The 196,070-nt window shown below is 72.7% G+C and carries 161 protein-coding genes, 1 tRNA gene, 1 rRNA gene, 2 pseudogenes and 1 riboswitch (1 of these 166 only partly in view); of the genes and pseudogenes, 56 read left to right on the forward strand and 109 right to left on the reverse strand.

The window, feature by feature from the left end:
- The 7 genes from ACH4K1_RS06565 to ACH4K1_RS06595 all read right to left on the reverse strand — a co-directional run.
- Nucleotides 1–736, reverse strand: partial view of a 3' terminal RNA ribose 2'-O-methyltransferase Hen1 gene (locus ACH4K1_RS06565; protein WP_398087462.1) — the start only. The gene continues 800 nt to the left of window position 1, outside the view; only the first 736 of its 1,536 coding nucleotides appear in the window; it begins with the start codon at nucleotides 734–736; the stop codon falls past the left edge of the window.
- Nucleotides 737–918: 182 nt separating this feature from the next.
- Nucleotides 919–1,836 carry a homocysteine S-methyltransferase gene (gene mmuM, locus ACH4K1_RS06570; RefSeq protein WP_398087464.1) on the reverse strand — a complete coding sequence of 306 codons (918 nt, stop codon included), beginning with the start codon at nucleotides 1,834–1,836 and terminating at the stop codon, nucleotides 919–921.
- Nucleotides 1,837–1,862: 26 nt separating this feature from the next.
- Nucleotides 1,863–2,786 carry an LLM class F420-dependent oxidoreductase gene (locus ACH4K1_RS06575; protein ID WP_398087221.1) on the reverse strand — a complete coding sequence of 308 codons (924 nt, stop codon included), beginning with the start codon at nucleotides 2,784–2,786 and terminating at the stop codon, nucleotides 1,863–1,865.
- A gap of 82 nt (nucleotides 2,787–2,868) precedes the next feature.
- Nucleotides 2,869–3,363, reverse strand: coding sequence for a DUF6099 family protein (locus ACH4K1_RS06580; protein ID WP_228988786.1), 495 nt, complete (start codon nucleotides 3,361–3,363; stop codon nucleotides 2,869–2,871).
- A gap of 124 nt (nucleotides 3,364–3,487) precedes the next feature.
- On the reverse strand, nucleotides 3,488–3,847 hold the full coding sequence (locus ACH4K1_RS06585) for a nucleotide pyrophosphohydrolase (RefSeq protein ID WP_398087224.1): 360 nt from the start codon (nucleotides 3,845–3,847) through the stop codon (nucleotides 3,488–3,490).
- A gap of 173 nt (nucleotides 3,848–4,020) precedes the next feature.
- Nucleotides 4,021–4,425 carry a cell division protein SepF gene (locus ACH4K1_RS06590; protein ID WP_398087226.1) on the reverse strand — a complete coding sequence of 135 codons (405 nt, stop codon included), beginning with the start codon at nucleotides 4,423–4,425 and terminating at the stop codon, nucleotides 4,021–4,023.
- A gap of 204 nt (nucleotides 4,426–4,629) precedes the next feature.
- Nucleotides 4,630–5,427: a DeoR/GlpR family DNA-binding transcription regulator gene (locus ACH4K1_RS06595; RefSeq protein ID WP_398087228.1), complete on the reverse strand. Its 798-nt coding sequence runs from the start codon at nucleotides 5,425–5,427 to the stop codon at nucleotides 4,630–4,632.
- 240 nt (nucleotides 5,428–5,667) lie between these two features.
- On the opposite strand from ACH4K1_RS06595, the gene ACH4K1_RS06600 reads away from it, so the two are divergent.
- Both ACH4K1_RS06600 and ACH4K1_RS06605 read left to right on the forward strand, forming a co-directional pair.
- Nucleotides 5,668–6,555 carry an SIS domain-containing protein gene (locus tag ACH4K1_RS06600; protein ID WP_398087230.1) on the forward strand — a complete coding sequence of 296 codons (888 nt, stop codon included), beginning with the start codon at nucleotides 5,668–5,670 and terminating at the stop codon, nucleotides 6,553–6,555.
- A 23-nt stretch (nucleotides 6,556–6,578) separates the two neighbouring features.
- Nucleotides 6,579–7,250, forward strand: a complete 672-nt coding sequence (locus ACH4K1_RS06605; RefSeq protein WP_398087232.1) for a DedA family protein — start codon at nucleotides 6,579–6,581, stop codon at nucleotides 7,248–7,250.
- Nucleotides 7,251–7,457: 207 nt separating this feature from the next.
- Here the strand turns inward: ACH4K1_RS06605 and ACH4K1_RS06610 are convergent, their stop codons facing one another.
- From ACH4K1_RS06610 to ACH4K1_RS06630, 5 genes are all read right to left on the reverse strand, one after another.
- Complete coding sequence (locus ACH4K1_RS06610; RefSeq protein WP_398087233.1) at nucleotides 7,458–7,982, reverse strand: hypothetical protein; 525 nt, start codon at nucleotides 7,980–7,982, stop codon at nucleotides 7,458–7,460.
- A gap of 237 nt (nucleotides 7,983–8,219) precedes the next feature.
- A complete protein-coding gene (locus ACH4K1_RS06615; RefSeq protein WP_398087235.1) occupies nucleotides 8,220–9,287 on the reverse strand; it encodes a FecCD family ABC transporter permease in 1,068 nt (355 codons plus the stop codon).
- Nucleotides 9,284–10,321, reverse strand: a complete 1,038-nt coding sequence (locus ACH4K1_RS06620; RefSeq protein WP_398087237.1) for a FecCD family ABC transporter permease — start codon at nucleotides 10,319–10,321, stop codon at nucleotides 9,284–9,286. Before ACH4K1_RS06620 ends, ACH4K1_RS06615 begins: the two co-directional genes overlap by 4 nt.
- A gap of 51 nt (nucleotides 10,322–10,372) precedes the next feature.
- Nucleotides 10,373–11,422, reverse strand: coding sequence for an iron-siderophore ABC transporter substrate-binding protein (locus ACH4K1_RS06625; RefSeq protein WP_398087239.1), 1,050 nt, complete (start codon nucleotides 11,420–11,422; stop codon nucleotides 10,373–10,375).
- A gap of 158 nt (nucleotides 11,423–11,580) precedes the next feature.
- The gene (locus ACH4K1_RS06630; RefSeq protein WP_398087241.1) at nucleotides 11,581–12,537 is read right to left on the reverse strand and encodes a hypothetical protein; all 957 of its coding nucleotides are present in this window, start codon (nucleotides 12,535–12,537) and stop codon (nucleotides 11,581–11,583) included.
- Between the two features lie 154 nt (nucleotides 12,538–12,691).
- Here ACH4K1_RS06630 and ACH4K1_RS06635 point away from each other — a divergent pair, with 154 nt between their 5' ends.
- On the forward strand, nucleotides 12,692–12,916 hold the full coding sequence (locus ACH4K1_RS06635; protein ID WP_398087242.1) for a hypothetical protein: 225 nt from the start codon (nucleotides 12,692–12,694) through the stop codon (nucleotides 12,914–12,916).
- Between the two features lie 111 nt (nucleotides 12,917–13,027).
- On the opposite strand, the gene ACH4K1_RS06640 is transcribed toward ACH4K1_RS06635, so the two are convergent.
- Nucleotides 13,028–13,843 (reverse strand): helix-turn-helix domain-containing protein, encoded by an 816-nt coding sequence (locus tag ACH4K1_RS06640; protein WP_398087243.1) that lies wholly within the window; start codon nucleotides 13,841–13,843, stop codon nucleotides 13,028–13,030.
- A gap of 114 nt (nucleotides 13,844–13,957) precedes the next feature.
- Here ACH4K1_RS06640 and ACH4K1_RS06645 point away from each other — a divergent pair, with 114 nt between their 5' ends.
- Entirely contained in the window at nucleotides 13,958–14,389 is a 432-nt protein-coding gene (locus ACH4K1_RS06645; protein WP_398087244.1) for a hypothetical protein, read from the forward strand.
- A gap of 82 nt (nucleotides 14,390–14,471) precedes the next feature.
- On the opposite strand, the gene ACH4K1_RS06650 is transcribed toward ACH4K1_RS06645, so the two are convergent.
- A complete protein-coding gene (locus ACH4K1_RS06650; protein ID WP_398087245.1) occupies nucleotides 14,472–15,815 on the reverse strand; it encodes a PLP-dependent aminotransferase family protein in 1,344 nt (447 codons plus the stop codon).
- Between the two features lie 175 nt (nucleotides 15,816–15,990).
- Between ACH4K1_RS06650 and ACH4K1_RS06655 the strand changes: the two genes are divergently transcribed.
- Entirely contained in the window at nucleotides 15,991–16,638 is a 648-nt protein-coding gene (locus tag ACH4K1_RS06655) for a LysE family translocator (protein WP_398087246.1), read from the forward strand.
- Between the two features lie 11 nt (nucleotides 16,639–16,649).
- On the opposite strand, the gene ACH4K1_RS06660 is transcribed toward ACH4K1_RS06655, so the two are convergent.
- Complete coding sequence (locus tag ACH4K1_RS06660; RefSeq protein ID WP_398087247.1) at nucleotides 16,650–17,708, reverse strand: VWA domain-containing protein; 1,059 nt, start codon at nucleotides 17,706–17,708, stop codon at nucleotides 16,650–16,652.
- Between the two features lie 157 nt (nucleotides 17,709–17,865).
- Nucleotides 17,866–20,121: a M9 family metallopeptidase gene (locus ACH4K1_RS06665; protein ID WP_398087466.1), complete on the reverse strand. Its 2,256-nt coding sequence runs from the start codon at nucleotides 20,119–20,121 to the stop codon at nucleotides 17,866–17,868.
- A gap of 611 nt (nucleotides 20,122–20,732) precedes the next feature.
- Between ACH4K1_RS06665 and ACH4K1_RS06670 the strand changes: the two genes are divergently transcribed.
- Nucleotides 20,733–21,443 (forward strand): GntR family transcriptional regulator, encoded by a 711-nt coding sequence (locus tag ACH4K1_RS06670; RefSeq protein WP_073767357.1) that lies wholly within the window; start codon nucleotides 20,733–20,735, stop codon nucleotides 21,441–21,443.
- 93 nt (nucleotides 21,444–21,536) lie between these two features.
- Here the strand turns inward: ACH4K1_RS06670 and ACH4K1_RS06675 are convergent, their stop codons facing one another.
- From ACH4K1_RS06675 to ACH4K1_RS06695, 5 genes are all read right to left on the reverse strand, one after another.
- Entirely contained in the window at nucleotides 21,537–22,538 is a 1,002-nt protein-coding gene (locus ACH4K1_RS06675; RefSeq protein WP_398087248.1) for a proline racemase family protein, read from the reverse strand.
- 1 nt (nucleotide 22,539) lies between these two features.
- The gene (locus ACH4K1_RS06680) at nucleotides 22,540–23,463 is read right to left on the reverse strand and encodes a dihydrodipicolinate synthase family protein (protein WP_398087249.1); all 924 of its coding nucleotides are present in this window, start codon (nucleotides 23,461–23,463) and stop codon (nucleotides 22,540–22,542) included.
- 13 nt (nucleotides 23,464–23,476) lie between these two features.
- On the reverse strand, nucleotides 23,477–24,913 hold the full coding sequence (locus ACH4K1_RS06685) for an FAD-dependent oxidoreductase (RefSeq protein WP_398087251.1): 1,437 nt from the start codon (nucleotides 24,911–24,913) through the stop codon (nucleotides 23,477–23,479).
- A 163-nt stretch (nucleotides 24,914–25,076) separates the two neighbouring features.
- Nucleotides 25,077–25,337: a (2Fe-2S)-binding protein gene (locus ACH4K1_RS06690; protein WP_398087252.1), complete on the reverse strand. Its 261-nt coding sequence runs from the start codon at nucleotides 25,335–25,337 to the stop codon at nucleotides 25,077–25,079.
- Entirely contained in the window at nucleotides 25,334–26,494 is a 1,161-nt protein-coding gene (locus ACH4K1_RS06695) for an NAD(P)/FAD-dependent oxidoreductase (protein ID WP_398087254.1), read from the reverse strand. Before ACH4K1_RS06695 ends, ACH4K1_RS06690 begins: the two co-directional genes overlap by 4 nt.
- Nucleotides 26,495–26,639: 145 nt before the next feature.
- Here ACH4K1_RS06695 and ACH4K1_RS06700 point away from each other — a divergent pair, with 145 nt between their 5' ends.
- The 4 genes from ACH4K1_RS06700 to ACH4K1_RS06715 all read left to right on the forward strand — a co-directional run bounded on the left by ACH4K1_RS06700 (nucleotide 26,640) and on the right by ACH4K1_RS06715 (nucleotide 31,915).
- A complete protein-coding gene (locus ACH4K1_RS06700) occupies nucleotides 26,640–28,337 on the forward strand; it encodes an aldehyde dehydrogenase (NADP(+)) (RefSeq protein WP_398087256.1) in 1,698 nt (565 codons plus the stop codon).
- Nucleotides 28,338–28,465: 128 nt separating this feature from the next.
- Nucleotides 28,466–29,218 carry an ABC transporter ATP-binding protein gene (locus ACH4K1_RS06705; RefSeq protein WP_398087257.1) on the forward strand — a complete coding sequence of 251 codons (753 nt, stop codon included), beginning with the start codon at nucleotides 28,466–28,468 and terminating at the stop codon, nucleotides 29,216–29,218.
- 5 nt (nucleotides 29,219–29,223) lie between these two features.
- Nucleotides 29,224–30,615: an FtsX-like permease family protein gene (locus ACH4K1_RS06710; RefSeq protein WP_398087258.1), complete on the forward strand. Its 1,392-nt coding sequence runs from the start codon at nucleotides 29,224–29,226 to the stop codon at nucleotides 30,613–30,615.
- Between the two features lie 73 nt (nucleotides 30,616–30,688).
- The gene (locus tag ACH4K1_RS06715) at nucleotides 30,689–31,915 is read left to right on the forward strand and encodes a sensor histidine kinase (RefSeq protein ID WP_398087260.1); all 1,227 of its coding nucleotides are present in this window, start codon (nucleotides 30,689–30,691) and stop codon (nucleotides 31,913–31,915) included.
- On the opposite strand, the gene ACH4K1_RS06720 is transcribed toward ACH4K1_RS06715, so the two are convergent.
- A complete protein-coding gene (locus ACH4K1_RS06720) occupies nucleotides 31,884–32,585 on the reverse strand; it encodes a LuxR C-terminal-related transcriptional regulator (RefSeq protein ID WP_398087261.1) in 702 nt (233 codons plus the stop codon). The genes ACH4K1_RS06715 and ACH4K1_RS06720 overlap by 32 nt on opposite strands.
- A gap of 202 nt (nucleotides 32,586–32,787) precedes the next feature.
- On the opposite strand from ACH4K1_RS06720, the gene ACH4K1_RS06725 reads away from it, so the two are divergent.
- Nucleotides 32,788–33,735 (forward strand): alpha/beta fold hydrolase, encoded by a 948-nt coding sequence (locus ACH4K1_RS06725; RefSeq protein WP_398087263.1) that lies wholly within the window; start codon nucleotides 32,788–32,790, stop codon nucleotides 33,733–33,735.
- 33 nt (nucleotides 33,736–33,768) lie between these two features.
- On the opposite strand, the gene ACH4K1_RS06730 is transcribed toward ACH4K1_RS06725, so the two are convergent.
- Genes ACH4K1_RS06730 through ACH4K1_RS06740 form a run of 3 tightly spaced genes read right to left on the reverse strand, consistent with a single transcriptional unit; the run spans nucleotide 33,769 to nucleotide 37,823 of the window.
- Nucleotides 33,769–34,836: an aromatic acid exporter family protein gene (locus tag ACH4K1_RS06730; RefSeq protein ID WP_398087265.1), complete on the reverse strand. Its 1,068-nt coding sequence runs from the start codon at nucleotides 34,834–34,836 to the stop codon at nucleotides 33,769–33,771.
- A 45-nt stretch (nucleotides 34,837–34,881) separates the two neighbouring features.
- Entirely contained in the window at nucleotides 34,882–36,345 is a 1,464-nt protein-coding gene (zwf, locus tag ACH4K1_RS06735) for a glucose-6-phosphate dehydrogenase (RefSeq protein ID WP_398087267.1), read from the reverse strand.
- Entirely contained in the window at nucleotides 36,345–37,823 is a 1,479-nt protein-coding gene (locus ACH4K1_RS06740; RefSeq protein ID WP_398087269.1) for a sugar porter family MFS transporter, read from the reverse strand. The genes zwf and ACH4K1_RS06740 overlap by 1 nt, the downstream gene beginning before the upstream one ends.
- Nucleotides 37,824–38,114: 291 nt before the next feature.
- On the opposite strand from ACH4K1_RS06740, the gene ACH4K1_RS06745 reads away from it, so the two are divergent.
- A complete protein-coding gene (locus ACH4K1_RS06745; RefSeq protein WP_398087270.1) occupies nucleotides 38,115–38,939 on the forward strand; it encodes a hypothetical protein in 825 nt (274 codons plus the stop codon).
- A 293-nt stretch (nucleotides 38,940–39,232) separates the two neighbouring features.
- Nucleotides 39,233–39,514 (forward strand): hypothetical protein, encoded by a 282-nt coding sequence (locus ACH4K1_RS06750; RefSeq protein WP_398087272.1) that lies wholly within the window; start codon nucleotides 39,233–39,235, stop codon nucleotides 39,512–39,514.
- Nucleotides 39,515–39,785: 271 nt separating this feature from the next.
- Here the strand turns inward: ACH4K1_RS06750 and ACH4K1_RS06755 are convergent, their stop codons facing one another.
- The gene (locus ACH4K1_RS06755; protein WP_398087273.1) at nucleotides 39,786–40,373 is read right to left on the reverse strand and encodes a DoxX family membrane protein; all 588 of its coding nucleotides are present in this window, start codon (nucleotides 40,371–40,373) and stop codon (nucleotides 39,786–39,788) included.
- A 109-nt stretch (nucleotides 40,374–40,482) separates the two neighbouring features.
- Here ACH4K1_RS06755 and ACH4K1_RS06760 point away from each other — a divergent pair, with 109 nt between their 5' ends.
- Both ACH4K1_RS06760 and ACH4K1_RS06765 read left to right on the forward strand, forming a co-directional pair.
- Nucleotides 40,483–40,803 carry a hypothetical protein gene (locus ACH4K1_RS06760; protein ID WP_398087274.1) on the forward strand — a complete coding sequence of 107 codons (321 nt, stop codon included), beginning with the start codon at nucleotides 40,483–40,485 and terminating at the stop codon, nucleotides 40,801–40,803.
- A 1,242-nt stretch (nucleotides 40,804–42,045) separates the two neighbouring features.
- On the forward strand, nucleotides 42,046–42,420 hold the full coding sequence (locus ACH4K1_RS06765; protein WP_398087275.1) for an SsgA family sporulation/cell division regulator: 375 nt from the start codon (nucleotides 42,046–42,048) through the stop codon (nucleotides 42,418–42,420).
- A gap of 57 nt (nucleotides 42,421–42,477) precedes the next feature.
- Here the strand turns inward: ACH4K1_RS06765 and ACH4K1_RS06770 are convergent, their stop codons facing one another.
- On the reverse strand, nucleotides 42,478–42,870 hold the full coding sequence (locus tag ACH4K1_RS06770; RefSeq protein WP_398087276.1) for a VOC family protein: 393 nt from the start codon (nucleotides 42,868–42,870) through the stop codon (nucleotides 42,478–42,480).
- Nucleotides 42,871–43,220: 350 nt separating this feature from the next.
- On the opposite strand from ACH4K1_RS06770, the gene ACH4K1_RS06775 reads away from it, so the two are divergent.
- The 5 genes and pseudogenes from ACH4K1_RS06775 (at nucleotide 43,221) to ACH4K1_RS06795 (ending at nucleotide 46,750) form a co-directional block, all read left to right on the forward strand.
- Complete coding sequence (locus tag ACH4K1_RS06775; protein WP_398087277.1) at nucleotides 43,221–43,373, forward strand: hypothetical protein; 153 nt, start codon at nucleotides 43,221–43,223, stop codon at nucleotides 43,371–43,373.
- Nucleotides 43,374–43,756: 383 nt separating this feature from the next.
- Entirely contained in the window at nucleotides 43,757–44,239 is a 483-nt protein-coding gene (locus tag ACH4K1_RS06780) for a DUF1360 domain-containing protein (protein ID WP_398087279.1), read from the forward strand.
- A gap of 125 nt (nucleotides 44,240–44,364) precedes the next feature.
- A complete protein-coding gene (locus tag ACH4K1_RS06785; protein WP_398087281.1) occupies nucleotides 44,365–44,787 on the forward strand; it encodes a hypothetical protein in 423 nt (140 codons plus the stop codon).
- Nucleotides 44,788–44,813: 26 nt separating this feature from the next.
- Nucleotides 44,814–45,374, forward strand: a complete 561-nt coding sequence (locus ACH4K1_RS06790; protein ID WP_398087282.1) for a hypothetical protein — start codon at nucleotides 44,814–44,816, stop codon at nucleotides 45,372–45,374.
- A gap of 181 nt (nucleotides 45,375–45,555) precedes the next feature.
- A pseudogene (locus tag ACH4K1_RS06795) lies at nucleotides 45,556–46,750 on the forward strand (IS3 family transposase).
- Between the two features lie 1,103 nt (nucleotides 46,751–47,853).
- Here ACH4K1_RS06795 and ACH4K1_RS06800 read toward each other — a convergent pair.
- Both ACH4K1_RS06800 and ACH4K1_RS06805 read right to left on the reverse strand, forming a co-directional pair.
- On the reverse strand, nucleotides 47,854–49,182 hold the full coding sequence (locus tag ACH4K1_RS06800; protein WP_398087283.1) for a class I SAM-dependent RNA methyltransferase: 1,329 nt from the start codon (nucleotides 49,180–49,182) through the stop codon (nucleotides 47,854–47,856).
- 170 nt (nucleotides 49,183–49,352) lie between these two features.
- Complete coding sequence (locus tag ACH4K1_RS06805) at nucleotides 49,353–51,431, reverse strand: APC family permease (protein WP_398087284.1); 2,079 nt, start codon at nucleotides 51,429–51,431, stop codon at nucleotides 49,353–49,355.
- Between the two features lie 322 nt (nucleotides 51,432–51,753).
- Between ACH4K1_RS06805 and ACH4K1_RS06810 the strand changes: the two genes are divergently transcribed.
- Together ACH4K1_RS06810 and ACH4K1_RS06815 are read left to right on the forward strand one after the other, a co-directional pair.
- Complete coding sequence (locus ACH4K1_RS06810; RefSeq protein WP_073767397.1) at nucleotides 51,754–52,422, forward strand: TrkA family potassium uptake protein; 669 nt, start codon at nucleotides 51,754–51,756, stop codon at nucleotides 52,420–52,422.
- Nucleotides 52,422–53,105, forward strand: a complete 684-nt coding sequence (locus tag ACH4K1_RS06815; protein WP_398087286.1) for a potassium channel family protein — start codon at nucleotides 52,422–52,424, stop codon at nucleotides 53,103–53,105. The genes ACH4K1_RS06810 and ACH4K1_RS06815 overlap by 1 nt, the downstream gene beginning before the upstream one ends.
- Before the next feature lie 212 nt (nucleotides 53,106–53,317).
- Here ACH4K1_RS06815 and ACH4K1_RS06820 read toward each other — a convergent pair whose 3' ends face one another.
- From ACH4K1_RS06820 to ACH4K1_RS06855, 8 genes are all read right to left on the reverse strand, one after another.
- Entirely contained in the window at nucleotides 53,318–54,100 is a 783-nt protein-coding gene (locus tag ACH4K1_RS06820) for a DUF3159 domain-containing protein (RefSeq protein ID WP_398087288.1), read from the reverse strand.
- A 3-nt stretch (nucleotides 54,101–54,103) separates the two neighbouring features.
- On the reverse strand, nucleotides 54,104–54,529 hold the full coding sequence (locus ACH4K1_RS06825) for an OB-fold nucleic acid binding domain-containing protein (RefSeq protein WP_199876411.1): 426 nt from the start codon (nucleotides 54,527–54,529) through the stop codon (nucleotides 54,104–54,106).
- A gap of 121 nt (nucleotides 54,530–54,650) precedes the next feature.
- Complete coding sequence (locus tag ACH4K1_RS06830) at nucleotides 54,651–55,346, reverse strand: response regulator (protein ID WP_398087290.1); 696 nt, start codon at nucleotides 55,344–55,346, stop codon at nucleotides 54,651–54,653.
- 259 nt (nucleotides 55,347–55,605) lie between these two features.
- Nucleotides 55,606–58,152, reverse strand: coding sequence for a DUF4118 domain-containing protein (locus ACH4K1_RS06835; RefSeq protein WP_398087291.1), 2,547 nt, complete (start codon nucleotides 58,150–58,152; stop codon nucleotides 55,606–55,608).
- Between the two features lie 234 nt (nucleotides 58,153–58,386).
- On the reverse strand, nucleotides 58,387–59,121 hold the full coding sequence (locus ACH4K1_RS06840; RefSeq protein ID WP_398087293.1) for an ABC transporter ATP-binding protein: 735 nt from the start codon (nucleotides 59,119–59,121) through the stop codon (nucleotides 58,387–58,389).
- Between the two features lie 279 nt (nucleotides 59,122–59,400).
- On the reverse strand, nucleotides 59,401–60,174 hold the full coding sequence (locus ACH4K1_RS06845) for a DUF3710 domain-containing protein (RefSeq protein WP_398087295.1): 774 nt from the start codon (nucleotides 60,172–60,174) through the stop codon (nucleotides 59,401–59,403).
- Nucleotide 60,175: 1 nt separating this feature from the next.
- On the reverse strand, nucleotides 60,176–60,706 hold the full coding sequence (gene dut, locus ACH4K1_RS06850) for a dUTP diphosphatase (RefSeq protein WP_073767413.1): 531 nt from the start codon (nucleotides 60,704–60,706) through the stop codon (nucleotides 60,176–60,178).
- Nucleotides 60,703–61,287 carry a PaaI family thioesterase gene (locus tag ACH4K1_RS06855; RefSeq protein ID WP_032793197.1) on the reverse strand — a complete coding sequence of 195 codons (585 nt, stop codon included), beginning with the start codon at nucleotides 61,285–61,287 and terminating at the stop codon, nucleotides 60,703–60,705. Before ACH4K1_RS06855 ends, dut begins: the two co-directional genes overlap by 4 nt.
- A gap of 58 nt (nucleotides 61,288–61,345) precedes the next feature.
- On the opposite strand from ACH4K1_RS06855, the gene ACH4K1_RS06860 reads away from it, so the two are divergent.
- Entirely contained in the window at nucleotides 61,346–61,804 is a 459-nt protein-coding gene (locus ACH4K1_RS06860; RefSeq protein WP_398087296.1) for a DUF3093 domain-containing protein, read from the forward strand.
- Nucleotides 61,805–61,895: 91 nt separating this feature from the next.
- Here the strand turns inward: ACH4K1_RS06860 and ACH4K1_RS06865 are convergent, their stop codons facing one another.
- From ACH4K1_RS06865 to ACH4K1_RS06880, 4 genes are all read right to left on the reverse strand, one after another.
- Nucleotides 61,896–62,858 (reverse strand): hypothetical protein, encoded by a 963-nt coding sequence (locus ACH4K1_RS06865; RefSeq protein ID WP_398087298.1) that lies wholly within the window; start codon nucleotides 62,856–62,858, stop codon nucleotides 61,896–61,898.
- A gap of 14 nt (nucleotides 62,859–62,872) precedes the next feature.
- Nucleotides 62,873–63,169: a DUF4193 domain-containing protein gene (locus tag ACH4K1_RS06870; RefSeq protein ID WP_003965732.1), complete on the reverse strand. Its 297-nt coding sequence runs from the start codon at nucleotides 63,167–63,169 to the stop codon at nucleotides 62,873–62,875.
- 405 nt (nucleotides 63,170–63,574) lie between these two features.
- Entirely contained in the window at nucleotides 63,575–64,816 is a 1,242-nt protein-coding gene (locus ACH4K1_RS06875; protein WP_228988715.1) for a HAMP domain-containing sensor histidine kinase, read from the reverse strand.
- Nucleotides 64,817–64,821: 5 nt separating this feature from the next.
- Entirely contained in the window at nucleotides 64,822–65,475 is a 654-nt protein-coding gene (locus ACH4K1_RS06880) for a response regulator transcription factor (RefSeq protein ID WP_307670284.1), read from the reverse strand.
- A 394-nt stretch (nucleotides 65,476–65,869) separates the two neighbouring features.
- On the opposite strand from ACH4K1_RS06880, the gene ACH4K1_RS06885 reads away from it, so the two are divergent.
- A complete protein-coding gene (locus ACH4K1_RS06885) occupies nucleotides 65,870–66,043 on the forward strand; it encodes a hypothetical protein (RefSeq protein WP_398087300.1) in 174 nt (57 codons plus the stop codon).
- A 112-nt stretch (nucleotides 66,044–66,155) separates the two neighbouring features.
- Here ACH4K1_RS06885 and ACH4K1_RS06890 read toward each other — a convergent pair whose 3' ends face one another.
- Together ACH4K1_RS06890 and ACH4K1_RS06895 are read right to left on the reverse strand one after the other, a co-directional pair.
- Nucleotides 66,156–66,956, reverse strand: a complete 801-nt coding sequence (locus tag ACH4K1_RS06890) for an inositol monophosphatase family protein (protein WP_398087302.1) — start codon at nucleotides 66,954–66,956, stop codon at nucleotides 66,156–66,158.
- Between the two features lie 70 nt (nucleotides 66,957–67,026).
- Nucleotides 67,027–68,154, reverse strand: coding sequence for a ferrochelatase (locus ACH4K1_RS06895; RefSeq protein WP_398087304.1), 1,128 nt, complete (start codon nucleotides 68,152–68,154; stop codon nucleotides 67,027–67,029).
- A 183-nt stretch (nucleotides 68,155–68,337) separates the two neighbouring features.
- Here ACH4K1_RS06895 and ACH4K1_RS06900 point away from each other — a divergent pair, with 183 nt between their 5' ends.
- Together ACH4K1_RS06900 and ACH4K1_RS06905 are read left to right on the forward strand one after the other, a co-directional pair.
- Nucleotides 68,338–69,585 carry an MFS transporter gene (locus ACH4K1_RS06900; protein ID WP_398087306.1) on the forward strand — a complete coding sequence of 416 codons (1,248 nt, stop codon included), beginning with the start codon at nucleotides 68,338–68,340 and terminating at the stop codon, nucleotides 69,583–69,585.
- Nucleotides 69,542–70,864 (forward strand): D-arabinono-1,4-lactone oxidase, encoded by a 1,323-nt coding sequence (locus ACH4K1_RS06905; RefSeq protein WP_398087308.1) that lies wholly within the window; start codon nucleotides 69,542–69,544, stop codon nucleotides 70,862–70,864. The genes ACH4K1_RS06900 and ACH4K1_RS06905 overlap by 44 nt, the downstream gene beginning before the upstream one ends.
- 91 nt (nucleotides 70,865–70,955) lie before the next feature.
- On the opposite strand, the gene ACH4K1_RS06910 is transcribed toward ACH4K1_RS06905, so the two are convergent.
- On the reverse strand, nucleotides 70,956–72,128 hold the full coding sequence (locus ACH4K1_RS06910) for a hypothetical protein (protein WP_398087309.1): 1,173 nt from the start codon (nucleotides 72,126–72,128) through the stop codon (nucleotides 70,956–70,958).
- Nucleotides 72,129–72,623: 495 nt separating this feature from the next.
- On the opposite strand from ACH4K1_RS06910, the gene sepH reads away from it, so the two are divergent.
- The gene (gene sepH / locus ACH4K1_RS06915) at nucleotides 72,624–73,718 is read left to right on the forward strand and encodes a septation protein SepH (protein WP_398087310.1); all 1,095 of its coding nucleotides are present in this window, start codon (nucleotides 72,624–72,626) and stop codon (nucleotides 73,716–73,718) included.
- Nucleotides 73,719–73,951: 233 nt separating this feature from the next.
- Here the strand turns inward: sepH and ACH4K1_RS06920 are convergent, their stop codons facing one another.
- Nucleotides 73,952–74,782: a sulfurtransferase gene (locus ACH4K1_RS06920; RefSeq protein ID WP_398087312.1), complete on the reverse strand. Its 831-nt coding sequence runs from the start codon at nucleotides 74,780–74,782 to the stop codon at nucleotides 73,952–73,954.
- Nucleotides 74,783–75,018: 236 nt separating this feature from the next.
- Here ACH4K1_RS06920 and ACH4K1_RS06925 point away from each other — a divergent pair, with 236 nt between their 5' ends.
- On the forward strand, nucleotides 75,019–75,810 hold the full coding sequence (locus ACH4K1_RS06925; RefSeq protein ID WP_398087314.1) for a VOC family protein: 792 nt from the start codon (nucleotides 75,019–75,021) through the stop codon (nucleotides 75,808–75,810).
- 88 nt (nucleotides 75,811–75,898) lie between these two features.
- Here ACH4K1_RS06925 and ACH4K1_RS06930 read toward each other — a convergent pair whose 3' ends face one another.
- The 5 genes from ACH4K1_RS06930 to ACH4K1_RS06950 form a co-directional block, all read right to left on the reverse strand.
- Nucleotides 75,899–76,951, reverse strand: coding sequence for a DUF4073 domain-containing protein (locus ACH4K1_RS06930; RefSeq protein ID WP_398087316.1), 1,053 nt, complete (start codon nucleotides 76,949–76,951; stop codon nucleotides 75,899–75,901).
- A gap of 137 nt (nucleotides 76,952–77,088) precedes the next feature.
- Nucleotides 77,089–77,739 carry a thymidine kinase gene (locus ACH4K1_RS06935; protein ID WP_228988704.1) on the reverse strand — a complete coding sequence of 217 codons (651 nt, stop codon included), beginning with the start codon at nucleotides 77,737–77,739 and terminating at the stop codon, nucleotides 77,089–77,091.
- A 44-nt stretch (nucleotides 77,740–77,783) separates the two neighbouring features.
- Nucleotides 77,784–78,971 carry an alkaline phosphatase family protein gene (locus ACH4K1_RS06940; RefSeq protein ID WP_398087318.1) on the reverse strand — a complete coding sequence of 396 codons (1,188 nt, stop codon included), beginning with the start codon at nucleotides 78,969–78,971 and terminating at the stop codon, nucleotides 77,784–77,786.
- Entirely contained in the window at nucleotides 78,971–79,567 is a 597-nt protein-coding gene (locus ACH4K1_RS06945) for a DUF5998 family protein (protein ID WP_228988703.1), read from the reverse strand. The genes ACH4K1_RS06940 and ACH4K1_RS06945 overlap by 1 nt, the downstream gene beginning before the upstream one ends.
- A gap of 58 nt (nucleotides 79,568–79,625) precedes the next feature.
- Nucleotides 79,626–82,598: a GNAT family N-acetyltransferase gene (locus ACH4K1_RS06950; RefSeq protein ID WP_398087319.1), complete on the reverse strand. Its 2,973-nt coding sequence runs from the start codon at nucleotides 82,596–82,598 to the stop codon at nucleotides 79,626–79,628.
- 174 nt (nucleotides 82,599–82,772) lie between these two features.
- Between ACH4K1_RS06950 and ACH4K1_RS06955 the strand changes: the two genes are divergently transcribed.
- Nucleotides 82,773–83,054: an HPr family phosphocarrier protein gene (locus tag ACH4K1_RS06955; protein WP_228988701.1), complete on the forward strand. Its 282-nt coding sequence runs from the start codon at nucleotides 82,773–82,775 to the stop codon at nucleotides 83,052–83,054.
- Nucleotides 83,055–83,231: 177 nt separating this feature from the next.
- On the opposite strand, the gene ACH4K1_RS06960 is transcribed toward ACH4K1_RS06955, so the two are convergent.
- The 4 genes from ACH4K1_RS06960 to ACH4K1_RS06975 form a co-directional block, all read right to left on the reverse strand.
- A complete protein-coding gene (locus ACH4K1_RS06960) occupies nucleotides 83,232–83,936 on the reverse strand; it encodes a GntR family transcriptional regulator (protein ID WP_398087322.1) in 705 nt (234 codons plus the stop codon).
- A 187-nt stretch (nucleotides 83,937–84,123) separates the two neighbouring features.
- A complete protein-coding gene (locus tag ACH4K1_RS06965; protein ID WP_228988699.1) occupies nucleotides 84,124–84,918 on the reverse strand; it encodes a M23 family metallopeptidase in 795 nt (264 codons plus the stop codon).
- A gap of 13 nt (nucleotides 84,919–84,931) precedes the next feature.
- Nucleotides 84,932–85,099: riboswitch (cyclic di-AMP (ydaO/yuaA leader) on the reverse strand.
- A 224-nt stretch (nucleotides 85,100–85,323) separates the two neighbouring features.
- On the reverse strand, nucleotides 85,324–86,694 hold the full coding sequence (locus ACH4K1_RS06970) for a M16 family metallopeptidase (RefSeq protein ID WP_398087468.1): 1,371 nt from the start codon (nucleotides 86,692–86,694) through the stop codon (nucleotides 85,324–85,326).
- Nucleotides 86,695–86,720: 26 nt separating this feature from the next.
- Nucleotides 86,721–88,094, reverse strand: a complete 1,374-nt coding sequence (locus ACH4K1_RS06975) for a M16 family metallopeptidase (protein ID WP_398087323.1) — start codon at nucleotides 88,092–88,094, stop codon at nucleotides 86,721–86,723.
- A 268-nt stretch (nucleotides 88,095–88,362) separates the two neighbouring features.
- Between ACH4K1_RS06975 and ACH4K1_RS06980 the strand changes: the two genes are divergently transcribed.
- A complete protein-coding gene (locus ACH4K1_RS06980) occupies nucleotides 88,363–90,816 on the forward strand; it encodes a DNA topoisomerase (ATP-hydrolyzing) subunit A (RefSeq protein WP_398087325.1) in 2,454 nt (817 codons plus the stop codon).
- Nucleotides 90,817–90,897: 81 nt separating this feature from the next.
- Here the strand turns inward: ACH4K1_RS06980 and ACH4K1_RS06985 are convergent, their stop codons facing one another.
- Together ACH4K1_RS06985 and ACH4K1_RS06990 are read right to left on the reverse strand one after the other, a co-directional pair.
- A complete protein-coding gene (locus ACH4K1_RS06985) occupies nucleotides 90,898–92,082 on the reverse strand; it encodes a CobW family GTP-binding protein (RefSeq protein WP_398087326.1) in 1,185 nt (394 codons plus the stop codon).
- A 25-nt stretch (nucleotides 92,083–92,107) separates the two neighbouring features.
- Nucleotides 92,108–93,262 carry a citrate synthase/methylcitrate synthase gene (locus ACH4K1_RS06990; RefSeq protein ID WP_398087328.1) on the reverse strand — a complete coding sequence of 385 codons (1,155 nt, stop codon included), beginning with the start codon at nucleotides 93,260–93,262 and terminating at the stop codon, nucleotides 92,108–92,110.
- A 109-nt stretch (nucleotides 93,263–93,371) separates the two neighbouring features.
- Between ACH4K1_RS06990 and ACH4K1_RS06995 the strand changes: the two genes are divergently transcribed.
- The 3 genes from ACH4K1_RS06995 to ACH4K1_RS07005 all read left to right on the forward strand — a co-directional run bounded on the left by ACH4K1_RS06995 (nucleotide 93,372) and on the right by ACH4K1_RS07005 (nucleotide 97,267).
- Nucleotides 93,372–94,625 (forward strand): citrate/2-methylcitrate synthase, encoded by a 1,254-nt coding sequence (locus tag ACH4K1_RS06995; RefSeq protein WP_398087330.1) that lies wholly within the window; start codon nucleotides 93,372–93,374, stop codon nucleotides 94,623–94,625.
- Between the two features lie 249 nt (nucleotides 94,626–94,874).
- On the forward strand, nucleotides 94,875–96,596 hold the full coding sequence (locus ACH4K1_RS07000) for an ATP-binding protein (RefSeq protein WP_398087332.1): 1,722 nt from the start codon (nucleotides 94,875–94,877) through the stop codon (nucleotides 96,594–96,596).
- Entirely contained in the window at nucleotides 96,593–97,267 is a 675-nt protein-coding gene (locus ACH4K1_RS07005) for a response regulator (RefSeq protein ID WP_398087470.1), read from the forward strand. Before ACH4K1_RS07000 ends, ACH4K1_RS07005 begins: the two co-directional genes overlap by 4 nt.
- A 73-nt stretch (nucleotides 97,268–97,340) precedes the next feature.
- Here the strand turns inward: ACH4K1_RS07005 and ACH4K1_RS07010 are convergent, their stop codons facing one another.
- From ACH4K1_RS07010 to ACH4K1_RS07020, 3 genes are all read right to left on the reverse strand, one after another.
- Nucleotides 97,341–98,933: a cation acetate symporter gene (locus tag ACH4K1_RS07010; RefSeq protein WP_398087334.1), complete on the reverse strand. Its 1,593-nt coding sequence runs from the start codon at nucleotides 98,931–98,933 to the stop codon at nucleotides 97,341–97,343.
- Nucleotides 98,930–99,409, reverse strand: a complete 480-nt coding sequence (locus ACH4K1_RS07015) for a DUF485 domain-containing protein (protein WP_398087335.1) — start codon at nucleotides 99,407–99,409, stop codon at nucleotides 98,930–98,932. Before ACH4K1_RS07015 ends, ACH4K1_RS07010 begins: the two co-directional genes overlap by 4 nt.
- A gap of 262 nt (nucleotides 99,410–99,671) precedes the next feature.
- Nucleotides 99,672–101,798, reverse strand: a complete 2,127-nt coding sequence (locus ACH4K1_RS07020) for a type IIA DNA topoisomerase subunit B (RefSeq protein WP_398087337.1) — start codon at nucleotides 101,796–101,798, stop codon at nucleotides 99,672–99,674.
- Nucleotides 101,799–102,245: 447 nt separating this feature from the next.
- Between ACH4K1_RS07020 and ACH4K1_RS07025 the strand changes: the two genes are divergently transcribed.
- Nucleotides 102,246–102,476 (forward strand): hypothetical protein, encoded by a 231-nt coding sequence (locus tag ACH4K1_RS07025; RefSeq protein ID WP_228988688.1) that lies wholly within the window; start codon nucleotides 102,246–102,248, stop codon nucleotides 102,474–102,476.
- A gap of 280 nt (nucleotides 102,477–102,756) precedes the next feature.
- On the opposite strand, the gene ACH4K1_RS07030 is transcribed toward ACH4K1_RS07025, so the two are convergent.
- From ACH4K1_RS07030 to ACH4K1_RS07055, 6 genes are all read right to left on the reverse strand, one after another.
- Nucleotides 102,757–103,587 (reverse strand): S1 family peptidase, encoded by an 831-nt coding sequence (locus ACH4K1_RS07030; RefSeq protein WP_398087338.1) that lies wholly within the window; start codon nucleotides 103,585–103,587, stop codon nucleotides 102,757–102,759.
- Nucleotides 103,588–103,751: 164 nt separating this feature from the next.
- Nucleotides 103,752–105,299 (reverse strand): RNA polymerase sigma factor, encoded by a 1,548-nt coding sequence (locus ACH4K1_RS07035; RefSeq protein WP_398087340.1) that lies wholly within the window; start codon nucleotides 105,297–105,299, stop codon nucleotides 103,752–103,754.
- A gap of 324 nt (nucleotides 105,300–105,623) precedes the next feature.
- Nucleotides 105,624–106,511 (reverse strand): FadR/GntR family transcriptional regulator, encoded by an 888-nt coding sequence (locus tag ACH4K1_RS07040; protein ID WP_398087341.1) that lies wholly within the window; start codon nucleotides 106,509–106,511, stop codon nucleotides 105,624–105,626.
- Nucleotides 106,512–106,671: 160 nt separating this feature from the next.
- Nucleotides 106,672–108,411, reverse strand: a complete 1,740-nt coding sequence (locus ACH4K1_RS07045) for an ATP-binding cassette domain-containing protein (RefSeq protein ID WP_398087342.1) — start codon at nucleotides 108,409–108,411, stop codon at nucleotides 106,672–106,674.
- A gap of 143 nt (nucleotides 108,412–108,554) precedes the next feature.
- A complete protein-coding gene (locus tag ACH4K1_RS07050; RefSeq protein ID WP_073767457.1) occupies nucleotides 108,555–109,313 on the reverse strand; it encodes an NUDIX domain-containing protein in 759 nt (252 codons plus the stop codon).
- 296 nt (nucleotides 109,314–109,609) lie between these two features.
- Entirely contained in the window at nucleotides 109,610–111,007 is a 1,398-nt protein-coding gene (locus ACH4K1_RS07055; protein WP_398087344.1) for a DUF4192 domain-containing protein, read from the reverse strand.
- Between the two features lie 111 nt (nucleotides 111,008–111,118).
- Here ACH4K1_RS07055 and ACH4K1_RS07060 point away from each other — a divergent pair, with 111 nt between their 5' ends.
- On the forward strand, nucleotides 111,119–113,290 hold the full coding sequence (locus ACH4K1_RS07060; RefSeq protein WP_398087346.1) for a RecQ family ATP-dependent DNA helicase: 2,172 nt from the start codon (nucleotides 111,119–111,121) through the stop codon (nucleotides 113,288–113,290).
- 216 nt (nucleotides 113,291–113,506) lie between these two features.
- Nucleotides 113,507–114,148, forward strand: coding sequence for a hypothetical protein (locus tag ACH4K1_RS07065; protein WP_398087347.1), 642 nt, complete (start codon nucleotides 113,507–113,509; stop codon nucleotides 114,146–114,148).
- Between the two features lie 203 nt (nucleotides 114,149–114,351).
- On the opposite strand, the gene ACH4K1_RS07070 is transcribed toward ACH4K1_RS07065, so the two are convergent.
- From ACH4K1_RS07070 to ACH4K1_RS07095, 6 genes are all read right to left on the reverse strand, one after another.
- Nucleotides 114,352–114,978: a hypothetical protein gene (locus tag ACH4K1_RS07070; protein ID WP_398087348.1), complete on the reverse strand. Its 627-nt coding sequence runs from the start codon at nucleotides 114,976–114,978 to the stop codon at nucleotides 114,352–114,354.
- 64 nt (nucleotides 114,979–115,042) lie between these two features.
- Nucleotides 115,043–115,753: a ribonuclease HII gene (locus ACH4K1_RS07075; RefSeq protein WP_398087349.1), complete on the reverse strand. Its 711-nt coding sequence runs from the start codon at nucleotides 115,751–115,753 to the stop codon at nucleotides 115,043–115,045.
- Nucleotides 115,754–115,987: 234 nt separating this feature from the next.
- Nucleotides 115,988–117,859 (reverse strand): DUF4153 domain-containing protein, encoded by a 1,872-nt coding sequence (locus tag ACH4K1_RS07080; RefSeq protein ID WP_398087350.1) that lies wholly within the window; start codon nucleotides 117,857–117,859, stop codon nucleotides 115,988–115,990.
- 239 nt (nucleotides 117,860–118,098) lie between these two features.
- On the reverse strand, nucleotides 118,099–119,007 hold the full coding sequence (locus tag ACH4K1_RS07085; RefSeq protein WP_398087352.1) for an ADP-ribosylglycohydrolase family protein: 909 nt from the start codon (nucleotides 119,005–119,007) through the stop codon (nucleotides 118,099–118,101).
- Between the two features lie 12 nt (nucleotides 119,008–119,019).
- The gene (locus ACH4K1_RS07090; RefSeq protein WP_398087354.1) at nucleotides 119,020–119,679 is read right to left on the reverse strand and encodes a histidine phosphatase family protein; all 660 of its coding nucleotides are present in this window, start codon (nucleotides 119,677–119,679) and stop codon (nucleotides 119,020–119,022) included.
- A gap of 67 nt (nucleotides 119,680–119,746) precedes the next feature.
- Nucleotides 119,747–120,352 (reverse strand): YdbC family protein, encoded by a 606-nt coding sequence (locus ACH4K1_RS07095; protein ID WP_398087355.1) that lies wholly within the window; start codon nucleotides 120,350–120,352, stop codon nucleotides 119,747–119,749.
- A gap of 238 nt (nucleotides 120,353–120,590) precedes the next feature.
- On the opposite strand from ACH4K1_RS07095, the gene ACH4K1_RS07100 reads away from it, so the two are divergent.
- Nucleotides 120,591–121,127 carry a TerD family protein gene (locus tag ACH4K1_RS07100; RefSeq protein WP_398087357.1) on the forward strand — a complete coding sequence of 179 codons (537 nt, stop codon included), beginning with the start codon at nucleotides 120,591–120,593 and terminating at the stop codon, nucleotides 121,125–121,127.
- A 221-nt stretch (nucleotides 121,128–121,348) separates the two neighbouring features.
- Here ACH4K1_RS07100 and ACH4K1_RS07105 read toward each other — a convergent pair whose 3' ends face one another.
- The 3 genes from ACH4K1_RS07105 to nrdR all read right to left on the reverse strand — a co-directional run bounded on the left by ACH4K1_RS07105 (nucleotide 121,349) and on the right by nrdR (nucleotide 126,244).
- Nucleotides 121,349–122,293: a hypothetical protein gene (locus tag ACH4K1_RS07105; protein WP_398087359.1), complete on the reverse strand. Its 945-nt coding sequence runs from the start codon at nucleotides 122,291–122,293 to the stop codon at nucleotides 121,349–121,351.
- A gap of 367 nt (nucleotides 122,294–122,660) precedes the next feature.
- Nucleotides 122,661–125,558, reverse strand: a complete 2,898-nt coding sequence (locus ACH4K1_RS07110; protein ID WP_398087360.1) for a vitamin B12-dependent ribonucleotide reductase — start codon at nucleotides 125,556–125,558, stop codon at nucleotides 122,661–122,663.
- A gap of 173 nt (nucleotides 125,559–125,731) precedes the next feature.
- Nucleotides 125,732–126,244 carry a transcriptional regulator NrdR gene (gene nrdR, locus ACH4K1_RS07115; RefSeq protein WP_309055207.1) on the reverse strand — a complete coding sequence of 171 codons (513 nt, stop codon included), beginning with the start codon at nucleotides 126,242–126,244 and terminating at the stop codon, nucleotides 125,732–125,734.
- Nucleotides 126,245–126,814: 570 nt separating this feature from the next.
- On the opposite strand from nrdR, the gene lexA reads away from it, so the two are divergent.
- Nucleotides 126,815–127,612, forward strand: a complete 798-nt coding sequence (lexA, locus tag ACH4K1_RS07120) for a transcriptional repressor LexA (RefSeq protein ID WP_307670240.1) — start codon at nucleotides 126,815–126,817, stop codon at nucleotides 127,610–127,612.
- Nucleotides 127,613–127,811: 199 nt separating this feature from the next.
- Here lexA and ACH4K1_RS07125 read toward each other — a convergent pair whose 3' ends face one another.
- The 5 genes from ACH4K1_RS07125 to ACH4K1_RS07145 all read right to left on the reverse strand — a co-directional run bounded on the left by ACH4K1_RS07125 (nucleotide 127,812) and on the right by ACH4K1_RS07145 (nucleotide 136,077).
- Nucleotides 127,812–129,782, reverse strand: a complete 1,971-nt coding sequence (locus ACH4K1_RS07125) for an ATP-dependent DNA helicase (protein ID WP_398087363.1) — start codon at nucleotides 129,780–129,782, stop codon at nucleotides 127,812–127,814.
- Nucleotides 129,783–129,820: 38 nt separating this feature from the next.
- On the reverse strand, nucleotides 129,821–131,887 hold the full coding sequence (locus ACH4K1_RS07130; protein WP_398087364.1) for an IucA/IucC family protein: 2,067 nt from the start codon (nucleotides 131,885–131,887) through the stop codon (nucleotides 129,821–129,823).
- A gap of 60 nt (nucleotides 131,888–131,947) precedes the next feature.
- Entirely contained in the window at nucleotides 131,948–132,667 is a 720-nt protein-coding gene (locus ACH4K1_RS07135) for a GNAT family N-acetyltransferase (protein ID WP_398087365.1), read from the reverse strand.
- A gap of 82 nt (nucleotides 132,668–132,749) precedes the next feature.
- Entirely contained in the window at nucleotides 132,750–134,654 is a 1,905-nt protein-coding gene (locus tag ACH4K1_RS07140) for an IucA/IucC family protein (RefSeq protein ID WP_398087366.1), read from the reverse strand.
- A gap of 28 nt (nucleotides 134,655–134,682) precedes the next feature.
- Nucleotides 134,683–136,077, reverse strand: a complete 1,395-nt coding sequence (locus tag ACH4K1_RS07145) for a diaminobutyrate--2-oxoglutarate transaminase family protein (protein WP_398087368.1) — start codon at nucleotides 136,075–136,077, stop codon at nucleotides 134,683–134,685.
- Nucleotides 136,078–136,431: 354 nt separating this feature from the next.
- On the opposite strand from ACH4K1_RS07145, the gene ACH4K1_RS07150 reads away from it, so the two are divergent.
- Nucleotides 136,432–137,604, forward strand: a complete 1,173-nt coding sequence (locus ACH4K1_RS07150; RefSeq protein ID WP_398087471.1) for a trypsin-like serine peptidase — start codon at nucleotides 136,432–136,434, stop codon at nucleotides 137,602–137,604.
- 154 nt (nucleotides 137,605–137,758) lie between these two features.
- Here ACH4K1_RS07150 and hflX read toward each other — a convergent pair whose 3' ends face one another.
- From hflX to ACH4K1_RS07180, 6 genes are all read right to left on the reverse strand, one after another.
- Nucleotides 137,759–139,279 (reverse strand): GTPase HflX, encoded by a 1,521-nt coding sequence (hflX, locus tag ACH4K1_RS07155; RefSeq protein WP_398087370.1) that lies wholly within the window; start codon nucleotides 139,277–139,279, stop codon nucleotides 137,759–137,761.
- Between the two features lie 131 nt (nucleotides 139,280–139,410).
- The gene (locus ACH4K1_RS07160) at nucleotides 139,411–140,856 is read right to left on the reverse strand and encodes a M1 family metallopeptidase (protein WP_398087372.1); all 1,446 of its coding nucleotides are present in this window, start codon (nucleotides 140,854–140,856) and stop codon (nucleotides 139,411–139,413) included.
- Between the two features lie 253 nt (nucleotides 140,857–141,109).
- A complete protein-coding gene (locus tag ACH4K1_RS07165) occupies nucleotides 141,110–143,281 on the reverse strand; it encodes a RelA/SpoT family protein (protein ID WP_398087373.1) in 2,172 nt (723 codons plus the stop codon).
- 171 nt (nucleotides 143,282–143,452) lie between these two features.
- Entirely contained in the window at nucleotides 143,453–144,319 is an 867-nt protein-coding gene (gene dapF / locus ACH4K1_RS07170) for a diaminopimelate epimerase (protein WP_398087374.1), read from the reverse strand.
- A 259-nt stretch (nucleotides 144,320–144,578) separates the two neighbouring features.
- Entirely contained in the window at nucleotides 144,579–145,031 is a 453-nt protein-coding gene (locus ACH4K1_RS07175; RefSeq protein WP_398087473.1) for a hypothetical protein, read from the reverse strand.
- Nucleotides 145,032–145,415: 384 nt separating this feature from the next.
- Nucleotides 145,416–146,609 (reverse strand): MFS transporter, encoded by a 1,194-nt coding sequence (locus ACH4K1_RS07180; protein WP_398087376.1) that lies wholly within the window; start codon nucleotides 146,607–146,609, stop codon nucleotides 145,416–145,418.
- Between the two features lie 53 nt (nucleotides 146,610–146,662).
- Between ACH4K1_RS07180 and ACH4K1_RS07185 the strand changes: the two genes are divergently transcribed.
- The gene (locus tag ACH4K1_RS07185; protein WP_398087377.1) at nucleotides 146,663–147,418 is read left to right on the forward strand and encodes an AraC family transcriptional regulator; all 756 of its coding nucleotides are present in this window, start codon (nucleotides 146,663–146,665) and stop codon (nucleotides 147,416–147,418) included.
- 174 nt (nucleotides 147,419–147,592) lie between these two features.
- On the opposite strand, the gene miaA is transcribed toward ACH4K1_RS07185, so the two are convergent.
- Nucleotides 147,593–148,531 carry a tRNA (adenosine(37)-N6)-dimethylallyltransferase MiaA gene (miaA, locus tag ACH4K1_RS07190; RefSeq protein ID WP_398087379.1) on the reverse strand — a complete coding sequence of 313 codons (939 nt, stop codon included), beginning with the start codon at nucleotides 148,529–148,531 and terminating at the stop codon, nucleotides 147,593–147,595.
- Nucleotides 148,532–148,736: 205 nt separating this feature from the next.
- On the opposite strand from miaA, the gene ACH4K1_RS07195 reads away from it, so the two are divergent.
- Nucleotides 148,737–149,030, forward strand: coding sequence for an antitoxin (locus ACH4K1_RS07195; protein ID WP_398087381.1), 294 nt, complete (start codon nucleotides 148,737–148,739; stop codon nucleotides 149,028–149,030).
- Nucleotides 149,031–149,093: 63 nt separating this feature from the next.
- On the opposite strand, the gene ACH4K1_RS07200 is transcribed toward ACH4K1_RS07195, so the two are convergent.
- Together ACH4K1_RS07200 and miaB are read right to left on the reverse strand one after the other, a co-directional pair.
- Nucleotides 149,094–149,834: a class III extradiol dioxygenase subunit B-like domain-containing protein gene (locus ACH4K1_RS07200; protein ID WP_398087382.1), complete on the reverse strand. Its 741-nt coding sequence runs from the start codon at nucleotides 149,832–149,834 to the stop codon at nucleotides 149,094–149,096.
- Between the two features lie 142 nt (nucleotides 149,835–149,976).
- The gene (gene miaB, locus ACH4K1_RS07205; protein WP_398087383.1) at nucleotides 149,977–151,497 is read right to left on the reverse strand and encodes a tRNA (N6-isopentenyl adenosine(37)-C2)-methylthiotransferase MiaB; all 1,521 of its coding nucleotides are present in this window, start codon (nucleotides 151,495–151,497) and stop codon (nucleotides 149,977–149,979) included.
- A gap of 134 nt (nucleotides 151,498–151,631) precedes the next feature.
- Here miaB and ACH4K1_RS07210 point away from each other — a divergent pair, with 134 nt between their 5' ends.
- Complete coding sequence (locus ACH4K1_RS07210) at nucleotides 151,632–152,633, forward strand: TAXI family TRAP transporter solute-binding subunit (RefSeq protein WP_398087385.1); 1,002 nt, start codon at nucleotides 151,632–151,634, stop codon at nucleotides 152,631–152,633.
- A gap of 39 nt (nucleotides 152,634–152,672) precedes the next feature.
- On the opposite strand, the gene ACH4K1_RS07215 is transcribed toward ACH4K1_RS07210, so the two are convergent.
- Together ACH4K1_RS07215 and ACH4K1_RS07220 are read right to left on the reverse strand one after the other, a co-directional pair.
- Nucleotides 152,673–154,070, reverse strand: a complete 1,398-nt coding sequence (locus ACH4K1_RS07215) for a sensor histidine kinase (RefSeq protein ID WP_398087386.1) — start codon at nucleotides 154,068–154,070, stop codon at nucleotides 152,673–152,675.
- An 18-nt stretch (nucleotides 154,071–154,088) separates the two neighbouring features.
- The gene (locus ACH4K1_RS07220; protein WP_228988655.1) at nucleotides 154,089–154,781 is read right to left on the reverse strand and encodes a response regulator transcription factor; all 693 of its coding nucleotides are present in this window, start codon (nucleotides 154,779–154,781) and stop codon (nucleotides 154,089–154,091) included.
- 426 nt (nucleotides 154,782–155,207) lie between these two features.
- On the opposite strand from ACH4K1_RS07220, the gene ACH4K1_RS07225 reads away from it, so the two are divergent.
- The 9 genes from ACH4K1_RS07225 to ACH4K1_RS07265 all read left to right on the forward strand — a co-directional run bounded on the left by ACH4K1_RS07225 (nucleotide 155,208) and on the right by ACH4K1_RS07265 (nucleotide 163,290).
- Nucleotides 155,208–155,993, forward strand: a complete 786-nt coding sequence (locus ACH4K1_RS07225) for an amino acid ABC transporter ATP-binding protein (RefSeq protein WP_398087388.1) — start codon at nucleotides 155,208–155,210, stop codon at nucleotides 155,991–155,993.
- A 33-nt stretch (nucleotides 155,994–156,026) separates the two neighbouring features.
- Complete coding sequence (locus ACH4K1_RS07230; RefSeq protein ID WP_398087390.1) at nucleotides 156,027–156,950, forward strand: glutamate ABC transporter substrate-binding protein; 924 nt, start codon at nucleotides 156,027–156,029, stop codon at nucleotides 156,948–156,950.
- Between the two features lie 194 nt (nucleotides 156,951–157,144).
- Complete coding sequence (locus ACH4K1_RS07235; RefSeq protein WP_398087392.1) at nucleotides 157,145–157,792, forward strand: amino acid ABC transporter permease; 648 nt, start codon at nucleotides 157,145–157,147, stop codon at nucleotides 157,790–157,792.
- Nucleotides 157,789–158,721 (forward strand): amino acid ABC transporter permease, encoded by a 933-nt coding sequence (locus ACH4K1_RS07240; protein ID WP_398087394.1) that lies wholly within the window; start codon nucleotides 157,789–157,791, stop codon nucleotides 158,719–158,721. The genes ACH4K1_RS07235 and ACH4K1_RS07240 overlap by 4 nt, the downstream gene beginning before the upstream one ends.
- Nucleotides 158,722–158,887: 166 nt before the next feature.
- Nucleotides 158,888–160,669 carry an FAD-dependent monooxygenase gene (locus ACH4K1_RS07245; protein ID WP_398087396.1) on the forward strand — a complete coding sequence of 594 codons (1,782 nt, stop codon included), beginning with the start codon at nucleotides 158,888–158,890 and terminating at the stop codon, nucleotides 160,667–160,669.
- A gap of 189 nt (nucleotides 160,670–160,858) precedes the next feature.
- Complete coding sequence (locus ACH4K1_RS07250) at nucleotides 160,859–160,945, forward strand: putative leader peptide (RefSeq protein WP_311605579.1); 87 nt, start codon at nucleotides 160,859–160,861, stop codon at nucleotides 160,943–160,945.
- A gap of 72 nt (nucleotides 160,946–161,017) precedes the next feature.
- Entirely contained in the window at nucleotides 161,018–161,647 is a 630-nt protein-coding gene (locus tag ACH4K1_RS07255) for a cysteine dioxygenase (RefSeq protein WP_398087398.1), read from the forward strand.
- 230 nt (nucleotides 161,648–161,877) lie between these two features.
- Nucleotides 161,878–162,300 carry a rhodanese-like domain-containing protein gene (locus ACH4K1_RS07260; RefSeq protein ID WP_398087400.1) on the forward strand — a complete coding sequence of 141 codons (423 nt, stop codon included), beginning with the start codon at nucleotides 161,878–161,880 and terminating at the stop codon, nucleotides 162,298–162,300.
- 393 nt (nucleotides 162,301–162,693) lie between these two features.
- A complete protein-coding gene (locus tag ACH4K1_RS07265; protein WP_398087402.1) occupies nucleotides 162,694–163,290 on the forward strand; it encodes a hypothetical protein in 597 nt (198 codons plus the stop codon).
- Nucleotides 163,291–163,479: 189 nt separating this feature from the next.
- Here ACH4K1_RS07265 and recX read toward each other — a convergent pair whose 3' ends face one another.
- The 4 genes from recX to ACH4K1_RS07285 all read right to left on the reverse strand — a co-directional run bounded on the left by recX (nucleotide 163,480) and on the right by ACH4K1_RS07285 (nucleotide 167,315).
- Entirely contained in the window at nucleotides 163,480–164,244 is a 765-nt protein-coding gene (recX, locus tag ACH4K1_RS07270; RefSeq protein WP_398087404.1) for a recombination regulator RecX, read from the reverse strand.
- A 3-nt stretch (nucleotides 164,245–164,247) separates the two neighbouring features.
- Nucleotides 164,248–165,369, reverse strand: coding sequence for a recombinase RecA (gene recA / locus ACH4K1_RS07275; RefSeq protein ID WP_228988646.1), 1,122 nt, complete (start codon nucleotides 165,367–165,369; stop codon nucleotides 164,248–164,250).
- A gap of 301 nt (nucleotides 165,370–165,670) precedes the next feature.
- Complete coding sequence (locus tag ACH4K1_RS07280) at nucleotides 165,671–166,837, reverse strand: AI-2E family transporter (RefSeq protein WP_398087474.1); 1,167 nt, start codon at nucleotides 166,835–166,837, stop codon at nucleotides 165,671–165,673.
- 283 nt (nucleotides 166,838–167,120) lie between these two features.
- Nucleotides 167,121–167,315 (reverse strand): DUF3046 domain-containing protein, encoded by a 195-nt coding sequence (locus ACH4K1_RS07285; protein ID WP_398087405.1) that lies wholly within the window; start codon nucleotides 167,313–167,315, stop codon nucleotides 167,121–167,123.
- A 79-nt stretch (nucleotides 167,316–167,394) separates the two neighbouring features.
- On the opposite strand from ACH4K1_RS07285, the gene ACH4K1_RS07290 reads away from it, so the two are divergent.
- Complete coding sequence (locus ACH4K1_RS07290) at nucleotides 167,395–168,309, forward strand: hypothetical protein (RefSeq protein WP_228988644.1); 915 nt, start codon at nucleotides 167,395–167,397, stop codon at nucleotides 168,307–168,309.
- Nucleotides 168,310–168,370: 61 nt separating this feature from the next.
- Here ACH4K1_RS07290 and ACH4K1_RS07295 read toward each other — a convergent pair whose 3' ends face one another.
- The 3 genes from ACH4K1_RS07295 to ACH4K1_RS07305 all read right to left on the reverse strand — a co-directional run bounded on the left by ACH4K1_RS07295 (nucleotide 168,371) and on the right by ACH4K1_RS07305 (nucleotide 170,518).
- On the reverse strand, nucleotides 168,371–168,676 hold the full coding sequence (locus ACH4K1_RS07295; protein ID WP_398087407.1) for an AzlD domain-containing protein: 306 nt from the start codon (nucleotides 168,674–168,676) through the stop codon (nucleotides 168,371–168,373).
- Nucleotides 168,673–169,536, reverse strand: coding sequence for an AzlC family ABC transporter permease (locus tag ACH4K1_RS07300; RefSeq protein ID WP_398087409.1), 864 nt, complete (start codon nucleotides 169,534–169,536; stop codon nucleotides 168,673–168,675). The genes ACH4K1_RS07295 and ACH4K1_RS07300 overlap by 4 nt, the downstream gene beginning before the upstream one ends.
- Before the next feature lie 133 nt (nucleotides 169,537–169,669).
- Nucleotides 169,670–170,518, reverse strand: coding sequence for an AraC family transcriptional regulator (locus ACH4K1_RS07305; RefSeq protein ID WP_398087410.1), 849 nt, complete (start codon nucleotides 170,516–170,518; stop codon nucleotides 169,670–169,672).
- A 101-nt stretch (nucleotides 170,519–170,619) separates the two neighbouring features.
- Between ACH4K1_RS07305 and ACH4K1_RS07310 the strand changes: the two genes are divergently transcribed.
- The 3 genes and pseudogenes from ACH4K1_RS07310 to ACH4K1_RS07320 all read left to right on the forward strand — a co-directional run.
- Nucleotides 170,620–175,296 (forward strand): DEAD/DEAH box helicase, encoded by a 4,677-nt coding sequence (locus ACH4K1_RS07310; RefSeq protein WP_398087412.1) that lies wholly within the window; start codon nucleotides 170,620–170,622, stop codon nucleotides 175,294–175,296.
- Nucleotides 175,297–175,366: 70 nt separating this feature from the next.
- A complete protein-coding gene (locus ACH4K1_RS07315; RefSeq protein ID WP_398087414.1) occupies nucleotides 175,367–176,287 on the forward strand; it encodes an Fpg/Nei family DNA glycosylase in 921 nt (306 codons plus the stop codon).
- A gap of 24 nt (nucleotides 176,288–176,311) precedes the next feature.
- Nucleotides 176,312–176,445 (forward strand): annotated as a pseudogene (locus ACH4K1_RS07320) (3-oxoacyl-ACP reductase); the annotation flags it as partial.
- A gap of 877 nt (nucleotides 176,446–177,322) precedes the next feature.
- Here ACH4K1_RS07320 and ACH4K1_RS07325 read toward each other — a convergent pair.
- The 10 genes from ACH4K1_RS07325 to ACH4K1_RS07370 all read right to left on the reverse strand — a co-directional run bounded on the left by ACH4K1_RS07325 (nucleotide 177,323) and on the right by ACH4K1_RS07370 (nucleotide 192,327).
- The gene (locus ACH4K1_RS07325; RefSeq protein ID WP_398087416.1) at nucleotides 177,323–177,517 is read right to left on the reverse strand and encodes a CsbD family protein; all 195 of its coding nucleotides are present in this window, start codon (nucleotides 177,515–177,517) and stop codon (nucleotides 177,323–177,325) included.
- 94 nt (nucleotides 177,518–177,611) lie between these two features.
- Nucleotides 177,612–178,082, reverse strand: coding sequence for a Dps family protein (locus ACH4K1_RS07330; RefSeq protein ID WP_398087418.1), 471 nt, complete (start codon nucleotides 178,080–178,082; stop codon nucleotides 177,612–177,614).
- Between the two features lie 291 nt (nucleotides 178,083–178,373).
- Nucleotides 178,374–178,757, reverse strand: coding sequence for a helix-turn-helix domain-containing protein (locus ACH4K1_RS07335; RefSeq protein ID WP_003965837.1), 384 nt, complete (start codon nucleotides 178,755–178,757; stop codon nucleotides 178,374–178,376).
- Between the two features lie 109 nt (nucleotides 178,758–178,866).
- Nucleotides 178,867–179,376, reverse strand: a complete 510-nt coding sequence (locus ACH4K1_RS07340) for a CinA family protein (RefSeq protein ID WP_398087419.1) — start codon at nucleotides 179,374–179,376, stop codon at nucleotides 178,867–178,869.
- Nucleotides 179,373–180,203, reverse strand: coding sequence for a CDP-diacylglycerol--glycerol-3-phosphate 3-phosphatidyltransferase (pgsA, locus tag ACH4K1_RS07345; protein WP_228988575.1), 831 nt, complete (start codon nucleotides 180,201–180,203; stop codon nucleotides 179,373–179,375). Before pgsA ends, ACH4K1_RS07340 begins: the two co-directional genes overlap by 4 nt.
- Nucleotides 180,200–181,681: a 30S ribosomal protein S12 methylthiotransferase RimO gene (gene rimO / locus ACH4K1_RS07350; protein ID WP_228988574.1), complete on the reverse strand. Its 1,482-nt coding sequence runs from the start codon at nucleotides 181,679–181,681 to the stop codon at nucleotides 180,200–180,202. The genes pgsA and rimO overlap by 4 nt, the downstream gene beginning before the upstream one ends.
- 174 nt (nucleotides 181,682–181,855) lie before the next feature.
- Nucleotides 181,856–182,659 carry a helix-turn-helix domain-containing protein gene (locus tag ACH4K1_RS07355; protein WP_398087421.1) on the reverse strand — a complete coding sequence of 268 codons (804 nt, stop codon included), beginning with the start codon at nucleotides 182,657–182,659 and terminating at the stop codon, nucleotides 181,856–181,858.
- Nucleotides 182,660–182,980: 321 nt separating this feature from the next.
- Nucleotides 182,981–185,770 (reverse strand): DNA translocase FtsK, encoded by a 2,790-nt coding sequence (locus ACH4K1_RS07360; RefSeq protein ID WP_398087423.1) that lies wholly within the window; start codon nucleotides 185,768–185,770, stop codon nucleotides 182,981–182,983.
- 169 nt (nucleotides 185,771–185,939) lie between these two features.
- Nucleotides 185,940–186,623, reverse strand: a complete 684-nt coding sequence (locus tag ACH4K1_RS07365; RefSeq protein WP_398087426.1) for a two-component system response regulator — start codon at nucleotides 186,621–186,623, stop codon at nucleotides 185,940–185,942.
- 244 nt (nucleotides 186,624–186,867) lie between these two features.
- On the reverse strand, nucleotides 186,868–192,327 hold the full coding sequence (locus ACH4K1_RS07370) for a HAMP domain-containing protein (RefSeq protein WP_398087427.1): 5,460 nt from the start codon (nucleotides 192,325–192,327) through the stop codon (nucleotides 186,868–186,870).
- A 396-nt stretch (nucleotides 192,328–192,723) separates the two neighbouring features.
- Between ACH4K1_RS07370 and ACH4K1_RS07375 the strand changes: the two genes are divergently transcribed.
- Complete coding sequence (locus ACH4K1_RS07375; protein WP_398087429.1) at nucleotides 192,724–195,351, forward strand: SpoIIE family protein phosphatase; 2,628 nt, start codon at nucleotides 192,724–192,726, stop codon at nucleotides 195,349–195,351.
- Nucleotides 195,352–195,416: 65 nt separating this feature from the next.
- On the opposite strand, the gene ACH4K1_RS07380 is transcribed toward ACH4K1_RS07375, so the two are convergent.
- Both ACH4K1_RS07380 and rrf read right to left on the reverse strand, forming a co-directional pair.
- Nucleotides 195,417–195,489 (reverse strand) — tRNA-Thr (locus ACH4K1_RS07380).
- Nucleotides 195,490–195,799: 310 nt separating this feature from the next.
- Nucleotides 195,800–195,916, reverse strand: a 5S ribosomal RNA gene (gene rrf, locus ACH4K1_RS07385).
- Nucleotides 195,917–196,070 lie beyond the last annotated feature (154 nt).

Raw genomic sequence — 196,070 nt, forward strand, 5'->3', positions numbered from 1 at the left:
CGGCCTGGCGGGTGAGCCCCCAGCGGTGGGAGAGGTAGCGCCGGGTGATCAGGGGCCGCTCGGGGTGGTCGGCCAGCCAGCCCTCCCCGGCTCGCAGCAGCTTGTCCACCTCGTCGGGCGCGACCCAGTAGTGCTTGGCGTCGTCGAGCACCGGGAGCAGGACGTAGAGCTGCCGCAGCGCGTCGGCGAGTCTCAACTCGCCCTCCAGCACGAGCCGTACGTAGCGCGAGTCGCCCCACGCGGGGAACTGTCCGTCCAGTGGTACGGCCGTGGCCCCGACTCGGTCCCAGCCGAGCGGTGCGAACAGCCGGCGCACCAGCTCGACACCGCCCCGGGCGGGCAGGGCGGGCACCTCGATCCGCAGCGGCAACGGGCTCCCGGCCCGCTCGGGCATGGCCCGGCAGACGCCGCCGAGCGCGGACTTGAAGACGGTGGCGAGGGCGACCGACAGCAGGGAGGAGGCCGCATAGGGGCGATCGTTGACGTACTGCGCGAGCGCCGCGTCGGGGGCTCCTCCCCGGCCCTTGCCCTTGCCGCGCCGCACCAGCGCCACCGGATCCACCTCCAGCAGGAGGGCGGCGGTGCAGCGCTCGGCGGACGCCTCGGGGTAGAAGACGTGCGCGGAGCCGTGCGAGGTGGAGAACGCCTGCGCCTTGTCGGGATGCTTGTGCAGCAGGAAACCCAGATCCGTGGCGGGGCGTTCAGGGGTGCCGGTCGTACCGATGGTCAGGAACACCCGTCCGAGTATGGTCGTCACCTCCCGCCCCCACCAGGTATTTTCGCCGCCTCCGCCTGCCCCGCGTGCTCCGCCGGACGGCTCCCGGGCACTCCTGCGCCCTGGTCCTCCGGGCGCGCGGACGCCGTGCCCCGCCTCCTCCGCCGACCGCTCCCTCACGGTGCACCGGGCCCTCCGGCCGCCTACGCCTCCAGCCGTCGGGCCAGCTCGGCCAGGAGTTCCGGCCCCACCCGGCAGCAGCCTCCGACGAGCCGGGCCCCCGCCCGGGTCCAGGCCCGCACCCGCCCCGGGTCGAACGTGCCGTGCCCGGTCCACCCCCGCGCCCCGGCGTCCCAGCCCTCCCCGCTGTTGGGGTAGACCACGGCGGGCCCGCCCGTGACCGCGACCGCCTGTTCCACGGCCTCCTGCGCCTCGTCCGGATCGCAGCAGTTGACCCCGACCGCGAGGACGGAGTCCCGGCCCGCCGCCACCGCGAACGCCTCCTCCAGCGGCTGACCGGCCCGGGTCCGGCCGCCCGCCACGCTGTACGAGAGCCAGTACGGCAGACCGGTCTCCTCGGCCACCCGGACGAGGGCCTCCGCCTCGTCCAGGTCCGGCACCGTCTCCAGGGCCAGGGCGTCGGGCCGGGCAGCGGCCAGGGCCGCCACCCGGGGCCGGTGGAAGCGCTCCAGCTCCCGGACGCTCAGCCCGTAACGCCCCCGGTACTCGCTGCCGTCCGCGAGCATCGCCCCGTACGGTCCGACCGACGCGGCGACCCAGCTCTCCCGCCCGGGACCGGTCCGGCGCGCCGCGTCGGCGGCGCGCCGGGCCAGCCGCACGCTGTGGGCGAGCAACTCCTCGGTCCCGGCCCGGTCGATCCCGTACCGCCCGAACCCTTCGAAGGTGGCCTGATAACTGGCCGTGATGAGCACCCGCGCCCCCGCCCGGAGGTAGGCGAGGTGGGCGGCCTCGATCTGCTCCGGCGCGGCCGACAGCAGCCGGGCCGACCAGAGGGCGTCGGACAGGTCGCAGCCCTGCGCCTCCAGTTGGTTGGAGAGTCCGCCGTCCAGCAGGACGGGGCCGGCTTCCAGCGCGTCGGCGAGCGTGTCACCGGTACTCACAGCCACCTCCACCTCCTCAGGTCAGGTCAGGTCAGCTGGGACTGGATCTGCGTGGAGATCAGTTCCAGATGGTCCAGGTCGTCCAGGTCGAGAATCTGGAGGTAGATCCTCGACGAGCCGATCGCCCCGTAGCGGCCGATCTTGTCGACCACTTCGGCGGGTGATCCCGCCAGGCCGTTCGCCTTGAGCTCCTCCACGTCCCGGCCGATGGCCGCCGCGCGCCGGGCGACCTCGGCGTCGTCCTTGCCCGCGCAGACGATCAGCGCGTTGGAGTACACGAGGTCGTCCGGCGAGCGCCCGTGCGCCTGCGCGGCGGCCCGGACCCGGCCGAACTGGGTCTCGCTGTCCTCCAGGGAGGCGAAGGGGATGTTGAACTCGTCCGCGTACTGCGCGGCGAGCCTCGGGGTGCGCGTCGCACCGTGGCCGCCGATCAGGACGGGCACCTTGGCCTGGGCGGGCTTGGGCAGCGCGGGTGAGTCGGTGAGCTGGTAGTAGGTGCCGTCGTAGCTGAAGGTCTTGCCGACCTCCGTCGCCCACAGACCGGTGACGATCGCGAGCTGCTCCTCCAGGCGGCCGAACTTCTCCTTCGGGAACGGAATGCCGTAGGCGCGGTGCTCCTCCTCGAACCAGCCCGCCCCCAGACCCAGTTCGATCCGGCCGCCGGACATCTGGTCGACCTGGGCCACCTGGATGGCCAGGACCCCCGGCAGCCGGAAGGTGCCGGCGGTCATCAGCGTGCCGAGCCGGATGCGCCGGGTCTCGCGCGCCAGCCCCGCCAGGGTGATCCAGGCGTCGGTCGGTCCGGGCAGGCCGTCGCCGGAACCCATCCGGAGATAGTGGTCGGAGCGGTAGAAGGCGTCGAAGCCCAGGTCCTCGGTGGCCTTGGCGACGGTGAGCAAGGTGTCATAGTCGGCCCCCTGCTGGGGCTCGGTGAAGATGCGAAGATCCATGCCCCCATCCTGCCCTCCGGCACGGGGGCCCTCATCAGCCCGGTCCGCCCCCGCCCCCGCTCCTCCCCGCCCGGAACCTTCCTCAGGGCCCGGCCGCCGATGCCGCGGGGCCGCGTATGCCCCTGTAGGGGCCGTCGCGCTCCCGCTCGGCCAGCCGTCTCAGCATCCCGTGGACGCGGTCCAGTGATTCGTCCGCCGCGTCCATGGCCTCGATGCACTGCCAGTACAGGTTGTCCTCCCCCGTGTCACAGGCCACCCCGACCAGCGCGATCCCGACCTCGCCGAGCAGCAGCGCGAGAGCGGCCAGGGTCGGCTTCACCTCGGCCATCCCGGTCAGCCGCACCGCCCGGGCGCCGTCGGAGAGAACCGAGGGGTGGTCCAGCGCGGAGCAGCCGGCGCCGATCTCCCCCAGCGCCCGCGCCTCGCTCCGTAACTCCATCGGCCCGCACGCCGCCAGCCGACTGCCGATGGCCCGTGCGAGCGCCTGGGCCTGCCACGCCTCCGCCATGACGTCCAGCGCGCCCCGGCTGCCCGCCAGCGCCCGCCGTCCGACCTCGATGAGTCGCTCCGCTTCCATCTGTCTCCCCCGTCCGTACGAAAACCCGCTCACCTCATTCATTACCCACAGTGAGGGCAACAGCACCGCAAGGCCAGAGGAAATCGGAAATCTGTGGACACGAAGTCGAATGTGGATAACTCGATCACTCCGAAGAGTGACGATCACCAGGTTCCGGGCCACTCGGGAGAGGGAAGCGTTCCTCGTTCCGCTCCAATTTGGCCGCCAGCGCGGCCGCCGGGTCGATGCCCAGCACCTCGCAGAACTGCAGGAGGTAGGCGAACACGTCCGCGACCTCGTCGGCGACCCGATGAGCCGCCCCGGGGTCCTCCATGACCGCGGCGGACTGCTCGGGCGTCAGCCACTGGAAGATCTCCAGGAGTTCGGACGCCTCGACGCTGAGCGCGGCCGCCAGGTTCTTCGGGGTGTGGTATCGGCCCCAGTCCCGCGCCGCGGCGAACGCGGCCAGCCGGCGCTGGAGTTCTGCCACCTCGATGTCTTTCACGGCCCCAGGTCTATCACCGGCCACCGACAACGCACGTCCGCGCCCGCCTCCGGACCCGGAGTTCGCAGGCGGGGCGGCCGGGGGCGGCGCCCCGGTCCGGCGGCCGCTCCCCACAACACCCGCAACCGCAACCACGGCTACGGCTACGGCTACGGCTACGGCTACGGCTACGGCTACGAATGAGTGATGCCCGCGGGGGTGACCCCCTCGACCTCCATGCCCTCGGGCGCGAGCAGGAAGACGTTGCGGTCGACGCGGTGCATCCCGCTGCCGAGGCCGAAGACCACGCCGCTGGTGAAGTCGAGGATCCGCTTCGCCACGTCCGTCTCCGCCGCCGTCAGGTCGAGCAGAACCGGCACCTGGCCGACCAGGTACTCGGCCACCTCCCGCGCGTCCGCGAAGACCTGCACCCGCAACACGACGAGGCGCCGCTGCTCGGCCGCGCGCTCGGCCGGGACGGTGCGGTGGTCGACCCGCGACGGCCACTCGTCCCGGCCGCGCAACGGTACGACCTGGGCGAGCCCCTCCCACTGTTCATCGGTGGCGTCGTATCGGTCATACCTGTCGTACCTGCTCACCGGTCCACCCCGTCGTCGAGCCGGGCGGGTTCGCACCGGCTGCACTCACTGTTCATCGGGCAATCCTCTCGCCCCTCACCCGTTCGGCGTACCAGCGACACGGCGAACTCGGCTTCCATCTCCTTTCCGGTACCCGACCGGTACCGGTTCATGACGTCCCGCACGCGCCGCCGGACTCGCACCGTACCGGCCCGGCCGGTCCGCTCAGACCGCGATGACCTGGACCCCCGCCTCGCCGAACCGGTCCCTCGCCTCCGCGCCGATGCGGGAGTCGGTGACCAGGACGTCGACCAGCCCCAGATCGCAGACCCGGGCGAACGCCCGCTTGCCGATCTTCGACGAGTCGGCCGCCACCACCACCCGCTGCGCCCGTTCCGCGAGCAGCCGGTTGACGCTGGCCTCGCCCTCGTGATGGACGTACGCACCGCGTTCGATGTCGATGGCGTTCACCCCGAGCACGGCGACGTCCAGGGTGATCTCGTTCATCACGCCGACCGCGAGGGGGCCCGTCAGCTCGTACGACTGGGGCCGCGCGACCCCGCCCGTCACCACCATCTTGATCTGCGGCCGGATCGCCAGTTCGCTCGCGATGTTGAGGGCGTTGGTCACCACGGTCAGCGTCGGCTGCCCGCCCGCCGCCGTCGTCTCGCCCACGATGTCCGGGCGCACCGCCAGCGCCCTGGCCACTTCGGTCACCGTCGTCCCCCCGGTCAGGCCGACCACCTCGCCGACCGCCACGAGGCCGGACGCCGCACGCCCGATGGCCTGCTTCTCGGGTGCGTGGCGCCCCGTCTTGTAGCGGAGCGCCAGTTCGTAGGAGACCCCGTGCGCCACCGCGCCGCCCCGGGTGCGGGTGAGCAGGTGCTGCTCGGCCAGCTGGTCCAGGTCGCGGCGGATGGTGGCGGCCGAGACGTCGAGCGCCGCCGCCGCCTCTTCGACGTCCACCCTGCCGTGGTTGCCGACCAGTTCCAGCAGCGCGTCCCACCGGGCGTCCCTGGACAAGAGCGTCTCCTCACCGTCCGGCACGGGCACCGCGCTTCGCGGGAACGCGGTCGCCGGGGGCCGGACCGCCGCAAGCGTCGCACAGCGGTCGCGGGTACTCCGCCGCCCACCTGCACGTTGCTTGTTTTTGCTCGATAACTACATGTAACGTGCAGAATTCTACATGCGGGCTGGGCGGGCCGAGGCAGGCCCCGCTCGGCCCCGTTGCCGTGGTCCACCTCGTTCCCGTGGAGTGCAGACGTGTCGTATGCCGAGACCGAGACAGCCAGTCAGCCCGATTGCTGGCGGCGCGCCGCCGCCCTGGCCGGGGGCCCCGAGGCCGCCGGCCTGCCCGCCGCGGGCGAGCGGATCGCGGTCGTGGGCTGCGGCACCTCCTTCTACATGGCGCAGGCCTACGCCGGGCTGCGCGAGGGCTCCGGGCAGGGCGAGACGGACGCCTTCGCCGCCTCCGAGTTCCCCTTCGGCCGGGGCTACAACCGGGTCGTCGCGCTGACCCGCTCGGGGACCACCACCGAGGTGCTGGAGCTGCTCAACCGGCTGCGCGGCACCACGCGCACGGTGGCGGTCACCGCCGATCCGCAGACCCTTGTCAGGGCGGCCGCCGACGACCTCGTCGTCCTGGACTTCGCCGACGAGCGGTCCGTGGTGCAGACCCGCTTCGCCACGACCGCCCTCACCCTCCTGCGGGCCCATCTCGGCCTGCACTCCGAGCAGGCGGTGGCGGACGCGGAGACCGCCCTCGCCGAGCTGCTGCCGGACGGGCTGCTGGAGTGCACGCAGTTCTCCTTCCTCGGCCGGGGGTGGACGGTCGGTCTGGCCCACGAGGCGGCGCTGAAGATGAAGGAGGCGTCGCTGTCCTGGACCGAGTCGTACCCCGCGATGGAGTACCGCCACGGCCCCATCAGCATCTCCACGACGGGGACCGCCACCTGGATGCTCGGGGAGGCCCCCGAGGGCCTGTCGGAGCAGGTGCGCGCGACGGGCGCCGCGTGGGTGGACGGCCCGCTCGACCCGCTGGCCGATCTCGTACGCGTCCAGCGCCTCGCTCTCGCCAGGGCCGCCGCGCGAGGGCTCGACCCCGACCTGCCGCGCCACCTGAGCCGCTCGGTGGTTCTCGACGGGTCCTGAACCGGGGCTGCGACCATGGAGGCATGCACCTGACCCCGTCCTCGGCAGCGGCCCAGCGGCTTCTCGCCGCCTTGGAGCCGCCGGGGGGCATCGCCGGCTGGGCCGCCGACCTCGTCGAGACGTTCGGCGGGCCCGGCGCGGGCGCTGCCATCGCGCTGGAGAACGTGTTCCCGCCGCTGCCGAGCGAAGTCATCCTGCCGCTGACCGGGTTCGCGGCCTCGCAGGGCGTGCTCGGCATCGCCTCGGCCCTGTTCTGGACGACGCTCGGCTCGGTCGTCGGAGCGGTGGTGCTGTACGGCGTCGGCGCCGTGTTCGGCCGGGAGCGGATGCACGCCTGGTGGGCGAAGCTGCCGCTGGTCAAGGCGTCCGACCTGGTGCGGACGGAGGAGTGGTTCGCCCGGCACGGCACCAAGGCGGTCCTGCTGGGCCGCATGGTGCCGGTGTTCCGGAGCCTGATCTCGGTGCCCGCGGGTGTGGAGCGCATGCCGCTGCCGGTGTTCGTCGCGCTGACGGCGGCGGGCAGCCTGGTGTGGAACACCGTGCTGGTGATGACCGGGTACTGGCTCGGCGACCAGTGGGACGTGGTCGGGACGTATGTGGGCGTCGTCTCCAAGGCGGTGCTGGCGCTGGCCGCCGTCGCCCTGGCCGGCTACGTCGTGGTACGCGTCCGGGGCCGCAGGCGGAAGAGGCCCTGAGGGCACGGTCCGGGGCGGCACGGGCCGTACCCGCCGCCCGGGCCGCTCGCACACCCGCCGGGCCGTCGTCCCGCGGCCGGGACCGCCCCGCCCGCCCGCCGGACGCGGTCGCCCCGTTGCGCGAAGGGCGCCCCGCGCGCGAGCGCTCAGGACCTCATCGCGGGCGCGGTCCCGCCCGGCCAGGACGGGTGCTCCGCGCGCGAGCGCTCAGGACTCCTCGAAGTAGGCGTCCAGAACCTTGTCCAGCTCGGCGGGCCACCCCTTGAGCTCGCTGCGGCTGCCCGCCTCGACCTCGGCGTTGAACCAGCGGCGGGTCGACAGGTGGACGGTCACCGTGAAACGGCGGCCGAAACGGGCCGAGGCGGTCTCCACCGCACCGATCTCGTCCCAGTCGAACTCGGCCTCCTGGTCGTCCAACCGGAAGCGGACGCCTTCCCGGGCCACCCGGATCGAACCGCGCCGGTCGCTGACCTCGAAGACGGGGCCCTCCCCGGCGTCGGCCCCCTCCTCCGCTTCCGCTTCCCGGTCGGTCTTCCCGCCGGGGGCGGTGGTTCCGGCCTCGTCCTCGCGTTCCGCCTCTCCCTTTGGGGCGACCGCCCCGGCGTCCGCCTCCTCTTCCGGTTCGGGCTTCCGGGTCGCGACGGGCGCCGCCAGTCCGGGCAGGGGGATGAACGCCGGGTCGGTGCCTGCGGCGAACTCGGGCTTCTTGTTCGAATCTATGCTCTGCTCCACGGCGGGCAGTATGGTCCACGAACCTGTACGTGACCAGTCGTCACCGCTCCGACGCGCCGCCGGCCTCCACCCCGCGGGCGAACTCCCCTCCGCGGAACGGCCGAAGGCCCTCCCGGCGACGAGGAGGTGGGAAAAGGCCGATCCCCCCGGCGCGGTCCGTCCGGGAGCGGGGCGCGCCGGATCCCCCCGGCGCCCGGCCGGCCCCTCCCCGGGCCCGGCACCGGGGCGGGAGAGGTCTCAGAGCACTCCCTTGCGCCACTCCCGTACCAGGAGGTAGCCGAGGTACGCGCCGCCGATCGCCATCGTGTAGATCCCGACCGGCAGGTCGTCGAAGAGCGCCAGCTGCTGGGAGCAGAGGTCCGCCAGCACCAGCAGCAGACCGCCGGTGAGCGCGGAGAGCAGCAGGTGGGGGCCGGAGCCCCGGGAGAGGCGCCGGGCGATCTGGGGCGCGGTCAGGGCGATGAAGGCGATCGGGCCGGAGACGCTGACGGCGGCGGCCGAGAGGCCGATGGCCAGGACCACGGCCAGGGTCTTGGCCTTCTTCGGTTCGGAGCCGAGCGCTTCGGCGATGTCGTCGCCCATCTCGCCGATGTCGAGCCGCCGGGAGATCAGCGCGGCGGCCGGGGCGGCGGCGGCGAGGACCAGCCAGACGGTGGTGGCGTCGGTCCAGGAACGGGCCGTCAGGCTGCCGTTGACATAGGCGGTGAGGACGGACGCCTTGTCGCGTTCCAGGGCGTAGACGACGTACTGGGTGACGGCCGTGCCCATCGCGGCGACCCCGATGCCGGCGATGACGAGCCGGGCGGGGTCGCGGAAGCCGGTTCCGGTGGAGACGTACACGAGGGCCATCGCCAGGATCGCGCCGATGAGGGCGCCCACGGGGACGGGGACCGTGTCGGGGAACATCAGCGCGCAGAACGCGGCGCCCGCGCCCGCCCCGGCGGAGAGTCCGATGACGTCCGGGCTGCCGAGCGGGTTGCGGGTGACGGACTGGAACAGGGCGCCGGAGAGGCCGAGCGCGGCGCCGACCCCGACGGCGACGGTGAGGCGGGGGCCGCGCAGCCGGTTGAAGACGAACCGGTCCTTGCCCTCGGCGTGCCCGGCGAGGGCCGCGGGCAGGTCGGCGAGGTCGATGCCGAGGCGTCCCCAGGCCAGGGTCGCGACGGCGGCGGCGAGGAGGAGGACGGAGAGGCCGAGCCCCGTGAGCACGGAGGCCCTGCGCACGGGTATCGCCACGGTGGCGCCGACGGTCAGGTAGCCGCGGGGGGCCTTGCGGGCGGTGGCGGGGCGGTCGGTGGGAGTCATGAGGCGCCCCGCATCCGGCGTACGGCGATGAGCAGCGCGGGTGCGCCGATGAAGGCGGTGACGACGCCGACCATGAGTTCGGTGGGCCGCATGACGACCCGGCCCACCACGTCCGCCAGGAGCAGCAGGGTCGGGCCGAGCAGGGCGGAGAAGAGGATCTGGGCGCGGAAGTCGACGCCGACCAGGGCCCGTACGACGTGCGGGACGGCGAGGCCGACGAAGGCGATCGGGCCCACGGCGGCGGTCGCGGCGGCGCTGAGCAGGGTGGCGGCGAGCAGTCCGCCGCCCCGCGTGCGTCCGGGGTGCGAGCCGAGGGCGACGGCGGTCGCGTCGCCCAGGGCCAGGGCGTTGAGGCCCGGGCCGAGTGCCAGGGCCAGCAGGAACCCGACGGCGGCGAACGGCAGGACGGACCAGAACACGTCGAAGTCCCGGCCGCCGAGCGCTCCGACCACCCAGTAGCGGTAGCTGTCGAAGACCTGGGGCTTGCTGAGGGCCACGGCCTGGATGAACGCCATGAGGACGGCGGCGAGCACCGCTCCGGCGAGGACCAGGCGCACCACGCTCGTCCCCGTACCGGCGGAGCCGATGACGTGGACGAGGACGCCGGCGGCCAGGGCCCCGGGCAGCGCCCACCACATGGTGTCGGTGGCGCCGGAGGCCCCGAGCCAGGCGGTCGCGGCGACGATGCTCGCGGAGGCTCCGGCGTTGATGCCGAGGAGGCCCGGTTCGGCCAGCGGGTTGCGTGAGACCCCCTGCATGAGGGTGCCGGCGACCGCGAGGCAGAGCCCGGCGAGGAGGCCGAGGGCGGTGCGGGGGTAGCGGCTCTCGATGACGGTGGTGACGTGGGGGTCGGCGGTGCCCCGGAGCACGTGGACGACGTCGCCGAACGAGGTGGAGCGGCTGCCGAACATGACGCTGGCGCAGAGCGCGAGCGCCAGCGCTGCCAGGCCGAGGAGCAGGAGGAACGCCACCCGAGCGGCGCCGGTACGGGGAGTACCGGCGCCGCTGGGGGGTGCGACCGTGGTGGTTGCCATGTCAGTGGTGTGTGCCTGGGGGCTCGGTGGTTCGGGTACCCGGCCGGGGCGTTACTTGCCGGCCGCCTCGACGGCCTTGTCGATGAGCGGCAGGTAGCGCTCGATCGTCCACGGCACGGTCAGCGGGTTGATGATTGAGGAGGCGGTGACGAAGGAGTTGTCGTTGCTCGCGACGACGGCGCCCTTCTTGATCGCGGGGATCTCGCCGTACAGCTTCTGGCCCTCGATCTCCTTGCGGTTCTTCTCGTCCGTGTAGAACGTGAAGACGAGGTCGCTGTCCTTGAGCTTCTCGGCGTTCTCCAGGCCGATGAGGGCCGAGTCGGTGCCGGGGGTCTCCTTGAAGCCGTTGACGACCGGGTCGACCTTCAGGCCGAGCGAGGAGACCATCTTGACGCGCTGCTCCTCGGGCTTGAAGACGCCGAGGGTGCCGGGGCCGGAGTTGTAGATGTACGAGAAGGTGACGTCCTTGTAGTTCGGCCGGGTGGCCGCGGCGTCGGCGAGCTGCTTCTCGATCTTCGTCTTGAGGGCGTCGGTGTCCTTCGTGCGGCCGAGCGCCTTGCCGATGATGTCGATCTGCTGGTCCCAGTCGGTGCTCCACGCCTGGTCGGGGTAGGCGACCGTGGGGGCGATGTCCTTGAGGACGTCGTACTGCTTCTGCGTGATGCCCGACCAGGGGGCGAGGATGACGTCCGGCTCCAGTTCGGTGATCGCCTCGAAGTCGATCTCCTCACCGCCGGTGAACTGCTTGGGCAGCTTGTCGCCGGACTTCTTGACGGCCTCGTTGATCCACGGGAGGTAGCCCGACTTGTCGCTGCCCCAGGCGTAGCTCTCGATGCCGACCGGGGTCTGGCCGAGGGCTATCGCCGTCTCGGCGGAGCCCTGGCCGAGGGTGACGATGCGCTCGGGCTTCTCCTCGATCTCGGCGGTGCCGAGCGAGCTCTTGATCGAGACGGGGAACGCGCCCCCGCCCTTGGCCGAGTCCTTCGCCCCGCCCTTGTCGCCGTCGCCCTCCGATGAGCAGCCGACCAGGGCGACGGCGAGGGCGACGGTGGTGGCCGTGGCGGCGAGGGTGTGGCGGCGCACGCGGGAGAAGCCGAGCATGGAGGGTCCTCAAGTTGACCGAGCAATGAAGGTTAGGCAAGCCTAAGCCAGAGATTCCCCTGCCGTGCACCGGCCCCCCTTTCCCGGCTCCGGGCCCAGGCTCGCCACTCTCCGGGAGTGGACGGCCTCCTCCCTGCCGACCGGGGCCCGCGCCGGGTTCAGTGGCCGTGGCCGACGGACTCCCCGTCCTGCGGTACGGACTTTTCGGGAGACGCGCCTCCGGCGTGGACGGTGAACGCGGCGGTACGGACCTTTCCCTCGTGCCGGAAGTCGAGGAAGAGCCGGTAGGCCCCCTTGCTCGGGGCCGTCGCGGTGAAGGAGACCTCGGGGCCGGGCTCCGTCCGCCCGTCGCCCGGTTCGCCGTTCGGGTGGACGTGGAGGTAGGCCAGGTCGCCGGCGCGGAGCGCGACGAGGTGGCCGTAGGCGCCGAGGTGGGGCTGGAGGTCGGTGACCGGCCTGCCGTCCTTCTCGACCTGGAGCTTGAGTTCACTGCCCGCCCCGGGGCGCAGGGCCCCGTCGAGCGTCACCTCGTACCCGTCGACGGCCACCGTCCGCTCGGCGTCCGGCAGCGGCTCGGGGCGGGCGTCGCCCGCTACGGCGAGGTCCGCGCCCAGCGTGACGCCCTCGGCGTTCTCCGCGTCCGGGGTGAAGTCGGCGAAGACCCGGTAGCCGCCCGCCCCGGGCAGCTCGACGGGGGCGGACCAGGTGCCGTCGGCGGCCCGCACGGGGTGCAGGTGCCGGTAGGTGGCGAGGTCGCTCGACGCCACGATCAGGTGCAGTTCCTTGCCGTGCTCGCGGCGGAACGCGGTCACCTTGCGGGAGGTGTCCTCGTCCACGACGGAGAAGCGCAGTTCGGCGGGGACGCCCGCCTCGATGCGCGGGGTGTCGAGGTCGAGCGTGAAGCCGTCCTGAGAGATCTGCAGGCCGCCGGGAAGCTCCGGGGACTCCCCCGCGCCCCCCTCCTTCGCCGGGCGCTCCTTCTCGGCGTGGGCGTCCTGGTGGGCCGGCTCCTTCGGTGCGGCGGCGGGCTCCGTCGCCCCGCCCACCGCGTACGCCGACCCGAAGACCGCCGCGAGCCCCGCGGCGAAGGCCGTGATCTTGAGACCGGTCTGCATGTCCCACTCCCTCGTCAGGGCCGCCGGGTCGCGACCACCCCTCCACGATACCCCCCAGGGGTATGAAGTCAACCGGCGACAGCCTTGCGCCGCCTCAGCGGGGACGGGATAATGGGCCGTCGGTCCGGTGGGGCACGGGGGGAGTTGGGGGCTCATGGGGACGTTCGCCGCATTGGTGGCGGTCATCGGCGCGGTGGCCGCGTGGTGCGCGATGGTGTTGATCCGACGCGGACGTCGGGGCCCCACCGAGAACACGGACGGGCTGCTGATCGAACAGGCGGCCCGGCTGCGGGCCCAGCAACTGCGGAGCGAAGGACGGGACTTCCGCGCCCACCCGTACGCCAAGGGGAGCTCCGACCCCGGCCTGCCCCGCTACTGACGCCCCGCGGGCCGCGGCCCCCTGGGCGGGCGTTGGTCCACCCCGGACGAGGTTCCGGACCACGGTCGGGGGCTCACCGCTCCCGCCCGGCCACGGACCGGGAGCGTACGGTCAGCGGCCCTCGCCGCTCATCGCCGCCAGGGTGCGCAGCAGGGCGTCCGTGCGCTCGTCCATCGGGAAGAACGACTCCACCGCCAGCTCCGACAGGGTCACGTCGGCCGGGGCCCCGAAGGTGGCGATCGTGCTGAAGAACGCCATGTCGCCGAGGGGCGTACGGATGCGCAGCGGGACGACGATGCCGGCCGGGTCCACCGGGCCCGGGTCGGCGTCGAGGCCCGGTGGAGCGGGGTAGGCGGACATCTCCTCGTACAGCTCCCGCAGCCCCCGGTGGCCGGTGGTGTCGGCCTGGTGTCGCAGCCGGCCGAGGGCGTGGGCGCGGACCTGGGCGAAGTTCAGGCACTGGGGGGCGAGCCCCTGCGGGTGGAGGATCAGCCGCATCACGTTGCCGCCCGATTCCGTCAGGTGCGGTGGCACGGCGCTCATGAGCAGGGACATGGCGCCATTGCGGTCGACGATGTTCCACATCCGGTCGATCGCGGCGGCCGGGTAGGGCTCGTGACCGGCGAGCATCGCCCTGATGGCGGAGCGGACCATGGCCATCGGCTCGCTGCCGAACGGCGACTCCCGGTAGGCGGGTGCGTAACCGGCCGCCAGCAGGAGGCCGTTGCGGTCCCGCAGCGGGATGTCGAGGTGCTCGGCGAGCCGCAGGAGAAGCTCGCGGCTCGGTCGGGCGCGCCCGGTCTCCACACAGGAGAGGTGCCGGGTCGAGGAGTCCGCCCGCAGGGCCAGTTCGAGCTGGCTGAGCTTGCGGCGGCGGCGCCACTCCCGAAGCAACGGGCCTACGCGGGAAGGCTCCTGGGTCTCCATCCCCCCACCGTACCCAGGCCGCCGCGCCCCGCGTTCTTGACCTGGGAGGTCATGGAGTTCCGCCGTCCCCGCCTGGCACGGTGTCACCGATCCGCCGAACGAAGGAGACACGTGATGTCGTACACCCTCGCCCCGACCGCGGCGGCCTCCGTCGCGGACGCCGCCCGCTTCCTCCGTCTGGTCCTGCGCGTGGACAGCGTCAGCACCGCCGTGATGGGTCTCGTACTGGTCGCCGCCGCCGCGCCCCTGGCCTCCCTGACCGGGGTGCCGGTGGCTTTCGCGGTGGCCTTCGGGATCTTCCAGCTCGGCGGGGCGGCCTGCCTCGCCCTGATCGCGGGCTACCCGGTGATCCCGCCCGCCCTGGCCAGGACCGTCGTCGCGGTCAACGCCGTGTGCGCGGTGGGCTGCCTGGCGACGGCCTTCGCCGACTTCGTGCCGCTCAACGACGCCGGGGTGGTGTTCCTGCTGATCGGCTCAGGGATCGTGGGGGTCTACACCGCGCTCCAGTACACAGGGCTGCGGCGGATGACCGCCGGGACGGCCTGAGCGGCCGCCCCCGGAGCGGGGCCCGGTCCGGCCGAACGCGTCGGCCGGGCCGGGAAGGACCGGCGGGCGGGCGACGCGCCGCTCAGTCCCCCGCCAGGTCGTCCGGCGCGGTCCGGGCGAGGTCGGCGAGGGTGGCGAGGGACCGGGAGAGCACGTCCCGGGTGGGCGACGCCAGCCCCAGGCGGACCGCGTGCGGGCCGCTCCGGCGGCCGACGCGGAACGCGGCGGCCGGGGTCACCGCGATGCCGTGCCGCGCGGCGGCGGCGACGAAGGTGTCGGCGCGCCAGGGTGCGGGCAGCTCCCACCACCGGTAGTACGAGCAGGGGGCGCCGCTCGTGCGGAAGTCGCCGAGGTGGCGCTGCGCGATCCCCTGCCGCGCCTGCGCCTCCCGCCGCTTGGCCCGTACGAGGGTGGCCACGGCCCCGTCCGCCTGCCAGCGCGCCATCGCCTCCAGGGGGAACCGCATGGGCGTCCACCCACCGGAGCGCAGGGCCCCCGCGACCCGGCCCGCCAGCGCGGCGGGGGCCACCGCGAAGCCGAGGGTCAGCCCCGGGGAGAGCCGCTTGGAGAGGCTGTCCACGAGGACGGTCCGCTCGGGGGCGCGGGAGGCGAGGGACGGCAGGTCGTCCCGGAGGAAGGCCCAGACGGCGTCCTCGACCGCGGGGATCCCGGAGGCCAGGAGGACGTCGGCCAGGTGGTCGAGCCGCCGTGCGGACATGGTGCGGGAGAGCGGGTTGTGGAGGACCGGCTGCACGTAGACGGCGTGCAGGGGTTCGGCGCGGTGCGCCTCCTCCACCGCTTCGGGGACCAGTCCGTCCTCGTCCACGGCCAAGGGCACGAGGATGACGCCGAGCCGGGCGGCGATGGCCTTCAGCACCGGATAGGTGAACTCCTCCACGCCCAGCCGGGCGCCCGGCCGGGTCAGTGCGGCGACGGCGGCGGAGACGGCCTGCCGGCCGTTCCCGGCGAACAGGACGTCCCCCGGGTCGGGCCGCCCGCCGCCGCGCGCGAGGAGCGCCGCCGCGGCCTCGCGCGCGGCGGGGGTGCCGGCGGGCCCTATGGGGTGGAGGACCGACTCCAGTCGGCCGGGGTGCACCAGATGCTCCAGACCGGCGGCGAGCAGCGCGGCCTGTTCGGGGACGACGGGGTGGTTCAGCTCCAGGTCGACGCGGCCGGCGGAGGGCTCGGACAGGGCGGGCGCGGGGGCGGGCGCCCCCGGCCTCTCGGTGACGAACGTGCCGCGGCCGACCCGGCCGACGGTGAGGCCCCTGCGGGCGAGCTCCTGGTAGACGCGGGCGGCGGTGGAGTCGGCGATGGCGTGGAGCCGGGCGAACTCCCGCTGCGGGAGCAGCCGTTGCCCGGGCGCGAGCCGCCCGCTCGCGATCTCCCGCGCCACGGCGTCCGCGACGGACCGGAAGTCCTTCATGGGCCCCCTCCCCTGGTGAACGGAACGGCATCGAAGCACAACATTGCACCGAGTGCAATGTCCGCTATTGAACCGATCCGGACGACGGATCTAGCCTTTGATCGCACCGAGCAGGTCGGTCGGTGCGCAGGGCGCCGGACCGTCCGGCTCTCGGTGAACAGAGCGGTGGACGTGCGTGGTCGAGCTGAGCGGGGCGGTGGGGGTCGCGCTGGTCGCCCTGGGCATGGTCCTCACCCCGGGGCCGAACATGATCTACCTCGTCTCCCGGAGCATCACCCAGGGACGGCGGGCGGGAGTGGTCTCCCTGGGCGGGGTGGCCGTGGGCTTCCTGGTCTATCTGGTGGCCGCGAACCTCGGCCTGTCCGCGGTCTTCCTCGCGGTGCCCGAGCTGTACGTGGCGGTGAAGCTGGCCGGGGCCGCCTATCTCGCCCGTCTGGCCTGGTCCGCTCTGAGGCCCGGCGGCGTCTCCGTCTTCGCACCCGCCGATCTGCCGCAGGACTCCTCGCGCAGACTGTTCGCGATGGGGCTGACGACGAATCTGCTCAACCCGAAGATCGCCGTCATGTACCTCTCCCTCATCCCCCAGTTCATCAGCCTGGAGAAGGGAGACGTGCTGCTCCAGGGGCTGGTGCTGGGGTCCGTCCAGATCGCGGTGGCCCTCGCCGTCAACCTGGGCATCGTGCTGGCCGCCGGGGCCGTCGCGGTCTTCCTCGCCCGCCGCCCCTCCTGGCTCCGCGCCCAGCGCCTTCTCATGGGCACCGTCCTGGGCGCGCTCGCGGTGTCGGTGGCGGCGGACACCTCCGCCCCGGCCGCTCCGGGCTGAACGCCCCCGGGTCAGAGCATGACGAGCAGGCGGGTGCCGGCCTTGAGCTTCCTGTTCACCGAGCGGCTCTGCACGTACACCTCCAGCTTGGGGTTGGTGCCGGCCTTCACCGAGACGGTCCCGCGCACACCTGTGCCGAACAGGAGGTTGCGCGCCGCCTCGCCGGTGTAGGCGCGGTCGGTGTCCTTCTCGACGACGATGACCTCCTTGTCGGGCTGCACCTGGACGCGGGTGCCCAACTGGTAGTAGCAGGAGCCGCGTTCGTAGGTGACGCCCGGGTGCGAGTCGACGAAGGCGCGGATCTCCGCCTCCTTGTCGACCTTCAGCAGGCGGTACTTGTCGGCCGGGACCGGTTCGAGGGTGGCCCGCACGTCGGCCACCGATATGTCCTGTCCGACGGCGAACAGGTTCTTCGTGCCGCGCACGCCCTGCTCGCGGCCGCGCAGGAAGCTGGTGGCGGCGGCCCGCACGGTGCCGATCGCGTCCTCGACGCCCTTCTGGGAGTCGGCGTCCCAGATGGCGATGTTGCCGGCGGGGAAGCCGTAGTTCTGGGCGGTGCGCTTCGCCAGGGAGTTCGGGACGAGGATCGCGGAGGTCCAGTGGCCCGGCAGCCCGCCCATCTTCGCGGTGATCCGGTCGAGCCAGGGCCCGAGGATGGTCATGTCGCCGTCGTGCCGCCGGTCGCCGCCGGAGGCGTTCTCCTCGCCGTCCGTCACGACGATCTGGAGGAAGCTGTGCTCGCCGTACTCCTCCCAGATGTGCCCCAGGTCGTCCAGGGACTTCAGGGACGCCTCGATGAGGGCCGTCGCGCCGTTGTTGACCTTGTAGAGCCCTCGCATGGACGGAAGGTGCTTCACGTCCATGTCCCAGACCAGGTTCTCCACCCGGTGGTCGAAGGAGTAGAGGCTGATCCGGGTCTCGTGGCCGAGGCTGTCCGACTCCGCCTTCAGCCCCGCCACGAACTCGTCCACGACGCGGATCAGCTGACCCTGGTGCTGGTACATGGAACCGGAGGCGTCCACGACCAGAGCGACGTGATTAACCTTGTGCTGGATCCTGTTGGCGGACATGGTTGGGCTCCTTCTCCGGTGCTCCCCGAGTGATGTTTCGACTGTATGGGGAGGCACTGACAGCGGAGCCCGACCGTTTCCCGCCGGACCGGCGCACGGCCGGACCGGGGCCCGCGCCAGTGGCGCGGGCCCCGGCGGAAGGGGGCGGAACCTCCGGTCAGTAGGCGGTGGTGAGGGCCGCTCCGCCGAACGCGGCGGCGGCGTACAGGCTGATGTAGTTCGCGCCGGCGCGCGGGTTGCTGATCGTCAGCGTGTGGGAGTTGCCGGAGCCGGTGGCGCGCTGGGCGGAGGCGGTGGTGGCCCACCCCGCGTCGCTGTAGTAGAGGTCGGCGTCGCCGGTGCCGCCGCTGACGGTGATCGTCAACTGCCGGGTGCCGGCCGGGACGTACAGGTAGTGGTAGGAGTAGTCGCCCTTGGCGGCGGAGAGGTTGCTGCGGCGGCAGTTCTCGCCCAGCACCCGGATGTCGGGGTCGGTGCATTCGGCGACGGCGCCGTCGCCGCTCCCGCAGTCACCGGCGGCGCACCCGGCCAGCCAGGTCCGGAAGTCGCCGTCGTAACGGGTGCCGACGGTGCTGGTGAGGTAGGTCCGTGCGGCGGCCCACTGCCCGGTGCGGTAGTGGCCGAGCACCCTGTCCATGTCGGCGGGGTGCTTCTCCAGCATGTACCGCACGGCGAGGTAGCCCCAGCGGTACACCCGTGTGGTGTCGTGGCTGTAGTCGGTGCCGAACAGCGTGCTCAGGGCGTAGGTGCCCTTGCCGGCCTCGGTCATCGCCGCGGTGTAGGGCTCGCCCCGGTAGTGGTAGGAGATGTACTCCGCGAAGCCCTCGACCCACCAGACGGTGGGGGTGGACATGTTCTCGGTGAAGTCGCCGTGCATGGTGAAGCGGCCGTCGAGGTAGTGCGTGTACTCGTGGTTGAGGTTCCAGATGTGGAAGTCCGGCCGCAGCCACTCGGCCTCGTAGGCGATGAAGCGGGCCTGGTTGCCCGCGGCGGCGGGGTCGCCCTCCAGGTACATGCCGCCGTTGTTGGTGTCGATCCCGTACATCGCCCCGGCGTACGTCTGGTAGTCGGCGCTGGAGTCGTAGGCGATGACCTCGATGGAGGCGTTGTTGTCGCCGGCGACCGGGCCGTCGTCCTTGGCGATCCGGTGGAAGTACGCGTCCTGCTGGATGAGGCTGGCGCAGCCGGCGTTCAGTTCGGCGGAGGTCATCTGCTGGGCGAGGATGCGAATGCTGGGGCTGCAGGTGTGGCGGACCGGCAGCACCTCGCGCTTGAGCCGTTCCTGGAGGTCGCAGACCCCGTAGGCGGCGCAGTTCGCCTTGTCGTAGTAGTCGGCCATCTCCGCCACGCCCACCCAGAGCGGGGCGGTCGGGCCGGTGAGAGAGGTCTTGCGCAGCAGGTCGGCGGCGAGCGGGCGCGCCTTGGCCCGCAGGCTCTCGTGCTGGAGGAAGCGGCCCAGCTCCCGTCCGGCGTTGGAGGTCAGGTACGCGTGGTCGCCGTCGAGCAGGGGGAGGTGGGCGGAGGCGAAGCGGTGCAGGGAGTCGAGGAGGCTCGGGTCCGCCTCGACGGCACTGACGAACGCGGGTACCTGGTGGCCCCGGAAGGTCACCGTGTAGACGTTGTTGACCGCGGCGAGCATCCGGGAGAAGCCGCTCCAGGAGGACGTGTAGTCCGCCAGCAGCCGCTTGACGACGTAAAGGTAGCGGGCGTTCTCCTGAGCGCTGTCGATCAGGATGACCGCCTCGGAGAGCGTCTCCCCGTTCCCGTCGGTGACGTCGCGCGAACGGGGACTGGCGAAGAAGCCGTCGAGGCCCGAGCGGACGGCGGTCCGCAGGGTGCTCCCGTACGGTCCGACGACGTCCGGGTTGTACCACTGCACGTAGTAGCCGGCCCGGAGGTAGAGCACGAGTTGCGGGGTGCCGGTGCTGCCGTCGCCCGGGTAGGAGGCGGCGGCGTCGCGCAGCGCGTAGGCCACGGTGGCCATCTGGGCCTCGCGGAAGGCCAGGCGGGCGTCCTCGCCGGTCAGGCCGAACAGGGTGTTCACGCAGTCGACGGTGGACGCCTTGATCTGCCGCACGAGTTCGGCCCCGGTGCGACCGGTGAAGTCGGCGGGGTCGCACGCGGCGGCGGCCTCGGCCGAGGCCTTCCCGCCCGCCTTCCGCTCCGTGGGGGCGGCGTGGTCGCCGTACGCCTCTCTGAGAGGCGTCTTGTCGGCGCTCACCGGAGGTATCCGGGACGCCTCCAGTCGGTCCTCGGCCTGGTGGTCGGCGCCCGGGTCCGCGAACTGCTGTGCCTGAGGCGCGAGTTCGTCGGACGCGGCGGGCCGGGACGGCTGCGACGCGGTAGGGGCCGTGGCTGCCGAGGGGGAGTTCGGCTGCGCCTGGGCCGGCTGCGTGAGCAGCCCGAGGCCCATCGCCCCGGCCAGGGCCAGGGGCAGAACGGCGCCCACACCTCGGCGGACGAGTGTGGTTCTCACGTTGTTTCCTCCCATGAGGGGGTCGGAGGCACGCGGGTGCGTGACCGATGGGATGGAGGGCGCGGGCCGGGGGGTGCACTCACAGCCGTGCCGGCGCCGGACGGAAGGGAGCCCCGCCCGCGCTTGACATGCTCACGCCCTGTGCAATGTACAATGGCACAGGTCACACACCACAAGGAAGGCCCTGACTCCAATCCGCTGCAGCCCCCTGGTGAACACCGCGCGAATGGCGGGCTGTCGACTCCGCCCCCTCGGCGGCCCGAAGCGCGTCCGGGCCGCCGGGAAGCCCTCAGCCCGCTTCGGGGAAGCGGCGGGTCACCGCGCGCGACGGGCCCGCCGCCCGGAGCGACGCCCGGGCGCGGAGGCGGGCCGGTCGGCCGCACCCCTCCTCCCTGAGGCCGGTCTCGACGATGCGGCCCGGCCACTCCACCGCCGCCCGCCCGCAGACCCGCTTCACGGCGGAGAGGCCGTGGGCGAGGAGGACGGCGCACTGCGCAACGTGACATTGTATAGTGCGGTGACAAATCGCCGAAGGGGAACGGGAACGCATGAGTGAGCTGAAGTCCCGCAAACTCATCTCGGTGCAGGAGCACCTGCGCGACCAGGTGGCCAACGCGCTGCGGGCCGCGCTGATAGCGGGAGAGCTCCAGCCCGGCGTGATCTACTCCGCTCCCGCCCTCGCCGCCGAGTACGGCGTCTCCGCCACCCCCGTGCGCGAGGCCATGCTCGACCTGGCCCGGGAGGGCCTCGTCGAGGCCGTGCGCAACAAGGGGTTCCGCGTCACCGAGTTGTCCGAGCGCGACCTGGACGAGTACACGGAGATCCGCGCCCTCGTCGAGATCCCCACCATCGGCCGCGTGACCCGCACCGCCTCCCGTGAGCAACTGGAGGCCCTGCGCCCGGTGGCCGAGGAGATCGTGGCCGCCGCGCAGCGGGGCGACCTGATCGGCTACCTGGAGTCGGACCGCCGCTTCCACCTCGACCTGCTCGCCCTCGCGGGGAACGCGCGCCTCGTCGAGACGGTGGCCGACCTGCGCAAGCGCTCCCGGCTGTACGGGCTCACCGACCTGTCCCAGGAAGGGTCGCTGGAGGGTTCGGCACGGGAGCACACCGTCCTGCTGGACATCATGATCGCGGGCGACGCGGAGGCGGCCGAGGAACACATGCGCCGCCACCTCGCCCACGTCAGGACCCTGTGGGCGGCCCGGAAGGAACAGGCCGACCGCGCGGCCCCGTCCCGCAGGCTCGGCGCGCGCTGAGGCGGAAGCCGGCCGAGCGGCGCAGGGGCCGGCGCGGCGTCCGGACGGCCCGGAGCCCGCGCGAGGCGGCAGCCTCGCCCAGGGGCGCGGCGGTCACACAGTGAACCCCCCCGGATAGGGGTCCGCGGGATCGAGCAGGTACTGCGCGGTCCCGGTGATCCAGGCGCGGCCGGTGACGGAGGGCAGGACGGCGGGGCGTCCGCCGACCGTGGTCTCCGCCAGGAGCCGGCCGGTGAAGCGGGAGCCGATGAAGGACTCGTTGACGAAGTCCTGCCCGGTCTTCAGCAGCCCCCGCGCGTGCAGTTGGGCCATCCGGGCACTGGTTCCCGTCCCGCAGGGCGAGCGGTCGAACCACCCGGGGTGGATCGCCATGGCGTGCCGCGAGCGCTCGGCGGTGGAGCCGGGCGCCTCCAGGTAGACGTGGTGGCAGACGTCGATGGCGGGGTCCTCCGGATGCGCCACCGGGTTCTGCTCGTTGATCGCGGCCATGATGCCCAGGCCGGCGTCGAGCAGCCGTCCCTTCTCGGACCGGTCGAAGGGGATGCCGAGGTCGTCGGTGCGGACGATGGCGTAGAAGTTGCCGCCGTACGCGATGTCGTAGCGGACCGGACCGAACCCCGCCACCTCCACGACCTGGTCCAGCGCGTGGCTGTAGGAGGCGACGTTCTCCAGGGTGACGGATTCGGCGCGCCCGTCGCGCACGGCGACCCGTGCGGTGACGAGACCGGCGGGGGTGTCGAGGCGGATGAGGGTCTCCGGCTCGACCGCCTCCACCATGCCCGTCTCCACGAGGACCGTCGCCACGCCGATGGTGCCGTGGCCGCACATGGGCAGACAGCCGGAGACCTCGATGAACAGCACGCCGAAGTCGGCGTCCGGCCGGGTCGGGGGTTGGAGGATCGCGCCGGACATGGACGCGTGCCCGCGCGGTTCGCACATCAGCAGGGTGCGCAGACCGTCGCGATCCGCCATGAACCGCTCCCGCCGCTCGGCCATGGTCGTACCCGGCAGGACGCCCACCCCACCGGTGACCACCCGCGTCGGCATCCCCTCGGTGTGCGAGTCGACCGCGTGGTAGCAGACCTGCGAGCGCACGTCAGTTGACCCCCGCGTCGATGAGGGACCGGGTGGCGGACCGTACGACGGCCTCGTTCTCCGGGCTCAGGGGCCGCCGGGGCGGGCGGCAGACGCCGCCGGTCCTGCCGATCATGTCCTGGCCGAGCTTGATCGCCTGGATGAACTCGGTCCTGCTGTCCCAGCGCAGCACGGGGTGGAGCTTGCGGTAGAGCGGCAGCGCCGTGTCGAGATCGCCGGCCAGCGAGGCGTGGTAGAGGTCGAGGCAGGCGCGCGGGAAGACCTGGGGGTAGCCGGCGACCCAGCCCTTGGCGCCGGCGACGGCGACCTCCAGGAGAGTGTCGTCGGTGCCGACGATGAGGTCGAGGCCGGGGGCGAGCTCGTTGATGGCGTAGCAGCGGCGTACGTCGCCGGAGAACTCCTTCACGCCCACGATGAACCCTTCGGCGTGCAGCTTGGCCAGCAGCTCCGGGCGCAGGTCGACCTTGGTGTCGACGGGGTTGTTGTAGGCGGTGACGGGGAGCCCGGCGGAGGCCACCGCCGCGAAGTGCTCCAGCACGGCGCGGTCGTCGGCCCGGTAGGCGTTGGGCGGCAGGCACATGACGGCCTGGCAGCCGGCGTCCTTGGCGAACTGCGCGTGTCTTTTCGCCTCGATCGCGCCGTACGCCCCGACACCCGGCATGACGGTGAAGCCCTCGGGCGCGTGCGCGACGGCGGTCTCCACGACGCGGTCGCGCTCCTCGTACGCCAGGGTCTGGTACTCGCCCAGCGAGCCGTTCGGGGCGACGCCGTGCAGCCCTTGGTCGGCCAGCCAGGCGACGTTGTCCCCGTAGGCCCCGTAATCGACGGCGAGGTTCCGGTCGAACGGAAGGCCGGTCGCAACGATGACGCCGTGCCAGGGCAGGCGGGTGCGGCCGGTGGCGTCCGTGCGGTTCGTGCTTTCCATGGGATCGGTCTCCTCAGTCGGATGTGATCGGACGGGTGCGGTCGGAAGGAGGCTCGGCGGCATCGGCGAGCGCGCCGAGGGTGAGGGGGGTGGCGATCAGCCGTTCCGCGGGGACGTACGGCTGGTCGCGGGCGGCGACGAGGCCGTGCACGGCGGGTCCGCACATCCGGCCCTGGCACCAGCCCATGCCGGCCCGGGTGAGCTGTTTGACCTGTCGGTGGTCGGATGCGGGGCCCTCGGCGCGGGCGGTGCGGACGGCTCCGGCGGTGACCTCCTCGCACCGGCAGACCGTGGTGTCGTCGGTCAGCCAGGCGGGCCAGGCCGGGGGCAGGGGGTGGGCCTGCGCCATGGCCCGGGCGAAGGCGCGGTGCCGGGCCACCCTCCGGCGCGCGGCGGCCGGGCGCCGGTGGTCCGGCCGCCCCGGGGCGGCGAGGTCGGCAAGGACCGAAACGGCGGCCAGGCGGCCCTCGGCCACGGCGAGGGCGGCGCCGCCCACTCCGCAGGTCTCGCCCGCCGTGTACACCCCGGGCACCGTGGTGCGCTGCCCGTCGTCGACGGTGGCGGCCGTGGTGCCGTCGCCCGCGTCGACGAGGTCGCAGCCGAGCGGGAGCAGCAGGTCGAGCTGGGGGACGAAGCCCCAGCCGACGCCCACGGTGTCGGCCTCGATCCGGCGCTCCGAGCCCGGGAGCGGACGGCCCCGGCCATCCAGGGCCGCGGTCCGCACGACGGCGACCCGGCCCTCCCCCTCGGCGGCGACGACGGCGGTGCGGGTGCGGACCGGAACCCGGTGGCGGGCGAGTACGGCCGCGTACCCTGCGGCCTCGGCCCACTTGGCGGGGTGGCGCAGCAGCGGTACGGGCCGGCGCAGCCAGGCCGAGGGCGCGGCCGCCTCGCACACGGCGGCGACCTCGGCCCCGCGGGCGGCGAGGGCGGCGGCGACCGGGAGCAGGAAGGGCCCGGTGCCGCCGAGGACCACCCGGCGGCCGGCGAGGACTCCCCCGCCCTTGAGCAGCGCCTGGAGCCCCCCGACGGTCAGCACGCCCGGCAGGTCCCAGCCGGGGAAAGGGAGTTGGCGGTCGTAGGCGCCGGTCGCGACCAGCAGGGCCGGGGCGCGCAGGACGACGGCCCGCTCCTCGGGCGGGCAGGAGCGGTCCACGCCGTGGACGGCGAAGCCGTGTTCCTCGCGGACGGCGGTCCATACATGATGGTTCATCAACTGGCTGAGCGACCCGGCGAGTTGATGGGTGGAGAGGGTCGCTCGGAGGGTGCGGTAGGCCGTCAACCCGTGGTGCAGGTCGGCGGTGGGGATGGCGCCGCGGGCGCGCTCCGGGGGGTGGCGCCAGAACTGGCCGCCGGGGGCGGCGCCGGAGTCGAGGAGGGCGACCCTCAGCCCGCCGTCCAGGGCGGTGGCGGCAGCGGCCATCCCCGCGGGGCCGGCGCCGACGACCACGAGGTCCAGGGGTTCGGCGGGCGCCGCGGGACCACCAGGCCCCTGCGTCGCAGTGGGTTCGCGATGCCCGGGCGGCCCTTCGGGTGCGCGAGACCCGGAGGGCCCGGACGACCCGGGCGGTCCGGACGGCTCCGGCACCCCGTCCACCGCGCGTTTCCAGGGCTCACGCATCATCGCCCTCCCCCGTCGTGACGGCCATCCCCACGCGGGCCTGCACCAGGCAGGCGCGCTGTCCTCCCGTGCCGTCGACGGTCACGAGGCAGTCGTAACAGACGCCGATGCCGCAGAAGACCCCGCGGGGCCGCCCGCCCCGGGTGGTCCGCCAGGCGATCCGGCCCGAGGCGACGAGCGCGGCGGCCAGGGTCTGTCCCGGGACGAACGGCAACGGCTCGCCGTCCACGGTGAACGCGGTCACTGCGGTCACGTCGGCACACCTCCGGTGGTGAGGAATCGGTCGGGCAGCAGCCCGGGGTGGGCGGCCGGATCGGCGCCGCGCCACGGGCGGCCGAGCAGATGGGCGGTGACGAGGGCGCCGGTCCCGGGGGCGAGGCCGAGGCCGGCGCCCTCGTGGCCGCACGCGTGGAGGACGCCCGGGACGCGGGGGTCGGGGCCGACGACCGGCAGATGGTCCGGGCAGTACGGCCGGAAGCCCCGGTAGGCGCGGATGAGGTGGACACCGCGCAGGAACGGGAAGAGGCGGCACGCCTGGGCGGCGAGCACGGCCACCACGGCCGGGTTCATGGTGGTGTCGAAGCCGACGCGTTCGCGGCTGGCGCCGATCAGGACGGTGCCCGCGCGGGTTCCCTCGACGACGCAGGAGGTCTCCAGCCCCGCCTCGCCGGAGGCGACGTTGGCGACGTAGTCGGCGGAGTAGACCTTGTGCCGGATCATCGGCGGCAGGGGCTCGGTGACGAGGACGAAGCCCCGGCGCGGGAGGATCTCGACGGGGGCGCCGAGCCGGCGGCCGACCTCGCCGCCCCAGACCCCCGCGGCGTTGACCACCGCGTCGGCGGCCAGCACGGCGCCGTCCGCGAGGCGTACTCCGGTGATCCGGCCCCCGGCTCCGGTGACGGCGGCGACGGCCTCTCCGGTGTGGGACCGGGCGCCCCGCCGGACGGCGGTCCGCAGCAGGGCGGCCGCCGCGAGGACGGGCTGGACCTGGGCGTCCTGCGGGTAGTGGACGCCGCCGGGGAGGCCGGGCGCGCTGTGCGGTTCGAGGTCGGCGGGGCGGTCGACGCGTACGGTACGGACACCGGCCGCCGCCTGGCGCTCCGCGAACGCGTGCAGGGCCGCGAGGGATGCGGGCGCAGTGGCGACGACCAGCCCGCCCTTCGCCTCCCACTCGATCGCGGACGCGCCGACTTCTTCGCCCGCCTCGTCCCACAGCCTGCGGCTGAGCCGGGCCAGCTCCAGCTCCGGTCCGGGCTCCTTGTCGGAGAGGAGGATGTTGCCCTCCCCCCGGCTCGTCGTCCCCGCCCCGACGGGCCCCCGGTCGAGGACCGTGACGTCGAGACCCGCGGAAGCGGCGTGGAACGCGCAGGCGGCGCCCACGATGCCCGCGCCGACGACGATGACTTTCACGCCCGCCCCCTAGTGCAATGTCACATGCCATTGCTTAGGCTATACATCCGGACGACCCGAGGACAACGCCGCCGCCCGGACGACTTCCACCGGGCACCCGACGACCGCGCGCCGCCCACCGGCGGGCCCAGGGAGACGCAGAACCGTGCACCCGACCCAAGAACCGCCCCGGTCCGACGACCGGCCCCCGACCGGCGACTCCCCGTCGACCGGGCCCACTTCACCCGCCGCCGGACCGCGCCCCGGTCCGGCGCCGGCAGGCAGCCCCCGGCTCGCCCCCGCGCCCCTCAGCGGGCATTCACTCCTGGCCGGACGCGAGGCCCCCGGCGCCGGGGACGCCTGGCACGCGGTCGCCGCCGCCTCCGGCGAACCCTTCGGCCCTCCCCACCGCGACGCCTCGGCGGCCCAGGTGGCCGAGGCGGCCCGGCTGGCCGCGGCGGACGCCCGCGCCTACCGCGCCCTGCCGCCGGCGCGCCGGGCGGCCTTCCTCGACGCCTGCGCGGAGGAGATCGAGGCGCTGGGCGACACCCTGGTGGAGCTGGCCGCCCGGGAGACCGGACTGCCCCCCGCCCGGCTGACCGGCGAACGAGCGCGCACCTGTGGGCAGTTGCGGCTCTTCGCCGACCTCGTCAGGAGCGGTTCGGCGCTCGGCGCCCGCATCGCGACCGGGCCCTCGGGCACGGACGTACGGCTCCGGCGCATCGCTCTCGGCCCGGTGGCCGTCTTCGGCGCGTCCAACTTCCCGCTGGCGTTCTCGGTCGCGGGCGGCGACACCGCGTCCGCCCTGGCCGCCGGCTGCCCCGTGGTGGTCAAGGCGCACCCCGCGCACCCGGGCACCTGCGAGGCGGTGGCCCGCGCGGTCACGGCGGCCGCCGCGCGCACCGGGATGCCTTCCGGCGTGTTCTCCCTGCTGGTGGGCCGGGGCCACGACGTCGGACTCGCCCTGGTCCGCGACCCGCGGATCGCGGCGGTGGGCTTCACCGGCTCCCGGGCGGGCGGGCTGGCCCTGGTCGCCGCCGCGCAGGCCCGGCCCGTACCCGTCCCGGTCCACGCGGAGATGTCCGCGGTCAACCCGGTGATCATGCTCGACGGGGCCCTCGCCGCGCCGGAGGAGACGGCCGCGGCGTACGTGGCGTCGCTGACCGGCGGCGCGGGCCAGTTCTGCACCAACCCCGGCCTCCTGCTGCTGCCGGCAGGAAAAGCGGGCGACGGCTTCCTCGCGCAGGCGGCCCAAACGCTCAGCACCGCGCAGGGCCAGGTCATGCTCGCTCCGGCGGTCGCCCGGGCGTACACGGAGGGGGTACGCCGCTGGGGGGCCGTGCCCGGCGTACGCGAGGCGGCCCGGGGCACGGCGGGCCCCGGGCCCCACGCACCGGCCCCCGTGCTCATGGAATGCGACGCGGAGACGTACACCGCGCACGAGGCGCTCACCGGCGAGGTCTTCGGCCCGGCGGGACTCGTCGTGCGCTGGTCCGGTACGCCGGAACTCACCGCGCTCCTGGAGGGGTTGGAGGGACAGCTCACGGCCACCCTGCACGCGACGGAGGCCGACCGGTCGACGGCGCTGGAACTGCTGCCGGTCCTGGAGGAGCGGGCGGGCCGCGTCCTGTGGGGCGGCTGGCCCACCGGCGTGGAGGTCTGCCACGCGACGGTGCACGGAGGCCCGTGGCCCGCGACGAACTCCCCCGGCACCACGAGCGTCGGCGCACTCGCGATCGAGCGCTGGCTGCGCCCGGTCTGCTACCAATCCTTCCCCGACGCCCTCCTGCCCCCCGAACTCCGCGCCGACGACCCGTTCCGGACGCCCCGCCTGACCGGGCCGGGGTTCACGCCGGAAACCTGAACCCGGTCAGGCCGGCCCCGCCGTCGCGGAGCCGGCGGGGAATCGCAGGGCAGGGTTCGGTTTCCCTCACCCCTGGACCGGGGGGCGCCACCATGGTGTGCCGCGCCGTGTCCGCCGAGAGTGGGGGCATGGCCGATACGACGACGTACACCGGAACGAGAACCGCCGCCCGTGCGGAGGACCTGCACCGCCGGTACGGGCGGGGCGATGCCGCCGTGCACGCGTTGCGCGGGGTTTCGGTGGACCTGGCGCCCGGAACCTTCACGGCGGTGATGGGGCCCTCGGGCTCCGGCAAGACCACGCTGCTGCACTGCCTCGCCGGGATGGACCGGCCGACGCGCGGCTCCGTGTGGTGGGGCGGGACCGAGGTGTCCCGGTTGCCCGAACGGCGGTTGGCGGAACTGCGGCGCAGCCGGATCGGGTTCGTGTTCCAGGCGTTCAACCTGATGCCGGCGATGACGGTGGCGCAGAACGTCGAACTGCCGGGCCGGCTGGCCGGCAGACGCCCCGACCCCAGCCGGGTGAGGGGCGCGCTGGACCAAGTCGGGCTGGCCGGGCGCGAGCGGCACCGGCCCGGACAGCTCTCCGGCGGGCAGCAGCAACGGGTGGCCATCGCACGGGCGTTGGTCTCCCGCCCCGGGGTGCTGTTCGCCGACGAGCCGACCGGCGCGCTCGACCGGGCCACCGGCCACGAGATTCTCGCGCTGCTGCGCGCGGGCGTGGACCGCGAGGGGCAGACCTGTGTGATGGTGACCCACGATCCGGTGGCCGCCGGGTACGCGGACCGGGTTCTGCTGCTCGCCGACGGCCTGGTGGTGGACGAGCTCGACCGGCCCACCGCCGCCCGGGTGGGCGAACGTCTGAGCCGGCTGGGCGGGTGAGCGTGATGGCCTCGTTCGCACTCGCTCTCGGCCAGCTGCACCGTCGGCCGGCCGCCTTCGCCGGACTGGCGGTCGCGCTCTTCCTCTCCCTCGCGACCTCGACCTTGTTCGGCCTCCTGTTCGCCGTGGACGTCACCGCCCCCACCCCGGTACGCGGGAAGACCGAAGGCCCCGGGCTCATGGTGATCGCGGGCGCCTTCGGTGAGATCGCCGTCCTGGTGGCGTTCTTCGTCGTGGTCAACGCGTTGGGATTCGCCCTCCGTCAGCAGCAGCGGGACCTGGCCCTGCTCCGTACGATCGCCGCGACTCCCCGCCAGGCGCGGCGGCTCATCCGCTTCCAGGTGTGCACCGCCGCGCTACTGGTGGCCGTGCCCGGCTGGGCGGTCGGAACGGCTGTGGCGCGGGGCTTCCTCTCCGCCGCGCAACGCCTGGGGCTGGCCGCGCCGGAACTGCGGTTGCCGGTGGACCCGGCCCCGATGCTGATCCCGATGGCCGTCGCCCTGGCCGCCACGCTCGCCGTGGCGCTGGCGGCCTCGGCCGTCACCGCCCGGAGGTTCACCCGCCCCACGCCCGCGGCGGCCCTGACCGCGAGTTCGACCGAGCACGGGCGGACGGGCGCCCTGCGTCTCCTCGCCGCAGCCGGTGTGCTGGCCGGCGGCGTCGTGCTGCTGCGGCTGGCGGCGACGCGGCCACCGGACGAGTTGGACAAGGCGGGACAGGCGGCGTTGCTCGGTTCGCTGGTCCTGCTGATCGCCGTCGCCCTGGCCGCGCCCACCGCCGCGCGCCTCCTCGCAGCCGCCCTGGGTGCGCCCGTCCGGGCGGTGGCACCGGGCGCGGGGTGGCTCGCCCACGCCAACCTGTGCGGATACGCGAAGCGGTTGTCCTCCGCCGTGGTACCGGTGGCTCTCCTCGTGGGGCTGTCGGGCACCATGCTGATCATGACCAGCACCGCCGAACACGCCACGCGCCAGGATACGGGCAGCGTCGCCTCCGCCACGGACGTCTGGCTGCGCCAGGCCGAGTTGGGGATGCTGGCCTGCTTCGCCGCCGTCTCCACCCTCAACACCCTGATCGCCGTGGTCTCCGAACGACGGCGTGAGTTCGCGCTGTTGCGGCTGATCGGCGCCGGCCGACCGCAGGTGATGCGGATGCTGGCCGTGGAGGCGGTACTGACCACGGCGGTGGGCGTGGCGCTCGGCGGCGCGGTCGCCGGGGCCGCGTCGGCCGCGTTCAGCACGGCGGTGACCGGTTCGCCGGTGGTGCCGTCGCTCCCGGTGTCCGCCTGCTGGTCCATCGTCGGGGGCGCGGCGCTGCTGACCATGCCGGCCGTCCTGGCCACGGGCCTGCGTGCGCTCCGGGGACCGGCGGTCGAGGAGGTGGGGGGAGGCCGTGGCTGAGCGCGGGGAGGGATCGCCTGCCGGCCCGGGGGCCGTACCGGCCGCCCGCCGGCCGCGCGGAGCAGCGCGGCGGATGGCCGAGGTACGGCCGCACGGTCCGTCCGTCCGGGGCGGCGAGTGGGTCTTCGCCGTCATCGGGCTCCCCCTCGCCCTGCTGGCCGGCGGCTATGCGCTCGCCGTCCTGTACGCGGGTGCCCTGCTCTCGCTCACCCTGCTCGGCCTGCCCTTCGTGGTCGTGGCGCTGCTGGGGGCGCGCGCCCTGGGCTCACTGCACCGGCGTCTGGTCGGACGGTTGCTCGGCACGCAGGTCGAAGCGCCGGCCCCGCTCCCCCGCCCGCCCGGCGTCGTCGGCAAAGGCCGGAGCGTGCTGACCGACCCGGTCGCGTGGCGAACCCTGCTCTACCTGGTGCTGCGCCTGCCGCTCGGCGTCCTCGGATTCGTCGCCGCCGTAATCCTTCCCCTCGGCTGCGGCTGGCTGGTCGGCTTTCCGTTCTGGGTCCGCCTGGTGCAGCCCGGCGCTCGGCCGCCCGGCCTGCTGGTCGCCGCATCCGTGGTGCTCGGGCTGCTTCTGCTGCTCGCCGTGCCCCGTGCGGTCCGGGTGCTGAGCGGGGTGAACCGACGGCTGGCCCGCCTGCTGCTCGGCCCGGCCCGCTCCCAGGGGCGCGTTCGGGAGCTGGAGGCGGCCCGTGCCACCCTGCTCGCGGACAGTACGGACCGGTTCCGCCGCCTGGAGCGTGACCTGCACGACGGCACCCAGGCCCATCTCGTCGCCCTCGCCATCACCCTCTCGCTGGCCGACGACGCACTCTCCCCCGCCGCCCCCGACCTCGCACGGCTGCGCACCCTGCTGGTCCGCGCCCGCGCCCGGACCGACGACACCATCACCGAACTGCGCCGGCTCACCCGCGGAATCCACCCGGTGGCGCTGGACGACGGCCTCGACGAGGCACTGCCGGGACTCGCCGCCACGTCTCCGGTGCCGGTCACCGTACGGCTGGACCTGCGGGAGCGCCCGCACCCGGCGGTCGCGCGCGCCGTCTACTTCTGCGCGGCGGAGCTGCTCACCAACATCGCCAAGCACAGCGGCGCCCGTACGGCCGGGCTCACGGCGACCGCAGCCGACGGCCGCATCCGGCTGACGGTGTGCGACGACGGTCGGGGTGGCGCGTCCGCAGGCCCCGGAACCGGACTGACCGGTCTGGCCGAGCGGCTCGCCGCGGTGGACGGGACCCTGCACGTGTCCAGCCCCCGTGGCGGCCCCACCGCCGTCACCGCCGAACTGCCGGCGCACCTGGCCTGAACCCTCCGCCCCCGCTCTCCGCGAGGTAGGTCAGAACGGCTTTCACCCGCCGGTTGTCGGACGGTGTCGGCCGCAGACCGAACTTGTCGAAGACCGCGGCGACATGCTTCTCCACCGCACGCTCCGACACCACCAGCAGGGCGGCGATGGAGCGGTTGGAATGGCCTTGGGCCATCAGCTCCAGCACCTCGCGCTCCCGTGGCGTCAGAGTCTCCACCGGGGTGCGCCGGTGACCGCGCATCATGAGGGTGACCGCTTCGGGGTCCAGCGCGACGCCCCCCTCGGCCACCCGGCGCAGCGCGTCGACGAACTCGGAGGTCCGGGCGACCCGTTCCTTGAGCAGGTAGCCGATGCCCGCCGCACCGCCGGAGAGCAGCCGGGAGGTCCAGGCGGCCTCGATGTGCTGGGAGAAGACCAGGATGCCGACCTCGGGCGTCGTCGCCCGGATCTCGACGGCGGCACGCACGCCCTCATCCGTATGGGTGGGCGGCATCCGCACGTCCACGACGGCCACGTCCGGCCGGAACTCGGCCACGCCGGCTAGCAGTTCGGGTGCCGTTCCGGCGGTGGCCACCACGTCGCACCCACGGGCGCCGAGCAGTTCGACCATGCCGTCACGGAGAACGACGGAGTCCTCGGCCAGCACCACACGCAGACGCTTTTCGATCATGGACCCATTATCGGCCGCGCCCCGGCCGGGGGTGCAGCGGCGCGGAGTGGGACGCCGTCGCTCCGGGGCGGCCCCGTACGGGAGCGCCGGTCGCGCCGTGCGAGCGCGGACGCCTCTGACCACGGCCCCCTTGACACGCGCCCGGCAGCCACATGTAATCAACGCCCGCCCGCGCGAACTCGCCTACGGCAGAGGAGCGTTCATGGATACGCACCGCGATGGCAGGCCCCCCGAGGACGCGGGCACCCCGCCGCCGGGCACGGAGGACGGGCGGCGGATCACCTCGTACGTCCGCGACGGTCTTGTCTTCGACGTCGCGGACCAGGGGCCGCTCGACGGAGAGATCGTGGTGCTCCTGCACGGCTTCCCGCAGACGGCCGTCTCCTGGGGGGTGCTCGCACCGCTGCTGCACGCGCGGGGCTATCGCACCCTCGCCCCCGACCAGCGGGGGTACTCGCCGGGGGCCAGGCCGCGCGGCCGTTTCGCCTACCGCATGTCCCAGCTGGTCGAGGACGTCGTCGCCCTCATCGGGACGGCCGTCCCCCGCGGCCGCAAGGTCCACGTCCTCGGGCACGACTGGGGGGCGGCGGTCGCCTGGACGCTGGCCGCCGCCCGGCCGGACGTGGTGGCCACGCTGACCGCGCTCTCGATCCCCCACCCCGCCGCCTTCATGCGGGCCCTGTTCACCAGCCGCCAGTTCCTGAAGTCCTGGTACATGTTCGCCTTCCAGGTTCCCTGGCTCCCCGAGCTGTTGATCCGCCGCGTGGACCCGGCCGCGAGCCCGCGTCTCACCGGGCGTCTGGCGGCGGGGCAGGAGCCGGAGCGCCTCGTCCGGGACGTGGAACACCTGGTGACGTCGGGCGCGCTCACCCCCGCGCTCAACTGGTACCGGGCGATGCCGTTCAGCACACCGGACCAGTTGAAGAAGGTGGCCGTCCCCACCCTGTTCGTCAACAGCGACAGGGACCCGGCCGTGGGCCGGGCGGGCGCCGCGCACACACGCGGGCTCGTGACCGGCCCGTACACCCTCCACACCCTGACCGGCATCGGCCACTGGATCCCCGAACAGGCCGCACACGAGGTGGCGGAGCTGCTGCTCGTACACCTCGCGGACGCCCCTCGGGAGCCCGCGCCGGAACGGGACCGGTAGGGACCTCGGTCACCGTCGCCCTCGTCGGGCCGTCTACTTCCCCGGGCGCGCGCGGCGTTCGACGGTGATGTCGGTGGATCCGTCGCGCACCGCCCGCTCGGCCTCGTCCGCGTCGGCCCCCGCGAAGACCAGGATGTCCGCGGCGACCAGCCGTACGCTCTCCCCCACCGCGACCGGGACCGCCTGGCCGCCGGCCGGGGCGTCCCGGACGATGTCGAGGGTGCGCCGGGCGGCGTGCTGGAACACGGCATGGCTTCCCCGTGCCGCCGCCAGCGCGTCCAGGACCCCGGAGAGCCCCCGTACCGGGGCGGCGAACGCCTTCCTGTGCGCCGGGGTGAGGATCGTGGCGCCGCGGATGAGGGTGAGGCAGCTGTTGCCGAGCAGGTCCAGGTAGCGCGTGGCGGCGATCTCCTGCTGGATGGGCTCCCGTCGGCCCCGCCAGCGGGGGGTCCGGCGGGCGACGGCGACGGCGTCGTCCCGGGTGCGGCCGAGGTCGTTCAACAGGGTGTAGACCGGGCGCAGTTCCTTCCACGGCTGGTCCTCCCGCTCGTCCGCCGAAGCGTCCAGGGTGCGGGCCGTCAGCTCCAGTGCACGGCCCAACCCCTTCAACGTGGCGGCCTCGGCCCGTCTCAGCAGGCTGAACGGGTGCGGCGGGAAGAGGACTTGGCTGAAGACGAGCGCGACGCCCGCCCCGAGCAGGGCGTCCTGTACGCGGTCGATGCCGGCCTGCTGTCCGACCGCGACGGAGATCACCGCGCCCACGGCCGCCTGCGCCATCGTGATGCGCTCGCCGTCGAGGAGGAGCGCGACGAGGAGCGCGCACAGCACGGCGGAACCGACCGCCGTGTCACCGTGGCCGAGGAAGCGGAAGGCCAACTGCCCGACGATCACACCCGCGATGACCCCGGACATGACCCGTACCGCGTTGGTGCCGCGCCCGCCCACCGGGGTGTTGAGGGCGACGAGGGTGGCGATCGGGGCGAAGAGCGGGACGTGGTGGTCGAAGAGGTTCCCGGCGATCCACCAGGAGAGCGCGGCCGCCACCGACTGCTGGAGCACCGGCCACATGTTGTCCCTGACGCGCTGCCACGCCCCGTGCATCGTCCTCCCTCCTCGCCCCTGGTGCGGACGGTTCGCGGCGGCCCCTCACCCGTGTGGTTCAGCGTCGGGCGTGCGCCCGGCCGACGGGGAGCCGCCGAACAGGCGGGGGCCCGGCTCGTGCCATTTCCGCAGCCCGGGGAGGCGGTCCCCCGCCTCCGGGCCCCAGCTTCCCGGCGCGTACGGCAGCGGCGGCTCGGCCGGGTCGAGGACGGGGCCCACGATGCGCCAGCACTCCAGGACGGTGGGGAAGAAGGCGAAGCACTCGGGGTCGCCGATGACGGCCCCGTACAGGATGTTCTCGTACGGGAGTTCCTGCCGTCCCAGCACCTGGGCGAAGTCGACGCCGATGGGCACGGTCAGCGGTCCGTCGGTGCTCTCGGGCTTGTTCAGCATCAGGTCCGCCCTGATGCCGGTGTCGCCGTCGACGCGGAAGCGGATGGTGTTCGGCGGGGTCCGGACGTCGTCGCCGCCGAAGAGTTCCAGCGGCGGCTTGCGCAGTTCGACCACGACCTCGGTGGCGGTGACGGCCAGCGCCTTGCCGCTGCGGAGGTAGAAGGGGACGTCCGCCCAGCGCCAGTTGTCGACGAACATCCGGGTCGCGAAGTACGTCTCCGTGACGGAGTCCGGCTCGACGCCCTCGACGTCCCGGTAGCCGTCGTACTGGCCGCGCACGGTGTCGGCGGGGTCCATGGTGCGGGTCGCGTGCAGCGCCCGCCACTTCTCCAGCCCCTGCGCCTGGGCGTTGGTGGCGCTCGGCGGTTCCATCACCAGGAGGGCGAGGACCTGGAGCATGTGGTTCTGGACCACGTCGCGCAGGCAGCCCACCGCGTCGTAGAAGGAGCCCCGGTCGGCGACGTCGAAGTCCTCGGCGAGCGTGATCTGCACGTTGTCCACGTAGGAGCGGTGCCAGATCGGGGCGAGGAGCGTGTTGGCGAACCGGGAGACCATCAGACTCTCGACCGCGCGGTTGCCGAGGAAGTGGTCGACGCGCAGCAGGTGGGCGTTGTCGAAGTGGGCGGAGAGTTCGTCCTGGAGCTTCCGCGCGGAGGCGAGGTCGTGGCCGAACGGCTTCTCCACCACCAGCCGGGCGTCGCGGTTGAGGCCCTCGGCGGCCAGTGAGGCGGCCACCCGGGTGAACAGCGACGGAGGGATGGCGAGGTAGTGCGTCACGAAGCCGCGTCCGGCCACGGCCTCGCGCAGCCGGGTGAAGGTGGCAGCGTCCGCGAAGTCCCCGGTGACGATGGACAGTTGGGCCGCGAACCGGGCGAAGACCTCCTCGTCGATCTCCGTGCCCTCGGCGGCGACCGCCTCGCGGGCGTGCCGGCGCAGGGCGTCGTCGTCCCAGTCGGTGGCCGCCACCCCGATGACGGGCACGGTGAGCTTGCCGGATTCGGTGAGCCGGTACAGCGCGGGCAGCAGCATCTTCTTGGCGAGGTCGCCGGAGATGCCGAAGAGCACCAGGACGTCGGACCGTTCCATCTCGGGTGGGCTGAGCAGGTCTTCGGTCATCACGACCGTCCTTTCCGGGGCGTTTCCGTCTTCGAGGGGTCGTCCGCCGGGCCCTGGCCGCGCCCGAAGCGGGCGTTGAGCGCCGCTTCGATCTGCTCGGGGTCGCGGCCCTTGGTCTCGGGCAGGTAGCGGCCGACGAAGAAGAAGGCGAGCACGCAGATCGCGGCGAAGATCCAGAAGGTCTCGCCCTGGCCGAGGGCGGAGGCGACGGGCAGGAAGGCGAGGCTGACGAGGAAGTTGGAGATCCAGTTGACCGCCGTGGCCACACTCGACCCCTCCGCCCGGACGGACGGCGGGAAGATCTCGCCCAGCAGCGTCCAGAAGACCGGACCGAGGCCGCCCGCGTAGGCGGCGATGTAGATGACCATGAACAGCAGCGTCAGCACCGAGTTCATGCCGACCACGAACGCCAGCCCCAGCATGAAGATCGAGACCGCCATGAGGGCGAGCGAGACCAGCACCATGACGCGGCGGCCGGCCCGGTCGACCAGACGGATCGCGACGAGCGTCATGACCAGGTTGATCAGGCCGATGAACACGGAGTAGAAGATGGAGTTCGACGCGTTCAGACCGGTCTGCTGAATGATGGTGGGCGCGTAGTAGATGATCGTGTTGATCCCGCCGAACTGCTGGACTGCGGCGAGGGCGAGCCCGACGACGAGGGCCGGCCGCAGGTCGGGGGCGAGCAGCCTCCTGGCTCCCTGGCCGGACGATCCGGCGTTCTGCTTCTGCTTCTCACGCTCCTCGGCGATCCGGTGCTGGGCCCGGGCGATCAGCGCGTCCGCCGTGGCCTCGTCGGCGACCGAGGCGATCCCCTTGCGCGCCTGATCCGCCCGGCCGTGGGCGATGAGCCACTGCGGCGACTCGGGCAGGAACCACAGGGCCGCCGCCACCATGAGGGCGGCCGGGACCGCCCCGACGGCGAACATGGCCCGCCACATCTCGCTGCTCGCGAAGGCGAGGTTGACCAGGTAGGCGATCAGGATGCCGAGGGTGATCATCAGCTGGTTCATGGTGAGCAGCCGGCCCCGGATCTGCGCCGGGGAGATCTCGGAGAGGTAGACCGGCACCGTCGCCGACGCCGCGCCGACCGCGAGGCCGAGGATGATGCGCCCCACCATGAGCACGGGGTACCCGTTCGCCAGGCTCGCGATCGCCGTACCGATGATGAACACCACGCCGATCACGCCGAGCGCTTTCCGCCGGCCGAGCCCGTCGGAGAGCCACCCCGCCGAGGTGGCGCCGACCACGGCGCCGATGAGCAGCACGCTGACCACGCTGCCCTGCTCGAAGGAGTTCAGGTCGAAGTCCTGCTTGATGTACAGCAGGGCCCCGGAGACGACCCCCGTGTCGAAACCGAACAGGAAGCCGCCCAGAGCGATCGCGGCCGCCCAGCGGGTGATCTTCCGCTGTCCCTCCGGCGGAACCTCGGTGAGCGGCCCGTGGGTGCCCGGTTCCTTGGAGAAGCCCTGAACCATTTCGCCACCTCATGTCTTGAACGGGCTCGTCCCGGCTACATCACCACTTTTGCGGATGGACTGACATCGATACGAAGCAATCGAGTGGTTCGGGGCGGCGGTGCGCCTCCCGTCGGCCGCGCCCGGCCGGGGCACGCCCCCTCGGCCCCTGCGGGCGGCCCGCGCACGCGCCGCCCCGGTCGGCGTAACGCCGGTGGTCCGGTCGGGGCGCCGGGTGCAGGCTGCCGAGCAGGCACGGCGATTCCGCGCCGCCGCCGTCAGCTGCCGGTCGTCCGGGAGGGGGGAACGCTCATGACCCACCCGAACGAGGAGGCGGCGGCCCGCTCGGCGGACAGCAAGGGCGGTCCCGGCCACACGGTGCTGGTGGCGGTGGCCTTCGCGGTGCCGGTGACCAAGGTGGCGTACACGGTCGGGGGCGGCGCGGCGGCCCGGGACGTGTTCGTCGGGATGGAGCCGGCGAACTGGCCCGACGTCCTGATCGGCATGGTGCTCACCGACCCTCTCCTCGCCTCCGTCCTGGCCGTGGTCGTCTCCCGCGTCGTCTTCGCCCTGTTCGCGGCGCGCGGGGCGGTCCCGGTGGGCGGAGGCGTCGCCCGCGCGCTCCAGCGGGTGGCGCTGACCGTCGTCAACCCGGTCGCGATGGGGGTGCTGGTCACCTGCTTCTTCGGGCCCTGGTGGGGCCTGGGCACAGGGCTCGCGGCGTACGCGCTGCGCAAGGGCGTCGTGGTGGAGTACCGCACCGGCAGACGGCGCCCGCACGGACACCGGGGCGGCCCGAGGACGGCGGACGGACCCTCCCGCGAGGGGGGCTACCGCCCCTCCCGGGGGCTGCGCCGGGCGGCTGCCCTGGAGCAGTGGGCGGCCCTGGTCCTGACGGTCCTCGTCCTCCCGGCGCTGGCCTTCCTCGCCGCGCTGGACGGAAAGGCATGGACCTCGATCGTCCGTTGCGAGGTCACCGAGGGCGTCCGGACCACGAGCGACCGCCTGATCGAGCTGGGCCGCAAGGGCAGCGGTGTCGTGGGCTGGAACCTGGACACGGAGGAGATCTCCAACGGGACGGGCTGCACGGCCGAGGAGAGCCTGTATGTACGGGAACCGTGGTGGCGCGAGCACTGAGCGGCGGCCCGTACGCCCGTACGGGAGGGCCCCGGAGGCTCCGGCCCGGGCGCCGATCCGTTTACCGGACACTCCGGGGCGAACACGGCACGTTCCTGCCGGGTCACCCGAATGCCGCACTTCTTCCGGCGAAAGGGATCGTTGTGCGGGGTGCGGTAGTAGAAAACATGTTTCGTTTCAAATCTTGACGACTTCCGACGCGGCGTGGGCCACAGCCGACGCGCTTCGGTGAACATCCGTGCGTTCCGACTCCGGTACAGGGTGATGGGAACAACGCAGGAAACGAGGAGCAGATGCACGAAGGAAGCATTCCGCTCGAGGACTTCCTCGACACCTTGAACCGGCTGCAGGCCGACTTCGAGCGGCGCCTGGGCGGCATCGAACGCAAACCGGCCCCCCTGTCGCACCCCCCTGTGCAGGACCGCTCCGGCCCGTCGGCCTGGACCCAGGAGGACGGTTACCGCCCGCTCGGACTGGCAGCCATCTGGACCTCCCCGGGCACGTCTCCGGGCGAACGTCCAGGCGCCCGGAGGAGTGCGGCCCCTTCCCACCGCGGAGAACCGTTCCTCGACTGACGCCGATAGGGGAAAAACGTTCCGCTGTGGAGGCCGGGGGTCCCGGGCCGGTCGGCCATGGGCCGGCCCGCCGACTCGGGTACGGCGCGGCCCCCTCCGGGGCGTGCACGCGTTCCCCCTCCCCCGCCGCCGGGCTCCCCCTCGGGCGCCCCGCCGGACTGCCGCCGAGCGGGTGCTCCGAACAGGCCGTCCGCCGGTCGCCCCGCCGGCCCAGGCGAGGACCGGCAGGGCGACCGCGGTCGCCCTGCCGGTCCTCGCCTGGGCCGCGGCGTCAGGAAAGGCGCTTGCGGGCCGCCCCTACCGAGCCGGAGACGCTGGTGACGGCCGCGTCCGCCACGTCGCCCACCCGGTCGGAGACGGCGCCGACGCGGTGGGTGACCGCGTCGGCGGCGTGACCCGCCGCGCGGTGGGTCCGGTGGGCGAGCGACGGCTTGCCGTGCGTGTCGGCCGCGGCGACGAGCAGGCCGCCGAGCAGGGACACGTTCGCGAGCAGGTCCGCCCGCTCGGCCGCGCTCGTCTCCGGGTCCGCGTCCCCGTCCCCGTCCCCGTCCCCGTCCGTCCGGTAGGCGTACGGCGTCAGGGCCGACGCCACCAGCGTCACCGCGAGCGCCGCGGACGCCGACCGCGGCGCCCGGCCCAGCGCGAGCAGGAGGCCGGCGCCGAGCTGCACCGCACCCTGGAGACGTACGAACTGCTCGGGGTCCTGCGGCAGCGGCAGCCGGGAGACGGCTCCGGCGGGGCCTGCGCCGGAGCCGTCTCCCCGGGCGGCCGGGACGACCGGGTTGCGTACCGCCGCGTACCCGTCACGGATGAACTTCGAGGCCAGAAGAGGCCGGGCGAACCTGCGGAGAACAGCCATGCCCGTCGGCTGCCCCGTCAGGGACGGAGCACACGTGCCCGCCTCGCGGCATCCGCCACAAGCACTTCCGCGGTGGGCCCGGTACGGCGGCGCGGCGCATCATGAGGGCATGCCATCGGAGCGCGGCGGTCCGGACCGGACGGACGACGGGCGGTACGTGATCGTCCACGGCCGCCGCTGGCGCGCGACCGACCCGGACATCCCCGAGGAGGCGGCCGCCGCTCTGCGCTCGCACCTGATGGCGGCGCGCAGGGCGGTACGGGAGGCCGAGCGCACCGCGGACGGGGCCGCGCTGCGACGGGCCCGTGAACGGGTGCGCCGGGCCAAGGTCGCGCTCGGGGAGCGGGGGGACCCGTGGTGGGAGCAGACCGCCCGCGCACGGCGGTGGCGGGAAGGGCTCGCGTGGTTCGACCGCCACGACGGGGCCTGAGCCGCCGTTCCGGGCGCGGCGCGGCAGCCGGAGCGGGAGCGCCCGGGTCCTCACCCATCGGCCCGGCGTGTGCGGGCCCCCGGGCCGGGCGGCCCGGACTTCGCCCGGAGTGTGGCCGCCCCGGGCGGCTGGGCGGCTGGGCGGCCTTCCCCGGTCGCAGGCCGTAGAAGCGGACGGCGTCGCGAGATTCGCCGAAGCCCGTGCGGACGCTCCCGGCCGGACATCCGCGTCCGTCGCGGCCACCCCGCGTCCGCCGCCGCGAGGGAGCGCCGGGACGGGCGCGGGGGCTCAGTTCCGCCGCTCCAGGTCCCCTCGACCGGCCGGCACCCCTCCGCCCCCACCTCCACGGCGAAGAGCCGCCGCGACTCCCCCGCCCTGGCGGTGACCAGGACGTGGGTGCAGCTGTGCGCACCCGAGCAGTACCGCTTCACTCCGCTCACCACCCAGCCCGCACCCTGCCGGACGGCGGTGAGCCCCTCGCCCGGCGGCTCGGCGGCCCATACTCCCCACCGCTCCCCCGGGCCCGGCGGCGGCGCGCCCAGCTCGGCGAGGACGGCTGTGGCGTCCACATGCCCCTCGACCGGGCGGGCCGTGCTCAGACCGGTCTCGGCGACGGAACGCAGGGCTGCGAACCGCTCGGCGGTACGTCCGGAGCCCGGCAGCGGGAAGCTCAGCTCCCCGTTCCCGCTACGCGCGACCGTGTCGGCGAGCCCTTCCGCGGCGGCCGTCGGAAGGGGCATCGGCCCCGCGGAAGGCGAGGGCACCGGGGGGACCGGGCCTCGGTGGTCGGCGCCGTCCGCATCCTGGTCCACGTCGAGCTCCACGGTCCCCGGACGGGCGGGGCCGGACCCGGCGCGCGGCTCTGGCCGCCCGCAAGCCCCCGGGCCCGTTCGCGCGACGCCCTGAGCGTACGGAGCGAGGAGGGCCGTCCGGGTGAGTAGGGCGTCCGAAGGCGGGTACCAGCGGGGTGCTCAACGGTCAGGAAGCGGCTGTTCTCCCCTCTCCCTCCGGGAATCCACCTACTCTTCATCCGGGAAATCGATGCTCTCCCTCCGCGTACTCCGCCGACGGCTGGACCGCCTCGGCACGTTGCTCGGCCGCCCCGCACCCGCGGACCGGACCCTGCGGGCCGGCTTCGGCCGCTCCATCCGAAACCGGTCGGGAGACTCCTTGAGGACAGCAGCAGTCGACGGCTCCGGTGAGCCTGCCGCCCCTCCGACGTGGGTTCCCGCGCTCCTCCACGTGAGCGACGAAGACCGGGTGCCCGTGCTCGTGGAACTCCGCTACGAACGCGATGACCCTCTGGCGGTGGAGTTCACGTTCCACGGCCCGACCGGAACCCTGGCCCGGTGGAGCTTCTCCCGCGACCTCCTCCTCGCGGGCATGTGCGAGATCGCGGGCCAGGGCGAAGTGATGATCTGGCCCTCCGAGGAGGACCAGGCCGACACCACCTTGTTCCTGCGTCTGGGGCTCCAGGAACGCCACGCCCTCCTCGCGGTGCACCGCGCCCCCGTCCACCACTGGCTCACCCGCACCCTCGCCGCCGTTCCGCTCGGTCACGAGATGGCGGGGATCGACTGGGACGAAGAACAGCGCCGACTCCTCCGCACCGTGTGAACGGCGCCGGTACCGGACACGCACGCACTCGCGCCCGTTGCCGCCGTGGGAGTCCGGTCAGGAGACGAAGATGCAGAAGGGGTGGCCCGACGGGTCGGCGTAGACCCGGAAGGACTCGCCGGGTCCTTTCCCGTGGTCGAAGAGCAGACGGCCGTGGAGGGCGAGAACCCGTTCGTGCTGCGCCTGGAGGTCCTCGACGGAGGGGACGCTCAGATCGAGGTGCATCTGCTGGGGCACGGTCCCTTCGGGCCAGGTCGGCGCCGCCAGCCGGTCGACGTGTTGGAACGCCATGCGGGGCGCACCGTCCGCGGTGCGCAGGACCAGCCAGTCCCGTCCCGCCTCATCGGCCTCCCCCGCCTGGGGCGGCTCGTCCCCGGGGCGGTAGACCAAGCCGAGCAACACGCGGTAGAACTCCGCGAGTTCCCTGGGCTCGGTGCTGTCGAGCACCACTTGGCACAGCTTCAACGAGTTCTTATCAGCCGACAAGGCCATCGCCTCCCACGGTCGCCCTGCCCCGCGAACCGGAGAGCAAACGGGGCGAAGCCGCCGACTGCGTCGGCACGTCCGTCCGGACGCCCCTTCATGGTGCCGACCCGGCGAGAGAGCAACCGCGGCGATCGGCCGGCGCGCCGACGGGCGAACGCCGGCCGCCGACGGGCGCGCACCCCGCCGCCCCGTCCTGAGACGCAGGCGGGAAGACGGTCACCGAAGAAACGTCTATCACAGACCAAAACGGGCACTCCTCACATGCACGCGGGGGGGCGCGGCAGCCCCCCCAGAACAAGGAAGAGAGCAGACTCATGCAGGAGAAGACACCGTCCCAGGCCGAGGGCGAGCGCCCGGACGACGAAACCGCCCAGGCTGCGGAGCACCGGGCCGCGGACCCCGGACGTACGACGCCCTCGCAGGCCGAAGGGGACAGGGAAACCGAGGGTGACGACGACGATGCGTAGACGCCGGCGGCCCTGGGCCTGCGGGGGCGTCCCCCAGGGGCGGGCCCCTGCGCACAGCCGTACGGGTGAGCGGCCCGCTGATCCGGCAGGGAGCCCTCCGTGACCACCGCGTGAGCGTCCACGGTGGTGGAGGGGGCGCGACCCGACAGCGACCCGACCTCCACGACCCTGCTCAGCCTCTGACCCGCTTCCCCGCCCGGAACGGCTGCGACGGCTGCGACAAGGCATACCGGAGTGAATAAGAGGCACTCTCACCGGATGAGAAGGCCCTCCTCCCCGGGGGGCGATCCCCCGACCCCCACGTCCCGGAGGTACCCGCCATGAAGAAGACCGTGCGCCGAAAAGGTGCTCTCCTGCGGAGGGCCGAGGAGGCCTTCCACCGCGTGAACAGGTCCTATGCGCCGCCGAAGGAGCATCAACTCGCCGGGCACCTCGGTTCCCTGGCCGCTTTCACCGCCTACACCGGCGTCTGGGGCGCCGCGGTAGCCATGCGAAGGAACCGTCTTCCGGACCACCACCAACCGCTGGACCTGCTGGTGACCGCAGCCGCCGTCTTCCGACTCGGACGGCTGCTCACCAAGGGTTCGGTCACCAGCCCGCTCCGAGCACCGTTCACTCGGTACGAGGAGGTGTCGGGCCCCGCGGAAGTCAAGGAAAGTCCTCGCGGAGGTGGTGTCAGGTCGACCGTGGGAGAGCTGGTGACCTGCCCGTTCTGCCTGAGCGTCTGGCTGACGACCACCTTCACCGGCGCCCATCTGCTGTGGCCGCGTGCCACGCGGACGGTCACGGGAGGTCTGACGGCCCTCGCGGTGGCCGACACCCTGCAACTGGGCTACGACTGCCTCCTCCAGAAGAACACCGAGTGATCCTTACGCCGCCGCCCTCGTGCAGCAGCGTCGCCAGGGCCGGACAGGGCGGACAGGATGGTGCCTCTCAGCCGCCAAGGTTGCTCTTCCAGGATCGTTGAACGCGCCCTTCGTCAGCACCAGCCGTGGCGTACCCGGCGTGGTCCCAACAGCTCGCCCGCGGAACTCTGGAGCGTCTACCGCTCCGCCTTCACGGCGGAGCGGGGGACCGCGGTCGTACCGGCGCGGGACGACGCCGGGCCGCTGCCGCAGAACCCTCGCTCCTGGCCCAGGCCCATGCGGAGGCGATCGAGGCATGGATCAAGGGGCCTCCGCCGGCCTCCAACGGCGACGTCAAGTCGTTCTACGACACGGTGCCCAGCGGCGAGACCAGTGGCCGCAGCGTGAGTAAGCAGCCGGTGGACCCCAACGACCCTCTGTCCGGGTACAAGCAGGGCGGTTTGAACGCCAAGGCGTACGACGTGAGCGGTGTCGACACGCGTATCCGCTACGACAGCAGCCGCAACCCTCCGTTCACTGTCATGACGTCGATGCCCTCCAAGTCCTAGCGAAAGCCGAGAAAGGCCAGCACCACATGTCCGTCGACCAGACGTCCTGGGAAGCCGCGGTACGCCACTTGTACGAGGACGCGTGCCCGTACGACGCCACGGGCCCGCGTCGCCACGAGAACTGGGTCCTCGACGTCCTCGCTCTGATGGCACGGGCCCCGGACCCCCGCGGTTGGACCGGTCTCGATGACGCGGCTCAGAACTCGGAGCGCGAGGCGTCCCCCACCTACCCCTTCGTCACCCACCCGCCGGAGTACATCGCGAGCCGCCTCCAGGAGATCGATCGAGACAGCGCCGAGAACCTGCTCCTCGCCCTTACCGACGACGGCTGCACCCTGTCCAACCTGAGTCGCTTCGCCGAAAGCGAGACGGAGCTTCGGGCGATGGCGCGCACGATCCTCACGCGCTACGGGGACTCCGCCAGTTTCCACACCAACGTCAACAAGCCCGGTCACGTGAGCGGCACGCTCGACTTCACATCGTCGGGCTGGGCGTACAGCCCGCTGAGCGTGTACTCGGAGGACTACGGCCTGATCGTCGTCTCGGACACCGAGGTGGGCATGTTCTGGAACTTCGCCGACTACTGACCCGTCTGCCACCCCTGGGAGCTCGGCTCCTGGCGAGGCAATTTGAGAGGATGCCCCGTGCTGACCCGATCCGCCTCCTATCCGGACCGGGAGACCGCCCAGTGGGCGGTGAGCTGTACTGAGATTTGTGGAGTCCCTGATGCCAGGGTTACGGCCCTGGCGAAGGAGAACCACCAGCACCATGGCAGCACCACATAAGTACCCGGATGAACTGCGCGAGCGCGCGATCCGTGAGGTCCGCACCACCGGCCGCCCGATCACCCACGTCGCGAAGGACCTCGGCATCCACAAGGAGGCCCTGCGTGGCTGGGTCCGCCGGGCCGAGGCCGACCGCGGCGAGCGGGACGACCGGCTCACCACCGCCGAGCTCGACGAGCTGAAGCAACTTCGCAGCGAGAATGCGGAGTTGAGGCGGGCGAACGAGATCCTGAAAGCCGCATCGGTGTTTTTTGCCCAGGAGATCGACCGTCCCCGGACGAGGCCGAGCAGGTGATCGACCATCTGCGTCACAGAGGTCTCGGGGTCGATCCCGTCTGCGGGTGCTGGAGCCGTCGCCGTCGACGTACTACACCCGCAAGAAGCGGCCCAAGTCCGCCCGCCGGCTCCGCGACGAACAGCTCATGCCGCTGGTCGAAGAGGTCCATGCCGAGTCGGGCGGCACCTACGGCGCCCGCCGGATCACGCGGGCCCTCGGGCGTAAGGGCGTCGAGGTGGCCCGCTGCACCGTCGAGCGGCTGATGGCCGAGCCCGGCCTGGAAGGCGTCATCCGTGGCCGGCGGCGCCGGACCACGGTTCCGGAGCCGTCGGCGCCGCGTCCGCCGGACCTGGTCGACCGCGACTTCACCGCCTCGCGACCCGGCCAGCTGTGGGACGCGGACATGCCCTATGTCCGCACCTGGTCGGGGTGGGCGTATGTGGCGTTCGTCCTGGACGTGTACTCGCGGATGATTGTCGGCTGGCAGATCGCGAACCACATGCGGACAGAACTCCCCTTGGACGCCCTGGAGATGGAGCTGTGGCGACGTCGGATCAAGAAGGACTCCGGGCTGATACATCACAGCGACCGCGGGTCGCAATACGTATCAATTCGGTATGCCGACCGGCTCTCTGAGATCGGCGCCTACGCGTCGGTCGGCTCCGTCGCGGACAGCTACGACAACGCGATGGCCGGGGCTCTGAACGGCACCTTCAAGGCCGAGCTGATCGAGATGCAGGACCCCTGGAAGGACGTCGACCAGGTAGAGCGGACGATCTTCCAGTGGATCACCTGGTACAACGAGGAGCGTCTTCACTCCGCGCTCGACTACGTTCCGCCGGTCGAGCACGAAGAAGCCTTCTGGCGGAGCCACGAGCAAATTCCGAGTCCGCCTGAATGAAACAAGATCGGACTCTACGAAACTCGGGGCAGCTCAGGTCGTCCTCGTCATGGCCTCCAGAGCACGCCATGGCATCGTCATCACCCGCGCACGGTCTCTCATCTCCGAGGCAGGGAAACCCTACGCCACGCGCGAGAGCCAGGGGTGGACTGTGATCGTCGAGGCATGCCCTATGAACGCCAACACTCTCACCCAGCACATCTCCACACTGGTAACCCAACCCGCCCGTGGGGATGAGTCCGCGTCCGCACCGCCACAAGCGTCAGAACGGGTATGAACCGAGCCCCCGGGCGATTCGGTGGCCGCTGGCACAGTAGGCCAATGATCCCTTCGCTCTTCGCCGACGTCCCAGCCCGAGCAGCGAGACGAGGCCCGGCAACCTCGACAGGTTGCCGGACCTGCGTGCAGTCGGTAGGTGCATGATCATGGCTCGTCGCCAGGCTTCTGCCCTGCCCTCGCAGGCAGTCACCCAGCGCGCCCTTGGGCAGCGCCTCCGCCCCTGCCACCACGACCCGCCGCAACGGCACTTCCTGGAGAGGATCTGGGGAGTATCGACGGTCCCGGGGAGCGCGTGGGGCGGATCGACCGCGTAACGCAGCACGATCCGGAAAGACGCGGAAAGACTTGTCCGCGCAGGTCAGAGGTGGGCACAGCCGCATCGATGCAGGTCAGCGCCACCAGGTAGACAACTTCATGACGTAGTCCACTGGGTCCAGCAAGGCCCACCTGAACCCTTTCCGCACAGAGCCGACGACCGCGACCAAGATCAGGGCCATACGCGGGCCGGACTCAGGAAAGCAAGAGGCGCAGACAACGTTTCTGCTGGTCAGCGCAGCACAATCTCCGTACTGCCAGCAGACGAAGAACCTACTGGCACTCCGCGCAGGTGGCTGAGCAGGATCGCTCAGCACCGCGAAATTCCCGGCGCCTTGCCACACCCGCGCAGTCAGGAGGCCACCTGATCAGCAGGGCAACGCGCCTGACGGCCCATCAGAACGAGCGCCAAATGAGCGTCACGATGCCTCTGAGAGCGTCATTTCAGCGTCAAGATATCGCCCGTAACGCCCACAATGCACATAGCGCACACGACCCAAACCTGCAGGTCAGGATCCCTTCGCGGCCGGTTCGAGGATGGCGACGCACTCCACGTGATGCGTCATCGGAAACAGGTCGAACGCCCGCAGCGTCCGCACCTTGTACCCGCCCTCCGCGAAGTACGCGAGGTCGCGGGCCAGGGCCGCCGGGTCGCACGCGACGTAGGCGATGCGACGGGCGCCCAGGGTGGACAGGTGCTTCACGACCTGCTTGCCCGCGCCCGCGCGGGGCGGGTCCAGGACGATCAGGTCGCACTCGGTGATGCCCGTGCGGGGCAGGACCTGGTCGACCTTGCCGTGTTCGATGCGGACGCGGTCGAGGTCCTTCAGGTTGTGGCGGGCGTCCTCCACCGCGCGCTTGCCGGACTCGATGCCGAGGACCGCGCCCTTCTCGCCGATGCGCTGGCCGATGGCTCCGGCGAACAGGCCGACGCCGCAGTAGAGGTCGAGCGCCGTGTCGCTCTTGCGGGGCAGCAGCCCCTGCATGACCGCGCGGACCAGGGTGTTGGCGGCCTGCGGGTGGACCTGCCAGAAGCCTCCGGAGCCGACGCGGTAGGTGCGGTCGTCGGCGCGCTCGCGGACGAAGGCGCGGCCGTGGACGCGGTGGACGCCGCCGTCCTTCTCGTCGACGCGGAGCACGGAGACCGGCTTGTCCAGCTCCACCAGGGGGAGCCGGCCGCCGGGCTTCGGGGTGAGGATGACCTGGCGGTCGTTCGAGCCGGTGGCGGTGATGGCCTCTACAGCGGCGATCTGCGGCCACTCGCGCTTCTCGACGCCGAGCTCCGAGACGCCGGGCGCGGCGATCAGGCAGCGGTCGATCGGCTCGACGTCGTGCGAGCGGTGCTTGCGCAGGCCCACGCGGCCGTCCGCGTCGACGGCGTACTGGACGCGCGTGCGCCAGGCCGGAACCTCCCCCGGGGGAAGCTTGTCGCCCTCGGCCGGCATGACCGTGCCGTCCCAGCCGGCCTCCTCGGGGGTCAGGCCCGCCAAGCGCTGCAACTGCTCGGCGATCACCTCGCCCTTGAGGCGGCGCTGCGCCCCGGGCTTGGCGTGCTGCCAGTCGCAACCGCCGCACTTGCCGGGGCCGGCGTACGGGCAGGGCGCCTCGACCCGGTCCTTGGACGGTTCGAGGATGCGTACCGCGTCGGCCCGCAGGAAGCGGGAGTCCGTGTCGCCCTCGGTGACCTTGGCGATGATCTTCTCGCCCGGGAGCGTGTGGCGTACGAAGAGGACCTGGTTCTCCGCGGTGCGGGCGATGCAGTGGCCTCCGTGCGCCACGGGACCGACCTCGACCTCGTACTCCTCCCCGACCAGCGACGACGTGGGTTCGTTCTGCATGAGGGGAGGCTCCTGGAGGAAGGGGGTGAACGGTCCGGCCCGCGGGCCGGACAACAGCCCACCAGTCTACGCGGACGCGGTCGAGCCGCCGACCAGGGCGGGCGGGCCCGCCGCCTCTCCCCCTTCGGGACAGCGCTCAGCCCCCGGGACCGCGTCCGGTGCCGGCCCGCTCACCCTTTGCCGCCCCGCCCCTTGCCGTTCTGCTCCTTGCGATGCGGGTCCTTGTGGCGGCGTTCCACCGGGCCCCGGCGGACCGAACCCGGGGCGTTCCAGTCGGCGCGCCTGCGGGCCCGCTTCTTCGCGGCCTCGGAGGACTGGAGCTGGTACGGGACGGAGGTCACCATGACGCCCGGGGTGAAGAGCAGGCGGCCCTTGAGGCGCAGGGCGCTCTGGTTGTGCAGCAGGTGCTCGTACCAGTGGCCGACCACGTACTCGGGGATGTAGACGCTGATCACGTCGCGCGGGCTCTGGCGGCGCAGCCCCTTGACGTACTCGATGACCGGGCGGGTCACCTCGCGGTAGGGCGAGTCGAGGATCTTGAGGGGGACGTTGATGCCGCGGCGTTCCCAGTCCTCGCGCAGCGCCCGCGTCTCGTCCGGGTCGACGCTGATGGAGAGCGCCTCCAGGTGGTCGGCGCGGACCAGCTGGGCGTAGGCGAGGGCGCGCAGGGTGGGGCGGTGGAGCTTGGAGACGAGGACGATGGCGTGGACGCGGGAGGGGCGAGCGCTCTCGTCCGCGGGGGTCTCGTCGGCGGCGATCTCCGCGGCGACCCGGTCGTAGTGCTTCCGGATCGCGGTCATCGTGCCGTAGAAGATGACCATCCCCAGCAGCGCCACCCACGCGCCGTGGGTGAACTTGGTGGCGAGGACGATCACCAGGACCACGCCGCAGAAGAAGGCTCCGAAGGCGTTGATGGCGCGGGAGCGGACCATGTGGCGGCGCTTGGCCTGGTCCCGTTCGTCGGTCAGGAGGCGGTTCCAGTGCCGCACCATGCCGGTCTGGCTGAGCGTGAAGGAGACGAACACCCCGACGATGTACAGCTGGATCAGCTTCGTGGAGTCGGCTCCGTAGATCCAGACGAGCAGGATCGCCGCGCCGGCCAGCAGCACGATGCCGTTGGAGAAGGCGAGGCGGTCGCCGCGGGTGTGCAGCTGGCGCGGCAGGTAGCGGTCCTGGGCGAGGATCGAGCCGAGCAGGGGGAAGCCGTTGTAGGCGGTGTTCGCGGCGAGGAAGAGGACCAGGGCGGTGGCGGCGGCGAGGACCATGAAGAGGAACGATCCGTGGCCGAAGACCGCCTCGGCGACCTGGGCGATGACGGGGTCCTGGGTGAAGTCCGCGCCGACCGGGACGCCGTCGCGGATCAGGTCGACCGCCGGGTGCTCGGCCATCTTGACGTCGGTGGCCAGGGCGAGGCCGATGATGCCGCAGAACATGGTGACGGCGAGCAGGCCCATCAGCGCCAGCGTGGTCGCGGCGTTCCTGCTCTTCGGCTTGCGGAAGGCCGGCACCCCGTTGCTGATCGCCTCGACCCCCGTGAGGGCGGCGCAGCCGGAGGAGAAGGCCCGCAGCAGGAGGAAGAGAAGCGCGAAACCGGCCATTCCCTGGTGCTCGGGCTTGATCTCCAGGTCGGAGGTGGGGGCGTGCATCGCCTCACCGAGGACCAGTCCTCGGAAACTGCCCCACAGGATCATGAGAAAGACGCCGGCCACGAAGAGATAGGTGGGGATGGCGAAGAGTTTTCCCGACTCCTTCACTCCGCGCAGGTTCATCAGGGTGAGCAGGACGATGGCGCCGATGGCGCAGGCCGTCTTGTTCTCGACGACGAACGGGACCGCGGAGCCCAGGTTCTCGACGCCGGAGGAGATCGACACGGCGACGGTGAGGACGTAGTCCACGAGCAGGGCGCTGGCGACGGTCAGCCCGGCCTTCGGGCCGAGGTTGGTGGTCGCGACCTCGTAGTCGCCGCCCCCGCTGGGGTAGGCCCGGACGTTCTGCCGGTAGGAGGCGACGACCGTGAACATCAGGACGACGACCGCCACCGCGATCCAGGGGCTGAAGTGGTAGGCCGACACCCCCGCGATGGAGAGCACGAGGAGGACTTCTCCCGGTGCGTACGCCACCGAGGACAACGGGTCGGACGCGAAGACGGGCAGGGCGATGCGCTTGGGGAGAAGGGTCTCCCCGAGCTTGTCGCTGCGCAGCGCCCGGCCGATCAGGATCCGTTTGGGCACGTCGGTCAGTTTGGACACGCTGAGGATCGTAAACGGAGCCGACGGCCGAAACGCACGCCCTTTCGACGCGCCCCCGCAATCTCCTGCGGTCGGCCGAGAACGACTTGCCATTCTTTAACGCGATCCTTGCGTTCGTGCGCCCTTTTTTGCTTTTCCTTTACCGGTGCGGAGGGCGACGGGGAGACGCGGATGAGGCGTCGGCTCCCCCGGCGCTTAAGCTCGTCCCCGGGCCACACCGCGGGTGTGCGCCCCGTTGTTTGCCCAGCAAGCCGAGAGAGAAGTGTGAGCAGCGTGTTTTCGCAGGTCAGCCGGATGACCAGGACGGCGGGGTAGGCGCACAGTGCACATCGTCATCATGGGCTGCGGGCGCGTCGGAGCCGCTCTCGCACAGACCCTGGAACAGCAGGGGCACACCGTCGCGGTGATCGACCAGGACCCCACGTCGTTCCGTCGCCTCGGGTCCGGATTCGGAGGCCGCCGGGTCACCGGCGTCGGCTTCGACCAGGACACGCTCCGCGAGGCGGGCATCGAGGACGCCGGGGCGTTCGCCGCCGTCAGCAGCGGCGACAACTCCAACATCATCGCGGCCCGGGTGGCCCGCGAGATGTTCTCCATCGAGAACGTCGCGGCGCGGATCTACGACCCCCGGCGCGCCGAGGTCTACCAGCGTCTCGGCATCCCCACCGTGGCGACGGTGCGCTGGACGGCGGACCAGATGCTGCGGAGGCTGCTGCCCTCGGGCGCGGAGCCCCTGTGGCGCGATCCGAGCGGGGGGGTGCAGCTCGCGGAGGTGCACACGACGCCGTCCTGGATCGGCCACCGGATCAGCACGCTCCAGGAGGAGACGGGGGTCCGGGTGGCCTTCCTGACCCGGTTGGGCGAGGCCATACTGCCGACCTCGCAGACCGTCCTGCAGGAGGGCGACCTCGTCCACGTGATGATGCGTACGGACGAGATCGCCAAGGTCGAGGCGGCGTTCGCCCAGGGTCCTGAGGAGGACGGTCACTGATGCGTGTGTCGATTGCCGGGGCGGGGGCGGTGGGCCGCTCCATCGCCGCCGAGCTGCTGGAGAACGGTCACGAGGTGCTGCTGATCGACAAGGCGCCGACCGCCATCTCGGTGGAACGGGTTCCGATGGCCGAGTGGCTGCTCGCGGACGCCTGTGAGATCACGTCGCTGGACGAGGCGGCGCTGCAGCGCTGCAACGTGGTGATCGCCGCGACCGGGGACGACAAGGTGAACCTGGTCGTCTCGCTGCTCGCCAAGACCGAGTACGGCGTGCCGCGCGTGGTGGCCCGGGTGAACAACCCGAAGAACGAGTGGCTGTTCAACGAGTCGTGGGGTGTGGACGTCGCCGTCTCGACGCCGCGGCTGATGTCGGCCCTGGTCGAGGAGGCGGTGAGCGTCGGCGATCTGGTCCGGTTGCTGCGCTTCAGCCACGGCGACGCCAACCTGGTCGAGCTGACGCTGCCGCCCGAGTCGGCGCTGGCCGGCACCCTGGTCGGTGACGTCGCCTGGCCCGAGGACACCTCGTTGGTGACGATCATCCGGGGTACGCGGGTGCTGACCCCGAGCCCCGAGGAGACGCTGGAGGCCGGGGACGAGCTGCTGTTCGTGGCCGCCCAGGCGCGCGAGGAGCAGCTGGAGGACCTGCTGTCGGTCCGGAACGGCCCGGGGTCGTCGGAGGACTGACCCGCCGGACGGCCGGAGGGCCGAACCGTCTGCGTCCTGCGAAAGGGGCCCGGGACCGCTCAGCGGTCCCGGGCCCCTTTCACCACGTGCTCGCGAACGCCGCGTCGGCCGCCGGCGTACGGGGCGGACGCGGACGGCCCCCACGGCCAGGGCGTCGCGTGCCCCGGGCGTACGGGCCGGACGCGCGGAAGCGGCTGTCCGGCTGGTACCGGTCAGGCTTCCGGGTCGCGGGCGGCGGCGGCCTTGCGCTCCTTCTCGGCCTGCTCCTCGGCCTCCATCTCGGCGAAGACGTCGATGGGCGCCGGCGCCTTCGCGAGGAAGACCCAGGTCAGGTAGACGGCGAGCAGGAACGGCGGGATCTTGAGGGCGATGAGCACCCAGCCGAACTGGGTGGTGTCGGCCCACCAGTAGAGCGGGAAGAGGATCGCGCACTTGGCCAGCAGGATGAAGCCCCACGCGTAACTGGCCTGGGTGTACGCCTTCTTCCGGCCCGGGTTGCGGGTCCGCCAGGAGAGGTTCTCCTTGAAGACCGGACCGAGGATCAGACCGATCAGCGGCACCCCGGCGGCGGCGGTGGCGATGTAGGCGACCGCGAGGCCCAGGGTGTAGAGCATGCCCGGCAGATAGAAGTCCTTGGCGTTGCCCGTCATCATCGCGAAGACGACGCCGAAGGCCACCCCGAAGACGCCGCTGAAGGCGTGCTTCACGGTGTCCCGGCGGATCAGCCGGACGGCGACGAGGGCCAGGGACACGGCGAGGGCCGCGATGGCCGAGATGTGCAGGTCCTTGTTGACCGTGAAGATCGTGACGAAGAGCAGCCCGGGGAGGACTGTCTCCACCATCCCGCGCACCCCGCCGAACGCCTCGAAGAGAGCGGCCTCGGTGACGGTCCGCGTCTCCGCGTCCTGCTGGGCGGCGTGCCTCCCGCCGGTGGGCTGCGGGTCGGTGCGGTGGGGCTGGTCCGTGTCGGACGTCGGCTTGTCGAGAGACGTCACCGGCTACTCCTTGCCGAGCGGTCGGAGTTCGTATGTGGGGTTGAACAGCACCCGGCGGCCGTGGCTCATGGCGACCCGTCCCGAGGCGATGATCCGGCGGCCGGGTTCTATCCCGACGATGGCACGGCGGCCGAGCCAGACCACGTCCAGGGGTTCGGTGCCGTCGAAGAGCTCCGCCTCCAGGGCGGGGACGCCGGCCCGGGGGCGGAGGGTGACCGTCCGCAACGTACCGGCCACCTTCACGATCTGGCGGTCGGAGCACTCGGAGATCCGGGTGCACCCGGTGGCCTGCGCGTCCTCCCGCAACTCCTCGGACTCCAGGTCCTCCTGGGAGCTGGAGAGCCGGTCGAGCATACGGCGGAAGCGGCCGGAAGGTCTCGCCGCCTTCCCGGCCTTCCCGGCTTTCTCGGATCGGGGAACAGCACTCATACCCGAAGGGTACCGGTCCGGAGTCCGGTGCACGGCGGGCCGGGGCGACCACGCGGAGGAGCGGTGCCGGGGCGCCTGGCGCCACGGCCGCGGGCCCGCTCGGCGAGGGGTTCGAAGTACGTCAGCCGCGTTCGAACCGGTAGCCCATGCCCGGCTCGGTGACGAAGTGGCGGGGGTGCGAGGGGTCCGCCTCCAGCTTGCGGCGCAGCTGGGCCATGTAGACCCGCAGGTAGTTGGTCTCGGTGCCGTAGGACGGGCCCCAGACCTCCTGGAGGAGCTGCTTCTGGCTGACCAGGCGGCCGCTGTTGCGGACGAGGACCTCCAGCAGGTGCCATTCGGTGGGGGTGAGGCGTACGTCGCGGCCGCCCCGGTGCACCTTCTTCGCCGCCAGGTCGACGGTGAAGCCGGGCGTCTCGACCACGGCGATGTCCTCGGCGCCGCCCTCCTGGCCGACCGGTTCGGCCCGGCGCACCGAGGCGCGCAGCCGGGCCAGCAGCTCGTCCATCCCGAACGGCTTGGTGACGTAGTCGTCCGCCCCGGCGTCCAGGGCCTCCACCTTCTCGTCGGAGGTGTGGCGTGCGGAGAGGACCAGGATCGGAACCCGGGTCCAGCCGCGCAGCCCCTTGATCACCTCGACCCCGTCCATGTCGGGCAGTCCGAGGTCGAGGAGGACGACGTCGGGGTGGCGGGCGGCGGCGAGCTGGAGGGCGGTCGCCCCGTCGGGCGCGGCGTCGACCTCGTACCGCCGGGCCTTCAGGTTGATCACGAGGGCGCGGACGATCTGCGGCTCGTCGTCGACCACAAGCACCCGGGTCATCGCGGACCTGCCTTTCTGCTGCACGGGGAGGGAGCAAGAGCTCTGCTGCACGGGGAGGGGGAGGGGGCTTCGGTGTACGGGGGGACGTACGGGGAGGGGTCGCGCCCGGACGGACCGGGAAGGGCACGGGGCCGAGGCCGGGCGGCGTGCCTCCCGGGCAGCCCCGGTCCACGCGGCAGCGCCACGTACGCCCCGGCACTCCCCGGACCACAGGGCCGCGCTGCGTACGCTCCGGCGCACGCCGGTCCTCGGGGGCGCGTCACGACGTCACCCGGGCCGGCGGTTCGGCGTCGGCCCCCCCGCCGCCCGCCGCCGCCGCGGCGAGGGTGAGGACCATGGTCAGGCCACCGCCGGGGGTGTCCTCGGCGTCCAGCGTGCCGCCCATGGCCTCGGCGAAGCCCCGGGAGACGGCGAGGCCGAGCCCCACTCCGGAGCCGCGCGGGGCGTCCCCGTACCGCTGGAAGGGTTCGAAGATCCGGTCCTTGGCCTCGTCGGGGACGCCCCGGCCCCGGTCCACCACCCGCAGCTCGACCCGGCTGCCGAGGGCGCTGGCGGCCACCGCCACCGGCTCCCGGCCCGGGTGGTACTTGACGGCGTTCTCCACGAGGTTGGCGACGACGCGTTCCAGGAGCCCGGGGTCGACGGCCACCATCGGCAGCGTCTCGGGGATGTCGAGCTCGACGCTGCCCTCGGGGACGCCGCCGAGCGCCATCGGGACCACCTCGTCGAGGTCGATCTCGCGGATCAGCGGCCTCACGGTGCCGGTCTGGAGGCGGGACATGTCGAGCAGGTTGCCGACGAGGTGGTCCAGCCGGTCGGCGCCGTCCTCGATGCCCTCCAGCAGCTCCGCCTCGTCCTCCTCCGACCAGGCGACGTCGTCGGAGCGCAGCGAGCTGACGGCGGCCTTGATGGCGGCCAGCGGGGTGCGCAGGTCGTGGCTGACGGCGGCGAGCAGGGCGGTCCTGATCCGGTTGCCCTCGGCCAGCCGGCGGGCCTGCTCGGCCTCCCCGACCAGCCGCTGGCGGTCCAGGACGACGGCGGCCTGGGCCGCGAACGCGCCGAGCACCCGGCGGTCCTCGGCGGGCAGCACCCGGCCGGAGAGCGCGAGGGCCAGGTTGTCGCCGACCGGCATGTCCACGTCGGCGTCGTCGGGGCGGGCGACCGGGGCCGGGCCGACGGAGCCGGCGCAGCTCCACGGCTCCACGTCGCTCTTGCGCTCCAGCAGCGCGACGGACTCCATGGCGAAGGTCTCCCGGACCCGCTCCAGCAGGGCGTCCAGGGCGGTCTCGCCGCGCAGCACGCTGCCGGCGAGGAAGGAGAGGATCTCCGACTCGGCGCGCAGCCGGGCGGCCTGATGGGTGCGCCGGGCGGCGAGGTCCACCACGGAGGAGACCGCGACCGCCACCGCGAAGAAGATCCCGATGGCGACCAGGTTCTCCGGGTCCTGCACGGTCCAGGTGTGGGTGGGCGGGGTGAACCAGTAGTTCAGGAGCATGCACCCCACGGCGGCCGAGGCCAGCGCGGGCCTCAGTCCGCCGAGCAGGGCGGCGGCGACCGTCAGGAAGAGGAAGAGGAGGACGTCGTTGGCGAGGCCGGGGGCGTCCTCCATGGAGCGCAGCACCACCGCGAGCAGGACGGGGCCGACCACGCCGACGAGCCAGCCCCAGATGATCCGGGCCCGGCCGAGCCGGGCGCCCCGGGCGATGGGCAGGCCGCGGCCCTTGGCGACCTCCTCGTGGGTGACGATGTGGACGTCGAGGTCGGGGCCCGACTCGCGGGCGACGGTCGCGCCCACCCCGGGCCCGTACACGTACTGCCAGGCCTTGCGGCGGCTGGAGCCCAGCACGATCTGGGTGGCGTTGACGCCCCGGGCGAACTCCAGCAGGGCCGCGGGTATGTCGTCGCCGATGACGTGGTGGAAGCTGCCGCCCAGGTCCTCCACCAGGGTGCGCTGGACCGTCAGCTCCTTCGGGGACGCGGAGGTCAGGCCGTCGCTGCGGGCGATGTAGACGGCGAGGATCTCGCTGCCGGAGCCCTTGGCCGCCATCCGGGCGGCGCGGCGGATGAGGGTGCGGCCCTCGGGCCCGCCGGTCAGCCCGACGACGATGCGTTCGCGGGCCTGCCAGGTGGTGCGGATGTTGTGCTCGCCCCGGTACTGCTGGAGGTACTCGTCGACCCGGTCCGCGACCCAGAGCAGGGCCAGCTCGCGCAGGGCCGTGAGGTTGCCGGGGCGGAAGTAGTTCGAGAGGGCGGCGTCCATCTTGTCGGGCTGGTAGATGTTGCCGTGCGCCATCCGGCGGCGCAGCGCCTGGGGCGACATGTCGACCAGTTCGATCTGGTCGGCCCGGCGGACCACCTCGTCGGGGACGGTCTCGCGCTGCCGGACTCCGGTGATCGACTCGACGACGTCGCCGAGCGACTCCAGGTGCTGGATGTTGACCGTGGATATGACGTCGATCCCGGCCTTCAGGAGCTCCTCGACGTCCTGCCAGCGCTTGGCGTTGCGGGAGCCGGGGACGTTGGTGTGGGCCAGCTCGTCCACCAGGGCGACGGTGGGGGCGCGCTCCAGGACGGCGTCGACGTCCATCTCGGTGAAGACGGCGGAGCGGTAGCCGATCTCGCTGCGCCGGACCTGCTCCAGCCCGTGCAGCAGCACCTCGGTACGCGGCCGGCCGTGGTGCTCCACGAAGGCCACCACGCAGTCGGTGCCGCGCTCGACCCGGCGGTGCGCCTCGGACAGCATCGCGTACGTCTTGCCGACGCCCGGTGCCGCGCCCAGGTAGATCCGGAGTGTGCCGCGTCCCATGGCCCCATTGTCTTCTTCCGTCCGGCCCCGTCGTTCCGGCGGCCGGTGGCGCGCCGGGTGCGGCTGCCGCCTCGACGCTACTCCGCCGGAGCCGGCCGTTCGGTGCCGGGAGTGCCGATGAGGCGCGAATTGACGGAACTCTGATGCGCGTCGGGTGGGGAACGGGCAGGTCACCGGGGGTGAGGCGGAGCGGGACGGCCGTGGGTGGCCGGGGAGGGCGGGGCCGGCGTCGGGTCAGCCCTGTTCGACGATGTGGCCGTCGCTCAGCTCCAGGACCCGGTCGGCCAGGCCCAGCAGCTGGGGGTCGTGGGTGGCGACGAGGGCGGTGACGTTCTCGCTGCGGACGACCGCGCGGAGCAGCTCCATCACGGCGAGCCCGGTCTCGGCGTCGAGCTGCCCGGTGGGCTCGTCGGCGATCAGGAGCGCGGGCCGGTTGGCGAGGGCGCGGGCGATGGCGACGCGCTGCTGCTGGCCGCCGGAGAGCTCGCCGGGGCGCTGCTCGGCGTGGTCGGCGAGGCCGACGAGGGAGAGCAGCAGGGCGACCCGCTCCTCGCGCTCGGCCGGGTCGGCCTTGCGCAGCCGCAGGGGTACGCCGACGTTCTCGGCGGCGGTCAGGATCGGGATGAGGCCGAAGGACTGGAAGATGAAGCCGATCCGGTCGCGGCGCAGCTCCAGCAGGCCCTTCTCGCCGAGGCCGGACAGCTCGGTGCCGTCGACGGTGATCCGGCCGCCGTCCGGGGTGTCGAGGCCGCCGACCAGGTTGAGCAGGGTGGTCTTGCCGGAGCCGGAGCGGCCCTTGAGGGCGACCAGCTCACCGCGCGGGATCTGGAACGAGACGCCCCTCAGCGCGTGCACCGCCGCCGCCCCGCTCCCGTACGAGCGGTGCAGGTCCTCCACCTCGACCATGACCGTGCGGACCGGCTCCTCGGCCAGGGCCGTGCCGGACCGGCCGCCGGTGTTCTCGGTCATGCTGCTCCCCCGTCGTGCGTGGCCTGCGTCGTCGCCCGCCCAGTATGTGCGCGCGGCACACGGCCGGGCAATGGGGTACGCGAGCTGCCGGGCGCACGGGGGCCGGGGGGCGTGCGAAAGCCGGTGGACGTGCGAAAGCCGGTGGACGTGCGAAGGCCGGTGGGCCGCACCCGGGCGGGGGTGCGGCCCACCGGCCGTGGCCGCGCGGAGCGGCCGGGTGGCGCGACAACACGCGTGGGAGCGGCGTCACCCGGCAGGCGTCCGTTCGACGCCAAGCCCCTAGCGGACCTCGGTGATCTCGGGGCCGCGCTGGAGCTGGCCCATGCCCCCGGAGAACTTCGAGCCCTCCTGGTCCTCCTGCTGCACGCCCTCGGGCACCATCTGGGCGTCGTCGGGGAGCTTGAGGACGATCGGGTCGCGGGGGGCCATCGGGCCCTCGCCGCGGACGACCACGGTGTCCCGGAAGATCGTCTCCAGCAGCCCGGCGGCCTGCGGCTGGACGGCGCCCTGGCCGGAGATCACTCCGCGCAGGAACCAGCGGGGCCCGTCGACGCCGACGAAGCGCACGAGCTGCACCCCGCCCGTGCCGTCGGGAAGCTGTACGGGGACCTGGGCTCGCAGCTCCCAGCCCAGCGGGCCCTCGACCTCCTCGATCACCCCGCCCTGCTGGGTGATGCCCGCGGCGATCTCGTCGCGGACCTCGCCCCAGATGCCCTCCTTCTTGGGGGCGGCGAACGCCTGCAGCTGGATCGCGCTGTCGCGCAGCACGACGGTGGCGGCGACGATCGCGTCCCCGGCCACCTCGACGCGCAGCTCCATGCCTTCGACGCCGGGGACGAAGATGCCGCCCAGGTCCACCCGGCCCTCGCCGGGGTGGGTGACCTCGGAGCTGTCCCAGGGCCCGTCCGGCCGGGGGGCCGGCGGGAGGTTCATCCGGCGGGCGCCGGTGCCGGCCCCGTCGGATGCGCCCGGCTCGTCGGCGACCTGCTCGGCCTCGCGCACCTCGTCCGCCGCGTCCTCGGCGGAACCACTCTTCTTGCGACGTCCGAACACGTCACTGTCCTTCCCGGTCGGATACGACCGAAGCGTAGCTGTTCCCACCGTGGGTGATCCCGCCCTCGGCGCCGTCCACCGACGCATGGCCGCCGGTGGACCCGAAGCCCCCTTCGGCCCGCGCCGAGCCGGGAAGTTCCGCCACCTCGTGGAAGCGCACCTTCTCGACCTGCTGGACAACCAGTTGGGCAATCCGGTCGAACCGTTCGAATCGCACGCTCTCGCGTGGATCGAGGTTGACCACGATCACCTTGATCTCCCCACGGTACCCGGCGTCAACCGTCCCCGGGGCATTCACGAGGGCCACTCCGCAGCGGGCGGCGAGGCCGGAGCGGGGGTGCACGAACGCGGCGTACCCGTCGGGCAGGGCGATCGCGACCCCGGTGGGGAGCACCGCGCGCTCGCCGGGGGCGAGTTCGGCGGCCTCGGTGGTGACCAGGTCGGCCCCGGCGTCGCCCGGGTGCCCGTATGCCGGAATCGGCGCTTCCGGGTCGAGGAGGCGGATCAGTACGTCGACGGGGGCGCGGGTCACGGGTTCACCTCGAACGCGCGGGCCCGGCGGACCTGGTCCGGGTCGGACATGGCCGCCCGGATCTCGGCGGGTCGGCCGTTGTCGATGAAGTGGTCGACCTTGACCTCGATGAAGAGGGCGTCGGCGCGGACCGCGACGGGCCCGTCGGGGCCGCCGATCCGGCCGGTGGCGGTGGAGTAGATCTTCCGGCCGTGCACGGCGGTGATCCGGGCGTCGAGGTGCAGCACGGTGTCCACGGGGACGGGGCGGACGAAGTCGGTCTCCAGCCGTCCGGTCACCGCGATCGTGCGCAGCAGCCAGTTCAGTGAGCCGAGGGTCTCGTCCAGCGCCGTCGCGAGCACGCCGCCGTGGGCGAGGCCGGGGGCGCCCTGGTGGGCCGGCTGCACGGTGAACTCGGCGGTCACGCTCACGCCTTCGCCGGCCCGCGCCATCAGGTGCAGTCCGTGCGGCTGTCCTCCGCCGCAGCCGAAACAGTGTTCGTAGTGCGCTCCGAGAAGCTCGCCGGGGGCGGGCGCGTCGGGGTGCCGGACCGGGGCGACGGCGTCGGCCGGAGGTGTCAGAGCTGCTGATGTTCCACTCACAGGCGCAGACCTTACCCGCGCGGTGGTCCGCCGGTCCCACCGTGCCAAGCTTGGTGCCATGCAGCCTTCCGCACCGCCCTTCGACGAACGTCTCACCGCTCCCCGTTCCTGGTGGCTCATCGCCTTCGGGGTCGGTGTCGCCTGCGCGCTGATGCTTCTGCCGCTGGGCACTCTGCCGATGCTCGCCGGACTGGTGGGCGGCGGCGCCGCGGCGGCGGTCGTGGTGAGCAGCTACGGCTCCGCCCGGATCCGGGTGGTGGCGGGGGCGCTCGTCGCCGGGGACGCCCGGATCCCGTTGTCGGCGCTCGGCGAGCCCGAGGTGCTGGACGCGCGGGAAGCGCTGGCCTGGCGCACGCACAAGGCGGACGCGAGGGCGTTCATGCTGCTGCGCGGCTATGTGGAGACGGCGGTGCGGGTGGAGGTCACGGACCCGCAGGACCCGACGCCGTACATCTTCCTCTCCACGCGGGATCCCCGGGGCCTGGCGGCGGCGTTGAGCGCGGTCCCGGCCGCCTGAGCGGACATTTCCGGCCCGGGGCCGCGCGGTCGCCCTCGCCCGGGCCGGGCCCCGCTCGGTGCGGGGCCCGTGTGCGAGGCCCCGCGGTCGTTCAGGGGCCCTCGATCTCCTTGGGCAGCACGGCCGGGTCCGCGGGCTGCTCCAGCGGCGGCAGGGCGGGCAGCCGGTCCCAGGGGACCTGGTGCTCGCGCAGGTCGTTCCTGATCCGGTCGGCGAGCTTGCGGGTGTCGCGGCGGTTCATCGTGGCGCCCACGGCGGCGCCGATCATGAACGGGAGCAGGTTCGGCAGATTGCGTGCCATGCGCTTCATGATCTGCTGGCGCAGCTCACGCTTCATCTGGCCGCCGAGAGCGGTGTTGAGGGTGGTGGGCCGGGTGACGTCGATGCCGCGCTCCTCCGTCCACGACGTCAGGTACGCGCTGCTGCGCTGGCCGAGGTTGCCGGGCGGGCGGCGGCCGTAGATCTCGTGGAGCTCGGCGACGAGCTTCATCTCTATGGCGGCGACGCCGGTCACCTCCGCCGCCAGTTCGGCGAACATGGCCGGCGGTACGGGCATCATGGCGGCGGCCCCGATGCCTGCGCCGACGGTCGCGGTGCCCCGGCAGGCTCCCGTGACCAGCTTGTCGGCCAGTTCCTCGGGCCCCAGCCCGGGGAACTGCCTCCGCAGCGTGGCGAGGTCGCGCACGGGCACCCGGGGGGCCGTGTCGATGATGCGGTCGGCCAAGTGGGCGGCCAGCGCCTTCGCGCTCTCCCCGCTCTTGCGCACGCCCCGTTTCACGACGTGCAGACGGCCCCCGGTCGTGGGGTCCGCCCGGTCCTGCCTGTCCTGCTCGGCGGGCCGGTCCGGCAGCGGGGCCGCCCCGGCCACCTCGAGCGAGGCCGAACGGCCTCGCTCGTCGTCGGAACCGCCGGAAGGGCCCGGCGGGGTGGCGGACCGCTCGGCAGACGCGTGAGCACCCTCTGCCGGGCCTGTACCGCCCGTACCGTCCTGCTGTGCCTGCTGGCCGTGCCGGCGCCAGGGGCGCCGTTTCCGGAACGGTGTCTCGCCTGCCACGGCCGACTCGACTCTCAGTCGCAGTCGCGGCAGATGGGCTGACCGTTCTTCTCGCGGGCCAGCTGGCTGCGGTGGTGCACCAGGAAGCAGCTCATGCAGGTGAACTCGTCGGCCTGCTTGGGCAGCACCCGGACGGCCAGCTCCTCGTTGGAGAGGTCCGCGCCGGGCAGCTCCAGGCCCTCGGCCGCGTCGAACTCGTCGACGTCGACGGCGGAGGCCGTCTTGTCGCTCCGGCGCGCCTTGAGCTCCTCGAGACTGTCCTGGTCGACGTCGTCGTCGGTCTTGCGTGGGGTGTCGTAGTCCGTTGCCATGTCGCTCTCCCCCTCTTGGGTTCATACGGGTGTCTCAGCGCACGTAACGCGTGAGAGGCCGGACTTGTGCCCGACCTGAGGCGGAGATTTTGCCTCACATCAAGGTCTGTTACTCAATCGACACCCGACCGGCCGCCTCGGCGAGGCTCGGCTTGGGTGGCGATGGGGACCGTACACGGTCCCGTCCGTGCAGTTCACAGGAGCCACCCCGTGTACTTCCCGTGATAATGATCCCCGAAAACCCGGGCGTTTACCGGCTTTCCGGCGGACTCACCGTCACGGTGCGTAGATGGACGAAAAATCGCCCATGTGATCGATCACACATGACCCAGCCGGGGACGGGTCATGAAAATTCCGCCCAAAGCGAACAAAAAGATGCGGTGCGCTCTCACCGCGCGCAGCTTCTCAGACCGGCAGGGTGACGCGCATCACGAGCCCCCCGCCCTCGCGGGGCTCCGCGATGATACGGCCTCCGTGGGCCCGCGCGACGGACCGCGCGATCGACAGGCCGAGCCCGACGCCCTTGTCGCTGCCCGTGCGCTCCGTACGCAGCCGACGGAAGGGCTCGAAGAGATTGTCGATCTCGTACGCCGGGACCACCGGGCCGCTGTTGGAGACGGTCAGCAGGGCCTGCCCGTGCCGGACCTCCGTGGCGACCTCCACCCAGCCGTCCTCGGGCACGTTGTAGCGTACGGCGTTCTGCACGAGGTTCAGGGCGATCCGCTCCAGCAGGACCCCGTTGCCCTGGACCACGGCCGAACCCCGCTCCCCGCGGATCTCGACCTTCTTCCCCACCGCCTCCGTCCGGGTCTGGTCGATGGCGCGCTCGGCGACCTCCGCCAGGTCCACCGGTTTGCGCTCGACGATCTGGTTGTCGCTGCGGGCCAGCAGCAGCAGGCCCTCGACCAGCTGCTCGCTGCGCTCGTTGGTGGCCAGGAGGGTCTTGCCGAGCTGGTGGAGCTCCGGCGGGGCCTCCGGGTCGGAGAGGTGGACCTCCAGCAGGGTGCGGTTGATCGCCAGCGGGGTGCGCAGCTCGTGCGAGGCGTTGCCGACGAACCGCTGCTGCGCGGTGAACGCCCGCTCCAGCCGGTCCAGCATGTCGTCGAAGGTGTCCGCCAGCTCCTTCAGCTCGTCGTCCGGGCCGTCCAGCTCGATCCGGCGGGTGAGGTCCGTCCCGGCCACCCGGCGCGCGGTCCGGGTGATCCGCCCGAGCGGGGAGAGGACGCGTCCGGCCATGGCGTAGCCGAAGGCGAAGGCGATCACGCTGAGGCCGACCAGGGCGAGGAGCGACCGGTTGAGCAGGGTGTCCAGGGCGTGCCGCCGCTGGGTGGCCGTGCACGCCTTGATCGTCTCGTTCACCTGGTCGATGTTGGTCGCGGAGGCGAGCTGCGGGCAGGCGTCGCTGGCGATCAGCACATTGGTCCCGCCGACCTTGAGCTCCAGGCTTCCCGCGTCGTGCAGAGCCTGCGCGGCCAGCATGTAGATGATCGACAGCAGCACGATGCCGGCGATCAGGAACATCCCGCCGTACAGCAGCGTGAGCCGTATCCGGATGGTCGGGCGCAGCCAGGGGTACGGGGGCTCCTGCTGCTTGGGCTCCCAGGTGGGCTTCGGAGGCGCCGCGGGGGGCTCCGGGGTGGTGACCATGGTCCTCAGATCCGGTATCCGGAGCCCGGCACGGTGACGATGACGGGAGGTTCGCCGAGCTTGCGGCGGAGCGTCATCACCGTGACCCGCACCACGTTGGTGAAGGGGTCGGTGTTCTCGTCCCACGCCTTCTCCAGCAGCTGCTCCGCCGAGACGACCGCGCCCTCGCTGCGCATCAGGACCTCCAGCACCGCGAACTCCTTCGGGGCGAGCTGGATCTCCACGTCGTCGCGGAAGACCTCGCGGCGGTTCGGGTCGAGCTTGATGCCGGCGCGCTCCAGGACGGGCGGCAGCGCCACCGTCGTACGGCGGCCCAGCGCACGCACCCGGGCGGTCAGCTCGCTGAAGGCGAAGGGCTTGGGCAGGTAGTCGTCCGCGCCCAGCTCCAGCCCCTCCACCCGATCGCTGACGTCGCCGGACGCGGTGAGCATGAGCACCCGGGTGGGCATCCCCAGCTCGACGATCCGGCGGCAGACGTCGTCCCCGTGCACCACCGGGAGGTCCCGGTCCAGCACGACGACGTCGTAGTCGTTGACCCCGATGCGCTCCAGGGCCGCGGCTCCGTCGTAGACGACGTCGACGGCCATGGCCTCCCGGCGCAGTCCGGTGGCCACCGCATCGGCGAGCAGCTGCTCGTCCTCGACGACGAGTACGCGCACGGCGCAGTCCTTCCTTCGGTCCTTCGATGGGTTCACGGAGCGAGCGGCCCACGCCGGGGCCGCTCGGACGCGGGCAGCGATGCCCACTGTGTGGTCCCATCCTGCCCGCAACGCGCATAAACCGGCGGTAAGGCGGCGGGAGGGCCGCCCGCCCGCCGGTCCTCCCGCGCACCGCCCCCGGGAAAGTGCCGGATTTCCGGAACAGTTGAGGTTTCTCTGAGGCTGGGCATGGGGATGAGGGGTTCACACCCGCGATCACGCCTGCCACGTGGCATCCCACGGCCCGCTCTTCTTACCCCCGAGCAGCGGCGCGATCACCCGCTCCTCCGGCTCTCCGGCCGGGGGGATCCCGGGCACACCCCCGTGCCACCGACCCACGATGAGGGGGCGCATCATGGACGCTTTCACCGCAGGTCTGCTGCACCGCATCAAGACGACCGAGTCCGACCTCACGCGGGCGCGCGAGGAGGGCGACGACTTCCTCGCCGACGTCGAGCAGGGCGAGCTGGACGACCTTCACCGTCTCGCCGCCGAGCACGGCGTGAACATCGGCGCCACCACCGTCTGAGCCGTACGCCGCGGGGCCCCGGACACCGCCATGGTGTCCGGGGCCCCGCGGCGTGTGCGGCGCCCGCACACCCTTCGCCGCGGCCTTTCCGGCGCGGCGGGCGTGCGCCGCGTCAGTCGTGCCAGGCGCCCAGCTCCTCCAGTGCGGCCTGGAGCGGCTCGAAGACGCCCGGGGCGGCGGCCACCGTCAGGTCGCCGTCGGCGGGCAGGCCGGGGCGCCCGCCGGTCAGCGCGCCCGCCTCCCGGGCGATGAGGTCGCCCGCGGCCAGGTCCCAGGGGTGCAGCCCGCGCTCGTAGTAGCCGTCGAGACGGCCCGCCGCCACATCGCAGAGGTCGATGGCGGCCGAACCGCCGCGCCGGATGTCCCGGAGCCGCGGGATCAGCCGCCGGGCCACCTCCGCCTGGTGGGCGCGGACGTCGGCGACGTAGTTGAAGCCGGTCGAGACGAGGGCCTGGTCCAGCGGCGGGGCGGGCCGGCAGCGCAGGGCCTCGCCGTTGGCGAACGCGCCGCCGCCGAGGACCGCCTGGAAGGTCTCCCGGCGCATCGGGGCCTCGACGACGCCCACCACCCGCTCGCCGTCGCGTTCGGCGGCGATGGAGACGGCCCAGGTGGGCAGCCCGTAGAGGTAGTTCACCGTGCCGTCGAGCGGGTCGATGACCCAGCGGATGCCGGTGGTGCCCGGTGAGCCGGCGCCCTCCTCCCCCAGGAAGCCGTCGTCGGGGCGGAAGTCGGAGAGGTATCCGGTGATCAGCTTCTCGGCGGCGATGTCCATCTCGGTGACCACGTCGATGGGGCTGGACTTGGTCGCCGCCACCTCCAGGTCGGCCGGGCGGCCGTCGCGCAGCAGGGCTCCGGCGCGGCGGGCCGCCTCCAGGGCGAGGTCGAGCAGTTCGGAGAGGTCGGGGTCGGTCACGGTGCTCCCAGAGGATCGGTGCGCACGGGCGGGTGGGCGTACGGACGGGCGTAGGGACCGGTCGTACGGACTAGGCGTACGGGCTGTCCGCGCCCGCCGCGGCCGGCTTCGGGGTCCTGGCGGGGCAGCAGCCGACCGGGCAGAGGTCGTGGGAGGGCCCCAGGGCCCCCAGGGCGCAGCGCACCACCGCCCGGCCGCGCTCGCTCGCGGCGCGCTCCAGGAGCAGGTCCCGCACGGCGGCGGCGAAACGCGGGTCGTCGCCGACGGTGGCGGAGCGGCGGACCGGCAGTCCGAGTTCGGCGGCCTTGGCCTTCGCCTCGGTGTCGAGGTCGTACAGGACCTCCATGTGGTCGGAGACGAAACCGATGGGCGCCATCACGACCGCGGGGACGCCCTCGCCGTGCAGGGTCTCCAGGTGGTCGCAGATGTCGGGCTCCAGCCACGGGATGTGCGGGGCGCCGCTGCGGGACTGGTAGACGAGCTGCCAGGGGTGGTCGACACCGGTCTCGGCGCGCACCGCCTCGACGATCAGGCGGGCCACGTCGAGGTGCTCGGCGACGTACGCGCCGCCTTCGCCGTGCGCCTCCGCGGGGCCCGAGGCGTCGGCGGCGGAGGTCGGGATGGAGTGGGTGGTGAACGCGATGTGCGCGCCCGCGCGGAGGTCCTCGGGGAGGTCGGCGAGCGAGGCGAGGACGCCGTCCACCATGGGCTCCACGAAGCCGGGGTGGTTGAAGTAGTGCCGCAGCTTGTCCACCCGGGGGGGCTCCAGCCCCTCGTCCTCCAGGACGGCCAGCGACTCGGCGAGGTTCTCGCGGTACTGGCGGCAGCCGGAGTACGAGGCGTAGGCGCTGGTGGCGAGGACGGCGATCCGGCGGTGGCCGTCCTCGGTCATCTCGCGCAGGACGTCGGTCAGGTACGGCGCCCAGTTGCGGTTGCCCCAGTAGACCGGGAGGTCCAGGGCGTGGTCGGCGAAGTCCTTGCGCAGCGCGTCGAGCAGGGCGCGGTTCTGCGCGTTGATCGGGCTGACCCCGCCGAAGAGGAAGTAGTGCTTGCCGACCTCCTTCAGCCGTTCCTCGGGGATGCCCCGGCCGCGGGTCACGTTCGCCAGGAACGGGACCACGTCGTCCGGGCCTTCGGGGCCGCCGAAGGAGAGCAGCAACAGGGCGTCGTAGGGAGCGGGATCGCGCAGATCGGACATGGCATCGATCCTGCCACCCCCCTCGGACAGGGCGGCCACCGACATCCGACGCCCTGTCGGGAAAGCGCGGGGGTGCGGCGGGGCCCTCCCCGCCGCACCCGGAAAGCGGTGTCCGGGCCCGCCGCCCGGCCCGTAAGCTGTATCGGCCGACTACACGCATGACAGGCATGACCGGAGCACCCCTTGCCCAGCCCCTACCGCGCCATCTTCTCCGCCCCCGGCACCAAGGGGTTCTCCGCCGCGGGCTTCTTCGGCCGGATGCCGCTGTCCATGATGGGCATCGGCGTCGTGACGATGGTCTCCCAGCTCACCGGCCGCTACGGGCTGGCGGGGGCGCTGTCGGCGACCCTGGCGATGTCGGCCGCGGTCTGCGGCCCCCAGGTCTCCCGGCTGGTCGACCGCCACGGTCAGCGCCGGGTGCTGCGCCCGGTCACGCTGGTGGCGGTGGCGGCGGTCGGGGGGCTGCTGATCTGCGCCCAGCAGGGGATGCCGGAGTGGACGCTGTTCGTCTTCTCGGCGGGCGCGGGCTGCGTGCCGAGCGTGGGGTCGATGGTCCGGTCCCGGTGGGCAGAGATCTACCGGGGCTCCGGCCGGGACCTGCACACCGCGTACGCGTGGGAGTCGATCGTCGACGAGGTGTGCTTCATCTTCGGCCCGATCATCTCCATCGGGCTGTCCACCGCCTGGTTCCCGGAGGCGGGGCCGCTGATCGCCGCCGGTTTCCTGCTGGTCGGCGTCTTCTGGCTGACCGCGCAGCGTGCCACCGAACCGGTGCCGCACCCGAAGTCGCAGCAGACCGGGGGCTCGGCGCTGCGCTCGCGGGGGCTCCAGGTCCTGGGGGCCACCTTCGTGGCGACGGGAGCGATCTTCGGGGCCGTGGACGTGGTGACCGTGGCCTTCGCCGAGGAGCGCGGGCACAAGTCCGCGGCCTCCCTGGTGCTGGCCGTCTACGCGCTCGGCTCCTGTCTCGCCGGCGCGGTGTTCGGGCTGCTGCACCTGAAGGGGAGGCCCGCGACCAGGTGGCTGGTGGGTGTCGTCGCGATGGCCGTGAGTATGATCCCCCTCCAACTGGCCGGGAACCTTCCGTTGCTGGCCGTGGCGCTCTTTGTCGCGGGCCTCGCCGTCGCACCGACGATGGTCACCACCATGGCCCTCGTCGAAGCGCACGTACCGCGCACCAAGCTGACCGAGGGCATGACCTGGACCAGTACCGGGCTCGCGGTCGGAGTGGCGCTGGGCTCCTCGGCCGCCGGCTGGGTGGTCGACGCCGCCGGGGCGAAGGCGGGGTACGCGGTGCCCGTCGCGGCGGGAGCGTTCGCGGCGGTGGTGGCGTTCCTGGGATATCGCCGGCTGGCCGGGCCGGCTACGACGGGAGGGCGCGGGGAAGATGACCGACACCTACGCACGGACGAAGACGAGCACGTGGCATAACTGGGCGGGCACCGTCACCGCCCGTCCCGTCCGCACCGAGTCCCCCGCTTCCGTGGAGGAGCTCGCGGAGGTGGTGCGCCGGGCCGGCGCGGACGGCCTGAAGGTGAAGCCGGTCGGTTCGGGCCACTCCTTCACGGCGACGGCCGCCACCGACGGGGTGCTGATACGCCCCGACCTGCTGACCGGGATACGGGACATCGACCGCGAGGCGATGACCGTGACGGTGGAGGCCGGGACTCCGCTCAAGCGGCTCAACACCGCACTGGCTCGCGAAGGCCTGTCGCTCACCAACATGGGCGACATCATGGAGCAGACCATCGCCGGGGCCACCTCCACCGGCACGCACGGCACGGGCCGGGACTCCGCGTCGATATCCGCCCAGATCCGGGCGTTGGAGCTGGTGACCGCCGACGGCACCGTGCTGGTCTGCTCGGCCGAGCAGAACCCGGAGATCTTCGCCGCGGCGCGGATCGGGCTCGGCGCCCTCGGGGTGATCACCGCCCTGACCCTGGCCGTGGAGCCGATCTTCCTGCTGACCGCCCGCGAGGAGCCGATGAGCTTCGACCGGGTCGCCTCGGACTTCGACGCGCTCGTGGCCGAGAACGAGCACTTCGAGTTCTACTGGTTCCCGCACACCGGGAACTGCACCACCAAGCGCAACAACCGCAGCGCCGGACCGGCCGCCCCGCCCGGGAAGGTGAGCAGCTGGATCGACGACGAACTGCTGTCCAACGGGGTCTTCCAGGTCGCCTGTTCGCTCGGCCGCGCGGTCCCGGCGACGATCCCCTCGATGGCCAGGCTCTCCAGCCGGGCGCTGTCCGCGCGTACGTACACCGACATCCCGTACAAGGTCTTCACCAGCCCGCGCCGGGTGCGGTTCGTGGAGATGGAGTACGCCGTGCCGCGCGAGCAGGCGGTGGCGGCGCTGCGGGAGGTGAAGGCCATGGTCGAACGCTCTCCGCTGAAGATCAGCTTCCCGGTCGAGGTACGCACCGCTCCGGCCGACGACATGACCCTGTCGACCGCGTCGGGCCGGGACAGCGCGTACATCGCCGTCCACCTGTACCGGGGCACGCCCCACCGCTCGTACTTCACCGCGGTCGAGCGGATCATGACCGCGCACGCGGGCCGGCCCCACTGGGGCAAGATCCACACCCGGGACGCGGCCTACTTCTCCGAGGTCTACCCGCGCTTCGGCGAATTCACCGCCCTGCGCGACCGGCTGGACCCGCACCGCATGTTCGGCAACGACTACCTGCGGCGCGTGCTCGGCGACTGAGTCCGCACGGCTCCCGGTACGCGCCTGGGCCCCGGCCCTCTCCGGTGGGAGGGGGCCGGGGCCCAGGCGCGTCGCACGTCCGGTGCTCCGGTCAGCCGGCGTCGTCGGCGGGCGGGCCCTGCTCGCCCTGCCCGGGGTCGGCGCCCGTGTCGCCGGTCGGGGGCGCGCCGGTGTCCGGGTCGCCGGGGACCGAGGGGGCGGTCTGCGTCGGGGCGGGCGCGGTCTCGCCGGCGGTCCCGGAGGGCGTCGGGGTGGGGGTGGGCCCGGTGGTGGGCCTCTCGCTCCCGGTCCCCGTACCGGGGTCCGGGCTCGTGCCGCCGCCGCCGTCGCCGCCGTCCGTGGCGGGAGCCGAACCGGTGGAGTCGCCGGGGGACGGCCGGCGGTCGTCCGCTCCGCCGTCCCGGCCGGTGTCCCCGGAGGGCGCGGGGTCGGCGGGGCCGGAGTCCCGGTCGCCGCCGCCGCGCACCACGGAGCTGAGGGTGGTGCCCTGGCCGCCGCTGAGGTCGTTGCCCGAGATGACCTCGAACACGGTGATCCCGCCCATGGAGACGGCGAAGACGGCGGCGGCCGCGAGCGCGGGCCGCTTCCAGCCGCGCAGCCGGGTGCCGTGCGTCACGCCCTCGCCGAACTCCTCGTCGGGACCGGCCGGGGCCGTCCCGCCCTGCGGTACCAGCCGCGTGCGGTCACCGTCCCGCCGCAGCATCCGCGTACGGTCGTCCTCGGCTCCGATACCGCGTGCGGGGCCTTTGCCCGGCGGCGGGACGCGGAGCATCCGGGTCCGCGCGTCACCGAGGTCGAGCAGTTGGGTGCGGTCCGGGTCCGCGACGGGGGCGAGCAGTTGCGTGCTCTCCGCGTCCGGGACCACCTCCGGGACCGCCCCCGGGTCCACCGTCGGCAGCACGGTGGTGGCGTCCTCGGCGGGCTCCGGGCCCGGTCCGGTCCGCCGTTCCGCGGCGGACCTGCGCCCGGCGGGCGTCGTCTCCTTGGTGTGCACCGTCACCTGGCGGCCCTCCGGATGGACCACCTGGACCGTCACCTCGCGGATCTGCTCGCCCGTACGGCGGAAGAAGTGCTGGAAGACCGAGCCGCCGCAAGTGGCGACGACGCTCATCACGCCCGCCCCGGCGATCGTGCCGTACACCCCCAGTTGTGAGGCGGCCACCGCTGCCGCCACGGCGGCCACAGCGCTCCCGGCGACCTGCGGGAGACTCAGATCTATGCGCTTTTCCTTCTGTTCTGCGTCGCTTTCCGGCTTCTGAACCATTACCAGCCCCTGCTTGACATCTCTCCCACCATGCACCAGGAAGGGACAAATGAGCGAAGCGGATAGTTCCGTTTCCGGCGATTGTGTGAAGCACAACACGCATCAGGGGCATTTCGCGGTGAACCGGGTACGTCAACTCCCGCACCCCCCGAGAACTTCGGCGGCGCGCCGGTCCACCCCGGTGGCCCGAATGGAGTACTGTGACGAGCCCTGGGGCGGACTCCGACGTGGGATTCCGCAGCCACCGGAGGGGGCCGACGGCGGCACCCGAGCCGGTGGTTTCAAGGCATCGCGCGGATGCCCGCTGCACAAGGCGGCCAAATCGGTCACTTTGGGTCGCAATGGGCAACCGTGCCATGGTGGCACACCAGGACGAGCGCCCGACACGCCGGGCAACTTGGCAAGGTTGTGGCAGGCTGCACCCGGGCAGGTCACACTCGACTAGCGGAAGCAGCGACGCACGTGACGTCGGCAGGCACCACCCGGGAGGTCCCCATGCCCGAACTGCGTGTCGTGGCCGTCTCCAACGACGGCACACGACTGGTGCTCAAGGCTGCGGACAGCACGGAGTACACGCTTCCGATCGATGAGCGGCTGCGCGCCGCCGTGCGCAACGACCGCGCCCGGCTCGGCCAGATCGAGATCGAGGTGGAGAGCCACCTCCGGCCGCGCGACATCCAGGCCCGCATACGAGCCGGCGCCTCCGCCGAGGAGGTCGCCCAGTTCGCGGGCATCCCCGTCGACCGTGTACGCCGCTTCGAGGGCCCCGTGCTCGCGGAGCGCGCCTTCATGGCCGAGCGGGCCCGGAAGACTCCTGTGCGCCGTCCCGGCGAGAACACCGGCCCCCAGCTCGGCGAGGCGGTGCAGGAGCGCCTCCTGCTGCGCGGTGCCGACAAGGAAACCGTCCAGTGGGATTCCTGGCGCCGCGACGACGGCACCTGGGAGGTCCTGCTCGTCTACCGGGTCGCGGGCGAACCGCACTCGGCGAGCTGGACGTACGACCCGCCCCGGCGGTTGGTCCAGGCCGTGGACGACGAGGCGCGCTCGCTGATCGGCGAGACCGACGACGCCGCCCCCGAGCCCAGCTTCCCGTTCGTGCCCCGGATCGCCCGGCTGCCGCGCGACCGGCCGCTGGACCGCGGCCTCGACCGGCAGATCGACCGCGACCGCCCGCTGGACCGGGCCCTGGACCGGCAGATCGAGCGGCCCGCCCCGGTCGCCGAGCCCGAGGAGTACGTGAGCGGCGCCTCGGCCGGTGAGCGCGATTCGCTGACCAGTCTGCTGGAGGCGGTGCCGAGCTTCCGCGGCGACATGGTGGTGCCCGAGCGGCCCCCGCAGCCCGAGCCGCCCGCGCTGGAAGCGGCGGAGGAGGCGGAGGCGGACGAGCCGCCGGCCGCGGCCGCTTCGGCCGGAGCGGGGTCGGCGTACGCGGATGTGCTGATGCCCCGGGCGGTGGCCGGCCACCGGGACCGGCTGACCGGGACGACGGACCGTCAGGCCGAGGCGGACGGGGTGCGGCCGGGCCGCCGGGCCGCGGTGCCGAGCTGGGACGAGATCGTCTTCGGCACCCGGCGCAAGAAGCAGGACTGAGCGGGAATGACGACCGGCGGGGGGGGGGGGGGCGGCGGGGGGGGCGGGGGCGCCCCCCCCCCCCCCCGGGGGGGGGGGGGGGGGGGCCCGGGGGGGGGCCCCCCCCGGCCCCCCCCCGGCCCCCCCCCCCCCCCCCCCCCCCCCCGCCCCCGGCCCCCCCCCCCCCGGGGGGGGGGGGCGGGGGCCCGCCCCCCCGCCCCGCCCCCCCCCCCTCGTCGTCGGGTGCCGCGGGGTTACCGGGGCTCGGGCCCCGTGGCGACCGGCCGGGAGGGGTCCGAGGACCACTCGGACCAGGAGCCGGGGTAGAGGACGCCCGTGAAGCCCGCGATCTCCAGGGCCAGCACCTGGTGCGCGCCGGAGACGCCGGAACCGCAGTAGACGCCCACGCCCTCGGGGCTGCCCTCCGCGCCCAGTCCGGCGAACCGTGCGGCGAGCCGCTCGGCCGGCAGGAAGCGCCCGTCCGTGTCGACGTTCTCGGTGGTCGGCGCGGAGACGGCGCCGGGGATGTGGCCGCCGACCCGGTCGATCGGCTCCACGTCGCCCCGGTAGCGCTCCGCCGCCCGTGCGTCGAGCAGCAGACCCGACCGGGCGAAGGCCGCCGCGCTGTCCGCGTCCAGGGTGGGCAGGGCCCCGGGCTTCGGCCGGAAATCGCCCTCGGCGGGGTGCGGTACCTCGGTGGAGAGGTCGCCCGTCCAGGCGGCGAGCCCGCCGTCCAGCACGCGTACGTCCCGGTGACCGGCCCAGCGCAGCAGCCACCAGGCCCGCGCCGCGGCCCAGCCCTGGCCGCCGTCGTACACCACGACGGGGGTCTCCTGGCCGACCCCGGCCCGGCGCATCGCGGCCCCGAAGGCCTCCGGGTCGGGGAGGGGGTGGCGGCCGCCCTCGCCCGCCGGGGAGGCGAGCTCCTCGTCGAGGTCGACGAAGACGGCTCCGGGCAGGTGGCCGGCCTCGTAGTCGGCGCGGCCGTGCGGACCGCCGAGCTGCCAGCGGACGTCCAGGACCACGGGCGGCCGCGGCCCGGCCGACTCGCTCGCGTATGCGGATGCGGTGATGATGGGCTTCATGGGCGCCATCCTCGCGCAGTGCACCGGGCGCCCGTAACCACAGCGGGCAGGACGGCCGACGGGAATCCGGCCGTCCTTCGTCGAGTACCGGGACGACGCGGCGCGGCCGGTACGCTCTCCGCCCTGCGGGGTGCGAGCATCTGCACGGGGCACGCGGGCCCCGCCCCGACCCGGGGCGGCGCCCCCGCCCCCTTCCCCCGTAAGGCCACCACAACGGTCCGAGGAGAGAAAGAACGATGACCGAGGCCCCCGCCCGGCGTACGCCCGGAACACCTTGCTGGGTGAGTCTGATCGTGCACGGTCTGACCACGACCCAGCAGTTCTACGGAGCCCTGTTCGACTGGGAGTTCCTGCCGGGTCCCGAGCAGCTGGGCCCCTATGTCCGCGGGCTGCTGCACGGCGAGGAGGTCGCGGGCATCGGCCAGCTGCCGCCCGACCGGCCTCTCCCCATCGCCTGGACCACCTACCTCGCCACGGACGACGCCGACGCCACCGCGGAGGCCGTCCGCTCCTGCGGCGGGACGGTCGCGGTCGGTCCGCTGGACGCGGGCGAGGCGGGGCGGCTCGCCATCGCGTCGGACCCGAGCGGGGCGGTCTTCGGCATCTGGCAGGGGTCGGAGCACATCGGCGCGATGACGGCGGGGGTGCCCGGCACCCCCGTCTGGAACGAGCTGGTGACGCGGGAGACCTCGACGGTCGCGAAGTTCTACCAGACGGTCTTCGGCTACGAGACGGAGGCGGTCCTCTCGGCCGACTTCGACTACCAGACTCTGCACCTGGACGGTGTCCCGGTGGCGGCGCTGCACGGGGTGGGCCACGCGCTGCCGCGCGACCGGGGGCCGCACTGGATGACGTACTTCGAGGTCGCCGACACCGATCTGGCGGCCGTTCGGGTGGTGGAGCTGGGCGGCCGCGTCCTGCAGCCGCCGCGGGAGGCTTCGAGCGGCCGGCTGGCGACGGTCGCCGACCCGGAGGGCGCCGTGTTCACCATCGTCAGGTCGAACGGGAGCGACGCGTTCGGCCGGTGAGGGCCGGGCGTACCGGGCCGCCGCCCGCGTAGGACCGGGCGGGGCGGGGGCGGGGGCGCGCCGAGCGGCCCCGCCCCCGCCTTCCGCCTCAGGCCGCCGTGTGCAGCGGGACCGTGAGCTGCTTGAGCCAGGTGCCGGTGGAGAAGTCGCGGGCCTTGATGACCACCGTGCGCGGGCCCACCTCGACCTGGAGGCCCTGGTTGAACGTGCCGCCCACCGCGACCTCACCGCCCTTGCCGTCGTCCGTCCAGCCCGTCTGGACCGCAGAGGTGTTCACGACGGTGAAGCCGTCGAGGTTGGCCGTGCCGGGAACGACCCTGCGGACCGCCCAGTCCGACAGGTTGAGGTCCCAGTGGGTGTGGCCGGAGAAGAGGAACACGTCCTTGTGGCGGCCGAGGATCGACAGGAGCCGGTCGGGCTGGAGGTAGTCCCCCAGGTAGAGCTTGTTGCGGGTGCCCGACACGGTGTTGGGCAGGGGGTGGTGGGTCAGCACCATGACGGGCTTGCGCCGCCGCGCCCAGTGGGCGAGCCGGTCCTCCAGCCAGGCGAACTGCGCGTCGCTGATCCACACCTCGTCCCACAGCTTCGCGTCGTGGTAGTGGGCGTAGCGCTCGGTCCCGAGGGTCAGGACGGGGACTCCTCCGAACGACGCCTCCGTGTAGACCTTGTTCCGCCCCGCGAAGTTGTAGAAGCTGCGGAAGAGCGAGTCCTCCGTGGTGCCGTTGGGCCAGGTGTCCTGGGCGAGCGTGTTCGGGTCGCTGTACTTGGGGACGTAGAACTCGTGGTTGCCGATGGCCCACGCGAGGTTCCGGGGGTGCCGGTGCCGCTGGAGGGTGCGGCGGACCTCGGCGTACTCGAAGTCGTAGCCCCGGGGGGTGATGTCACCGGCGATGCCCAGCCCGGCGCTGTCGGGGTTGATCCGGTGCAGATCGTCGAGCGCCTTGCCGAAGTCGGCCAGGTCACCCTGGATATCGCTGATGATGTTGAACCGCACCGTCCGGCCGTCGCCGTGGCGGCCGCGCCCGTCGTGCTCCGGGGCGGCCGCGGCCGGCGGGGCCGCCAGGGCGGCGCCGGCCGTGAGCGCCCCGCCCGCCAGGAGTGAGGCGCGGCCCGTCGTGGCCATGAACGATCTGCGATCCATCGGTGGTTACTTCCTTCGTGGTGCGCCCCCGGACGGGGTTCGGACGAGGGAAGCCTGATCCACTGCGGTGACGTCTCGGCGTGGGCGAGGTGGCCCCGGGCTGAATGCTGGGTGTGCGGACCGGCGGCCCGTACGGCTCAGTCCGAGGAGACCGGCAGGACGTCCGGCGAGAGCACGCCGGCGCGGGCGGAACCGCTCGTCATGCGACGGTAGTGGTGGCGTCGGCACAGCACCTCGTAACCGACCTCGCCCGCTTGCCGGTTGACGTCGCCGACGACGACCTGCGCACCCTCGACGACCATGTCGCCGTCCACCGTACGGGCGTTGTGCGTGGCGCGCGCCCCGCACCAGCAGAGCGCCTCCACCTGGAGCGCCTCTATCCGGTCGGCCAGCTCCATCAGCCGCTGGGAGCCGGGGAACAGCTTGGTGCGGAAGTCGGTGGTGATGCCGAAGGCGAAGACGTCGAGCCCCAGGTCGTCCACGACACGGGCCAGCTGGTCGATCTGCGTCGGGGCGAGGAACTGCGCCTCGTCCACGATCACGTAGTCGACCCGGCCGCCCCGGCTGACCCGGTCCACGATGTGCGCGTAGAGGTCCATGCCCTCCTCGGCCTCGACGGCGTCGGTCACCAGGCCGAGCCGGGAGGAGAGCTTGCCCTCTCCCGCGCGGTCGTCCCGGGTGAAGATCACGCCCTGGAGTCCGCGCGCCGAGCGGTTGTGACCGATCTGCAGGGCCAGCGTGCTCTTTCCGCAGTCCATGGTTCCGGAGAAGAACACCAGCTCGGGCATGAGAGGTCGAGCACCTTTCGGAGGGGTCGGTCGGGGCGGGAGGGTTACGAGCGTACTTCGAGGAGGGGGACGAGCTGTTCCACGGGGGTCAGGGAGCCGTGCACCCCGGCCATCGCGGACTCGTGGGGTTCGTTGACGGAGGCCGTGATGATCACGTCGTCGTGGGCGGCGGCGACCACGTCGCCGATCCGGCCGTGGACCCGCTCGTCGATCACCGGCCCGAACCAGCCGGCGGCGACGGCCTCCTCGCGGCTCGCCACCCAGAACTGCTCGCCGAGCACCTCGCGCCAGACGGCCAGCACGTCGGCCTGGGCGCCCGGCACCGCGTAGACGTGGCGGGCGCGGCCCTCGCCGCCGAGCAGGGCGACGCCCGCGCTCAGCTCCCAGTCCTCGTCGAAGTCGATCCGGGACCGCTCGTCGAACGGGATGTCGATCATGCCGTGGTCGGCGGTGATGTAGAGCGCCGAGCGCGGCGGAAGCTGCTCCGCGAGCCGCCGGGCGAGCCCGTCGACGTACATCAGCTGGCCGCGCCAGGCGTCGGAGTCGGTGCCGAAGCGGTGGCCCTTGCCGTCGACCTCGCTGTAGTACGTGTAGACGAGCGAGCGGTCCCCGGCGGCCAGCCGCTGGGCGGCGACGTCCATGCGCTCCTCGCCGGAGAGCCGGCCGAGGAAGGAGCCGCCGCTGAGCGCGACCTTGGTCAGCGGGGTCTGCTCGAACATCGGCGCGGAGACCTGCGCGGTGCGCACCCCGGCGGCGTCCGCGAGCTGGAAGACCGTGGGGTGGGGCTGCCAGACCTTCGGCTCGGTCCACGGCTTCCACCGGAGCTGGTTCATCAGCGCGCCGGTCCCCGGGTCGCGCACGGTGTAGCCGGGCAGGCCGTGTTCGCCGGGCGGCAGCCCCGTGCCCACCGAGGCGAGCGAGGTCGCGGTGGTGGAGGGGAAGCCCGCGGTGAGCGGACGCCCGGTGCCGCCGCGCGAGGTGGGGAGGAGGGAGTGCAGGAAGGGCGCCTCGTCCGGGTGGGCCTTGATCTGCTCCCAGCCGAGGCCGTCGATCAGGAAGACGCAGTTCCGGTCGGCCGGGGTCAGCTCGGGGATCGCGGCGGTGAACCCCGGCACCTCCTGCCCGGCGACGAGCGTCGGCAGCAGGTCGGCGAGCGAACCGCTGCCGTACTCGGGCACGGGTGCGGTGTCGAGGGCCAGCGGAACGGGGTCCTGCCAGGCGGGCTGCGCCATCAGCGGCCGGCCGCCGCGGTGGCGGCCGTGGCCTCGGAGAGCGACTGGGCGAAGGCGAGGGTCTGGCGCACGGTGTCGGGGCCGTCGCCGGCCTCGCTGACCCGCAGGCTCAGGTCGTCGGCGGTGGAGCTGCCGGTGTAGCCGTGGTCGGCGTCGCAGTCGGTGTCGCCGCAGGCGGCGGGCTCCAGGTCGATGCGGGAGACCGCGCCCCAGCCGATGGTGAGCACGACCTCGCGGGGCAGGGTGCCCGGGACGTACTTCTCCGGGTTGGCGACCACGCGGCTGACCACGACGGAGGAGATCCGCTCCAGCTTGACCGATTCGGTGGAGGTGGTGGCGTACGGCGTCGGGGAGCTGGTGTCGGCGGCCTGCTCGTCGGTGTGGCTGACGATGAACCGGTGCTCGGTCAGGACGAGGACCGTGACGTGGCGGCGGACCTCGTTGGAGTCGAACGTGGTCTCCTGGTGCACCAGGTACGAGGCGACCGGCTCCCCGCCGACGGCGGCCTCCACCGCCTCGGCCACGAGGGCCGGGTAGTAGCCGCTGCGCTCGATCGCCGCGCGCAGCCCCTGGGTCGTCGTACCGGTCTTTGCCATGTGCACCATCCTACGGCGGGCCGGTGGCTGCCGGGGACGCCCCGGCGGCCACCCGCGGTCAGTAATTCGGAAGGCGCCGGGGGCCCAGGTCGCTGCGGGCGGGCGGCGGGGCGAGCCGGACGGCCGCGCCGAGCACGGTCAGCCCGTACGGGGCGACGACGACCGGTTCGAGTGCGACGGAGACCACTTCCGGGTGGTCGTCGACCAGTCGGGAGAGCCGCAGCAGCAGCTCTTCCAGGGCGGCCGTGTCGACCGGGGCCGCACCGCGCCAGCCGAACAGCACCGGGGCCGCCCTGATGGACCGGATCAGCTCGGCGGCGTCGCGGTCGGTGACGGGGACCAGCCGGTGCGCGGTGTCGCCGAGCAGTTCGGAGGGGGCGCCCGCGAGGCCGAAGGAGAGGACGGCCCCGGCGGCCGCGTCGATGGAGGCGCGGACGACCGTGTCCACGCCGCGCGGGGCCATCGCCTGGACGACGGGGAGCAGTTCGGCGGGTTTGCCGAGGAGGCCGGTGAGGTCTCCGTACGCCCGGCGCAGCGCGTCCTCGTCCGCGATGTCGAGGCGGACCCCACCGAGGTCGGCGCGGTGGCGCAGATGGGGCGCGGTGGTCTTGAGGGCGACGGGGTAGCCGAGCCGGGCGGCGGCGGCGACGGCCGCGTCGGGGTCGGGGGCGGGCAGCGTGGGGCGTACGCCGATGCCGTAGCGGCCGAGGAGTTCACGGGCCTCGTCAGGGCCGAGCCGGTGGCCCCGCGGGTCGGGGGCGGCGGCCAGGCGGGCCTCGATCAGGGCAGCGGCCCCCGCCTCGTCGATGGTGTCGTCGAGGAGCTCGGGGACCTTGCCGGGCACGGCCGCCTGCCGTCGCCACTGGGCGTACTTCACGGCCTCCGCCAGGGCCCGTACGGCGCGTTCGGCGGCGGGGTAGGCGGGGATGCGGCCTGGGCGGGGCAGGGGGCCGGGTTCGGGGGCCGGTACTCCCGGGGCGGAGGAGGACGCCGGGGGCGTGGCCGGGGCGCCTGTCGCCGTCCGGGCCGCGGTCGCTGTGCGGCGGGCGGTCGACGCGTCGAGGCCGGCCGTCCCGGGGGGCGGCTGGGCCCCTGCCCGGTCGGTGGCCGCTTCCGGGGGCGCGGTCCGGGGCGCGGCGGGCCGGTGGTGCGGGGCGGCCGTGCTGCTGGCGGCGGCCAGCGCCTCGGCGAGACCGCCCAGCTCGACGTGGACGACGGCCACCGGCTTGGCCGAGCCCCCGGCCACGGCCGTGTGCAGGGCGGCGGCCAGCACCTGCCCGTCGCCGGTCTCCGCCTCTCCGTCCTCCCCCACCCGCGGAATGGCGGTGACGATCACGGCGTCGCAGGTGGCGTCCGCGAGCGCCTCGGCCAGCGCGTCCCGGAAGTCCTGCGGGGAGGCGGCGGTGGTGAGGTCGATCGGCGGGCGCGGGCGCAGCCCCTCGGCGAGGCAGGCGTCGTACGTCAGGAGGCCGAGGGACTCGGAGTTGCCGAGGATGGCGACCCGGGGGCCGGACGGGAGGGGCTGGCCGGCCAGCAGGATGCCGGCGTCGACCATCTCGGTCACGGTGTCGACCCGGATGACGCCGGCCTGGCGCATCAGCGCGGAGACCGTGGCGTCGGGGATACGGCTGACCGGGACGGTGTGGCCGGGCGGGTTGGTTCCGCTGTGCCGGGCGCCCTTCACCACGACGACGGGCTTGACGGCGGCGGTCCGGCGGGCGAGACGGGTGAACTTGCGGGGGTTGCCGAGGGATTCGAGGTAGAGCAGGGCGACGTCGGTGTCCGGGTCCTCGAAGGAGTACTGGAGGAAGTCGTTGCCGGAGACGTCGGCCCGGTTGCCCGCCGAGATGAACGAGGACAGGCCCGCGCCGCGCCGGTGGAGGCCGGAGAGCAGGGCGATGCCGATCGCGCCGGACTGGGTGAAGAGGCCGATCCGGCCGCGTGCGGGCGGTTCGGGGGCGAGCGAGGCGTTCAGCCGGACGGCCTCGGCGGTGTTGATGATGCCGAAGGCGTTGGGGCCGATGATCCGCATGCCGTACGAGCGTGCCTGGCGGACCAGTTCCCGCTGGAGCTCACGGCCCTCGGCGCCCCGCTCGGCGTATCCGGCGGAGACGACGACCAGCCCCTGGACGCCGTGCTCACCGCAGTCGGCGACGGCCTCGGGAACCCGGTGGGCCGGAACGGCGATGACCGCGAGGTCGACCTGCTCCCCGATCTCGCCGAGCGAGCGGTGGGCGGGGACACCGTCGAGCGTGGCCGGGCCCCCGTCGAAGGCGTGGTTCACCGCGTAGGCGCGGCCGGTGTACCCGGCGGCGAGGAGGTTGCGCAGGATCGTGCGTCCCACCCCGCCGGGGGCGCGGCCGGTGCCGATGACGGCGACGGAGCCGGGGGCGAGGAGGCGCTGCACCGATCGGGCCTCGGCGCGCTGTTCGCGGCCGCGCTGGACGGCGAGGGACTTCTCGGTGGGTTCGAGGTCGAGGGTGAGGTGGACGGAGCCGTCCTCGAAACTGCGGCGCTGGGTGTAGCCGGCGTCCCGGAACACCTTGATCATCTTGTTGTTGGCGGGGAGCACCTCGGCGGCGAACCGCCGGATGCCGCGCTCCCGGGCGACCGCGGCGATGTGTTCGAGCAACGCCGAGGCGACGCCCCGCCCCTGATGGGCGTCCTGGACGAGGAAGGCGACCTCGGCCTCGTCGGCGGGGGCGGAGGCGGGGCGGCCCCGGTCGTCGATGCGGTCGTAGCGGACCGTTCCGATGAACTCGCCGCCGATCGTGACCGCCAGCCCCACCCGGTCGACGTAGTCGTGATGGGTGAAGCGGTGCACGTCACGGTCGGATAGCCGGGGGTACGGGGCGAAGAAGCGGTAGTACTTCGACTCGTCGGACACCTGCTCGTAGAAGCTGACCAGTCGCTCGGCGTCGTCCGTGGTGATCGGCCTGATGCGCGCGGTGCCGCCGTCGCGGAGCACCACGTCCGCTTCCCAGTGGTCGGGGTACGCGTGATGCGGACTCTGCTCGGGCATGGGCTCCATGCGCAAAGCCTACGGCGGGGGCCCCGGTCGCGGGGGCTCCGGCGCCGGGGCAGTCTGAGGAGCCCCGAACCGGGGCGTCCGGAGCCCCGGCCGGACAGGAGGCGGCCGGGCACAGCACCACGCACTGCATGAGAGACTGGTCTAGACAACCGTTGATATGTGAAGGGCAGAACCATGGCTGAGCGCCGCGTAAACGTCGGTTGGGCCGAGGGCCTGCACGCCCGCCCCGCTTCCATCTTCGTCCGGGCCGCCACGGCGTCCGGCGTCCCCGTGACGATCGCCAAGGCCGACGGCAACCCGGTGAACGCCGCCTCCATGCTCGCCGTGCTGGGCCTGGGCGCGCAGGGCGGCGAGGAGATCGTGCTCGCCTCCGACGCAGACGGTTCCGAAGCCGCGCTGGACCGGCTGGCGAAGCTGGTCGCCGAGGGGCTGGAAGAGCTTCCCGAGACCGTCTGACCCTTTTTTCCCGGCCGCGCCTTTCGGTCGGACACGGATGCGCGAAAGAGCCGTGATCCCCTGAGGGGATCACGGCTCTTTCGCGCGCGGGGAAAGGCGTCGGGTCAAAAAATCCGGAAGGGCGGGCAACACGAAGCTCTTTCCCTCTTTCTCTTCTCCCTTTATACGCATTCCCTGTCAACGGCGGATTTCTGCGGTGTTTACGCCGTGTTGCGAAGCGCTCACGCGGGCGGGCGGGGTGCGGCGACCCGGGAGAGGCGGGTGGCGCAGTCGGTGGGTCCCGGCGACGCGTTCGGCGTGCCGGGCGCCGAGGGCCCTCGCCCGCTCCGCGTCGCCCCGCGCCACGGCGTCCACGATCGCCCCGCGCTCGACCCAGTAATCGACCGGGCGGTCCGGCCGGTCGACCGTGTACATCCAGGCGATCTTGTAGCGGAGCTGGGTGAGCAGCGCGATGAGGCCGGGGCTGCCGGACGCCTGGGCGAGGGTCTCGTGGAACCAGCCGCCCAGGGCGCGCACGTCCTCGCCCTCACCCCGTCCGGCCCGCTCCTGTCCCAGCCTGACCAGGCCCCGCAGCACCTTGAGATGAGCCTCCGTACGGCGGCGGGCGGCGCGTGCCGCGCTCAGCGGCTCCAGGAGCGTCCGCATCTCCAGGAGGTCGGCCGCCTCCTGCGCGTCGAGCTCGGCGACACAGGCGCCGGCATGTCTGCGGATGACCACGAAACCCTCGGACTCCAGCGTGCGCAGGGCTTCGCGGACCGGGACGCGGGAGACTCCGTGACGGCGGGCCAGCAGCTCCTCGGTGAGGCGGCTTCCGGGGGCGTGGACACCGGAGACGATGTCGTCACGCAGGGCCCTGCATACCGAATGCGCGGGAATGCGCATGTCCGAACCTCCGTCTCGATCCCCGCAAAACGCGGCCGTCCGACGTCTGTTCCGCGACTCTAGGGCAATCCGCCGGAATTTCCGATGGCGATCCGGAATGCAGAGATGTCTTTGACGCCTTCGGGGCGGAATGGCCGAAGGCCCCGGCGCACGCCGGGGCCTTCGGGAGGGATCGCGCGGAAAGGCGTCAGACGTTCACGCCGTGGGAGCGCAGATAGCCGACCGGGTCCATGTCGGAGCCGTAGTCGGGGGTGGTGCGGGCCTCGAAGTGCAGGTGCGGGCCGGTGGAGTTGCCGGTGGAGCCGGAGAGGCCGATCTGCTGGCCGGAGGAGACGCTCTGGCCGACGGAGACGCCGATCGAGGAGAGGTGGCCGTACTGGGTGTACGTGCCGTCCGCCATCCGGAGCACGATGTTGTTGCCGTAGGCGCCGCCCCAGCCGGCCTCGACGACCGTACCGGCGCCGACCGCGACGACGGAGCTGCCGGAGGCGGCCATGAAGTCCACGCCGGAGTGGCTGCCGGACGACCAGAGCGAACCGCCGCTCTTGTAGCCGGTGGTGACGTGGGATCCGGCGACCGGGAGGTGGAAGGCGTTGAGGCGGGCGCGCTCGGCGGCACGGGCGGCGCGGGCCTTCTCCGCGCGGACCTCCTTGGCGCGGGCCTCGGCCTTGCGCTCGGCCTCCGCCTTCGCCTTGGCCTCGGCGGCGGCCCGGGCCTTCGCCCGGGCGGCCTCGTCGGCCTGCCTCTTCTGGGCGTCGGCCTGCGCGTCGATCCGGTCCGCGAGCGTGGCGTTGAGCTCGACGGCCTGGGAGAGACCGGTCTCGGTGACCTTGGCGGCCTCGGTGTCCGCGGCGAGCGCCGGAGTGGACAGCGAGCCGATGACGCCGGTGGTGGCCAGGGTCGCGATGCCGGCGGCCCGGACGCTCCGGCGCGTGAGACGGCTCGGGGCACGGTGCTTCCCGGTGGCACGGGTGAACGCCATGGAGGGGCTGTTCCTTTCCTTCCTTCTCGCCTACCGGGTTAGCTGACGGGTTCGGAGCAGGAAGGTCTCCTACGGAGTCCCGTACCGGTTCACGGCTCGGGCCTCCGATTCACCCCAGGGACTGCGATGGGTCCCCGGCTCCCCAGGCTCGCGCCTGACGGGGACTCGGCGATGGCTGCCCGGCGCCACGGACGCGGCACAAAGGTGGCGGACAGCCGAGCCGACGCTAGGCGGGCGGGCTCCCCCGCGCCAAACGGTGCGGCGGATGTGTCACGCATCCCACAGGCCAGACAGCCACATATCATCCTGAAAGCGCCTGAAGCTAAACAAAGGGACAAAAGGCATGGACCCCGACGAAGTGCCTTCCGTCGGGGTCCAGTTCACGGCGGTGCGCCGCAGGAGGCGTCAGCCGGCGACGACCGACACCTCGCCGATGCCGAGCGCCTTCACGGGCTCCTCGATCTGCGCCGCGTCCCCCACGAGGACGGTGACGAGCCGGTCGACCGGGAACGCGTTGACCACGGCGGCGGTCGCCTCCACGGTGCCGGTCTCGGCGAGCCGGGCGTAGAGGTGGGCCTGGTAGTCGTCGGGGAGGTGCTGCTCGACCTGGTCGGCCAGCGTGCTCGCGACGGAGGCGGCGGTCTCGAACTTCAGCGGGGCGACGCCCACCAGGTTCTGCACGGCCGTCTCGCGCTCGGCGTCGGTCAGCCCCTCGGCGGCCAGCGTCCGCAGGACCTTCCAGAGGTCCTCCAGCGCCGGTCCGGTGGACTCCGTGTCCACCGAGCCGCTGATCGCGAGCATGGCGGCGCCGCCCGAGTCGGGGCCGGAGGAGCGCAGCACCTGGGCGAAGGCGCGCACCCCGTAGGTGTAGCCCTTCTCCTCGCGCAGCACCCGGTCCAGCCGGGAGGTGAGGGTGCCGCCCAGGCAGTAGGTGCCGAGCACCTGGGCGGGCCAGACGCGCTCGTGCCGGTCGGCGCCGATCCGGCCGATGAGCAGCTGGGTCTGGACCGCGCCGGGGCGGTCCACGATGACCACGCGGGCGGTGTCGTCCGCGGTGATCGGCGGCACCGGGCGGGTCTGTCCGGCGTTGCCCGTCCAGTCTCCGAGGGTCTCCGCGAGCAGCGCGTCCAGATCGATGCCGGTGAGGTCGCCGACGATGACGGCCGTGGCGGTGGACGGGCGGACGTGCGCGTCGAAGAAGGCGCGCACGGCGGCCGCGTCGATCCGCCGGACCGTCTCCTCGGTGCCCAGCCGCGGCCGGGACATCCGGGAGGTGGCCGGGAACAGCTCCTTGGAGAGCTGCTTGGCGGCGCGCCGGGACGGGTTGGCCCGCTCGTGCGGGATCTCGTCGAGCCGGTTGCCGACGAGGCGCTCGATCTCGCTCTCGGCGAAGGCCGGGGCCCGCAGCGCCTCGGCGACCAGCCCGAGGGCCTTGGCCAGCCGGGAGGCCGGGACCTCCAGGGAGACCCGGACGCCGGGGTGGTCCGCGTGCGCGTCGAGCGTGGCGCCGCAGCGCTCCAGCTCGGCGGCGAACTCCTCGGCGCTGTGCTTGTCGGTGCCCTCCGAGAGCGCCCGCGACATGATCGTGGCCACGCCGTCCAGGCCCTCGGGCTCGGCCTCCAGCGGCGCGTCCAGGAAGATCTCCACCGCGACGACCTGCTGGCCGGGGCGGTGGCAGCGCAGCACGGTCAGCCCGTTGGGGAGCGCGCCGCGCTCGGGGGCCGGGAAGGCCCAGGGGCGGGCCGTGCCGGGGGTGGGCTGCGGGTGGAACTCCATGGCTACTCCAGTCACGGCGGCGTCGCTCACTTGGCCGCCCCCTCGTGCGCGTCGTCGGTGCCCTCGTCGGCCTGCTCGGCGTCGGCCTCCCCGGCCGGCTCGACGGGCTCGTAGACCAGCACGGCCCGGTTGTCGGGGCGCAGGGCCGCCGCGGCCGCCGCGCGCACCTCCTCGGCGGTGACGTCCAGGACCCGGCCGACGGCGGTCAGGGCGAGCTGGGGGTCGCCGAACAGGACGGCGTAACGGCACAGTTCGTCGGCGCGGCCGGCGACCGTGCCGAGCCGGTCCAGCCACTCGCGCTCCAGCTGCGCCTGGGCCCGCTCCATCTCCTCCGGGGTCGGGCCCTCGGCGGCGAACCGGGCCAGCTCCTCGTCCACGGCGGCCTCGATCTGCGCCACCTCCGCGCCGCCGGACGTCTTCACGTCCAGCCAGCCGAGCGAGGGGGCGCCGGCGAGCCGCAGCAGTCCGAAGCCCGCCGCCACCGCCGTGCGGTCGCGGCGGACCAAGCGGTTGTGCAGCCGGGAGGACTCGCCGCTGCCCAGCACCGTGAGCGCCAGATCGGCGGCGTCGCAGGCGCGGGTGCCGTCGTGGGGCAGGCGGTAGGCGGCCATCAGGGCGCGGGCGGGGACCTCGGCGGTGACCACCTCGCGCCGCTCCTCGCCGATGGTCTCGGGCAGCGTCCCGTCGCGCGGCGGCTGCTTGCCGTCGTGGGAGGGGATGGAGCCGAAGTACTTCTCGATCCAGGCGAGGGTCTGCTCGGGGTCGATGTCGCCGACCACCGAGAGCACCGCGTTGTTGGGCGCGTAGTACGTACGGAAGAACGCGCGGGCGTCCTCCAGCGTGGCCGCGTCCAGGTCGGCCATGGAGCCGATCGGGGTGTGGTGGTAAGGGTGGCCCTCGGGGTAGGAGAGGGCGGTCAGCCGCTCGAACGCGGTGCCGTAGGGCACGTTGTCGTAGCGCTGGCGCCGCTCGTTCTTGACGACGTCGCGCTGGTTCTCCATGGACTCCTCGTCGAGGGCGTCGAGGAGGGAGCCCATGCGGTCGGCCTCCAGCCAGAGCGCGAGCTCCAGCTGGTGGGTGGGCATGGTCTCGAAGTAGTTGGTCCGCTCGAAGCTGGTGGTCCCGTTGAGCGAGCCGCCGGCCCCCTGGACCAGCTCGAAGTGGCCGTTCCCCTTGACCTGGCCCGAGCCCTGGAACATCAGGTGCTCGAAGAGGTGAGCCAGGCCGGTGCGGCCCTCGACCTCGTGGCGTGAGCCGACGTCGTACCAGAGGCAGACCGCGGCGACCGGGGTCAGATGGTCCTCGGAGAGCACCACACGCAGGCCGTTGGCCAGGCGGTGCTCGGTCGCTGTCAAGCCGCCGGAGCCGGCCTGTGCGGTGGCCGTGTGACCCATGGGCATGTACGTCCCTTCGATCGCGATGCTGGTCTTCCTGCCAGACCTGCCACTCTAAGCAAGCGCACCGGTGCCTGGCGAAGTTCCCGTTCCGCGGATGTTTCCGTCGATGGTGTCGCGGACGCCCCCGCGGGCGGCCCGCCCCGGCCGCTTCGGACGGGTCGAGGTCGGCGTTGTCAGTCCGGAGGTCCACAATGGAGCGCGTCAGCAGCTCGTGTCGCACCGAACAAGCTCAGGTCGCCCGAACAGAATCCGTGAAGGAGTCGCAGCCGCGATGGCCCGCCGTAGCACGAAGACCCCGCCGCCGGACGACTTCGAGGAGAAGATCCTCGACATCGACGTCGTCGACGAAATGCAGGGCTCCTTCCTCGAGTACGCGTACTCGGTGATCTACTCCAGGGCCCTGCCCGACGCCCGCGACGGCATGAAGCCGGTGCACCGCCGCATCGTGTCCCAGATGAACGAGATGGGACTGCGCCCCGACCGCGGCTACGTGAAGTGCGCCCGCGTCGTCGGCGAGGTGATGGGCAAGCTGCACCCCCACGGCGACGCCTCGATCTACGACGCGCTCGTGCGGATGGCGCAGCCCTTCTCGATGCGGCTGCCCCTGGTCGACGGCCACGGCAACTTCGGTTCGCTCGGCAACGACGACCCGCCGGCCGCCATGCGGTACACCGAGTGCCGGATGGCCGACGCCACCTCGCTGATGACCGAGGCGATCGACGAGGACACCGTCGATTTCCAGTCGAACTACGACGGCCAGGAGCGCGAGCCGGTCGTCCTCCCGGCCGCCTACCCCAACCTCCTGGTCAACGGCGTGTCCGGGATCGCCGTGGGCATGGCCACCAACATGCCCCCGCACAATCTGGGCGAGGTCATCGCCGCCGCCCGGCACCTGATCAAGCACCCGGGCGCCGACGTCGAGACGCTGATGCGCTTCGTTCCCGGCCCCGACCTGCCCACCGGCGGCCGTATCGTCGGCCTCTCCGGCATCAAGGACGCGTACACGGCGGGCCGCGGCACGTTCAAGATCCGCGCCACCGTCGCCGTGGAGAACGTGACGGCCCGCCGCAAGGGCCTCGTCGTCACCGAACTCCCCTTCGCCGTCGGCCCGGAGAAGGTGATCTCCAAGATCAAGGACCTGGTCTCGGCGAAGAAGCTCCAGGGCATCGCCGACGTCAAGGACCTCACCGACCGGGCGCACGGCCTGCGGCTGGTCATCGAGGTGAAGAACGGCTTCGTCCCGGAAGCGGTGCTGGAACAGCTCTACAAGCTGACGCCGATGGAGGAGTCCTTCGGCATCAACAACGTGGCGCTGGTCGACGGCCAGCCCCTCACCCTGGGCCTCAAGGAGCTGCTGCAGGTCTACCTCGACCACCGCTTCGAGGTCGTGCGGCGGCGCAGCGAGTTCCGCCGCACCAAGCGGCGCGACCGGCTGCACCTGGTCGAGGGCCTGCTCGTCGCGCTCCTCGACATCGACGAGGTCATCCGGATCATCCGGGACAGCGACAACTCGGCGCAGGCGAAGGAGCGTCTGATGGCGCACTTCTCGCTGAGCGAGATCCAGACCCAGTACATCCTGGACACGCCGCTGCGCCGGCTCACCCGGTTCGACCGGATCGAGCTGGAGGCCGAGCGGGACAAGCTCACCTCCGAGATCGAGGCGCTGACCGCGATCCTGGAGTCGGACACGGAGCTGCGCAAGCTGGTCTCCACCGAGCTGGCCGCCGTGGCGAAGAAGTTCGGCACGGACCGGCGCACGGTGCTGCTGGAGTCGGCGGGTTCGCAGATCGCGTCCGTGCCGCTGGAGGTGGCGGACGACCCGTGCCGGGTGCTGCTCTCCTCCACCGGGCTGCTGGCCCGTACGGCCAACGCGGAGCCGGTCGAGGCCTCCGAGGACGCCCGGCGGACCAAGCACGACGTGATCGTGTCGGCGGTGGCGGCGACGGCCCGCGGCGACGTCGGAGCGGTGACGTCCAAGGGCCGGCTGCTGCGGCTCTCGGTGATCGACCTGCCGCAGCTCCCGGACACCCACGCCGAGCCGAACCTCTCGGGCGGGGCCCAGATCTCCGAGTTCCTCACGCTGGAGGCGGACGAGGAGCTGATCTGCCTCACCACCCTGGACGAGTCCTCGCCGGGCCTCGCGATCGGCACCCTGCAGGGCGTGGTGAAGCGCGTGGTGCCGGACTACCCGGCCAACAAGGACGAGTTGGAGGTCATCACCCTCAAGGACGGTGACCGGATCGTCGGGGCGACCGAGCTGCGCACGGGCGAGGAGGACCTGGTGTTCATCACCTCCGACGCCCAGTTGCTCCGCTATCCGGCGGCTTCGGTGCGTCCGCAGGGCCGCCCCGCCGGAGGCATGGCGGGCGTCAAGCTGACGGCGGGGGCCGAGGTGCTGTCCTTCACGGCGGTGGACCCGGCGTCCGAGGCGATCGTGTTCACGGTGGCCGGTTCGCACGGCACGCTGGACGACTCGGTGCTGACGTCCAAGCTCACTCCGTTCGACCAGTATCCGCGCAAGGGCCGGGCCACCGGCGGGGTGCGCTGCCAGCGGTTCCTGAAGGGCGAGGACGTCCTGGTCTTCGCCTGGGCGGGCGCGGCCCCGGCACGGGCCGCGCAGAAGAACGGCGCCCCGGCGAAGCTGCCGGAGCCGGACCCGAGGCGGGACGGTTCGGGCACGCCGCTGCTGGAGAAGGTGGCCGTGATCGCGGGCCCGCCGCTGTAGGCCCCGCCGCATACGGCCCCGCCGCGGGCGTACGGCGGTGCGGCGGGCGTACGGCGGTGCGGCGGGGAGCGGGCCGGGGCGTTACGCCTCCGCGTCCGCTTCCCGCGGCCCGCCGCGTTCTTCCGGTACCTCCTCGGCCTCCTCCTCTTCCCCGGCCCGGGGTACGTACCGGAGTACGCCCCACATGGCGCGCTCGACGGCGGCGGGATCCCCGACCGGCCCCCCGGGCGCGCGTTCCTGCGAGCGGCAGGCGGCGAGCCCCGCCCGCAGCGCCGCCGCGTCGATTCCGGCGCCGATCATGACGAGCTGGGTGAGGCGCTGCTCGCCGCGCGCCCACGGCCGGGGGACGAAGCGCAGGAAGCGGCCGACCGCGTGCAGCGCGTAGGCGTTGTCCCGGTCCCCCGCGCCGAAGTCGACGAACCCCTTGATCCGGTACAGGCCCTCGGGCCGGGAGTCCAGGAACGCCATGAAGCGGCGGGGGTCGAGCGGCACGTCCGAGGTGAATTCGACGCTCTCGTACGCCGCGTGGAGATGGCGGTCACGCCCTTCCCCGTGGTGGCCGTGCCCGTCGCACCCCGCGTGCCCGTCGCACCCCTCGTCCTCCTCCCGGAGCAGGTCCTCGAAGCTCAGCTGACCGGCCATCTCACCGTCGTCCGGCCGCAGGGCGGGGTCGAAGAGCAGCTCCGGGTCGATCCGGCCGTGCACGGCGGAGATCACGGCGGCCGGACCGCTCAGCTCCGCGACCGTCGCCCGCAGCCGTTCCCGCTCGTCCTCCCCCACCCGGTCCGTCTTGTTCAGGACGACGAGGTCGGCGACGGCGAGATGGCGGTCGAGCTCGGGATGCCGCTCACGGGTGGCGTCGAACTCCGCCGCGTCGACGACCTCGACGAGCCCCCCGTACAGAATGTGCGGGTCGTCGCTGGCCAGCAGCATGCGCACCAGCTCCTGCGGCTCGGCGAGGCCGCTCGCCTCGATGACGATCACGTCCAGCCGGGCGGAGGGCCGGGTCAGCGTCTCCAGGAAGGAGTCGAGTTCGCTCGCGTCCACGGCGCAGCAGAGGCAGCCGTTGCCGAGCGAGACCGTGGAGCCGACCTGGCCCGAGACGGTCATGGCGTCGATCTCGATGGCCCCGAAGTCGTTGACGATCACCCCGATCCGGGTGCCCGCCCGGTTGCGGAGCAGGTGGTTCAGGAGCGTGGTCTTGCCTGAGCCGAGGAAGCCCGCCAGGACGACGACCGGGATCTGCGGGGTGCGGGGCGGGGTCAACGGGGGCCTTCCTGGGGGGGCGTCGTCAGGGTGCCGGTACCGGCTGCGGCGGGGGTGCGCCGACGTAGCGGGCCGCCGGGCGGATGATCTTCGAGTCCTCCGCCTGCTCCAGGATATTGGCGCTCCAGCCGATCACCCGCGCCGCACAGAAGGTGGGGGTGAACATCGCGCGCGGCAGCCCGCACAGCTCCATCACCACCCCGGCGTAGAACTCCACGTTGGTGTGCAGCTCCCGGCCCGGCTTGAGTTCGGCGAGGATGGCCTCGACCTGGGCCTCCACCTCGACGGCGAAGTCGACGAGCGGGCCGCCGAAGCCCTGCGCGAGGGACTTGAGCATGCGGGAGCGCGGGTCCTCGGTGCGGTAGACGGGGTGGCCGAAGCCCATGATGCGGCGGCCGGAGAGAACCTGTTCGCGGATCCAGCCGTCGATGCGGTCGGGGGTGCCGATGGCGTCCAGGGTGTCCAGGGCCCGGCTGGGCGCTCCGCCGTGCAGCGGTCCGGAGAGCGCGCCCACCGCCGCGACCAGGCAGGCGGCCAGATCGGCCCCGGTGGAGGCGACGACCCGGGCGGTGAAGGTGGAGGCGTTGAAGCCGTGGTCGATGGTCGAGACCAGGTACCGCTCGATCGCCCGGACCTGGTCGGGGCCGGGTTCGGAGCCGGTCAGCATGTACAGGTAGTTCGCGGCGTGCGGCAGGTCCTCGCGCGGTTCGACCGGCTCCCGTCCCTGACCGAGGCGGTGCAGGGCCGTCAGGATCGTGGGCACGGCCGCGCAGGCGGCGAGCGCGTCCTCGCGTCGCCGTCCGGCGTCGATGTCGTACACCGGACGGAAACCCGCCGAGGCGCCGAGCAGGGAGAGCGCGGTACGCAGCCCGGCGAGCGGGCCGGAGGGGGTGCCGGCGCGGGCGATGCCGGGGAGGGCCTCGCGCACCTCGGCGGGCAGGGTGCGCAGTGCGGCCGTGCGGGCGGCGAAGTCGGCGGCGGCCGCCCGGCCGGGGAGTTCGCCGTGGACCATCAGGTACCAGACGTCCTCGAAGCTCCGGGTCTCCGCCAGCTCGATCGCCGAGTACCGGCGGTAGTGGTAGAAGCCCTCGCGGCCGCGTACATCGCCGAGTTCGGTGTCGGTGACGACGACACCGGAGAGACCGCGGGGGACGGCGGGGGCGTCGGGGGTGGTGGTCATGGCTGCTCCCTCTTCCGTGCATGAAACATTGATTCGACTGTCCATGCTTGACGAATGATCTGTCAATATTGATTGGATCAATGTAAGAACCAGTGGATACGGTGGTCCCATGACGGATCAACCAGAGGCCGCCCCGCACGCCGCTCCCCGGCTCACCACCCGGGAGGCGGCCGAGCTGCTGGGCGTGAAGCCGGAGACGGTGTACGCCTACGTCAGCCGGGGCCAGCTGAGCAGCGCTCGGACCCCCGGAGGACGGGGCAGCACGTTCGACGCCGACGAGGTACGGGCGCTGGCCCGGCGGTCGGGACGGCGGGACCCCTCCTCCGCCGGGGGCGACCTCGTCTTCCGCACCGGCATCACGCTCATCGAGGGCGACCGCTGCTACTTCCGCGGGGTCGATGCGACGGAGCTGGCGCGGCGGTACGGCTACGAGGAGGTCGCCGAGTGGCTGTGGACGGGCGAACAGCGTCCGGGCGCGCGGTTCACCGCCCCCGCCGGGCCCCTCGCGGCGGCCCGCCGGACGGTCGACGCGCTGCCCGCGCACAGCGGCTCCACGGACCGGCTGAGGGTCGCGGTGACCGCCGCCGCGGCCACCGACGCGCTGCGGTTCGACCTGTCGTCCGAGGCGGTCCTGAACAGCGCCCGGGGCCTGATCCCGACCCTGGTGGGAGCCTTGCCGACGCTCGGCAACCCCGCGCCCGAGGGGAGCTCCCTGGCGCGGGAGCTGTGGTCACGGCTGACGGCCGAGCCGGCCGACGCCCCTTCCCTCGCGGTGCTGGACGCGGCCCTGGCCCTCCTGATCGACCACGACCTGGCGGCCTCCACGCTGGCCGCCCGGGTCGCCGCCTCCGCACGGGCCCACCCGTACGCCGTCGTCTCGGCGGGCCTCGGCGTGCTGGAAGGGCCGCTGCACGGTGCGGCGAGCGGCCTGGCGCACCGGATGCTCCAGGAGGCGGTGGACCGGGGCAGCGCGGTACCCGTGGTCGCCGACCACCTGCGGACCGGGCGGCGGGTGCCGGGGCTGGGCCACCGGCTCTACCGGGGCGAGGACCCGCGGGCGACGCTCCTGTTCGACCTGCTGGCACAGGTGCCGCAGGCGGCGGAGGCGCTGGCGGCGGCCCGCGAGGTGGTGGCCACGACGGCACGGCACACCCCGCTGCACGCCAACGTCGACCTGGCGCTGGCCGTCCTGTCGGTCTCCCGGGGGATGGCGGCGGAGGCGGGCGAGACCGTGTTCGCGGTGGCCCGGACGGCGGGCTGGATCGCCCACGCGCTGGAGGAGTACGGGGAGCGCCCGCTCCGCATCAGGCCGAGCGGGCAGTACACGGGGCCCCGCCCCCCGCAGCCGCTGCCCACCGCGTAGAGGCGCCCGGCCGCTCCTGACCGGGCCCGCGTGCCCGGCGCCCCCGGCGAGGGAGCCGGGAGCCGTGCCCGGCCCCGGTCGTACGGCCGAGCCGGCCCCTCGCCGTACGCCGCGGTCCTCGGCCGCACGCGTGCCCCGGCCTCCGCCGCCGTACGCGGCCCCGGTCGCGCAGCCCCACCCGGCCCCTCCCGCACCGGTGCGGGGCGGACGGATTTCCACCCCGGCCGCCCGGCCCTTACCGTTCGTACGGTGAACGCCCCACCGACCCCCGGCAGGGGGCCCCGCCGGTTCGGCTGGCCCCGGCGGGTCTTCTCCCAGGTCCTGCTGATGCAGTTGGCCATCATCACCGGTGTGACGGTCCTGGTCACCGGGCTGTTCCTGGCGCCCCTCAGCGACCAGCTCGACGACCAGGCGATGCGCCGCGCCCTCGCCATCGCCCAGTCCACCGCCGCCCAGCCGGAGATCGCACGGGACCTGGGCCGCACCGACCCGTCGGACCGGGGCCCCGTCCAGTCGACCGCCGAGCGGATCAGGCGGGCGACCGGCGCGGAGTACGTCGTGGTCATGGACGGGCGCGGAGTGCGCTGGTCGCACCCCTCCGCGGACCGGATCGGCGCGGTCGTCTCCACCGACCCCGGCGAGGCGTTGCGCGGTCGCGAGGTCATGGAGATCGACAGCGGTACCCTCGGGCGCTCCGCGCGCGGCAAGGTGCCGTTGGTGGACGGTTCCGGCGAGGTGATCGGCGCGGTCTCGGTCGGCATCGAGTACGACAGCGTCCGCGCCCGCCTCCTCGGGGCGATCCCGGGGCTGCTGGCGTACGCGGGCGGGGCCCTGGCCGTCGGGGCGCTCGCCGCGTACCTGATCTCCCGCCGCCTGCAGCGGCAGACCCACGACCTGGCGTTCTCCGACATCTCCGCGCTGCTGGCCGAGCGCGAGGCCATGCTGCACGGCATCCGCGAAGGGGTCGTCGCCCTCGACGCCGCCGGCCGGGTCCGCCTGCTGAACGACGAGGCACAGCGGCTGCTGGGGCTGGGCCCGGAGGCGGCGGGCCGGCCGCTGGAGGAGGTGCTGGGCGAAGGCCGGACCACGGACGTGCTGGCCGGGCGCGTGGTCGGCGACGACCTGCTGGCGGTTCGGGGCAGCAGGGTGCTGCTGGCCAACCGGATGCCCACGGACGACGGCGGAGCCGTGGTGACCCTGCGCGACCGGACCGAGCTGGAGCACCTGGGCCGCGAACTCGACTCCACCACGGGGCTGATCGACGCCCTGCGCGCCCAGGACCACGAGCACGCGAACCGGCTGCACACCCTGCTGGGGCTGCTGGAGCTGGAGATGCACGAGGACGCGATGGAGTTCGTCACGGAGGTGGTGGGCGTCCACCGGGCGACGGCCGAGCAGGTCACGGAGAAGGTCCAGGACCCGCTGCTGGCCGCCCTCCTCGTCGGCAAGGCGACGGTCGCCGCCGAACGGGGCGTCGCACTGCGGCTGGCCCCCGGCACCCTGCTGCCGGACCGGGTCGTCGACCCCCGGGGGCTGGTCACCGTGGTCGGCAACCTCGTCGACAACGCCACGGACGCGGCGACCGGATCGGACGGGGCGCGGATCGAGGTCGAGCTGCGGACGGAGGGCCGTACGGTGGTGCTGGGGGTGCGGGACAGCGGCCCCGGCGTGCCCCCGGAGCGGCACGCGTCGATCTTCACGGAGGGCTGGTCCACCAAGGACCTCCCGGCGCACGGCAAGCGCGGCCTCGGGCTCGCCCTCGTACGGAGGCTGGCGGAGCGCCAGGGCGGCGGCGTCACGGTCTCCGACGCGGACGGGGGCGGCGCGCTGTTCACGGTGGTGCTGCCGGACGCGCTGGCCGACCCTGAGCCGCGGGACACGGCGGCCCCCGCCCCCGGGCGCCGGGCGGACGGCTCCCCGGGCGGGCGGCAGCCCTCCACCCATCCGGCCACGACGGGAGAACAGTGGTGATCCAGGTCCTGATCGTGGACGACGACGTCCGCGTGGCGCAGATCAACGCGGCGTACGTCGCCAAGGTCCCCGGGTTCCGGGTGGCAGCCCGGGTCCACTCGGCGGCCGCCGCGCTGGCGACGGTCGAGGAGGTCCCGGTGGACCTGATCCTGCTGGACCACTACCTGCCCGACCGCAACGGCCTCGCCGTCGTCCGGGAGCTGCGCCGCCTCGGCCGCCGGGCCGACGTGATCATGGTGACGGCCGCCCGGGACGTCGCGACCGTGCAGGACGCGATGCGGCACGGCGCGCTCCAGTACCTGGTCAAGCCCTTCACGTACGCCGGTCTGCGCTCGAAGCTGGAGGCGTACGCGGCCCTGCGGCAGACGCTCGACGGGGGCGGCGAGGCGGAGCAGGCGGAGGTGGACCGGCTCTTCGGCGCGCTGTGGGCGGCGAGCGAGCCGGTCCTCCCCAAGGGCCACTCCCCCACCACCGCCGAACTGGTCCGCCAGGCGCTGCGCGGCGCGGAGGGTCCGCTCTCCGCCCAGGAGATCGCGGACAGCGCGGGGATGAGCCGCCAGACGGCGCAGCGCTATCTGAAGCTGCTGGAACGCACGGGCAAGGTCCGGCTGACGCTGCGGTACGGCGAGACGGGCCGCCCGGAGCACCGGTACGCCTGGGCGGCGGGCTGAACCCCCACGGCGCCGGCCGGCGCCGCCCCGGGCCGGCACAGCGGGAGGCCCGGGGCCCGGGCCTGGGCGGGCGCTACGCCGCCCCGGCCCCCGTCAGCGCGCGGACCTCGGTCTCGGCGTGCTTGGCGTCGTCGGGCGGCTCTGACGAGGTCACCGTACCGATCCAGCCGGCCAGGAAGCCGAGGGGGATGGAGACCAGGCCCGGGTTCTCCAGGGGGAAGAGCTGGAAGTCGACGCCCGGGAACAGCGACGTCGGGCTGCCCGAGACGACGGGTGAGACCAGCACCAGGACGACCGCCGGGACCAGCCCTCCGTACACCGCCCAGACCGCGCCCCGGGTGGTGAAGCCGCGCCAGAACAGCGTGTAGAGCAGGGCCGGGAGGTTGGCCGAGGCGGCGACGGCGAAGGCGAGGCCCACCAGGAAGGCGACGTTGAGGTCCCGCGCGAGCAGTCCGAGGCCGATCGCGACGACGCCGGTCCCGGCGGCGGCGACCCGCGCCACGGCGACCTCCCCGTGCCTCCTGCGGCCGGGGCGGCGGAGCGAGGCGTAGAGGTCGTGGGCGACGGACGCGGACGAGGCGAGCGTGATGCCCGCGACGACGGCCAGGATGGTGGCGAAGGCGATGGCCGCGACCACGGCGAAGAGAATCGTTCCACCGGTGGAACCCTCGCCGCCGCCGAGATCGAGGGCCAGCAACGGGATCGCGGTGTTGCCCGCCGCGTTCGAGGCGCGGACCTCCGCGGGGCCGACGAGGGCGGCGGCGCCGAACCCGAGCACGATCGTCATCAGGTAGAAACCGCCGATCAGGCCGATGGACCAGACGACCGAGCGACGCGCCGCGCGGGCGGTGGGCACGGTGTAGAAGCGCGCCAGGATGTGCGGCAGCCCCGCCGTGCCGAGGACCAGGGCCACCCCCAGGCTGATGAAGTCGAGGCGTGAGGTCCAGTCCCCGCCGTAGCGCAGGCCGGGGGCGAGGAAGTCCTTGCCGTGGCCGCTGCGCTCGGCCGCGGTGTCGAGCAGCTGGTCGACGTTGCCGCGGAAGTGCACCAGGACGAGGACGGTGAGGGCCACGGCCCCGGCCATCAGCAGGACGGCCTTGACGATCTGGATCCAGGTGGTGGCGCGCATCCCGCCGAACGACACGTAGATCACCATGAGCGCGCCGACCCCGACGACGGTCCAGGACCGGGCGGCGTCGCTCGTACCGCCGAGCAGCAGGGCCACCAGGCTGCCCGCGCCGACCATCTGGGCGACCAGGTACAGCACGGAGACGGCGACGGAGGAGGTGCCGAGCGCGGTACGCACCGGGCGCTCGGCCATCCGCGCGGCGACCACGTCGGCCAGGGTGAACCGGCCGCAGTTGCGCACGAGTTCGGCGACGAACAGCAGGACGACCAGCCAGGCGACGAGGAAGCCGACCGAGTAGAGCATGCCGTCGTAGCCGAAGAGGGCGATCAGCCCGGAGATCCCGAGGAAGGAGGCCGCGGACATGTAGTCGCCGGCGATGGCGAATCCGTTCTCCATGGGCGAGAACAGCCGGCCGCCGGCGTAGAACTCCTCGGCGGAGCCCTGCCGGGCGCGGCCGACCCGGGTCGTGATGAACAGCGTCACCGCGACGAAGGCGCTGAACAGCAGGAGGGCCAGCGTCTGGTGGTCGCCGCTCACCGCACGGCCCCGCGCGTCATCTCCTGGGTCTCCCAGCGCAGATCGAGGGCGGCCCGGTCCCGGCGCAACCGCGCGTGCCGTGCGTACGCCCAGGTCAACAGGAACGTGGTGAGGAACTGGCCGAGCCCGGCCGCCATCGCGACGTTGACCGACCCTGCGACCGGGCGGGCCATCAGCCCGGGCGCGGTGGTCGCGGCGACGACGTAGGCGAGATACCAGAGGAGGAAGGCGAGGGCGGCGGGGAAGACGAAGCGGCGGTAGCGGCGGCGCACTTCGCGGAAGGCGGCGCTGCCGTGCACCTCCCGGTAGATCTCGGCCGCGCTCGGCGCGGTCCGCTCCTTCCCCGGCCCACCGGCCGCCCCGGGCGCCACGGGGCCGCCCGCTCCGTCCCGCTCGCCCCGGCCGGGGGCCGGTACGTCGTCCCACGGGTCGTCGAACCGCGCTCCGGCGGTCACCGGCCCTGCTTCCTTCTCCACCGAACAACTCCCCTGATCCACCGGCCTGTTTCGGCCGCACGGCCCACCATGGGCGGTCCGGGAAGCCGCCGGGCGCGGCATACGCCCGACTTCACCCCTTCAGGTGACAGAAGGGCCGGACGGCTGCGCGCTTCCTCCGCACGGCCCCGGGGAGCGCACGCGGCCCCCGCTCCGGTGGACGGGAGCGGGGGCCGGGCGGGCGGGGGAACCGGGCGTACGGACCGGGGTGCGGGGTCGGTTCCGTACGGGCCGGGCGTGCGCGTCAGGCGTCGATGCGGGAGCGGTCCAGAGTGGCCGCGGAGCTGGTGATGAACTCCTTGCGGGGGGCGACCTCGTTGCCCATCAGCAGGTCGAAGACCTGCTCCGAGGATTCAAGATCGCCGATGTTGATGCGCCGCAGCGTGCGGTGGCGCGGGTCCATCGTCGTCTCGGCCAACTGGTCGGCGTCCATCTCGCCGAGGCCCTTGTAGCGCTGGATCGACTCCTTGATCCGCACGTTCTTGCGCTGGAACTCCAGGAGGGTCTGGCGCAGCTCCTGGTCGGAGTAGGTGTACACGTACTTGTCCTGGCCCTTCTTGGGCTGGACCAGCTCGATCCGGTGCAGCGGCGGCACCGCGGCGAAGACCCGCCCCGCCTCGACCATCGGGCGCATGTAGCGCTGGAAGAGGGTCAGCAGCAGGGTGCGGATGTGGGAGCCGTCGACGTCGGCGTCGGTCATCATGATGACCTTGCCGTAGCGGGCGGCGTCGATGTCGAAGGTCCGCCCGGACCCGGCTCCTATGACCTGGATGATCGCGCCGCACTCGGCGTTCTTCAGCATGTCGGAGACGGACGACTTCTGGACGTTGAGGATCTTGCCGCGGATCGGCAGCAGCGCCTGGAACTCGCTGTTCCGGGCCAGTTTGGCGGTGCCGAGCGCGGAGTCCCCCTCGACGATGAACAGCTCGCTGCGGTCGACGTCGTCACTGCGGCAGTCGGCGAGTTTGGCGGGCAGCGAGGAGGATTCCAGCGCGGTCTTGCGGCGCTGGGCGTCCTTGTGCTGGCGGGCCGCGATCCGGGTGCGGGCGGCGGCGACGGCCTTCTCCAGCACCGCCCTGGCCTGGGCCTTGGCGTCGCGCTTGGTGGAGGTCAGGAACGCCTTGAGCTCCTTGGCGACCACGGCCGCGACGATCCGGTTGGCCGCCGAGGTGCCGAGCACCTCCTTGGTCTGCCCCTCGAACTGCGGCTCGGCGAGCCGCACGGTGACGACGGCGGTGAGCCCTTCGAGCGCGTCGTCCTTGACGATGTCGTCCTCGGCGACGCGGAGCATCTTGGCGGAGCGCAGGACCTCGTTGACCGTCTTGGTCAGGGAGCGCTCGAACCCGGTGACGTGGGTGCCGCCCTTGGGGGTGGCGATGATGTTCACGAACGACCTGAGGGTCGTCTCGTAGCCGGTGCCCCAGCGCAGGGCGATGTCGACGCCGAGCTCGCGGGTGACCTCCGTGGGGGTCATGTGGCCGCGGTCGTCGAGGACCGGGACGGTCTCCTTGAAGGTGCCCGTGCCGCTGAGCCGCTGGACGTCGCAGACGGCCTTGTCCTGGGCCAGGTACTCGCAGAACTCGCTGATGCCGCCGTCGAAGCGGAAGGTCTCCTCCGTCTTGCCCGCCCCGTCGATGCCCCGCTCGTCGCGGACGATGATCGTGAGACCGGGGACGAGGAAGGCGGTCTGGCGGGCCCGCTGGTGGAGCGTCTCCAGGTTGAGCTTGGCGTCCTTGAGGAAGATCTGCCGGTCCGACCAGTACCGCACCCGGGTACCGGTACGGGTCTTGGGGACGCGCTTGCCCTTGCGCAGCCCGTTGGCCGGATCGAACGGGCTGTCCGGCCCCTGCTCGGTGAACATGCCGGGCACGCCGCGCCGGAAGCTGATGGAGTGGGTCGCGCTGTTCCGGTCGACCTCGACGTCCAGCCGGGCGGAGAGGGCGTTGACCACGGAGGCGCCGACGCCGTGGAGGCCGCCCGAGGCCGCGTAGGAGCCGCCGCCGAACTTGCCGCCCGCGTGCAGCTTGGTCATCACGACCTCGACGCCCGACAGGCCCGTCTTGGGCTCGACGTCGACGGGGATGCCGCGGCCGTTGTCCCGGACCTCGACGGAGGCGTCGTCGTGGAGGATGACCTCGATCCGGTCGCAGTGGCCGCCCAGGGCCTCGTCGACGGAGTTGTCGATGATCTCCCAGAGGCAGTGCATCAGGCCGCGGCTGTCGGTGGAGCCGATGTACATTCCGGGGCGCTTGCGGACCGCCTCCAGGCCCTCGAGGACGAGGAGGTGCCGCGCGGTGTAGTTGGAGCTGTCCCGGTCGCCGCCTGCACCGGTCAGCATCGCGGTGGACGGCACGGACGTTTCGGCGGTCACGCGGTTCGCTCCTCGCTGAATTTCATCTGGGGCCCCCGTGGCTGCGGGGCTCGGCTTCGGTTGCCGCTGAGAGCCTACAGAGGCCTGGTAGAGCGGTTGTAACGCCACCCTCGGGGAATCCTCATGCTAGTCGAGCCTCATCCAGGCTCGCATGGATGTTCGATCATTCGTTGGAGTGACGTGCACATCACGTTCCCTTCGAGGCATGAACCATTTAGGCTCCGGGCACGTCCTCATGAACAAACCGGCAAGCCGGCCGGCGGGACCCACCCCCTGACAAGCAATGCGAAACCGTAGCGCTTCCGCATACGGCACATTCGCCGCCAACCGGCAACAGACAGCCACACCGAGAAGAAGTTTCGAAGAAAAGCCACGAGCGGGAACGTTTTCGGCCTGGTTGGATGTTGACCCTGGTACGACAGCTCGTCGAGCTAGAGAAGAGGCGACGTGACTACTGTTCTGACCCCCGCGAGCCCGCTGACCGCGGCTGACCGCTGCGACCGTTGCGGCGCCCAGGCATATCTGCGCGTCGTTCTGATCAGCGGTGGTGAACTGCTCTTCTGCGCCCACCACGGGCGCAAGTTCGAGCCGGAACTCAAGAAGATCGCCGCGGAAATACAGGATGAGACGGATCGGCTCACCGCCGTGCAGACGGCGTCCGCCGACGAGGAACACTGACACCTCGCACATCCACGACGAGCCAAGGGCCGGTCCAGGACCGGCCGACGGGCGGCTCCCCCATCCCGGGGGCGCCGCCCGTTCTCGTACGCGGACCCGGGCGGTTCCGCGTACGGGACGGAGCCCCGGGGCCGTGCACCGAGGCCCCGGGGGCGCCGGGCGGGCCCCGGGATGCCGGGCGGGCCCCGGGGCCTCCGGACCGACGGCGTCGGCGTACGGCCGGTCCCGCCCCGGGTTCGCCTGGGGGCCGCCCCGCGCACCGGCCCGTCCCGGCCTGGTCTCAGATGCGGCCCCCGGCCCACTCCAGGGCAGCGGAGACCCGTGTGTACACGCCGGGGCTGCCCGGCCGGCCGCAGCCGCTGCCCCAGGACACCAGGCCGACGAGCCGCCCACGGGCCACCAGCGGGCCGCCGCTGTCCCCCTGGCACGCGTCCCGGCCCCCCGCCGGATCGCCCGCACAGAGCATCGCGGAGGCCCTGTACGTACCCTCCCTGCCGCCCGGGTAGGCCCGCGCGCAGTCGGCGTCCGGGAGGACCCGGACCCGCGCGGAACGCAGTACGGAGGCGTACGTACCGCTTCCCGTGGTGTCGCCCCAGCCGTACACGTCCGCGGCGGTGCCGGCCCGGTAGGCGGCGTCCCCGCGCCGGGCCATCGGGATGGTCCCGCCCTTCGGCAGAGCACGGGCCAGGGTCAGCACAGCGAGGTCGCCGGCGTTGGAGACGGAGTCGTACGCCGGGTTCACCCAGATGGCCCGGACCGGGATCTCCCGGCCGTCCGAATCGCCCAGCCGCTCCCGGCCGGCGATGACCCGCAGGTCCTTCACCCTGCTCGCCGGGGTGCCGAGCGCCTCCTCACTCAGACAGTGGGCGGCCGTCAGGACCTTCGTGGGCGCCACGGCGACCCCGCCGCAGAACTGCCCCGAGCGGGCCCCTCCGAACCGGTCCCGGCTCGACAGCGCCACGACCCAGGGGCTGTCCGCCACGGGGGCGGGCCGGCCGCCGACGACGATGCTCTCCGCGACCGCCTCGGAGGGCGGGGCGAACGGCGGCACGGACGCAGCGGCGGTCAGGGCGAGAACCCCGGTCAGGGCACGGACGAGGGAACGGGGCATGGAGGCTCCTGACGCTGAGGCGGTAACGTTTCACCCAGCGTGATCCAGCAGGTACGCGTCCACCCCCGAGGACACGCCGGAGGGCCCGGATCCCCTGGGGGTTCCGGGCCCTCGGCCGGTGATTCCTCCGCACTCCGGCAGGCAGTGCCCCGGATCTTCTCGGTCTAGTCGAGGTAGTCGCGCAGCACCTGGGAACGCGACGGGTGGCGGAGCTTCGACATGGTCTTCGACTCGATCTGGCGGATGCGCTCACGCGTCACGCCGTAGACCTTGCCGATCTCGTCGAGCGTCTTCGGCTGCCCGTCGGTGAGACCGAAGCGCATCGAGACCACTCCGGCCTCACGCTCGGAGAGCGTGTCGAGCACCGAGTGCAGCTGCTCCTGGAGGAGGGTGAAGCTGACCGCGTCCGCGGGGACGACGGCCTCGGAGTCCTCGATCAGGTCACCGAACTCGCTGTCGCCGTCCTCACCGAGCGGGGTGTGCAGCGAGATCGGCTCACGGCCGTACTTCTGGACCTCGATGACCTTCTCGGGGGTCATGTCGAGCTCCTTGGCCAGCTCCTCCGGGGTGGGCTCGCGGCCCAGGTCCTGGAGCATCTGGCGCTGGACGCGCGCGAGCTTGTTGATGACCTCGACCATGTGCACCGGGATACGGATGGTGCGGGCCTGGTCGGCCATGGCGCGGGTGATCGCCTGACGGATCCACCAGGTGGCGTACGTGGAGAACTTGTAGCCCTTGGTGTAGTCGAACTTCTCGACCGCGCGGATCAGGCCGAGGTTGCCCTCCTGGATCAGGTCCAGGAAGAGCATGCCGCGGCCGGTGTAGCGCTTGGCCAGGGAGACCACCAGACGGAGGTTGGCCTCCAGGAGGTGGTTCTTGGCCCGCCGGCCGTCCTCGGCGATGATCTCCAGCTCGCGCTTGAGCTTCGGGGCGAGCTTGTCGGCGTTGGCCAGCTTGTCCTCGGCGAAGAGACCGGCCTCGATGCGCTTGGCGAGCTCGACCTCCTGCTCGGCGTTGAGGAGGGGGACCTTGCCGATCTGCTTCAGGTAGTCCTTGACCGGGTCGGCGGTGGCGCCGGCGACGGCGACCTGCTGCGCGGGCGCGTCGTCCTCGTCGTCGTCGGAGAGGACGAAGCCCTTGTTCTCGCCCTCGCCCTCCTCTTCCTCGCCCTTGCCGGCCTTGACCTCCTCGACCGGCTCATCGCCGTCGAGCAGCTCGTCGTCCTGCTTGCCGGCCTTCTTGGCGGCGGTCTTCTTGGCCGCAGTCTTCTTCGCGACGGTCTTCTTCGCGGCGGTCTTCTTGGCCGCCGCCTTCTTGGCGGGCGGGGCCGCGACGGTCTCGTCGGCCGCCGCGTCCGCGCCCTCGGCCGCCGGGGCGGCGGGGGCGGCGACGGTGCGGGTCACGGTGGTCTTCGCCGTGACGCTCTTGGTGGCGGTGCGCTTGGCCGGGCTCTTCGCTGCGACGCTCTTGCGGGCGCGCTTCGGCGACTCCGCTGCACTGACCATCAGCGTCACACCCTCTTCCTCGAGGATCTGGTTGAGGCTGCGCAGAACGTTCTTCCACTGGGTTGGCGGAATCTGGTCAGCCTCGAAGGCCCGACGCACGTCATCGCCGGCGATCTGCCCATCAGCCTTTCCCCGCTCGATGAGCGCCATCACAGATGCGGACTCGGCGATCTCCGGCGGGAGCGTACGGGATGTGCTGGCCGACACGAACAACCTCTCGGAACGATGGAAACGGCTTCCGGCCCTGCCCTGGAGAGGGCGGGAACCGACGACCGTCGACTGGGGATGTCGCCGACGGCGCGGGCTTGGTCTCAGAACTGCACAGCGCGACCCGAGGGCTGCTGTATTCCTTCCGCGACGCTCACCTCTTAAGTCATCGCGCTGCTTCGAGGAGCGTTACGGCCAATCCGCGTGGCCCGAGTCACACCCCATACGCGACGAAGCGGACCAAGAGTGGCATCCCTCCACAATTATGCCGCCGGACCGCACCGGTCCGGCGGCACCGGGCCCGGACCCGGCCACGCCGCTCGGTCAGTGCTCGCGCGGGGCGGGGACCACACGCTCGACATCGGGGTGGACGACGAGCAGCTGGCGCATGGCCGTCTCGGCCGCGCCCGCGTCGCCCGACGCCACAGCGTCGACGATCCGCACGTGGTGGGCCAGCGAGCTCTCGCCGGGGCGGTCACAGCCGGTGACGGGGCCGCCGGAGACGTGGAGGGCGGCCGAGACGATGCCGGAGAGGTGCTCCAGCATCCGGTTCCCGGCGGCCTGGATGAGCAGGGCGTGGAACTCGGCGTCGGCGCGGGAGAAGGTGATCGCGTCCCCCTGGCCCATCGCGTGCCCCATGATCTCCACCATGTCGCCGAGCCGCTGCTGGATGTCGTCACGGTCGTGCCCGGCCGCGAGGCGGGCGGCGAGCGGTTCGATGGTCCAGCGGAGCTCGGCCAGCTCGCGGCGCTGGTCGTCGCGCTGTGGACCGAAGGCCCGCCATTCGATGATGTCGGGATCCAGCAGGTTCCAGTCGCTGACCGGGCGGACCCTCGTCCCCACGTTGGGGCGTGCGCTGACCAGCCCCTTGGCTTCGAGGACGCGCAGGGATTCGCGGACGACGGTGCGGGAGACCTCGAACCGCTGGCCGATCTCCTCGGGAACGAGGGGACGGTCCGCGCCGAGGTCGCCGGAGACGATCATCTGGCCCAGCTGCTGGACGAGTTGACCGTGGAGGCCGCGCCCCCGGCTGGCCGACCCGCGTCGGCTCGCTCGCCCCAGTTCGGAGTCGGACCCGCCCCAGGACCGGGTCGCGGCACGCTCGCCGGCCGGCGTCTCCGCATAGGGGTAGCGGTCGAGTTCGCCCGAGCCGGCCAGGCCGGAATCGGCGGTGCGGGCGGCGTTCATCATGGTGTGCGCAAGGGTACTCACGCATCCTTTGTCGGCGCGGCTCACTCACCCCTTGAGGTCTTTGGTGAAAAGCACACGAAAGGGTGATCGGCGCTCGCTCCGCAATTGACGCCATATCCGGACAAATCGGCTATTTCTCAGGGAGTTGTGGCCTCCTGACCTCGATCCAGGGCTGCGGTGATCACCAACGCGCCCTTCCGCGAAGGCCGGTGAACAGATACGCGCAGATCAAGGCCGACAACGACAGGGCGAGGGCGGTGCCGACGGGCTGCGCCACCACCCGCGCGACGGCCAGGATCCAGTGGTCCACCTCCTGCGGCAACTGCCGTCCGGCCAGTTCGCGCAGCCGCTCCGGAAGCCCGGCGACCGAATGCGCGGAGGGCGTCGCGAAGATCTTCCGTACCAGCGGAACCACGAGCACCGGCACGGCCAGCACGGCGGCGATGCCTGCCCCCGTCACCCGGAAGACGCCGGCCGCCAACAGGCCCGCCCAGGCACAGCCGACCGTCAGCCCGGCCCAACTCGCCCCCAGAGCGACGGCGTTGGACGGGACCTCGATCAACTCCGGCCCGTACACCAGGCGGAGGGCCTGCGCTCCGCCCGCCACGGTGAGGCCCGCGAGCAGAAGCGCGAAGCCCGCGGTCACGGTGAGCTTGGCCAGCAGCAGCCCCAGACGCCGGGGTACGGTGCCGCGCGCCGCGGCGAGCGCGGGATAGCGGAACTCGTCCCCGAAGGACAGCGCCCCGAGCAGGCCCGCGCCGAGCGCGGCGGGAGGGAGCGGCAGCAGGGCGGGCCAGGCGGCGAGGACACGGGGCAGCGCGGTGCCGTCGGTACGGGCGAGCAGGACGGACATCACGGTCGACACCGCCAGAACAGCCGCCATGATCATGGTCGTCGTCCTGACGCCGAGCGAGCGCCGCAGTTCGTACCGGAGGGGCCGCAGGGGCCCGCGAGCGGGGCGCACCCGGATCGGGGGCGGCAGTTCGGACAGGGCGACGGCCGATTCCGCCCGCGGCACGCCCGCCGGCTCCGCGGGGGAGGAGGCGGGCCCGGTGTCGCCGATCTCGTCGGCGAGCCGGTGCACAGGGACGCCGTGCCGGTAGGCGGTGTCGCCGATCTCCGCGCAGTCGCTGCCGTAGACGGTCAGCCGGCCGCCCGCCTCCTGGACCACCTCGACGGAACGCCGCGCGGCTCGGGCCTCCCGGCTGACCACGGCCGCCAACCGGGCCGCGTGCGGGGTGCGGACGGCGACCCGGGCCCGGAGCCGGGTGCGGGCGAAGTCGGTGACGTCCTGGTCGGCGACGAGGCGGCCGGCGCCGATGGTGACGACCCGGTCGGCCGTGCGGGCCGCCTCCTTGGGGTCGTCGGTGGTGCAGAGGACCGTACCGCCCTGGGCCGCGTGAGCGCGCAACAGCCCGTACAGCCAGCTGTTCTCCCGCGGGGACAGCCCTTCCGCCGGCTGGTCCAGGATCAGCGTGTGCGGGTCTCCGAGCAGGGCCGCGGCCAGGCCGAGCCTGCGGTCCATCCCCACCGAGAGGGTTCCCAGGCGCTGGTCGCCGAGCCCGGCGAGGCCGACGACTTCGAGCACCTCGTCGGCCCGGGAGGCGGGCACGCCCGCGGCCGCGCAGAGCATCCGCAGCTGCCCCCGGGCGGTCCGGGAGGGGTGGCCCGGCACGTCGCCGAGCAGGACGCCCACTTCCCTCGCCGGGTGGGCGATGCGGTGCAACGGCCTCCCCCGGAAGTAGGCGACACCCCTTCCGGCGTCCAGTTCGAGCATCAGGCGCAGGGCGGTGGTCTTGCCCGAGCGCGGAGCTCCGAGCAGGGCCGTGACCCGGCCGGGGGGAGCCTCGAAGGTCAGATCGTTGACGGCGGGCGGAGCGTCGCGGCGGGGGGAGCTGGTGAGTCCGATGGCCTGGAGCATCGCTTCTCTCGCGTCTCTCGCGGAAGGTGAGACCGCTCGGCGGCATGGGGTACCGCAGCAACATAACGCGACATTTCCGACTTTTGATGCAGGGGCGGGACGACAGGCGTACCGCGGGGCCAGCACGGCGGAACGCCCGTGGTTCAGACCTCGGGCCGCAGCATCGGCGGGTTGAGGACCGTCGCCGCTCCGGCGCGGAACAACTGCGCGGGCCGTCCGCCCTGGCGGGTGGTCGTCCCGCCGGAGGGCACCAGGAACCCCGGCGTGCCGGTGACCTTGCGGTGGAAGTTGCGGGGGTCGAGGACCACGCCCCACACCGCCTCGTACACCCGGCGCAGCTCGCCGACCGTGAACTCCGGGGGGCAGAACGCCGTGGCCAGCGAGGAGTATTCGATCTTGGAGCGGGCCCGCTCCACTCCATCGGCCAGGATTCGCGCGTGGTCGAAGGCCAGCGGAGCCGCCTGCTCGCCCTCCCGCCCGGCGCCGGGGTGCAGCAGGTCCTCGACCGGCGCCCAGCGAGCGCTGTTGGCGTCGCCGCCCGCCCGGGGCGCGGGCAGGTCCGGGGCGAGGGCGAGGTGGGCGACGCTGACGACACGCATCCGGGGGTCGCGCGCCGGATCCCCGTAGGTGGCCAGCTGCTCCAGATGCGCACCGTTGCCGGTGGCCGGCCGCGCCGGATCGTGCGCGCACAGACCGGTCTCCTCGACGAGTTCGCGCGCCGCCGCGGACCCCAGGTCCTCGTCCATCCTGACGAAACCGCCGGGCAGCGCCCAGCGGCCCTGGAACGGCGCCTCTCCACGGCGGACGACCAGCGCGCAGAGCGCGTGACGGCGCACCGTGAGCACGACCAGGTCGACGGTGACAGCGAAGGGCGGGAAGGTCGACGGGTCGTAGGGCGGCATGCCGCGATCATAGTCGTCTTCCTGACGATAAACACTCCCTTCGGCATGCTCGTGATCAGTCCATGTCCCGCGACGGGGGATGCGCCGCCGCTCCGGGCTCCGCGGTGGACGCGAAGCGGCCGGTCGGTGGAAGGGGCCGGTCGGTGGAAAGGACCGGCCGGTGGAAAGGACCGGCCGGTGGAAAGGACCGGCCGGTGGAGGGGGCCGGTCGGTGGAGGGGGCCGACCGATGGAGGGGCTGGGCGGTGGAGGGGCCCTGCCCGCGCCCAGCCCCTTGCCACCCTCTTCACGTTCGCGTCATCGTCGCGTCCGGCTGGTGCGGCTGCCGTACCGGCGGGCCTCGCCCGGTCGGCGGGGCGCGGCGGCCCGAGGGCGGTTCGGACCGTGCGACGCCTCGCCCCGCTCGGCGGCCGAGCGCCGGGGAGCCCTCCCTTCCCGCCGTCCCTTCCGGGGCAGGGAGCGGACCTTGCGCACGCGCAGGGGAACGCCGGTCCGGTCGGCGGCCCGGTCACCTGTCCGGTCGGCGGAGCCCGCCGAAGCCTCCAGCGCTTCGGGGCCGGAGCCCGGCTCCTCGGCCGCCGCCTCTCGCAGGCAGCGGCGCAGGGCCTCCGGATCGAGCCCTTCGTTGCAGGCCCGGTGCAGCAGTTGGGCGAAGGTGTAGCCGGGGTCGGCTCGCAGAGCCAGCGACAGGGCGACCCGCGCGCCCGGCTCGTCGCCCGTGGACCAGGAGACCCAGCCTGCCAGGGTGAGGGGAGCGGCGGCGTGCTCCCCGTACGGCCCGACGCAGCGCCGGGCCAGGGCCCGCCACAGCCGCAGGGCCGACTGCGCCTCCGGTCCCTCCATCCAGACGGCGGCCTTGTCGCGGGTGTCGCGGTCCTGGAGGCCGAGGATGACCGCGGCAGCCTCGTCGGATCCGACCAGCTGGTCGTCCCCGGCATCCGCGAGCGCGGGCGGGGCGGGCCGCGCCTTCGCGAGGCGGTCCATGAGGGTGCGGGCCAGCCCGAGGGTTTCCACCGCGACCTGCCGTCTGGCCCGCTCGTCGAGGAGCCGCGGCAGCAGCACGGGGCCCGCCCTGTCCAGGGCCTGCTCCTGAGCCGCCGCGGCTGCCGGTACCTGCCACGGCCGCAGCCGGTCCTCCATGTCCCGCAGGGTGCCCCGGACGTGGACGCCCGCGTAGGTGGCCGCGGCGGCCATCACCGTGGTGCCCGGCAGCGCCAGGGGGTTTCCTTCGTCGGGGCAGCACCGGGTGTCGGGGCAGCAGTAGGACCAGTACCGCCCGTCGGAGATGCAGAGCGCTTCGAGGACGGGCACGTCGAGTGCTCCGCACGCCGTCCGCAGCCGCTGCGCGAACGGCCTGAGCCGCTCCATGGCCGACCGGCCGCCCGAGCCGTCCGGGGAGTCCTGGCAGAGGAAGAGCACGATGGCGTCGGGCTTGCCCTCGCGGCGCTCGCTCTCCGACACCAGGCACTCCGCGAGCTGGTCCGCGACCGGCCCCCATTCGCCGGGCGCCTGCGGAATGCCGAGGCGCAGCCGCCCGCCGAAGCGGCCCCGGCCGCCGTGCAGCGCGACCATCACCACGCTGTCGTTGGGGTAGAAGCCCATCAGATACGGGAGGGCGTCGGCGAGGTCGGCGGGCCCGCGCAGGGTGATCTGCTGCTCCCCGGACCGGCCGGTGGATTCCTGGTGCTTGTTCATGGCTCGACGGTCCCGCAGCCCGCCGAATCCCGCGACCCCTGTGGATAACGTTATCCACAGGGGTCGCGCGGCCGTTCGCGGTTTGTCGTAGCCATCGGGTTGCATGGGGGGATGACCAACGCAGACCGTGCAGCGCTCAGGGCTTCGGCCGACTCCGTCCTCGCCCGCCTGGTGGGCGACGCCACCGGCAAGGCCGTACTGCGCGAGGACCAGTGGGTGGCCATCGAGGCCCTCGTCGCCGACAAGCGCAGGGCTCTGGTCGTGCAGCGCACCGGCTGGGGCAAGTCGGCCGTCTACTTCGTGGCCACCTCGCTGCTCCGCGCGCAGGGCAGCGGCCCCACGGTGATCGTCTCGCCGCTGCTGGCGCTGATGCGCAACCAGGTGGCGGCAGCGGCGCGGGCCGGGATCAGCGCCCGCACGATCAATTCGTCCAACACGGAGGAGTGGGAGAGCGTCCAGGCCGAGGTGGCGGCCGGTGAGGTCGACGTCCTGCTGGTGAGCCCGGAGCGGCTCAACAACCCCGACTTCCGCGACCAGGTGCTGCCGAAGCTGGCGGCGGCGACCGGCCTCCTGGTGGTCGACGAGGCCCACTGCATCTCCGACTGGGGGCACGACTTCAGGCCGGACTACCGGCGGCTGCGGACGATGCTCGCCGATCTGCCGGCGGGTGTGCCGGTGCTCGCCACCACCGCCACGGCCAACGCCCGGGTGACGGCGGACGTCGCGGAGCAGTTGGGCACCGGCGCGGGAACCGACGCGCTGGTCCTGCGGGGGCCGCTGGACCGGGAGAGCCTGAGCCTGAGCGTGCTGCGGCTGCCCCACGCGGCCCACCGGCTGGCCTGGCTGGGCGACCATCTCGGCGAGCTGCCCGGCTCCGGGATCATCTACACGCTGACGGTGGCGGCGGCCGAGGAGGTCACGGCCTACCTCCGCCAGAATGGGCACCCCGTCGCCTCGTACACGGGGCGTACCGAGAACGCCGACCGGCAGCAGGCGGAGGACGATCTGCTGGCCAACCGGGTCAAGGCGCTGGTCGCCACCTCCGCGCTGGGCATGGGGTTCGACAAGCCGGACCTCGGCTTCGTGGTGCATCTGGGCTCGCCCTCCTCGCCCATCGCCTATTACCAGCAGGTCGGTCGTGCGGGGCGCGGGGTGGAGCACGCCGAGGTGCTGCTGCTGCCCGGCAAGGAGGACGAGGCGATCTGGCAGTACTTCGCCTCCGTCGCCTTCCCCCCCGAGGAGCAGGTGCGGCGCACCCTGGACGTGCTGGCCCGCGCGGAGCGGCCGCTCTCCCTTCCCGCGCTGGAGCCCCTGGTGGATCTGCGGCGCACCAGGCTGGAGACGATGCTCAAGGTGCTGGACGTCGACGGCGCGGTGAAGCGGGTCAAGGGCGGCTGGACCGCCACGGGCGCCCCCTGGGTGTACGACGCCGAGCGTTACGCGTGGGTCGCCCGGCAGCGGGAGGCCGAGCAGCAGGCCATGCGCGACTACGCCTCGACGACGGCGTGCCGGATGGAGTTCCTGCGTCTGCGGCTGGACGACGAGGCGGCCGCGCCGTGCGGACGCTGCGACAACTGCGCCGGCGCCCGCTTCGACGACAAGGTCTCCCCCGCCGCCCTGGACGGGGCGCGCCACGAGCTGGGCCGGCCCGGCGTCGAGGTGGAGCCCCGCAAGATGTGGCCCACCGGGCTGCCCGCGGTGGGCGTCGATCTCAAGGGGCGCATCCCCGCGGGCGAACTGGCCTTCGCCGGCCGGGCGCTGGGACGCCTCTCCGACATCGGCTGGGGCAACCGGCTGCGCCCCATGCTCGCGGCGCAGGCGCCGGACGCCCCCGTGACGGACGACGTCACGGACGCCGTCGTGACCGTGCTCGCCGACTGGGCGAAGGGGCCGGGCGGTTGGGCCTCCGGGGCGGCCGACGCGGCTCCGCGGCCGGTCGGTGTGGTGACCGTGGCCTCGCGCCGCAGGCCGCAGCTGGTCCAGTCGCTCGGCCACCGCATCTCCGGGATCGGCCGGATGCCTTTCCTCGGAACGGTCTCCTACGCACCGGGCTCCGAGGAGGTGCGGATGTCCCAGACCAACAGTGCGCAGCGGGTGCGGGCGCTGCACGAGACCCTGGTCGTGGAGACGGAGCTGGCGGAGGCGGTGGCCTCCGCGGGCGGGCCCGTTCTGCTGGTGGACGATCTGTCGGACACCGGCTGGACCCTGGCCGTGGCGGCGCGTCTGCTGCGGCGGGCCGGAGCACAGGGGGTGTTTCCGCTGGTCCTCGCGGTTCAGGGGTGACGGAAGGAGTCATCCTGGGCAGGGCTGGGCAGGGATATCAGTGTCATTCCGGCTGATTCCCGTCAGCCTCGGCAATTGCTCGTTGCCGCCCGCCGGTAGGCCAGGGAGAATTGGGGTCGCCCCCGCACAGTTCCTCATCGGGCCCGGAAGGGCTGTGCCGCGGCGTGCCCTCACTCGACCCTGCCCGCACCGTGGGCGCGTAGCGAAGGGAGGACCGTGACCTTCGGATTCGCCCCGTCCGCAGCCACGTCGACATCGGCGTCCTCGGTTTCCGTCGACTCCGTCAACCGCCTTGCCCGGATGCTCGAACCGGCGGAGTGGGCGTCGGCGGGCATACCCCTGCTGCGCAGCCCCCGCGAGATCGTCAGCGGGCTGCACTCCCGGCACCGGCCGGCGCCGGCCACCGCCGTGGTCGCGGTTCTCGACCATGAGGAACGGCTCATCGCGAGCGCTTCGTTCGCCCGCCGGACGACGGTGCCCGCGGACGGCTGGGAGTTCCGCAACGCCCTGCTGGCGCAGTTGCGGCGCGTCATCCCGCACGACCTGCGCCGTCGTACTCCGGTCCGTACGGCCGTGCTCCTGTACTGCCGTGACGGTGACGAACGGTGGACCGAGGAGGACGGCGCGTGGATGTGGGGCCTCCGGGACGCCTGCACCCTGCACGGGCTGCGCTGCGGCGCGTACATCACGCTGACCCGCGGAGGCTGGCAGGTGCTCGGCGAGGGAAGGGGAGGGCGGCGGCCCAGTTCGCTGTCGGAGCCCACGCTCCTGGCCGACACCGTCCCCGGCCGTCCGACCGCACCGACCCGGACGGGCGGCGGGGCGGCGGAGGCGCTGCGGCGCACCGCCGCCCGCTGACCGGACGACGGCCGCTTGGGGGGCAGAGCCCACCGGCGGCAGACGGCGGCGCCGGACGGCGCGGACCGGCCGCGGGCCGTCCACCGTCCGGTCCGCAGATCAGCCGCCGGGGCGGACCCGGCACCGGCCGGAGACTCCGCGGAACCCGGCCGAGGCGTCTCCGGCCGCCCGCACGGACGGCCGGAGACACCGGTGTGACGGGTTCAGACCCCGGCGCCGAGTGCGGAGTTGGCCGTCTGCGGGTCGCCGCAGACGATCAGCAGCGCGGCGGCACGGTCACGGGCCGCGGGCAGGGCACGGGCCACGGTCCGCTCGGCGTCGTCGCTGTTGACCGCGACGACCACCACGGGACGGGGGCGGGCCCGGTCCAGGGCGGAGACGTCGGCGAAGAAGACGTCGTCACCCGCGTCGTGCTGGGCCCAGTACGCGGCTTCGCCGAAGGACAGCTCGTGGTCGGCCCACGGGTGCTGTTCGCCGGTGGTGAGTACCAGGATGTCGCCCGGCGCTCGGCCGGACTCCAGCAGCAGGTCGACGGCTTCCTCGGCCGCGTCGAGCGCACCGGCCGCAGAGGCCGGGATCAGCTGGATCTGCGGTGCGGAACGATTCTCCGCCGGCTGCGGACGAGCGGGCGCCGCGGGGGCGGAGTGGGCGCGCTGCGCCGGGGACGCGGGGCGCGCGGGGGCGGGGCCCGGACGGCCGGGACGCGGGGTGGCCGCTGAACGCGGGCCGGGTACGGGACGGGGGGTCGGCGTGGTGCGGCCGGTGGCCGGAGTGACGCGGGGACCCTGGGCGCTCTCGGGAATCTGAGGCTCCTCGGAGATCAGAGGCATGACGGTGGTCTGGTGCGGACGCCGGTGTCGCCCCGGCGCCGGTAAAAGGGGCGCGTGCGCGCGATCAGAATTCGAAGCCGAGCTGGCCCCCGCTTTCGAGTGCGGCCGCCTCGGCGGAAATACGGACCTTCTTCAGGTGTTGCCACCGGGGCAGGGCATCGAGATACGCCCAGGAGAGGCGGTGGTGGGCGCTCGGCCCCCGCTCCTCCAGCGCGGCCCGGTGCACGGGCGAGGGGTAGCCCGCGTTGGCGTCGAAGGCGAAGCCGGCGCAGTCCTCGGACGCGGCGCCCAGCTCGGCCATCATCCGGTCCCGGTGCACCTTGGCGATCACCGAGGCCGCCGCGACCGCGATGCAGGACTGATCGCCCTTGATCACGGTGCGGACCTTCCAGGGAGCGCCCAGGTAGTCGTGCTTGCCGTCGAGAATCACCGCGTCGGGCCGTACCGGCAGCCCTTCCAGGGCCCGCACGGCGGCGAGGCGGAGAGCCGCGGTCATACCGAGGTCGTCGATCTCCCGGGGAGACGCCTCGCCCAGCGCGTAGGCGGAGACCCAGCTCCGCAGCACGGGTTCGAGCCGGGCACGCCGCCGCGGGGTCAACAACTTGGAATCGGTGAGCCCTTCGGGCGGGCGGCGCAGGCCGGTGACCGCCGCGCACACGGTGACGGGTCCGGCCCATGCACCGCGTCCGACCTCGTCGACACCGGCGACGGTCCTGGCACCGGTGGTAGCGCGAAGTGAGCGCTCGACGGTGTGCGTGGGTGGTTCGTACGGCATGGCGCCAGCCAGCGTACGCCGAGAGCCACGGCAGCAACACCCCGGGGCGCCGTGCGGGCCGCGAATCGGCCGCCGAAGGCGGCTGCAGCACCCCTCGAGCCCTCCGCGCCCGTGGCGGCGGAGGGGCTGCCGGGTGCGGAGGGGCCCCCATCGGGGCGGGGCCCGTGGGGGCTCTGGCCGCCTGGAGCGCCCGCCGGTCGGAGAGCGCGCCGACCCGCAGGGCGGGGAGCCGGGTCAGTACGGGTCGTAGCCGTCCCTCTCCGGCTCGTAGCCCTCACGGCTCCCGTCCCGGCCCAGGCGGTAGCAGTCGCGCCCGTCCCCCCGCACCGGGCGCTCCTCCAGGATCTCCTTCGCCCGCGCCTCCCCCCAGCTGGTCGCGTACCAGGGGGCGTCGGTGCGGAGGACCTCGCGCTGGACGATCCGCAGGGCGCAGGAGCGTTGCGGTTCGGGCAGCCGGTCCAGGGCCGGGACGGCGTCGGCGGAGAGGTCCTTCAGGTAGTCGATGTCGACGCCGGCCTCCTCGTCGGCCTCGAAGCGCTGGACGTTCTGCTCGGCCACCAGGCCGTCCGGCGAGATCAGCCCGAAGGCCAGCACCCCGGCCGCCGCGCTCAACGCGACGGCCCGCGGCAGGAATCGGGCGCCGAAGACCCCGGCGGCCAGGATCAGGATCAGCACCACGCCGAGCCAGAGTTCCATCGCGGCCACGGAGATCCGCAGCCGGGTCAGCCCGTACTCGTCGACGTACAGGTCCATGCGGCGCAGCGCGGAGGCGACCACGACGAGGGTGAGCACGCAGAGGGTGCCGAGGACGGCACGGACCAGCGTCCGGTCCCGGCTGCCGCCGCGCGGGGCCCACCGCAGGGCCAGGGCGATCACGAGGAGGGTGAGCAGGGTGGCCCACAGGAGCTGCCAGAAGCCCTGGCGGGCGTACTCGGCGTGGTCGAGCCCCGTCTCCGCCCGCACCTTCTCGTACCCCCCGAGGAGGACGACGAGCTGGAGGGCGATGAAGGCGGCGAAGAGCAGGTTGAGGACGATGAGCGGCAGCGCCCATTCGGCCCGTCCCCGCGGTTTGCCGGGCCGGACGGTGATCCCGTCCCAGCGCACGGGGGCGGCCGCGGCGTACGCGGCGGCGAGTGCTCCGGCCAGACCGAGTGCGAACAGGAAGATCCGCCACGGCGCCTCGCCGCCCGGGGCGTCGGGCAGGAGGTCTCCCAGCAGATCGGCGAAGGCGGCGTCCGCACTGGCGAAGAGGGTGCCGAACACCACCAGCAGCACCAGGGCCACGGCCGCGGTGCGCAGGGCGGCGCCCCAGCGCGCCCGCGAACCGTCGGCCCGCGCGCGTACCCCTCGTACGCCCCAGATGACGCCGGGGACGAGGGAGTCGAACAGGCCCACGGAACCGATGAGGACGCCCGGCCAGCTGCGGTTGCCGTGCAGCGTCAGCGACCCCAGGGCGAACGCCGAGACCACCGCGAGGAAGGTGGGCCAGCCCGCGTCCCGGAGCGCGGGCACGGCGAGCAGCGCGAGCCCTCCCACCGCCCAGGTCGCGGTCCAGGGACGCAGCCGGCGGCCCGCCGCGCGCGCGGCGAAGTACGCGGCCAGCGCGGCGGGCGCCGCCACGATCAGGAGGTTCACCCCGAGTCCGTCGCCCAGGAAGTACGCGCACAGGACGGCCGTGGCCAGGACGGACCAGAGCACGGCGGGTGGGATCAGGGGCGGGGCCGGTGGCCGGAGCCGGGCCACCGGGCCGTCCTGCGCGCTGCTCCCGGCACGGGCGCGGGGAGCCCCCGCGGCGTACTGCCAGGGGTTGGCGGGGCTGCCCGCCGGTGCGCCCGGAACTCCGGGGGTCCTGGCCGCACCGCCGGGCGCGGCGCCCCGGGCGGGGGCGCCCACCGTCTCGGCGGCCCTGACGACGCCTGCCGGTGTGCCGCTCGCGGAGGCCGCTCCGCCGCCCCCGGCGGGGGCGGGGGCGGGGTCCTCGCCCGTACCGGTGGTCCTCGCGGCGTGGGCGGCCTCGTCGGCCTCCGCCGGCTCCGGTGGCCGGGACGTGCCGGTTCCCGGCGTTGGCTCCGGCGGTACGGACTTGTCGGGCTGCTGATCGGACATGGGGCCCCTCCCCCACCGGCGCCCCGCGCGGCCCCCAGCGGTACGCACGCCCGGCCGGTGTCTCATTCGGCGCACGCCCTCAAGATCAACCAGGGGCGGCGTGGCCGAAAGAGTAATCCCGAACGCCCGTTCGCAGGCGCACGGAGTGGTCCTGTGGCAGGACCGTGACAGACGGCCGCAGCCCCGGCGGGGGCCGGAGGTTCGTCGGAGGGGAAACGGGCGGGCGGGGGACGGTGGGTTCAGCGGGGCGGGAGCTCCAGCCACGCGGGCGGTTCCTCCGTTTGCGCCAGCCACTCCTCGGGGGGCGCTCCGGCCTCGTCCGAGGCGACCACGCCGCCGACGATGGCGCACGTCGTGTCGACGTCACCGCCCGCCTGGGCCGTGACCCAGAACGCCTCCTCGTAGCCACCGAGGCTTCGCGCGGCCGACCAGAGCGCGAACGGCACGGTGTCGTGCGCGCTGGTGCGGCGCCCGTTGCCGAGGACCGCGGCGACCGTCCCGGCGTCCTGGTAGTCCAGCATGTCGCGGGCCCGGCGCAGCCCCGCTCCGACCGCGCTGCGCGGGACGAGCGCGACGACGCCGTCCAGCAGCTCCTCGGGGCTCGGCGGCCCGCCGGGGGCGGCGGCGAGCGACGCGGCGGCGGCCACGGCCATCGCGCCGACGACCGCCTCGCGGTGCTGGTGCGTGGGGTACGAGGAGATCTCGGCCTGGTGCGTGGCCTGCTCCGGATCGTCCGCGTACCAGGCGCCGAGCGGAGCGATGCGCATCGCGGAGCCGTTGCCCCAGGAGCCCTGGCCGTTGAAGAGGGCCGAGGACAGCTCCCGCCAGTCGCCGCCCTCCCGCACGAGCCGGAGGAGCCGGTTGACGGCGGGGCCGTAGCCCCGGTCGAAGTCGTGGTGCTCGGCGAAGGAGCGGACCAGTGCGTCCTGGTCGACACGTCCGTGCGCGGCGAGCACGGCGAGGACCGAGCAGGCCATCTCGGTGTCGTCGGTCCACTGCCAGGGCCCGGGCGGCAGGGCGCGCTGTTTCAGCAGGGGGTAGTTGGCCGGTACGAAGAACTGGGAGCCCAGGGCGTCTCCCACGGACAGCCCACGCAGGCTGGCCAGGGCGCGTTCGAAGCGCCGCTCGGAAGCAGAATCAGCGGTCATCGCCCGGCCACTCTATCCGGTACGGCCGTACGGCTCAGGGATCCGCCAGCGCTGGAAGGGCCGGTCGAGGGTGTAGCGGCCGTTCTCACCCAGCAGCAGGGTCCGCGTCTCGCCGTTGCCCGGGTTGGACAGCGACTCGAACTCCGCGACCGACCAGTGGAACCAGCGCATGCAGAACAGCCGCATGGTCAGCCCGTGGGTGACCAGCAGCACGTTCTCCGGGTGGTCCGGCTCCTCGAAGCTGCGGTGCAGGCTCTCCAGGAACGCCCCGACCCGGTCGTAGACGTCGGCGCCGGACTCCCCCTGGGCGAAGCGGTAGAAGAAGTGCCCGTAGGCGTCCCGGTAGGCCTTCTGGAGCCGTACGTCGTCCCGGTCCTGCCAGTTGCCCCAGTCCTGCTCGCGCAGCCGGGGCTCCTCGCGCACCCGGACGCGCGCCGGGTCGAGGTCGAAGGCGCGGAAGGTCTCGTGGGTGCGGCGGTACGGCGAGATGTAGACGCTCACCCGCTCGTCGCCGAACTGCTCGCGCAGCCGCGCCCCGGCCTCCCGGGCCTGCCGCAGACCGGTGGGGGTGAGCCGGAGCGCGTGGTCGGGCTCCCGCTCGTAGACCGAGTCGTCGGCGTTGCCCTCGGATTCGCCGTGCCGGACGAGGACGATGCGCTGGGGTCGTGCCATGGGTCCGAGCCTAGGGGGTGCCGGACGATTCCCGTCATCGCCCCGGGGTGCGCCCCGGCCCCGCCGGTCAGACCGTCCAGGAGGGTTCCAGCTCCACGACGTCCCCCGACAGCCCGATCACGTCCGTCTCGGTCTGCGCGCGGGCCGCCAGCCGCTCGGCCCCCGCCGCGCGGTACTTTCCGCGCTCGGCGCTCGACTGCCACAGGGACAGCGCCAGGAACTCGTTGCCCGGCGCCTCCGCGAACACGCCGCGCACCATGCCGGGCGATCCGGCCATGGCGGGGTTCCACACCTGCTGCTGCATCAGGACGAAGTGCTCGGCACGCTCCTCGCGCACCCTGCTGTGCGCGACCCTGACGACGTCCGCCCCCGCGAAGTGCGGTTCGAACCCCGTCTTCACGTCGAAGCGGCGCTCGAAGAGCGTGACCCGCATGTCGCGGAACATGCCGGACTGCCCGGCCGCCAGCCGGTCGTGCCCGCGGGCCATGAAGGAGTCGTAGAAGACGCGGTTCTCCCAGAACGCGAAGACGTGGGCGACGTCGGGGCGCGTTCGGCTCCACCCGCCGCTCTGTCCTTGGAACCCCGGCTCGCCGAGCAGCCCCGCCCACTTCCGCTGTCCCCGCTCGAAACCATGACGGTCCACCACGGAGCAGCGAATCCACTTCACCAGCACCGCGCCATCGTACGGCGCGGAGGGTGGCACGCGTCACGTTCCCGGGAAGCCCGCCCCGCTCGCCCCCGCGTGCGGTGTCCCGGACGCGGGCGCGGCCGTACGCGGCGCCGCCGGTTGGCCCGAATCCGTCGTCCCGGAACGAGGCAGTTGGTTCCGCGGCCGGTTCCGTACATGATCGGGTGATCGTGTGTCGGGTGATGAGCACGGCCCGCGGGCCGTCGGCCGGGAGGGGAGTCCCTTGAGCACTCCGAACAAGGACATCGAGAAGGTCGAGGTACGGGTCAAATGGGATCCGAGCCCGCACGGGGCGGCCGCCAACGACCTCGACATCATCGCGGCGACCTATCCGGCCGACGAGCCGTACGGCGCCCCCGCCTACCTGGTCCACTTCGACAGCCGCTCGCCCGACGGCACCATCACGCTGAACCGGGACAGCCGGACCGGGCAGGGGTTCGGCTTCGACGAGGTCATGACCATCGAGCTGTACCGGCTGGCTGAGCGGTACGGGCGGGTGGTGGTCGGCGTCGCCATCCAGCAGCGCGACGGCCGCAAGACCTTCGGCGACATAGGGAGTACGGCGATGGAGATCGCGGAGGGATACACGAAGCTGGCCGAGAACGACTTCTCCGGCGTGGCGGGGGCGACCGCCGCGGTCGTCGGGGAGTTCACCCGGGACGGGGCGGGGCTCTGGGGGTTCCGGTCGGTCGTCCGCGGTTTCGAGGGCGAGCCCGACGTGTTCGCCGCGGAGATGGGGAGCCGGGCCGCGGAAGGGTGACATCGTCCGGATCCGGTCAAACCGGCGCCGGCCCGGGTGGCCCCCCGGGGCCGGCGGGGCACGGGGGAAGCTCGCGGTCCGCGGACACGGAAGAGGGTGCCGGCCACCGGCCGGCACCCTCTCTCACACGCTGATCAGCACGGCTCCTAGAACCCGCTCACCGGCGCGTTCCGCGCCCTGTCACCGGGTTATTGGCGTAGACCACTTACTCCTGGCGTGCGCTATTCCTCGGCATCCGGCTCTCGATCGGGGAACGCACGCAGCCTCAGCTGCGGCGCCCGGTGGTCGGCGAGCCACCGCATCCGGTTGTCGTCCGCAGCGATCCCGGCACGTGCGGCCTGGGTCCACTCCTCGCGGTCGAGCACCTCGAGGTAGGTCGCCCGGAGCGCTTCCTGTTGTGCCGCGGTGCACCCCGCAGCCTCGGAAGGCTCCGTAGTCAGGTGCTGAGTGAGCACCGCGATCGTGAAGTAGCGCTCCATGGTCGGGCTGAGCAAACCCACATGGCGGGCATGAGCCTCCAGGACCACTCTCGCATGGGGGTAGTGAGCGAGAGTGAGTCCCATCCCCCCGCAGTCGCTCATGAGATGGAGTAGCCGACCGATGTGGTCGACCATCTCGCTGTCAGGGTCGAGCTCTGCAAGCGCCTCATGGAGTCTGGCGACTGTGGCGACCTTGCCGGCGAAGTATCCGTTGAGGAAGTCGCCATCACAGGCCCTGCGCAGCAGCCAGGGTCGGGCAGCTGGGTCGTCGAGTCTGCAGAGAGCTTCGACGACGTAGACACGTCCCCAGCCGGTGACTCGCTCGGCGAGCCAGAGCAGGGCTTCGACTCCTCCTGTCTGCCGCTCGAAGGCGTGCGCCGCCAGCGGCCCGAAGCGGTCGGAGAGCAGCCCGATCGTCTGTATCAGCGGGATGTCGTCGGCTGTTCCCACAACGGCGAGCAGGGCAAGCCCGACGGTGACTGAGCAGCGATCGGTGCCGTAGCGGACCAGCCAGCGGCCCGTTTGACGAGCGCGTTCTACGTCCACCCGCGCAGCCGCGGCGGCGATGTGCTCGTTGTGGTGAATCGGGACATAGACGTCATGGAAGACGTCGGCCAGTTCGCTGGGCAGGGCGGAGGCCCGCGCGAAATGCGTGTCCAGAATGAGCGCAATATCCTTGCCGGCCAAGTGCCGGTCTTTGGGTGCCTTCGGGCCCCGGCGACGGTGCAAAGCGTCATCGGGAAAGGGGTACCCGTCGCGCGGAAGCGGCTCATCCGGAACCAGTTGATGTAGCCGGAGCGCGTGGTCGAACAGCGTTGCCGGTGATCCGGGCAGTCCTGTCCCGGTCGTCCCGCTCATCGGCGGACGGAGCACTCGATTCTCTTGATCATGGCCCGGAGCATGCCACGAGCGCAATCGCCGCGACAAGCCCTCGACTCGGCAGCGGGTTGCATCCAACGCCACGGCCCAGCGTCACACCTGTCAGGGCGGTGAAGCCGCGCAATCGGCTTCACCGCCCTGACCAGCTACTTCACGCCCTCACAGGCGTCCGGTGTCAGCTGCAACCGCTGGTCGAGCCGCAGCCCTCGCAGATGTAGCAGGAGCCGGCGCGCTGCATCTTCGTACCGCAGGAGAAGCAGAGCGGGGCGTCGGCGCTGATGCCGAGCTGCATCTCGACCAGTTCGGCCGAGGTGTGCGCGGTCTTCGGCACCGCCTTCGCGGCGGACTCCGCGGGGGCCGGCACCGCCTTCAGGGGCTCGACCTGGACCGGGGCCGACTGGGCCAGACTGTCCGTGTCCAGCTCCTCCGCCTCGAACGCCGGCTCGTAGGAGCCGGTGTCCAGGTGGCGCTGGCGCTCCTCGGCGGAGTGGATGCCGAGGGCCGAGCGGGTCTCGAAGGGCAGGAAGTCCAGCGCCAGGCGGCGGAAGATGTAGTCGACGATCGACTGCGCCATCCGCACGTCCGGGTCGTCCGTCATGCCGGCCGGCTCGAAGCGCATGTTGGTGAACTTCGAGACGTACGTCTCCAGCGGGACGCCGTACTGCAGACCCACCGAGACGGCGATGGAGAAGGCGTCCATCATGCCGGCGAGGGTCGAACCCTGCTTGGACATCTTCAGGAAGACCTCGCCGAGACCGTCGTCCGGGTAGGAGTTGGCGGTCATGTAGCCCTCGGCGCCGCCCACGGTGAAGGAGGTGGTGATGCCGGGGCGGCCCTTGGGGAGGCGCTTGCGGACCGGACGGTACTCGACGACCTTCTCGACCGCCTCGCGGATGGTCTCCTCCGCCTTGGCGGTGACCTCTTCCTTCTCCTTCTCCTTGGTCTTGGCGGAGAGGGGCTGGCCGACCTTGCAGTTGTCGCGGTAGATCGCGAGCGCCTTGACGCCCATCTTCCACGCCTCGAAGTAGACCTCCTCGACGTCCTCGACGGTGGCCGTCTCGGGGAGGTTCACCGTCTTGGAGAGCGCGCCGGAGATCCACGGCTGGATGGCCGCCATCATCCGGACGTGGCCCATCGCGGAGATGGAGCGCTCACCCATCGCGCAGTCGAAGACCTCGTAGTGCTCGGTCTTCAGGCCGGGGGCGTCGATCACGTTGCCGTGCTCGGCGATGTGGGCGACGATCGCCTCGATCTGCTCGGGCTGGTAGCCGAGGCGGCGCAGCGCCTGCGGCACCGTGCCGTTGACGATCTGCATCGAACCGCCGCCGACCAGCTTCTTGAACTTGACCAGGGCGAGGTCGGGCTCCAGGCCGGTGGTGTCGCAGGACATCGCGAGACCGATGGTGCCGGTGGGAGCGATGACCGAGGCCTGCGCGTTGCGGAAGCCGTTCTTCGCACCGAGCCGGATCACGTCCTGCCAGGCCTCCGTCGCGGCGGCCCAGACCGGCGAGTCGAGGTCGTCGACGTGGACGGCCTTGGCGTTGGCGTCGGAGTGCTGCTTCATGACCCGCTGGTGCGGCTCGGCGTTGCGGGCGTAGCCGTCGTACGGGCCGACGACCGCGGCCAGTTCGGCGGAGCGGCGGTAGGAGGTACCGGTCATCAGCGAGGTGATGGCGCCGGCCAGGGCGCGCCCGCCGTCGCTGTCGTACGCGTGGCCGGTCGCCATCAGGAGGGCGCCGAGGTTGGCGTAGCCGATGCCCAGCTGGCGGAAGGCGCGGGTGTTCTCGCCGATCTTCTGCGTGGGGAAGTCCGCGAAGCAGATCGAGATGTCCATCGCGGTGATGACCAGCTCGACGACCTTGGCGAAGCGCTCGGACTCGAAGGACTGGTTGCCCAGGCCGTCGTCCTTGAGGAACTTCATCAGGTTCAGCGAGGCGAGGTTGCACGAGGTGTTGTCCAGGTGCATGTACTCGCTGCACGGGTTCGAGCCGTTGATCCGGCCGGACTCCGGGCAGGTGTGCCAGGCGTTGATGGTGTCGTCGTACTGGATGCCCGGGTCGGCGCAGGCCCAGGCGGCCTCGGCCATCTTGCGGAAGAGGGACTTGGCCTCGACCTCTTCGATGATCTCGCCGGTCATCCGGGCGCGCAGCCCGAACGTGCCGCCGGCCTCGACCGCCTTCATGAACTCGTCGTTCACACGGACCGAGTTGTTGGCGTTCTGGTACTGGACGGACGTGATGTCGTCGCCGCCCAGGTCCATGTCGAAGCCCGCGTCGCGCAGGGCGCGGATCTTCTCCTCCTCCTTCACCTTGGTCTCGATGAAGTTCTCGATGTCCGGGTGGTCGACGTCGAGGATGACCATCTTGGCCGCGCGGCGGGTGGCGCCGCCCGACTTGATCGTCCCGGCGGACGCGTCGGCGCCGCGCATGAACGAGACCGGGCCGGAGGCGTTGCCGCCGGAGGAGAGCAGCTCCTTGGAGGAGCGGATACGGGAGAGGTTCAGGCCGGCGCCGGAGCCGCCCTTGAAGATCATGCCCTCTTCCTTGTACCAGTCGAGGATCGACTCCATGGAGTCGTCGACGGCCAGGATGAAGCAGGCGGAGACCTGCTGCGGCTGGGGCGTGCCGACGTTGAACCAGACCGGGGAGTTGAAGCTGAAGATCTGGTGCAGGAGGGCGTACGCCAGCTCGTGCTCGAAGATCTCGGCGTCCGCGGGAGAAGCGAAGTAGCCGTGGTCCTCGCCGGCCTTGCGGTACGTCTTCACGATCCGGTCGATCAGCTGCTTGAGGCCGGTCTCGCGCTGCGGCGTGCCGACGGCGCCGCGGAAGTACTTGCTGGTGACGATGTTGACCGCGTTCACCGACCAGAAGTCGGGGAACTCGACGCCACGCTGCTCGAAGTTGATCGAGCCGTCGCGCCAGTTGGTCATGACGACGTCCCGGCGCTCCCACGCCACCTCGTCGTACGGATGCACGCCGGGGTTGGTGTGGATGCGCTCGATGCGCAGACCCTTGCTCGCCTTGGCGCCCTTGGTGCGGGAACCTCGTGCCGGGCCGCTCGCCGTCTCTGTCATGCCGCCTCCCATATGTGGGCGAAAACGCCCTGAAGTGCCCAGATCTTCCCAGGCACAATGTGTGTCCGATACTCCGGCCGCCGCGCACGGCGGCCGGAAGCACATCTCATGTCGCCCTGCCGCCGGCACGCAGAGCTACGTCTGCGGGCACGGGCGTTCCGGGCGGGTACCGCTCAGTCGGCGGCGATGGCGGGCGCGGGGACCTCAGGGGTCTCGCCGCTCCCGCGGTCCTTCTCGGAGGGCCGCTGCCCGCGCAGTTCCACGATGGCGGCCTCGAAGTCCTCCAGGGAATCGAACGCCCGGTAGACGGACGCGAAGCGCAGGTACGCGACGAGGTCGAGTTCCTGCAGGGGGCCGAGGATGGCCAGTCCCACGTCGTGGGTGGTCAGCTCGGCGCTGCCGGTGGCGCGCACCGCCTCCTCGACCCGCTGGCCGAGCTTGGCGAGGGCGTCCTCGGTGACGGGCCGTCCCTGGCATGCCTTGCGGACGCCGGAGATGACCTTGGTACGGCTGAAGGGCTCGGTCACGCCGCTGCGCTTGACGACCATCAGCGAGCACGTCTCCACCGTGGTGAAACGGCGGGAGCAGTCGGGGCACTGCCGGCGGCGACGGATCGAGGTCCCGTCGTCGGTGGTGCGACTGTCGACGACTCTGCTGTCGGGGTGCCTGCAGAAGGGGCAGTGCATGGCTCCCAACCCTCCTTCACACGCACGACTGAATAGCCTCTTCAGGGCCCTCTGCGGACCCCTGGAGGCAGTCCCCAGCATAGGTGATGCTCACGGCGTGATTGCACCGAGACCACAACTTCTGGGCGACCGGAGCAATCCAACCACTAGATCTAGGGTCGAGTCGCGTTTTGGGCCCTATCGCGTGTCGCGCGCCGGACCTCAGCGGGAGGTCGTCGGAGGGGGCGCCCGCAGGAGCCCCGGGCCAGGGAAGAGGGTACGGGAAAAGCGGGGGCGCCGAGTCGCCGGGGCACCGGTCCGCGGGCCGGACGGAGGGGGACGCGCGGACCGGATGGGAGACTGGGGGCGGGGAACCGGGCACCGCGCCGCGGGGAGGTCGCGCACGGCTCCCGGGAGGCCGTGCGACCGCACCGGAGAACCGCCGGGCGGCCGGGGTCCGTGCCGCTCATACACCCCTCGGTAGCACCACAGCACCCCTTTATTCGTTTTTCACTCGAACGTGTGTTTGGCGCAACCTTTCGAAAGCTACTACCGTTGTCCGGCTAGGGAGAACATTCGAGAGGGGCCGACGTGACCACCACCGCAGACAGCGCCACCATCACCGCCCGGGACCACCGCTCCCAGAGCCGACTTGAGCCGGTGCATGCCATGAATGACGCACTCACGAACACGGACGGGCCCGATCCCGCACGTTCCGGGCGCTCCATGCCCGGCAGGCCCCCGGGCATCCGGGCGGACAGCTCCGGACTCACGGACCGCCAGCGGCGGGTCATCGAGGTCATCCGCGACTCCGTGCAGCGGCGGGGCTACCCGCCCTCCATGCGGGAGATCGGCCAGGCGGTGGGCCTGTCCAGCACCTCGTCCGTCGCCCACCAGCTCATGGCGCTGGAGCGCAAGGGCTTCCTCCGCCGGGATCCGCACCGGCCCCGCGCCTATGAGGTGCGCGGATCGGACCAGCCCAGCACCCAGCCGACCGACACGACGGGCAAGCCCGCCGCCTCCTATGTGCCGCTGGTGGGCCGGATCGCCGCCGGCGGCCCGATCCTCGCGGAGGAGTCCGTCGAGGACGTCTTCCCCCTCCCCCGCCAGCTCGTGGGCGACGGCGAGCTCTTCGTGCTGAAGGTCGTCGGCGACTCGATGATCGAAGCCGCGATCTGCGACGGCGACTGGGTGACCGTCCGCCGCCAGCCCGTCGCGGAGAACGGGGACATCGTCGCCGCCATGCTCGACGGCGAGGCGACGGTCAAGCGCTTCCGCCGGGAGGACGGTCACGTATGGCTGCTCCCGCACAACGCCGCGTACCAGCCGATCCCCGGCGACGAGGCGACCATCCTCGGCAAGGTGGTGGCGGTGCTGCGCCGGGTCTGAGGAGCGCGTCGGTCACGGCTTCCGGCCCCGGGGTCTCTGCCTAGGGCGTCGATCACGACGTCGACCCCGGGGCTCTGCCATGCCCCGGCGGCCCACCCTCTGCGCTACCGTGCCTCACGCCGGCCGAGCGCTTCCGGGAGGCCGCGCCCCGTCCCGGCCGCTTCCCTCCCGTCCCGCCCTCTCCCGCCCCGGCCCCCCTCTAAGCGCCGTCCGCCTTGGCCTTGGCGTCGATGGCGGCCAGGGAGCGGCGCGCCTGGTTCCGGTCGGTGGTGTACCAGAAGTCGGGCAGCGAAGCGCGGAGATAGCTGCCGTACCGGGCGTTGGCGAGCCGGGGGTCCAGCACGGCGACGACGCCCTTGTCGCCCGTGGCCCGGACCAGCCGCCCCGCCCCCTGGGCCATCAGCAGAGCCGCGTGCGTCGCCGCCACCGCCATGAAGCCGTTGCCCCCGGCCTCCTCGACCGCCTTCTGCCGTGCGCTCATCAGCGGATCGTCCGGCCGGGGGAACGGAATCCGGTCCATCACCACCAGTTGGCAGCTCGGCCCCGGGACGTCGACGCCCTGCCAGAGCGACAGGGTGCCGAAGAGGCAGGTCTCCGGATCGGCCGCGAAGTTCTTGATCAGCTCACCGAGCGTCTCCTCGCCCTGGAGCAGGATCGGCTTGCCCAGCCGGCCCCGCAGCTCCTCGGCCGCCGCCTTGGCCGCCCGCATCGAGGAGAACAGCCCCAGCGTGCGGCCGCCGGCCGCCTCCACCAGCTCGGCGAGCTCGTCCAGCATGTCCGTACGGGATCCCTCGCGGCCCGGGGTGTTCAGATGCCGGGCGACGTAGAGGATGCCCTGCTTCGGGTAGTCGAACGGGGAGCCGACGTCCAGCCCCTTCCACTGCGGGACGGCCTCGCCCGCCGTGCCCTCGGGGGCCAGCCCGAGCGATGCGCCCACCCCGTTGAAATCGCCGCCCAGCTTGAGGGTGGCCGACGTCAGCACCACGGACCGCTCGGCGAACAGCTTCTCGCGCAGCAGCCCCGACACGGAGAGCGGGGCGACCCGGACGGAGGCTCCGAACCGCTCGTGCTGCTCGTACCAGACGACGTCGTACTCGGAGCCCTGGGTGATGCGCTCCGCGACGCCGTGGACCGTCTCGACCGAGGCGAGGGCCTGCTTGCGGACGGCGTTCTCGTCCTCCACCGACTTGTCCCGGGTGGCGCCGATGGCCGAGATCACCGTGCGCGCCGCGTCGCGCAACGCCATCAGCGCGTACCCGAGATCTTCCGGGACCTCTTCGAGCCGTCCGGGCAGCGCCAGCTCCATGACCCGCTCGAACCCCTCGGCCGCCGTCATCAAGGCGTCGGCGGCCTTCTCGTTCACCAGCTTCGCCGCCCGGCGGACCGCGCGGTTGACCTGGGCCGGGGTCAGCTCGCCGGTGGCGACGCCGGTGACCCGGGAGACCAGCTCATGGGCCTCGTCGACGATCAGTACCTCGTGCGAGGGGAGCACCGGCGCGCCCTCGATGGCGTCGATCGCGAGGAGCGCGTGGTTGGTGACGACCACGTCCGCCAGCTTCGCCCGCTCCCGCGCCGCCTCCGCGAAGCACTCCGCCCCGTACGCGCACTTGGACGCGCCCAGGCACTCGCGGGAGGAGACCGAGACCTGCGCCCAGGCCCGGTCCGAGACGCCGGGCGTCAGATCGTCCCGGTCGCCCGTCTCCGTCTCGTCCGACCAGTCCCGCAGCCGCAGCAGGTCCTGTCCCAGCTTGCTGGACGGGGCCGCCGCCTCGAACTGGTCGAACAGCCCCTCCTCCTCGTCCTGCGGAACCCCTTCGTGGAGCCGGTGCAGGCAGAGGTAGTTCGACCGGCCCTTGAGCATGGCGAACTGCGGACGGCGGCGCAGCAGCGGGTGCAGGGACTCGACCGTGCGCGGGAGGTCGCGCTCCACGAGCTGCCGCTGGAGGGCGAGGGTGGCCGTGGCCACGACGACCCGCTCCCCGTGCGCCAGGGCCGGCACCAGGTAGCCGAGCGACTTGCCCGTACCGGTGCCGGCCTGGACGAGCAGATGGGATTGGTCGTCCACGGCCTCGGCGACGGCTTCGGCCATGGCGACCTGGCCGGGCCGTTCCGTACCGCCGACGGCGGCGACGGCGGCGTGCAGGAGCTCGGGGAGGGATGGCTTCGTCATAGCCCGACCACCCTACGGCGCACCACTGACAACGGCGATCACTCCCCCACGCGGACGGAGGGGTGCAACGGGTTGGGGACGGTCCCGTGGATCGCCGCGTGCGGGCGGTCGGCACGGTCCCGGTAGCCGTCGACGAGCAGGCGGTTGCGGTTCAGGCAGAGGCGCTCGATCTCGGGGGTGAGCATGTCGAACAGCTCGAACCGCTCCTTCAGCTCCGGGAAGCGGGCGTGGTGGCGGACGATCTCCGCCCGGACGAGTGACCAGAAGGCGTCCTCGGTGACGCCGAGCTGTTCCTCGCACAGCGGTGAGAGGTAGCGGAAGACGCCCACGAAGAGGCCGGAGTGGATGAACTGGGTGAGGAAGGACGGCTCCTCGGTGAGGAGGACGGCGCGCACCTCCTCGGGCATGGCGTCGTGCTCCGGCAGCGGGTGGGCGCTGACGTTGACGTCGTCCACGAAGTCCTTGATGGCGAGCCGCACGGGCACGTCGTCCGCGTCGAACACGACGATGGCGTTCTCGCCGTGCGGGGAGAAGACGGTGCCGTAGCGGTAGAGGAAGTGCAGCAGGGGCGGCAGGAGCGCCGCGAAGAGCCGCTTCAACCAGGTTTCCGGGGCCAGGCCGGAGCGCTCGACCAGCTCGGCGGTGAACGCGCGGCCCGCCGGGTCCGTATGGAGGAGGGAGGCGAGGGTGCGGGCGCGTTCGCCCGGGGCGAGACGGGGCGGCAGCGGCTCCCGCCAGATCGCGCCGAGGATCTCCTTGTACTGGTAGGGCACTTCGGGGAGGTGGTCGTACAGGGGGTGCTCGACGGTGACGGAGGCGACCTCGCCGAGGAGGACGACCCGGCAGCCGTCGCGGAGGAACGGGTCGTCCTCGCACAGTCCCTGGACCCAGGCGGTGACCGCCGGGGCGGCGAGGGTCCGCTCGGTCGGCAGGCCGCGCCAGACCAGGGTGTTGAGGATGGAGAGCGGGAGCTTCACCGTGTGCCGCTCGGGCCGGTCCACGTTGGCGAACGTGCGGATGGACTGCTGCGGGAGGCGGGCGTCGCCGTCCGTGTGCAGGGCGACGATGTCGCCGTCCGCGATGGCCGGGGCGTAGAGCGGCACGATCCACTCGTCCCACTGCCAGGGGTGCACGGGAAGGTAGAAGTAGTCCTGCGGATCACGCCCCCGGGCCCGCAGGACGTCGGCGAAGGCGTCCCGGACGTCCTGGTCGAGCTCCCCCGCGTACAGCTCCTCGGGGGTGCCGACGCGGCCCACGCCCCGGTACCGCGCGATGCGGGTGCTGACCGCGATCCACGGCAACCGGAGCGGGGTGCGGGCCTCGGGGGCGAAACGGTCGGCGTCGGAAGCGGAGAAGCCGAGCCGTCCCTTGCTGGCAGCCAGCCAGGGGTGGCCGGTCTGATGGCCCTCCAGCTCGGCGTAGTCGAGCGCGGCGAGCCGGTCCGCGGTGAGCGCGGTGTGGTCGAGCCGGGCGTCGGCGGAGAGCGTCCGGGTCAGCTCGCGGATGAGGTGGCCGAGGGTCGTGCCGTCGAGGCCGAGGAGGGTGCGGGCCCGGGCGAGGAACGTCAGCGGGTCGCGGAAGGGCCGGGGACCGGGCGCCGGACCGGAGGACGCGGCCGAGCCGTTGACGGGTGCTGGGGCGTGCGCGTCCGCGCGCGGGGGTGCTACGGCATGCGCGTCGACCTGCGACGGCGCGGCGGCGTTCGTTCCGGCGCGCGGAGTCCGGTCGGCGTACGCGGTGGTGGGAGCGCTCTCGGCCGCCGCGGCGGCGTCGGGGGGTACGGCGGCGGGTGCGCCGTCGGCGTGGGCGGCCGGGGGCGGTGCGGTGACCTCGATCGAATCGGGGTCGACGCGCCAACTGCCGTACGCGCCGCGCCGGGCCGTGAAGACGAGCACTCCCCCGTCGTCGAGGGTCAGGCGGTGAAGCCCGCCGGCTCCGGGGCCGGGGTCGGGGACGGGTTCGATGATCTTCTCGTAGGCGAACTCGCCGAGCATCTTGGCGAGGAGCCGTGCGGCGGCCCGGTCCCAGATCTGCCGGTTCAGCTCCGGAGGGCTGAACAGCTGCGGGAACCCGGCTGCGTCACGGCTCGCGGGATATATCGGCACGGGGACTCCTCCGGAAGGAACCTCTGGGGTTCGAGCGGTATGGAAGGTGCGGCGAGCAGGTCACAGCTGGTCTCGGTGGGTTCGGTCGCGGATCATCAGCGCGGCGCGCTTGTCGGGGAGGTCCACTTCGGCGGAGAAGCGGAAGCCGGCGCTGAGGAAGGCGGAGACGGACGGGGTGTTGCGCAGGTCCGGTTCGGCGACGACCCGCCCGCACCGCGGAAGGTGGTCCAGGACGAGGTCGGCGACGGCGCGGATGAGCGTGGCGCCCACGCCCCGGCCCCGGTTCCGTACGCCCCCGATGAGGAGGTGGACGCCGGTGTCGTGCGGCCGGGCCGGGTAGTGGCGGGCGAGCGGGTCGAGGTCGGCGCGGTAGATCTCCCAGTAGCTCATGGGCGTGCCGTCGAGCAGGCCGAGACAGGGGATGCTGCGGCCGTCCCCTTCGAGCTGGGGTCCGAGGTGGTCGGCGGTGACGGACTCCGGTCCGGAGAGCTCCCAGAAGGCCGCCACCGCTGGATCGTTCATCCAGCGGCTGAGGAGGGGGAGGTCGCGCTCCGCCCGGACGGGGAGGAGGGTGAACTCCCCCGCCGCCGTGCGGGCGGGCGCCCAGCTCCCCGGGTCGCCCAGCAGCTCGCTCGGGGCGTGTGCCGCCCCGGTGCCGCGGTCCTCGGCGATCACCGCGAGGAGTTCTTCGGTGAGCCGCAGGTCGAGGGTGTCCTCGACACCGGTGCTCCCGCCGTCGGGTGCGGCGCCGGGTTCCGCTGAGGCGTCGGCGGGAGGCATGGTGGCGCTCTCCTCTCTGGACCGGGTCTCGGTCGGTGGGCTGCTCCGGAACGGTGGCTCGGAGTCTGCCGGGTGCGGGTGTTCAGCTGTGCAGCGGGTTGGCGATGGTGACGTACACCGACTGGGTGTCGACCGGTCCGACCAGTTCGTCGAGTCCGTGCAGCCGGGTCAGCAGGTTGGCCTTGCAGCGCAGTCGGGGGTTCTCCAGGAGGTACGCGGGCAGGGGCGAACCCAGTTCCGCGGTCTCGGTGAGGAACCGGCGCAGGACCGCGAGGAGTTCCCGCTCGTCGGCCAGGCGTTGGGATCCGAACGCCCCGATCAGTCCGAGGACGTTGTTGATGCCGAGGTAATAGGCGAACCGTTCGTCGGTGACCGGGTCGGAGACGAAGGTGTCGCTGACGGCGCCGATGCCGGGGAGCCGCTTGTCCAGCTCGGCGCGGCGGGAGTCTCGGAAGTAGTAGCCCTGGTTGTCCCGGTAGCGGCCGCCGACCGGCCAGCCGTCCGGGTCGAGCAGGACGATCGTGTTCTGCTGGTGGGCTTCGAGCGCGACGCCGCCGTGGGCGTCGAGCCAGAGGACGGGGCGTACGACGTGGTGGAGATAGCGCCGGAACCATTCGGCACAGACGGCTCCGGCGGTGAGGCCGGTGCGGGTGGTCAGGCCGGAGACGACCTCCGCGAGCCGGGACCGCATGCCGGGGTGGCCGGGCCGGGGGCGTTGCGCGGTCAGCCCGGCGATGCAGGCGGCGTCGTCCCCGGGGCCGAAGGGGTTGTGGCGGAGCACGACGTCGAGCCCGGTGACGGGGGCGCCCTCGGAGTCGTCGACGGCGAGCCAGGCGGGGTCGCGGACGATGTCGAAGCCGGGGTGCTCCCGCCGCCAGCTCTCGGCCAGTCCGGTCGACAGGAGGCGGTGGACCTCGACGCCCCGGTGCAGCTCCTTGCGGAGGTTCTCCCGGCGGGAGTTGGTGATGCGTACGCCGAGGGAGAGCTTGAGCATCACCCGCGCCCCGGGCCGGTGCACGGTGCGGATGGAGGAGGTGGGGTGCCAGTGCTCGCCGTGCGGGCCGAGGTCGTGCAGCAGGCCGGACTCGGCGAGGGCCCGGACCTGGGGACGGTGGAGCAGGTCGGCCGCCTGCCACGGGTGCACGGGGACGGCGACGGTACCGGAGGGCGTCGTGAGCCCTCCGGCGTGCGGGGCGAGCAGTTCCTCCGCGGTGGCCGGTCCGTCCTCGGTCCAGGCGGAGTCGGTGGCGGTCAGCGACCGGTCGACGGCGAACCAGTGGAGCGGGAAGGACCCGTGGAGTTCGGGCGAGTAGCGGCGGGACTCCGCCTCGGAGAGCCCTTCGCGGCTCTTGGGCGTGGGGTGGAGGGGGTGGCCGAGCAGCAGGGACTGTTCGGCGGTGAGGAAGAGGTCGGCCTCGGCGGGGTCCGCCGGGGCGCGCCGCCGCTCCGCGACGAAACCGGCGGTGTGGCGTACGGAGTCGGCCACCCGGGCGACCAGGTCCCCCGCGCCGCTCTCGCCCCCCTCGCGGCCGATGAGGACGGCGACGGTGGCCGCGTCGGCGGGCGGGGCGCCGGCGGGGGCGGTCTCCAGGGCGGGTGCGCCGAAGCGGTGGGCCCCCGTGGCGGACCAGTAGCGCACGGGCACGAGGAGGGCGGTGCCGCTGGCGGGGAAGGCGATACGCAGGGTGTCGCCCTCGGGCCGGGGCAGGTCGTTCTCCCGGGCCCAGCAGCGCAGGAGGCTCTCCGTGCCGGCCGCGTCGGCGGCCCGCAGCGGGTCCGGGTCGTCGAGCGCGTCGGGGCTCGGGTCCTGGTCGGCCGGGGCGGCGGACACCGGGCCGGGCGCGTACGCGGAGGGGGCGGGGGCGTGCGGGGCTTTCTGACGGGGCACGACCATCGCCTCGACCGTGCCGGGGGCGGCCGGTCCGTCCTGCCCTCGGTGCTGGGGGGTCCCGGGGCCTTCGGCCTCGGGTGCGGGGGTGGGGTTCACGGCGTTCTTCCTTGTGGGGATTCCGGGTTCAGGGGGTGGACCCGGCGGTGGTGTGACGGTGCGGGGAGCGTTCGGCCGCTGCCAGCGCGTCGGCGAGACGGTCGACGACGGCGTCCGCCTGCTCGTCGGTGAGGGTGAGGGGCGGCAGAAGGCGCACCACGGCGTCGTGACGGCCGCCCAGTTCGACGATGAGGCCGCGCCGCAGGCATTCCTGCTGGACGGCTCGGGCGAGGGCCGGGGCGGGCGGCGGGGCGGGGGTGCGGTCGCCGGCTTCGGCGGGCAGGGGCGCACGCTCGGGATCCACCAGCTCCAGGCCGATCATCAGTCCGCGCCCCCGTACGTCACCGATTCCCGGGTGATGCGCCCTCAGTTCCCGCAGACGGGCGAGCATCCGGGCCCCCAGGACCGCCGCACGGTCCGCCAGGCGGTTCTCCCGGACGTACGCGAGCGTGGCAGCGCCCGCCGCCATGGCGAGCTGGTTGCCACGAAACGTACCCGCGTGCGCGCCCGGCTGCCAAAGGTCCAGCTCAGCACGGTAGACGATGACGGCGAGAGGCAGGGAGCCGCCGATGGCCTTGGACAGGACCATGACGTCGGGCACGATGCCGCTGTGGTCGACGGCCCAGAAGGCGCCGGTCCTGCCGACCCCGGTCTGCACCTCGTCGGCGATGAGCGGGATGGACCGGTCCTCGGTGATGGCGCGCATGCGGCGCAGCCAGGCGTCGGGGGCGGGGTTGACGCCGCCCTCCCCCTGGACCGGCTCCAGGATCATCCCGGCGGGGGCCGGGACGCCGCCCTTGCGGTCGTCCAGCAGGTGTTCGGTCCAGCGGGCGGCGAGGGCGGCGCCGTGCTCGCCGCCGGTCCCGAACGGGCAGCGGTAGTCCTGGGGGAAGGGCAGCCGGGTCACCTGGACGTCGCTCGCGCCGCCGGAGGCCGCCAGGGCTCCGGCGGTCATGCCGTGGTACGCGCCGGTGAACGCCAGCAGACCGGTGCGGCCGGTGGCGGCGCGGACCAGCTTGAACGCGGCCTCGACGGCGTCGGTTCCGGCGGGTCCGCAGAACTGGACGCGGGCGTCGTCGGCGAGGCCGCGCGGCAGGGAGGCGAACAGCTCGTTGGTGAAGGCGTCCTTGACCGGGGTGGCCAGGTCGAGCACGTGCAGGGGCGCACCGGAGTCGATGACCTTGCGGATCGCTTCGAGGACGACGGGGTGGTTGTGCCCGAGCGCCAGGGTGCCGGCGCCGGAGAGGCAGTCGAGGTAGCGGCGCCCGTCGGCGCCCTCGATGGTGAGCCCGCGGGCGCGCACCGGGACGATCGGCAGGGACCGGGCGTAGGTGCGGGCCGCCGATTCGCGCAGGGTCTGGCGGCGGAGGATGCCCTCGTGCGCGGTCGGCGGCGCCACCGGAGCGGGTTCGGTCACGGACACGGCTCTTGATCCTCCTGCGGTAACAGTCGCGTTGCACGTGGGTACGGTTTCGCGCGGACGCACCGAGGCAGTGAACGCTGTCCTGGTGTCCCCCGTACGTACCAACGACGCCGTCCGCGATGGATCACGGGCGCACCGGAAGATCCTCGCGGCCCCGGAACCGCGGACCTGCCGCGCACCGTCACCATCGGCACCGGCATAGTGGGGGCCGCAGCGGCGGCGGAAGCATCTGCTCCGGCGCCGGAGGCACCCGCAAGGCAGTACGAGTACCGAGTGACGAAGTCCCAGGGGGATCACCAGATGCGACCCATCCGCCCGACCCATACCGCCCGCCGCGGCAGGCGCGTACGCCGTATGCCCTCCACCGCGCTCGCCGCGACGGCCGTCGCCGCCGTGCTGGCGCTGACCGCCACCGCGTGCGGTCCCGAGGAGGACGACGCGGGCGGTACGACGCCCAGCGCCTCCGCCGACGGGGCGGCCGACGGCAAGGTCGTCATCCCGGACGATCTGAAGAACCGGCTCAAGGAGCACGGGATCGACCCGGACAAGTGGCGGGACGGCGAGTGGAAGAACTGGGACAAGGACAAGTGGCTGCGTGAGGCCAAGGACTTCGTCAACCCGATCATCGAGGACCTGTGGGATCCGGACCGGATGCGGGAGGCCGACAAGCCCCCGGAGAACCCGGTCGACAACGACATCTCGGGCGACGACGGCGTGACGGACCCGACGCCGGCCCCGGTCCGGGCCGCCGGTGTCGCGACGCCGTACCACGACAACGCCCCGGAGGCCGGGAAGCTGCTCTTCGACGGCCCGCAGGGTTCGATGGTCTGCTCCGCGACCGTGGTGAAGGACCCGGCCAACCCGGGCAGGTCCAACATGGTGTGGACCGCCGGGCACTGCGTGCACGCGGGCAAGAAGGGCGGCTGGTACCGCAACATCGCCTTCGTCCCGGCGTACAACAACGACGGGCTGTCGCCGGCCGAGCTGGAGACCGCGCCCAAGGAGAAGATCGCTCCGTACGGCGTGTGGTGGGGCGACTGGGCCCAGACCTCGGAGCAGTGGATCGCCCAGGGCGCGTCGACCGGCGGCCAGGGCGCTCCGTACGACTTCGCGGTGCTGCACGTGACGCCGGAGAAGGGCGCGGGCGGCAAGTCGCTGGAGGAGACGGTCGGTTCGGCCCTGCCGGTCGAGTTCGACGCCCCGGCCGTGCCGCAGATCGCGGAGATGACGGCCACGGGTTACCCGGCCGCGCCGCCGTACGACGGCCAGAAGCTGCTCCGGTGCGAGGACAGGCCGGGCCGGCTCTCCGTCTTCCGGGACCAGCCGACGATGTACCGCATCGGCTGCACGATGACCGGCGGCTCCTCCGGCGGCGGCTGGGTCGCGGCGGGCCGGGACGGCAAGCCCGCGCTGGTCTCGAACACCTCGATCGGCCCGGTCACGGCCGGCTGGCTGGCCGGACCGCGACTCGGCGAGGAGGCCGAGGGCGTCTACCGCGCGGTGAGCCGGAAGTACGCGGGCCGGTAGGTCCTGGTCCGCGGCCTCCGGGGGTTGCTGCCGGGGCCGCGGACGTTCGGCGCCCGGCAGCTCGCCGGGCGGTGACACAACGGCGAGGGCCCGGCCCCGAGCTCTCTGGAGAGTTCGGGGCCGGGCCCTCGGCTGTCGTGCGGTTCCCGCGCCGTCAGTGCGGGGTGAGGACGAAGGTCTCCAGCTCGGCGGCCAGCTCCTCGTGGACCTGGGCCTTGAGCAGGGTGCCCTCGGCGGTGTGCTCCTCGGAGAGCACCTCCCCCTCGGCGTGCACCCGGGAGACCAGGGCCCCCTGGATGTACGGCACGAGCACCTCGATGTCGACGGAGGGCCGGGGCAGCTCGGTGTCGATGAGCGCCAGCAGCTCGTCCATGCCCTCGCCGGTCCTGGCCGAGACCACGATGGCGTGCTTCTCGTTGCGCAGCAGCCGCTGGATGACCAGGGGATCGGCCGCGTCCGCCTTGTTGATCACGACGATCTCCGGCACGTCCACCGCGCCGACGTCCCGGATCACCTCGCGCACCGCGGCGAGCTGCTCCTCCGGCACCGGATGGGAGCCGTCCACTACGTGCAGGATGAGATCGGACTCGCCGACCTCCTCCATCGTGGAGCGGAACGCCTCGACGAGGTGGTGCGGCAGGTGCCGGACGAACCCGACGGTGTCGGCCAGCGTGTAGACGCGGCCGCTCGGCGTCTCGGCCCGGCGGACGGTCGGGTCCAGGGTGGCGAACAGGGCGTTCTCCACCAGGACGCCGGCCCCGGTCAGACGGTTGAGCAGCGAGGACTTGCCCGCGTTGGTGTATCCGGCGATGGCGACGGACGGCACCTTGTTGCGCCTGCGCTCCTGCCGCTTGATCTCGCGGCCGGTCTTCATCTCCGCGATCTCCCGGCGCATCTTCGCCATCTTCTCGCGGATCCGGCGCCGGTCCGTCTCGATCTTCGTCTCACCGGGGCCACGGGTGGCCATGCCGCCGCCACCGCTGGAACCGCCGCCGCCCATCTGGCGGGAGAGCGACTGGCCCCAGCCGCGCAGCCGCGGCAGCATGTACTGCATCTGCGCCAGGGAGACCTGCGCCTTGCCCTCGCGGGACTTGGCGTGCTGGGCGAAGATGTCGAGGATCAGGGCGGTGCGGTCGACCACCTTCACCTTCACGACGTCTTCCAGGTGGATCAGCTGGCCGGGGCTCAGCTCACCGTCGCAGACGACGGTGTCGGCGCCGGATTCGAGCACGATGTCCCGCAGCTCCAGTGCCTTGCCCGAGCCGATGTAGGTGGCCGGGTCCGGCTTGTCGCGCCGCTGGTACACCGCGTCCAGCACCTGCGCGCCCGCCGTCTCGGCGAGTGCGGCGAGCTCCGCGAGGGAGATCTCCGCGTCGTGCACCGTCCCCGAGGTCCAGACGCCCACCAGCACGACGCGCTCCAGGCGCAGCTGGCGGTACTCGACCTCGGTGACGTCCTCGAGCTCCGTGGAGAGACCGGCCACGCGTCGCAGGGCCGCGCGCTCGGAGCGGTCCAGCTGGTCGCCGTCCCGGGCTCCGTCGATCTCGTGGCTCCAGGCGACGTCCTCTTCCATCAGGGCGTCGGCCCGGCGGGCCTCGGTGAGGCTCTCGGTGGTGTCCTCCGTGGCGCTCTGCGCGTCCTGCGCGTCCTGGGGAAGGGAAGAAGAGGAGGTCATTGGATCCTTACGTCGATAGAAGTCTTTACGTCAGTCACAACGCGTGCTCTTCCCGGATGATTCCCCGCCGGGGACTCCGGTGCGGCCCGCCGCGCCGACCCGTCGATAGTGGCACGGGTCCACCGGGCCCGTCACGCGGGTTTCGCGCTGCTCCAGTCCGGGTGCCCGGGCATCGGCGGGGTCTTCTTCCCGTACAGCCAGCCGTCGAAGAAGGCGGTCAGCTCCCGGCCGGAGAGACGGGACGCGAGGCGGATGAAGTCCGCGGTGGTCGCCGTGGCGTCCCGGTGCGCCCGGACCCAGGTGCGCTCCAACCGGTCGAAGGCGGCCTCGCCGATCTCCTGGCGCAGGGCGTAGAGGACCAGCGCGCTGCCGTCGTACACGACCGGGCGGAACAGGCTGAGCTTCTGCCCCGGGGCCGGGCCGTCCGGGCGGGCCGGCGGGCCGCCGGCCGCGCGCCAGCGGTCGGAGAGCCGGTACGCCTCGCGCATCCGCCGCTCCAAGGTCCCGCCCCCGTGCTCCTCGGCATACCGGGCCTCGTACCAGCTGGCGTGGCCTTCGTTGAGCCACAGATCGGACCAGCTCGCGGGCGAGACGCTGTTGCCGAACCACTGGTGGGCCAGCTCGTGGACCATCACCGACTCGACGTACCACCGCGGGTAGGCGGGCTCGGTGAAGAACGACTTCCCGAACAGCGACAGCGTCTGGGTCTCCAGGGCGAACCCGATCGGGCTGTCGGCGACGAGCACCCCGTAGGTCTCGAAGGGGTAGCGGCCGACCTGCTTCTCCATCCACTCCAGCTGGGCCGGGGTCTTCTCCAGCCAGGGCTCCAGCTTCTCCCGGACGGCGGCCGGGACGACGTCGCGCACCGGCAGACCGTGCGGGCCGGTGCGGTGGGCGACGGCGGAGCTGCCGATGGAGACCTGGGCCAGCTCGGTGGCCATGGGGTGCTCGGTGCGATAGGTCCAGGTAGTGGCGGCCCCGTGCCGGGTCCTGCCCGCGGGCAGGCCGCCCGCGACCGCCGTCAGCTTCTCGGGGGCGGTGACGCGGAAGGTGAAGTACGCCTTGTCGGAGGGGTGGTCGTTGCTGGGGAAGACGCGGTGGGCGGCGTCGGCCTGGTTGGCCATGGCGAGCCCGTCGGCGGTGCGCACCCAGCCGCCGTCGTCCCCGGAGCCGTTCGGGTCGCTGGTGTGCCGGACGGTGATGTCCACCGGTACGCCCGCGGGGAGGCGGCGCGGGGCCTGGACGACCAGGTCCTCGTTCTTGCTGCCGAAGTCGGCGGACCGCCCGTCGACCTCGACGCCCCGGACGGTCCCCCGGGCGAAGTCGAGGTTGATCCGGTCCAGCGGGGCGGTGGTGCGGGCCCTGACCCGGGTGACGGCGTCCAGGGGCTTGGTGTTGTCGCCGTGGTAGGTGAGGGCGATGTCGTACGCGAGGACGTCGTAACCGGGGTTGCCCAGTTCGGGGAAGAGCCGGTCTCCGATGCCCAGGGGCTCGGGAGCGGGCAGGGCGGCGGCGACGAGGGCGGCAGAGGAGGCCGCCAGGAGAGCGGCGCGCAGGCGGCGGGTCGGGAACGGCATGGACTACCGCTATCAGCGCGGTGCCGTGTGGCAGGGGAGCCGCGCGCCGCGCCACCCGAACGAGGAGGGACGGCGGTGGCCCGCGAGAGGTACGCGTCGGCCGGCTCCGCGGCCGCGCGAGGGCCCGCCCGCCGGGCTCCGGGGTCGGCCCGGCGGTCCTCGGGCGGGCTCCGGGCCCGTCTCCGGGGCGTCCGGCGGGCCGGGGCCTCTCGCCCCCGGGAGCCCTTCCGGGGGGACGCTTCCGGGAGCCGCGTCAGCCCGTCGGGGCCGGGTGCTGGGCGCGGCTGACGTCGTAGACCCCGGCCACCTCGCGCATGGCGCGCATCAGGGCGGGCAGACCCGCCGCGTCGGGGAGCTGGAGGGTGTAGGTGTGGCGCACCCGCTGCTCGCTGGGCGGCTCCACGGTGGCGGAGACGATCGCCGCCTCGGCGGTGGCGATGGCCTCGGTGAGGTCGGCGAGGAGGCGGGGGCGGCCGAAGGACTCGGCGACGAGGGTGACCCGGCAGCCCGCGTCGGACTCCCGGCCCTCGGCCTCCTCCCAGCGGGCGCCGACCGGGGCGCGGCCGATCTCCCGCATGGCGGCGACGGCGGGGCACTCGCGGCGGTGGACGGTGACCGCGCCGCCCCGGACGACGAAGCCGGTCAGCTCGTCGGGAGGCACCGGCGTGCAGCAGCCGGCCAGCCGCACCGGCGCGTCCGGTCCCTCGACGACGACCCCCCGGGCGCGGGGGCCGGACCGCGTGCGCGGCGGCGCGAAGCCCCCCGGGCCCCCGCCTTCCGTCGCGGCCGGCGCCGGGCGGCGCGGTCCGGGCCGCCCGGGGCCGGTCGCGTCCACGGTCTCCGGGTCGGGTTTCGCCTGGTCGGGGTGGTCGGTGAGCCAGCCGGTGATCGCGATCCGGGCGGCGGGGGTGCGGGCGTGGTCGAGCCAGTCGGGCGAGGGCCCGGAGGCGGTGTCCTGGGCGAGCAGCAGTTGCACGGTGTCGCCGTCGCCGAGGACGGTGCTCAGGGTGGCGAGACGGCCGTTGACCCGGGCGCCGATGGCGGCGTGGGCCCGGTCGCCGTACTGCGCGTAGGCGGCGTCGACGCAGGTGGCCCCGGCGGGCAGCCCGAGCGTGCCGCCGTCGGTGCGGAAGACGGTGATCTCGCGGTCCTGGGCGAGGTCGTCGCGGAGGGTGGTCCAGAAGGTGTCGGGGTCGGTGGCCGACTCCTGCCAGTCCAGCAGCCGGGAGAGCCAGCCGGGCCGGGTCGGGTCGGCACGCTCGTCGGACGGCTCGGTCTGCGCGGAGGCGTGGTCGTGGGCGTACGGGTTGCCCAGGGCGACGACGCCCGCCTCGGCGACCTTGTGCATCCGGTGCGTACGGATGAGGACTTCGGCGACCGCGCCCGCCGGGCCGACGACGGCGGTGTGCAGCGACTGGTACAGGTTGAACTTGGGGGCGGCGATGAAGTCCTTGAACTCGGAGACCACCGGGGTGAAGCAGGTGTGCAGTTCACCGAGGACCGCGTAGCAGTCGGCGTCCTCGCCGACGAGGACGAGGAGCCGTCCGAAGTCGGTGCCGCGCAGCTCGCCGCGTTTCCTGCGGACCCGGTGCACGGAGACGAAGTGGCGGGGCCTGATGAGGACTTCGGCGCCGATCCCCGCCTCGCGCAGGGTGTGCCGTACGTTGTCCGCGATCGTTTCGAGGGGGGCGGCCCGGTCCGCCGCCGCGATCAGGGCGCGGGTCTCCTCGTACTCCTCGGGGTGCAGGATCGCGAAGACCAGGTCCTCCAGCTCGGTCTTGAGCGCCTGGACGCCGAGCCGTTCGGCCAGCGGGATGAGGACGTCCCGGGTGACCTTGGCGATCCTGGCCTGCTTCTCGGGGCGCATCACGCCGAGGGTCCGCATGTTGTGCAGCCGGTCCGCGAGCTTGATCGACATGACCCGGACGTCGTTTCCGGTGGCGACGAGCATCTTGCGGAAGGTCTCCGGCTCGGCGGCGGCGCCGTAGTCGACCTTCTCCAGTTTCGTCACGCCGTCGACGAGGTAGCAGACCTCGTCCCCGAACTGCTCCTTGACCTGATCGAGCGTCACCTCGGTGTCCTCGACGGTGTCGTGGAGGAGGGAGGCGGTGAGCGTGGTGGTCTCCGCGCCCAGCTCGGCGAGGATCAGCGTGACGGCCAACGGGTGGGTGATGTAGGGCTCGCCGCTCTTGCGCATCTGGCCGCGGTGCGAGGACTCCGCGAGGACGTAGGCCCGGCGCAGGATGCTCAGGTCGGCGTCGGGGTGGTGGGCGCGGTGCGCCTCCGCGACATGGCCGATGGCGTCGGGCAGCCGGTCGCGGGAGACCGGCCCGCGCAGCGCCACCCGGCCCAGTCTGCGCAGATCGATCCGGGGGCGGCTCCGCCTGCGAAGGGGGGCGCCCGGGTCGGCGGCCTCTGCACTCATGGGCACCTCCGGCGACGTCGACCGGCGCTGGGCGGGGGCGGATGCCCCTCGGGGCCGGTGCTTGATGCTATCGAGCCCACCACGTGGCGCAGTCCAGCTCTCGCCCAGCGTGAAACGGATCACCCATTCGAGCGAAGCCCGGGCGGGTCACTGTTTCCCCTGAGCCATTCCTCAGGAGGTTTCGAGCCACGCCTGGTCGATGACGCCCTCCGCGACGATCACGGCGGGACCGGTCATGTCGATCGCGCCGTCGGGGTGCTCGGTGATGACGAGGGTGCCTCCGGGGAGGTCCACCCGGTACGTGGCGGGGAGGCCGGTCTCGGCGGGGTCGGCGCCGTCCCGGCGGGCGGTGGCGACGGCGACGGCGCAGGCGCCGGTGCCGCAGGACCGGGTCTCGCCGGAGCCCCGCTCGTGGACGCGCAGGGCGACGTGGCGCGGGCCCCGGTCGACGACGAACTCGACGTTGACGCCCTCGGGGTAGACGGCCTCGGGGCTGACCGACGGGGCGGTGAACAGGTCGCCCGCGTGGTCCAGGTCGTCGACGAAGGCGACCGCGTGCGGGTTGCCCATGTTGACGTTGCGGGCGGGCCAACTGCGGTCGCCCACGCTGACGGTGGCGCTCTCCTCGGGCAGCAGGGCGTGCCCCATGGAGACCGTGACGTCGCCGTTCTCGGCGAGGTGCACGCGCTTGGGGCCGCCCCGGGTGGCGACGGTGAGGTCGCCCTCCTCGACGAGTCCGGCGAGCTGGAGGTGGCGGGCGAAGACGCGCACGCCGTTGCCGCACATCTCGGCGACCGATCCGTCCGCGTTGCGGTAGTCCATGAACCACTCGGCCGCGTCCGCCATGTGCCGCGCCTCGGGGTGCGCGGCGGACCGCACGACGTGCAGCAGGCCGTCCCCGCCGATGCCGGCGCGGCGGTCGCAGAGGCGGGCGACCACGTCGGCGGGCAGCGCGAGGGCGTTGTCCGGGTCCGGGACGATCACGAAGTCGTTCTCGGTGCCGTGACCCTTGAGGAAGGCGATCTGCGAGGTGCTCACGAACCCACTGTACGAGGCGGCGCCGACGACCCGGGCGAGCGGGCCGGGCGGCCGCCCCCGGGCCGGGTACGCGTCCCGTACGAGCGGGGCGCGCGGCGGCCGGCTCCCGGGGGCCCGAGGGCGGCCCGGTGCGGGCCCGGTGGTACGAGCGGCGCCCGGGCCCCGGCGGATGCCGGCCGTAGGCACCCCCGGTGCCCCCCGGCGGTGCGCGGGGGGCGGGCACCGGGGCGTCCGAGCGCGGTCCGGCGCGTGCGGGGCGTCAGCGCAGGCGGGCGACGCGCCAGACGGCGAGGGCGACCAGGGCGATGCCGGTCGTCGCGTACAGGGCGATCACCCGCCAGTCGGGGCGCTCACCGGAGCCCCGGGAGGGCAGTCCGGGCCAGGTGTGGCCCACGCGGCGGGCCGCCATCATGCCCCAGCCGGCGGCGCAGCAGCTGATCAGGAGCCCCAGCATGGCGACGATGGCCCCGCCGTCGCCGAACTCGAAAGCGAGGGGGAAGGCGAACATCAGCGAGCCGACCGCGGCCAGCGCGACGATGGGGGCGAGCTGCCAGATCCGCAGCTTGCGGGTGGGGCGCAGCTCGACCTCGACCTCGGGGCCCACGTCCTGCTCGTCGGGGCCGTCGGGGCTCAGCCGTCCCGCGCTCTCCCGCGGCGACGGCACCTCGTGCTCGCTGTCGCGCTGCTCCGTGTCGCGAGGGCCGGCCTCCATCGCCACGCGCCCTCCCAACTCGGACTCCACCTGTGGATCGATGTTTGATGATGGCACGAGCACGGGCGCCGAATTGACGGCCGGGGCGTCCCGATGCCATCACGTGATCAGGCTGTTATGGCCTAGCTTGGCGGTTTGCGCAGGTCAGACGACTGCTGCTGGTCGGCGAGTCAGCAAAAGGTCAGCAATAACCCCAGGTCAGCGCCCGGTTACAGGCCGAGGCCGAGCCCGAAGAGGGGACCGCAACCATCATGTCGAACAAACTTGCGCGGGGCCGGGGGAGCTTCTTCAAGCCCTGCGAGTGCCGCCGGCTCGCGTCGCGGTCTGTGTGCGGGGGCTTCCGTGCCGGTGCGAGATCTCTTGCGGAAGAGCGCGAGGAAGACATCAGCTCTTCACCTCCTCAGGGGTAGGAGAGTCGGTCGTCGCGGCCGGCCGGTCGGGCACAGCCGGCTCGACGAGGGTCCAGCACAGCAGCCAGGCCAGCGCCGGGAGGGCGATCAGGGGCATGAGGGCGGTCTGCAGGGACGTGACGTCGGCCAGGCGTCCGATCAGGGGGCTGAACAGGCCGCCGATGCTGATCGTCAGCCCGAGCGTGATGCCGCCGGCGGTGCCGACGCGGTTGGGCAGGTAGTCCTGGCCGAGCGTGACCTGGAGCGAGAAGGGGATGTAGAGCCCGGCCGAGGTCAGCGCCACGAACAGGTAGACGGCGGGGCCCGGTACGAACACGAGTCCCGCCACGGCGAGGACGGTCAGGAGGTACGACTGACGCACCACGGTGACGCGGTCCCAGCGGTCCGCCAGTTTGCCGCCGAGGACGGTGCCGACCGCGCCCCCGAGATAGAGCACGACGAGTGCGGCCGTCCCGGCCGCCATGCCGCCGCCGGTGCGCGCCCGTACGTAGAACGCGACGAAGGTGCTCAGGCCGATGAAGACGATCGACCGGCAGATCACCGCGAGGGCCAGTTTCGTGAAGGACGGCCAGTCGTCGCGCCGGGCGGGGGCCTGCGCCGGGGCGCTGGACCCGGCGGCCGTGCGCTCGATCCCGCGCAGCACGGGAAGGCACAGGGCGCTGCCGATCAGGGCAGGGAAGATGAGCAGTGGCGAAAGCCGCAGGCCGCCGGTTCCCACGACCACGGCGATCAGGACCGGGGCGAACGCGAAGCCCAGGTTGCCGCCCAGGGAGAACCAGCCCATGGCCGTGTTGCTGCCCTTGCTCGCGATGCGCGCCACGCGGGCCGATTCCGGGTGGTAGGCGGCGACACCGACGCCGCCCACGGCGACGAACACGAGGGTCAGGGCGTAGGAACCGCTCAGTCCGCTCAGCGCGATGCCCAGCCCCCCGACGATCGTGCTCACGGGGAGCAGCCACGGCATCGCACGCCGGTCGGTGAGCACACCGAACAGGGGCTGCGCCACGGAGGAGAGGAGCGACGCGGCGAGCACGATGCCCGAGGCCGCCGCATAGGTGTATGCGCGCTCGGCCACGAAGTACGGGACCAGGGCGGCCACGGCGCCCTGGTAGACATCGACGCAGACGTGTCCGACGGACAGCAGGGTGATTGCTCGGTTCTTTGCCACCGGACCATCGTCGCCCTGGACTCACGGGCGCACTTCCGATAAAAGGACAAGTAATGAAGGGTATTCGCCATGAGTCGATCGCTCCGACGCGCACCCAGTGGCTGGCGGCGGGGACGGACATCGATGCCCATCGCCATGACGACCACCAGATCATCTACGCCGCGCGCGGCGTCCTGGCCATCACGACGGACACAGGGACGTGGATCGCGCCCGCGAACCGGGCGATCTGGGTGCCGGCGGGCACCGTCCACGCGCACCACGCCCATGGGGCGCTCGACCTGCGTCTGGTCGGACTGCCCGCGACGGACAACCCGCTGGGGCTGGACGCGCCGACCGTGCTGACGGTCAAGCCCCTCCTGCGGGAGCTGATCCTCGCCTACACCCGCGATCCGGACGACGACAGTGCCGAGCGGCGCCGGTTGCGGGCCGTGCTGCTGGACCGGCTGGCGGCGTCCGCGCAGCAGGCGCTGCACCTCCCGACCCCCACCGACAGCCGCCTCAAGGAGATCTGCGACATCCTGCGGGCGAACCCCGGTGAACAGCGCACGCTGGCGGCGCTCAGCAAGGAGGCCGGCGTCAGCACCCGTACGCTGTCCCGCCTGTTCACCTCCGACCTCGGCATGACGTTCCCTCAGTGGCGCACCCAGCTACGCCTCTACCAGGCGTTGGTGCTGCTGGCCGAGGGCGTCCCGGTGACCACGGTGGCGCACCGGTGCGGCTGGTCCTCCGCCAGTGCCTTCATCGATGTCTTCCGCCACGCCTACGGCCACACCCCGGGCAGACACCGGATGGGCGGCACGGACGCCTGACGCTCCGTCCGGACGGCGACGGCCGCCGCGTGGCGCCGGGGCGGGGAGCGTGGTGGATCACGAGGACCTGCCGGTCCACCATGACCCCCGCCCAGACCGCGGATCCCGTGCGGGTGGCGAGGATGTCCGCCCAGGTGACGGCCCTGATCCGCAGCTTGTTCTCCTGTCATGCGATCAGGCTGTGACCGCTCGTTCGACCAACGCCAGCGCCCGCTGCGGGAGTTCTCCCCGGTCACGGTCTCCCCCGCCGAGCCAGACGACACGCGTGTCCCGGCGGAACCACGAGTCCTGGCGGCGCGCGAAGCGCTTGGTGGCGCGCACGGTCTCGGCTCGCGCCTGGTCCTCGGTGCACTCCCCCGCCAGCGCCGCGAGAACCTGCTGGTAGCCGAGCGCCCGGGACGCCGTGAGGCCCTCGCGCAACCCGGACGCCTCCAGGGCGCGCACTTCGTCCACCAGCCCCGCCTCCCACATCCGGTCGACACGTCGGGCGATGCGCTCGTCGAGTTCGGGGCGGTCCACGTCGACGCCGATCTGCACGGCGTCGTAGACCGGCTCCTCGCCGGGCAGGTTGGCGGTGAACGGCTTGCCGGTGATCTCGATCACTTCGAGGGCGCGGACGATGCGGCGGCCGTTGCCCGGCAGGATGGCACGCGCGGCGGCGGGGTCGGCGGCGGCGAGCCGGGCGTGCAGGGCTCCCGGGCCGTGGTCGGCCAGCTCCGCTTCGAGCCGTGCGCGGATCCCGGGGTCCGTCCCGGGGAACTCCAGGGCGTCGATGGTCCCCTTCACGTACAGCCCGGAGCCGCCGACCAGGATGGGGGTGCGCCCCTCGGCGAGCAGCCGGTCGATCTCCCGGCGGGCGAGCCGCTGGTACTCGGCGACGCTGGCGGCCTCGGTGACGTCCCAGATGTCCAGCAGCCGGTGCGGTACGCCGTCGCGCTCGGGGAGCGTCAGTTTGGCGGTGCCGATGTCCATTCCCCGGTAGAGCTGCATGGAGTCGGCGTTGATCACCTCGCCGTCGAGACGCTGGGCGAGGAAGACCCCCAGATCCGACTTTCCGGCGGCCGTGGGGCCGACGACGGTGATGACGCGGGGGGCGGGGGTGCGAGGGGTCACCGGGACAGTCTCCCAAACGCCCGCGCCCTCCCGGACACGGCAGGGCCCGCAGGGCGCACGGGGGTACGGGGAAGGGCGGCTTCCAGGACGCGCCCGGAAAGGGCCGAAGAGGGTGTGAAAACGGCAGGAACGGACAGGTGACGGACAATGGGGGCGGGAGCACGCTCCCGCGCACGCACGTCCTCACCGCACGGAAGGTGACCCAATGGGGTTCCTGGACAACCTGAAGGCCAAGCTGGGACCGGCCAAGGAGAAGGTCGGCGACCTCGCGCAGCAGCACGGGGGCAAGATCGAACAGGGCCTCGACAAGGCCGCGCGCACCGTCGACCAGAAGACCAAGGGCAAGTACAGCGACAAGATCGACACGGGTACGCGCAAGGCCAAGGAGGCCGTGGACAGGCTGGGGCAGAAGGACGGCGGCACGCCCGGAGCTCCCGGTACGCCCGGCGCCCCCGGTACGCCCGGCCACACCCCGCCCCCGCCGCCGCCCGCTCCCTGACGCGGTGGACAGGCCCCGGAGGCGGGTGCGGAGCCGAGCGCTCCGCACCCGCCTCCGGGCTGTTCAGGACCAGGCGGCGACGATGTAGCCCACGCCGTACGGAGCGTCCCCGTACAGCAGCCGTCCGGCGAGCCCGGCGTCCCGGGCGGCGCCGGCGAGGAGCTGCCAGGGGGCCCGGCCGGCCGCCTGGAGTTCATGGGCGAGCGTCGCGTCGAGCGCCGCGAGGGCGTCGAGGTCCGCGGAGCCGAGCGCCTCGGTGGCCCGGGCGTCGAAGTCGGCGGCCCGCTCGTCGAGGTAGCCGGGCGCCTTCACCGTGCGGCAGGCGCTTCCGTCACCCATCACCAGGAGCGCGACCCGCTCCGCGCGCCGGGCCAGGACCTCTCCGGCCGCGGCGCAGTCCTCCGCGGCGGCGGCCGCGGGCAGCGCGAGCCCTTCGACGGGCGCGCCCGTCCAGCGGGCCCGGTCCAGCAGCCACGCGCCGACCGTGAGGGACTGCGGGAGCGGCCGGCCCGGGGTGGAGGCCGCGTCGGACATCTGGCCGAGGGTCACCTCCAGATCCACGCCGACGCCCCGGAAGGTGCCGCGCGTCCCGGGCGGGAAGGGTCCGACGGACAGGATCCCGCCCGGCCCGGGCAGGGTCTCGCCCGGTCCCACGACGACGAGCAGGTCCGGGCGCGAGGCGGCGAGCACTCCCACGGCGTCGAGGCACGCGTCCCGCGCGGCGTCGAGTTCGGGGGCGGCTCCGGCGGCGACCTCGGGCACCAGGAGCGGCGGGCAGGGGCACACGGCGGCGGCGACAAGCATGCCGGTCAGCGTACTGGGCGGTCGCCGGGGGCCCGTCCGCGAGCCGCGGGCCGTGCGGTGCCCGCAGGGCCGGAGCCCTGCGGGGCAGCTGGTCGGGCCCGGCCGCGCCGAGGGCCCGAGCAGCCGGTGCGGCCCCGAGCCGTCAGCCGATACCGCAGGCCGGGGCCGTGGCGGCCGGGAGCGGGTCGGGGGCGCCGATGCCGGGGAGCCCGAGCATCACGCCGGCCGGCTCGGCGGCGGCCCCGGCGGTGCGCTTCTCCCACGCGTCGCCCGCACGGGTGGACCGTACGGCGAGCGGCGTGCCCTCGGCGAGGAGGTGGTGCGGGGCGGCGTAGGTGATCTCGACGGTCACCACGTCACCGGGGCGCACGGCCTGCTCGGGCTGGGTGAAGTGGACCAGGCGGTTGTCGGGGGCGCGGCCGGAGAGGCGCCGCGTGGCGCCGTCCTTGCGCCCCTCGCCCTCCGCGACCATGACGTCGAGGGTGCGGCCGACCTGCTTCTTGTTCTCGTCCCAGGAGATCTGCTCCTGGAGGGCGGACAGGCGCATGTACCGCTCCTGGACGACCTCCTTGGGGATCTGGCCGTCCATCTCGGCGGCCGGGGTCCCGGGGCGCTTGGAGTACTGGAAGGTGAACGCGTTGGCGAAACGGGCCTCGCGGACCGCGTACATCGTCTGCTCGAAGTCCTCCTCTGTCTCGCCGGGGAAGCCCACGATGATGTCGGTGGAGATGGCGGCGTCCGGCATGGCCGCGCGCACCTTCTCGATGATCCCCAGGAAGCGCTCCTGGCGGTAGGAGCGGCGCATCGCCTTCAGGACGCGGTCCGAACCGGACTGCATCGGCATGTGGAGCTGCGGCATCACGTTGGGCGTCTCGGCCATGGCGGCGATGACGTCGTCGGTGAAGTCGCGGGGGTGCGGCGAGGTGAAGCGGACGCGCTCCAGGCCCTCGATCCTCCCGCAGGCGCGCAGCAGCTTGGAGAACGCCTCGCGGTCGCCGATGTCGGAGCCGTACGCGTTCACGTTCTGGCCGAGCAGGGTGATCTCGGAGACGCCCTCGGCGACCAGGGCCTCGATCTCGGCCAGGATGTCGCCCGTGCGGCGGTCCTTCTCCTTGCCGCGCAGCGCCGGGACGATGCAGAACGTGCAGGTGTTGTTGCAGCCGACCGAGATGGAGACCCAGGCCGCGTAGGCGGACTCGCGGCGGGTGGGGAGCGTGGAGGGGAACGCCTCCAGGGACTCGGCGATCTCGATCTGCGCCTCCTCCTGGATGCGGGCGCGCTCCAGGAGGACCGGCAGCTTGCCGATGTTGTGCGTGCCGAAGACGACGTCGACCCAGGGGGCCCGCTTGACGATGGTGTCGCGGTCCTTCTGCGCGAGGCAGCCGCCGACGGCGATCTGCATCCCGGGGCGCTTGGTCTTCATGGGCGCGAGGCGGCCGAGGTTCCCGTACAGCTTGTTGTCGGCGTTCTCGCGGACCGCGCAGGTGTTGAAGACGACGACGTCGGCGTCGCCGTCGGAGCCCTCGGGGGCGCGGACGTAGCCGGCGTCCTCCAAAAGGCCCGACAGCCGTTCGGAGTCGTGGACGTTCATCTGGCACCCGTAGGTGCGCACCTCGTAGCTCTTCTGGACGTCCACTGCTTCGCTCCGGTTGCCGCTGTTCATGGGACAAGGGTAGGCGGTTGCCGGGCGGCGCCCCTCCCGTCCCCTCCCCCGGCCCCTTCCAGCCCCGGCCGCTGTGGGGCGGACCTCAGGGGGAAGCCTGGCCAGGGGGCCGGTGAGCTGGCAGGATCGCGCGCATGTTCCGCGCTCTGTCCCGATGCGACCGCCGGCGCACCCTGCGGGCGGGCGCCGTCCTCGCGGTCGTGCTCGGGCTGCTCGCGTGGTGGCTGTGGCCCGGGGAGAACGAGGGAGACCCGCGCGGCTCCCTCACCTTCTCCACCGGGGTGCCCAGCGGCGTCTACCAGCGGTACGGGGAGCGGCTGGAGAGGGCGCTCGCCAAGGACATGCCGGACGTGTCCATACAGCTGCGGACCAGTGAGGGCTCGCAGCAGAACCTGGCCCGGGTGGCGACCGGCGAGGCGGACTTCACCATCGCCACCGCCGACGCCGTGGCGACCTACCTGCGCGACGGGAGGCCCGGGGCCCAGCGGCTGCGCGGCTGCGTCCGGCTGTACGACGACTACGTCCAGCTCGTCGTCCCCCGCGACTCCGACGTCCGTACGGTCTCGGACCTGCGGGGCAAGCGGGTCGGCGTCGGCCAGGAGGGCTCCGGGGTGCGGCTGGTGGCGGACCGGCTGCTGAGGGCGGCGGGGCTCGACCCGGCCGACGACGTCACGCCGGTGCCGGTGGGCATCGACACCATGCCCGTACGGCTGACCCAGGGGCGGCTCGACGCCTTCTTCTGGTCGGGCGGACTGCCCACGGCGGCCGTGCAGGAGCTGTCGCGGCGCTTCGAGGTCCGGCTGGTGCCGATGGAGCCCGAACTGGTCGCGAAGCTGCAGGCGGCGACCGGTCCCACCCGCTTCTACCGGTCGGCCATGATGCCCGCCGACGCCTACCCGGAGGCCCAGCAGGGGCAGTCGGTGCCCACCGTGGCCGTCGCCAACCTGCTCGTCACGACGGACCGTACGGACGCGGCCATGACCGAGGCGTTCACCCGCACGGTGATCAACAGCCGGGACCGGATCGGGCGCGAGGTGCACGCGGCGCAGCTGGTGGATCTCCGGACGGCCATCTACACGGACCCGCTGGACGTGCACGACGGGGCCAAGGACTACTACCGGTCGGTGAAGCCGTGACGCCCGCGCGGCCCGCCGGTTCCTGAACGCCTGCTCCGCTCAGGACGGCCCCGGCAGATCGCGCGGGACCGAGACCGTCACCCGCAGACCGTGCGGTTCGTGGTGGCCGTACGCGATCGAGCCCCCGCCCGCCGCGAGCAGCACCCGGGAGATGGAGAGGCCGAGCCCCGACCCGCTGACGTTCTGGTGGCGGGGGCTGCGCCAGAAGCGGTCGCCGACGCGCTCCAGCTCCGCCTCGGTGAGGCCGGGGCCCCGGTCGGCGACCACGACGGTCGCCTCGGCGGCCCCGGCGGCGACGGTGACGGTGACGTCCTCGCCCGCCGGGGTGAACTTCAGAGCGTTGTCGATGACCGCGTCCAGGGCGCTGGAGAGGGCGATCGGGTCGGCCCACGCGGTGGCCGCCGGGGCCCCGGCCAGGGTGAGCCGCACCCCCTCCCGCTCCGCCATCGGACGCCAGGAGGCGACGCGTTCGGCGGTGAGGGGGACGATGTCGATCAGCTGGAGGTCGGCCTCGGCGTGTTCGGCCAGCGCGAGGTCGAGGAGGTCGTCGAGGACCCGGGCCAGCCGCTTGCCCTCGGTGCGTACGGCGGCGATCTCCTCGCTGCCCTCGGGCAGTTCCAGGGCGAGCAGTTCGATGCGCAGCAGCAGGGCGGCGAGCGGGTTGCGCAGCTGGTGCGAGGCGTCCGCGACGAAGGCCCGCTGCTGCTCCAGCACGTCCTCGACGTTGTCCGCCATCTCGTTGAAGGAACGCGCCAGCCGTCTCAGCTCCGGGGGGCCGGCCGACGCGGCGACCCGGGAGCGCATCCGGCCGCCGGCGATGTCGTGGGTGGCCGCGTCCAGGGTCCGTACGGGCAGCAGGACCCAGCCGGTGAGCCGGACGGCCGCGCCGACGGCCACCAGCAGGGCCAGCGCCTCGCCGAGGCCGATGAACAGCCAGGTCCGCAGGGTGCGGGAGCGCATCTCGCCGGTGGGCGAGTCGATGACGACCACGGCGACCACGTCGCCGTCGCGCACCACGGGCGAGGCGACGACGACGCGTCCGTCCCGCCAGGGCCAGACCTGCGGCGGATCGTGCGAGCGGCGGCCGAGCAGCGCCTCGTCGAACGCCGTCCGCCCCTCCCCCTCGGCGGGCAGGGCCCAGGAGCCGGGGGCCTTGGCCAGCGCCCGGTCGTCGCGGAAGAAGACGCCGGCGCGGATGCCGTACACCGAGGCGTAGACCTCCAGGTCGGTCTGGAGGGTGCGGCGGCGCTCCTCGCTGTCCGGGGAGGTGTCTGTGATCGCCTGGGCCAGCCCGGCGAACCGCGCGGTGTCGTCGATCCGGTCGATCACCAGGCGCTGCTGCTCCGCCGCCGCCACGCTCACCGCGAGCGGGAAGCCGAGGGTGAGCAGCATGGCGGCCATCAGGACGATGAGCAGCGGGAGGAGGCGGGAGCGCACCGGAGGACGTACCGCCGGTTACGCGGCCGGGGCGACGAGCCGGTAGCCGACGCCCCGCACGGTCTCGATCAGGGCGGGCAGCCGCAGCTTGGAGCGCAGGGAGGCGACGTGGACCTCCAGGGTGCGCCCGGTCCCCTCCCAGCTGGTGCGCCAGACCTCGCTGATGATCTGTTCGCGGCGGAAGACGACTCCGGGGCGCTGGGCGAGGAGGGCGAGGAGGTCGAACTCCTTGCGGGTGAGCTGGACCTCCTCGCCGTCCACGCTGACGCGGCGGGTCGGCAGCTCGATGGAGACGGGGCCGAGGCGCAGGGCGGCGGCGGGGTTCGGCGCGGTGTCCTCGCCGCCGGTGGTGCGCCGGGCGACGGCGTGGATACGGGCGAGCAGTTCGCCGGTGTCGTACGGCTTGGTGACGTAGTCGTCGGCGCCGAGGTTGAGACCGTGGATGCGCGAGCGCACGTCGGCGCGGGCGGTGACCATGATGACGGGGGTCGCGGTGCGCTTGCGGATCTTCCCGCACACCTCGTAGCCGTCCTGGTCGGGCAGGCCGAGGTCGAGGAGGATCACCCCGAAGGGCTCCTTCTCGGCGGGCAGCAGCGCGCGCAGGGCCTCCTCGCCGTTGCGGGCGTGCACGACCTGGAACCCGTGCCGGGCGAGCACGGCGGACAGGGCGGCCGCGACGTGGTCGTCGTCCTCGACGAGCAGCAGCCTCATGGCCCTCCTTCCTCTCCGTGTCTCCCGGCCCGTACGGCTCTCCGGGTGGGTTCGCGTCCCCGCGGCGGTGGGATCGTCGTCGTACCGGGCCACCGTCGCACCGCGTCACCGGGCGAGGCCCGGCGTCAACCCGCATTTCACGAGAGCGTACGGCGGTGGCTTTTTTCCGTTCGGCGCGGCTTCATGTCTTCCCCGCTCAAGGCATCCACGCCGATGAGCGGCACACCAGTCAAGACCCTGCCGGTCACAGCAGGGTTTCCGTTATGCACCCGGTACGCCCCCGGCACGGGGCGCGGCGTCCCCTTCACACGGAGTGTCCGGTTGCCGCCGGATCGTTATGCTCAATTTCCGCTCAGATGTAATGACGTTGATCGCACTGCGTCATTACTGTCCTTGTTCAACCGAGGAGGACGGAGCAAGAAGCCGATGAGCGGAGTTTCAGTGACCAAGGCCGCCGAGGATGCCGCGCCCGAGGCGAACGATCTGGTCGTACTGAGCAACGTCAACAAGCACTTCGGCGCGCTGCATGTGCTCCAGGACATCGACCTGACCATCGCCCGTGGCGAGGTCGTGGTCGTCATCGGGCCCTCCGGGTCCGGCAAGTCCACGCTGTGCCGCACGATCAACCGCTTGGAGACGGTCGACTCGGGAACGATCTCGATCGACGGCAAGCCCCTGCCCCAGGAGGGCAAGGAGCTGGCCAGGCTGCGTGCCGACGTGGGCATGGTCTTCCAGTCGTTCAATCTCTTCGCACACAAGACGGTGCTGGAGAACGTGATGCTGGGCCAGGTCAAGGTCCGCAAGGCCGACAAGAAGGCCGCGGAGGAGAAGGCCCGGACGCTGCTGGACCGGGTGGGCGTCGGCGTCCAGGCCGACAAGTACCCGGCGCAGCTCTCCGGCGGTCAGCAGCAACGCGTCGCGATCGCCCGGGCATTGGCGATGGACCCGAAGGTCATGCTCTTCGACGAGCCCACGTCGGCGCTCGACCCGGAGATGATCAACGAGGTCCTGGAGGTCATGCAGCAGCTGGCCAGGGACGGGATGACGATGATCGTCGTCACCCACGAGATGGGCTTCGCCCGGTCCGCCGCCAACCGCGTCGTCTTCATGGCCGACGGAAAGATCGTCGAAGAGGCGACGCCGGAGCAGTTCTTCAGCAACCCGCGCAGCGACCGGGCCAAGGACTTCCTGTCGAAGATCCTTCACCACTGACGACAACGACCTACGAACTTAAGGATTGTTCACATGAAGCTCCGTAAGTCCGCCGCCGTCGCGGCCATCGCCGTCCTCGCCCTGACCGCGACCGCGTGCGGGGGCAAGGAGGGTTCCGCCGGTGACAAGCCGGGCGGTACGAAGCCGGGTTCCTCCGAGGCCCCCGCGCTGCCCACGTACACCGTGGCCAAGGACGTGGCCCTGGACTCCCCGGTCTTCAAGAAGGCCAAGGAGCGCGGCAAGCTCGTCCTCGGCGCCAAGGCCGACCAGCCCTACCTCGGCTTCGAGGACCAGTCGACCAAGGAGCGCTCCGGCTTCGACATCGAGATCGCCAAGATGATCGCGGCCGACCTCGGTTTCTCGGACAAGCAGATCGAGTGGAAGACCGTCGACTCGGGCGTCCGCGAGACGGCCATCTCCAAGGGCCAGGTCGACTACTACGTCGGCACCTACACGATCAACGACGAGCGCAAGAAGCAGGTCGGTTTCGCCGGTCCGTACTACAAGGCCGGCGCGGACCTCCTGGTGCGCATCGACGAGAAGTCCATCACCGGCAAGGACTCGGTGAAGGGCAAGAAGGTCTGCTCGATCGTCGGCTCCACGCCGCTCCAGGAGATCAAGAAGCCCGAGTACGGCGCGAGCGTCGTCGAGCTGGCCAAGTACTCCGACTGCGTGCAGCAGCTGCTGACCAAGCAGGTCGACGCCGTCACCACGGACGACTCGATCCTCAAGGGCTACGCGGCCGCCAACTCCGGCAAGCTCAAGGTCGTCGGCAAGCCGTTCACCGAGGAGCCCTACGGCGTCGGCCTGAACAAGGACGACAAGGTGCTGCGCGAGGCCATCAGCAAGTCGCTGGAGGAGCGCGTCAAGGACGGCACGTACAAGAAGATCTACGAGGCCACGCTGGGCCTGTCCGGTTCGGACTACGTCGAGCCGCCGGCCATCGAGCGGTACTGACGCCTCCGGGCGCCCGGTGACGCCGGGCGCCCTCGACCGTCGAGCGCCCGTGAGCGCCGACCCCCGTCACGACGCCCCGCGAGTGACCCGGGCGTCCCGTACGCCGCCGCCGTCCCGGCCTCCCCGGGGGCGGCGGGCGTACGGGGCGCCGCTTCCCCTGCCCCGATGCCGATGACCGCCGACGCGGAGACCTCATGAACGTACTGCTCGACAACTTCCCAGCGTTCCGCGACGGCTTCATAGGAACCGTGTCGATCACCGCCGTCAGCTCGCTCATCGCCCTGGTCCTCGGTGTGGCCCTCGCCGGGTTCCGCGTCTCGCCGGTGCCGCCGCTGCGGTACTTCGGCACCGCGTGGGTCACGCTGATGCGCAACACCCCGCTGACGCTGCTCTTCCTGATCTTCTTCTTCGTGGTGCCGGAGATCCTCTTCCCGGGGATGAGCCCGTTCGTCCTCGGCTCCCTGGCCCTCGGCTTCTACACCTCGTCGTTCGTCTGCGAGGCGGTCCGCTCCGGCATCAGCACCGTGCCGCTGGGGCAGGCCGAGGCCGCGCGCTCGATCGGCATGACCTTCGCCCAGACCTTGAAGATCGTGGTGCTCCCCCAGGCGACGCGGACCGTGATCCCGCCGCTGAGCAGCATCTTCATCGCGCTGACGAAGAACTCCGCGATCGCCGGCGCCTTCAGCAACGCCGAACTGTTCGGCTGGCAGAAACTGATGAGCGACAAGGGCTACGACATCGTGCCCGTCTTCATCTGGGTGGCCATCGGCTATCTGATCATCACCTTTACCATCAGCGGCCTCTTCCGGCTGCTGGAGCGTCGCATGGAGGTCGCCCGATGAGCGCCAGCGTTCTTTACGACGCCCCGGGCCCGAAGGCCGTCGTCCGCAACCGGGTCTACGCCGTCGTCGGCAGCCTCGCCATCGTCGCGCTGATCGCGGTCAGCGTCGTACGCCTCGCGGACAAGGGGCACCTCGCCCCCGAGATGTGGGACATCTTCAACTACGCGGGCATCCGGCAGAACATCGCCGACGCGGTGCTCGCGACCCTCAAGGCGTTCGGGCTGGCTGCGGTCGGTTCGCTGGTCCTCGGCGTGCTCCTGGCGGTGGGCCGGCTCTCCGACCACTCGCCGGTCCGCTGGGTGGCGACCACGTTCATCGAGCTGTTCCGCTCGCTGCCGCTGCTGATCACCATCTACGCGATCTGGGTCGGTTTCCTCACCGACTACTCGATGTGGGCGCTGGCCGCGGGGCTGTCCGTCTACAACGGCTGCGTCCAGGCCGAGGTGCTGCGCGCCGGCATCAACTCGGTGCCCAAGGGGCAGAGCGAGGCGGCGTACGCGCTCGGCATGAGCAAGACGCAGGTCATGACGACCGTCCTGATGCCGCAGGCCGTCCGGTCGATGCTGCCGACGATCATCAGCCAGCTGGTGGTGACCCTCAAGGACACCTCGCTCGGCTTCATCATCCTGTACCCGGAGCTGCTCCAGACCGCGCGTCTGATCGCCTCCAACACCCAGGTGAACGGCCAGTACCCGTACGTCTCGACGATCACCGTCATCGGCACGATCTACATCGCGATGTGTCTGCTGCTCTCGGCCCTGGCGACCTGGATCGAGAAGCGCGGCCGCCGTGCCAAGACCGGCATCAAGGTGGCGCCCGGCGCCCAGACCGCCGACATCCCCACGGTGGAGGCCGAGGCCGGCCCGAACCCGGGGGGCGCAGGGGGCGCAAGCGCGGCCGACGGCGGGGCCGGTGTGAGCAAGGACTGACCGTCCCCGGGCCTTCCCGGCAGGAGCATTCGAGGCAGCGGCGCACGCGTCGCTGCCTCGGTCACTTGACGCAAACACCACCAGTGGGTTGCATACGTTCTGTGATCACGCACCCGGCTTCCTATGCCACGTTCCGCATGACCGTACGGGCCGGAGGGTACGCGCCGTGGACCCGGTGATCGTCGTCGGCGCCGGGCCCGTCGGCCTGACGCTGTCGCTCGCTCTGGCCGCCCAGGGCGTCCCCTCGGTCGTCCTCGACGAGGGCTCCGGCACGGAGGAGCCCCGCCCCGCCCGTACGGTCGTGCTGCGTGAGGACACCGCCGACCTGATGGGCCGTCTCGGCTGCCGGGAGCTGGACCGGGTCGGGCTGCGCTGGGCGGGCTGGCGTTCGATGCGCCGGAAGCAGCTCGTCCGGAACGTGCCGCTGAGCGGAGGCCCCCGCGACGAGGAGGCCCCGCCGCTCCACCTCCCGCTGCCCGCGCCGCTCCACCTCCCGCTGCCCGCGCCGCTCCACCTCCCGCAGCACGAGCTGACCGCGGCCCTGCGGGCGGCGGTCGACAAGGAGCCGCTGGTCCGGTCGGCGCCGATGAGCCGGATCGACACGCTGGAGCAGGACCGCGACGGCATCACGGTGCACACCAGGGAGCCGGGCTCCACCTGGTGGCGCGGGAGTTACCTGGTCGGCTGCGACGGCGCCCGGTCCACCGTCCGCAAACTGCTCGACATCCGCTTCCCCGGGCGTACGGCCGTGGAGCGGCACGCCGTCGCCGCGCTGCGGGCCGAACTGCCCTGGCCCGGCCAGGCCGTTCTGCACCGGCAGCCGACTTGGCGCACCGGGGGCGCGGAGATCTCCGCCCGGCCGCTGCCGGGCGGTGTGTGGCGGCTGGACTGGCTGCTGCCGCCCAACGCCGAGCTGGTCACCCCGGAAGCCCTGATCACCCGGGTCCGGGACACCCTGGCCGGCTGGTGCGGCGAGACCCCGGCGTACGAACTGCTGGACACCGGCGTCCACACGCTCCACCACCGGCTCGCCCGGCGCTGGCGCAAGCGGCGCGCCTTCCTCGCGGGAGACGCCGCGCACCTGCTGGGCGCGCTCGGCACCCAGGGCCTCGACGAGGGCCTCCGGGACGCGGAGAACCTGGCCTGGAAACTCGCCCACGCCTGGCACCACGGTCCGGCCGAACAGCTGCTCGACAGCTACCAGGCGGAGCGCCGGGCCGCGGTGGCCGCCCGGCTCCGCGCCGCCGACCAGTCGCTGCCGGTACTGCGCGGCGGCGGCGGACTGCGCACCCTGATCCCGGGCGCGGCACGCGGCCACGACGGCCTGGTCGCCGACGGCCACCTGGGCCGCGGAGCGCTGGGCGCGCCCCCTTCGTACTCCCACTCGCCCCTCGCACCGCCGCACTCGGAGGCGCACACCGCCGTCGGCACGCCCCCCGGTGCGCCGGTGACCGATGTGACGGTGACCGCGCCGGACGGGGCGACGGCCCGGCTGCGGGAACGGCTCGGGCAGGGCCGTCTGCTGGTGGTCCTGGTCGCGCCGGGGACCGGTGTCTGGGACCGGCGGCACTGGCAGACCGCGGGGATCATGCCCCGCCTCACCGACGCGGTGGCGGCGCTTCCGGGGACGACGGAGCTGCTGGTCACCGAGAGCTACCCGGGGGCCTCCGCCCATACCGTCCTGCTGGTCCGGCCCGACGGCCACCTGGTGGCGGCGTTCGGCGGCGTACGACCCAGGGAACTGTCGGCCGCGGCGCAGGCCGCGCTGGGCGATACGCCCCGCGACGAGTCGCAGCCGGAGTCGCAGACCGAGCCCGGGCCCGAGTCCGGGCCCGGGTCGGATGCGGATTCCCGGCCGGGGGAGCAGAACGGAAGCGAGCACAGCGTCCGGCGCGTACAGCGGCCCAGGACGCGGGTCCACGCGGACGGACCCGCCGGACGCCCCTGATGCCGCCCCCTCTGGCCCCGCGCTCCTGACCGGCCGTCCCCTGATCCGGCGTCCCTGACCGGCCGCGTACCTGACCGGCCGCGTCCCTGACCGGCCGTGCGCCGGGCCCGTCCGGCTCTCCGTACCGCCCGCCGCCACGAACACGAAGGCGCGTTGACCGTCACCGGCGCACATGGTGTACTCCAGATCATGACCGACACCGATGTGCGCCTGTGGCGGAGGGTCCATATGGACCTCGTCCGTTACGCGGGCTGCGTGTGTCGTCCGTCCTGCTGAATCGCCTCTCTCTGCCGGCCTGTGCCACTGCCGCACGGCCGGATCACCGCGCGAACCCCCAGGACGGTCCTCGTGTCTTCCCTTCCTTCCGCCGTGCCCACGGCTGCCCCCGTTCCCCTTCCCGGGCCCCCGGCCGCACCCGTTCCCCCGCCCCCCGCCGCCCGGTCCTCTGCCGGGCCCTCCCCGGAAACCGCTCCCGCCTCCGCCGTAGCACCGACGCTTGCGGAGCTGATGGACTTCGTCCGAGGGGCGGCGCGCGACGAGACGCTCATCGCCTCGCTGCCCCTCGATCCGGAGAACCGCACCTGGGTCCGGCTCGACGGGCCGGGCGGCAGTGAGGCGTGGCTGATCGGCTGGCCGCCGGGCACCGGCACGGGCTGGCACGATCACGCGGAGTCGTTCGGCGCGTTCACCACCGCGGCCGGTGTCCTCAAGGAGCACTCACTGGCCGTGCGGCTGCCCACCGACGGCTGGAGGACGCTGGAGCTGACGGAGGGCGTGGACCGGGCGAGGGTGTTGGCGACCGGACAGGGCAGGGCCTTCGGGCAGAACCACGTCCACGAGGTCCTGAACGAGTCCGGGAACGCCCACGCCGTCTCCGTCCATGCCTACTACCCGCCCCTGCCGCGGATCCGCCGGTTCAGCCGGACCGGGGCGGTGCTCCGGCTGGAACAGACCGAGCACCCGCAGGACTGGCAGTGAGCGGGGAACGGAACGAGGCGGCAGCGGAGGCTCCGGAACCAGGAACCCCGGTGGGGTCCGCTCCGGAGCGGGACGTGCTGGAGCCGGGCGCGCCGGAGCGGGAGACGTCGGTACAGGGCGTGCCCGCGCGGGGGGCGCCGGTGCAGGGTAGGCCCGAGCGGGAGGCGCCGGTGCAGGGTAGGCCCGAGCGGGAGGCGCCGGTGCAGGGTAGGCCCGAGCGGGAGGCGCCGGTGCAGGGTAGGCCGGCGCCCGGTGCTCCCCGGCCGGTGGGCATCGACGAGCTGCTGGAGCGGGTCAGGGCCGGGTACCGCCGGATCGGCCCGTCCGAGGCAGCGGAGGCGGCGGAGGCCGGTGCGCTGCTGGTGGACATCCGGTACGCGGCGCTCCGCGACCGCGACGGAGCGATCCCGGGCGCGCTCGTCGTCGAACGCAACGAGCTGGAATGGCGGCTCGACCCCTGGGGCAGCCACCGTGCCCCCGAGGCGGTCGGCCACGACCTGCCGATCATCGTCGTCTGCAACGAGGGGTACGCCTCCAGTCTCGCGGTCGCCTCGCTGCGGCAGTTGGGGCTGCGCCGGGCCACCGATCTGACCGGCGGCTTCCAGGCGTGGCGCGCCGCAGGACTCCCGGTCGTCCCTCCGCCCGACGCCTGAGCCCCGCCCGCCCCGGAACCCGACACCGTACGCCCCTGTTCCGGCTCCGGGCCCTCTTCCGGACCCGGGTCCGGGCCTGTTCCGGGTCCGGGGCGGGCCTGTTCCGGATCCGGCTCGGGGCCCCCTTCCAGGCCCGGGTCCGGGCCTGTTCCGGGCCCGGGTCCGGGCCTGTTCCGGGTCCGGGTCCGGGCCTGTTCCGGGTCCGAAGCCGGGCCCTCGTCCCTGCCTTCGCCTCCAAGGGTCGGGCTCCGGGGGCCAGGCTCCACGGTTCGGGCGCCGGGGGTCGGGGGCCGGACAGTCGCCCACCCGAACGCCACGTTCCACTGGAGCAAGCGCCGTGCGTGACCGACATTCGCCTCACACCGAGGCCGAAATGTACGGAGATGACACGCTATGGCGATCGCCGCTCTCACCCCTGACCAGGTGGACGACCAGGCTTCCCGGCTGCACGACACCCGGGGATGGCAGCAGATCGTCACCGGTTGGGAGCGCACGGCCGCCGAGCCGACGCGCCCCTCCGACTGGCGGGACCTTCTGTCCGTCCCGGTGGAGCAGCTGATCGACGACACCCTCCGGGCTCTGCCCGCGGCGTCTCCGCACGAACGCCCGCTGCCCGGCCGTCTGGGCGCGATGCTGCCCGATCGCGTCCACCTCTGGCGACGGGTCGGACAGAGCGATCTGCGGCCCTCGGCCCATCTCGGCTACGCCCGGCAGATCCTGGCCGAATGGGGCTGGCAGAACGCGCCGTACCGCCTGCGGAACGCCCGGGGCGCACGCTGCGTCTGCGGCGCCCTGATCTCCGCGCACCGTCTCGGCTACGGCTCCCTCGACACCGTGGACCGGGCCGGCGCCTGGCTGATCACGGAGCTGCGCGCCCAGGGGTGGCCGGGGCTGATCGGCCCCTGGAACCGCCATCCCGGCCGCACCGCCGCGGACGCTCTGGCCCTCGTCGACGCCACCATCCGCCGTGCCGCCCTGGCCGGAGAGTGACCGCCCGGCACCGGCCGACGGGCCACGACCCCCGAAACGCGGCGGGCGGTCCACGACCCCCGGGCGTCCGACGCCGGACCGCCCGGCTTCGGACCGCCGAGTCCGAGCGCTCCGCTTGATGAGGCGGGCCCCTCCGACCGGCCCGGCCCCGGGCTCAGCCCGAACCGCCCGGCTCCCGGCCGCTCCGCTTCAGAAGGGCTCGTCCAAGCCCTCCGTCTCCTCGCCCTCCTCCTCCAGCGCCTGGCGCACCACCCGCAGGGCCATGCCCTCCCCGTACCCCTTGCGGGCGAGCATCCCCGCCAGTCGACGCAGCCGCTTGTCGCGGTCCAGGCCCCGGGTGGAGCGGAGCTTGCGGGCCACGAGCTCGCGCGCCGTCTCCTCCTCCTGATCCGCGTCGAGCTGTCCGACCGCCTCGTCGATCACCGCCGAGTCCACGCCCTTCGTCCGCAGCTCGCGGACCAGAGCACGGCGCGCGAGCCCCCGGCCGTGGTGCCGGGACTCCACCCATGCCCCGGCGAACGCCGCGTCGTCGATCAGCCCGACGTCCTCGAAACGGGCGAGCACTTCCTCGGCCGCCTCGTCGGGGATCTCCCGCTTGCGCAGGGCGTCCGCGAGCTGCTGGCGTGTGCGCGGCGTGCCGGTGAGCAGCCGCAGGCAGATGCTGCGGGCCTGCTCGACCGGATCGCGCGGCTCCCCCGAACCGCGCGGCTCCCCTTTCCCGGCCCTCGACGAGGAAGGGGAACCGCTGCCTCTGGTGCCGGAGCGGGCACGGCGGCCCGCCCCTTCGCCGAACCCGCCCCCGGCGGCCGGTCCGCCGCGTGAGCGACGCCCGGATCGCGCCCCGACGTCATCCGCTGCCGCCCCCCGCTCGGCGGCGAACCCGTCGGCGGTCCCGTCTCCGGACGCGGGACCGCCGGGCTCGGGGCCGTCCGGCCACTCCGTACGACGTGTCACGGCCTAGCTCTTGGCCGCCGCGGTCTTGGCCGGTTTGGCCTTGGCGGCTGCCGCCGTCGCCGGCTTCGCCGCGCCCTCGGCCGCCGGTGCCGCACCGTCCGCCGCGGGCTCGCTCGGGACGGCGTCCGGACGGACGCCCACACCCAGCTTCTCCAGGATCTTCTTCTCGATCTCGTTGGCGAGGTCGGGGTTGTCCTTGAGGAAGTTGCGGGCGTTCTCCTTGCCCTGGCCGAGCTGATCGCCCTCGTACGTGTACCAGGCGCCGGCCTTGCGGACGAAGCCGTGCTCCACGCCCATGTCGATCAGACCGCCCTCGCGGCTGATGCCCTGGCCGTAGAGGATGTCGAACTCGGCCTGCTTGAACGGCGGGGCGACCTTGTTCTTGACGACCTTGACGCGGGTGCGGTTGCCGACCGCGTCGGTGCCGTCCTTGAGCGTCTCGATCCTGCGGATGTCGAGGCGCACCGAGGCGTAGAACTTGAGCGCCCGGCCACCGGTGGTGGTCTCCGGGGAGCCGAACATCACACCGATCTTCTCGCGGAGCTGGTTGATGAAGATCGCGGTGGTCTTGGACTGGTTGAGCGCACTGGTGATCTTCCGGAGCGCCTGGCTCATCAGGCGGGCCTGGAGACCCACGTGCGAGTCGCCCATCTCGCCCTCGATCTCCGCACGGGGCACCAGGGCCGCCACGGAGTCGATGACGATCAGGTCCAGCGCGCCGGAGCGCACCAGCATGTCGACGATCTCCAGCGCCTGCTCACCGTTGTCCGGCTGGGACAGGATGAGGTTGTCGATGTCGACGCCGAGCTTCTTCGCGTACTCCGGGTCCAGCGCGTGCTCGGCGTCGATGAACGCCACCGAGCCGCCGAGCTTCTGCGCGTTCGCCACCGCGTGCAGCGTCAGCGTCGTCTTGCCGGAGGACTCCGGCCCGTACACCTCCACCACGCGGCCGCGCGGCAGACCGCCGACGCCGAGGGCGACGTCGAGGGCGGTCGATCCCGTGGGGATGACCTCGACGGGCTCGTTCGGACGCTCGCCCAGACGCATCACCGCGCCCTTGCCGAACTGTCGTTCAATCTGTGCGAGTGCGGCGTCCAACGCCTTCTCGCGGTCGGTTCCTGCCATGGGTTCCACCCGATTTGCTTGAGTCGATCGCTTCACGTCACAGACGCTAACCCCTGCCACTGACAATGGGCCTCGACGTCCGCCCGACCTGTGGACAACTCCACGGCCGAGCCCGGGAAAACCCGGCCCGGACTTCCATCAGAATGGATGTTCGATTTTCGTGTCAAGCGCACCACGCGCGCCCTGCGGGGCCGGTCACCGCGGCTTCTCCTGCCCCCGCGGGGCCGGGGCGCCGGGCCCCGGGCCGACGGACCGGCACGACCCGCGCCGCCCGCCCGATCCGCTGCCGCGATGCGTCCGGCTACCGCCGGGACGGGCCGCCCGACGCGCCTTCCGGGCCCTCGGGGCCGACGACGGGGCCGCCGCCCGCCAGACGGCGGATCCGTGACGACAGCGGCCTTCCGGGCCTGCGGCTGCTTCCCCCGTGCACGCGGGGATCGTCCGTGACGTCGTACCGCTTCACATAGGCGCTGAGGAACGCCTGGAGCGTGGCGACGGCGGGGATGGCGACCAGGGCGCCGACCGCGCCGAGCAGGGCCGTCCCGGCGATCACCGATCCGAAGGCGACCGCCGGGTGGATGTCGACGGTCTTCGCGGTCAGCTTGGGCTGGAGCACGTAGTTCTCGAACTGCTGGTAGATCACGACGAAGCCGAGCACCCACAGGGCGTACCAGGGGTCGACCGTGAAGGCGATCAGCATGGGCAGGGCGCCCGCGAGATACGTGCCGATGGTGGGGATGAACTGGGAGACGAGTCCGACCCAGACCGCGAGCGCCGGGGCGTACGGCACTTCCAGGATCATCAGCAGGATGTAGTGCGCGATCCCGGAGATCAGCGCCATCAGACCCCGCGAGTAGATGTACCCCCCGGTCTTGTCGACCGCGATCTCCCAGGCGCGCAGCACCTCCGTCTGCCGGGCCGGCGGCAGGACGGAGCACAGGGCGCGCCGCAGCCGGGGGCCGTCGGCCGCGAAGTAGAAGGAGAACAGGAAGATCGTCAGCAACCGGAAAAGCCCGCCGAGGACGGTGGTGGAGACGTCGAGCACACCGGTGGCGCTGTTCTGGACGTACTTCTGCAGCCAGTCCGAGTGCAGCAGGCTGTCCTGGACCTCGACCCGGGACAGCCTGGTGTGGAACGTCTGGTTGACCCAGTGGATCACCGAGTCGATGTACTTGGGGAACTCGTCGACCATGGTGACGATCTGGCCCGCGAGCATCGACCCCAGGAGCACGACGAACCCGACGCCGAAGACCGTCAGGCCGAGGAAGACGAGGAAGGTGGCGAGTCCGCGCCGCATGCCGTGCCCCGCCATCCGGCCGACCGCGGGCTCGATGGCGAGCGCCAGGAAGAAGGCGATCAGCACGTTGGTCAGCAACCCGATGAGCCGGCCGAACACCCAGCTGCCGAGCAGGAAGCACGCGTAGAGCGCGAGGGCCAGCACCATCGCCCGCGGAAGCCAGCCGGGCATGCGGGCCCCGCCGGCGCCGGACGGCGGCGCGGCCGGGGGGACGGGCGGGACGGTGGACGACTGGGCCGGGGCGGTCTCGTCTGTCGATGGCACCCGACAAGTCTCGCCTACGCCACGGACGACCGGCCCCCCGCCCTGAGCCGGCCGCTCCGCCTCCGCCGGGCCGGGTCCTCGCCGGTTCCGGCACCCGCCCCACGGGAACGCGGGTTCTCTCCGGTGCGACGCCTGTCCGCCGGAAACAGGTCCATCCGTCAGCGCTCGTCCGCCGTCGCCGGGCTCCTCGTCAGCGCTTGTCCGCCGGGATGTCCATGGCCGTGCAGACCGCCCGCCAGACGTCCTTGGTCTCCCAACCGGCGTCCAGGGCTTGGTGGACCGTACGACCGCCGAGTTCGGCCATCACGTGGTCGCGGGCGAAGGAGTCCGCGTACGCCGCGCCGAAGTGGTCGGCCATCCGCTCCCAGAAAATCGTCAACCGCATGCCATCAGTATCCCGCCCCTGAGAGTGCAGCATGCCCACGCGGCATGTGCCGGGCCTCGTTCCGCTCTACGGTCGGTCCATGGCTGGAACCGGAGCAAACACCCTCGCCCGCGCCGAGCAGTTCATCTGGCTCACGGCCCGCGTGCTCGAACAGCGGAGGTTCGCCCACGACTTCCTGGGCGGAGATCCCGACACCGTCGAGACGGCCCTCGCCGCCTATCGCAACGAGGACGGAGGCTACGGCCACGCGCTGGAACCCGATCTCCGGGGCCCGGTCAGCCAGCCGTTGCACACCGCCCACGCGCTGAGCGTTCTCGACTCGATCGGCCGCTGCGAGGGGCAGCGCGTCGAGCGGATCTGCCGCTATCTGACCGATGTGTCGACCAGAGAAGGGGCGCTGCCCGCGCTGCTCCCCACGCAGCGCGGCTACCCCGCCGCCCCCTTCATCCCGATCGTGGACGCCCCGCCGGCGGAGCTGCTCGCGACCGGCCCGATCGTCGGGCTGCTCCACGCCAACCAGGTGTGGAACGCCTGGCTGTTCCGGGCCACGGACTTCTGCTGGAGCGCCGTCGAGGCCCTGGAGCAGTCCCATCCCTACGAGGTCGAGGCCGCGGTCGCCTTCCTGGACGGCGCGCCGGACCGGGCCCGCGCCGAGGCGGCGGCCGACCGGCTCGGCCGCCTGGTGCGTGGGCGGCGGCTCGCGGTGCTCGACCCCTCCCGGCGCGAGGACTACCCGGTGGCGCCCGGCTACGCCCCGGGCGAGCACCACTTCCCGTACGACTACGCCCGTACGCCCCGGTCGCTGGCCCGCCGCTGGTTCACCGACGAGGAGCTGGACCGTTCGCTCGACCACCTGGCCGCCGAGCAGCAGGACGACGGCGGATGGCCCGTGACCTGGCGGCAGTGGGCTCCGGGAACCGCGCTGGAAGGACGCCCCCTGGTGACGCTCAGGGCCCTGGGGACGCTCCGCGCGTACGGCCGCCCGCTCGACTGACCGCGCCCCTCCGCCGCTCCGCCCCTCCCCCGTGAGCCCTGCCCCGTCTGTTCGCGGGCCCTCAGGCCAGGGCGCGCACAGCCGCGGTGACCAGCACGCCCGCGCCGACGACCACCAGGAAGGGCGCGCGCAGGACCAGGGCCAGTGCCGCCGCGCCGAGACCGGCGGCGCGGGCGTCGAGCACGAGCTGGGGGCCCTCTCCGAAGGTCTGCTGAGCCGTGAGCGCCGCCAGCAGCGCCACGGGCAGCAGCGCGGCCATCCGCTGGACGAGCGGTCGCTCCAGCACTCCGGCGGGCACGAGCAGTCCCAGGAGCTTGGCGAGGTAGCAGCCCACCACGGTCAGTCCGATGGCTGTCCAGACGTTCATGTGCACCGCTCGCCCTTCTGTCGCTCCGCCGCGTCCTCGTTGTTCCCGCTGTCCCCGTCGCCTTCGGGGCCGCCGGCGTCCCCGTCGGCCGGTCCCCGCTTCGTCCGTCCCGTCAGGAAGAGCACGGCGGGCGCCGCGAGCGCCGACAGCAGGACGGGCACGCCCGCCGGGAGCACGGGCAGCAGCGTCAGGGCAAGCAGGACGGCCAGCGCGGCCGTGACGCGTTCGACGGTGCTTCGGAGCATCGGCGCGAGCAGCGCGAGGAACACCGCCGGACTCGCCGCGTCCAGCCCCCAGGCGTCGGTGTCGCCCAGCGCCTCCGCCCCCAGCGCGCCCACCAGGGTGGTGAGGTTCCACAGCACGTACAGGGTGAGGCCGGTGACCGTGAAGCCGATGCGCGCGGCCCGCCGGGTGGGCTGCGGCAGGGTGACCGCGGTCGTTTCGTCGATGACCCAGTGGGCGGCGAAGGGCCGTACCGCACGGGGCAGGGAGAGCAGTTGGGAGAGGCGCAGACCGTAGAACGCGTTCCGGACGCCCAGGAAGAACGCCCCGGCCGCCGCGGTGTACGGGTTGCCGCCCGCGGCCAGCGCGCCGACCAGGGCGAACTGGGAGGCGCCGGTGAAGACGAGCAGGCTCAGGACGCAGGTCTGGAGCAGGCTCAGGCCGGAGCCCGCGGAGGTGACGCCGAAGGCGAAGCCGGAGAGCCCGACGGCGACGCCGACGCCGAGCGCGTCCCGGACGACGGCCGCGTCCGGCTTGTCCGGCCGGTCCTCCGCCGCCGGGCCGGGTCCGCCGGGCGGCCCGGCGGGTGGGACGCCGGGTATGCCGGCGCCCTCGGGGAGTGCTGTCTGTTCTGCCACGCCCGGAACGCTACGGGGACCGTCCGGGACAGGTCTTGTACGTTCTTGCGCCTCCCGGCCCGCGCTCATCCGCGCGAGCGCGCCCCCGCCCCCGGCCACGCCTCCCGTACGCCCGGCGGCCCCGGCCCGCCGCTCACCGGCCGGGCCTGGGCACTCCGCGTTCGCGTTGGTACGCACCCGGCGGCACCCCCACGATCCGGGTGAAATGGCGGTTGAGGTGCGGCTGGTCGGTGAAGCCGACTGCGGTCGCGGTCTCGGCGGGGGTGGCTCCCGCGTCGAGCAGGCGGCGCGCCCTGCGCACCCGGGCGTCGGTGAGCCATGTGTGGGGCGGCATCCCGAACTCCTTCTTGAAGGCCCGCAGCAGCGCGAACGGGCCGGTGCCCAGTTCGGCGGCGAGCGCTTCCAACGTGGGAGGGGCCGCCATGCGCTCCTCCAGCACGGCGCGGGCGCGCACGGCGTTCCGCACGCCCCCGGCGTGCGCGGCGGGCCGGGGCAGAAGGCCGCCGGAGTGGCCGAGGAGCCGGGCGACCACGACGCGCAGCAGGCTGTCGGCCGCCAGTGCGTTGCCCTCCTCCGCCGCCCGGTGCACCTCGGTGATCAGCCGGGACGCCTGCGGATCGGCCACCCGGCTCTCGGCGAAGCCGACCGTGCCGCGCAGGGACGTCACCTCGGCCGCGATGTCGTTGACCACCCGGTACGACGGGTAGAGCGTGGAGTAGGCCCAGCCGTCGGGCGCCCCGGAGCGGGCGGTGTGCGGCACCTCCGGGTTGATCAGGATGACGGTTCCGGGGACCGCCTGGATCGTGCCGCCCGGCAGACCCACGTCCTCCACTCCACCGGTGACCGCTCCGATGACGTAGCCCTCGTGGCTGTGCCGGGGAAAGGCGTGGCGGACGTACCGGGCGCGCAGCAGATCGAGGTCGGGCAGTGCGGCGTGCTGCCAGTGCCGTGCCCACTCCCCCGTTCCGCCCGCTCCCGCCATAGGGGCATTCTCGCAGGTCCCGGCCGTGCGCCTCCGGTCGAGGGGGCCCCGCAGGCGGTGTCGGCGGCCCGTTGTCAGTGGCGGGGTGCACGATGGGGAGCATGACCGGTTCCGCGCTCGACGCGTTCTCGCCCGCGACCCGCAGTTGGTTCGCCGGAGCCTTCAGCGCCCCCACCGCGGCGCAGGAGGGCGCCTGGCGGGCCATCGGCGAGGGGAGCGACGTGCTGGTCGTGGCGCCGACCGGTTCCGGCAAGACGCTGGCCGCGTTCCTCGCCTCGTTGGACCGGCTGGCCGCCGAGCCGCCGCCCGCCGACGCCAAGAAGCGCTGCCGCGTGCTGTACGTGTCCCCGCTCAAGGCCCTCGCGGTCGACGTCGAGCGCAACCTCCGCTCCCCGCTGACCGGCATCCGCCAGGAGTCGGTGCGGCTGGGCCTGCCGGAACCCGAGTTGCGGGTCGGCATCCGGTCCGGGGACACCCCGGCCGCCGAGCGGCGGTCCCTGGTGACCAGGCCGCCGGACATCCTGATCACCACCCCCGAATCGCTGTTCCTGATGCTGACGTCCTCCGCCCGGGACGCTCTGGCCGGCGTCGAGACGGTGATCCTCGACGAGGTGCACGCGGTCGCCGGAACGAAGCGCGGCGCCCATCTCGCCCTCTCGCTGGAGCGGCTCGACGAACTGCTGGCCCGCCCCGCCCGCCGCATCGGGCTGTCCGCGACGGTCCGGCCGGTCGACGAGGTGGCCCGCTTCCTGTCGCCGCAGCGCAAGGTGGAGATCGTCCAGCCCCGGTCCACCAAGGAGTTCGACCTCTCGGTCGTCGTCCCGGTCGAGGACCTGGGCGAGCTGGGCGGCTCCCCCGCCGCGGACGGCGACTCCGGGCAGGCGGACAAGCCGTCGATCTGGCCGCATGTGGAGGAGCGCATCGCCGACCTCGTCCAGGCGCACCGCTCCACCATCGTCTTCGCCAACTCCCGGCGGCTGGCCGAGCGGCTGTGCAACCGGCTGAACGAGATCGCGTACGAGCGGGCGACCGGCGCCGCGTTCGACCCCGACGCCCCGGCCCCCGCCCTCCCGGAAGCCCACGCCCCCGCCGAGGTCATGGCCCAGTCCGGTGCGGGCCGGGGCGCCCCCGCCCTGCTGGCCCGCGCCCACCACGGCTCGGTCTCCAAGGAGCAGCGGGCCCAGGTCGAGGAGGACCTCAAGGCGGGGAGGCTGCCCGCCGTGGTCGCCACCTCCAGCCTGGAGCTGGGCATCGACATGGGCGCGGTCGACCTGGTGGTCCAGGTCGAGTCCCCGCCCTCCGTCGCCTCCGGCCTCCAACGGGTGGGCCGGGCCGGACACCAGGTGGGCGCGGTCTCCACCGGAGTGGTCTTCCCGAAGTACCGCGGCGACCTGGTGCAGGCCGCCGTCGTCACCGAGCGGATGCGCGAAGGGGCTATCGAGGCGCTGCGCGTCCCGTCCAATCCGCTGGACGTCCTCGCCCAGCAGCTGGTCGCCATGGTGGCGCTGGACAGCCGGCAGGCCGACGACCTGCTGGCCCTGGTCCGCCGGGCGGCCCCGTTCGCCTCGCTCCCCGAGTCGGCGTTCACCGGTGTGCTCGACATGCTCGCCGGACGCTACCCCTCCGACGCCTTCGCGGAGCTGCGCCCCCGCGTCGTGTGGGACCGGGTGGGGGGCACGGTCACGGGCCGCCCCGGTGCGCAGCGGCTCGCCGTCACCTCGGGCGGCACCATCCCCGACCGGGGCCTCTTCGGGGTCTTCCTGGCCGGGGCCGACCCGAAGAAGGGCGGCGGCCGGGTCGGCGAGCTGGACGAGGAGATGGTCTACGAGTCCCGCGTCGGGGACGTCTTCACCCTGGGCACCACGTCCTGGCGGATCGAGGACATCACCCGGGACCGGGTCCTCGTCTCACCGGCCCCCGGCGTTCCGGGCCGACTGCCGTTCTGGAAGGGCGACCAGCTGGGCCGCCCGCTGGAGCTCGGCCGTGCGCTCGGCGCCTTCCTCCGGGAGATCGGCGGCCTGTCGGACGAGGACGCCCGGCTGCGGCTGCTCGCCGCCGGGCTCGACGCCTGGGCCGCGGACAACGTCCTGGCCTACCTCGCCGAGCAGCGCCGGGCCTGCGGCCATGTGCCGGACGACCGCACGATCCTCGTCGAGCGGTTCCGGGACGAGCTGGGCGACTGGCGGGTCGTCGTGCACTCCCCCTTCGGCGCCCAGGTGCACGCCCCCTGGGCACTGGCCCTCTCCGCCCGCCTCGGGGAGCGGTACGGGATGGACGCCCAGGTCATGCACGCCGACGACGGCATCGTGCTGCGGCTGCCCGACGCGGACATGATGGGCCTGGACCTGCTCGACTTCGACGCCCCGGCCGCCGGAACCGACGATCCGCCCGCTCCGGGAGCCGCGTACGACAGCGACCAGCCCCCGGTGGCCGCCGCCGACGTCGTCTTCGACCGGGGCGAGGTCGAGCAGATCGTCACGGACCAGGTGGGCGGTTCGGCCCTGTTCGCCTCCCGGTTCCGCGAGTGCGCCGCACGCGCCCTGCTGCTGCCCCGGCGCTCCCCAGGTAAGCGCACCCCGTTGTGGCAGCAGCGCCAGCGGGCCTCCCAGCTGCTCCAGGTCGCCTCGGAGTTCGGCTCGTTCCCGATCGTTCTGGAGGCCGTCCGCGAATGCCTCCAGGACGTGTTCGACGTCCCCGGGCTCACGGAGCTGATGGGTGATCTGGAGGCGCGCCGGGTCCGGCTGGTCGAGGTGACCACCCAGGAGCCCTCACCGTTCGCCCGCTCGCTCCTCTTCGGTTACGTCGCCCAGTTCCTGTACGAAGGCGACTCGCCGCTCGCCGAACGGCGCGCCGCCGCCCTCTCACTGGACTCCCATCTCCTGGCCGAGCTGCTGGGCCGGGCGGAGCTGCGCGAACTCCTGGACCCCGAGGTCCTCACCGAGCTGGAGCGGGAGCTGCAGTGGCTCACCGAGGACCGGCGGATCAAGGACGTCGAGGGGGTGGCCGACCTGCTGCGGATGCTCGGCCCGCTCACCGACGCCGAGTTGGCCGAGCGGGGCGCCGAGCCGTCCTGGGCCCCGGAGCTGGCCACGGCCCGCCGGGCGATCCAGGTCCGGATCGCCGGCGCCGACCACTGGGCGGCGATCGAGGACGCGGGCCGGCTGCGGGACGCCCTGGGCACCGCACTTCCGGTCGGCGTACCGGAGGCGTTCACCGAGCCGGTGAAGGACCCGCTCGGAGACCTCCTCGCCCGGTACGCGCGGACGCACGGGCCGTTCACCGCCGCCCGGGCCGCCGAGCGCTTCGGGCTCGGCACCGCCGTCACCGACGGGGCGCTGCAACGGCTCTCGGCGTCCGGCCGGACCGTCCAGGGCGAGTTCCACCCGGCGGGCATCGGCCAGGAGTGGTGCGACGCGACGGTGCTGCGCCGGCTCCGCCGCCGTTCGCTGGCGGCCCTCCGCCAGGAGCTGGAGCCGGTGCCGCCCGCCGCTCTCGCCTCCTTCCTCCCCCAGTGGCAGCACTTCGGCTCCCACCGGCTGCGCGGCATCGACGGGCTGGCCCGCGCCGTCGAGCAGCTCCAGGGCGCGCCCGTTCCCGCCTCGGCGCTGGAGAAGCTGGTTCTGCCGAGCCGGGTCATGGGCTACACCCCGGCGATGCTCGACGAGCTGACGACCACCGGCGAGGTTCTCTGGGCCGGGGCGGGGGCGCTGCCCGGCAAGGACGGCTGGGTCTCCCTCCACCTCGCCGACAGCGCGCCGCTGCTGCTGCCGCCCCCGCACCCGCTGGAGCTGTCGGCGCTCCACGAGTCGGTGCTCACCGCCCTCTCCGGGGGGTACGGCCTCTTCTTCCGTCAGATCGCCGACCAGGTCCGGGCCACCACCCACCCGGACTGCACGGACCAGCAGCTGGCCGACGCCGTGTGGGACCTGGCCTGGTCCGGGCGGCTCACCAACGACACCCTGGCCCCTTTGCGTTCGCTCCTGGGCTCGGGGCGGACGGCCGGGGCCACCGCCCACCGCTCCCGGCGCAGCGTTCCGCGCGGGCGCTACGGCTCGCTCACCGCCGCCGCCCGCACCGCGTCCCGCACGGGCCCGCCGACCGTGTCGGGCCGCTGGTCCCTGCTCCCCCCGGCCGAACCGGAGCGGACCCACCGCGCCCACGCCCTGGCCCGCACCCTTCTCGACCGGCACGGCGTGGTGACCCGCGGCGCGGTGCAGGCCGAGGGGGTGGAGGGCGGCTTCTCCGCGACGTACCGCGTGCTGGCCGCCTTCGAGGACAACGGGCAGGCGCGGCGCGGTTATGTGGTCGAGGGGCTGGGGGCCGCCCAGTTCGCGATGGACGGGGCGGTGGACCGGCTGCGTGCGGTCTCCACGGCACGGGACCGCCGCGATCCGGAGACGGCGCCCGAGGCCGTGGTGCTCGCCGCCGCCGACCCGGCCAACGCGTACGGAGCGGCGTTGCCGTGGCCCGAGCCCCCGGACGGCGCCGGGCACAAGCCGGGCCGCAAGGCGGGAGCGCTCGTGGTCCTCGTCGACGGTGAGCTGACGCTCTACATGGAGCGCGGCGGCAAGACCCTTCTGGCCTGGCCGTCCGACCCCGGCTCCCCGGCTCTGCGAGCCGCGGCCGAAGCGCTGGCCGCCTCCGCCCGAGCCGGGGCCCTGGGCACGGTGACCGTGGAGCGGACGAACGGCGTCTCCTCCCTCACCTCACCGCTGGGCCGCACCCTGGAGGCCGCCGGCTTCCTCGCCACCCCGAAAGGCCTGCGGCTGCGCGCCTGATCCGGACAGACGCCCCCGCCTGAGGAGCGGACCGGCGCGCCTCCCGCTCCCGTGCACCCATCATGGAGGCATGCCCGAAGGAGACACCGTCCTGCAGACGGCCACCCGGTTGCACACGGCGCTGGCGGGCCGGGTGCTGGTCCGGTCGGACCTGCGCGTCCCCCGTTTCGCCACCGCCGACCTCACCGGCCGTACCGTTCTGGGTGTCACCGCGCGCGGCAAACACCTGCTGACCAGGGTCGAGGGCGGGCTGACCCTCCACAGCCACCTCCGGATGGACGGCGCCTGGCAGGTGTACGCCCCGGACGAACGGTGGCGGGGCGGCCCGGGACACCAGATCCGCGCGATCCTCGGCAACGTGGAGCACACCGCGGTCGGGTACCGGCTCCCCGTGCTGGAGCTGCTGCGGACCGACGAGGAGAGCCGGGCCGTGGGTCATCTGGGACCGGACCTGCTGGGTCCGGACTGGGACCGGTCCCTCGCCCTGGAGCGGCTGCTCGCCGCACCGGAGCGCCCCATCGGCGAGGCTCTGCTGGACCAGCGCAACCTGGCGGGCATCGGCAATGTCTACAAGTGCGAGCTGTGCTTCCTGGCCCGCACCACCCCGTGGCTCCCCGTGGGCGCCCTCCCCGACGGCGTACTCCCCCGGCTCGTCACCGCCGCCGAGCGCCTGCTGCACGCCAACCGCGACCGCCCCACCCGCACCACGACGATCGCCTCGGAACTCCGCTCCCCGCCGAGCAGGCGCCCGGAACCGGCCCCGGGCGCGCCTGCGGCCCCCGGCACCGCATCGCGCCCGTCCCCGGACCCGGACGCCCCCGGCGCCGGCCGCCCGCGAGCGCTCCCTCCCGTCCGCGTGCGGGAGCCGCTGTACGTCTACGGACGCGGTCGCCGTCCCTGTCTGCGCTGCGGCGCCCCGATCCGCCGCGCCGACCAGGACGACCGGCCCACCTACTGGTGTCCCGTCTGCCAGTCCGGTCCGACGCCCTAGTCGAGCCGCCGGGCCCCCTCCTCTTCCCTGACGGCCCGCTCCGCCTCCGGTTCGCTGATCACGGGGCGTCCGGCGCCGTGGATTCCGCGAGCGCGGGCCTGCTCTGCCACGGCGTCGCGAAGGGCGCCGGGGCGCGGCCCACCAAGACCCCGGCCACGGCGTCGCGAAGGGCGCTGGGGCGCGGCTCGCCAAGACCCCGGCCACGGCACCGGGGCCGGGGCCGGGGCCGGGGCCGGGGCCGCACGCCATACGGGTGAACTCCATCGCCCCCGGCTGGATCCGTATGCCGATGGCCCACCGACACAGGGCGGCGGGACGCCATCGAGCGGAGGCGGCGAGGGCCCGGGGCCCGCCGTTGGACCGGTCCGACGGGCCCGAGGCCGTCGCCCGCCCCGTACCGCGCCCGGCCTTCGCCGCCTCGGCCTTCACGGCCGGCCGGGTCCTCCGCCCGCACGGCGGCGTCGCCCTGCCCGGGTGAACCGTCGGCGGGCCTCCGACGCCCGGCGGAGCCACCGCTCGGCACCCCGCGCCCAGCCGGGACCCGCGCCCCCCGGGCCCGTCGCCCCGCTGAACCACCGGCCGGACCCGGACCATCCGCCCCCCGCAGGCGCCGTGGAGCCCGGCGAGCCCGCCGAACCCACAGGCCCCACCGAGCTCACCGGCCCCACGGGGCCCTCCTGTCCTGGCGGCTCCTCCGGCAGCACCGACGCGACGTGGACCGGCAACAGGCTCAGCCCCCAGCCGCCCGCCGCCACCGCCCCCTCCACCCAGCCCGCCTGATCCGGACGCAGGACCAACCGGAGCACCGCCCACCACCACAACCCACCGAGAACCAGCGCCGGCATCCATCGCCGTATCATCGCTGCCTCCCACGGCCGACGTCCTTTCCGGCAGTTTCCTCCGGCAGGGGCAGGGGTGCATCCAGAACGTCCGGCCGAACGGCCACTCCGCAGCGCCCCCGCACAGAAGCGCCCCCGCCGTGACGGCGGGGGCGCTCACACCCGGGGGCGGCGGCTTCGGGAGCCGAGGGGACGGCTACCTGGCGTCGTCGTCCCGGCGAAGGGAGTCCTTGACGCCCTTGGCGCGGTCGCCGAGCCCGTCAGCGGTGTCCTTGGCTCCGCCCTTGGCCTGGTCGGTCTTGCCCTCGGCCTCCTTGCGGTGGTCGCCGGTCAGCTTGCCGACCGCTTCCTTGCCCTTGCCCTTCAGCTTGTCCATGGCTCCGTCGCTCATGATGTCGTTCCCTCTCGCTCGTCGGACGCATCGTGCTCGTCGGCCGGGTCCCGACCGAAGCGGTCGGGTGCTGCCGTCCGGCCCGGTCAGGTGGTCAGGCGCTTTCCGCTTGGAACATCCAGGCGTGCTTCTCGAGATCCGCGGTCAGCGCGATCAGCAGATCCTGGGTGATCGGGTCCGGCTCGTCGGTCGCCTCGATGCGCTCCCGCATCCGGCCGATGACCACGCCCAACGCGTCCACCAGGATCTTCACCGCGTCGGTGTCCTTGATCCAGCCCTCGGGCACAGACGCGATGGCGGTCTCCTTGGCCACGGTGCCGGACCGCCCGTCCGGGTTGACGCCGACCGCCGACGCGCGCTCGGCGACGGTGTCGGAGTGCTGGCGGGCCGTGGCGACGACATCGTCGAGCTGGAGGTGCACGGAGCGGAAGCGCGGACCGACCACGTTCCAATGGACCTGCTTGGCCACCAGGGACAGGTCGACGAGGTCGACCAGAGCGCCTTGCAGCGCCGTTCCCACGGCCTTCAGGTCGCCCTCGGGCAACGTGCTCTTGACCACAGTCATGTGCGCTACTCCCATCCGTCAGCCGCTTGACCGACCGTTTCGGTGCATCACCCACGATGGCACATAAGAAGCAAAACGGTCATGTGGGCCTTGTCCTCCGTCTGCCCCCCGGACGACGTCTCACACCCGCCCTCCGCAGATGGAGCACAGGTCACACAGAAACCGGGCCCACCCCCACCCAGCCCCCGCAGACCACCGACCGGCCCCGGACCCCCGCCCCTCCCACGCGAAAGTCCCGGCCGGCCCGATAGGGCCGACCGGGACTCCGGTCGAGCAACTGCGCCGCTGGAATCAAGCGGCGACGACGTCCACCGCTTCCGCGGGCGCCTTGATGGTCACCCGGCCCGACGGCACACCTGCGACCGACGAGACGGAGACGGAGTTGAGCATGGGGCGAACCGGCACTGGCACCGGATCACTGGCAGCCGCCGACTCGGCGAGCTCGGCGAGCGAGAGCTCGTCGCTCACCTCACGCATGAGCTCGGACATCCGTACGTCAAGCGCGTCGCAAATCGCGGAGAGCAGTTCGGAGGATGCCTCCTTCTGCCCCCGCTCCACCTCGGAGAGATAACCGAGCGAGACCCGGGCGGACGAGGAGACTTCGCGCAGAGTACGGCCTTGGCGCTGGCGCTGCCGACGCAGCACGTCACCCAACAGGCGACGGAGCAGAATCATCGGTGGCTCCCTCCTCGGACCGCGTAGCCGCATCCTTCACGCCCTACCGTACCGCCTTGGGCTGCGGCCGTGCGGGGAGCGATGTCGTGTTCACTCAGGGCTGCAAACATCAATTCCCCCCGTGTTGTTCCGTATCCTGTGCCCGCGCATTCTCACCGAGTTCGCCCGCGAGCAGTTCGAGGACGCTTCGCACGCTCTCGTTACGGATATCCGCCCTCCTACCATTCAACCGCAGAGCAGTGACTTTCTCGACGCCGGAGGGTCCGGCCACCGCCACGTAAACCGTGCCGACCGGCTGCCCGTCCTGCGGTTCCGGCCCGGCGACCCCCGTGGTGGAGATGCCCCAGTCCGCGTCGAGAGCCCGGCGCACCCCGGCCGCCATCTGCGCCGCGACCTCGGGATCCACCGCTCCGCGCTCTGCCAGGAGAACCCCGTCGACGCCGAGGACGTCCCGCTTCAACGAGGTGGCGTACGCCGTCACCGACCCCCGGAAGGAGCGGGACGCACCGGGTACGGCGGTCAGCTCGGCGGCGACGAGGCCGCCCGTCAGCGATTCGGCGACGGCAAGCGTCTCGCCCCGCGCTCCGAGCGTCCGGAGCACCCGGGCGGCGGCTGTCACCGCTCGGCCTCCGCGGCGCCGCGCGCCTCGGCGGTCCCCCGGACCTCCGTCGACCCCGACCGCGCGTCCGCCCCGCCACCCCGTACATCCGTCACGGCTCCGGCCGGTCCGGCGCCTACGGGAGAACCCGCAGGCGCCCTCAGGGCCTCAGCGGCGTCCGCCGCCCGCGCTGCCGCGGCGGCCCGCTCGGCGGCGAGGCCCCTGCGGCGCAAGACGATCGCCTGGCGTACGTAATCGAGTCCGGTGACCACGGTCAGCACGACGGCGACCATCATCACCCAGAACCGCAGGGTCGCCAGGGGCCCCGTCAGGGCCAGGACGTACATGCCGGCCGCCGTCCCCTGCGCGAGCGTCTTGAGCTTGCCGCCTCTGCTGGCCGGGATCACCGCGTGGCGGATGACCCAGAACCGCATCAGCGTGATGCCCAGCTCACGCGCGATGATCACTCCGGTGATCCACCACGGCAGATCGCCCAGGACGGACAGCGAGACCAGCGCGGCCCCCATGATCGCCTTGTCGGCGATCGGGTCGGCGATCTTCCCGAAGTCCGTGACCAGGTTGTACGTCCGTGCCAGATGGCCGTCGAACAGGTCGGTGATCATCGCGACGGCGAAGGCCGCCCAGGCGAAGGAGCGCCAGGCCGGGTCGTACCCGCCGTTGTGGAACAGCAGCAGGACGAAACCGGGCACCAGCAGCAGCCGGACCATGGTGAGGATGTTGGCGATGTTCCACAGGCTGGCCTGGTTGACGGCCGCAGTGCCCAGCTTGCCGCCGCGGACCGGCTTCGCGCCGGAGCCGCCTGCCGCGGATGCCGGGACTCCGGTCATCTGGCTGCCTCCGCAAGCTCGTGGTGTTCGGCCACCAGGTCCACGCCCTCGGTGCCCACTGCCGTCGCCACGACCATACGGCCCGGCACCAGTCCCTCGCGTGTGGTGAAGACCACCTGGCCATCCGTTTCGGGCGCCTGGTGAGCCGCACGCCCGACCGCGACCTCACCGTCCTCGTCCGACTCCACGGACTCCACCAGCACCTGGAGGGTCTCCCCCACGCGCTCCTCGGCGCGCTGCGACGTCAGCTCCTCGGCCAGCTGGGAGATGTGGGCGAGACGCTCCGCGATGGTGTCGGCGTCGAGCTTGTTCTCGTAACCGACCGCCTCGGTGCCCTCCTCGTCGGAGTAGCCGAAGACGCCGATCGCGTCGAGGCGGGCGCCGGTGAGGAAGCGTTCCAGCTCCGCGAGGTCGGCCTCGGTCTCGCCGGGGAAGCCGACGATGAAGTTGGAGCGGGCGCCGGCCTCGGGGGCCTTGCTCCGAATGGTGTCCAGCAGCTCCAGAAAGCGGTCGGTGTCGCCGAAGCGCCGCATCGCGCGCAGCACGCCGGGGGCGGAGTGCTGGAAGGAGAGGTCGAAGTACGGCGCGACCTTCGGCGTCGAGGTGAGCACGTCGATGAGGCCGGGGCGCATCTCGGCGGGCTGGAGGTAGCTGACCCGGATCCGCTCGATGCCGTCCACGTCGGCCAGCTCGGGCAGCAGGGTCTCCAGCAGGCGGATGTCGCCCAGGTCCTTGCCGTAGGAGGTGTTGTTCTCGGAGACCAGCATGACCTCCTTGACCCCCTGCTCGGCCAGCCAGCGGGTCTCCTGGAGCACGTCCGAGGGGCGGCGCGAGATGAACGAGCCGCGGAAGGAGGGGATGGCGCAGAAGGAGCAGCGGCGGTCGCAGCCGGAGGCGAGCTTCACCGAGGCGACGGGGCTGGTGCCGAGCCGGCGGCGCAGCGGGGCCCGCGGTCCGGAGACCGGAGCGACGCCCTCCGGTAGGTCCTCGGGGGCGGGGGCGGGCGCCTCCTGGGCGTGGCCCGGCAGCGCCACGGCGGCGTCCTGCCGCTCGGCGGGGCTGATCGGCAGCAGCTTGCGGCGGTCGCGCGGGGTGTGCGAGGCGTGGATGCCGCCGTTGAGGATGGTCTGGAGCCGGTCGGAGATGTCGGCGTAGTCGTCGAATCCGAGGACGCCGTCCGCCTCCGGCAGGGCCTCGGCGAGGTCCTTGCCGTAGCGCTCGGCCATGCAGCCGACGGCGACGACGGCCTGGGTGCGGCCGTGGTCCTTCAGATCGTTGGCTTCGAGCAGGGCGTCGACGGAGTCCTTCTTGGCGGCTTCGACGAACCCACAGGTGTTGACGACTGCGACATCCGCGTCGGAGGCATCCTCGACGAGGTCCCAGCCGTCCGCTGCCAAGCGGCCTGCAAGCTCCTCCGAGTCCACCTCGTTACGGGCGCAGCCAAGAGTGACAAGGGCGACGGTACGGCGTTCGGGCATGGACTCAAGACTACTTCGTCCTCGCGCCTCCCCTGCCGTGCAGGGGTGCCGAGGCCACCCGCGGCTCCCTCCCCGTCACTCCCCGTAGCGGAGAGGGCCCGGGGAACGCCGGCGGGCGCCCGGCGCGAGGCCGGACGCCCGTCGTGGCGCCTGCGGAGAGGTGAGGACGGCGGATCAGCCGGCCTCGGGGTCGCCCTTGGTGTAGGAGAGACGTTCGACCTGGCCGGAGCCGAAACGGTCCTGGACCTGCTTCCCGTTGACGAAGAGCTCGATCGCCCCGGCGTCGCCGAGGACGAGGTCGATGCGCTCGTTGTCCTGGAAGGTCTTGGACTCGCCCTGGAGCAGCAGCCCGTCGAAGAGCAGCCGTCCGTTGTGGTCCTTGGCCGAGATCCAGCTCTTGCCCCGGTCGGCACTGAGCTTGACCGTCACCTTGTCCCGGGGGGCGGCGGCGATGGCGCTCTCGGAGGGCACGGGCTTGGGGTCGGCGGGCTTGGTCGCGGTGGGTTCGGCCGCCGTCTTGTCGGGCTGGGAGCCTTCCGCGATCTGCGCGGTGTTGGAGGGTTCGTCCTCGCCGCCGTTGAAGAGGGTGAAGCCGACGAACCCGACGACGGCGACGATGGCCGCGACCATGGCGGCGGTCCAGTTGGGCCGCCGGGGTTCGGACCGGATGCGTTCCGCCTCGAAGAGGGGGGCCGCCGGGGTCGGAGCGGGACGGCCGCCGTGGTCGGCGTCGTACTCCTCGACCAGGGGTTCCGGGTCGAGGCCCACGGCGCGGGCGAGCGTGCGGATGTGGCCGCGGGCGTAGACGTCGCCGCCGCAGCGGGAGAAGTCGTCCTGCTCGATCGCGTGCACGATGAGCATGCGCACCCGGGTGGAGCTGCTGACTTCCTCGACCGTCAGACCTGCGGCGATACGGGCCTGCTGAAGGGCACGACCGATCGAAGGCCGGTCGTCTTCGGGGGAGTTGCCGATGGACACGGGGGCGCCTTTCGAGCGTGAGCCACCTGCTGGATGTTCAGTCTAGGGGGGGTACGAAAGGGAGGGGCAACCGGGAGGGACGACTTTGTACGCCATCGGGTTCGCCGGTCGGCCCCGCCTCCGGCTCCGGGAAGGAGCGGCGGCGGAACACGGCCCCGATCGAGGACTGGGCAACCGGTAGTGGGCCGAACGGGGGTGGGGGAACGGGAGGGACGACGACGGAGCGGGCCACGGGGAGGAGCACGGTTCCGTCCCTCCCTTCAACTGGACGTACGGCCGTACGAAACGGTTGCCCACCAAACCTTTACGGAGCTCATTCCGTTACGGGGCGGATTCCCCGCGGATGACGGCCAACACGCCGTCGAGCTCGTCGGGCTTCACGAGGACGTCGCGCGCCTTGGAGCCCTCGCTCGGTCCGACGATGGAGCGGGACTCCATCAGGTCCATCAGCCGGCCCGCCTTCGCGAAGCCGACCCGGAGCTTGCGCTGGAGCATCGAGGTCGAGCCGAACTGGGTGGAGACCACCAGTTCGGCGGCCTGGCAGAGCAGGTCCAGGTCATCGCCGATGTCCTCGTCGATCTCCTTCTTCTGCTGCGTGCCGACGACGACGTCGTCCCGGAAGACCGGGGCCATCTGGTCCTTGCAGTGCTGGACGACGGCGGCGACCTCGTCCTCGGTGACGAACGCCCCCTGCATACGGGTGGGCTTGTTGGCGCCCATGGGGAGGAACAGCCCGTCGCCCTTGCCGATGAGCTTCTCGGCGCCGGGCTGGTCGAGGATGACGCGGCTGTCGGCGAGGGAGGAGGTGGCGAAGGCCAGCCGGGAGGGCACGTTGGCCTTGATCAGGCCGGTCACCACGTCGACCGAGGGGCGCTGGGTGGCGAGCACCAGGTGGATGCCGGCCGCGCGGGCCAGCTGGGTGATGCGGACGATGGAGTCCTCGACGTCGCGCGGGGCCACCATCATCAGGTCGGCCAGCTCGTCGACGATTACCAGCAGGTACGGGTACGGGGACAGCTCCCGCTCGCTGCCCTCGGGCAGCTTGAGCTTGCCCTCGCGCACCGCCTTGTTGAAGTCGTCGATGTGCCGGTAGCCGAAGTTGGCCAGGTCGTCGTAGCGCAGGTCCATCTCGCGGACGACCCACTGGAGCGCCTCGGCGGCCTTCTTGGGGTTGGTGATGATCGGGGTGATGAGGTGGGGGATGCCCTCGTACGCGGTCAGCTCGACGCGCTTGGGGTCGACGAGGACCATGCGCACGTCCTCGGGGGTGGCCCGCACCATGACCGAGGTGATCAGGCAGTTGATGCAGGACGACTTTCCGGAGCCGGTGGCGCCGGCCACCAGCATGTGGGGCATCTTGGCCAGGCTGTGCATGACGTAGCCGCCCTCGACGTCCTTGCCGAAGGCCACCATCATCGGGTCGTCGTCCTCGGCCAGGCGCAGTACGTCGCCGAGTTTGACCATCTCCCGGTCGCTGTTGGGGATCTCGATGCCGACCGCCGACTTGCCGGGGATCGGGGAGATGATCCGCACGTCCGGACTGGCCACGGCGTACGCGATGTTCTTGGCCAGCGCCGTGATCTTCTCGACCTTCACGGCGGGGCCGAGCTCGATCTCGTACCGGGTGACCGTGGGCCCCCGGGTGAAGCCGGTGACGGCGGCGTCGACCTTGAACTCGGTGAAGACGTTGGTCAGCGACGCCACGACCGCGTCGTTGGCGGCGCTGCGGGTCTTGCCGGGGCCGCCGCGCTCCAGCAGGTCGAGCGAGGGCAGGGAGTAGGTGATGTCGCCGGAGAGCTGGAGCTGTTCGGCGCGGGCGGGCAGTCCGGGCGAGGTCTCGGGGGCGGGCTTGGTCAGGTCGGGCACCCCGCCCGACCGCTCCTCGGCGTCCCCGGACGCCGGGGCGGGCTTCCGCACGCCCGGCTTCGGACGCTCCTCCCGTTCTGCCTCCCGGGCCCCGGGCACGGGCGTACCGGTGCGCTCCCGGTCCACGGAGACGCCCTGCGTCAGGTCCGCGACGACCGGTGAAGGCGGCATGCCGTTGAGCACCGCTCCGTCGAGCGCGGCAGCGGCGGCGGCCGCGACGTCCACCGCGTCCAACGGCCGGTTCATCGCGGGCTGGGCGGAAGGCCGGCGGGGCCTGCGCCGCTTGGTGAGCGCCTCCTCCTCGGCCTGGTCGTGAGGGTGGGCCGGGCCGGCGTCGGTGCGCCGGCCCCCGCGTCGGCGGGATCCGGCGGGCAGGGCGTCGCGCCACTGTTCGTCGTAGCGCTCGTCGTCGTCCTCGTACCCCCCGAAATCCTCGGGGTCCGGTTCGACGATGCCGAGGCGGACGCCCAGCTGACGCAGCCGCTGCGGGATGGCGTTGACCGGGGTGGCGGTGACGACGAGGAGCCCGAACACGGTCAGCAGCACGAGCAGCGGTACGGCGAGGACCTCGCCCATCATGAAGATCAGCGGCTTGGAGGTGGCCCAGCCGATCAGGCCGCCCGCGTCCTGCATCGCCTCGGTGCCCGCGTCCCGGCCCGGCGAACCGCAGGCGATGTGGACCTGGCCGAGGACTCCGACGACGAGGGCGGACAGCCCGATCACGATGCGGCCGTTGGCCTCCGGCCGCTCGGGATAGAGGATCAGCCGCACCGCCATCGCGCCCAGGAGGAGCGGCGCGAGCAGATCGAGCCGCCCGAAGGCGCCGGTGACCAGCATCTCCACCAGGTCGCCGACCGGGCCCTGGAGGTTGGACCAGGTGCCGACGGCGACGACCAGCGCCAGACCGAGCAGCAGCAGCGCGAGGCCGTCCTTGCGGTGGGCGGGGTCAAGTCCCTTGGCTCCGCGCCCTATGGAGCGGAACACCGCGCCGACGCCGTGTGCGGTCCCGAGCCAGACCGCGCGCACCAGGCGGTAGAGGCCGCCGGTGGGAGACGGCGCCGGTTTGGGGGCGGGCCTCCTGGCCGCCGCCTTCTTCGCGGGGGCCTTCCTCGCGGGGGCCGCCGCCCTCTTCGCGGCGGCCTTCTTCGCGGGGGCGGCTTTCTTCGCCAGCCCCGCGGTACGGCCGACGCGCTTCGCGGTGCCCGCCGTGCCCTGGGAACCCTTGCCGGACGTACGTGAGGCCATGGTGCCGAGGTTACCGCTGTCGACGCCCGTGAACACGTTCGCCTACCGGTTCACCCGTCCGTGTCGCCTGCGGGCGGCCGGGAGCTGACGTCGATTCACCTCGGCGGTCCGGCGCACCCTGGGCGGCCGGCGTGCGCCGGGGCGGCGGACCAGAGCGGTGGGGGCGGGGTCAGTTCGGGGCGGGCAGCACGCTCGCGCCTCCGCCGGTGCCCGGCTCCAGCGCGTCGAGCGCCCGGCGCAGACCGGTCAGCTTGCGCTCCAGGTGGGCGGCGGTGGCGACCGCCGCGGCGTCCGCGGACTCGTCGTCGAGCTGCTTGGAGAGCGCTTCGGCCTGCTCCTCGACCGCGGCGAGCCGCGCGGAGAGTTCGGCCAGCAGGCCGGCCGGCTCCTTCTCGTGCCGCCCGCCCGTGGTGCCGTCGCCCTCCAACTGCAGCCGCAGCAGCGCCGCCTGCTCGCGGAGCTTGCAGTTCTTCATGTACAGCTCGACGAAGACCGAGACCTTGGCGCGGAGCACCCACGGGTCGAACGGCTTCGAGATGTAGTCCACCGCTCCGGCCGCGTAGCCGCGGAAGGTGTGGTGCGGACCGTGGTTGATCGCGGTGAGGAAGATGATCGGGATGTCCCGGGTCCGCTCCCGCCGCTTGATGTGCGCGGCGGTCTCGAAGCCGTCCATACCCGGCATCTGGACGTCCAGCAGAATGACCGCGAAATCGTCCGTGAGCAGCGCTTTGAGCGCCTCCTCCCCTGACGATGCCCGGACCAGTGTCTGATCGAGCGCAGAGAGGATGGCCTCCAGCGCCAGCAGATTCTCCGGCCGGTCATCGACCAGGAGGATCTTGGCCTTCTGCACCATGGCCCGTCCTCCTCGCCCCGGAAATGCGCCGGGTGCCGCCTCAGGGGACGACTCCCTTACGCCGTCCGTCCTTGTGCCGGTCATGGTAGCCGCACCCCGCCCGCCACCACACCCTGTCACCGCGATGTCACCGTGCACATACCGCAAACGCGGTGAGAGACCAGAAGGTTCCCCGAATGCAGCGGGTTCACACCCGTTCGAGCAGAGTCGGACAGCAACTCCTGCCGATTCGCTCACCCTTCGATCACTCTCCGTGCATCCACTGCTCCATGACGGCGAGCAGGTGATCAGGATCGACCGGCTTCGTCACATAGTCGGAAGCTCCGCACTCGATGGCCTTCTCCCGGTCGCCCTTCATCGCCTTCGCCGTGAGCGCCACGATCGGGAGCCCGGAGAACTGCGGCATGCGCCGGATCGCGGTCGTCGTCGCGTAACCGTCCATCTCGGGCATCATGATGTCCATCAGCACGACCGTCACATCGTCGTGCTGCTCCAGGACTTCGATGCCCTCACGGCCGTTCTCCGCGTACAGCACCGCCAGTCCGTGCTGCTCCAGCACGCTGGTGAGCGCGAAGACGTTGCGGATGTCGTCGTCGACGATGAGGACCTTCTCCCCGCGGAAGCGGAATGTCCGCCGGGGGGCCTGCTCCTCCACGGCGTCCTGATCCTGCGCCGGGCCCTCGCCCTGGCCGCCCTGGACCCATTCCTCCGGCTGCGGCGCGCTCCCGGGAGCGGTGCGGCCGGCCGGCAGGGCGGGCCTGCGGGCCGCGTCCCCCAGGGCCTTGCGCCGCCGGCGGAACATCCCGGCGGAGTTGGCCGGGTCGCCGAACGGGGCCTGCCGGCCCTGCGGCGACGGAGCCTGCCCCGGCTCCCCCGCGCCGCCCAGCACCTCGGCCGAACCGGAACCCGTCGAGGGGTAGCCCTGGGGCGGCAGTTCGGCGCGGTGCAGCGGCAGGTACAGGGTGAAGGTCGAACCCCGCCCCGGCTCGCTCGCCGCATGGATCTCGCCGCCGAGCAGCCGGGCGATCTCCCGGCTGATGGAGAGGCCCAGACCGGTGCCGCCGTACTTGCGGCTCGTCGTGCCGTCCGCCTGCTTGAACGCCTCGAAGATCACCAGCATCTTGCTGGACGCGATCCCGATCCCGGTGTCGGTGACCGAGAACGCGATCAGGTCCGCGTCCGGATCGCGGAGCGTACCCGCCTCCAGCAACTGCTCCCGGATCGCGTTGGGCACATCGGCGCCGGCCGGCCGGATCACCAGCTCCACCGCCCCGCTGTCGGTGAACTTCACGGCGTTGGACAGCAGATTGCGCAGCACCTGGAGCAGGCGCTGCTCGTCCGTGTGCAGCGTGGGGGGGAGCTCCGGCGAGACCCGTACGGAGAAGTCGAGCCCCTTCTCCGCGGTGAGCGGGCGGAAGGTCGCCTCCACGTAGTCGACCAGTTGGACCAGCGCGATCCTGGTCGGGCTGACGTCCATCTTGCCCGCCTCGACCTTCGACAGGTCCAGGATGTCGTTGATCAGCTGGAGCAGGTCGGACCCGGCCCCGTGGATCGTCTCGGCGAACTCCACCTGCTTCGGCGAGAGGTTGCCCTCCGCGTTGTCCGCCAGCAGCTTGGCGAGGATCAGCAGCGAGTTGAGCGGCGTGCGCAGCTCGTGCGACATGTTCGCCAGGAACTCGGACTTGTAGCGCATCGAGACCGCGAGCTGTTCGGCGCGCTCCTCCAGCACCTGGCGCGCCTCCTCGATCTCGGTGTTCTTCACCTCGATGTCGCGGTTCTGCTGGGCCAGCAGCTCGGCCTTCTCCTCCAGTTCGGCGTTGGACGCCTGGAGGGCCTTCTGCCGGTTCTCCAACTCCTGCGACCGGTCGCGCAGTTGCTCGGTCAGCTCCTGCGACTGCTCCAGCAGCTTCTCGGTCTTGGTATTGACGCTGATCGTGTTGACGCTCGTCGCGATCATCTCGGCGAGCTGGTTCAGGAAGTCCCGCTGGATCTGCGTGAACGGCTGGAAGGAGGCCAGTTCGATCACGCCGAGGACCTTGCCCTCGAAGAGCACCGGCAGCACGATCACATGCGCGGGAGGGGCCTCCCCGAGCCCGGAGGAGATCTTCAGGTACCCCGGCGGCACGTTGTCCACCTGGATCGTCCGCTTCTCCTCGGCCGCCGTCCCGATGAGCGTCTCCCCGGGCCGGAAGGAGGTCGGCATCGAACCGGCGGAGTAGCCGTAGCTCCCCCGCATCCGCAGCTCGTACGAGCCCGGTTCGCCGTTGTCCGGACCGACCTCGTCCGTGTCGCCCGGGGCCATCGCCAGGAAGAACGCCCCGTGCTGCGCCGAGACCACCGGCGTCAGCTCGCTCATGATCAGGGAGGCCACGTCGTCCAGGTCGCGGCGGCCCTGCATCAGACCGGAGATCCGGGCGAGGTTGCCCTTCAGCCAGTCCTGCTCCTTGTTGGCGAGGGTGGTGTCGCGCAGGTTCGCGATCATCGTGTTGATGTTGTCCTGGAGGACCTGGATCTCGCCGGCCGCGTCCACGTCGATCTTGAGGTTCAGATCGCCGCGCGTCACCGCCGTGGCGACCGCCGCGATGGCACGTACCTGGCGCGTCAGGTTGCCGGCCATCTCGTTCACCGACTCGGTGAGGTCGCGCCAGGTGCCGTCCACGTCCCGCACCCGCGCCTGCCCGCCCAACTGCCCTTCGGTCCCCACCTCGCGGGCGACCCGGGTCACCTGCTCGGCGAACGAGGACAGCTGGTCGACCATCGTGTTGATGGTGTTCTTCAGCTCCAGGATCTCGCCGCGCGCGTCGATGTCGATCTTCTTGGTCAGGTCGCCCTTGGCGATGGCGGTGGTGACCGTGGCGATCTGCCGCACCTGGCCGGTCAGGTTGGAGGCCATCGAGTTCACGGACTCGGTGAGGTCCTTCCACGTCCCCGAGACCCCCGGCACCCGGGCCTGACCGCCCAGCTCGCCCTCCGTGCCCACCTCGCGGGCCACCCGCGTGACCTCGTCGGCGAACGAGGAGAGCGTCGTCACCATCGTGTTGACGGTGTCGGCCAGCTCCGCCACCTCGCCCCGCGCCTCCACGGTGACCTTCTTCGTCAGGTCGCCGTTGGCGACCGCGGAGGAGACCCGGGAGATGTTGCGCACCTGGCTGGTGAGGTTGTTGGCCATCAGGTTGACGTTGTCGCTCAGGTCCTTCCAGATGCCGGTCGCCCCGCGCACCCGCGCCTGACCGCCGAGAATCCCCTCGGTGCCCACCTCACGGGCCACCCGGGTCACCTCGTCGGCGAAGTTCAGCAGCTGGTCGACCATCGTGTTGACGGTCGTGACCAGTTCGAGGATCTCGCCCTTGGCGTCGACGGTGATCTTCTTGGAGAGGTCTCCCTTGGCGACCGCGGTGGTGACCTCGGCGATGTTGCGGACCTGGAGGGTCAGGTTGTTCGCCATGCCGTTGACGGACTGGGTGAGGTCCTTCCACGTACCGGAGACGCCCTGCACCTCGGCCTGACCGCCGAGGATGCCCTCCGTACCCACCTCACGGGCGACCCGCGTCACCTGCTCCGCGAAGTTGGAAAGCTGGTCCACCATCGTGTTGAGGGTGTTCTTGAGCTCCAGGATCTCGCCCCGGGCGTCCACGTCGATCTTCTGCGACAGGTCGCCCCGCGCCACCGCCGTGGCGACCTGCGCGATGTTGCGGACCTGGGCGGTGAGGTTGCCCGCCATGCCGTTCACCGAATCGGTGAGATCACGCCAGACTCCGGCTACGCCGGGCACCTGCGCCTGGCCCCCGAGGCGCCCGTCCGTACCCACCTCGCGAGCCACCCTGGTGACCTGGTCGGCGAAGGCCGAGAGCTGGTCGACCATGGTGTTGATCGTGTTCTTGAGCTCCAGGATCTCGCCCCTGGCGTCCACGTCGATCTTCTGCGACAGGTCGCCCCGCGCCACCGCCGTCGTCACCTGGGCGATCTGCCTCACCTGGGAGGTGAGGTTCCCGGCCATGAAGTTGACGGAGTCCGTCAGCTCCTTCCACGTGCCCGAGACGCCGTCCACCCGGGCCTGGCCGCCGAGGCGGCCCTCGGTGCCCACGTCCCGGGCCATCCGCGTCACCTGGTCGGCGAAGCTGGACAGCTGCGCCACCATCGTGTTGACGGTGTTCTTCAGCTCCAGCATCTCCCCGGCCACGTCCACGGTGACCTTCTGGGAGAGGTCGCCGTTGGCGACCGCGGTGGTGACCTGCGCGATGTCCCGGACCTGGCCGGTCAGGTTCCGGAACGCGGTGTTCACCGAATCGGTGAGGTCCTTCCAGGTCCCCGCCGCGCCCGGCACCTCCGCCTGGCCGCCGAGCCGGCCCTCGACGCCGACCTCCCGGGCGACCCGCGTCACCTCGGAACCGAACGACTGAAGCTGGTCCACCATCGTGTTGACGGTGTTCTTCAGCTCCAGCATCTCCCCGGCCACGTCGACCGTGACCTTCTGCGACATGTCACCGCTGGCCACCGCCGTGGTCACCTGCGCGATGTCCCGGACCTGCGTGGTCAGGTTCCGGAAGACCGTGTTCACCGAATCGGTGAGGTCCTTCCAGGTCCCCGCGGCCCCCGGCACCTGCGCCTGCCCGCCGAGCAGCCCCTCGCCGCCGACCTCGCTCGCCACCCGCGTCACTTCGTCCGCGAAGGTGCGCAGCGTCTCGGTCATCTGGTTGATCGTCTCGGCGAGCTGGGCGACCTCGCCGCGGGCGCTCACCGTGACCTTCTGCGTCAGGTCGCCGTTGGCGACCGCCGTCGTCACCTCCGCGATCCCTCGCACCTGCGAGGTGAGGTTGCCCGCCATCGTGTTGACGGAGTCGGTGAGGTCCTTCCACACGCCGGCGACGCCCGGCACGGTCGCCTGGCCGCCGAGCTCGCCCTCCGTACCCACCTCGCGGGCGACGCGCGTCACCTCGGAGGAGAACGAGGACAGCTGGTCGACCATCGTGTTGACGGTGTTCTTCAGCTGGAGCATCTCGCCGGCCACATGGACGGTGACCTTCCGGGACAGATCCCCCTTGGCGACCGCCGTCGTCACCAGCGCGATGTCCCTCACCTGGGCGGTGAGCCGGTACGCCATGGTGTTGACGGAGTCCGTGAGGTCCTTCCAGGACCCGGACATCCCGCGCACCTGCGCCTGGCCACCGAGCTTGCCCTCGGTCCCCACCTCGACGGCGACCCGGGTCACCTGCTCGGTGAAGACCGACAGCTGGTCGACCAGATTGTTGACCGTACGGGCGACCTTCAGGAACTCCCCCCGCAGCGGGCGCACCGTCTCGTCCTGTGTGTGCGAGCGCAGCTCCATCCGCTGCTCCAGGTCACCGTCGGCGACCGCCGACAGGACCCGGCCCACCTCGGAGACCGGCCGCGCGAGATCGTCGACGAGCTCGTTGGAGGCGTCGATCGCGGCGGCCCAGGAGCCCTCGCAGGCGCCCGTCTCCAGCCGTTCGGTGAGCTTCCCCTCACGCCCGACCACCCGCCGGACGCGCGCCAGCTCGCCGGTGAGGTGGAGGTTGCGGTCGGCGACCTCGTTGAAGACCGCCGCGATCTCCGACAGGACGCCGTCCCCGGAGACGGTGAGCCGCCGGCGGAAATTGCCGTCGCGCATCGCCACGAGGGCCCCGAGCACTCTGTTCAGGGCCGCCGCGTCCACTTCGACGGTGCCATTGCGCTGCTTTTTCACGGACTGCCCGCCTCTTGTACGCGCCTTCGAACCCTGCGCCGCCACGCCAGACTCCACCGTGTCCCTCCCGCAGGGGTTGACCGTTTCACCCGGGCCTCTTCGAAGCCTGCCCAGTTCCACTTTGGCTCACCGCCACCGCACACCGTCAACGGACGGCCGGGCAGAGGTCAAATCGTTGCAACGTACCAGGCCGGAACCGGTCGCCGGGCCACCCGCCCCGACCGCCCCCGCCCTCTGTGCCCCGGATCCATACTGGTGCGCCCGCGCACCACCGGGGCGACTTGTCCCGAACTCGGCCCTCGTGTACCCGGGACCTTCGCCGAAGGTCTAGCCTGGCAGGCGAATCGAAGCGGCGAGAAACGGGCACAGGACTCGGGGAAGCGACGAGACACCAATATGGGGAGTGCTGTGATCACCGCGCGCGCGGCCGCCACGTTCGAACCGGTCGGACGCTCTGTCGCGACCGCCCGCGCCTTCGTCCGGGACACGCTTCAGGGGTGGGGCTACAACGATGTCGTCGACGACGCCGTCGTTCTCACCAGTGAGCTCGTGACCAACGCCGTCGTCCATGCGGGCACCGCCGCCGACGTGTTGTGCCTGCGCACCGCGGAAGGCGTCCGCGTCGAGGTCGCCGACCACTATCCGGAACGCGAGGTGCCGCTCCAGAGCAGCGGCATCGACTTCGGCAGCCCCGACCGTGAGAACGGCCGCGGGCTGCTCCTCTGTGCCGCCCTCGCCTCCCGCTGGGGCGTCGAGTACAGCCCCACCCGCAAGCACGTCTGGTTCCAGCTGGACCTGCCCCACCGACCGGTGGGCATCCGCTCGGCGGGCCCGGTCCTGCCCACCTCGCTCCTGCCCGTCACGGACGGGCGGGTCCGGGTCGCCGTGGTCCAGATCGACGGCACGGGCGCGATCAGCGCCTGGAACGACGACGCGACGTATGTGTTCGGGCACACCACGGAGCAGGTCACCGGCAAGCAGTTCACCGACTTCGTGGCCTGGCCGCACACCCCCGGGACCAGCACGGGCATCGCCGACGCCCTCCGGCTCTCCCGCTGGGAGGGGAGCTACGGGGTCCGCGGCGCCGACGGCCGGACCATCGCCGTCTACGCCTCGCACCTGAGGGTCCGCGACAACGAAGGCGAGCCGTCCACGGTCTGCCTCCTCGTCCGCGACGACGAGCGCGCCGTCCTCCAGTCCCCGGTCCGCGCCCCGGTTTCCGACACCTCGTCCGACAACCGCACGGCGGACCCCTTCGAGGTGTTCATCGGCTCCCCCGCCCCCGACGACCTGGACGGCCTCCTCCAGCGAACGGTGGAACGGGCCCGCGACATGCTCGACGCCGACGCCGCGTTCCTCCTGCTCGCCACGGACGACGAGACGGAGCTGGAGGTCCGCGCGACGACGGGCCTCCCCTCGGCCCGCCAGCGCTTCGCCCGGGTTCCCGTCGAAGCCGGCACGGGACGCTACGGCTCCGCCCGCATGCCCGCCGTCCACGAGGATCTGACCGCCGTGCCGGGCGCCGTCCCCCTGCTCACCGACACGGGGATGCGTTCGGTGGTCACGGTGCCGCTGAAGGTCGAGGGGAGGCTCACCGGCTCCCTCGGCGTCGCGGCGGAGGGCGCCGGCCGTTACTCGAACGAGGAGGCCCTACGCCTCCAGTTCGCCGCCGACCGCATCGCGCTCGCCGTGGAGTCCGCACGCCTCGGCGAGCTGGAACGGCTGCGCCGCGGCTCCCTGTCGTTCCTCGTGGAGGCGTCGGACCTGCTGGCCGGCACGCTCGACCGGGACCAGACCCTGGCGCTCATGGCCCAGATGACGGTCCCGACCCTGGCCACCTGGTGCGCCGTCTACACGATCGCGGACCAGTCCTCCGAGCCGTACCTCTCGTATGTGCTCCATGAGGACGAGGACCTCATCGACGGGCTCAAGGCCCTGCTCTCCACGATCTCCCCGCCCGATCCGGTGCCGACCCCCGGCGCCCGTGTCTGGGCCGCGCCCTCGGAGGCGGGGCACCGGGCGGCGCTGGCCACCTCGACCCGCAGCCTGGCCTACGACGCTCCGCTGAGCATGAGCACGGCCACCCGCACCACGCTCGCCACGGCCCAGGCGGTCGGCGGCGAGACCGTGGTTCTCCCGCTGGTCGCCCGCAACCGCGTGATCGGCATGCTGACGCTCGGGAAGCCCTCGGACGACCACTTCCGCCAGGAGATCCTGGAGCTGGCCGAGGACCTGTCCCGCCGGGCCGCCCTGGCCCTGGACAACGCCCGCCTGTACTCGGAGCGCATGGCGATCAGCCAGTCCCTCCAGCGCAGCCTCCTGCCGCCGGGCCTCCCCGCCGTGCCGAACGTGGAGATCGAGGTCATCTACCGTGCCGCCGGGGAGGGCAACGAGGTCGGCGGTGACTTCTACGACGTCTTCCCGATCAGCGACGGCGCCTACGGCTTCGCCATCGGCGACGTCTGCGGTACGGGTCCGGAGGCGGCCGCCGTTACGGGGCTGGCCCGCCACGCGCTGCGTCTGCTGGCCCGCGAGGGCTTCGGCGGCCCCGCCGTCCTGGAGCGGCTGAACGCGGCGATCCTCGACGAGGGCGCCCGCAGCCGCTTCTTGACCCTGCTGTACGGCGAGTTGTGGCCCCAGGAGGACGGCAGCGCCCTGCTGAAGGTCGTCTGCGCCGGCCACCCGCTGCCGCTGCGTCTACGCCAGGACGGCTCCGTCGAGCCGGCCGCCGAACCGCAGCCCCTCCTCGGTGTCCTCGACGACCTGGAGCTGTACGAGCAGGAGGTCGTCCTCGATCCGGGCGACGTCCTGCTGTGCGTCACGGACGGTGTCACCGAACGCCGTGAGGGAACCCGCATGCTGGGCGACGACGGCCTCGCGGAGGTCCTGGCGACCTGTACGGGCCTGACGGCCGGGGCGGTGGCCGCCCGCATCCTACGGGCCGTGGAGCGCTTCGCCGCCGAGCCCGCGTCGGACGACATGGCGATCCTCGCCATGCGTGTCCCCGAGCCCCTGTTGGTCTGACCCGCCCCGTCCGCCTCAACACGAAAGGCCCCCGCCGGATGGCGGGGGCCTTTCGTTTCTCTCTGAGCCCCAATGCGGAATCGAACCGCAGACCTTCTCCTTACCATGGAGACGCTCTACCGACTGAGCTATTGGGGCCTCGTTGCCCTGCGGCAACGAGGTAAACCATACACGGGATCGGGGATTGCTCATAATCGGTGTCGCACCTGGCCCCCGGGCCCTGAGCGCCGCTCCCTGCGCCCCTTTCGGAGGCCCTCCCGGGCGCCCTCAGCAGGCCGCGGCCGGCACCCCTACCGCAGCAGGCAACCGCCACCCCGGCATCCGGGGCAGGAGGCGCCGACCCCGCCCAGGACGAAAAGGACAGCCCGGTGGACCAGCCGGGGGGGAACGGGTGGTGAACGCAGAAAAGCCCCGCACCATGACGGTGCGGGGCTTTCCCACAATGATTGTTCGGCGGCGTCCTACTCTCCCACAGGGTCCCCCCTGCAGTACCATCGGCGCTGAAAGGCTTAGCTTCCGGGTTCGGAATGTAACCGGGCGTTTCCCTAACGCAATGACCACCGAAACACTATGAAACAATCAAACAGACCGGACAGAAACACGACTGTTCGTTATTTCAGAACTAACACAGTGGACGCGAGCAACTGAGGACAAGCCCTCGGCCTATTAGTACCAGTCAGCTCCACCCGTTACCGGGCTTCCACATCTGGCCTATCAAC

Origin of the sequence: Streptomyces sp. NPDC017448 (genome assembly GCF_044330565.1) — a bacterium.
Taxonomy (GTDB): domain Bacteria; phylum Actinomycetota; class Actinomycetes; order Streptomycetales; family Streptomycetaceae; genus Streptomyces.

Coding starts and splice junctions, on each gene's coding strand:
- ACH4K1_RS07220 (WP_228988655.1), bottom strand. CDS start 154,781: ATGAGGCTGCTGCTCGTCGAGGACGACGACCACGTCGCGGCCGCCCTG.
- ACH4K1_RS07310 (WP_398087412.1), top strand. CDS start 170,620: ATGACCGGTTCCGCGCTCGACGCGTTCTCGCCCGCGACCCGCAGTTGG.
- ACH4K1_RS07165 (WP_398087373.1), bottom strand. CDS start 143,281: ATGAGTGCAGAGGCCGCCGACCCGGGCGCCCCCCTTCGCAGGCGGAGC.
- ACH4K1_RS06800 (WP_398087283.1), bottom strand. CDS start 49,182: ATGCAGAACGAACCCACGTCGTCGCTGGTCGGGGAGGAGTACGAGGTC.
- ACH4K1_RS06975 (WP_398087323.1), bottom strand. CDS start 88,094: ATGCCCATGGGTCACACGGCCACCGCACAGGCCGGCTCCGGCGGCTTG.
- ACH4K1_RS06980 (WP_398087325.1), top strand. CDS start 88,363: ATGGCCCGCCGTAGCACGAAGACCCCGCCGCCGGACGACTTCGAGGAG.
- ACH4K1_RS07375 (WP_398087429.1), top strand. CDS start 192,724: ATGGGGAGTGCTGTGATCACCGCGCGCGCGGCCGCCACGTTCGAACCG.
- ACH4K1_RS07160 (WP_398087372.1), bottom strand. CDS start 140,856: ATGCCGTTCCCGACCCGCCGCCTGCGCGCCGCTCTCCTGGCGGCCTCC.
- ACH4K1_RS06940 (WP_398087318.1), bottom strand. CDS start 78,971: ATGGCGCAGCCCGCCTGGCAGGACCCCGTTCCGCTGGCCCTCGACACC.
- ACH4K1_RS07150 (WP_398087471.1), top strand. CDS start 136,432: ATGCCCTCCACCGCGCTCGCCGCGACGGCCGTCGCCGCCGTGCTGGCG.
- ACH4K1_RS07295 (WP_398087407.1), bottom strand. CDS start 168,676: ATGAACGTCTGGACAGCCATCGGACTGACCGTGGTGGGCTGCTACCTC.
- ACH4K1_RS06885 (WP_398087300.1), top strand. CDS start 65,870: ATGGACGCTTTCACCGCAGGTCTGCTGCACCGCATCAAGACGACCGAG.
- ACH4K1_RS06660 (WP_398087247.1), bottom strand. CDS start 17,708: ATGTCCGCCAACAGGATCCAGCACAAGGTTAATCACGTCGCTCTGGTC.
- ACH4K1_RS06910 (WP_398087309.1), bottom strand. CDS start 72,128: ATGGTTCAGAAGCCGGAAAGCGACGCAGAACAGAAGGAAAAGCGCATA.
- ACH4K1_RS06745 (WP_398087270.1), top strand. CDS start 38,115: ATGACCCACCCGAACGAGGAGGCGGCGGCCCGCTCGGCGGACAGCAAG.
- ACH4K1_RS07070 (WP_398087348.1), bottom strand. CDS start 114,978: ATGCCTCTGATCTCCGAGGAGCCTCAGATTCCCGAGAGCGCCCAGGGT.
- ACH4K1_RS06950 (WP_398087319.1), bottom strand. CDS start 82,598: ATGGAGCCCATGCCCGAGCAGAGTCCGCATCACGCGTACCCCGACCAC.
- ACH4K1_RS07080 (WP_398087350.1), bottom strand. CDS start 117,859: ATGTCCGATCAGCAGCCCGACAAGTCCGTACCGCCGGAGCCAACGCCG.
- ACH4K1_RS07365 (WP_398087426.1), bottom strand. CDS start 186,623: ATGGTGCAGAAGGCCAAGATCCTCCTGGTCGATGACCGGCCGGAGAAT.
- ACH4K1_RS06990 (WP_398087328.1), bottom strand. CDS start 93,262: ATGACCACCACCCCCGACGCCCCCGCCGTCCCCCGCGGTCTCTCCGGT.
- ACH4K1_RS06620 (WP_398087237.1), bottom strand. CDS start 10,321: ATGGCAACCACCACGGTCGCACCCCCCAGCGGCGCCGGTACTCCCCGT.
- ACH4K1_RS06945 (WP_228988703.1), bottom strand. CDS start 79,567: ATGGCAAAGACCGGTACGACGACCCAGGGGCTGCGCGCGGCGATCGAG.
- ACH4K1_RS07085 (WP_398087352.1), bottom strand. CDS start 119,007: ATGACCGCTGATTCTGCTTCCGAGCGGCGCTTCGAACGCGCCCTGGCC.
- ACH4K1_RS06635 (WP_398087242.1), top strand. CDS start 12,692: ATGGGGACGTTCGCCGCATTGGTGGCGGTCATCGGCGCGGTGGCCGCG.
- ACH4K1_RS07250 (WP_311605579.1), top strand. CDS start 160,859: ATGACCGACACCGATGTGCGCCTGTGGCGGAGGGTCCATATGGACCTC.
- ACH4K1_RS07230 (WP_398087390.1), top strand. CDS start 156,027: ATGAAGCTCCGTAAGTCCGCCGCCGTCGCGGCCATCGCCGTCCTCGCC.
- ACH4K1_RS06825 (WP_199876411.1), bottom strand. CDS start 54,529: ATGAGTGCTGTTCCCCGATCCGAGAAAGCCGGGAAGGCCGGGAAGGCG.
- ACH4K1_RS07200 (WP_398087382.1), bottom strand. CDS start 149,834: ATGCTTGTCGCCGCCGCCGTGTGCCCCTGCCCGCCGCTCCTGGTGCCC.
- ACH4K1_RS06580 (WP_228988786.1), bottom strand. CDS start 3,363: ATGGAAGCGGAGCGACTCATCGAGGTCGGACGGCGGGCGCTGGCGGGC.
- ACH4K1_RS06935 (WP_228988704.1), bottom strand. CDS start 77,739: ATGCCCGAGCTGGTGTTCTTCTCCGGAACCATGGACTGCGGAAAGAGC.
- ACH4K1_RS07210 (WP_398087385.1), top strand. CDS start 151,632: ATGTTCCGCGCTCTGTCCCGATGCGACCGCCGGCGCACCCTGCGGGCG.
- ACH4K1_RS06895 (WP_398087304.1), bottom strand. CDS start 68,154: ATGTCCGATCTGCGCGATCCCGCTCCCTACGACGCCCTGTTGCTGCTC.
- ACH4K1_RS06750 (WP_398087272.1), top strand. CDS start 39,233: ATGCACGAAGGAAGCATTCCGCTCGAGGACTTCCTCGACACCTTGAAC.
- sepH (WP_398087310.1), top strand. CDS start 72,624: ATGCCCGAACTGCGTGTCGTGGCCGTCTCCAACGACGGCACACGACTG.
- ACH4K1_RS06875 (WP_228988715.1), bottom strand. CDS start 64,816: ATGGTCACCACCCCGGAGCCCCCCGCGGCGCCTCCGAAGCCCACCTGG.
- ACH4K1_RS06640 (WP_398087243.1), bottom strand. CDS start 13,843: ATGGAGACCCAGGAGCCTTCCCGCGTAGGCCCGTTGCTTCGGGAGTGG.
- nrdR (WP_309055207.1), bottom strand. CDS start 126,244: ATGCACTGCCCCTTCTGCAGGCACCCCGACAGCAGAGTCGTCGACAGT.
- ACH4K1_RS07135 (WP_398087365.1), bottom strand. CDS start 132,667: ATGCCTCCCGCCGACGCCTCAGCGGAACCCGGCGCCGCACCCGACGGC.
- ACH4K1_RS06705 (WP_398087257.1), top strand. CDS start 28,466: ATGGCCGATACGACGACGTACACCGGAACGAGAACCGCCGCCCGTGCG.
- ACH4K1_RS06840 (WP_398087293.1), bottom strand. CDS start 59,121: ATGACCGAGAACACCGGCGGCCGGTCCGGCACGGCCCTGGCCGAGGAG.
- ACH4K1_RS07285 (WP_398087405.1), bottom strand. CDS start 167,315: ATGCGGTTGACGATTTTCTGGGAGCGGATGGCCGACCACTTCGGCGCG.
- hflX (WP_398087370.1), bottom strand. CDS start 139,279: ATGACCTCCTCTTCTTCCCTTCCCCAGGACGCGCAGGACGCGCAGAGC.
- ACH4K1_RS07060 (WP_398087346.1), top strand. CDS start 111,119: ATGACCAACGCAGACCGTGCAGCGCTCAGGGCTTCGGCCGACTCCGTC.
- ACH4K1_RS06615 (WP_398087235.1), bottom strand. CDS start 9,287: ATGACTCCCACCGACCGCCCCGCCACCGCCCGCAAGGCCCCCCGCGGC.
- ACH4K1_RS07110 (WP_398087360.1), bottom strand. CDS start 125,558: ATGACAGAGACGGCGAGCGGCCCGGCACGAGGTTCCCGCACCAAGGGC.
- ACH4K1_RS07305 (WP_398087410.1), bottom strand. CDS start 170,518: ATGGCGGGAGCGGGCGGAACGGGGGAGTGGGCACGGCACTGGCAGCAC.
- ACH4K1_RS06860 (WP_398087296.1), top strand. CDS start 61,346: ATGCAGCCTTCCGCACCGCCCTTCGACGAACGTCTCACCGCTCCCCGT.
- ACH4K1_RS06970 (WP_398087468.1), bottom strand. CDS start 86,694: ATGGAGTTCCACCCGCAGCCCACCCCCGGCACGGCCCGCCCCTGGGCC.
- ACH4K1_RS07265 (WP_398087402.1), top strand. CDS start 162,694: ATGGCGATCGCCGCTCTCACCCCTGACCAGGTGGACGACCAGGCTTCC.
- ACH4K1_RS06755 (WP_398087273.1), bottom strand. CDS start 40,373: ATGGCTGTTCTCCGCAGGTTCGCCCGGCCTCTTCTGGCCTCGAAGTTC.
- ACH4K1_RS07280 (WP_398087474.1), bottom strand. CDS start 166,837: ATGCCCGGCTGGCTTCCGCGGGCGATGGTGCTGGCCCTCGCGCTCTAC.
- ACH4K1_RS06665 (WP_398087466.1), bottom strand. CDS start 20,121: ATGGGCCTCGGGCTGCTCACGCAGCCGGCCCAGGCGCAGCCGAACTCC.
- ACH4K1_RS06725 (WP_398087263.1), top strand. CDS start 32,788: ATGGATACGCACCGCGATGGCAGGCCCCCCGAGGACGCGGGCACCCCG.
- ACH4K1_RS06720 (WP_398087261.1), bottom strand. CDS start 32,585: ATGATCGAAAAGCGTCTGCGTGTGGTGCTGGCCGAGGACTCCGTCGTT.
- ACH4K1_RS07335 (WP_003965837.1), bottom strand. CDS start 178,757: ATGATTCTGCTCCGTCGCCTGTTGGGTGACGTGCTGCGTCGGCAGCGC.
- ACH4K1_RS06645 (WP_398087244.1), top strand. CDS start 13,958: ATGTCGTACACCCTCGCCCCGACCGCGGCGGCCTCCGTCGCGGACGCC.
- ACH4K1_RS07030 (WP_398087338.1), bottom strand. CDS start 103,587: ATGCCCCGTTCCCTCGTCCGTGCCCTGACCGGGGTTCTCGCCCTGACC.
- pgsA (WP_228988575.1), bottom strand. CDS start 180,203: ATGACCGGAGTCCCGGCATCCGCGGCAGGCGGCTCCGGCGCGAAGCCG.
- ACH4K1_RS06630 (WP_398087241.1), bottom strand. CDS start 12,537: ATGCAGACCGGTCTCAAGATCACGGCCTTCGCCGCGGGGCTCGCGGCG.
- ACH4K1_RS06905 (WP_398087308.1), top strand. CDS start 69,542: ATGACCGACACCTACGCACGGACGAAGACGAGCACGTGGCATAACTGG.
- ACH4K1_RS06605 (WP_398087232.1), top strand. CDS start 6,579: ATGCACCTGACCCCGTCCTCGGCAGCGGCCCAGCGGCTTCTCGCCGCC.
- ACH4K1_RS06995 (WP_398087330.1), top strand. CDS start 93,372: ATGACGGATCAACCAGAGGCCGCCCCGCACGCCGCTCCCCGGCTCACC.
- ACH4K1_RS07125 (WP_398087363.1), bottom strand. CDS start 129,782: ATGACGAAGCCATCCCTCCCCGAGCTCCTGCACGCCGCCGTCGCCGCC.
- zwf (WP_398087267.1), bottom strand. CDS start 36,345: ATGACCGAAGACCTGCTCAGCCCACCCGAGATGGAACGGTCCGACGTC.
- ACH4K1_RS06930 (WP_398087316.1), bottom strand. CDS start 76,951: ATGGATCGCAGATCGTTCATGGCCACGACGGGCCGCGCCTCACTCCTG.
- ACH4K1_RS06920 (WP_398087312.1), bottom strand. CDS start 74,782: ATGAAGCCCATCATCACCGCATCCGCATACGCGAGCGAGTCGGCCGGG.
- ACH4K1_RS06680 (WP_398087249.1), bottom strand. CDS start 23,463: ATGGAAAGCACGAACCGCACGGACGCCACCGGCCGCACCCGCCTGCCC.
- rimO (WP_228988574.1), bottom strand. CDS start 181,681: ATGCCCGAACGCCGTACCGTCGCCCTTGTCACTCTTGGCTGCGCCCGT.
- ACH4K1_RS06955 (WP_228988701.1), top strand. CDS start 82,773: ATGGCTGAGCGCCGCGTAAACGTCGGTTGGGCCGAGGGCCTGCACGCC.
- ACH4K1_RS07360 (WP_398087423.1), bottom strand. CDS start 185,770: ATGGCCTCACGTACGTCCGGCAAGGGTTCCCAGGGCACGGCGGGCACC.
- ACH4K1_RS07325 (WP_398087416.1), bottom strand. CDS start 177,517: ATGAGCGACGGAGCCATGGACAAGCTGAAGGGCAAGGGCAAGGAAGCG.
- ACH4K1_RS06650 (WP_398087245.1), bottom strand. CDS start 15,815: ATGAAGGACTTCCGGTCCGTCGCGGACGCCGTGGCGCGGGAGATCGCG.
- ACH4K1_RS06925 (WP_398087314.1), top strand. CDS start 75,019: ATGACCGAGGCCCCCGCCCGGCGTACGCCCGGAACACCTTGCTGGGTG.
- miaB (WP_398087383.1), bottom strand. CDS start 151,497: ATGAACAGCGGCAACCGGAGCGAAGCAGTGGACGTCCAGAAGAGCTAC.
- ACH4K1_RS06760 (WP_398087274.1), top strand. CDS start 40,483: ATGCCATCGGAGCGCGGCGGTCCGGACCGGACGGACGACGGGCGGTAC.
- ACH4K1_RS07075 (WP_398087349.1), bottom strand. CDS start 115,753: ATGCCGTACGAACCACCCACGCACACCGTCGAGCGCTCACTTCGCGCT.
- recA (WP_228988646.1), bottom strand. CDS start 165,369: ATGGCAGGAACCGACCGCGAGAAGGCGTTGGACGCCGCACTCGCACAG.
- ACH4K1_RS06740 (WP_398087269.1), bottom strand. CDS start 37,823: ATGGTTCAGGGCTTCTCCAAGGAACCGGGCACCCACGGGCCGCTCACC.
- ACH4K1_RS06715 (WP_398087260.1), top strand. CDS start 30,689: ATGGCCGAGGTACGGCCGCACGGTCCGTCCGTCCGGGGCGGCGAGTGG.
- ACH4K1_RS07045 (WP_398087342.1), bottom strand. CDS start 108,411: ATGCTCCAGGCCATCGGACTCACCAGCTCCCCCCGCCGCGACGCTCCG.
- ACH4K1_RS06670 (WP_073767357.1), top strand. CDS start 20,733: ATGAGTGAGCTGAAGTCCCGCAAACTCATCTCGGTGCAGGAGCACCTG.
- ACH4K1_RS06960 (WP_398087322.1), bottom strand. CDS start 83,936: ATGCGCATTCCCGCGCATTCGGTATGCAGGGCCCTGCGTGACGACATC.
- ACH4K1_RS07195 (WP_398087381.1), top strand. CDS start 148,737: ATGGGGTTCCTGGACAACCTGAAGGCCAAGCTGGGACCGGCCAAGGAG.
- ACH4K1_RS06710 (WP_398087258.1), top strand. CDS start 29,224: ATGGCCTCGTTCGCACTCGCTCTCGGCCAGCTGCACCGTCGGCCGGCC.
- ACH4K1_RS07330 (WP_398087418.1), bottom strand. CDS start 178,082: ATGACTGTGGTCAAGAGCACGTTGCCCGAGGGCGACCTGAAGGCCGTG.
- ACH4K1_RS07185 (WP_398087377.1), top strand. CDS start 146,663: ATGAAGGGTATTCGCCATGAGTCGATCGCTCCGACGCGCACCCAGTGG.
- ACH4K1_RS07090 (WP_398087354.1), bottom strand. CDS start 119,679: ATGGCACGACCCCAGCGCATCGTCCTCGTCCGGCACGGCGAATCCGAG.
- ACH4K1_RS06775 (WP_398087277.1), top strand. CDS start 43,221: ATGCAGGAGAAGACACCGTCCCAGGCCGAGGGCGAGCGCCCGGACGAC.
- ACH4K1_RS06835 (WP_398087291.1), bottom strand. CDS start 58,152: ATGGGACGCGGCACACTCCGGATCTACCTGGGCGCGGCACCGGGCGTC.
- ACH4K1_RS07315 (WP_398087414.1), top strand. CDS start 175,367: ATGCCCGAAGGAGACACCGTCCTGCAGACGGCCACCCGGTTGCACACG.
- ACH4K1_RS06830 (WP_398087290.1), bottom strand. CDS start 55,346: ATGACCCGGGTGCTTGTGGTCGACGACGAGCCGCAGATCGTCCGCGCC.
- ACH4K1_RS06625 (WP_398087239.1), bottom strand. CDS start 11,422: ATGCTCGGCTTCTCCCGCGTGCGCCGCCACACCCTCGCCGCCACGGCC.
- ACH4K1_RS06575 (WP_398087221.1), bottom strand. CDS start 2,786: ATGGATCTTCGCATCTTCACCGAGCCCCAGCAGGGGGCCGACTATGAC.
- ACH4K1_RS06730 (WP_398087265.1), bottom strand. CDS start 34,836: ATGCACGGGGCGTGGCAGCGCGTCAGGGACAACATGTGGCCGGTGCTC.
- ACH4K1_RS07235 (WP_398087392.1), top strand. CDS start 157,145: ATGAACGTACTGCTCGACAACTTCCCAGCGTTCCGCGACGGCTTCATA.
- ACH4K1_RS07290 (WP_228988644.1), top strand. CDS start 167,395: ATGGCTGGAACCGGAGCAAACACCCTCGCCCGCGCCGAGCAGTTCATC.
- ACH4K1_RS07225 (WP_398087388.1), top strand. CDS start 155,208: ATGAGCGGAGTTTCAGTGACCAAGGCCGCCGAGGATGCCGCGCCCGAG.
- ACH4K1_RS06790 (WP_398087282.1), top strand. CDS start 44,814: ATGTCCGTCGACCAGACGTCCTGGGAAGCCGCGGTACGCCACTTGTAC.
- ACH4K1_RS06870 (WP_003965732.1), bottom strand. CDS start 63,169: ATGGCAACGGACTACGACACCCCACGCAAGACCGACGACGACGTCGAC.
- ACH4K1_RS07240 (WP_398087394.1), top strand. CDS start 157,789: ATGAGCGCCAGCGTTCTTTACGACGCCCCGGGCCCGAAGGCCGTCGTC.
- ACH4K1_RS06815 (WP_398087286.1), top strand. CDS start 52,422: ATGCGTGTGTCGATTGCCGGGGCGGGGGCGGTGGGCCGCTCCATCGCC.
- ACH4K1_RS07175 (WP_398087473.1), bottom strand. CDS start 145,031: ATGGAGGCCGGCCCTCGCGACACGGAGCAGCGCGACAGCGAGCACGAG.
- ACH4K1_RS07055 (WP_398087344.1), bottom strand. CDS start 111,007: ATGAACAAGCACCAGGAATCCACCGGCCGGTCCGGGGAGCAGCAGATC.
- ACH4K1_RS06965 (WP_228988699.1), bottom strand. CDS start 84,918: ATGGCGTTCACCCGTGCCACCGGGAAGCACCGTGCCCCGAGCCGTCTC.
- ACH4K1_RS07050 (WP_073767457.1), bottom strand. CDS start 109,313: ATGCCGCCCTACGACCCGTCGACCTTCCCGCCCTTCGCTGTCACCGTC.